The 230,686-nt window shown below is 52.2% G+C and carries 178 protein-coding genes and 1 tRNA gene (2 of these 179 running past the window's edge); 60 read left to right on the top strand and 119 right to left on the bottom strand.

Annotated elements, in window-relative coordinates:
• The 6 genes from ilvE to HOO88_05290 form a co-directional block, all read right to left on the bottom strand.
• Nucleotides 1-580: the 5' portion of a branched-chain-amino-acid transaminase gene (ilvE, locus tag HOO88_05265; GenBank protein ID NOU36157.1), read on the bottom strand. 290 nt of this gene lie to the left of the window's left edge; the window shows 580 of its 870 coding nt (coding positions 1-580); it begins with the start codon at nucleotides 578-580; its stop codon lies beyond the left edge, outside the window.
• 8 nt (nucleotides 581-588) lie between these two features.
• Nucleotides 589-1,284, bottom strand: coding sequence for an ABC transporter ATP-binding protein (locus HOO88_05270; GenBank protein NOU36158.1), 696 nt, complete (start codon nucleotides 1,282-1,284; stop codon nucleotides 589-591).
• A 23-nt stretch (nucleotides 1,285-1,307) separates the two neighbouring features.
• Nucleotides 1,308-1,745 (bottom strand): hypothetical protein, encoded by a 438-nt coding sequence (locus HOO88_05275; GenBank protein NOU36159.1) that lies wholly within the window; start codon nucleotides 1,743-1,745, stop codon nucleotides 1,308-1,310.
• Nucleotides 1,723-2,313, bottom strand: coding sequence for a helix-turn-helix domain-containing protein (locus tag HOO88_05280; GenBank protein ID NOU36160.1), 591 nt, complete (start codon nucleotides 2,311-2,313; stop codon nucleotides 1,723-1,725). Before HOO88_05280 ends, HOO88_05275 begins: the two co-directional genes overlap by 23 nt.
• Nucleotides 2,314-2,369: 56 nt before the next feature.
• Complete coding sequence (locus tag HOO88_05285) at nucleotides 2,370-3,599, bottom strand: ABC transporter permease (protein NOU36161.1); 1,230 nt, start codon at nucleotides 3,597-3,599, stop codon at nucleotides 2,370-2,372.
• Between the two features lie 105 nt (nucleotides 3,600-3,704).
• The gene (locus tag HOO88_05290) at nucleotides 3,705-5,537 is read right to left on the bottom strand and encodes a hypothetical protein (protein ID NOU36162.1); all 1,833 of its coding nucleotides are present in this window, start codon (nucleotides 5,535-5,537) and stop codon (nucleotides 3,705-3,707) included.
• A 164-nt stretch (nucleotides 5,538-5,701) separates the two neighbouring features.
• Between HOO88_05290 and HOO88_05295 the strand changes: the two genes are divergently transcribed.
• Nucleotides 5,702-9,376, top strand: coding sequence for a hypothetical protein (locus tag HOO88_05295; GenBank protein ID NOU36163.1), 3,675 nt, complete (start codon nucleotides 5,702-5,704; stop codon nucleotides 9,374-9,376).
• A 19-nt stretch (nucleotides 9,377-9,395) separates the two neighbouring features.
• Entirely contained in the window at nucleotides 9,396-14,498 is a 5,103-nt protein-coding gene (locus tag HOO88_05300) for a hypothetical protein (GenBank protein ID NOU36164.1), read from the top strand.
• Nucleotides 14,499-14,529: 31 nt separating this feature from the next.
• On the opposite strand, the gene HOO88_05305 is transcribed toward HOO88_05300, so the two are convergent.
• The 3 genes from HOO88_05305 to thiF all read right to left on the bottom strand — a co-directional run bounded on the left by HOO88_05305 (nucleotide 14,530) and on the right by thiF (nucleotide 16,562).
• Complete coding sequence (locus HOO88_05305) at nucleotides 14,530-15,285, bottom strand: HesA/MoeB/ThiF family protein (protein NOU36165.1); 756 nt, start codon at nucleotides 15,283-15,285, stop codon at nucleotides 14,530-14,532.
• A gap of 1 nt (nucleotide 15,286) precedes the next feature.
• Nucleotides 15,287-15,553, bottom strand: coding sequence for a MoaD/ThiS family protein (locus HOO88_05310; protein ID NOU36166.1), 267 nt, complete (start codon nucleotides 15,551-15,553; stop codon nucleotides 15,287-15,289).
• Nucleotides 15,554-15,761: 208 nt separating this feature from the next.
• On the bottom strand, nucleotides 15,762-16,562 hold the full coding sequence (gene thiF, locus HOO88_05315; protein ID NOU36167.1) for a sulfur carrier protein ThiS adenylyltransferase ThiF: 801 nt from the start codon (nucleotides 16,560-16,562) through the stop codon (nucleotides 15,762-15,764).
• A 179-nt stretch (nucleotides 16,563-16,741) separates the two neighbouring features.
• On the opposite strand from thiF, the gene HOO88_05320 reads away from it, so the two are divergent.
• From HOO88_05320 to arsB, 10 genes are all read left to right on the top strand, one after another.
• Entirely contained in the window at nucleotides 16,742-18,121 is a 1,380-nt protein-coding gene (locus HOO88_05320) for an aspartate ammonia-lyase (GenBank protein NOU36168.1), read from the top strand.
• 269 nt (nucleotides 18,122-18,390) lie between these two features.
• Nucleotides 18,391-21,111 carry a hypothetical protein gene (locus HOO88_05325; GenBank protein ID NOU36169.1) on the top strand — a complete coding sequence of 907 codons (2,721 nt, stop codon included), beginning with the start codon at nucleotides 18,391-18,393 and terminating at the stop codon, nucleotides 21,109-21,111.
• A 29-nt stretch (nucleotides 21,112-21,140) separates the two neighbouring features.
• Nucleotides 21,141-22,670: an arylsulfatase gene (locus HOO88_05330; protein ID NOU36170.1), complete on the top strand. Its 1,530-nt coding sequence runs from the start codon at nucleotides 21,141-21,143 to the stop codon at nucleotides 22,668-22,670.
• 61 nt (nucleotides 22,671-22,731) lie between these two features.
• Complete coding sequence (locus tag HOO88_05335) at nucleotides 22,732-23,058, top strand: metalloregulator ArsR/SmtB family transcription factor (GenBank protein ID NOU36171.1); 327 nt, start codon at nucleotides 22,732-22,734, stop codon at nucleotides 23,056-23,058.
• Nucleotides 22,974-24,086, top strand: a complete 1,113-nt coding sequence (locus HOO88_05340; GenBank protein NOU36172.1) for a permease — start codon at nucleotides 22,974-22,976, stop codon at nucleotides 24,084-24,086. Before HOO88_05335 ends, HOO88_05340 begins: the two co-directional genes overlap by 85 nt.
• Before the next feature lie 17 nt (nucleotides 24,087-24,103).
• Complete coding sequence (locus HOO88_05345) at nucleotides 24,104-24,334, top strand: thioredoxin family protein (protein NOU36173.1); 231 nt, start codon at nucleotides 24,104-24,106, stop codon at nucleotides 24,332-24,334.
• Entirely contained in the window at nucleotides 24,331-24,774 is a 444-nt protein-coding gene (locus HOO88_05350) for a thioredoxin family protein (protein ID NOU36174.1), read from the top strand. Before HOO88_05345 ends, HOO88_05350 begins: the two co-directional genes overlap by 4 nt.
• Nucleotides 24,771-25,469 (top strand): cytochrome C biogenesis protein, encoded by a 699-nt coding sequence (locus HOO88_05355; GenBank protein ID NOU36175.1) that lies wholly within the window; start codon nucleotides 24,771-24,773, stop codon nucleotides 25,467-25,469. Before HOO88_05350 ends, HOO88_05355 begins: the two co-directional genes overlap by 4 nt.
• 12 nt (nucleotides 25,470-25,481) lie before the next feature.
• A complete protein-coding gene (locus tag HOO88_05360; GenBank protein ID NOU36176.1) occupies nucleotides 25,482-25,913 on the top strand; it encodes an arsenate reductase ArsC in 432 nt (143 codons plus the stop codon).
• 11 nt (nucleotides 25,914-25,924) lie between these two features.
• A complete protein-coding gene (arsB, locus tag HOO88_05365) occupies nucleotides 25,925-26,971 on the top strand; it encodes an ACR3 family arsenite efflux transporter (GenBank protein NOU36177.1) in 1,047 nt (348 codons plus the stop codon).
• 144 nt (nucleotides 26,972-27,115) lie between these two features.
• Here arsB and HOO88_05370 read toward each other — a convergent pair whose 3' ends face one another.
• Together HOO88_05370 and folD are read right to left on the bottom strand one after the other, a co-directional pair.
• Nucleotides 27,116-28,240 (bottom strand): YjgP/YjgQ family permease, encoded by a 1,125-nt coding sequence (locus tag HOO88_05370; protein ID NOU36178.1) that lies wholly within the window; start codon nucleotides 28,238-28,240, stop codon nucleotides 27,116-27,118.
• A gap of 4 nt (nucleotides 28,241-28,244) precedes the next feature.
• On the bottom strand, nucleotides 28,245-29,132 hold the full coding sequence (folD, locus tag HOO88_05375; GenBank protein NOU36179.1) for a bifunctional methylenetetrahydrofolate dehydrogenase/methenyltetrahydrofolate cyclohydrolase FolD: 888 nt from the start codon (nucleotides 29,130-29,132) through the stop codon (nucleotides 28,245-28,247).
• A gap of 132 nt (nucleotides 29,133-29,264) precedes the next feature.
• Here folD and HOO88_05380 point away from each other — a divergent pair, with 132 nt between their 5' ends.
• A complete protein-coding gene (locus tag HOO88_05380) occupies nucleotides 29,265-29,561 on the top strand; it encodes a YggU family protein (GenBank protein ID NOU36180.1) in 297 nt (98 codons plus the stop codon).
• Here the strand turns inward: HOO88_05380 and HOO88_05385 are convergent.
• Nucleotides 29,533-30,267 carry an LOG family protein gene (locus HOO88_05385; protein NOU36181.1) on the bottom strand — a complete coding sequence of 245 codons (735 nt, stop codon included), beginning with the start codon at nucleotides 30,265-30,267 and terminating at the stop codon, nucleotides 29,533-29,535. The two genes, HOO88_05380 and HOO88_05385, sit on opposite strands and share 29 nt — an antisense overlap.
• Before the next feature lie 14 nt (nucleotides 30,268-30,281).
• Nucleotides 30,282-30,791, bottom strand: a complete 510-nt coding sequence (locus HOO88_05390; protein NOU36182.1) for a YfcE family phosphodiesterase — start codon at nucleotides 30,789-30,791, stop codon at nucleotides 30,282-30,284.
• Between the two features lie 88 nt (nucleotides 30,792-30,879).
• Between HOO88_05390 and HOO88_05395 the strand changes: the two genes are divergently transcribed.
• From HOO88_05395 to HOO88_05420, 6 genes are read left to right on the top strand one after another with little or no spacing between them, the layout of a single operon-like run.
• A complete protein-coding gene (locus HOO88_05395) occupies nucleotides 30,880-31,932 on the top strand; it encodes an N-acetyl-gamma-glutamyl-phosphate reductase (GenBank protein ID NOU36183.1) in 1,053 nt (350 codons plus the stop codon).
• Nucleotides 31,929-32,153: a DUF454 family protein gene (locus tag HOO88_05400; protein NOU36184.1), complete on the top strand. Its 225-nt coding sequence runs from the start codon at nucleotides 31,929-31,931 to the stop codon at nucleotides 32,151-32,153. The genes HOO88_05395 and HOO88_05400 overlap by 4 nt, the downstream gene beginning before the upstream one ends.
• A gap of 57 nt (nucleotides 32,154-32,210) precedes the next feature.
• The gene (locus tag HOO88_05405; protein ID NOU36185.1) at nucleotides 32,211-33,629 is read left to right on the top strand and encodes a hypothetical protein; all 1,419 of its coding nucleotides are present in this window, start codon (nucleotides 32,211-32,213) and stop codon (nucleotides 33,627-33,629) included.
• A gap of 8 nt (nucleotides 33,630-33,637) precedes the next feature.
• Nucleotides 33,638-34,807, top strand: a complete 1,170-nt coding sequence (locus HOO88_05410) for a glycosyltransferase family 4 protein (GenBank protein ID NOU36186.1) — start codon at nucleotides 33,638-33,640, stop codon at nucleotides 34,805-34,807.
• Nucleotides 34,798-35,631 (top strand): AAA family ATPase, encoded by an 834-nt coding sequence (locus tag HOO88_05415; protein NOU36187.1) that lies wholly within the window; start codon nucleotides 34,798-34,800, stop codon nucleotides 35,629-35,631. Before HOO88_05410 ends, HOO88_05415 begins: the two co-directional genes overlap by 10 nt.
• Complete coding sequence (locus tag HOO88_05420; GenBank protein ID NOU36188.1) at nucleotides 35,628-36,197, top strand: GspB domain-containing protein; 570 nt, start codon at nucleotides 35,628-35,630, stop codon at nucleotides 36,195-36,197. The genes HOO88_05415 and HOO88_05420 overlap by 4 nt, the downstream gene beginning before the upstream one ends.
• Nucleotides 36,198-36,202: 5 nt before the next feature.
• On the opposite strand, the gene HOO88_05425 is transcribed toward HOO88_05420, so the two are convergent.
• From HOO88_05425 to HOO88_05465, 9 genes are all read right to left on the bottom strand, one after another.
• Nucleotides 36,203-37,720, bottom strand: coding sequence for a hypothetical protein (locus HOO88_05425; GenBank protein ID NOU36189.1), 1,518 nt, complete (start codon nucleotides 37,718-37,720; stop codon nucleotides 36,203-36,205).
• Nucleotides 37,713-37,973, bottom strand: a complete 261-nt coding sequence (locus tag HOO88_05430; GenBank protein ID NOU36190.1) for a hypothetical protein — start codon at nucleotides 37,971-37,973, stop codon at nucleotides 37,713-37,715. The genes HOO88_05425 and HOO88_05430 overlap by 8 nt, the downstream gene beginning before the upstream one ends.
• A gap of 134 nt (nucleotides 37,974-38,107) precedes the next feature.
• Complete coding sequence (locus HOO88_05435; GenBank protein NOU36191.1) at nucleotides 38,108-38,467, bottom strand: hypothetical protein; 360 nt, start codon at nucleotides 38,465-38,467, stop codon at nucleotides 38,108-38,110.
• An 85-nt stretch (nucleotides 38,468-38,552) separates the two neighbouring features.
• On the bottom strand, nucleotides 38,553-39,047 hold the full coding sequence (locus tag HOO88_05440) for a hypothetical protein (protein ID NOU36192.1): 495 nt from the start codon (nucleotides 39,045-39,047) through the stop codon (nucleotides 38,553-38,555).
• A gap of 10 nt (nucleotides 39,048-39,057) precedes the next feature.
• Nucleotides 39,058-40,110, bottom strand: coding sequence for a hypothetical protein (locus HOO88_05445; GenBank protein NOU36193.1), 1,053 nt, complete (start codon nucleotides 40,108-40,110; stop codon nucleotides 39,058-39,060).
• A gap of 331 nt (nucleotides 40,111-40,441) precedes the next feature.
• Nucleotides 40,442-42,214, bottom strand: a complete 1,773-nt coding sequence (locus HOO88_05450) for a 2Fe-2S iron-sulfur cluster binding domain-containing protein (protein NOU36194.1) — start codon at nucleotides 42,212-42,214, stop codon at nucleotides 40,442-40,444.
• A complete protein-coding gene (gene nuoF, locus HOO88_05455; GenBank protein NOU36195.1) occupies nucleotides 42,207-45,344 on the bottom strand; it encodes an NADH-quinone oxidoreductase subunit NuoF in 3,138 nt (1,045 codons plus the stop codon). Before nuoF ends, HOO88_05450 begins: the two co-directional genes overlap by 8 nt.
• Nucleotides 45,341-45,868 carry an NAD(P)H-dependent oxidoreductase subunit E gene (locus HOO88_05460; GenBank protein ID NOU36196.1) on the bottom strand — a complete coding sequence of 176 codons (528 nt, stop codon included), beginning with the start codon at nucleotides 45,866-45,868 and terminating at the stop codon, nucleotides 45,341-45,343. Before HOO88_05460 ends, nuoF begins: the two co-directional genes overlap by 4 nt.
• 112 nt (nucleotides 45,869-45,980) lie before the next feature.
• Nucleotides 45,981-47,540, bottom strand: coding sequence for a PQQ-binding-like beta-propeller repeat protein (locus HOO88_05465; protein NOU36197.1), 1,560 nt, complete (start codon nucleotides 47,538-47,540; stop codon nucleotides 45,981-45,983).
• Nucleotides 47,541-47,695: 155 nt separating this feature from the next.
• Between HOO88_05465 and nfo the strand changes: the two genes are divergently transcribed.
• The 5 genes from nfo to HOO88_05490 all read left to right on the top strand — a co-directional run bounded on the left by nfo (nucleotide 47,696) and on the right by HOO88_05490 (nucleotide 50,946).
• Nucleotides 47,696-48,532: a deoxyribonuclease IV gene (gene nfo / locus HOO88_05470; GenBank protein NOU36198.1), complete on the top strand. Its 837-nt coding sequence runs from the start codon at nucleotides 47,696-47,698 to the stop codon at nucleotides 48,530-48,532.
• A gap of 214 nt (nucleotides 48,533-48,746) precedes the next feature.
• A complete protein-coding gene (locus HOO88_05475) occupies nucleotides 48,747-49,022 on the top strand; it encodes a hypothetical protein (GenBank protein NOU36199.1) in 276 nt (91 codons plus the stop codon).
• A complete protein-coding gene (locus tag HOO88_05480; protein NOU36200.1) occupies nucleotides 49,000-49,167 on the top strand; it encodes a hypothetical protein in 168 nt (55 codons plus the stop codon). The genes HOO88_05475 and HOO88_05480 overlap by 23 nt, the downstream gene beginning before the upstream one ends.
• A gap of 88 nt (nucleotides 49,168-49,255) precedes the next feature.
• On the top strand, nucleotides 49,256-49,969 hold the full coding sequence (locus HOO88_05485) for a hypothetical protein (GenBank protein ID NOU36201.1): 714 nt from the start codon (nucleotides 49,256-49,258) through the stop codon (nucleotides 49,967-49,969).
• A 101-nt stretch (nucleotides 49,970-50,070) separates the two neighbouring features.
• A complete protein-coding gene (locus tag HOO88_05490) occupies nucleotides 50,071-50,946 on the top strand; it encodes a DUF2971 domain-containing protein (GenBank protein ID NOU36202.1) in 876 nt (291 codons plus the stop codon).
• 51 nt (nucleotides 50,947-50,997) lie between these two features.
• On the opposite strand, the gene HOO88_05495 is transcribed toward HOO88_05490, so the two are convergent.
• Nucleotides 50,998-51,696, bottom strand: a complete 699-nt coding sequence (locus HOO88_05495) for a PHP domain-containing protein (GenBank protein NOU36203.1) — start codon at nucleotides 51,694-51,696, stop codon at nucleotides 50,998-51,000.
• Nucleotides 51,693-52,340 (bottom strand): redox-sensing transcriptional repressor Rex, encoded by a 648-nt coding sequence (locus HOO88_05500; GenBank protein ID NOU36204.1) that lies wholly within the window; start codon nucleotides 52,338-52,340, stop codon nucleotides 51,693-51,695. Before HOO88_05500 ends, HOO88_05495 begins: the two co-directional genes overlap by 4 nt.
• 167 nt (nucleotides 52,341-52,507) lie before the next feature.
• Between HOO88_05500 and HOO88_05505 the strand changes: the two genes are divergently transcribed.
• From HOO88_05505 to hydE, 8 genes are all read left to right on the top strand, one after another.
• Entirely contained in the window at nucleotides 52,508-52,978 is a 471-nt protein-coding gene (locus HOO88_05505; GenBank protein NOU36205.1) for an NAD(P)H-dependent oxidoreductase subunit E, read from the top strand.
• Nucleotides 52,979-52,980: 2 nt separating this feature from the next.
• The gene (locus tag HOO88_05510; protein ID NOU36206.1) at nucleotides 52,981-54,816 is read left to right on the top strand and encodes a 4Fe-4S binding protein; all 1,836 of its coding nucleotides are present in this window, start codon (nucleotides 52,981-52,983) and stop codon (nucleotides 54,814-54,816) included.
• A gap of 13 nt (nucleotides 54,817-54,829) precedes the next feature.
• Nucleotides 54,830-56,578: a 4Fe-4S binding protein gene (locus tag HOO88_05515; GenBank protein NOU36207.1), complete on the top strand. Its 1,749-nt coding sequence runs from the start codon at nucleotides 54,830-54,832 to the stop codon at nucleotides 56,576-56,578.
• A 153-nt stretch (nucleotides 56,579-56,731) separates the two neighbouring features.
• Nucleotides 56,732-56,983, top strand: coding sequence for a CopG family transcriptional regulator (locus HOO88_05520; protein ID NOU36208.1), 252 nt, complete (start codon nucleotides 56,732-56,734; stop codon nucleotides 56,981-56,983).
• Nucleotides 56,980-58,299 carry an aspartate ammonia-lyase gene (locus tag HOO88_05525; GenBank protein NOU36209.1) on the top strand — a complete coding sequence of 440 codons (1,320 nt, stop codon included), beginning with the start codon at nucleotides 56,980-56,982 and terminating at the stop codon, nucleotides 58,297-58,299. The genes HOO88_05520 and HOO88_05525 overlap by 4 nt, the downstream gene beginning before the upstream one ends.
• On the top strand, nucleotides 58,296-59,501 hold the full coding sequence (hydF, locus tag HOO88_05530) for a [FeFe] hydrogenase H-cluster maturation GTPase HydF (GenBank protein ID NOU36210.1): 1,206 nt from the start codon (nucleotides 58,296-58,298) through the stop codon (nucleotides 59,499-59,501). Before HOO88_05525 ends, hydF begins: the two co-directional genes overlap by 4 nt.
• The gene (gene hydG, locus HOO88_05535; GenBank protein ID NOU36211.1) at nucleotides 59,498-60,907 is read left to right on the top strand and encodes a [FeFe] hydrogenase H-cluster radical SAM maturase HydG; all 1,410 of its coding nucleotides are present in this window, start codon (nucleotides 59,498-59,500) and stop codon (nucleotides 60,905-60,907) included. Before hydF ends, hydG begins: the two co-directional genes overlap by 4 nt.
• 19 nt (nucleotides 60,908-60,926) lie before the next feature.
• Nucleotides 60,927-62,018 (top strand): [FeFe] hydrogenase H-cluster radical SAM maturase HydE, encoded by a 1,092-nt coding sequence (hydE, locus tag HOO88_05540; GenBank protein ID NOU36212.1) that lies wholly within the window; start codon nucleotides 60,927-60,929, stop codon nucleotides 62,016-62,018.
• Nucleotides 62,019-62,250: 232 nt separating this feature from the next.
• Here hydE and miaB read toward each other — a convergent pair whose 3' ends face one another.
• The 6 genes from miaB to HOO88_05570 form a co-directional block, all read right to left on the bottom strand.
• Nucleotides 62,251-63,558: a tRNA (N6-isopentenyl adenosine(37)-C2)-methylthiotransferase MiaB gene (gene miaB / locus HOO88_05545; GenBank protein ID NOU36213.1), complete on the bottom strand. Its 1,308-nt coding sequence runs from the start codon at nucleotides 63,556-63,558 to the stop codon at nucleotides 62,251-62,253.
• Nucleotides 63,559-63,561: 3 nt separating this feature from the next.
• Complete coding sequence (argF, locus tag HOO88_05550) at nucleotides 63,562-64,488, bottom strand: ornithine carbamoyltransferase (GenBank protein ID NOU36214.1); 927 nt, start codon at nucleotides 64,486-64,488, stop codon at nucleotides 63,562-63,564.
• Nucleotides 64,485-65,570, bottom strand: coding sequence for an aspartate carbamoyltransferase (gene pyrB, locus HOO88_05555; GenBank protein NOU36215.1), 1,086 nt, complete (start codon nucleotides 65,568-65,570; stop codon nucleotides 64,485-64,487). The genes argF and pyrB overlap by 4 nt, the downstream gene beginning before the upstream one ends.
• A 71-nt stretch (nucleotides 65,571-65,641) precedes the next feature.
• Entirely contained in the window at nucleotides 65,642-67,411 is a 1,770-nt protein-coding gene (locus HOO88_05560) for an ABC transporter ATP-binding protein (protein NOU36216.1), read from the bottom strand.
• 119 nt (nucleotides 67,412-67,530) lie between these two features.
• Nucleotides 67,531-68,244 (bottom strand): biotin--[acetyl-CoA-carboxylase] ligase, encoded by a 714-nt coding sequence (locus HOO88_05565; protein NOU36217.1) that lies wholly within the window; start codon nucleotides 68,242-68,244, stop codon nucleotides 67,531-67,533.
• 67 nt (nucleotides 68,245-68,311) lie between these two features.
• Entirely contained in the window at nucleotides 68,312-70,177 is a 1,866-nt protein-coding gene (locus HOO88_05570) for a hypothetical protein (protein NOU36218.1), read from the bottom strand.
• A gap of 140 nt (nucleotides 70,178-70,317) precedes the next feature.
• Between HOO88_05570 and HOO88_05575 the strand changes: the two genes are divergently transcribed.
• From HOO88_05575 to HOO88_05585, 3 genes are read left to right on the top strand one after another with little or no spacing between them, the layout of a single operon-like run.
• Nucleotides 70,318-71,619: a hypothetical protein gene (locus tag HOO88_05575; GenBank protein ID NOU36219.1), complete on the top strand. Its 1,302-nt coding sequence runs from the start codon at nucleotides 70,318-70,320 to the stop codon at nucleotides 71,617-71,619.
• Nucleotides 71,620-71,625: 6 nt separating this feature from the next.
• A complete protein-coding gene (locus HOO88_05580; GenBank protein ID NOU36220.1) occupies nucleotides 71,626-73,053 on the top strand; it encodes a sulfatase in 1,428 nt (475 codons plus the stop codon).
• Between the two features lie 39 nt (nucleotides 73,054-73,092).
• Nucleotides 73,093-74,565 carry a cysteine--tRNA ligase gene (locus tag HOO88_05585; GenBank protein NOU36221.1) on the top strand — a complete coding sequence of 491 codons (1,473 nt, stop codon included), beginning with the start codon at nucleotides 73,093-73,095 and terminating at the stop codon, nucleotides 74,563-74,565.
• A 61-nt stretch (nucleotides 74,566-74,626) separates the two neighbouring features.
• On the opposite strand, the gene HOO88_05590 is transcribed toward HOO88_05585, so the two are convergent.
• Entirely contained in the window at nucleotides 74,627-75,289 is a 663-nt protein-coding gene (locus tag HOO88_05590; GenBank protein ID NOU36222.1) for a hypothetical protein, read from the bottom strand.
• 84 nt (nucleotides 75,290-75,373) lie between these two features.
• Here HOO88_05590 and HOO88_05595 point away from each other — a divergent pair, with 84 nt between their 5' ends.
• Complete coding sequence (locus HOO88_05595) at nucleotides 75,374-76,021, top strand: dTMP kinase (protein ID NOU36223.1); 648 nt, start codon at nucleotides 75,374-75,376, stop codon at nucleotides 76,019-76,021.
• Complete coding sequence (locus HOO88_05600; GenBank protein ID NOU36224.1) at nucleotides 75,945-76,934, top strand: hypothetical protein; 990 nt, start codon at nucleotides 75,945-75,947, stop codon at nucleotides 76,932-76,934. The genes HOO88_05595 and HOO88_05600 overlap by 77 nt, the downstream gene beginning before the upstream one ends.
• A 67-nt stretch (nucleotides 76,935-77,001) precedes the next feature.
• Here HOO88_05600 and aroQ read toward each other — a convergent pair whose 3' ends face one another.
• Nucleotides 77,002-77,454, bottom strand: a complete 453-nt coding sequence (aroQ, locus tag HOO88_05605) for a type II 3-dehydroquinate dehydratase (GenBank protein NOU36225.1) — start codon at nucleotides 77,452-77,454, stop codon at nucleotides 77,002-77,004.
• Between the two features lie 109 nt (nucleotides 77,455-77,563).
• Between aroQ and HOO88_05610 the strand changes: the two genes are divergently transcribed.
• Nucleotides 77,564-78,814 (top strand): amidohydrolase, encoded by a 1,251-nt coding sequence (locus tag HOO88_05610; protein NOU36226.1) that lies wholly within the window; start codon nucleotides 77,564-77,566, stop codon nucleotides 78,812-78,814.
• Nucleotides 78,815-79,083: 269 nt separating this feature from the next.
• Nucleotides 79,084-82,185: a hypothetical protein gene (locus HOO88_05615; protein ID NOU36227.1), complete on the top strand. Its 3,102-nt coding sequence runs from the start codon at nucleotides 79,084-79,086 to the stop codon at nucleotides 82,183-82,185.
• A 72-nt stretch (nucleotides 82,186-82,257) separates the two neighbouring features.
• Here the strand turns inward: HOO88_05615 and HOO88_05620 are convergent, their stop codons facing one another.
• Both HOO88_05620 and HOO88_05625 read right to left on the bottom strand, forming a co-directional pair.
• Nucleotides 82,258-82,932 (bottom strand): hypothetical protein, encoded by a 675-nt coding sequence (locus HOO88_05620; GenBank protein NOU36228.1) that lies wholly within the window; start codon nucleotides 82,930-82,932, stop codon nucleotides 82,258-82,260.
• A 74-nt stretch (nucleotides 82,933-83,006) separates the two neighbouring features.
• Nucleotides 83,007-84,239, bottom strand: a complete 1,233-nt coding sequence (locus HOO88_05625) for a thioredoxin fold domain-containing protein (protein NOU36229.1) — start codon at nucleotides 84,237-84,239, stop codon at nucleotides 83,007-83,009.
• 26 nt (nucleotides 84,240-84,265) lie between these two features.
• On the opposite strand from HOO88_05625, the gene HOO88_05630 reads away from it, so the two are divergent.
• From HOO88_05630 to HOO88_05645, 4 genes are all read left to right on the top strand, one after another.
• A complete protein-coding gene (locus HOO88_05630) occupies nucleotides 84,266-85,651 on the top strand; it encodes an HD domain-containing protein (protein ID NOU36230.1) in 1,386 nt (461 codons plus the stop codon).
• A 70-nt stretch (nucleotides 85,652-85,721) separates the two neighbouring features.
• On the top strand, nucleotides 85,722-86,270 hold the full coding sequence (folE, locus tag HOO88_05635; protein ID NOU36231.1) for a GTP cyclohydrolase I FolE: 549 nt from the start codon (nucleotides 85,722-85,724) through the stop codon (nucleotides 86,268-86,270).
• A gap of 32 nt (nucleotides 86,271-86,302) precedes the next feature.
• Nucleotides 86,303-87,979: a DNA repair protein RecN gene (recN, locus tag HOO88_05640; protein ID NOU36232.1), complete on the top strand. Its 1,677-nt coding sequence runs from the start codon at nucleotides 86,303-86,305 to the stop codon at nucleotides 87,977-87,979.
• A 240-nt stretch (nucleotides 87,980-88,219) separates the two neighbouring features.
• Nucleotides 88,220-89,287: a hypothetical protein gene (locus HOO88_05645; protein ID NOU36233.1), complete on the top strand. Its 1,068-nt coding sequence runs from the start codon at nucleotides 88,220-88,222 to the stop codon at nucleotides 89,285-89,287.
• 1,169 nt (nucleotides 89,288-90,456) lie between these two features.
• Here HOO88_05645 and HOO88_05650 read toward each other — a convergent pair.
• From HOO88_05650 to HOO88_05710, 13 genes are all read right to left on the bottom strand, one after another.
• Complete coding sequence (locus HOO88_05650) at nucleotides 90,457-90,783, bottom strand: hypothetical protein (GenBank protein NOU36234.1); 327 nt, start codon at nucleotides 90,781-90,783, stop codon at nucleotides 90,457-90,459.
• An 80-nt stretch (nucleotides 90,784-90,863) separates the two neighbouring features.
• Entirely contained in the window at nucleotides 90,864-91,094 is a 231-nt protein-coding gene (locus HOO88_05655) for a hypothetical protein (protein ID NOU36235.1), read from the bottom strand.
• Between the two features lie 53 nt (nucleotides 91,095-91,147).
• Nucleotides 91,148-91,744, bottom strand: coding sequence for a hypothetical protein (locus tag HOO88_05660; GenBank protein NOU36236.1), 597 nt, complete (start codon nucleotides 91,742-91,744; stop codon nucleotides 91,148-91,150).
• On the bottom strand, nucleotides 91,745-92,128 hold the full coding sequence (locus HOO88_05665) for a hypothetical protein (protein NOU36237.1): 384 nt from the start codon (nucleotides 92,126-92,128) through the stop codon (nucleotides 91,745-91,747).
• A complete protein-coding gene (locus HOO88_05670; protein NOU36238.1) occupies nucleotides 92,125-92,520 on the bottom strand; it encodes a hypothetical protein in 396 nt (131 codons plus the stop codon). Before HOO88_05670 ends, HOO88_05665 begins: the two co-directional genes overlap by 4 nt.
• Nucleotides 92,521-92,676: 156 nt before the next feature.
• Nucleotides 92,677-93,612, bottom strand: a complete 936-nt coding sequence (locus HOO88_05675; protein NOU36239.1) for a hypothetical protein — start codon at nucleotides 93,610-93,612, stop codon at nucleotides 92,677-92,679.
• 78 nt (nucleotides 93,613-93,690) lie between these two features.
• On the bottom strand, nucleotides 93,691-94,113 hold the full coding sequence (locus HOO88_05680; GenBank protein NOU36240.1) for a hypothetical protein: 423 nt from the start codon (nucleotides 94,111-94,113) through the stop codon (nucleotides 93,691-93,693).
• 45 nt (nucleotides 94,114-94,158) lie between these two features.
• Nucleotides 94,159-95,277: a hypothetical protein gene (locus tag HOO88_05685; GenBank protein ID NOU36241.1), complete on the bottom strand. Its 1,119-nt coding sequence runs from the start codon at nucleotides 95,275-95,277 to the stop codon at nucleotides 94,159-94,161.
• 175 nt (nucleotides 95,278-95,452) lie between these two features.
• Nucleotides 95,453-96,613 carry a DUF935 family protein gene (locus tag HOO88_05690; protein NOU36242.1) on the bottom strand — a complete coding sequence of 387 codons (1,161 nt, stop codon included), beginning with the start codon at nucleotides 96,611-96,613 and terminating at the stop codon, nucleotides 95,453-95,455.
• Nucleotides 96,614-96,818: 205 nt separating this feature from the next.
• Entirely contained in the window at nucleotides 96,819-97,646 is an 828-nt protein-coding gene (locus HOO88_05695) for a hypothetical protein (GenBank protein NOU36243.1), read from the bottom strand.
• A complete protein-coding gene (locus HOO88_05700) occupies nucleotides 97,589-98,284 on the bottom strand; it encodes an adenylate/guanylate cyclase domain-containing protein (protein NOU36244.1) in 696 nt (231 codons plus the stop codon). Before HOO88_05700 ends, HOO88_05695 begins: the two co-directional genes overlap by 58 nt.
• A gap of 7 nt (nucleotides 98,285-98,291) precedes the next feature.
• The gene (locus tag HOO88_05705) at nucleotides 98,292-99,206 is read right to left on the bottom strand and encodes a cyclic nucleotide-binding domain-containing protein (protein ID NOU36245.1); all 915 of its coding nucleotides are present in this window, start codon (nucleotides 99,204-99,206) and stop codon (nucleotides 98,292-98,294) included.
• 202 nt (nucleotides 99,207-99,408) lie between these two features.
• Nucleotides 99,409-100,686, bottom strand: a complete 1,278-nt coding sequence (locus HOO88_05710) for a hypothetical protein (protein ID NOU36246.1) — start codon at nucleotides 100,684-100,686, stop codon at nucleotides 99,409-99,411.
• 963 nt (nucleotides 100,687-101,649) lie between these two features.
• Here HOO88_05710 and HOO88_05715 point away from each other — a divergent pair.
• Nucleotides 101,650-101,838 (top strand): hypothetical protein, encoded by a 189-nt coding sequence (locus tag HOO88_05715; protein ID NOU36247.1) that lies wholly within the window; start codon nucleotides 101,650-101,652, stop codon nucleotides 101,836-101,838.
• 757 nt (nucleotides 101,839-102,595) lie between these two features.
• On the opposite strand, the gene HOO88_05720 is transcribed toward HOO88_05715, so the two are convergent.
• The 8 genes from HOO88_05720 to HOO88_05755 all read right to left on the bottom strand — a co-directional run bounded on the left by HOO88_05720 (nucleotide 102,596) and on the right by HOO88_05755 (nucleotide 111,489).
• Nucleotides 102,596-103,051, bottom strand: a complete 456-nt coding sequence (locus HOO88_05720; protein ID NOU36248.1) for a sigma-70 family RNA polymerase sigma factor — start codon at nucleotides 103,049-103,051, stop codon at nucleotides 102,596-102,598.
• 290 nt (nucleotides 103,052-103,341) lie between these two features.
• Nucleotides 103,342-105,447, bottom strand: a complete 2,106-nt coding sequence (locus HOO88_05725) for a hypothetical protein (GenBank protein NOU36249.1) — start codon at nucleotides 105,445-105,447, stop codon at nucleotides 103,342-103,344.
• A gap of 17 nt (nucleotides 105,448-105,464) precedes the next feature.
• Nucleotides 105,465-107,414: a hypothetical protein gene (locus HOO88_05730; GenBank protein NOU36250.1), complete on the bottom strand. Its 1,950-nt coding sequence runs from the start codon at nucleotides 107,412-107,414 to the stop codon at nucleotides 105,465-105,467.
• A 96-nt stretch (nucleotides 107,415-107,510) separates the two neighbouring features.
• Entirely contained in the window at nucleotides 107,511-108,305 is a 795-nt protein-coding gene (locus HOO88_05735) for a hypothetical protein (GenBank protein NOU36251.1), read from the bottom strand.
• A gap of 14 nt (nucleotides 108,306-108,319) precedes the next feature.
• Nucleotides 108,320-109,417 (bottom strand): DUF2800 domain-containing protein, encoded by a 1,098-nt coding sequence (locus HOO88_05740; GenBank protein ID NOU36252.1) that lies wholly within the window; start codon nucleotides 109,415-109,417, stop codon nucleotides 108,320-108,322.
• A gap of 22 nt (nucleotides 109,418-109,439) precedes the next feature.
• Complete coding sequence (locus HOO88_05745; protein ID NOU36253.1) at nucleotides 109,440-109,898, bottom strand: hypothetical protein; 459 nt, start codon at nucleotides 109,896-109,898, stop codon at nucleotides 109,440-109,442.
• 213 nt (nucleotides 109,899-110,111) lie between these two features.
• Entirely contained in the window at nucleotides 110,112-110,447 is a 336-nt protein-coding gene (locus HOO88_05750; GenBank protein ID NOU36254.1) for a helix-turn-helix domain-containing protein, read from the bottom strand.
• Nucleotides 110,448-110,559: 112 nt separating this feature from the next.
• Nucleotides 110,560-111,489 (bottom strand): hypothetical protein, encoded by a 930-nt coding sequence (locus tag HOO88_05755; GenBank protein NOU36255.1) that lies wholly within the window; start codon nucleotides 111,487-111,489, stop codon nucleotides 110,560-110,562.
• A gap of 499 nt (nucleotides 111,490-111,988) precedes the next feature.
• Between HOO88_05755 and HOO88_05760 the strand changes: the two genes are divergently transcribed.
• On the top strand, nucleotides 111,989-113,089 hold the full coding sequence (locus HOO88_05760; GenBank protein ID NOU36256.1) for a cysteine desulfurase: 1,101 nt from the start codon (nucleotides 111,989-111,991) through the stop codon (nucleotides 113,087-113,089).
• On the opposite strand, the gene HOO88_05765 is transcribed toward HOO88_05760, so the two are convergent.
• From HOO88_05765 to HOO88_05790, 6 genes are read right to left on the bottom strand one after another with little or no spacing between them, the layout of a single operon-like run.
• Nucleotides 113,075-118,309, bottom strand: a complete 5,235-nt coding sequence (locus HOO88_05765) for a DUF87 domain-containing protein (protein NOU36257.1) — start codon at nucleotides 118,307-118,309, stop codon at nucleotides 113,075-113,077. The genes HOO88_05760 and HOO88_05765 overlap by 15 nt on opposite strands.
• Nucleotides 118,310-118,326: 17 nt before the next feature.
• A complete protein-coding gene (locus HOO88_05770; protein NOU36258.1) occupies nucleotides 118,327-119,862 on the bottom strand; it encodes a hypothetical protein in 1,536 nt (511 codons plus the stop codon).
• Between the two features lie 2 nt (nucleotides 119,863-119,864).
• Entirely contained in the window at nucleotides 119,865-121,706 is a 1,842-nt protein-coding gene (locus HOO88_05775) for a hypothetical protein (GenBank protein NOU36259.1), read from the bottom strand.
• A 13-nt stretch (nucleotides 121,707-121,719) separates the two neighbouring features.
• The gene (locus HOO88_05780) at nucleotides 121,720-122,529 is read right to left on the bottom strand and encodes a phosphoadenosine phosphosulfate reductase family protein (protein NOU36260.1); all 810 of its coding nucleotides are present in this window, start codon (nucleotides 122,527-122,529) and stop codon (nucleotides 121,720-121,722) included.
• A 7-nt stretch (nucleotides 122,530-122,536) separates the two neighbouring features.
• Nucleotides 122,537-125,962 carry a hypothetical protein gene (locus HOO88_05785; GenBank protein NOU36261.1) on the bottom strand — a complete coding sequence of 1,142 codons (3,426 nt, stop codon included), beginning with the start codon at nucleotides 125,960-125,962 and terminating at the stop codon, nucleotides 122,537-122,539.
• On the bottom strand, nucleotides 125,959-126,870 hold the full coding sequence (locus tag HOO88_05790) for a DUF4007 family protein (protein ID NOU36262.1): 912 nt from the start codon (nucleotides 126,868-126,870) through the stop codon (nucleotides 125,959-125,961). Before HOO88_05790 ends, HOO88_05785 begins: the two co-directional genes overlap by 4 nt.
• Before the next feature lie 155 nt (nucleotides 126,871-127,025).
• On the opposite strand from HOO88_05790, the gene HOO88_05795 reads away from it, so the two are divergent.
• From HOO88_05795 to HOO88_05805, 3 genes are all read left to right on the top strand, one after another.
• Nucleotides 127,026-127,541 (top strand): hypothetical protein, encoded by a 516-nt coding sequence (locus HOO88_05795; GenBank protein ID NOU36263.1) that lies wholly within the window; start codon nucleotides 127,026-127,028, stop codon nucleotides 127,539-127,541.
• 93 nt (nucleotides 127,542-127,634) lie between these two features.
• Complete coding sequence (locus tag HOO88_05800; protein ID NOU36264.1) at nucleotides 127,635-128,189, top strand: hypothetical protein; 555 nt, start codon at nucleotides 127,635-127,637, stop codon at nucleotides 128,187-128,189.
• Between the two features lie 7 nt (nucleotides 128,190-128,196).
• Nucleotides 128,197-128,832 carry a thermonuclease family protein gene (locus HOO88_05805; GenBank protein ID NOU36265.1) on the top strand — a complete coding sequence of 212 codons (636 nt, stop codon included), beginning with the start codon at nucleotides 128,197-128,199 and terminating at the stop codon, nucleotides 128,830-128,832.
• On the opposite strand, the gene HOO88_05810 is transcribed toward HOO88_05805, so the two are convergent.
• From HOO88_05810 to HOO88_05870, 13 genes are all read right to left on the bottom strand, one after another.
• On the bottom strand, nucleotides 128,833-129,003 hold the full coding sequence (locus tag HOO88_05810; GenBank protein NOU36266.1) for a hypothetical protein: 171 nt from the start codon (nucleotides 129,001-129,003) through the stop codon (nucleotides 128,833-128,835).
• Between the two features lie 13 nt (nucleotides 129,004-129,016).
• Nucleotides 129,017-129,196 (bottom strand): hypothetical protein, encoded by a 180-nt coding sequence (locus tag HOO88_05815; protein ID NOU36267.1) that lies wholly within the window; start codon nucleotides 129,194-129,196, stop codon nucleotides 129,017-129,019.
• A 158-nt stretch (nucleotides 129,197-129,354) separates the two neighbouring features.
• On the bottom strand, nucleotides 129,355-130,707 hold the full coding sequence (locus tag HOO88_05820) for a tyrosine-type recombinase/integrase (GenBank protein ID NOU36268.1): 1,353 nt from the start codon (nucleotides 130,705-130,707) through the stop codon (nucleotides 129,355-129,357).
• Nucleotides 130,708-130,860: 153 nt separating this feature from the next.
• A tRNA-Arg gene (locus HOO88_05825) sits at nucleotides 130,861-130,937 on the bottom strand.
• Between the two features lie 619 nt (nucleotides 130,938-131,556).
• Nucleotides 131,557-132,312 carry an SGNH/GDSL hydrolase family protein gene (locus HOO88_05830; GenBank protein NOU36269.1) on the bottom strand — a complete coding sequence of 252 codons (756 nt, stop codon included), beginning with the start codon at nucleotides 132,310-132,312 and terminating at the stop codon, nucleotides 131,557-131,559.
• Nucleotides 132,313-133,157: 845 nt separating this feature from the next.
• The gene (locus tag HOO88_05835) at nucleotides 133,158-134,588 is read right to left on the bottom strand and encodes a sulfatase-like hydrolase/transferase (GenBank protein NOU36270.1); all 1,431 of its coding nucleotides are present in this window, start codon (nucleotides 134,586-134,588) and stop codon (nucleotides 133,158-133,160) included.
• Between the two features lie 10 nt (nucleotides 134,589-134,598).
• Nucleotides 134,599-136,509: a sulfatase gene (locus HOO88_05840; GenBank protein NOU36271.1), complete on the bottom strand. Its 1,911-nt coding sequence runs from the start codon at nucleotides 136,507-136,509 to the stop codon at nucleotides 134,599-134,601.
• Nucleotides 136,506-137,930, bottom strand: a complete 1,425-nt coding sequence (locus tag HOO88_05845) for a hypothetical protein (GenBank protein ID NOU36272.1) — start codon at nucleotides 137,928-137,930, stop codon at nucleotides 136,506-136,508. Before HOO88_05845 ends, HOO88_05840 begins: the two co-directional genes overlap by 4 nt.
• A gap of 38 nt (nucleotides 137,931-137,968) precedes the next feature.
• Complete coding sequence (locus HOO88_05850) at nucleotides 137,969-140,230, bottom strand: hypothetical protein (protein NOU36273.1); 2,262 nt, start codon at nucleotides 140,228-140,230, stop codon at nucleotides 137,969-137,971.
• Nucleotides 140,227-142,458: a family 14 glycosylhydrolase gene (locus HOO88_05855; protein ID NOU36274.1), complete on the bottom strand. Its 2,232-nt coding sequence runs from the start codon at nucleotides 142,456-142,458 to the stop codon at nucleotides 140,227-140,229. The genes HOO88_05850 and HOO88_05855 overlap by 4 nt, the downstream gene beginning before the upstream one ends.
• A 274-nt stretch (nucleotides 142,459-142,732) precedes the next feature.
• Nucleotides 142,733-143,806, bottom strand: coding sequence for a hypothetical protein (locus HOO88_05860; GenBank protein ID NOU36275.1), 1,074 nt, complete (start codon nucleotides 143,804-143,806; stop codon nucleotides 142,733-142,735).
• 93 nt (nucleotides 143,807-143,899) lie between these two features.
• Nucleotides 143,900-144,430: a hypothetical protein gene (locus HOO88_05865; protein ID NOU36276.1), complete on the bottom strand. Its 531-nt coding sequence runs from the start codon at nucleotides 144,428-144,430 to the stop codon at nucleotides 143,900-143,902.
• 10 nt (nucleotides 144,431-144,440) lie between these two features.
• Nucleotides 144,441-145,982 carry a hypothetical protein gene (locus tag HOO88_05870; GenBank protein ID NOU36277.1) on the bottom strand — a complete coding sequence of 514 codons (1,542 nt, stop codon included), beginning with the start codon at nucleotides 145,980-145,982 and terminating at the stop codon, nucleotides 144,441-144,443.
• Nucleotides 145,983-146,281: 299 nt separating this feature from the next.
• Between HOO88_05870 and HOO88_05875 the strand changes: the two genes are divergently transcribed.
• A complete protein-coding gene (locus HOO88_05875) occupies nucleotides 146,282-147,376 on the top strand; it encodes a hypothetical protein (GenBank protein ID NOU36278.1) in 1,095 nt (364 codons plus the stop codon).
• A gap of 174 nt (nucleotides 147,377-147,550) precedes the next feature.
• Here HOO88_05875 and HOO88_05880 read toward each other — a convergent pair whose 3' ends face one another.
• The 17 genes from HOO88_05880 to HOO88_05960 form a co-directional block, all read right to left on the bottom strand.
• Nucleotides 147,551-149,479: a hypothetical protein gene (locus HOO88_05880; GenBank protein NOU36279.1), complete on the bottom strand. Its 1,929-nt coding sequence runs from the start codon at nucleotides 149,477-149,479 to the stop codon at nucleotides 147,551-147,553.
• A gap of 40 nt (nucleotides 149,480-149,519) precedes the next feature.
• A complete protein-coding gene (locus HOO88_05885) occupies nucleotides 149,520-149,858 on the bottom strand; it encodes a hypothetical protein (GenBank protein ID NOU36280.1) in 339 nt (112 codons plus the stop codon).
• A 67-nt stretch (nucleotides 149,859-149,925) separates the two neighbouring features.
• The gene (locus tag HOO88_05890) at nucleotides 149,926-152,232 is read right to left on the bottom strand and encodes a hypothetical protein (GenBank protein ID NOU36281.1); all 2,307 of its coding nucleotides are present in this window, start codon (nucleotides 152,230-152,232) and stop codon (nucleotides 149,926-149,928) included.
• Nucleotides 152,233-152,284: 52 nt separating this feature from the next.
• Complete coding sequence (locus HOO88_05895) at nucleotides 152,285-153,694, bottom strand: sulfatase-like hydrolase/transferase (GenBank protein ID NOU36282.1); 1,410 nt, start codon at nucleotides 153,692-153,694, stop codon at nucleotides 152,285-152,287.
• A 101-nt stretch (nucleotides 153,695-153,795) separates the two neighbouring features.
• The gene (locus HOO88_05900; GenBank protein ID NOU36283.1) at nucleotides 153,796-155,481 is read right to left on the bottom strand and encodes a sulfatase-like hydrolase/transferase; all 1,686 of its coding nucleotides are present in this window, start codon (nucleotides 155,479-155,481) and stop codon (nucleotides 153,796-153,798) included.
• A gap of 86 nt (nucleotides 155,482-155,567) precedes the next feature.
• Nucleotides 155,568-157,046 carry a sulfatase-like hydrolase/transferase gene (locus HOO88_05905; protein ID NOU36284.1) on the bottom strand — a complete coding sequence of 493 codons (1,479 nt, stop codon included), beginning with the start codon at nucleotides 157,044-157,046 and terminating at the stop codon, nucleotides 155,568-155,570.
• A 124-nt stretch (nucleotides 157,047-157,170) separates the two neighbouring features.
• Entirely contained in the window at nucleotides 157,171-160,224 is a 3,054-nt protein-coding gene (locus HOO88_05910; GenBank protein ID NOU36285.1) for a discoidin domain-containing protein, read from the bottom strand.
• 41 nt (nucleotides 160,225-160,265) lie between these two features.
• A complete protein-coding gene (locus tag HOO88_05915; GenBank protein NOU36286.1) occupies nucleotides 160,266-162,857 on the bottom strand; it encodes a DNRLRE domain-containing protein in 2,592 nt (863 codons plus the stop codon).
• Nucleotides 162,858-162,892: 35 nt separating this feature from the next.
• The gene (locus HOO88_05920) at nucleotides 162,893-163,609 is read right to left on the bottom strand and encodes a hypothetical protein (GenBank protein NOU36287.1); all 717 of its coding nucleotides are present in this window, start codon (nucleotides 163,607-163,609) and stop codon (nucleotides 162,893-162,895) included.
• Between the two features lie 66 nt (nucleotides 163,610-163,675).
• Nucleotides 163,676-164,476 (bottom strand): hypothetical protein, encoded by an 801-nt coding sequence (locus tag HOO88_05925; protein ID NOU36288.1) that lies wholly within the window; start codon nucleotides 164,474-164,476, stop codon nucleotides 163,676-163,678.
• 102 nt (nucleotides 164,477-164,578) lie between these two features.
• Nucleotides 164,579-165,418, bottom strand: coding sequence for a PEP-CTERM sorting domain-containing protein (locus tag HOO88_05930; protein NOU36289.1), 840 nt, complete (start codon nucleotides 165,416-165,418; stop codon nucleotides 164,579-164,581).
• 228 nt (nucleotides 165,419-165,646) lie between these two features.
• Entirely contained in the window at nucleotides 165,647-167,182 is a 1,536-nt protein-coding gene (locus HOO88_05935; GenBank protein ID NOU36290.1) for a hypothetical protein, read from the bottom strand.
• A 143-nt stretch (nucleotides 167,183-167,325) separates the two neighbouring features.
• Complete coding sequence (locus tag HOO88_05940) at nucleotides 167,326-169,059, bottom strand: hypothetical protein (GenBank protein NOU36291.1); 1,734 nt, start codon at nucleotides 169,057-169,059, stop codon at nucleotides 167,326-167,328.
• A 37-nt stretch (nucleotides 169,060-169,096) separates the two neighbouring features.
• A complete protein-coding gene (locus tag HOO88_05945) occupies nucleotides 169,097-171,832 on the bottom strand; it encodes a hypothetical protein (GenBank protein NOU36292.1) in 2,736 nt (911 codons plus the stop codon).
• A 56-nt stretch (nucleotides 171,833-171,888) separates the two neighbouring features.
• The gene (locus tag HOO88_05950) at nucleotides 171,889-173,298 is read right to left on the bottom strand and encodes a hypothetical protein (protein NOU36293.1); all 1,410 of its coding nucleotides are present in this window, start codon (nucleotides 173,296-173,298) and stop codon (nucleotides 171,889-171,891) included.
• A 128-nt stretch (nucleotides 173,299-173,426) separates the two neighbouring features.
• The gene (locus tag HOO88_05955; protein NOU36294.1) at nucleotides 173,427-174,623 is read right to left on the bottom strand and encodes a Gfo/Idh/MocA family oxidoreductase; all 1,197 of its coding nucleotides are present in this window, start codon (nucleotides 174,621-174,623) and stop codon (nucleotides 173,427-173,429) included.
• A gap of 193 nt (nucleotides 174,624-174,816) precedes the next feature.
• Nucleotides 174,817-176,709: a CehA/McbA family metallohydrolase gene (locus HOO88_05960; protein NOU36295.1), complete on the bottom strand. Its 1,893-nt coding sequence runs from the start codon at nucleotides 176,707-176,709 to the stop codon at nucleotides 174,817-174,819.
• A 100-nt stretch (nucleotides 176,710-176,809) separates the two neighbouring features.
• Here HOO88_05960 and HOO88_05965 point away from each other — a divergent pair, with 100 nt between their 5' ends.
• A complete protein-coding gene (locus tag HOO88_05965) occupies nucleotides 176,810-178,012 on the top strand; it encodes an SGNH/GDSL hydrolase family protein (GenBank protein NOU36296.1) in 1,203 nt (400 codons plus the stop codon).
• Nucleotides 178,013-178,035: 23 nt separating this feature from the next.
• Here HOO88_05965 and HOO88_05970 read toward each other — a convergent pair whose 3' ends face one another.
• From HOO88_05970 to HOO88_06015, 10 genes are all read right to left on the bottom strand, one after another.
• Nucleotides 178,036-180,345, bottom strand: a complete 2,310-nt coding sequence (locus HOO88_05970) for a hypothetical protein (protein ID NOU36297.1) — start codon at nucleotides 180,343-180,345, stop codon at nucleotides 178,036-178,038.
• Nucleotides 180,346-180,392: 47 nt separating this feature from the next.
• On the bottom strand, nucleotides 180,393-181,763 hold the full coding sequence (locus HOO88_05975) for a sugar isomerase (protein NOU36298.1): 1,371 nt from the start codon (nucleotides 181,761-181,763) through the stop codon (nucleotides 180,393-180,395).
• Nucleotides 181,763-182,659 (bottom strand): class II fructose-bisphosphate aldolase, encoded by an 897-nt coding sequence (locus HOO88_05980; GenBank protein ID NOU36299.1) that lies wholly within the window; start codon nucleotides 182,657-182,659, stop codon nucleotides 181,763-181,765. The genes HOO88_05975 and HOO88_05980 overlap by 1 nt, the downstream gene beginning before the upstream one ends.
• Nucleotides 182,660-182,672: 13 nt before the next feature.
• Nucleotides 182,673-183,170: an RpiB/LacA/LacB family sugar-phosphate isomerase gene (locus HOO88_05985; protein ID NOU36300.1), complete on the bottom strand. Its 498-nt coding sequence runs from the start codon at nucleotides 183,168-183,170 to the stop codon at nucleotides 182,673-182,675.
• 20 nt (nucleotides 183,171-183,190) lie between these two features.
• Nucleotides 183,191-184,318, bottom strand: a complete 1,128-nt coding sequence (locus tag HOO88_05990) for a M24 family metallopeptidase (GenBank protein NOU36301.1) — start codon at nucleotides 184,316-184,318, stop codon at nucleotides 183,191-183,193.
• A gap of 142 nt (nucleotides 184,319-184,460) precedes the next feature.
• Complete coding sequence (locus HOO88_05995) at nucleotides 184,461-185,210, bottom strand: sulfite exporter TauE/SafE family protein (protein ID NOU36302.1); 750 nt, start codon at nucleotides 185,208-185,210, stop codon at nucleotides 184,461-184,463.
• A gap of 80 nt (nucleotides 185,211-185,290) precedes the next feature.
• Complete coding sequence (locus HOO88_06000; protein NOU36303.1) at nucleotides 185,291-186,241, bottom strand: transketolase family protein; 951 nt, start codon at nucleotides 186,239-186,241, stop codon at nucleotides 185,291-185,293.
• A gap of 24 nt (nucleotides 186,242-186,265) precedes the next feature.
• Nucleotides 186,266-187,078 carry a transketolase gene (locus HOO88_06005; protein NOU36304.1) on the bottom strand — a complete coding sequence of 271 codons (813 nt, stop codon included), beginning with the start codon at nucleotides 187,076-187,078 and terminating at the stop codon, nucleotides 186,266-186,268.
• A 49-nt stretch (nucleotides 187,079-187,127) separates the two neighbouring features.
• The gene (locus tag HOO88_06010; GenBank protein NOU36305.1) at nucleotides 187,128-187,892 is read right to left on the bottom strand and encodes a sulfite exporter TauE/SafE family protein; all 765 of its coding nucleotides are present in this window, start codon (nucleotides 187,890-187,892) and stop codon (nucleotides 187,128-187,130) included.
• Nucleotides 187,892-189,013, bottom strand: a complete 1,122-nt coding sequence (locus HOO88_06015; GenBank protein NOU36306.1) for an iron-containing alcohol dehydrogenase — start codon at nucleotides 189,011-189,013, stop codon at nucleotides 187,892-187,894. Before HOO88_06015 ends, HOO88_06010 begins: the two co-directional genes overlap by 1 nt.
• 124 nt (nucleotides 189,014-189,137) lie before the next feature.
• Here HOO88_06015 and HOO88_06020 point away from each other — a divergent pair, with 124 nt between their 5' ends.
• Nucleotides 189,138-190,349, top strand: coding sequence for an ROK family protein (locus HOO88_06020; GenBank protein ID NOU36307.1), 1,212 nt, complete (start codon nucleotides 189,138-189,140; stop codon nucleotides 190,347-190,349).
• 172 nt (nucleotides 190,350-190,521) lie between these two features.
• Here the strand turns inward: HOO88_06020 and HOO88_06025 are convergent, their stop codons facing one another.
• The gene (locus tag HOO88_06025; protein NOU36308.1) at nucleotides 190,522-191,553 is read right to left on the bottom strand and encodes a hypothetical protein; all 1,032 of its coding nucleotides are present in this window, start codon (nucleotides 191,551-191,553) and stop codon (nucleotides 190,522-190,524) included.
• Between the two features lie 193 nt (nucleotides 191,554-191,746).
• On the opposite strand from HOO88_06025, the gene HOO88_06030 reads away from it, so the two are divergent.
• Nucleotides 191,747-192,742, top strand: coding sequence for a uroporphyrinogen decarboxylase (locus HOO88_06030; GenBank protein ID NOU36309.1), 996 nt, complete (start codon nucleotides 191,747-191,749; stop codon nucleotides 192,740-192,742).
• A 132-nt stretch (nucleotides 192,743-192,874) separates the two neighbouring features.
• Here HOO88_06030 and HOO88_06035 read toward each other — a convergent pair whose 3' ends face one another.
• The 14 genes from HOO88_06035 to HOO88_06100 form a co-directional block, all read right to left on the bottom strand.
• Nucleotides 192,875-194,266 carry a sulfatase gene (locus tag HOO88_06035; protein NOU36310.1) on the bottom strand — a complete coding sequence of 464 codons (1,392 nt, stop codon included), beginning with the start codon at nucleotides 194,264-194,266 and terminating at the stop codon, nucleotides 192,875-192,877.
• Nucleotides 194,263-195,660 carry a sulfatase-like hydrolase/transferase gene (locus HOO88_06040; GenBank protein NOU36311.1) on the bottom strand — a complete coding sequence of 466 codons (1,398 nt, stop codon included), beginning with the start codon at nucleotides 195,658-195,660 and terminating at the stop codon, nucleotides 194,263-194,265. Before HOO88_06040 ends, HOO88_06035 begins: the two co-directional genes overlap by 4 nt.
• Before the next feature lie 23 nt (nucleotides 195,661-195,683).
• Nucleotides 195,684-196,937 (bottom strand): hypothetical protein, encoded by a 1,254-nt coding sequence (locus tag HOO88_06045; GenBank protein ID NOU36312.1) that lies wholly within the window; start codon nucleotides 196,935-196,937, stop codon nucleotides 195,684-195,686.
• Nucleotides 196,938-197,024: 87 nt separating this feature from the next.
• Entirely contained in the window at nucleotides 197,025-197,807 is a 783-nt protein-coding gene (locus tag HOO88_06050; protein ID NOU36313.1) for a PEP-CTERM sorting domain-containing protein, read from the bottom strand.
• 154 nt (nucleotides 197,808-197,961) lie between these two features.
• Entirely contained in the window at nucleotides 197,962-200,163 is a 2,202-nt protein-coding gene (locus HOO88_06055; protein NOU36314.1) for a sulfatase, read from the bottom strand.
• A 26-nt stretch (nucleotides 200,164-200,189) separates the two neighbouring features.
• On the bottom strand, nucleotides 200,190-201,269 hold the full coding sequence (locus tag HOO88_06060) for a hypothetical protein (GenBank protein NOU36315.1): 1,080 nt from the start codon (nucleotides 201,267-201,269) through the stop codon (nucleotides 200,190-200,192).
• 216 nt (nucleotides 201,270-201,485) lie between these two features.
• Entirely contained in the window at nucleotides 201,486-202,244 is a 759-nt protein-coding gene (locus tag HOO88_06065) for a hypothetical protein (GenBank protein NOU36316.1), read from the bottom strand.
• Nucleotides 202,245-202,265: 21 nt separating this feature from the next.
• On the bottom strand, nucleotides 202,266-205,205 hold the full coding sequence (locus HOO88_06070) for a hypothetical protein (protein NOU36317.1): 2,940 nt from the start codon (nucleotides 205,203-205,205) through the stop codon (nucleotides 202,266-202,268).
• Nucleotides 205,206-205,282: 77 nt separating this feature from the next.
• The gene (locus HOO88_06075; protein NOU36318.1) at nucleotides 205,283-205,954 is read right to left on the bottom strand and encodes a hypothetical protein; all 672 of its coding nucleotides are present in this window, start codon (nucleotides 205,952-205,954) and stop codon (nucleotides 205,283-205,285) included.
• A gap of 146 nt (nucleotides 205,955-206,100) precedes the next feature.
• Nucleotides 206,101-207,351, bottom strand: coding sequence for a methyltransferase (locus HOO88_06080; GenBank protein NOU36319.1), 1,251 nt, complete (start codon nucleotides 207,349-207,351; stop codon nucleotides 206,101-206,103).
• 68 nt (nucleotides 207,352-207,419) lie between these two features.
• Nucleotides 207,420-209,756: a hypothetical protein gene (locus tag HOO88_06085; GenBank protein ID NOU36320.1), complete on the bottom strand. Its 2,337-nt coding sequence runs from the start codon at nucleotides 209,754-209,756 to the stop codon at nucleotides 207,420-207,422.
• A gap of 25 nt (nucleotides 209,757-209,781) precedes the next feature.
• On the bottom strand, nucleotides 209,782-211,446 hold the full coding sequence (locus HOO88_06090; protein ID NOU36321.1) for a hypothetical protein: 1,665 nt from the start codon (nucleotides 211,444-211,446) through the stop codon (nucleotides 209,782-209,784).
• A gap of 25 nt (nucleotides 211,447-211,471) precedes the next feature.
• Nucleotides 211,472-214,264 (bottom strand): beta-phosphoglucomutase, encoded by a 2,793-nt coding sequence (gene pgmB, locus HOO88_06095; GenBank protein ID NOU36322.1) that lies wholly within the window; start codon nucleotides 214,262-214,264, stop codon nucleotides 211,472-211,474.
• Nucleotides 214,265-214,369: 105 nt separating this feature from the next.
• Nucleotides 214,370-215,542: a DNA-binding transcriptional regulator gene (locus tag HOO88_06100; protein ID NOU36323.1), complete on the bottom strand. Its 1,173-nt coding sequence runs from the start codon at nucleotides 215,540-215,542 to the stop codon at nucleotides 214,370-214,372.
• Nucleotides 215,543-215,693: 151 nt separating this feature from the next.
• Between HOO88_06100 and HOO88_06105 the strand changes: the two genes are divergently transcribed.
• Genes HOO88_06105 through HOO88_06115 form a run of 3 tightly spaced genes read left to right on the top strand, consistent with a single transcriptional unit; the run spans nucleotide 215,694 to nucleotide 221,903 of the window.
• Entirely contained in the window at nucleotides 215,694-218,117 is a 2,424-nt protein-coding gene (locus HOO88_06105; GenBank protein NOU36324.1) for a hypothetical protein, read from the top strand.
• Between the two features lie 11 nt (nucleotides 218,118-218,128).
• Nucleotides 218,129-219,211, top strand: a complete 1,083-nt coding sequence (locus tag HOO88_06110; protein ID NOU36325.1) for a hypothetical protein — start codon at nucleotides 218,129-218,131, stop codon at nucleotides 219,209-219,211.
• A 4-nt stretch (nucleotides 219,212-219,215) separates the two neighbouring features.
• Nucleotides 219,216-221,903 (top strand): hypothetical protein, encoded by a 2,688-nt coding sequence (locus HOO88_06115; GenBank protein ID NOU36326.1) that lies wholly within the window; start codon nucleotides 219,216-219,218, stop codon nucleotides 221,901-221,903.
• A 78-nt stretch (nucleotides 221,904-221,981) separates the two neighbouring features.
• Here the strand turns inward: HOO88_06115 and HOO88_06120 are convergent, their stop codons facing one another.
• Together HOO88_06120 and HOO88_06125 are read right to left on the bottom strand one after the other, a co-directional pair.
• A complete protein-coding gene (locus HOO88_06120; protein ID NOU36327.1) occupies nucleotides 221,982-223,502 on the bottom strand; it encodes a sialate O-acetylesterase in 1,521 nt (506 codons plus the stop codon).
• A 94-nt stretch (nucleotides 223,503-223,596) separates the two neighbouring features.
• Nucleotides 223,597-224,463, bottom strand: a complete 867-nt coding sequence (locus HOO88_06125) for a helix-turn-helix domain-containing protein (protein NOU36328.1) — start codon at nucleotides 224,461-224,463, stop codon at nucleotides 223,597-223,599.
• A gap of 99 nt (nucleotides 224,464-224,562) precedes the next feature.
• Here HOO88_06125 and HOO88_06130 point away from each other — a divergent pair, with 99 nt between their 5' ends.
• The 5 genes from HOO88_06130 to HOO88_06150 are packed head-to-tail and all read left to right on the top strand — an operon-like array spanning nucleotide 224,563 to nucleotide 229,822.
• On the top strand, nucleotides 224,563-225,828 hold the full coding sequence (locus HOO88_06130; GenBank protein ID NOU36329.1) for an L-rhamnose isomerase: 1,266 nt from the start codon (nucleotides 224,563-224,565) through the stop codon (nucleotides 225,826-225,828).
• A gap of 19 nt (nucleotides 225,829-225,847) precedes the next feature.
• Entirely contained in the window at nucleotides 225,848-226,657 is an 810-nt protein-coding gene (locus tag HOO88_06135; protein NOU36330.1) for a glucose 1-dehydrogenase, read from the top strand.
• Between the two features lie 20 nt (nucleotides 226,658-226,677).
• Nucleotides 226,678-228,030 carry a hypothetical protein gene (locus tag HOO88_06140; protein ID NOU36331.1) on the top strand — a complete coding sequence of 451 codons (1,353 nt, stop codon included), beginning with the start codon at nucleotides 226,678-226,680 and terminating at the stop codon, nucleotides 228,028-228,030.
• A gap of 10 nt (nucleotides 228,031-228,040) precedes the next feature.
• Nucleotides 228,041-229,087 (top strand): alcohol dehydrogenase catalytic domain-containing protein, encoded by a 1,047-nt coding sequence (locus tag HOO88_06145; protein NOU36332.1) that lies wholly within the window; start codon nucleotides 228,041-228,043, stop codon nucleotides 229,085-229,087.
• A gap of 18 nt (nucleotides 229,088-229,105) precedes the next feature.
• On the top strand, nucleotides 229,106-229,822 hold the full coding sequence (locus tag HOO88_06150) for a class II aldolase/adducin family protein (protein ID NOU36333.1): 717 nt from the start codon (nucleotides 229,106-229,108) through the stop codon (nucleotides 229,820-229,822).
• 37 nt (nucleotides 229,823-229,859) lie between these two features.
• On the opposite strand, the gene HOO88_06155 is transcribed toward HOO88_06150, so the two are convergent.
• A protein-coding gene (locus HOO88_06155) for a class II aldolase (GenBank protein NOU36334.1) crosses the window boundary here: on the bottom strand, nucleotides 229,860-230,686 show its 3' portion. The gene runs 226 nt beyond the window's last position; 827 of the gene's 1,053 nt are visible here — the last part of the coding sequence; its start codon lies beyond the right edge, outside the window — the gene reads right to left on this strand; its stop codon occupies nucleotides 229,860-229,862.

Raw genomic sequence — 230,686 nt, forward strand, 5'->3', positions numbered from 1 at the left:
TCCCCTTGATGACGAACACATTGTCCCCAGAGGCTTCGGCGATAAAACCCTGCGAGTTGAGCATGAGACACTCCATGACGCCGGCGTTGATCGCTTCGATCTTGGCCATGATATTGTTGAGATAGTTCAGGCTCTTGACGCGCGGATTAACCGCCTCGGCCATGTTGCGGATGGTGCCGGCGGTGATGATGCGCATGCCCTTTTCGTAGAGTTCAGCCGGATAGAGCTGAATGTCCGCCGCAATAATGATGACCTGCGCCTTTTTGCACTGGTAAGGATTCAGACCCAGCGAGCCGACGCCGCGCGTAACGACGTGGCGCAGATAGCCGTTCTGAATACCGTTGGCTTTGCAGGTTTCGACCGTTGCGGCAATCAGTTCGTCTTTGCTCATTCCGATGTCGAGCGCGATCACTTTGGCGGAGTCGAGCAGACGATCCATGTGCTCACTGAGAAAAGCGATATTCCCGTCGTAAACACGGGTTCCTTCAAAAATACCGTCACCATAGAGCAGACCATGATCAAAAACCGAAACCACCGCATCCTTTTCATCAACCAGCTTGCCGTTCAAATAAATTTTCATAATCGCCCCTACTCTTCCAGTTTTCCGTCTTTCAAAATCAATTCACGCTGACAGCGGCTCGCAACGGCTTCGTTGTGCGTCACAATGATCAGCGTGCGGTTTGCAGATTGCGCTAAATCAAAGAGATTGTTCAATATATTTTCACCGGTATGCGAATCCAAATTACCGGTCGGCTCATCCGCCAGAATCAGGTCCGGATCGTTCATCAGCGCCCGGGCAATCGCCACCCGCTGCTGCTCGCCGCCGGACAGCTCCATCGGGCGGTGATCCATCCGTCCGGACAGCCCGACTTTTTCGAGAAGCTCTTCCGCACGGGCTTTCACGTCACGCCCGGAGCCTGCCACCGCCATGGACGGCAGAATCACATTCTGGCGGACATCCAGTTCCGGCAGCAAATGGTAGCTCTGAAAAATAAAGCCGCAGCGCTTCGCGCGGAACGCGGCCCGTTTCGCCGGATTCATTTTAACCAGACTCGTCTCTTCAAAAAAGATGTCGCCGGCATCCGGACGATCCAGCCCGCCGAGAATGTGCATCAGCGTGCTTTTACCCGCGCCGCTGGCCCCCATAATGGAAAGCGTCTCGCCGCGTTTAATTGTCAGCGACACGCCGTGCAAAACCTCCACCGCGCGCTTGCCGATGTGGTAGGTCTTATGCACCTCTTCCGCTCTCAAAATTGTTTTACTCATTGCGTAAAGCCTCCACAGGTTCAAGACACTCAGCACAGCGTTTAAACCAGCTCCGGATGATTTTTCTTCAGCCAAGCGACGACCTCCGGCTCAAATTCCCGGACAAACGAAACTAATTCCTGCGCCTCTTCATACGAAACTGTTCCGGCACGGTCATATTCAGCGACATTCCGTTTTGCGCGACATGCATCAAGATAGCCGACATCCTCTTTCCGACCGGGCAGAATGACTCCCATCGCCTGAATCGTCCGGTAATGATTCAGGTTCTTTTCTGCCTCAAAACCGTCCGCACGCAACAGCACCGCGCAGAGCTTAAGTGCTGCGTTATACGCGATTCCAAAGCACCAGTCAGCCGAAAGATTCCCCGCCGAAGAATCGGAAATATCCCGGCGGGCAATTTCAAGCAGATCCGCGATCTCTCGCGCAGTCGATTGGTGAGGTTTAAGCCAACCGTTTTTATACCATTGCGCCAAGCTCATCCGCGCCCCCGATTAAAAAGAGTTTTTCTGACTGCACCACATTTGCAAGGAAGACATCTCCCTCTTTCATACGCGCTGAAAAGGTGCCCGCCGTCATGGTGTGCGGGTTGATTTCGCGATCCAGCTTCTGGCAGACCGGCGCAATGAGTGCACTGATTTGCCGCAGACCCGCATTGCCGATGATCATGATATCTACATCGCTGTGCGCCTGTTCTGCAGACCGAGCCATTGAGCCGAAAATAAATGCCGAAGATATTTCATCGGAAACCGGCTCAAGCGCCTCACGGAGCAGAGGCACAACACCGGATGTTTTAACTGTGAGATTTTGAATGTCGGTAAACAACGGATGTCGGATGTTGGCTTGAAAATAAACCCGGTTTCCATCTTTGCGCCGGGTCACCAGATCCATCTCAACCAGCTTCTTCAATTCCTGTTGCACGGTGGCCAGCGTAACCCCGGTTTGGCGTGCAATTTCCCGAGCATGGAGATCCTGCGCACCCAATCCAAACAAGGCCGAAAAAATTCCGGCTCTGGTTCGGGACGATAAAATGTCAGACAGTAAACTCATAGCGACCGTTTTTACCAGTCAATCGACCGCTTTTACCAGTCGATTTTTGTTTAAAATCATTCGTTCCTCAAAGCTTCTACCGGTTCGAGACGCGAGGCGCGCCAGGCGGGAACGAGGCCGGCCAGCGTGCAGATGACCAGAACGGTAGCGCAGACGGTGACGACATCGTTTGTGGTGGTATGCGACGGAATCTGACTGAGCTGGTAAAGCTCTTTCGGGAGCAGATCCACGCGAAACTGCGCCGAGATGAAGTTGAGCAGTTCGTTGCGGTATTTCAGTGCCAGCAGTCCGAGTCCCAATCCCATTCCGGTGCCGATGACGCCCTGCACCATGCCGATCCAGAGGAAGATGGCGACGATCCGCCGGTTAGGAAATCCGATGGCTTTCAGCAAACCGATTTCGTGCGTCTTCTGCACCGTGAGAGTAATCAGCGTATTGGTGATTCCGAAGGCCGCGACGATGGTGATGAAAATCAGCAGAAAAAACATCATGTTCTTTTCGGTTTGAAGCGCGGTAAAAAGCTGGCGGTTCAGATCGATCCACGTTTGCGCTTCAAAAAACCGGCCCAGCGCGGTGTGAATGTCGCGGGCGACATATGGTGCCGACATCGGGTCGGCAGTCATCACCTGAACATTGTGAACGCCCTGCTCTACGTTATAAATGGAGCGAGCGGTCTGAAGCGAAGTGAGTACATAGCCTGCATCAATTTCATACATGCCGACTTCAAAAATCCCGCTGACGGTCAGTTCTTCCGGCAGGCGCAATTCGTCCCGCGAAACAAAATTCTGCGGCGAATAGACCAGCAGTTTATCGCCCAGCCGTAGACCGCAGCGCAGTGCCAGATCGCGTCCGACAACGATCTGTCCGTAACCGACAGAAAACTGTCCCTCAACCATGTGATTCGGAACCTGACTGACGGTTCTCTCCAGCTCCGGATCAATTCCGCGCAGTTGAGCCGGCTGGGCATTATTGCCGACCTGAACAAAAACCATCCCTTCCAGATTCGGCGCCGCACCGGTAATTCCTTTTACTTTTTTCAGCGCCGCCAAAACTTTTTCCGGCTGACGCACGACGCCGCCGTATTCGGAAACTTTGACGTGTGCGTTGAAACTGAGAATCCGTTCGCGCCACGTTTCGTCGAACCCGGTCATCACGGACAGAACCACGATGAGCACGGCTACGCCGAGAGTTACGCCGAGAAGCGAAAGCAATGTAACGACCGAAAGGAACGACCGCTTGGGCTTCAGGTACTTAAACGCCAGAAATAAAGAAAAGGACTGTTTCATGGATGCGCCGCATCATACGCAGACATAAGCGGAAAGCAAAGTTTCCAATGGCCGGAAAAACAACTCCGTCCTGCCGGGTTTAAAGAACAGCAGAAACCGGATGGGTTATCCCAAAACCAAGTGGCCGCGCGCCGGAATTTCTTTCCCGTCAACCGTCCGCGTTTCATTGGAAAAGTTAGCGATAACGCTTACGCCGGAAGAAAATTCCGTCTGCTCCACCAAACCGTCCTGCAAATACCGGTGGTTGGTCATTTCGTCCATACCGATCCGAGCGTGGAAGTCGTCCAGCGCCAGTGACGCTTTAAATGCTTTTTCCTTGGCAGGCCATGAAGCCAGATCGTGGGCAGGCCAATAGTTCATATAACCCCACAGCCAGTTTTCCAGCTGGCTGACTGGTTCGCCGCCGCCGGTTCCGCCGGTGCCGTAGCGTGCATAGAAGGCGGCATCATGGAAAACCAGCGGCCAGAGCGGGATGGACTGGTGCGGCACATGCGTGTGCCGGTTTTCGAGCCAGTCAATATGGTACATTCCGAAGTCGCCCGCTTCTTCGCTGCCGAGCACAACGCCTTGGTCTTTGAAAAATTTCATCATGGCCATCTTCGACTCACGGCATTCATCCATGGTCAGAGGATGATCCGGATCGTAGCACTCGTAGAAACGGACACACGAAACCGTGTCGATAAAATGAGCTTTGGGATTCAGAGTCTTGAGATGCTCCCAGTTGCGGCGGGCATAGCGCTCCTGTTCTTTGGAACAGATGATAAAGGTCAGTCCACCATGCCAGTGGCCGCCCCACATCAGGTGCCCGGCTCTTGTCCGGATGACGCCGTCCGGAAAAGAAGGACTCTGCTTATAAATGTCCTGATAGTTGTCATGTAGCGCCGCGAGATACGGCCCTTCCTGATTCATGAGTCCCTTCAACTCATCCATCGTGCCCAGCGCCGGTTCGGGCGGCCAAATGTCGGGGTGGCGTTCATCGTATCCGCCAGCGAACGTTCCGCGCAGATTGAAGAGGCCTTTTTTCATTCCCCACGCTTTCGCCTGTTCCACAATTTTTTTTGCGTCGGCGTGCGTCATGTTGACTTTGAGCCGGTCTCCGGCGTTCGCCGGAGTCTGATAAAAGTTTTCGGCATTGGTCGCGTGATCCGTGCAGGATTGAAAAAACGAAACGATCCGCCCGCCGAGCATCCGTTTCAAATCGGGATTCTCTCTGATCTTTTCTTCCAAAGTCCGGAAAATTTTCCGTTCCCGGGCGTACTGGCGAAACCGCTTGGCCAGTCCGACATAGCCGCCATTGGTGAAGCAGTAGCGCACGGAACGGCTCGGCAACCAATGCCCTTTTGATTTCAGAAAGGTAGGCATGATAAGCAGGCTGTTCTGATAGCACCCGATGTGTTCATAGTTTTCATCAAAGATAACCTGCCAGCCCTGCTTCTCATCGTCCGCCAGACCGCCGAACCAGCGCATATTCAGGCCATTATTCTGCGCCATGAACCGGCATTCCATTCCCGGACTGCCTTTGCGGATCCATTTGCCGACGCCATCCGGAATCACCAGACTGGCCGACACAATCGGCGGCGGAAAGTTGAGACTGGGAAGTGCTTCGTCGATGTCGGTGATCTGAAGTTTGATATCTTCCCCGTCGAGCCGCCAGCGGGCGCGGAAGGTTCCGCGAAGCTCGGTCCACGGCGGGCCAAAAACGCCGACAATCAGATCGTCGCCGTCGCGTTTTGCCTGAAAACGTCCGATAAAATAGTCGCACCAGAACCGCGGATTACGAGTCCAGACGACATCCTCATTAATCTCACTCGTATCCTGCCAGGCCACTGGCCCCATTTTCCATAACTGTCCCGTTTTCTTATTCAGGATTTCGCCGGAACAATCTGCATGAACTGTCAGTTTCAAAAATTCATTATCCAGAACCAGTATGTTTTTCATCAATCGAATCCTTCTGTTTCCAAAATCACCAAACTCGCACCCGCTTATGAGTTCTATAATTCCTCAATATAATCAAACAGATATTCCTATTGTTTGAACTGGTGAAACGATTTCCCGTCGGCTATCTTTGCGCGCTCTAAAATCGGTCACGAAAGGAATCTGCCATGTTGCAATACATCGTTCTGATCATCGCCCTGCTGACACTGACCGCCACACTTCGTGCCGCACCAGACACCCGTCCGCCGCTCGGCGGAGGAATTCTTGATGCAGGATTGAATGCCGAATATTTCGCCAATCCTGACCTTTCCGGCAAACCGGCCTTCACCCGGAAAGACATCCGGGTTCGCTTCGACTGGGGCGAAGTTCTGCCGGTGGCAGGATCAACCTCACCCGGTATGAAAAACTTTCCGGTCGATCAGTTTTCAGTCCGCTGGACGGGCCGCATCATGCCGCGCTTTTCGGAAACCTATACCCTCAGCGCGGAATGGGATGAAGGTCTGCGCTGGTCAATCCGCCCGACCGGAGAAACGAAGTGGACCGTACTCATCGATTCGTGGGACAAATCCGGCAAAGCCTCCGCGACATACAAGATGAAGGAAAACACTAGCTACGACACGCTGGTTGAATATCGCGACATTACCGGTGCGGCCAAGCTTGAACTCCGCTGGTCGAGTCCCAGCACGCCGGACGAGCTGCTCGACTGCGCCAGTATGAATGCGCTCGGCGGCACCTCCTATGAAAAAACAATCAACGCGGATGTGTTCCGCTGTTTTAGTCCGTGGGGCGCAAAAGCCAATAAGGAAATTGCGGCCGGAAAATACCCGCTGGAAAACTGGGGCCCCGATGGCTGGTATAACGGCGACTGGACAATGCCCTACTTTAAAATCTCTGCCGGACGCCACCTCTTTTTATTTAACGGCAAGGCAACCGTTACGAGCGGTAAAGCCCGCTTCATCGTCAACGGAGAAAAACTCGATAAGGTGCTACCTTCCGGTACCGGCTACGATCCGGCCAGCAATCTGACCACCGCGCTTGTCGAGCTCATTAATCCGGCAGACGACCGACCGGATCGCTGGGACTTCACCCACACTCAACGCGACGACAAAGCTGCCGTCGGAACCGGAGTGCGCAACATTCGTCTCATGAAACCGATCACACCGGGTTCCGGCGAACCGCACCTGCCGGGCGAAGTGGTCAACCGTACCCAGAAAGACTGGATATCAAATTACACAAACCTCCGTTTCTATTGTGGTCTCGGCGAAAACCGGTGGGAAGACCGCACCCGGCCCGGCGAATACGATCACTTTGCCGCCGATGCGTTGCGCGCAGAACAGCTTAAAGAATCCGGCGGCGGCACAGGTTATGGCAACCTTGAAGACTACATCCTGTATGCCAACGAACTCGGTCGCGACCTCTATCTTTGCGTCAACGGTCACAATCCAGACCCGGACTATTTAAATAAACTCGCACAGGCAATCCGCTACGGAACTGACGGCAAAAATCCCTACACCAACCCCACCGCCAACCCGGTTTATCCGCCGCTCAATCCGAATCTCCGTATCGTGATCGAGTTCTCCAACGAGATATGGAACTACTGGCCCGGTCAGGCAGCGGCGCTTTGCAAAGCCGCCGTGGAGCGCGGCGACGCGGACGGAAAGATTCTCAACTATGACGGCCAATGCCCGCCAACGGGTGACTTTCACCGCTGGCAGGCGCTGAAAACCGTGCAGGTCAGCGACGCATTCCGGACTGTTTTCGGCGACGACGCAATGGGCGACCGTGTGCGCATCCTCGTTTTCGGTCAATACAACGCCACGCGGGTTCTTACCCCCGTTCTTCAGTTCATCGACAACTACTGGAATAACGTCTTTGTCCCTAAAGGAAAAACCGCCAACGTCGCCACCCCGCACCCGGTTAACTATTTCATCTGGGGCGGCGGCGGTGCGACCTATTACGCCAACAGCAACCCGACCGGAAAAATGAACAATTCCCCGCTGCGCGACGGCAGCTTTGAAAATATTGCTGTCGGTTCTGGACAGGTGGTAACCGCACCTTCCGGCAGTGCGTGGACATTTGCGGGAGCCGCCGGAGTGGGCAGCATTGACTATGCAAAACAACCAACTATTCAGCACAAGAGCACGACCCCTGAAACCGTTTCGGCAAAAATGTGGCGGGGATTCAAATTTGCCGTGGGTGACAAAGACATCTACGTCACCGAACTCGGACGACTCATGTTGCAATCTGAACAGGATCAAACATCCCGCATCGTCATAACGGACGAAAACGGAAAACCTGCACATGCCATCGGTGGGGTCAAAATTCCAGGCTGGCAAGGTAAAAAGCTTCCGCCCTCCGGCGAGTATCGTTACTTCAACCTGACACATCGCCTCTCGACCGGAAAAACGATGAGCACCGTTATCAAGCTGGATGCCGGCAAAACATACTACCTGTTCACCGAAGAAATTCCCGGAATAAAAACCATGGGAGTACATGCGGTACAAACAGACTCTGCGATTAAAATTCTTGGCGCGGCACAGGCCGACGGAGCCGCCAAACGCGAGAATCTCGCCAACATCAAACTGGTGCAGGAAGGCTCCGTCGCGCTCGGCGGCGGCGACCTCCACTATAAAGCGGGCGGCCTCGCAATCGCCAATCTATCCGGCATGCCGCCCCTCGCCGAAAAACGAACCGGCATTGACGGAAAAAATGTTCTCCTGATGGCTCCGGGCGGAATCATCCGTCAGGAAGTCGATTTCGCCAAAGCCGATGTGTATGCCCTTAACTGGGTCGCCGGAGCCAAGATCAGCAATAACCAGACGTTGCCAATGATCGATCTCTATGTGGACGGCAAGAAAGTCGGTGAAAGCTCTAAGGTTGACTTCCCCGGTATGGCGGATGGTTCCTCAGACATTTTCACCATCAGCGCCCCGGGCAAACACGTCATTGAGCTGCGGGCCGTCGCGTCCGGCGGAAAAATGGCCGTCAATACGCCCGCGTTCCTTGACAAGATCAACCTCGCCAGCATCACCGCCTTTTTCGGCCTGCCCGGCTACACGGCTTTCCCTAACGCCGGCGACGCCGACGGTGAAATTAAACAGGACTGGTACCTGCGCAATATCGCTGCGGTTAATATGGCGCTCTGTTACGGATTGGAATCCTCCAGCTATGAAGGCGGCTGGGCGCTCGGCGGCGATTTTATCCGCAGTCCTTTCATGGACTACGCAAACTTCAACGCTCCCGAAACCGCCGGTGCTGAGGAGAAAATGCTGGATATCTGGACCACCCTTGGCGGCTGGGATTTCCAGCGCCATTACGCCCAGATTTCCGGCAAGGATGATTTGGAGGCCGCCCGCTTTGCTGACTTCCCTCTCGTCAAAGGCGTCATCGCGCACAATCGCCGCCTGCCGCTCCTGCCCGGCACTCCGGGAATCCTGCCGGAACGCATTCCGCAAAACGGCATCCTTCTTCCCGGAACGCTCACGCTGACAAATTACACCTTCACCGCCGGTGTCGGGCCTTCTGAAATAAGCAACCAGCCCGGCGATAAACTGGCGGTCACCCGGCTCACGGCACTGGACACTCCCGATGCAATCGAAATGCGCTGGATGTCCTGGAACGTGATCGCCCCGGCCACCGGCGAATACAACATTGCAGTCAAAACCGGCGGCGGCGGACGTTTCGAACTCCTCCTCAAGGAATCTCAGGTCGTTACAGGAAACAGCGGTCAGCCGGTCACTGCAAAACTGAAACTCACTCGCGGTTTACATACGCTTAAAATAAAATGCCTTGATGGATCGTTTAACGTCGGAAGTATTCAGATCACTCAGGGAACTAACTAAAAACAATCGGGATAACACCATGAAAATATCGATCAGGACTCTCCTCGCCGGCTCCGCCATCGCTTTTTCACTTTCGGTTTCCGCCGAATCCATCTGGATTGAATCGGAATCAATTCCGGAAAAACCCGCCGCCGCCTCCACAGGCTGGTCGAAGCCCGAATGGCTTTCCGGCAAAAGCACCCTTACCCTCAATCTCGCAGCAAAAGATGTTGCCGCGACCATTCCCGAAGACGGACTCATTCTTAAATACCCGTTCACTGTAAAAACATCCGCTGACTTTACACTCTGGAACCGCCTCGCTTTCGAAAACAACCGTACTCCTTTTGAATGGCGCGTTGACAACGGCTCATGGCAGATCAACTCACAGAAAGAACAACCCGTTTGCAACGTTCAGGAACTTGCGTTCTGGAGCCCCATCGGCTGGTCACGCATGGGAAGTGTTCCGCTTAACGCCGGATCGCACACGCTCGAAATCCGCCTCACCCGTCCAAAGAAAAGCGCTGAAAAAAATTCCGGCGATTTGCGCTATATCTCCGATGCCATCCACATCACCAGCGAAGAGTTTCAACCGAACTTCCGCTTTAAGCCCGGCGAAAAATTTCAGAATGAGGCCGCTCTCAGTACGTCCACAAACCGCTTCAGTTTACCGGCGGAAAATGCAGCCAGTCCCCGGCGTACGCTCGACCTGACCGGCCTCTGGCAGTTCGCGCCCTACGACGAAATTGGCGAAATTTCTGAAGCCTCCCGCGTGGCTGGCACGGACATCTATCCTGATGTCGCCCGTCTTAGCTGGTACGGCATTCCGGTTCCCGGCGACCGTAACAGTCTGCTTCCGGAAACCCGTTACGCCCACCGCTTTGTTCTCCGCACTCAGGTGAATGTTCCGGCCGACGCAAAAAACAACGGCTTCCAGCTTGAATTCGAGTGCCTCAGCATGATTTCCACCCTCTTTGTTAACGGTCAGAAAATCGGCGACTTCAGCGTTCCGAAAAGCCGCTGGCTAGTGGATGTCACCCAAGCCGTCAAGCCCGGTGCTGCCAATGAAATCCTGCTTGTCGTCAAAGATACCTACTACGCCATCGCTCCCAGTAAAAATAACGGCACCATCCGCCGAACACAGTATCTTCCGGATCGTCTGTTCAACGGCAACCAGGGCACCACATCGCGCATGGACTTCCCCGTTGCCAACGGCCACGACGAAGCAGGCATCCTCGACACCGCACGACTCATTGCGACCCGCGCGCCGGTCGCCGTTGTTGATACCTTCGTGAAACCGTTCCCGATTACAAAAAAGAAAATCGATTTTGATGTCACCCTGCACAACTCCGGCAGTATGTCCGTCAACGCCACTCTCCGCCTTTTCATCCGTTCCTGGCCGGAAGGCAAAACGGTTGCCACAGTCGGCGAAACAAAACTTTTCGTTCCCGTCGGCGGCAATGCCGCCACGACTCTGGAAACGCCTTCAGCTCCGCTCACCCTCTGGTGGACATTCCAGCCCGCATTGTATGAACTGGTGACCGAGGTCTCCGTCAACGGCCAGCCCGCCGATACACACATCACCCGTTTCGGTAACCGGGAGTGGGAAATCCGGGGCAATAAGTTTTATCTCAACGGCGTCGCCCAGCATCTCCGTGCCGACCTCACTTATGAGAGCGTAAAGAAAAAAACCGATCCCGCCGTGATTGTCAAAACGTGGAAAGAAATCGGTGTAAATATGTTCCGCCGCCGTTTCCAGTTTCCATGGAACGGCATGGGGCCCAACCAGACCCTTGCGTGGATGGACGAAGTCGGTATGCCGGTACGCATGAACGGCGGAACCTTCGATGGACAGGTTGGTTCCTACGGCCTTGTCGAAGGATCCGGCAAAGGTAAAGAGCGTTCCGCCCGCAAAGCTCTCTTTGAACGCTGGCGCTCGCAAATGCTTAACGGCGTGAACACATTCAAAAATCATCCGTCCGTCTTCATCTGGGAACTCGATAACGAGATCGTTTACATCAACTCCCGCAATTTCGGCACACTCGATCAGGTTGAGCCTGAATTCACGACAACCGCCAAAGCGGTTGCCGCCATGGATCCAACCCGCTCCACCGTTCTCGGCGGTGCCCGCGCCCTCCGCGACGAATCGATGCCCACCTACGGTATTCATTATTTCGAAACGGAAGATCGCGACTATCCCGACGAAGCCTACACCGGAGATATCGCGCTGAAACTAGAAGGCTCTGACAAGAAACGCACTTGGCCGGTACACTTTGACGCTAAGCCGATATTCTTCAGCGAAACAGCCTTTCTCCCCGGACGTAACCCGGCGCAATTCTCCGCCGTCGGTGGCGAAACCACCTTTCTTGGAAAATATGAATCACGTTTCGCCGCCGGAAAAATTGCCTCCTGGCTGGCCGAGGGCTACCGCTGGAAAGGTTATGCCGCCAACCATTTCTGGTTTGGAAAAGATTTCACAGATGGCAGTTACACCTATGCTTGGCAGCCCGTAGCAATTCTCCACAGAGAATGGAATGCCACCTTCGCCCCTGGCCAGGCCGTCACCCGCAGCCTCCGCGTCTATAACGACCTGCCCGACACCCGCCCCATCACCGCAACATGGACACTTGAAGTCGGCGGGAAATCTGTCACTACCGAAAGCAAGAATTTCACTGTCGCCCCCGGAACATTCGAACCTTGGAATATTCAGTTCACCATGCCCGCCAGTGCCGCCGAACGCACGGAAGGCCGACTTCTTCTCACCGCCGTCCGCGCTGGCGAAAAAGTTTTTGAACACGCACTTCCGGTTACGCTCATCCCCGATCCAAAACCGGCCGCTGTTTCGCTGAAGGGCACCCTTGTCGTTTGGGATCCGAAAGGCACAGCCGTCGCCCGGCTCCGTGCCAGCGGCTTCCAGCAAATCAAGGAAGTGAGCACGCTCGCCGAAGTGCCGGATCAATTCGGCCTGCTCGTCGTCGGAAAAAACGCGCTCAGCCAGAAGGATTCCACCGACCGCCGCTGGCAGGCTCTGGCCGCCGCCGGTAACAAGATTATCGTCCTTGAGCAGGAATATCCGCTCCACTTCCAGGCCGTTCCTGCCGACTTTGAAACCACCGACCATGACGGTCGCATCAGCTTCGCGCAAAACCTCGAACATCCTGTCTTCAAGGGACTCCGGCAGGATGATCTCTCGTTCTGGGGCAGCGACCACATCGTTTATCGCCATGCCCTGCGCAAACCAACACGCGGCGCCGTTTCGCTCGTTCAGTGTGACGATCAGCTCGGCGACACGGCCTTGGCTGTCGCCGAAGTGGATAAGGGACTGCTCGTAATGAGCCAGCTCGCCATCGGTGAAAAACTGACCACAGAAGTCGTCTGCCGCCGCCTGTTCGACAACCTTATCGCCTATGCAGCCGGATATCAAAAAGTTGTCCGTTCGGTACAGACAACCATTGAGAACCCGCAGACCGCCGCCGCCATCAGCGCGGTCGGCGTTTCCTCGAAACCGGCCGCCGATCCGGTCGCCGCACTCAAATCCGGCGGGATCGTCATCGTCGACGGCACCAAAGCCAACCTCGAAAAACTCGGCAGTGCCGCCGCTGACCTCGCGGCATTTTTTGCCGGAGGAAACTATCTGATGGTCATAAACGTCACGCCCGACTCGCTGGCCGCGTTTAATAAACTGGTCGGCTACGAACACGTCCTGCGCCCATTCCGGCAGGAACTCGTCCGCTTTCCAGTCGTCCCCAATCCGCTCACCGCCGGCCTTACCCTGCGCGACGTAGTTATGACTAACGGAAAACGTTTCCAGGTATTCAACCGCGACGAATGGCCCGCCGACGATGCCTTCGACTACATCGCTGATCTGGATGACATCGCGCCGTTCGCCGAGTTTCCGTCACCCGATTATTTTGGTTTTAAAGTCACCGGCCCCGGTACCGACCAATGGCCGCTCAATATGGTAAACGGGTTCACCCATGCGACCCATTGGAAACTGGCCTTCAGTATTTGGGTGGGTGACGGGGTTCCCAAACCCTTCACGCTCACCCTGCCGAAGGAAGAGACCGTCACCGGTTTCACGATCATCCCCACACGCACGTATCTCACGATCACCAAGCTCCGCCTCACCTTCGACGGAAATCCCGCCACCGCTCAGGAACTCACACTCTCTGATGATCCTATTTCAAACTTCCAGCTTAAGCCGCAGCGTGCCAGCAAAATCGAGATCGGCGTGTTGGAATGGACGGGTGACAGTCAACAGCCGCTTGTTGGCATTGATAACATAAACATCACAGTTGCGCGCCCGGCCGACTTTACTCAGAAAGTCCGACCCATGCTCAATATCGGCGGGCTCATCGAATATCCGCGCGGCAAAGGCGGCATCATTCTCAACCAGTACGTTTTCCGGCCGCAGGAATCCAATCCGGTCAACGCCGAGAAAAAAAGAACCCTGCTCGCCTCCCTGCTGCGCAATCTTGGCGCGGACTTCGGCGGACAAAAAACCGCCGTGGCCGGTTTTAATCTCGTCTATCAGCCGCTCAGTCTCGAAGGTGCGGCCAATCTTTATCTGACTACAGTTCAAGGCTGGTCAGCCAAGGGCGGCGACCTGTCCGGCCTGCCGCGCGGCGAAAACACCTTCGCCGGCGTCCGTTACCAGATTCGCGACTTCAGCACATCGCCGCTTGAAAGCGGAGTAACCCTGAAGCATCCAAAACTCAAGAGCAACGCCGAGAGCGAAACCGTAACCATCCCGGTCAATACCAAGGCCGACAGTCTCTTCTTCCTGCACACCTTCCTCCAGACCAAGGAATGGAAATCCACGAAAAACGACGATGAAGCACCGGTGCTCTTTCAATATGTCGTGAGCTATGAAGACGGCACGAAGCTACCGATCGAAATCACGCTTAATAGCAACGTCAGCAACTGGCTCCAGGCTAATCCATCCGCTTTGTCCAATGCCGAAGCCGCCTGGATCGGCCCCGCCGCAAGCGAAGGCGGAAGCCGTCCGACGCTTTATCAGTTCCAATGGAATAATCCACAGCCTGCGAAACAGATTGTCAGCGTGGAGCTTTCCTACGCTGAAAAAGGCAAAGACTTTGGTGCGCCTGTTCTTCTCGGTCTGACCACCGCTCAGGTTCAGAAATAACGACCGTCTCCCGCGGCGGCGCTTAAGGTTCTTAAGCGTCGCATTTCCCGCAGACCGGACAGCCGGGGCGGCGGACAGCAGGAATGCGCTGAAAAGTCATGTTGCGTGAATCGTAATAGAGAATCGTTCCCGCCAGCGTCTTGCCGAACCCGGCGATCACCTTGATTCCTTCCACGGCGGCAATCGCCGCAGCAATGGATGAAACCGCGCCCAGCACCGGGAACTCGCGTTTCCAGTTCGGCGGAGTTTCCGGATAAATACAGGCGAGGCACGGCGTCTTCCCCGGCAGGATCGTTGTAACCTGCCCTTCGAGTTCAAACATCGCCGCTTCAACCATCGGCTTGTTCTGCTCAACACAGGCGCGGTTCATTGCAAAGCGTTCAGAGAAAAGCGGAGCACAGTCGAAAACAATGTCGGCCTTCGCTACCAGCGCATCGACATTCTCTTCAGTAATATTTTCCGGAACCGCCTCAATCTCCATGCGCGGATTAAGTTCCAGCAGACGGCGTTTGGCGCACTCTGCACGCGGCTTGCCGAGCCAGTCATGCGTCATCAGAATCTGGCGGTTTAAATCGCTGTGCTTCACATTTCCGCCGTGGGCGATGATCAATTTACCGATCCCCGCCGAAGCGAGGTGATAGCAAAGCGGCCCGCCGAGTCCGCCGCAGCGGCTCACCAGCGCGGTTGCGCCTTTAAGTTTTTCCTGACCGGCCTCGCCGAGTCCGTCAATCCACATCTGCCACTCATAGGTGGCTTTTTCTTCGTCGTTTAATGGAATCGGCTTCATATCAACCTCCGGCGACCGGACTGAAAACCTGCACGCAGTCACCATCGTTCAGTTTATGGTCTGGCGCAACCGGGACTTCATTCACGACGAGAAGAATCACCGGACGGAGCGCGCCGGATTCGTCAAAAAGAAGACTCTTAAATTCATCGCCGTGTTTCAGCGTTTTCAGCGCGGCAAGCACCGTTGCGCCGTGCGCCACATCGACCGTCTCCGATTCCACCCCGGCTTTCTTCCGGATCTGCGCAAAGTAGGTAATTTTTATTTTCATATTTATGACCCCTAAGACACTAGAACCTATCCCAAAGCCTCCGCCGCGTGAGGGCACGCGGCCTACAGTATAGAAGTTTCCTCAAAAAAATTGTAGGCCCGGTCCCCGACCGGGCGCAAAACGAGCTTGGAATAGGTTCTGAAGACCAAGATTACAAAATAGCCGACTTCAAGCCATCCCATTGCTTCGTTTCTTTGGGTCTTTGCGGTCATCCTTTTTCCACAATCAGCCGTAGGGCAAGGTTCGCCTGCATGGATGCAGCGATGCCGACCCGCGGAGCCATCAGTCCGCAGCCGGGCCGTGCGCCGGTTTCCAGATCGCCGACGACATAGATATTCTTTCCCATCTTCTTCACGACGATCGTTTCTTCCGGCCCGTATCCGGCAAGGCCGGATGCGGTAATCAGCGGAACATCCGGCTTCCGCGCGGCGAACGTCTGCATCAGCATCACCTTCTGGTCGGCGCGGTCGAACGCCTCAATCATTACGTCCACATTTTCAAACATCGGGAAAAGATTATCCGGCGTCAGTTTTACCGTATGCGCTTCAACTTCGACGTACGGATTGATTTTCCGGAGATTGGCAACCAGCGCGTCGGTTTTAAGCAGACCGAGCTGATCGACGAAATATTGCTGGCGGTTCAGATTGCTCGGCTCGACCACATCAAAGTCGGCGATAATCAATCGGCCAACGCCGACTCGCGCCAGCGCTACGGCAATCGCTGAACCAAGTCCACCGAGCCCGGCAATACCAACGGACGCCGCTTTGACTTTGGCATGAACGCCCGGCGTATGACGTGATGCCATCAACGCTTCGAGTTCGTCCGCCGACGGCGCTTCGCCGCGTTTAATCAGACAGACCTCATCGCCACCGGTCAGCGGCGCGTCCGCGCTCATCGCCGCGCCGTTCAGAATAACGACATCGGCCTCCGGCTTAACGCGCTGACGCAACCCAAACAGCGTCTCGCCCGTACCGACCTCAATCGCCCGTTCATTGAGTTTTATTTTCACAGCACCATTGTTACCCCGATTAGCCGGTTCTGGCAAACCGTTTGCCTTCCGTAAGTCAGAATGCAATCAACACCGCCGAACTGCGCGATCCCGGCTTCGGCGAGGCCCGCAAGAGTGTCCTTCCCGCATAAGAGATTACGGTTTTTGCGTTTCAATCCGGGGCCGAGACAGTTAAAAGTATGCGCATGAGAAAAGAAAAGGATTCCCTCGGCGAACTGAATGTACCGGACGATGCGCTGTACGGCGTACACACCTGCCGGTCGATTGAAAATTTCCACATGGCGGGCGAAAAACTTCCGCTGGAACTGATTTATGCCATCGTTCAGCTTAAACAAGCCTGCGCCGCCGCCAACGCCCAGCTGGGTCTGCTTCCGCACGAAAAGGCCGTTGCCATCGCCGCTGCCTGCGGCGAAGTGCTGAGCGGCAAGTTTAACGACCAGTTTCCGATCGATGTTTTTCAGGCCGGCTCCGGTACGTCGAGTAACATGAACGTCAACGAGGTGCTGGGCAATCTGGCCGCTGAAGCGCTCGGCGGAAAGCGCGGCGACCGCAAGACGGTTCATCCGAACGACGACGTCAATATGGGCGAGTCCACCAACAATGTTTTCCCGTCGGCGATCCGCGTCGCGGCAGTTGAACTGTCCGGCCTTCTTTTCCAAACTCTGGAAGGTCTGATTGCGTCGCTGGATAAAAAGGCTGACGAATTTTCCAATGTCTGGAAAACCGGCCGGACGCACTTGCAGGACGCGGTTCCGATGACGCTGGGTCAGGAATTCGCCGCCTGGGCGAATGCGCTGCGCAAAGCGGAACGCCGCGTCGCCTGCGCCTGTATGGATTTGATGGAACTGGGAATCGGCGGCAATGCCATCGGCACCGGCGTGAACACGCCCGCCGCATTCCGCGGTGAAATCATCAGGGCACTGAATCAGGCGACCGGACAGGAATACCGCGCCGCGACGAACGGCATTGAGATTACGCAGTTTCTTTCCGACCTCGGCGCGTTTTCCGGCGCGCTGAAAATGCTGGCGCTCGACATCAATAAAATCGTTAACGACTTGCGCCTGCTCGCTTCCGGCCCGAATACCGGCTTCGGCGAAATTCTGCTTCCGCCGGTCGAGCCGGGTTCATCCATTATGCCGGGCAAGATCAATCCGAGCATCTGCGAAGCCGCCAATATGGCCTGCCTGCAAGTCGTCGGCAACGACGCGGCGGTCTCGATGGGCTGCGCGGCCGGTCAGCTGGAGCTGAACACGCATATGCCGCTGGTCGGCACCAATATCGTTAAGTCGCTCCGGATTCTGACGAAGGCCTGCGACGCGCTGGATAAAAAGTGCGTACGCGGCATCACCGCCAACGAAGCGGTTTGCCGGAAATATTTTGAGAACAGCGCCGGATTGCCGACGATTTTGAACCCGGTGCTGGGCTACGACAACGTCGCCGAACTGGTGAAAGAAAGTCTCAAGACCGGCAAGACGCTGGCGGAACTGGTGCGCGAGAAAAAGCTGATGCCGGAAAAAGAGTTCGCCGCCCTGCTAGCCCGATCTAACCGTGCTGGCTAAATCAAAAAATTGCGGCCGCGTCTTTTGGATGGTCGCCGGCCTGACGACCACGGACAGCGAGGCCGCTGTCCCTCCATTTCTATCCAGCTCATAGCCTCACCATTTCAAACTCCGGGTGGGTCTGAATTGGCGCGGAGCGCAGCGGGTTTCTGAGCGCTTAGAAATTATTCATTCGGGTTTTCATGCAATAAATTAGATTGGTAATGCGTTTGTGGCACCTGTAGAGTCCGCGCCCGACCTCAGTTAGATCAACCATCCGGAGAGTACTTATGTCCCTACGAATGCACCATGATGACCGTCTGTTGTTCGTTTCTTTGCTTTTCCTGTTCTCAATGGCCTCCGGTCTCCGTGCCGGCCCGCAATCTCCGGCCCAGTTTGAGGTCGGCACAAAGGTTTCTGTACCGGCAGACCGAATGATGCCGATCGGGTTTATGAGTTTTTGCGAGCCGACTGGTGCGCTGAAGATACAAAACAATACGATTTTCGATTTCGCCGGCAATGAACCCGGTTTTCATCATGCCTTTGGTCTGGCCAAGGAAACCGTAGAGAGCGGTAAACGGGTGCGTTTAGACGGTGGGATGCTGAACCGGACGGCGAATTATTATAACGGCTGCTGGGCTCGCATCTACCGCATTGTGAACAAACAAGGTCAGTCGTTGCCACCGTCTACCAAGCAGAGCACAGATGGATCTTACTACCTTGACTTAAAGGATGCAGATCGCGTTGTATTCGTTGGCAGACGGCAAATTTTACCCCAAAACGGCTACGTTATTGAATCGAAGTCAAAGCCGTTCGTATCTGCTTTTCACTTTGCTGACGGCCCGGAGATTAAGCTCTGGGACGGTGTTTTTATCGAAAAAGTAGCTGATGCGAGTCCGTTGACGGATACACAGGACGGCGGTGAACATGTTTTCGTAAAAGATGTTGGAGAAAAGAGCGACTGGAGCCCGCTCGATAAAACCGACGCAGAAACACTGCGCATCGACATTGTATCGCATAGCGGCAAGCTCCCGGAAGGAGTCGATTTCGGCAAGGGTTGCCTGCGTGTGGCGATGACAAACGGGGAACACGGCATTAAGCAGACGCTCTTTGCCGGTATAGACGACAACTGGTACGGGCAGTTGTATCCCGGCCAGAAATACCGGCTTGAAGTATGGATGAAACAAACCGGTCTCGCCGACGGCGGTACGATTCGCTTCGGCATGGCGGGGAAAATGTATCCGGATGTGAAAACGGAATTCACCGTGACCGGAGAATGGAAAAAATACACCTACGACTTCATCGGCCCGGAATTCCCCGGGAAAAAAGAGCAGCCCGATGGCCCGGCGTTCCGGGCCACAGGACCGGGAACCTTGTGGATGGATAATGCCCGCATATTTGCCTGGTATGAACCGGCGGATTTAGAAAAACCGTTTGTGCCGGTTCGTCAGCTCGTGGAAGAAATGCGCAACTCCCAGCCAGCCACGGGCGTAAAGGGGTTTATCCGGGGCTGGGCCGCCCAACCGTCGCGTTCAATGGACTCGATCCTTAGCTATTACACGAGCGGATACCCCACCGTTCCTGTCATGAAGTTCATGAAAGAGGAAACGATTCCGGTACATCTAGCCTACTGCGAAGCAACCGGCATGAATCCATGGATTACAGTTAATGTGTTTTATACCGAAGAGGACTGGCTGGCTTTATTTGAATATCTCGCCGCGCCGTATGATCCGGCCAAGGATACGCCAAAGAGTAAGCCATGGGCTTACCGCCGTACACAGCATCGCGGAAATAATACACCGTGGGTCGATACGTTTGACAAAATCCTTTTCGAACTCGGTAATGAAAACTGGCACAATCGGGCCAATCCGGAATGGGTTGGATTCGGCCGAGCGGGCTGGGTACATAGCGAAGGATTGCAATACGGCCTGTTTGGAAAATATATGTTTTCGACCGTTACCGAACAATCGCCGTGGTGGAAAACAACCGGACTGGAAAAGAAAGTTATTTTCAATCTGGGCGGTAATTATTCCGCCGCGTTGGATAATAACGGGAACCCGTCCGGCTATGGTCCGGATTCTATGCGCGGCGGCTGGCCGATCTCGAAGATGAGCAGTATGGCGCTTTACGTCGGCCCGAAATGGGAAATGAAGGAGATATCTGAGTCGAGCGCCAGCGATGAAGTGTATCAAAAAACTCTCCTAGCCTATCAAATGGGCATGCGTGAAAACGTGCTGAACACGGCCAAGGCCAGAGGAAAAATGAAAGAGCTGGGGTTTGATTATGACCTCGTCTCCTATGAAGGCGGCCCGGCGGGATATGGCGGGGGAACAACTAAACCGACTCCTGAAGAAAAGAACACCGTCCTTGCTCTAGGCCATTCACTTGCCATGGGTCTGACTGCCATGGATTGCTGGCTGGATGCCTACCGCTACGGCTGGGTCGCACACTGTCTTTACGCCTCAAAACAGGGCGATGCGTGGTCTAATCACACCATGATGGGCAACGGCTTTCGGCCGACTCCGGCATGGCAGGCGATGACGCTCAGTAATCATGAATTGCGCGGCGACATGATGGATGTCAAAGACAAGAACGTTCCGACTCTAACCAGACAGGTGTTAGACAAAAAAGGAATTCCTACCAAAGACGGAAAAACCATGGATTATCCACTGGTGCGTTGCTATCCGTTCCAGCAGGGCGACCGCTGGGCCGTAACGCTTCTCTCGCTGAAGATGCCGGGTCAACATGACGGAATGGATTTCGGCAACGGCAGCACACCGTGCAGCATCGCCCTGCCCTTCCAGAAAGCAGCAAAGATTAGTCTTGTCAAATTGCAGGGAAATCCCCGGGACACGAACGATCAGGAGTTGAAGGTGAAGCCGGAACGCATTGAACTACCTGCGTCGGTATTGCAAGGCGGAGTTCTGACGGTCAATACCGCCAGCGGCAGTACACTGGACGGGCTTCCTTGCGGCAGCATGTATGTCTATGTCTTTGAAGGCGTAAAATAAAAAGGCGCGGTATGAAACATTGCGACTTTATGCGAGGTCTGATTGTTGGCGCCGGAGCACTGGTTATTCCACAGTTATCCACGGCCAGCTCGAACCAAAAACCGCCGAACATCATGATCATCGTGGCCGATGATATGGGATTCTCGGATCTCGGCTGTTACGGCGGAGAAATTTCAACGCCGAATCTGGATCGGCTGGCCGCCAACGGCCTGCGGTTCACGCAGTTTTATAACACCGCCCGGTGCTGGCCGACCCGCTCCAGCATTATGACCGGCTACTATGCCCAGCAGGTCGGAATGGATCCTTCATACGGCCAGTTCCCGGCGTGGGCGCGCCTGATACCGCAACAGCTTCAGACAGCAGGCTATCGAAACTATCACTCCGGAAAGTGGCATATATTTAACGCCAAAAATCCGGTTAATGACGGCGGCTTCGACCTGAGCGGCGGTGCATGGATTTCCACAAACCATGGCTCCGACACCATCGCCGAACATGCCATCGAGTGCTTGAAAGATCACGCATCCAAACATGCGGATGCACCCTTCTTTTCATACGTCTGCTTTACCGCTCCGCACTTCCCTCTGCTGGCAAGCCAGGAGGATATCGCGAAATACAAAGACGTTTACAAAGAAGGATGGGATGTAATCCGTGAACGCCGCTGGCAGAAACAGCTACAGCTCGGCATTGTAAACTGTGCGCTGTCCACACCTGAAAAAGACCTCCTCCCGCCAGGATTTAATCCAAGCTGTCTCAAGACCTACGGTCCGGGTGAGATTGAACACGCCGTTCCATGGAACGATCTGACTGACAAACAGAAAGAGTTTCAGGCCATGAAGATGTCGATTCATGCCGCGTCGATAGATCGGATGGATCGCGAGATCGGACGGATTCTTGACCAGCTTACTGCAATGAAAGCTCTGGATAACACACTGATTTTCTTTCTGTCAGACAACGGCGCCAGCGCGGAAATGATGATCCGTGCCGGCGGGCACAATCCATCTGCCGCGCCTGGTTCTCAGGAAACCTTTCTATGTCTCGGCCCGGGCTGGTCAACCTGCGCGAATACGCCGTTCCGCCGTCATAAAATCTGGGTTCATGAGGGCGGCATCTCTACACCGCTGATTGCGCACTGGCCGAACGGTATCGCCGCCCGCGGTGAGTTGCGGCGCGACATCGGACATTGCGTGGATTTTGCGCCAACGGTTTACGATGCCGCTGGTTGCAACCCGGCTGATATCGGCGCGCCGCCGTTCCCCGGGCGCAGTCTGCTTCCGGCCTTTGCGCGAGATGGAAGCGTTACGCATGACTACCTGTTCTTCAAACATCAGGGCAACTTCGCGTTACGAATCGGCGACTGGAAAGTTATCGAAACCGGTGGCGATAATTGGGAACTGTACGATCTGTCCAAGGATCGCTGCGAAATGGTTAATCTGGGCGGACAGCAACCGGATCGGCTGAGAGCCATGGTTCAACAGTGGAAGAAGCTGGATGCAGAATTTACCGCGCAGGCCGGAACGCCGCCACCAAAGAAACCGGGCGCAAAGAAAAACGAGGAGTAGTCAAATAGGCCTCTAAGCAAATAGTTTGACACTTAGCCAAACGACTAAGTATAAGGGTGGTATGAATACACCCTTGGATGTCATGAAAGCCCTTTCTGACCGCAACCGTCTCCGGGTCGTTGCGGCGCTGATGAATCACGAAGAACTCTGCGCCTGCCACATCATCGAACTCCTGAAGGTGACCGGTGCCACGGCATCGCGTCACATGGGACTGCTGATCCAATCCGGTCTGGTTCAAAGCCGCAAGGCCGGAAGGTGGGTTCATTACCGGCTGACCGCCGACTTCCCTGCCCCGCTTTTCCAATGGCTAAAAACCGAATTGCAAAACGATCCCGGCATCAAAGCAGACCGCCGGGCGCTGATCAAAATCACCGCCTGCAAACATTAAAAAGGGTGAATGTGAACGTCTGGAGGAACTATCTGGCTTGGAGTATCGCAGGAATCGCGGCTTGGTGGCTGGCATACCAAAGTCTGGCGCCGCTCGCGGCGTGGTTCACCTATTCACTGCTCGGCATGGCGCACGGCTCGCGTCTCGCCGCCGCGGTGGAGTTTTTCGTTTATGAAGCGCCGAAGGTTTTGATGCTGCTGGTGCTGGTCGTGTTCGGCGTCGGTATTGTGCGCTCATTTTTTACGCCGGAACGGACGCGGCGGATTCTTTCCGGTAAACGCGAGGTTACCGGCAATGTGCTGGCCGCACTGCTGGGCATTGTCACGCCGTTCTGTTCCTGTTCGGCGGTGCCGCTGTTTATCGGCTTTGTCACCACCGGCGTGCCGCTGGGGGTGACACTTTCTTTTCTGATTTCGGCGCCAATGGTGAATGAAATCGCGCTGGTTCTGCTGTTTGGACTGTTCGGCTGGAAGGTCGCGGCGATCTATCTGGCAACCGGCGTGGGCATCGCGATAGTTTCCGGCTGGGTGATCGGGCGGTTGCGGTTGGAAAAATACGTCGAGGAGTGGGTTTACCAAACGCCAACCGGAAGCGGTGCGGTGGATGCAGAACTGGATTGGCCTGCGCGCATCCGGCTCGGTCTTGATGCCGTCAAAGACATTGTGGGCCGCGTGTGGATTTATGTACTGATCGGTATCGGCATCGGCGCGGGCATTCACGGCTACGTGCCGCAGAATTTTATGGCTTCCATCATGGGCAAATCGTGGTGGTCGGTGCCGCTGGCCGTACTCATCGGCGTGCCGATGTACTCAAATGCCGCCGGAATTATTCCGATTGTGCAGGCGCTGCTTGGCAAAGGTGCCGCGCTCGGAACCGTTCTGGCGTTTATGATGGCGGTAATCGGCCTTTCCCTTCCGGAGGCGATCATTCTCCGCAAGGTACTGAAGCCGCGACTGCTGGCGGTTTTCTTTGCGGTCGTGGCGGCGGGCATCATGCTCGTCGGCTATTTATTTAATCTCATCATGTAAGTGAAGGAGACCGAACCATGAAGATTCAGATTTTAGGAACAGGCTGTCCGAAGTGTAAAAAACTCGCACAGCACGCCGAAGAGGCGGTCAAGGCGCTTGGCCTCGACGCAGAGATCGAAAAGGTCACGCAGATTAATGACATCTTGAAATTCGGCGTGATGAGTACTCCGGCGGTAGCGATCGATGGCGCAGTGAAGTCTGTAGGTAAATTACTATCGGTTGAAGAAATGAAAGGATTGCTGAAATGAAGATATGGCAGAAACTTTTGATTGTGATCGCACTGATCGGCGCGGTGGCCTTTGTGATAGAACACAAAAAACAGCAAGGCTTTTCCTGCGCGGGCGGTGTTTGCACCCCGCCGCCGCGCGATGCCGCTAAACCGGTCGCCGCAGAAACTTCGGCACAAAAACCCCTGCCCCGCCTCGTTGATCTGGGCGCCGGTCAATGCGTTCCCTGTAAAATGATGGTGCCGATCCTTGATGAACTGAAAACAACCTTCGCCGGAAAGCTGGAGGTCGTATTCATTGACGTCTGGGAAAATAAGCAGGCCGGTGAACAATACGGCATCCGCATGATCCCGACGCAGATTTTCTATGATGCCGGCGGCAAGGAACTCTTCCGCCACGAAGGTTTCTTTTCCAAAGAAGACATCCTCGCCAAGTGGAAAGAACTGGGAGTCAGTCTATGAACGAATTATTTAATCAGTTGACCCGTGCCGTCGAAGGCTCGCCGTTGATTGCGCTGAGCGCCGCGCTGATCTGGGGCATTCTAAGTGTTCTGCTCAGTCCCTGCCATCTCGCGTCCATTCCACTGATTGTCGGCTTCATTAACGGGCAAGGGCGTATTTCCACCAGGCGGGCCTTTTCAATTTCCCTGTTGTTTGCCGCCGGCATACTGGTAACCATCACAATCATCGGCGGACTGACCGCCGCCGCCGGACGGATTATGGGAAACATCGGGCCGTATGCAAATTATGGTATCGCCGTTGTTTTCTTTGCCGTCGGCCTGCACATGCTGGGCGTAATTTCAATGCCGGGAAGCGGCCCCGGTCAGGTCAAAACGAAACAGCGCGGTGCGCTGGCGGCTTTTGTCCTCGGACTGCTCTTCGGCATTGCGCTCGGCCCCTGCATTTTTGCTTTTATGGCACCGCTGCTCGGCCTCGTCTTTAAGACCGGAGCCGAAAGGCCGGTTTATGCAGCAAGCCTCCTGCTCCTTTACGGTGTCGGGTATTGCTCCGTTATTGTATTGGCCGGAACCTTCACGGAAGTCGTTCAGCACTATTTAAACTGGAGCGAAAAATCAAAGGGTTCGCTCATCCTGAAAAAAATCTGCGGCCTGCTGGTACTGCTGGGCGGCCTCTACTTGATTTATACCGCCGGTTAAACGGAGCGAGTCATGAAAAAACTAAAGATACTTTTCCTATGCACCGGCAACTCCTGCCGGAGTCAGATGGCCGAAGGCTGGGCGCGGGCGCTGAAAAGCGATGTGATCGAGGCCTGGTCGGCCGGTATCGAAACCCATGGACTCAATCCGAATGCCGTCAAGGTTATGGCTGAGGCGGGCGTGGATATTTCCGGACACAAATCGGAAAACGTGGCCGACCTGCTGCACATTCCGTTCGATTATGTCATCACCGTCTGCGGCCACGCCAACGAGCACTGCCCGCTCTTTCCCGGTAAAGCAAAAGTCATTCACGTCGGATTTGATGATCCGCCGAAACTCGCCGCGCAGGTAACCGGAGAAGAAGAAAAACTGAACTGCTACTGCCGTGTGCGGGATGAAATTAAAGCATTTATTAAAACCCTGCCGGAAGGATTGGAAAAATGAACACTGGAATTATGAACCGTCTCTCGTTCCTTGACCGGTTCTTAACGCTGTGGATTTTTCTGGCGATGAGTGTCGGCGTGCTGCTCGGTTATTTTGTTCCGGAGTTCGGCAACTGGATCGGCTCGCTGCGACCGACAGGAACGCAGACCAGCATACCGATTGCCATCGGCCTCGTTCTGATGATGTATCCGCCGCTGGCGAAGGTGAAGTATGAGGAACTGGGCGATGTCTTCCGCGACCGCAAAATTCTCGGACTGAGTCTGCTTCAGAACTGGGTCGTCGGCCCGATTCTTATGACGGCGCTGGCCGTTGTATTCCTGCATGACCGGCCCGAGTTTATGATCGGACTGATTATGATCGGACTGGCGCGCTGCATTGCGATGGTCATCGTGTGGAATGATCTGGCGAAAGGCGATGCGGAATATTGCGCGGGGCTGGTGGCGTTCAATTCGATTTTCCAAGTGTTTTTCTACAGTCTCTACGCCTGGCTGTTCGTCACAAAACTTCCGCCTTTGCTCGGACTCTCCGGCGCGGTGGTGAATGTGACGATCCGGCAGATTGCAGTGAGTGTATTCATCTATTTGGGTATTCCGTTTATTGCCGGAATGCTCACCCGCTTCTTTTTGGTGAAAGCGAAAGGCAAGGAATGGTACCACGCGAAATTTATTCCGAGGATTTCTCCGATCACACTGATCGCCCTGCTTTTTACCATCGTGGTGATGTTTTCCATGCAGGGTCAGAAAATTATCGCCAGACCCGGCGACGTATTTCTGATTGCCGTGCCTTTGCTGATTTATTTCGCGGTGATGTTTCTGGTGAGTTTCTGGATGAGCGCCAAAGCGGGTGCCGATTACGCCAAAGCAGCAACCCTCTCCTTCACGGCATCCGGCAATAATTTCGAACTGGCGATTGCCGTTGCGGTGGGCGTATTCGGAATTAATCACGGCGCGGCATTTGCCGCCGTGATCGGGCCGCTGGTGGAAGTCCCGGTATTAATCGGACTGGTGAACGTGGCGCTTTATTTCCGTAAAAGATATTTCGGAATCCCGCAGGTTTAGAGCATGTAACGATTTAAGCGCCGCAAAAGGTAAAGCCGGAACTTAGGGCGTATTCGCCCGTATATCCGGCTTCTTAGCGCTAATAGCCGGATCCACGGCTTCGCCTGAGTTCCGGCTATACCGGCAACTCAATCGCGACATGCTCTAACTGGAACGCTTAATCAGCCAGATTCCGGAGAGCTGCGCGGCGATCAGCGGAATCCACAGAATCAGATTCGGGTGAAGTGCCGGATACTCAGCCAGCGCTTTGGCGACCACGATGAAAAGATAGTAGGCAAAGACAATCACCAGACTGAGCACCATGCCGATAGAGGTTTCTTTGCGATGTGATTTAACGCCGAGCGGAATGCCGATCAGCATAAAACTGAAACAGCCGATTGCAATGGAAACGCGCTGGTTCGCTTCTACGATCAGCTTGGTCTTTTCAATCAGCCGGTCCGCCGCTGAAATCATCGGAAAGTCGCGCTCTACGTTGCGAATGCGGTCAATCAGCTCACCCATCCGCATCTGCCCGCGCTTCTTCACGGTCGGCTTACCCTTCAGCACTTTTTCAAAATCGAGTTTGATCGGATAATACTGGGCATTGACATACGTAGTTTTGGAAACGTCGTGCGGATCTTTGGCGTCCGGAACTTCAATGCGCACATCGTAAAGCTTAACCGTCAGCAGACGGTTCGTATTATCCGCCGCAATATCCCCGTTTTTGGCGCGCACACTGCGTTTGATGGAGCCCTGTTTATCCAGTTCATAGGCGACCACATCTTTGACCACCGTGCCGTTTTTCCGTCCGACATAAATCATCAGGCCGGGAAAATCACGAATGAACCGCCCTTCTTCAAGCAGATTGATCGGTTCCTCTACCCCCGCCGTCCGCAGCAGTTCACGGTTGGCATACTTGGCGGCGGGCGACACTTCGCAATTGATGTAGATGCAAACAAAGCTAAGCAGGATCGAAAGCAGAATCAGCGGAGAAGTCAGCCGCCATAGACTGATTCCGCAGCTTTTCATTGCGCTGATCTCGCTATCCATCGAAAGCCGGCCGAACAGCAGGAGCGCGGCAAACAGCGTGCTGATCGGCATAGAGAACGAAAGGATGTATGGAATATTCAACAGAAAAAACTTCACGATCAGCGCCGGAGAAATGCCGCGCGCCATCAAGTCAACCGCCTTGATCAGCGCACCGGCCGTCATCACAAACGTAATGAGGCCCAGCGCGCCCAGAAAAATCACCAGATAATCCAGAACGATATAGCGGTTGAGTGTGCGCATAAGTTTACTTTGCCCCATGACGGCGAATGGCCGATTCAACCGTGTTCGCCAAAAGCATGGTAATCGTCATCGGGCCGACGCCGCCCGGCACCGGCGTAATGGCCGAGGCCTTTTCAGACACGGCGGCATAATCCACGTCGCCTTTCAGGCGGAATCCGGCTTTCGCCGTGGCATCCGTCACGCGGTTGACGCCGACATCAATCACGACTGCGCCGGGCTTCACCATGTCGGCGGTTACCGTGTTCGGACGTCCGACAGCGGCGACGATAATGTCGGCCTGACGGGTCAGTTCCGCCATATTCTTTGTGCGGGTGTGGCACATCGTCACGGTCGCGTCGCCCAGCTCGCTCTTCTGGCTGAGCAGATTAACCAGCGGACGGCCCACGATATTGCTCCGACCGATCACCACCACATGCGCACCGGACGTTTTGATGCCGGAGCGTTTTAGAATTTGGAGAACGCCGTGCGGCGTGCAGGGAAGAAACGCTGGCAAGCCAAGCATCATACGGCCCACGTTAACCGGATGAAATCCGTCCACGTCTTTGTTCGGATCAATCGCTTCAATCACCGACTGTTCCATTGAGGAATCCGGCAGCGGAAGCTGAACAAGAATCCCGTCGATCTGCTTGTCGGCGTTGAACGCTTTAACCACATCCAGAATTTCTTTATGCGAAGCGGTGGCAGGCAGTTTGATCTCGCGGGAATACAGACCGGTCTCTTCGCAGGCTTTTTCTTTGGCCGTCACGTAAGAACGCGATGCCGGGTCGTCTCCCACCAGCAGAACGCCGAGGCCGGGCACAATTCCCTGCTTCTTCAGTTCCGCCACACGGGCTTTAAGTTCGGCGCGGATATCCTGCGCAATCGCTTTACCGTCTAAAATCTTTGCGGCCATTCACTACTCCTGTTCAAATTGTGCGATGGAATCTAACCGCGGATGAACACGGATGCACGCGGATAATTCAACTGGAGTTGAGAAATTGGCATTGGACATTGGGTTGTTGAGCATTGAATATTGCTTATTGATATGGACTGGATTCGAGAAACATCTAAAGGAGTGCTGCTGCCCGTCCGGGCGGTGCCGCGCGCCTCGAAAAACGAGATTCAGGGGATTCACGGCGACGCCCTGAAAGTCCGCTTACAGGCACCGCCGGTCGAAGGCAAAGCCAATGCGGCGCTCATCCGCTTCCTCAGTGATGCTTTGGACATTCCCCGCTCACAGTTCTCCATCGCCTCCGGCGAAACCGGACGGAACAAAGCCGTTCTGGTTGCCGGAATATCAAAAGAAGAGCTGATCAACTTGCTGAAGCATAAAATGCAGTGATGGCTTTCCACGCCGCTTCGGCGGTGTCGCAGAAGGTGAGCAGATCAAGATCGGTCGGGCCGATGAGTCCATATTCGGCCATGTAATCCCAGTCCACGATCCGTTTCCAATGTTCGGTGCCGAAAAGAATCACCGGCATCGGCGGAATCTTACCGGTTTGAATCAGGGTCAGCGCTTCGAACAGTTCATCAAACGTGCCAAAGCCGCCGGGGAAAATACAAACTGCTTTGGCGCGCAGAAGGAAATGCATTTTCCGCATGCTGAAATAGTGGAACTGGAAACAAAGCTCTTCGGTGACATATGGGTTAGGCTCCTGTTCGTGCGGCAGGGTGATGTTAAGCGAAACGGATTTGCAGCCGACCTCTTTGGCACCGCGATTACCAGCCTCCATAACGCCACCGCCGCCGCCGGTGATGATGACGTATTCACACTTACGGTTGGTCTGGCAGGTGGTACTGACGATCCGCGCCAGTTTACGCGCTTCTTCATAGAACGGCGTCAGCTCGGCCAGCTTCAGGTTTTCACATGCGTTCGCATCTTCCGGCGCCGGAATCCGCGCACTGCCGAAAAGCACAATCGTGGATTTAATCTTCTCTTTTTCCATCATCACTTCCGGATGAAGATATTCGAGCTGAAGCCGCACCGGACGGCAATGTTCGCTGCATAAAAACGGGATATTCTCATAGGCTTTCGGCGGGCTTTTCATTGGGGTTCTCCAGTCTATTCGTTCCGGCGGATACTGAAAAAGGTGACGGCGTCATCAATGAGGTCAAGGACGGCGCAGGACGGATGCATTCCCCGTCCGGCGGCACCCGGATTCACCATGCGCGTCCGGGCATGTTTTTTGTCGTGGCAGACGTGGGTGTGGCCGAATAAAACGTAGTCATAGTTCTGGGATTCGACCGTTTCAAAAAGCCGCTGTTCATCGTCGCTGTGCAGCATGGCAATTTTCCGTCCGGCCAAATTCAATTCGCCGAAACGTCCAAGCAGGTTGACACCGATGTTGTCAGGAAAAAACCGGAGGTCGGTGTGGCTGTCGGTGTTGCCAAGCACGACGTAAAGCGGAATATCGATTTCCTGAAAAAGTGCGGCCATCTCGGTGAGAACCATTTCGGAGCCGACATCGCCGCAGTGGACAACCGCCTCAATCCCGCGGAAGATAAATTCGCGGGCGGCGGCCAAAGCCAAATCCACCTGACCGTGCGTATCGGATATGATGCCGATTTTCAACCGCTGTCCCCTCTCTTTAGTTCTTGGCACTGCAACCGCAGTGTTTATATTAGCGGGAATCGCAACCAAGGCGAGCGGAGATTTCAAAATGAAGAGTGTAAAAGTTGTCGGTGCGGGCGGGTACGGCGGAGTAGGAATCACAGAACTGCTTCTGCAGCATCCCGAGTTCAAAATTGACTGTCTGGTGGCGGCCACCGAAACCGGTATGAAGATGAGCGATCTTTATCCCCACCTGAAAGGCTTTTGCGACGAACTGATCCGGACGCCGGACGACCCGAAGGCGCAGGAAGCCTATGACGCGGTATTTTTCTCCACGCCGGACGGAGTCGGTATGCAGACGGCCGCCGCTGAACTGGCCAAAGGCGCGCATGTGGTGGACTACAGCGGCGACTTCCGGTTTACCACGCCGGAAAAATACAGCGCTTACGCGACGTTCATCGGAAAAAATCCTGTCCATGCCGCACCGGAACTGCTTCCGCAAACGGTGTACGGACTTTCCGAACTGCACCCGTTCGGCAAAAAGCAAAAACTGGCCGGTAATCCCGGATGCTTCGCTGTGAGCTGTATCCTCGGCCTTGCACCGGCGGCGGCTGGAAAACTGATTGATCCGAAGAGTGTCATCTGTGACTGCAAAACCGGCGTCTCCGGCGCAGGCAAAAAACCGGCGGCTACATTCCATTATCCGGCGCGGTACGAGCAGATCAACGCCTACAAGCTGGCCGGACACCAGCACATGGTTGAAATCGAGCAGGAACTGAGCGCGCTGGCGGGCGAAACCATCCGGATCACCATGACGGCGCAGGTTCTGCCTCTCTGCCGGGGAATTCTTTCCTGTCTTTATGCCAATCTGAACGAAACCATGAGCGCAAAACAGCTGATGGAAGCCTACAAAGCGTTCTATGCCGACAAGCCGTTCGTACGGATTTTCGATAATAAGGCCAACATCGGCACCGCGCAGGTCAGCGGAACCAACTTCTGCAACCTGATCGTGGATGTGGATGAAAGGAATAACCGGTTACGGGTAATCTCGCACATTGACAACCTGATGAAAGGTCAGGCCGGTAATGCGCTTCAGAACATGAACCTGATGTTCGGTTTTGATCCAATGCTCGGACTCAACTTCCCCGGACGCTGTCCGTGATCAAAACCATCCATCGGGGACTATGGCTGGCGGCAGGTTTAATTTTCGTACTTCTGGGGATAATCGGCCTGATGCTTCCCGTAGTTCCGCAGATTCCGTTCTTCCTTGCAGCGGTCCTCTGCTTCATGCGCTGTTCGGGACGGTTTAGCAACTGGATGGAAAAGAAACCGTGGTTTGTCCGCTTTCGCGCCCGTTTTCCGAAAAAAGAGGTTCGCAGCTAAGTCTGCGCTGAAAGCCGTTGTCGGCGCAGATTTCTTCCGCTAGACTGCCCGCGTTTTATGGATCCGAAACTACTACTCTTTTCTACTGCGTTTCTACTCGGGATACCTGCGCTGATCCTGACCGGTCTGGCCGTCCGCCCGTTCCGGAAAGTATTAATGTTTCTGATGTGCTTCGCACTGTGCTATCCGGAAACATTTTCAATCAACTTCATGTCACGCGAGTCCTACCGTATGGCCACCCGAGGATTCGAACTGGGGCTGTTTGACATGTGCACGATTGCACTTTTTTTCATTATGGTGCTGCAGCCCCGCGGACACCGCTTCCGCTGGTTTCCGCCGCTAACCATCGCTTACGGAATCTATATTTTATTCGCCGTATTTTCCTGGATACAGGCTCCCGGAAGCATCCCAGTACCGGGTGACGTTTATGCCGCGAATACGGCCGGCGGCTATGAATTCTACACCAAATTTGAAACCAGCCTCTATCCGCTGTTCGAGCTTAGTAAAATCGTTCGCGGCGGTTTTGCCTATCTGGTGATTGTCAACTTCCTGCGGGATGAAGAGCAGTTCCGCACCCTGCTCGGCGCCCTGCTTGTCGTCGCTTTTGTTATTACAATCGAAGCGCTGATCAGCCGCTACATCCGGGGACACCATCGAATTTCCTCAACGCTCGGCCATCCGAACAGTCTGGGTACGTTCATGGGAATGATGGGCACGCTCATGTTTGGTGTCGCTCTTTTCCGGACCACTTTTTTCTCCAGCGGAACCTTCGCCATCGCCACGGCCGCCTCGATCATTTGTGTTCTGCTGACCATTTCGCGCGGCGCGCTTTCCTCGCTGGTGCTGGGACTCTGGCTGGATGTTTCATCGCTCTTTCACCGCTATCTCAATCTGAAAAACTTCACCATTCTGTTTATCGGCGCCCTTGTCGTTCTCGGACTTTTCTTTAGGGCAGCCGACACGCTCTCGGCCCGTTTCCTTGTGCAGCAGGACGCCGTTTCCGACATTGAATACCGCGGGCTTTATAATGAGGAAGCCCGCCTGATGTCACGTGACCATCTTTTTGGCGTCGGCCTCGGAAACTTTTCCACCTACTCCTGGCTGAAATACGGACGGGCTGTCGGTCTCAACGAATACGGAACTCCGGCGCACAATCTCTGGTATCTCACTCTCGGCGAACTGGGTGTCCCCGGCCTGCTGGCTTTTATCTTTTTCTGGCTCCGCTTCTACTCCATCGGCCTGCCATTCCTGTTCCGCCGCCGCACCGCCCTGATTTACGCAATAGCCGCTTCGGCCACCGCCGCCAGTATGATCGGCCATATTCAGAACATGCTCCAGCTCTCGTACCGCCAGACGTCCATCTATATGTTCAATCAGATATTAATCGCTATGGTTGTTGCCGCCTGGTACATCGACCGCGATACCCGCCGTGCGGAACGTGACGCCCGCCGTCTGGCCCGTTCACGAACAGTCTGATAAACGCCATGACCGACCGTAAAAAAATTGTCTGCTACGACGACAACCCCGATTACGGCGGACATCAGATTATGGCCTGTCTCGCTGTTGAAGGGCTCGCTAAATCCGCTGCATGGCAACCGACATTCTTTTGCAGCCCGACGAACATTCGGCTCAACAAGCGACTCAAGGAAATCCAGACCGGTACCGGCAACCTTGAAATCTGCGAAACACCGTTCACCACCCGAAAGCTGCAGGGATTACGCAATCGTTTCGCCGTAAAAACGATTGGCGCCCTGCGCGAACGGCTCGAAGCCAAAAATCCAGATGTGCTTCTCTGTGTACAGGGAGAAATCGAAGACGGATCCCTTGCCTTATGCGCCGCAGAAAAAATGGCCGCGCCGTGTATCAGCTATATTCCTGTTCCGCACCGCATGGCACTCATGGGTGCAAAACTCGGCGCAGTGCGCGACATGCTGAATGCGTACCTTTTCAAAAAACCGGATGGATGGATCACCATCAGCGGCTCGATGAAAGCACTGCTTGAAGAACGCGGCGCAACTGCACCGATCGAAGTGGTTCATAACGGCATTAATATGAAACGCTTCACGCCGCGTGACAAAACCGCCGCACGTGCGGCGCTTGGACTTCCGCTGGAAAAAACCATCCTTGGCACAATCGGTCGCATTGAATTCAACCAGAAACAGCAGACCTTCCTTGTCCGCACATTTTTCGATCATTTCCAAAACAGTCCGTCGATGCATTTAGTCATCATTGGCGACGGCCCCGACCGCGGACGGCTCGAAGCGCTGATCGGCGAACTGGGTCTGCATAAACAAGTCACCCTGCTCCCGTGGCAATCCGACAGTTCCATTGTTTACAGTGCGCTTGATCTTTTGATTATTCCGTCGCGTTTCGAAGGCGTCCCGCTTGTCATGCTCGAAGCGCTCGCCTGCGGTACGCCGGTTATCGGCAGTGCCCGCGACGGCATGAAAGATTTGCTTCCCGCCAGCTGGACCTTTGAACACGGGAACAGTACTGCGCTGGCCGATGTCATCAAATACGTTGTAAAAGACTGGAAAGAGGAACTGCCCGCTCTGCAAACCAGAGTGCGCAATGAATACACCGTCGAAAAATTTCAGCAGAATTTTGAAGCGGCGCTCAACCATTTCCTTATAATGGGCCGCCGATGTACCTAGACTTTTTCCAGCTTAAAGAATTTCCGTTCAACGTGACGCCTGATCCGCGGTTCCTTTTCTTTTCTGAACGCCACCGCGAAGCCTTCGACTCCCTGCTCTACGGTGTTGAGCACCGCAAAGGGTTTATTGTCCTCACCGGCGAAGTCGGCTGCGGAAAAACCACCATCTGCCGCTCGGTACTGAATAACCTGCCCGGCACCACTCACTCGGCGTTCATTCTCAACCCTTCAATTACGGCCGCCCAGCTTGTCCGATCCATCCTTCTCGACCTGAATATTGAGCCGAAAGGCGGCGACAAACTGGTACACATCACCCAGCTAAACCGCTTCCTGCTCCAATGCCTGGAAAAAGGCGAAAATGTCGCCGTCATTATCGATGAGTCCCAGAATCTCGACCCGCAACTGATGGAGCAGGTGCGAATGCTCTCCAATCTGGAAACGGATCAGCACAAACTCATGCAGATTATCCTTTCCGGCCAGCCGGAACTCAAAGAGCGGATGCGTCAGCCCGGCCTGCGCCAGCTCCGTCAGCGCGTTATGGTGCACTGCGACCTCGAACCGCTCAGCGTGGTTGAAACCGCTCTCTATATCCAGCATCGCCTGAAAGTTGCCGGAGCGGCTGACCCCGGCGGCATATTCCACGGTGCTTCGATTGAGCAGATTCACGGTCGAGCAGGCGGGATTCCTCGCCAGATCAACACCATCTGCGACCGTTCACTTCTTTCGGCCTACGTCCGCAAAGATCATCAGGTCACGACTCAGGATATCGCAACGGCTCTGACAGAGCTTGCATCATTAATTGGATTTCAGGGAGATTCACAATGAGTTTGATTCAAGATGCACTGAGACGGAAATTGGAAGAAACTCCGGTTCCTGATATTCATTCGCCAGTCACCCCCCCGTCCGGTGAAAAAGGCCCGAAAATGCCGCAGGTCTTTCTCCTGCTGATTTTACTCGCCGTATTCCTTGCCGCACCAATCGGTTACAGCCTCTATCTGATAAAACAAAAGCCGCTGAATCTGCCGCTGATTGGAAAAAAAACGCACCCTGTTGCTGCCCCTGCTGTTTCTGAACCGGTTGTCGCACCGGCGCCGGTAATTGAAGCTTCTGCTCCGGTTACACCGCCGGTTCAAGCCGTTGAGACGGTAAAGGTTGAAATAGTTGTCGAACCGGTAAAAAAAGAAGAGCCGGTTCCGGAAATCAAACCGGCGTGGCCCGGATTGAAACTGACCGGTATCGCCTCCAGCGGCAGCCAGCGTATCGCGATCATCAATGGAAAAATGCTCACCGTCGGCAGAACGGTCAGCGAAGTGACCGTTCGTGAAGTGCACGAAACCGATGTCGTCGTGGAATTTTCCGGCGAGCGTCGCGTCCTGCATGTGGACGAATAGCAATTTCAGCGCCGGCGATAGACATCCACCTGCGTATAAACCGGCCCCCACGGGTGCTGTCGAACCGGAAGAATCCGTTCCAGCACAAGCGCCTCATTAAGACGGCTGTAAAGCGGTGCCAGACCCTCATACGGGCTGTGGAAAACATAAACCCGACCCGACACATGTTTCAGTTTTTGCACCAGCACGGAAGCTTCCTGCGCCAGATCCTGCTGATCATCCAGCAGTTTTTTCGGGTCGATACAGGAAGGCCGCGTCATCTGAATTTCCGGAAAAACATAGCGCGGGCCGGTTTGGATTTTCATCTGACCGAAATAGTATTCCGCGGTGAAATGACTGATGCCGGTCTCAACCACCGCATCAGCAGAAGAGATTTCTGTTCCTAGGCGGGCAATCACGTCGCGCTGTTCCGTCAGCTTCCCGGACATCCGCCAGCCGGTGTAACGCGCCGCACCGGCTAAATTCACCGCGATCAGCAATGCCAGCACCGCCGCCGGGAAACGAAGTTTTGAAACGGCATAACCAGTCAGCGCACAGACCAGCGGCAGTCCGATTAAATCCATCTTATCAAGCCAGAAAACCGGACGGAACAGCGAGATCAGCACGATCAGTCCGATTGACAGAAAATGCGCCACAAACAGTTCGCGCGCGTGCCGGTCGTCGGTTGAATTGTTTTTACGCCGCAGGAGCTGAAAGATAACGAACAGCCATAGGATCAGCGCAACGCCCATGCGTAGCAGCTTCATCCCGTCAATCGCCAGCATCTGGCTGGAAATACTGAGCAGATAGGCGCCGATGGCACCATGGTACCGCTCCAGCTCCGGAACCGTTTCCGGTGTCGAACCACTGAGGTATCCCGCCGCCTGCAATGCCAGCGACGGCAGCCAAAGCACCGCGCCGGCCAGCAAAAAGAGCGAGACCATAAATCCGGCGCGCAGACGGCGGCGGTAGAATATCGCCAGCACAAAAAACTGCGAGAGCGGCACAAACAGATAAAACGTGTGCGTGTAAAAACCGGCTACCGAAAAAAGCACAAACAGCATTCCGTCGCGCATTGTTCCGCGCCGCATCGCCCGGTAGAAAAAAAGCCAGGCCAGCACCGTGCACAGCACCATCAGCGAATAGTAACGCAGATTGGTCGCCTGATGCAGACACGGCAGGCAGAACGCCGCGCAGGCCGTTCCGGCAATCCGGATACGCGAATCGGAAAAGAGTTCGCGCAAAAGAAACGGGATCACTGCCAGCACTGCGCAGTCCAGCAGTACCGTCAGCGCAGTCAGCACATATTCGCCATCGCCGAACAGCCGCATCCAGCCGTGCAGCAGAAAATAAAAAAGCGGACTGCCGTTATCTGAACTGAGCGTCTGGACAATCTGCAACAGCGACCCCTTGGCCAGTTTGATGGAAAAGGCCTCGTCCAGCCAAACACAGGAAAACGGAAGCTGCACAAAGCGAAACGCAACTCCCGTCAGTACCAGCAGAGGAATCAGCCACCGTTCTGCTTTTTTCCAGTCCTTAAGCATGATCGAAAACCATCGACTGAACTTCGACCCCGTCGATGGCCGTGAGCTTCTTTTTGAAAGCGGCAACCTTGGCGTCATCATCCACCATGTCGAGCAGGATCAGTCCGTTAGGAGAACAGGCACCCTTACCGGCTTCGTGCAGGCCGAGCCGCGTACGGATCTGACAGCCGAACTCCGTAAATACCTTCTGGATTTCACCTGCGTGCTTCACCCGCTCCGTAATATGAACTCCGACAACAATATGCTTATCCATAATATCCTCCTCGATTGCAGGGAGTTTTAGCGGATTCTCTCAAGGGTTGGAAGCCGGACGATTACTTTTCCAATCGTTTAAAAATTCTCGCGCAAAGCCGCCAAGGCGCTAAGAAGTTTCAATGGTTTGGAAAATCACCGAAGCAGACGCTGAATCTGAACCAACAAACCGGGCGCGTCTTTCCCCTGAGCAAATCCGGACAAGGCCTCTTTCGCCGCGATGATCTCTGCGTTCAGGATCTCTTTTTTATCCGCCAAAAATTCATCCAGCTCTGCCGACGAAAACGAATAGCCGAACAGCCGCAACTCCTCGCGTAACTTTGACAAAAACTCCGCAAGGGAAAGTTCCTCGGCGTACCCCGTGATGATTTGGAACAGGATGTATTCGGCGACCCGCTCATCGCCGTTCAAATGATTTTTAAAACCGGTGTAGTCAAACCGCCGTTTGGCACTCTCCGTAATGGTGCTCCACACAATATCCTCAGCTTGCCTCATCGTCAGATCATCCCCTGTTCAGCGATACACCGAATCGCCCCGCCAAAAATTACGAGGTTAGGAGTGACCCCGGTTTCGGTTATTTCTATTCCTTATTTAAAATGGCTTCGACCCGGCTCCGAATGTAGTTCGTCTGCTTTCGATAGGAGTAAATAAACAGCACCAGCAGGCCAACCAGTCCAAGCAGATATTTGTGAGTGGTAAACCAGTTCCATTTTGTCTCTATGGAGTTAAGTACCATGCTAAAAAGCAGCAGTACAAACATCGCAACTAAAGTCCGGTAGGTGTTGTTCACCTCAGACAGTACTTCGATTTTTTGGTCGGCGGCAGCGGCTTTGACAAAAGCCTTGTATGGCGCGAATCGGAGAAATTTGATCCATTTAAAAACCGGCTCAACAAAAAGCGAACCAACACGACTGATCAACATTCCAACGAAATAGTAAAAAAATGCACCCACAAGGATGTTTTCTTGAATCATGTTGTACCCCGTTACTTTGCGGAGCAACACCACGAACACTATTCCCGGAAGCAAATAGTTGAACAAATTGTACGATGACAACTTGCTGATCAACTCACTCATAACCGCCTCCTTATTCTTCAACCATCTCAGAGAAGCTCATCTCTTGCGCTGTAGAGTAGCCTGCTCTTTCTGGCGCCTTATACGGCTGGCGTAGGCTTTGTCCCTTGGTCGAATAGACTTTCATGTTTCGCCGGATACAAGCATTTACCACTTTCTTCGCAGGGTGCTTTTCTGATTCTTTTGCCGCAGATATAAAAGCTACACTGGCTTTGATTCTATTCAATATAGATGGGGATATGTTTCTCTTACTCCCATGATGGGGCACTTGGAATAAGCTTATTTTCTCAAGACTGATGCTCTTTTGATCTGCGTGATAGATCGCATTTTTCATGGCGGGAATCCCGGCATCGCCTGTTAGCAGAATGCGCTCCCCGTCAAACTCTAATAGCGTAACAACACTTGAATTATTTTCAGCAGACGTCTCTCCGGATTCATCCAACGTTTCAATATGCAACGCTTCCTTCACCCAATTAACGGCTTCTCTAAGCCCCGCTGAAAAGGTTTCTGTGGCCGATTTTGCTTCGGGACTTTTTGCAAAACTAGGAATCAGTGAAACATAGGTGCCTTCGCTTGGCCCAAGTATCGTTATTTTAGCTCCGCCGCCGGTGACGACTTTTCCGGCGAAAGGTTCTTCTATAGGAATATTTTTTTCTTCAGCGATTTCTTGTAGCTCATGAGCAAAGTTGTAAGCCTGTCTAAGTCGCTCCTCTAAACTGTCATTTGTTATTCTACCGTCTTTAAACATGTGTAGAATTTCATCCGAACGATCCCAAGGCTGATGCATCCACAACCCACCAACGCCAAGTTCGTTTAATACAACACGCAATCCTGACGAGTGATCACCATCGGGATGAGTGCAGATGACTAAGTTCACAAAGGTTGTTTTGTATGTTTCCTTAATCAGCTTTACCAGCGCATCGCCAGACTCTGTAGTTCCGCCGTCTATCACTGCAACATATTGTTTGCTGGCATCTGAAAAATCGCCCCATCGGACAGCAATGGCATCTCCGCTTTTTTCTCCATTCCCAACCGCTAAGAAATCTACTTCAAGACTATTGCTCATTTCAGACCTCCTTCACTGATCACATGGTAATTTTCATCACATCAACCTTCCCTATCATGGCTGTGGTGCCGAAGGCGTTGCGGCGCTTCCAACTCAACACGGCGGCGCGAAAAACTTGATGACTTTTACCGGATTGTTCAAAGGGCAGGAAGCGTTAAAGACAGGGATCAGCGGTCAGATGTCGGAGGTCCGCATTCCAAATCTTGTAAAAAATCCGACCAACTCTTCCAAAGCTTGGAAACTTCCGTGCTTTCTGTGTATTCCGTGGTTAAAAATCCCAATAAAAAACCCCCACCATTTCCGGCAGGGGCTCTTTTTGGGCGGCGAATCTCTACAGCGCCGGTTTGTGCTTATACTTCGTGTGCAGCAGGTGATGCGATTTTTCGCCGAGCGGCGCGCCAAGGAATTCTTTATAGAGCTGCTGGACGGCTTCGTTTTCGTGCGATTTGCGCAGCGCCTTGCCTTCGTCTTCGGCATAGATGGCACCGATACGCTTCATGCGCACCGAGTCATCCGTCAATCGCGGCTGTCCGCCGCCGCCGATACACCCGCCGGGACAGGTCATGACTTCGATGAAGTGATAGCTCTTTTCGCCGCGCTTAATGCTTTCAAGCAACCGGCGGACATTGGCCAGTCCGTGGGCGACCGCCAGCTTCACTTCAACACCTTCGAGGAACGACCACGCCGGAACAGTGCCGGTTATAACGACAGAAGCTTCTTTGATTCCTTCGAGTCCGGCGACCGGCTTGACGTGCAGATTTTCCATCGGCAACGTGCGTCCGGTGACGATTTCGTAAGCCGTCCGCAAGGCCGCTTCCATGACGCCGCCGGTGTTGGCAAAAATATCCGCCGCGCCGGAGCCGAGTCCAAGCGGGGCATCCATTTTTTCGTCTTCGAGCGACATGAAGTCAATCCCGGCCTCTTTAATCATCCGGCCCAGTTCGCGCGTGGTGAGTACATAATCCACATCGCGGACACCGCTATCATCCATCTCTTCACGCTGGCTCTCAAACTTCTTGGCCGTGCACGGCATGACGGAAACGACCACCATATCCTCCGGCTTCACGCCGATCTTCTGTGCATAATAGGTCTTGGCGACCGCGCCGAACATCTGCTGCGGCGATTTGCAGGTCGAAAGATTCGGCAGAAATTCGGGATAATAATATTCCGCGAAGTTAATCCAGCCGGGCGAACAGCTGGTAAACATCGGTAACGGAACTTTTTCGCCGTCCACCAGCGCTTTTTTTAAACGCGTCAGCAGTTCGGTGCCCTCTTCCATGATGGTGAGGTCGGCAGTGAAGTTCGTATCGAACACGCCGTTGAAGCCAAGTGCGCGCAATGCGCTAACCATCTTACCGGTGACGCGGGTGCCCGGTTCGCAACCGAAGCATTCGCCGAGCGCGGCGCGAATAGCCGGTGCCGTCTGCACAACGACTGTTTTCTTCGGATTTTCGAGTTCTTTCCAGACCGCTTCCACATGGCTCTTTTCAGAAATAGCACCCACCGGACAAACGGCGGCGCACTGTCCGCATTGCACGCACGCCACGCCATCCAGATTCAGCGTGAAGGCCGGGCCGATCACGGTATCGAAGCCGCGTCCCTGCGGATGCAGTGCACCGACGCCCTGCACCTGCGAACAGACGGTGACACAACGGCGGCACTTGATGCACTTGGAGTTGTCACGAACCAGCGCCGGTGTGCTGTTGTCGATACGGGCTTTAGCTTTTTCACCTTCGTAGGCGATTTCGCGAATTCCCAGCTCGGAGGCCAGCGCCTGCAACTCACAGTCCTGATTGCGGTCACAGACCGGACAGTTGCCGTTGTGTTCGGAAAGAAGCAATTCGACCACCTGTCGGCGTGCGGCGCGGACACGCGGACTGTTGGTTTTAATATCCATTCCGTTCGCTACCGGCGTCGAGCAGGCCGCCATCAGCGTACGCGCACCGGCAATTTCGACCAGACAGACACGGCAGGCACCGATCGGCTCGCGCTTCTCAAGAAAGCAGAGTGTCGGAATTCGAATTCCGGCACGGCGCGCTGTTTCCAGAATGGTCGCACCATCCGGCGCTTCAATGGATTTTCCGTTGATCGTCAGTTTATACATTGGAGGCCTCCTCATTACATGCCGTGCATTTTCCATAGTCACAACGCAAACAGCGCCGGGCCTGCCGAACCGCTTCGGATTCATTCCACGACTGCTCCACTTCATCAAAGTTACTGCGCCGTTTATCAACCGGCATCATCCGCAGTTTCTCTCGCGGATACGGCACCGGCTCGGAATCAGGGTCGTAGTTGGTGGTGTTTTCCTGCTCAGCGCGCCAAAAGGCATGCTTCCCGCCGCTCAGAAGTTGATCTATGCCGACCGCCGCACGTTCGCCGTCGCCGATCGCGTGAACCACCGACATCGGCCCGGTCACGGAATCGCCACCGGCAAAAACACCTTCTAGAGAAGTTTTTCCGGTAACCGGATCGGCTTTAATCCATCCGCGTTCATCAAGTGCCAGTGCCCCGCCGAATACCGAACCGTCGAGTGCTTGGCCGACTGCCATAATGACCTGATCGGCTGCGACAACGAAACTTTCGTCCTTGCCCGCTTCGGGGCGGCGACGACCGGAACGGTCGAATTCGCCCAGATGCATGTGAAGACATTTCACGCCAGTGATTTTGCCTTTGGCAGCGACGATTTCTTCCGGTGCCGTCAGCGCTTCAATCGTTACGCCTTCCTGAAGTGCTTCTTCAATCTCTTCGGCGTAAGCAGGCATTTCTTCGCGGGTGCGGCGATACAGCACCGTCACCGAATCCGCGCCAAGGCGGATCGCGGTGCGCGCGGCGTCAATCGCGGCGTTACCGCCGCCGATCACAACAACCTTTTTGCCGACCGGCACCGAGCCGCGAATGTTGTACTCGCGCAGAAACGCCATGGCATCCGCCACGCCTTTTGCGTCACTGCCCGGCAGTTCAACGCGGATTCCTTCCGGCGCGCCGATGGCGACAAAAACAGCCTCGTATCCATCGTCTTTCAAACTTTGGATGGTGAAATCTTTGCCGAGCGTTTTGCCGGTTTTTATTTTTACGCCCATGTTTTCAACAAGGCGGATTTCGCGAGCGAGCGTTTCACGCGGCAGGCGGTAGGCCGGAATGGCCTGAACCAGCATGCCGCCGGGGCGGGCCTCTTTTTCAAAGACGACCGGTTTATAGCCGAGGCGGGCGAGGAAAAAGGCGCACGAAATACCAGCCGGGCCGCCGCCGATGATTGCGATTTTCTTTTTCGCGTTTGCCCCGTTGGCGCGGACTTCCGGCATCTGCAGTTCTTTTTCCTGATCCACCATGAAGCGTTTCACGCCGCGGATAGAAACGGAATTATCGAGCGAGGCGCGGCGGCATTTATCTTCACAGGTATGGAAGCAGACGCGGGCGCAAACGCTGGCAAACGGATTACGGCTGCGATGAAGTTTGAGTGCTTCGTCGTAGCGCTTTTCGCCGACCAGCGAAACAAAGCCGGGAATATCCACTCCAGCCGGACAGGCGCTCTGGCACGGCGCGCGCACCAGCGAGGCGCAGACGCCCGCACGGCAGTGGCGATCGCGGATATGTTCGACATATTCTTCGCGGAAGTGGCGGATGGTCGAAAGCACCGGATTGGGCGCGGTCTGCCCCAGTCCGCAAAGTGAGCCCTGCTTGATGAACTCGCCGAGTTCGATCAACCGGTCAATGTCATCCATGCGCCCCTGCCCGTCGCAGATGCGCGTCAGGATTTCGAGCATCCGTTTGGTGCCGACACGGCATGGCACGCATTTGCCGCAGGATTCCTCCTGCACAAATTCGATGAAGAAACGGGCGACGTCCACCATGCAGGCATCATCGTCCATGACGATCAATCCGCCTGAACCCATGATGGCGCCGAGTTCGCTGAGCGATTCGTAATCGAGCGGTACATTCAAATGCTGACGCGGAATACAGCCGCCGGACGGGCCGCCGAGCTGGGCGGCTTTGAACGGCTTGTTGTTCACGATGCCGCCGCCGATATCGTAGATCAGTTCGCCGAGCGGCGTGCCGACCGGAACTTCGACCAAACCGGTGTTACGAACCGCACCAGCCAGCGCAAACACTTTGGTGCCTTTGCTCTTTTCGGTTCCGAACGAAGCGTACCACTGTGCGCCCTTGCCGATAATGGCTGGCACGTTAGCAAAAGTTTCTACGTTATTTAAAACCGTCGGCTTGCCCCACAGCCCTTTTTGCGCCGGAAACGGCGGACGCGGACGCGGTTCGCCGCGCTTGCCTTCGATGGAAGCCATCAGCGCGGTTTCTTCGCCGCAGACAAACGCGCCGGACCCCATACGGATTTCGAGATCGAACGAAAAGCCGCTGCCGAGAATGTTGTTACCAAGCAGTCCGTGGGCGTTGGCGTCATCAATCGCTTTCTGCAACCGGGCGACAGCCAGCGGATATTCGGCGCGCACATAAACATAACCTTGCGATGCGCCGATGGCGTATGCGCCGATAATCATCCCTTCGATCAAACTATGCGGATCGCCTTCGAGAACACTGCGATCCATGTAAGCGCCGGGATCGCCTTCGTCGGCGTTGCACAGCATATAGCGCTGATCGGACGGAGTCTGGCGGGTGAAATTCCATTTCATCCAGGTCGGGAAGCCCGCACCGCCGCGTCCGCGCAGTCCGGAGACTTTCATCTCGCTGATCACATCATCGGCACTCATGCCGTCGAGCACTTTGCCAAGCGCCTGATAGACACCGACGTTGAGAGCATCATCAATACTTTCTGGATCAATCCGTCCGCAGTTGCGCAAAACGATTTTGGTCTGCTTCTTGAAGAAATCGATGTCGTTGATGTTGGCAACGGCCGCGCCGCCTTTGGCGTCACGGGCGACGAGCCGGTCGATTATTTTTCCGCCGACAGCGTGTGCCTTAATAATTTCGGCGGCGTCTTCGGGTTTGACGCGCTGATAGAATGTCATGTCGTCAACCATCAGCATGACCGGTCCTTCGGCGCAGAGTCCCATACAGCCGACGGCGGTCACGTTGACTTTGCCGGCTAGTTTCTGTTTGAGCACTTCGTCACGCAGTGCCGCGATGACTTTGTCGGATCCGGAAGCGAGGCATCCTCCGCCTGCGCAAACCAGAATCTGTTTTACGCCTTTGGGTGCAGTATGTTCCTGCGGAATTTTGCGCAGTTCCTTGACGGATGAAATCGTTTTTTTAGCGGGCGCGATCATTGGGCGTCTCCTTTCTCACCGGCGGCATAAGCTTTCAGCAGTTCGCCGACTTTCGACGGCTTCACGCGCTGATGGACGTCGTCGTTCACCATAATGACCGGAGCGAGGCCGCAGGCACCGAAGCAGCGACCGACATCGAGCGAAAAGAGTCTGTCTTCGGTGGTCTGGCCGACATCAATACCGAGTTGTTTTTTGAGAGCAGAGAGAACCTCTTTGCCGCCGCGCACATAGCAGGCCGTGCCGAGGCAGGCGCGAACGACAAATTTTCCGCGCGGCACGGTGGAGAAGAAGGAATAGAAACTGACCACACCGGCCACTTCGCTGTAGGGCTTATTGAAATCAGAGCTGATCTTTTTCAGCACACCTTCCGAAAGGTATCCGAACCGACCTTGCGCGATTTGCAGGGCAGGAATTAATCCGCCCGGCTTATCGCGGTATTCGTCGAGAATCTCCGTGAGCTGCAAAACCATTTCCTCTTCGGTCAATGACTCCGAACAGGCACAACACGTTGCATTCTCCGTCATCAGATACCCCCCGTTTTACAGATGGATGCCAAAAAGCGTTGGCAGTGTACACGAAAGATTTCGGGGATAAAAGCCGGATTCAGCCAATTTGGCAGAAAACTCCTAAAAACAACTATGGAGCGACCTGTTTTCTGTCAGCATCTTTTTGAATCGCGTACAGATTTTCGCCGGCAACAATATACAGGCACCCGTTAGCCGCAGAGCATAGCCCGTTAATCTGCCCGTTCAGCTTCGTACTGTGGAGCAGTTCCATATCTTTTCCTTCTTTGAAGATGAAAAACTCGCCCCGTCCGTTGCCTACAAATATTTTCCCGTCCGCCACCAACGTACCTGCCCGTATCTGGAACTGAGTATCAAACGTCCAGTACAACTCTCCGGTGCCTTCGTCGATGCAATGGACTTTCCCGTAAAGGTCTGCTGCGTATAAAAGCCCCTTTGAAATGGAAACCGCGCCGTTGATCAGGCCGACGCCGCGGCATTCCCATATTTTTCCGGTTTCGGTGATATCACCCTTTTTCGTTGCATCGATGCAGACGATAATTCCGTCTTCTTTCGGATGGGTCCAATCCTCGCTCAGCGAAACAAAGACGCGGTTGCTGTTACACACGGGAGCCCCGTAGATTTCAAACCGGCGGCTACCCTTAAGGTAAAAATTAGGATCAAACGACCAGATTGCCTTGAGCGTACCTGTTTTCTCCCAAAACCATTTTTTCGGCGCGGGATCAAATGCATATACCTTGCCGTCACAGCCGCCAAAAAGTATCTGTGCCTTGCCATTCACCATGCCGACTGATGGCGTACCCCACTGTCCGTGAATTATATTTCGGCTCATCTTTTCGTTATCAACTGCAATCAGTTTCCCGGTCTTTTTATTCAGCACCATCAGGCTGGGGGTCTCTTCGTTAAAACGCGGACGCGGGAGCTTTTCGAATTCCTTTTTATCCCATCCGCAATTACCGGTTGTGGCATAGACATAATCGCCGTAAACAAGCGGAGCAAAGGCGTACGCATTGTGGTAGTGAACGTTGGAAATGTTCTCTTCAATATCAAACATCCAGACCACATCGGCATCCGTTTTGTCGAGCGTTTGGGGCGGTTCGATCCCGTAGATTAACGCCTCATTAACAAAAGGCCCTGCATTGGTACCGAAAAGACCATCCGTCGTCAGACAGAAAAACTGCAGGTTTCCGCCGCACAGATAAAGACGGTTGCTTTCTACCACAGGCGCTGTGGTCAGTCCAAACTGCCCAGAGGTGACACCTTTTTCTTTCCCAATGAATTGCCACAGCATCTCGCCTGTTTTTTCATCGAAGCAGTAAAGTGCTCCGCGTTTCGGAATCAGGGGGTATTTCGGACTTCCATCTTTTGCATCTGCCGCCAGATACACTTTCCCGTTCGCAATGACAGGTACTCCCATACTTTTCGCCCCGATCGGTGCCACCCATTTGATGTTTTTCCGAGGATTCTGTTCACTGCCGACCTCGAATGAATCGGGAAGTCCTTTTGTATCCGAAACCGCGTTGCGGAAAATTGTACCGCCATGCTGCGGCCAGTCGTACCGTCCGGTTCCCGGCGACGGAAACTGAGTCTGCGACTCAGATGCGGTAGCAACCGCTATGAACAGTACGCTAAGAAGCGTGCTTATGGTAACTGCTGATACGCATTTCCGCATGATCGTCCCCCTCATAATTTGAAAATGTGAGCACCAAAACTTGCGGTGCGTTATACGCTAAAAATCCGTATCACCAAAGCCGGATTTCATAAAATTATCCGCCTTTTTACCACTCAGTGGTTGGAGCAGTTGATTTTTCCTATAAACTGCCGCCTATGAAATCAATCGGAGCCCATGTCAGCGCAAGCGGCGGAGTGGAAAACGCCCCGCTCAACGCCAAAGCGATCGGCGCGAATGCGTTCGCGCTGTTTACCAAAAACCAAAAACAGTGGGCTGCCGCACCGCTTTCCAGCGAAAGCATTCAGGCCTTCAATAAAAATTGTGCAGGCACCTTTTCCGCCGCACAGATTCTTCCGCACGACAGCTATCTCATTAACCTCGGCCATCCCGAAACCGAAGGACTGGAAAAATCACGCGCCGCGTTTCTGGATGAAATGCAGCGCTGTGAACAGCTCGGACTTGACCGGCTCAATTTTCATCCGGGAAGTCATTTGGGGAAATGTTCGGAAAGCGAATGCATTGCGCTCATCGCTGAGTCGATCAATCTGGCGCTGGCACAAACCAAAGGCGTCACCGCCGTGATTGAAAATACAGCTGGGCAAGGCACGAACATGGGCTACCGCTTCGACCAGCTCGCGGAAATGATCGCACAGGTTCATGACAAAACGCGCGTCGGCGTCTGCATTGATACCTGCCACACCTTCGCGGCGGGTTACGACCTGCGCACTGAAAAAACTTTCGCGGCGACATTTGAGGAATTCGGTAAAACCGTCGGCTTCCAATACCTGAAAGGAATGCACATCAACGATTCCAAGAAGGATATCGGAACACGGGTTGACCGCCACGAATGCCTTGGCAAAGGATTCATCGGCATCGACTGCTTCCGATTCCTGATGACGGACGAACGGTTTAACGGTATTCCATTGATTCTGGAAACTCCCGATCCATCCATCTGGGCCGATGAAATCAAACTGCTCCGCAGTTTTGAATAAAATAACGAATTAGGCGGACTGACCCTGGTGACTTTATCACCCGCCGCACTTGATTCCCCTCCCGCCAACCTGTTAAAAACATCCCGTGCCGCAAGCGTTTTTGGAAACTAAATGATGAAACAAACATTCCGACCCGTGATCAAGGAGTCCGACATCGCCAGCGACGATCTATTGCATGCCCTACGCGAGCATCCACAGTCCATAGGTGGTATCCATGAGTGACCCCGCCCAGACATGCCCCAAGCACGGCGACGAGTTAATCCAGCGCTTTAATGGACTGGGATCGGCTTACTTCCAATGCCCGACCTGCACCGCCGTGGCGCAGCAGGTCTACGTCCACCGCAAACTTAGCGACGCCGAACTCGCCGCCAAGGAAGAACGCACCAAGGTGACGTATAAACGCACGATGGCGGCTATCCGGCTCGTCCGCCGTGAGCGCACAATACCCTCGGCGGAAAAGAGAGCGAATGATCGCATCCCAATGGCTTAAACAGGCGATCGGAGCTGAGCACGATATCTCGGTACTCCTGCGCCACGACGGTTTGATTTTCGCGACCGACCGTAAGCGCCTGCATTCGTTGCTCGGCGGGCCGGACGAAGTCGGGGGCAAGGCCAGCGCCGGGGTAACCTGCTAAAAATCACCCATTCCGCTGGCGTTTTTTGAAACGGAAATAAAGAAATAATAGACTGACACTGGGGACAGAAACGACAGGGGACTTTGATATGATAAACACACAAAAACGCCACGCAAAAAATATCCTGCGCCGAAACTCTTTAATCTGCTATGTACCTATTCACCAAAGGATGGAACGATTAAACTACTCACGTTTAAGAGCAATCCGGGCAACGTGTTACGGATTCATTCTGCCCACCGCGCTTGTGCTTCTGGCTTTGCCCAGCGGCGCACAGCAACCCGATGCGCGACAACTTGCCTACGATATAACCGCGTTTAACCGCATACCGCCCAACCCAGCGCCCCACGTATGCGAGCCGCCGGTACAATGGCCAGGCGTTGGACTTTGGACGCTAACCGACGGAGCGCGCGAGGAGTTGGAGACCATAGCGTTTTGCCTTTGGAATGAGGCGCACGAAGACGGCCGCCCCGCCATAGAGGCAGTAGCGAGCGTTATTCATAACCGCGCACGCTATGAGACATCGAGATACGTGGACATTATCGCAAGATCGGGCCAGTTTTCCGGGTACCGCGCGACAGTGCCGGACGACTTCATACACCCCAACGTCCAGGCGCTCAGCTATTCCGGCGAGCTCCAAGCTTGGACAGATTGCCACTTGTACGCCGAGCGCATGATACGGGGCGGATTCCAGCCGGCGAATAACTCAGACCATTTTTATAGTGGCCCGCCGCCGGCCTGGAGCAAAAACTTGACCAACGTACACACCAAAGGCCGATTGACCTTTGGCCGAATGCAGAAATAAACCCGAACGCACCGCGCCCCCGCCACCTGCCCGCGATCCTGCTAAAAACGGCCTGTCCCGCCGATGTTCGGCAAAATGAATGACAAAAAAAGGATGAAAAAGTGAATTCCGACATACTTTATCACTACTGCTCAAATGAAGCGTTCCACTCGATAGTCAGCAACCACTCAATTCGCCTATCGTCCCTTCTGCTATCAAATGACTCCATGGAAGGCAGGCTGGTTTCCGGCTTAATCACCGAGCTGGCAAAAGAAAATGGTTTAGACCAAGCCAAGGCACAACGACTTCAAGAAAATATAATTCAGTTTGAAAGCATGTTTGACGGCCTCGGGTTTTGTTTTTCCGAAAAAGGAGATTTGTTAAGCCAGTGGCGAGGATATGCAGACGATGCCAGTGGCGTATCAATCGGGTTCTCTAAAAAATATCTAACTCGGCTGCCCGCTGCTTACAAAGATAAAAGGAAGGACGGGTTCTTTTTAGATCAAGTTACGTATGACCGCGAAACTCAAAAAAAACTCATAACCCCTATATTCAAAGAGATGATTGAGCGCATAAACCGCGGAGCCTTTAACATCCCAAACCACGGTACGATTATATTTCCAAGATCGGCTGAGGATATTGCTCAAGAGGAAGGACAAATCGCACTGGCACTGGCTGACTTACATCTTAAAAGCCTAGATCTGTTCGGCGTAATCTTTTCATTTAAAACCTCTGCATTTTCCGAAGAGAGTGAGTGGCGATTGCTTTCTCATCTCTTCCATATAGGAAAAATAGATACTGAGTGCGAATTCCGTGTGGTCAGAAAAAAGATCGTGCCATACCGTGAATTTCCTCTGCAAAAGTTAGAATTAAACGCGATCCATGATGTCTTTCTCGGCCCCAAAAATACGACTCCTGAAAACGTCGTCAGAGGGCTTCTTGAGTCTAATGGGTTTTCAGATGTCACAGTAAAACGATCTTCCGCTTCATACAAATGAAGAACCGGAGTGAAAGGTACCGGTCCTATCTTTTAACCTTTGGTTGGGATTTTACTTCCGGAGCAATTTTTGAAACGCGGCGCGTAGCGCTGGAACGGTGAAGGCTTCGGTTTCGATTTCGGTGAACCGGCGGGCGATCTGATCCGGATAATGTGAATCAGAAAACCGGACAACGAACCAGCGGCGGGCGATTTCAGAATCAATTGCGCCGACGACTTCGACGGCGTCGTACGGTAAATCAGGAAGAAATCCCAAATGCGAAATAGCGCCGCACATTTCTCGATCGATATGAGATGGAATGCAGAGCGCACCGGCTTTTAGCGCCATCGGCACCAGATCGAAAAATGAAATGTCGGTTCCGGTGTTCAGGAGTTTTTCAGCGAAGCGCGTTACCGTTTCGTCAACCGTTACAACAGGCTGGTCGCCGAAAAGTTTTGAATCAGTAGGGATGTCAGGCAGATGACTGTAGATCATACGTCCAAAATCAAGCGCACGGTTCAGGTCGTCAAAGAGGCAGAGAACGTGAACTTCTTCGGATGTGGAGACTTCCAGTCCGTACAGACAGGCCATTCCGGCCTCGGCGCAGGCATCGTGAAAGGCGGGAAGATTTTCGGTACAGCCGTGGTCGGTGAGTGCGATGCAATCGATCCCGGCCGCTTGGGAACGTGCAACGATGGTGCGCGGCGACATTTCCAGCGCGGCGCACGGTGAGAGGCAGGAGTGAATGTGGAAATCAATACGTGACTTCATTGGGATGCACCGGCGGAAGGTTCGGAACTTTCGGAAAAGTGTATCTGATAAAAAATATTTTCAATTTCCTGTTCAACGTTGATGTTTTGAATAATGAAATTTTCCGAACTGCGCAGCGAGAGCGGCGCAAAATTGATAACACCTTTGATGCAGGTTTTTTTCAACGAATCAATAATGGACTGCGCTGATGACTCGGGTACTGTCAGCGCGGCCACCTGAATATTTTTTTCGGCAATGAAATCTTTGATCTTACTGATATGCAGAATCGGAATCGGCGCGGCTTCATCTAAAACGGATGGATCGCTGTCGAATCCGGCAGCAACGCGGATTCCAACCCTCGGAAACCCGTTATAGTTCATCAGTGCCCGACCCATTTTCCCGCAGCCGATAATAATAATTTTCTGTTTGCGGTCTTTGCCAAGAATGACGTTAAGCCGTCCGATCAGCTCTTCGATTTGATATCCGCCGCGCTTATTTCCGGTAAGGCCGAATACGGAAAAATCTTTGCGAACCAGTGAGGGCGAGACACCCACAGAATCGGCCAAGTTGTCGGAAAAGACCCGGACGAAGCCGAGACCTTTCATTTTTTGCATGACATCACGGTATTTCAGAATACGCTCAATGACTGCGGTTTGAGTTTTCATGATCCATCTCCATGTTTTGTTATTTAATTCACATATTTTTAGTATTCCATCAGTATTAATGTCAATATTATTATAGATATTGGCTATAAAATAACTTTTTATCACAAAATTTAGTTGTACCCTTTTAATTAGTGAGTACCCTTTCGGCTTCAATTTTGGAGGAACACATGTCTGAGAACAAACTAACTGCTGAACTGATCAGCTTTATCAATGAGTGGAAAAACAAGCAGGGCAACCTGATTATGGTGCTGCACAAAGTGCAGGAGCATTTTGGTTATATCCCGCGTGAAATCGCTTTCGAAGTGGCCGATCTGCTGGACGTGCCTGTGGCAAAAATCTACGGCGTCGTCACATTCTATCATCTCTTCAAACTCACAAAGCCCGGTCGCAACCAAATCTCGGTCTGCATGGGCACAGCCTGCTATCTCAAGGGCGGCGAAGACATCATTCTCGATCTGGAACGTCAGCTCGGCGTCGGCCTCAATGCCGTTACGCCGGACGGTGAGTTCTCGATGGAAGCCGTCCGTTGTATCGGATGTTGCGGACTGGCTCCGGTCATGACGGTCAACGGTGAAGTCTTCGGCAGTGTAAAAACCGCGCAGCTCAAAACCATTCTGGCAAAATTTAGAGGAAAATAATTATGAAGTTTACACGCGATACTCTGAAATCTCACCGTAGTGGCCTCCATGCAGCCCAAGCCGGCACAACGGTTCTGGTCGGCATGGGAACCTGCGGAATCGCCGCCGGCGCCAAAGCGGCTTTCCAGACACTGGAAAAAGCGATTGCGGATAAAAAACTGAAAAACGTCGTTTTGAAGAAAACCGGCTGTCTCGGCCTTTGTTTTTCCGAACCGACCGTGGAAGTAAAAAATGCGAACGGCTCTTCAACTGTTTATGGCAATGTGGACGCCGCATTGGCGGAACGCATAGCCGTCGAACATCTGGCGGGCGGCAAGCCGCTGACTGAAAATGTTTACGAGCAGCCCGCCGCCGATATCTTCAACCAAAGTGCTTCCCCGTTAAAACAAACCCGCATCGTCCTGCGCAACTGCGCCGTCATCAATCCGGAGATCATTGACGAATATATTGCCCGCGACGGCTACGCCGCGCTCGAAAAAGCCTTGTTTGACATGACTCCCGATGATGTCGTGAAAGAGATCACCGACTCCGGCCTGCGCGGGCGCGGCGGTGCCGGTTTCCCGACCGGCCGCAAATGGCAGTTCACCAAAAACACCCCGGCCGATCAGAAATATATCGTCTGTAACGCCGATGAAGGCGATCCCGGTGCCTACATGGATCGCAGTGTCCTGGAAGGCGACCCCCACTCCGTCCTCGAGGCGATGGCCATCGCCGGATACACCGTCGGTGCGAGCAAAGGATTCATTTACATTCGCGCGGAATATCCGCTGGCGATCGAACGGCTGAACACCGCCATCGCTCAAGCCAAGCAATGCGGACTGCTCGGAGAAAAAATTCTCGGCACTGAATTTTCGTTCGACATCGAACTGCGCCTCGGCGCGGGCGCATTTGTCTGCGGCGAAGAAACCGCTCTGCTGACTTCAATTGAAGGCAACCGCGGCATGCCGGTACCGCGCCCTCCCTTCCCGGCCGTCAAAGGCCTGTGGGGTAAACCGACCGTCATCAACAACGTTGAAACCTACGCCGCCATTCCGATTGTTCTGCTCAAGGGCAGCAAATGGTTCAGCCGCATCGGCACGGAAACATCCAAGGGAACCAAGGTTTTTGCGGTGACCGGAAAAATTAAAAATTCCGGCCTCATTGAAGTGCCGATGGGAACAACCTTGCGCGAAATCATCTATAACATCTGCGGCGGCATTGCCAGCGGCAGACAGTTTAAAGCCGCGCAAACCGGCGGCCCGTCCGGCGGCTGTATCACCCCCGAGTTCCTCGACACCCCGATCGACTACGAGAGCCTGCAAGCTATCGGCTCCATGATGGGCTCCGGCGGGATGATCATCATGGACGAAGACGATTGCATGATCGACGTCACCAAATTCTATCTGGAATTTACGGTGGATGAATCCTGCGGCAAATGCGCCCCGTGCCGCATCGGCGGGCGTACCTGCTACAACATCCTCGACCGGATCAGCAAAGGTAAAGGTCAATTAGACGATCTCCAGAAACTGAAAGATATCGGCCATGCCATGCGCAAGGCATCGCTCTGCGGACTTGGCCAGACTGCGCCCAATCCGTTCATGTCGACCATGAAATATTTCGAAGAGGAATACCGTGCGCATATCGTCGATAAGAAGTGTGCGGCGGGCAAATGTAAAGAGATGCTCACCTACAGCATTGACGCAGAAAAATGTGTCGGCTGTACCGCCTGCGCGCGGCGCTGCCCGGTTTCCTGCATCGCCGGTGAAGTGAAAAAACTTCATGTCATCGACCAATCGAAGTGTATCAAGTGCGGCCAGTGCTTCACCGCCTGCAAATTTGATGCCGTCAAAAAAGGATAATTTGGAGAAACCCATGAATATGATTGAACTCGAAATCAACGGAATTCCGGTATCGGTAAAACCAGGCACATCTTTAATCGACGCAGCCAAACTGGTCGGCGTAAAAATCCCGACGCTCTGTTACCACAGCGACCTCGAACCGTGGGCTGCCTGCGGTATCTGCGTGGTCAAGGTGGAAGGCTCACCAAAAATGCTGCGCGCCTGCGCCACACCGGCAGGCCCCGGCATGAAGGTGATCACCCACGACCCGGAAATCGTCAATGTACGCCGCACGGTACTTGAACTGATTCTGTCAACCCATCCCAACGACTGCCTCCAGTGCAGCCGTAACCGCAACTGCGAGCTGCAGACTCTGACGGAAGAATTCGGCATCCGCGAAGTGCCGTTTGAAAAGCGGTTGCGCGACCTGCCGGTTGACAACTCCACCACCTCTATCGTACTCAATCCGGAAAAATGTATTTCCTGCGGACGGTGCGCGAAGGTTTGCCAAAATATGCAGGGGGTTTGGGCTCTTGAGTTCATCGGACGCGGCGAAAACACCCGAATCGCTCCTGCGGCGGATGTCACGCTCGACGAAAGTCCCTGCATCAAATGCGGCCAGTGCTCCGCGCACTGCCCGGTTGGTGCCATCTATGAAAAAGACCAGACCCGCGAGGTCTGGAATGCCATTGAAGAGAACAAAAAGCATTGTGTTGTGCAAATTGCTCCGGCTGTGCGCGTCGCCATCGGCGAAGCCTTCGGCTATGAGCCCGGAGAAGTACTCACCGGTCAACTTTACACCGCGCTGCGCCGTCTCGGTTTCAATGCCGTGTTCGACACCAACTTCACCGCCGACCTCACCATCATGGAAGAGGGTTCAGAATTCGTCCGGCGCGTAACCGAAGGTGGTGTCCTGCCGCAGATCACCTCGTGCTGTCCGGCATGGACCGACTACATGGAAAAATTCGCTCCAGACTTCATCCCGAACTTTTCATCGGCCAAGTCGCCGCAGCAGATGCTTGGTGCCGTTGCCAAGACCTACTACGCCGAAAAGGCCGGCATTGATCCGAAAGATATGTACGTCGTTTCCGTCATGCCCTGCACAGCGAAAAAGTTCGAAGTTTCGCGTTGCGAAACGATGACTTCATCCGGCTTTCAGGATGTGGATGTATCCATCACGACCCGCGAGCTGGCTCACATGATCAAACAGGCCGGCATCGACTTCAAAAACCTGCCGGAAGAGGAACCGGACAGCTTGCTCGCCGAGTACTCCGGCGCTGGCACCATCTTTGGCGTCACTGGCGGCGTCATGGAAGCCGCTCTGCGCAGCGCCTATTTCCTCATCACCAAAGAAGACCTCAAGGACGTTCACTTCATGGATGTCCGCGGCCTCGAAGGTGTGAAAGCCGCCACGGTGGACATCAAAGGCACTAAAGTTCGCGTTGCAGTCGCCCATCAGATGGGCAACGTCGAAGCAGTGCTCAACCAGATCCGCGCGGCGAAGGAAAAAGGCGAAGAACTGCCCTACCACTTTATTGAGGTAATGGCCTGTCGCGGCGGTTGTATCGGCGGCGGCGGACAGCCCCACGGCGCAACCGACGAGATCCGCAAGAAGCGGATTGCCGGGATTTACACCGATGACGAAAAGAGCGTCCAGCGGTGCTCCCACCGCAACCCGATGATCACAAAAATTTACGAAGATTTCTTGGGTAAACCGTTGGGGCACAAGGCTCACGAACTATTGCACACCGGGTACCAAGAACGAAAAGTGTACAAGAAGTAAAACTTGGTGTACTTTTTCGGGGTTTTCTGCGGCAAGGGGCCCGTCCCTGACCCAAGGCAAATGGACAATTTAGGAAAACGGTTTGCATAGCTGCCTACCGTCTCCTGCTCCGCCGCAGAGATGCGGCGGAGCACTTTTTTTGGAGAAATAGCTATGCAGACGAGACTCGGATTCATCGGAATCATTATCGAAGACCGTGAAGCCAACGCGACAGCGGTCAACGAACTGTTGGGACAGTTCGGCGAACTGATCGTTGCCCGGATGGGTGTTCCCTACGAAAAACGCTCCTGTTCCGCCATCACGCTCATCGTCGACGCCACCACCGACGAACTCGGCGTTCTCACCGGAAAACTCGGAGCCCTGTCCGGCGTCTCCGTCAAATCCATGCTGAGCAAATCGAAATGAAAAACCGGATCGAAACAGATTTACTTGGATCAAAGGAAATCCCGGCAGACGCCGCATGGGGAATCCACACCGCCCGGGCACTGGAAAATTTTCCGATCCCCGGACATTCCGTTAACCCGCGTCTGCTCAAAGCGTATGCTCAGGTCAAAAAGGCCTGCGCTCTCACCAATAAGGAACTCGGTTTTCTCTCTAAAGAAAAAGCAGACCGCATTATCGAAGCCTGTTCCCTGACTCCTGACTCCTGTCCCCTGTCTGCCCTTCAGGGCGGCGCCGGGACTTCAACCAACATGATGGTCAACGAAGTGATCAGCCATCTCGCCGGAGCGCATCCGATTGAAGAGGTCAACCTGCACCAGTCCACGAACGACACCTACCCGACGGCACTGAAAGTTGCCGCCATCGGAGCCGTTCGTGAACTCAGCGAAGCGTTCGCCGCGCTTCAGGGTGCTTTCCAGACTCTAGAAAAAACGTGGGCCAACCTCCCGATTCTCGGAAAAACCGAGCTGATGGATGCCGTTCCACTGACACTCGGCGCACAGTTCGCCTCGTTCGCCGAAGCCTTCGCGCGTGACCGCTGGCGTACATTCAAGTGCGAAGAGCGTCTGCGCACCGTCACCCTTGGCGGCACGGCAATCGGTACCGGAATTACAGCGCCGCGCAGCTATATTTTCCTCGTCATCGAAAAACTGCGCGAAGTGACCGGCCTCGGCCTCAGCCGCGCCGAAAATATGGTCGAAGCCACCGCCAACGCCGACTGCTTCGTCGAAGTATCCGGCATCCTCAATGCCGCCGCTATCAATTTGATCAAAGTCAGCGATGATCTGCGGCGGCTCGCGATGCTCGGCGAAATTAAACTGCCCGCCGTGCAAGCCGGTTCGTCCATCATGCCGGGCAAAGTAAATCCGGTTATTCTGGAGTCGGTCATCCAAATCGGCATCAAAGTGAAAGCGAACAACAACATCGTTGCCGACTGCGCCGCGCGCGGTTCTCTCCAGATCTGCGAGTTCATGCCGTTGCTGGCCGACGCCCTGCTCGAATCGATCGACCTGCTGATCGCCGCCGCGCGAATGCTGGCGAAACATGTCCCCGGAATTGACGCGGATCAAGGTAAATGTCTGGAACGCCTGTATGCTTCTCCCGAAATCATCACTGCGTTTGTTCCGATGCTTGGATATGACCGCTGTTCAGAGCTGTTCAAGCAGTTCGAACGGCACGGTAACGGAACCATTCGCGAGTTTTTGGAGAAGGAACTAGGCAAAGAGACGGTTGAAAAGACGCTCTCGCCGCAGAATTTGATGGCTATGGGTTATAAATGAAAACCGCACCGAAAAGTTTAAGACTGCATATCGCGCTGTTCGGCCGAACCAACGTCGGCAAGTCGAGTTTTCTAAACCTGATTGCCGGTCAGGATGTTTCGATTGTCTCGGAACAGCCCGGCACGACGACCGACGTCGTCGAAAAAACGATGGAACTGCTCCCCATCGGGCCGGTGGTTTTCATCGACACCGCCGGACTCGATGACAAGACGCTTCTCGGCGGCAAGCGCGTCGAAAAAACCGAAAAGGTTTTCGACCGCACTGATGTCATTCTGCTGATCTGTGAGGGCGACCGGTTTGGAGAATTTGAAAAAGTAGTTTGTGAAAAAGCGGGCGCAACTCCCGTCATCAAAATTGCCAATAAGTCCGATCTGTCCAATCCGTCCGATCCGTCTTATCTGCCTTGCAACTCAACCGACTTGAACAGCAGAGAAAAAATTCTTTCCCAGCTCAAAGCCCGGCTGATTGAAGTTTGTCCCGAAGAATTCATTCAACCGCCGCCGCTGGTCGGTGATCTGGTGAAGCCCGGCGGCATCGCCGTGCTGATTGTACCGATCGACTTGCAGGCACCGAAAGGCCGACTGATTCTGCCGCAGGTTTCAACCATCCGCGACGCGCTCGATAACGACGCCGCCGCGCTGGTGGTGAAGGAGCGGGAATACACCCACATGCTCGGCCAGCTGAAAACTCCGCCGGATCTGGTCGTCTGCGACTCGCAGGTCGTGCTGAAGATGATCGGCGACACGCCGAAAGAAATTCCCTGCACCACCTTTTCGATTCTATTCGCGCGGCTCAAAGGCGATTTACCAAAACTGGCGGCGGGCGCCGCGGCGATCGACAAACTGAAAGACGGCGACAAGGTACTGATTGCCGAATCGTGCAGTCACCACGCCGCCGAGGACGACATCGGTCGCGTTAAAATTCCGCGCTGGCTCCGGCAATATTGCGGATGCGAATTGCAAATCGACGTCTATGCCGGGCGTGACTTTCCGGACAACCTGAACGAGTACAGCCTTGTGGTGCAATGCGGCGGCTGTATGCACAACCGGCGCGAAATTCTCTCGCGCATCGAAAAGTGCGAGGCCGCCGGCGTGCCGATCACCAACTACGGACTTTGTATTTCACAGACGCAGGGCGTGCTGAAACGGGTGCTGTCGCCCTTCCCCGCCGCGCTGGATGCTTTTGAAAGGAATCTAAAATGAAAATTGATACGGAAGGGCTGAAATCCTTCATTCCCGAAAACGAAATTTTCCAATGGTTGGAAAAGACAACGAATCCGACTCCGGAACGGGTGCGCGAGGTGATTCAGAAGTCGTTGAATAAAAACCGGCTCGACCCCGAAGAGATGGCAGTGCTGATCAACGCGGAATCGCCGGAGCTGGTGAATGAAATTTTCGAAGGCGCGCGCGAACTGAAGCAGCGCATTTACGGCAACCGCATCGTGCTGTTTGCTCCGCTCTACATCGGTAACGAGTGCATCAACAACTGCCAGTATTGCGGGTTCCGATGCACCAACAAGGACGTCAGCCGCAAAACGCTGACGATGCCCGAACTCGACCGCGAGATCGAAGCGCTGGTGAAGCGCGGACACAAGCGGCTGATTCTGGTGTACGGCGAACATCCGCAGTACGACGCGCAGTTCATTCACGACACCGTGGTGGAAGTTTATAAACAGAAACACGGCAACGGCGAAATCCGCCGCGTGAACATCAACGCCGCGCCGCTGGATGTCGAAGGCTTCAAACTGGTGAAGTCCGCCGGCATCGGCACCTACCAGATTTTTCAGGAAACCTATCATCAGGAAACCTATAAGCAGATGCATCCGTCGGGACCGAAGAGTAATTTTCTCTGGCGGCTCCATGGACTCGACCGCGCCCAGCAGGCCGGCATCGACGACGTCGGCATCGGCGCACTGATGGGACTGTTCGACTGGCGTTTCGAAACGATGGCCCTGCTCTATCACACGATTCATCTGGAAGAAAAATTCCACGTCGGACCGCATACCATTTCGTTCCCGCGCATCGAACCGGCCATCGGCACCGCGCTGTGCGACAAGCCGCCGCAGGGAGTCAGTGACTACGACTTCAAACGGCTGGTCGCCATTCTGCGCCTCGCCGTGCCGTACACCGGACTGATTCTCACCTGCCGAGAATCGGTCGCCATTCGCAATGAAATTATCCAGTTCGGCGTGTCGCAGATTGATGCCGGATCCGACATCGGCGTTGGAGCCTATTCGCAGGATGACGAAGAGTCTTATAAAAAGAGCCAGTTTGTGCTGAACGACGGACGCTCGCTTGATCAGGTGATCCGTGAGCTGTGCGAAGCCGACTTTATCCCCAGCTTCTGTACCGGTTGCTATCGTCTTGGCCGCACCGGCGAGCATTTTATGGAATTTGCCATTCCCGGTTTCGTGAAACGGTTCTGCACGCCCAACGCCGTACTGACCTTCCTCGAATACATGGAGGACTATTCGTCGCCGGAAACCCGCAAGGCGGGCATGAAGCAGATAGAGCGCGAACTCGAACGGATGCCCGACGGGGAACAAAAAACCAAACTGCTCGAACGCATCGAGCAGATTAAAGCCGGTGATCGCGACCTTTATTTTTGATCAGACAGATTGGCCTGATATGAAAGATCTCATTTTAACAAAAGTTGACCGCGACGAAACGCTGACTCCGGCGGAGATGAAGACATTGCTGGAAATCAGCGACCCGTCGGAGTTGCAGGCGCTGTATGACTGCGCGTACCGGGTGAAGGCCAAATATGTCGGCAAGGTCGCCTATTTCCGCGGCATCATTGAGTGCAGCAATATCTGCATTAAGGACTGCTACTACTGCGGCATCCGCAAGAGCAACACCAACGTGAAGCGCTTCCAGATGGACGAAAAGGAAATGGTGCGCGAAGCGATCTGGGCGTTTGAAAACGAATACGGCTCGGTCGTGATTCAGTCCGGCGAACGGCAGGATGCCGCCTACATTGAGCTGATTGAACGGGTGCTCCGGCGGATTAAAGAGAACACGGACGGCAAACTCGGCGTCACGCTGTCGCTCGGCGAACAGACGGAAGAAACCTACCGCCGCTGGCGTGAGGCGGGTGCGCACCGCTATCTGCTCCGCATTGAAACCACCAATCCGCTGCTGTATCGCCAACTGCATCCGGCGGATCACGATTTTGAAGTGCGCAAGAACTGCCTTGCCCTGCTCAAAAAGACCGGCTATCAGGTCGGCACCGGCGTCATGATGGGACTGCCCGGCCAGACGATGGACGATCTGGTCAACGACATTCTGTTCATGAAGAAACTCGACGTGGATATGGTCGGCATGGGGCCGTACATTCCGCACCACGATACGCCGATGGGCGCAGAAATTCCGCCATACACTGACGAACAGAAACAGGCCGCACTCGCGCTCGGACTCAAGATGATCGCTGTCACACGCATTGTGCTGAAGGACGTCAACATCGCCGCCGCCACCGCGCTTCAGGCCTTAGAGCATTCCGGGCGCGAAATGGGATTGCTGTGCGGCGCAAATGTCATCATGCCAAACGTCACCGAAACCGAGTTCCGCCCGAACTATGTACTCTACGACAACAAGCCGTGCCTCGATGAAAACTCATCCATGTGCCGCGGCTGTCTGACCCGCCGCATTGAAGGTATCGGCGAAACCATCGGCTTCAACCAGTGGGGTGATTCGAAGCACTTCGCCAAGCGTACTGCGTAACGAGTAATGCGTAATGAAGATTGGTTCATAGAACCAACACTACATCAGCCTGAAATGTAGAGTCGGCTCTGTGAGCCGAAAACAGAACCTCAAATGGACGCAAATTAACGCAAATGTAGGCCGGGTGCCCTCACCCGGCGGAATAACGCCCGCTGAGGGCAGCGGGCCTACACGCAACAAGGCCGCCGGGACGGCGGCGATACGTATCGCAGGCGTCTCGCCTGCCTTGTCTTCAGACCGCGCGGCCGATCATGGAGAACGGGCCGGTCCAGTCCAGCTTCACCTTTACGAGCTGGCCGAGGCAGTCGCCTTCGTGCTCGAAGAAGACCAGTTTATTCTGCGGTGTGCGGCCGCGCCAGCGGCCTTTACTTTCCTGAAATTCTTCCGCGAGTACTTCGACCACGGTTCCAAGATGCGGCGCATTGTTTTCGCCCATCACTTGCGCGACCAGTTCGTCGAAGCGGTTCGCGCGGCTTTCTTTTTCCTCTTCGGAAACATCGTCGGGCATTTTGGATGAAACGGTGCGCGGACGCGGCGAGTATTTGGCGATATGCGCCAGATCGAGTTTTAGCTCGCCGTAGAGTTTCATCGTGTCCATGAAGTCGGCTTCGGTTTCGGTCGGGTAGCCGACGATGACGTCGGTGTTGATCGAAGCGTCAGGAATGATTTTCCGGATATCGGCCACGACCTGCCGGTATTCGGCGTTGGTGTAGCCGCGCCGCATCGATTCGAGAATCCGGTCGCTGCCCGCCTGAAACGGCAGTTCAAAGTATGGACAGACTTTTTCCGTTTCCGCCACGGCACGGATAAGTTCTTCGTCAATGTACGACGGATGGCTGGTCAAAAACCGGACTCGCAAAATGCCGTCGATTTTCGCCGCCTCTTTGAGAAGCCACGCCAGATTTTTTCCGTCGCCAAGATCAAATCCATAGCGGTCAACAATTTGTCCGAGAAGTGTCACCTCTTTCACGCCCTGCCCGGCCAGCGAGCGCACTTCGGCGAGAATTTCTTCCGGCTTGCGACTACGGTCAGGGCCGCGGCGGTACGGAATGATGCAATAGGAACAGGCATGCGAACAGCCCAGCGTGATCGGCACAAACGCGGTGATTGCCTTTTCGCGGTTGACGGCGGGCAGCCGGTAGTCGGCCAGCTCAATCTGCGAACGGTCGAGATGACTGTATTCGTCGCGGCTCAGTACATAATCAATCAGCGCGTCGGTCTGTGACGGCGCCATGAAAACATCCACGAACGGAAACCGGTTCGCCAAGTCTTCCGCCTCGCGTTTACCAACCATGCAGCCCATCAGGGCGATAATCATCCGGCGCTTGTTTTTCTTGGTGTCGCCCAGCGACAGCAGTTTGGAAACGGCTTTATCCTCCGGCTGCTGGCGCACCACGCAGGTATTGAGCACGGCGATGTCGGCATGCTCCGCCCGCGGAGTTTCCGCAAAACCCAGTGCTTCGAGCTGCGAAGCGAGGTACCGCGAATCGGCCTCGTTCATTTGGCAGCCGATCGTCCAGATGTGATAGGTTCCGGTCATTGACTAGACAGCACCGCAGAGGGTGAGCATGACGGCTTTCTGAGCGTGGAGCCGGTTTTCGGCTTCGTCGAAGACGACCGATTGCGGGCCGTCGATCACTTCAGCGGTCTGCTCGGCGCCGCGCAGGGCTGGCAGACAGTTCATAAAGATGGCGTCCGGTTTGGCGTGCTTCATCAGCGCGGCGTTGACCTGATACGGTGTGAATAGTTTAACGCGCGCGGCTTCTTCATCCTTCGGAATGTGGTAGCTCATCCATGAGTCGGTATAGACGATGTCGGCGTCTTTGATCGCTTCGACCGGATCGTCGGTGACGACCAGTTCACAGCCCGATTCCCGCGCAAACTGCGCGCAGAGTTCGGTGACTTCGACGGCGGGCATCTGTTCTTCCGGCGAGCCGACACTGCAATGCATTCCGAGTTTGGTGCAGCCTTGCATGAGCGAATGGGTGACGTTGTTGTAGCCGTCGCCGAGATAGGCCAGCTTCAATCCTTTGAGCGCGCCTTTCTTTTCATGAATGGTCATTAAGTCGGCCAGGATCTGGCAGGGATGGCCTTCGTCGGTCAGCGCGTTAATCACCGGAATGGTGGCGTACTCAGCCATTTCGAGAATGTCGGAGTGGCTGAACAGGCGCGCCATGACGATATTGCACATGCGGCTGATCACTTTGATGGAGTCCTCGATAGTTTCCTTGCCGCCGCCCATGGGCGAAGTACTCATGTCGTAGTAAATGGCGTGGCCGCCGAGCTGGGTCATGCCGATTTCAAACGACAGCCGTGTGCGCAGACTCGGCTTTTCAAAAATCATCAGCAGAGTTTTCTGCTTCATGGAGTCCGCGTATTTCTGCGGCTTGGCTTTGACTTTGGCGGCCAGTTCCAGCACATCGAGAATTTCCTGTGAGCTCCAGTCTTTGAGTGAGATCAGGTGTTTCATCGTTTCATCTCCCTGTAATAATTTCGCACGGCGCCGTCGCATTCGAAAATGCTCAGAATCAGCGCGGCACGGATCCACATTCCGTTACGAACCTGCCGCCAGTAAACGGCGCGCGGGTCGCTGTCGACCGCCGGATCAATTTCAAGGCGGCGCGGCAGCGGGTGCATAATAACGGCGGTTGGCTTGAGAACAGTAAGGTGCTCTTTGGTGAAGTAGTAGGATGCGGTGTTGATCCGGCTGCTTTCATTATCCACATCCCACTCATCCTGAATGCGGGTCATGTAGATCGCGTCCACTTCCGGAATCACCTTGGCAAAGTCGTGACTGATTTCGTACGGCATACCGGCCGCATCGAGCTGTTTGAGAATGTCGTCGCCAATCTGCAGTTCCGGCGGCGCAACGAAATAGGCTTTGACGCCTTTGTACTGCGTGAGGAGCCACGCCAGCGACCGGACTGTGCGACCGCGTTTCAGGTCGCCGACGAAAGCGATCTTCTTGCCGTCAATGCCGCCTATATTTTCAAAGCTGCGGGCCAGTGTGTAGATATCAAGCAGAGCCTGCGTCGGGTGCTGGTCTTTACCGGAACCGGCGTTGACAACCGGTACGGGCCGATGTGTATTGGAAAGCATCCACGCGATCCGCTCGGCAAAGCCGCCCGCCGGATGGCGCATAATGATCAGGTCGGCGTACGAGCTGAACGTCCGGACAGAATCTTCCGGCGACTCCCCTTTCATTTCGCTGGAGGTTGAACTGTCGCGCACATTCATGGTCTGCATGCCGACAATCTGGCAGGCGGAATAAAACGAAAGATACGTGCGGGTCGAAGGCTGGGCGAAGTAAAGCATCGCCCGTTTGTCAAAAAGCTGTTTCTGGAGAAAGGTGTTTCCGTCGCGGGTTTTAGCAATGCGGCGAACACAGGTCGCCAGCGAACAAAGGTCTTCAAGCATTGAACGGCTGAACTGCTGGGCGACCAGCGCATGGAATGACCGGCCGTTTTCGACGAAGTATGGGGCTTTCTCAACGGCGCTTAATCCGCTGAGGTCGTCCCACAAAATCTGATTCAGTATCGCCGTTTTACTCATGAAGCCTCCGTTTCAGAATCGTTGCCGCTTTATATGCCATTTCTCTGTGGATTGGAAATTGTTTGAACAGGTTAATGTTGAAGCTGCTGCATTTCAAAAAAGTAACCGCGGCGGGTCATCAGTTCATCGTACGATCCGACTTCTTCAATCTGCCCGTCCTTCATAACGACAATGCGGTTGGCCTTCCGGATGGTGGAAAGGCGGTGCGCGACGATGAAGGTCGTGCGGTGCTGTACTGCCAGCTCGATCGCCTCCTGCACCTTTTTCTCAGAAACCACATCGAGCGCGGAGGTGGCTTCGTCGAGCACCAGAATACGCGGATTGCGAATCAGCGCCCGGGCAATGGCAATACGCTGGCGCTGACCGCCGGAAAGCAGCGCGCCGTCCTCGCCGATGCGTGTGTCGAGGCCTTTGGGAAGTCCATCAACCAGCTCAATCAGATTGGCGGCGGCGAGTATTTCGCGCAGGCGTTCATCTCTGACACCGGTCAGTCCGTAGGTGATATTCTCGCGAATGGTGCCGGAAAAAAGAACCGTCTCCTGCGGCACAACGGAAATGAAGCGGCGGGCTGTGCGCATATCGATTTCTTCCATATCCTGTCCGTCGAAAAGAATCCGGCCTTGCTGCGGACGGCGGAAGCCGATCAGCAATTGCATCAGCGTGGATTTCCCGCCGCCGCTCGGCCCGACCAGCGCGATACATTCGCCCGGCGCTACATCGAGTGAAAAATTCCGGATCGCCGGGCCTTTTTCTTTCTCATAGGAAAAAGTCATATCTTGAAACTGAACATGCCCGTTCATGGCATCAACGGTGCGGCGTCCGCGGTTATATTCCAGATCCGGAGATTCCATCACTTCGCCGATGGAGCGAACCGACTCAATCCCGCGGGCCAGTTGCGGATACATATTCATCAGCTGCGAAACGCTCATCACGATCGTGCTGAACATGCTCTGGTAAAGGACAATGTCGCCGACGGTGATCCAGCCTTTACGGCAGAACCAGCTCATCACAATCAGTCCGAATACCATGGAAAGCTGAAAAACCACAAAGGCGGAAGATCCGAAAACTGCATTGAGAATATCCAGTCGGCGTCCTCGCTCGTTGACCGCACCGAACTGCGCTTCCATCCGGCGGGCCGCCTCTTCTTCCAGTCCGTGCGCCCGCACCACCGGAATCATGTTAAGCATTTCTGTCACCTCGGCTGACATCTGCTCGACTTCCGACCGGAAGGCCGTGTTGCGTTCGCGAATCCGACGCTCAAAAATAAAACGCAAGCCGTTGATCACCGGGATCAGCAGGATAAAAAATACCAGCAGGCGCGGCTGGCGGACGGCGGTCACGATCACGGCGAAGAAAAATGAAAGCACCGCCAGAGAGCCGGAATCGCCGATCTGCATGCAGAACATCTGCACCTGCTCGACATCGCGCAACAATTTTGCCTGAAGGCGGCCCGTTTCCGTGCGGTCATGAAAGGCAATTGAAAGATGCTGAAGTCGCGTCACCAGCGCACTGCGCAACGTGCGTTCCAGATCACGCACCGCGCCGCTCAGCATGGAAACATAAAGCGTGTGCGTTGGAATGTTCTGCACAATCAGGACGACCACTGCCGCGAAATACAGCGTCAGTTGCGAGGCGGGAAACGCGACCGGGTCGGCCAGGCTGTTGATTACCCGTGCGATCAAAAACGGAATAACCCACATCGGCGAATGCTTGATGACCATAACCAGCAAGGTGGCAACGTAAAACCACCGGGGGCGATTCAACAGACCGAGAAGCGTCCGAACAGGCTGTTTGCTACTGTAATTATATTCAAGCGGTCTAAAGGGCGTCTGTGGACACATGAAAAAACTCCTGATTGAAACCTCTGCCGGAAGGCCAAGGCCTTAAATTTTCCGGCGAACTGGCGGCAATAGTCCTTCTTCGGAGTTCTTTTCTCAATACTCAGATTAAGAAAAATGATTCAGCCAGAAAGATCGCCAGCCCAAATCGGGCTGACTGCACCGTTTCCGTCGCGCAACAGCAGTTCGCCGTCCGGCCCGAAGCCGGCAAGAATTCCGGTGCGAACCGCTGTGCCGTTACGCACCATGACGGATTTTCCGATGTTCGGAATTTTTGATTCCCAGTTCTTCCGGATTTCCGGAAAGCCGCCCTGCGCCCATTCATCAAGCCGGACGGAAAGACGCTTCAGCAGCTTTTCGAGCAGTTCATCGATGTCGCGGCGTTTGCCGGTTTCAATCAGAACCGACGTGGCGGGCTGATCAATGTGCTCCGCATTCTGCATATTGACATTCAGGCCGATGCCGATGATGACGCCATCGGCAATTCCTTCGGAAAGAATCCCGCAGATTTTCTTCCCGTTCACCAGCACGTCGTTCGGCCATTTCAGCGACGGGTTCAGCCCTTCCGCTTCGAGCAGTTCGGCGACGGCAATCGCAGCGGCCATGGAAGCGGACGGTAACTTCCGGGGATTGAATTTTCCGCACAGAAGAATTGAAAAGGTGAGATTGGCGCCAACCGACGAAACCCATTCACGGTCGAGCCGTCCCCGACCCTGCGTCTGTTCGCGCGCCGCAACCACCGTGCCGGACGGAAGACTGTTCTCCACCGCCAGCCGTTCCTTAAGAAAGGTGTTGGTGGATGGAAGCCGCGCATACCACTGGAGATAAAATTTCACTGAGAAATGTATGCCCGTTCCGGCAGAAAACGGCCATCAGAAAAACGATAACAAATGCGTCCAGCTTCTATTGAGCCGCTCCAGCCTGATGGTATTTCAGAATCATTTGGTTCAGCTCGGCCCCTTTATCTCTGGCAAGATCCTTCGGATAACGCCCGCGTTTGTCACATATCTGGGGATTTGCACCATGCTCCAACAGCACTCTAATGTTTTCGGTTGCATCCCCTCCCACAGCAACATGTAAAGCAGTCACGCCGGCTTGATCCTGATGGTTTGGATCCGCACCTGCTTCTAAGAGCAAGGGAAGGATGCTATCCGTTTTGCCCCAATTCCATATCGCCGCATCTAACAGAGGTGTGCGACCTTTTGAATCGGCACTATTCACATCCGCCCCGTACTGAAGCAGTAATACCATAATTTGTAAGCCCGACGCATTGTGTGCAGCCCATCCGAGAGCTGTCCGGCCATCCATATCTTTATCGTTCGGGTCAGCCCCACCTATGAGCAACTCTTGGCAGAGAGCATAATCCCTTGCCTTAACAGCCTGATGCAACGGGTTCGCCAAAACCGAAGCCTGTGCAGCACCCGCGTTCTGCAGTGCCGCAATGATGGGTCGATTTCCCCGCTGGACGGCGTACTCCATGACCGACAGACCGGCGCGATCTGTGGCATTCACATCCGCTCCATGTGAAATTAAGCCGCGAACCTGCCGCAAATGTCCGGAGCGAACGGCATTCATCAGCACCGAAACGCCTTTCTCATCCTGAAAGTTTACCTGCGCTCCGGCGGCAATCAGTGCCTCACGAATGTTGTCGGAATGTGACGTATCGCCCCAGCACACGGCATAAAACAACGGAGTGCGTAAAACACGGCTGTTCACTTCTGCTTTAGCCCCGCGCATAAGCAGGTATGACAAGGCATCATACTTTTCGTTCTGCACAGCGGCGAAAAGCGCGGTACGACCGATTGTATCCGGCTCTTCAATCGGAAATCCATTAGCCAACAGCCAGTCTAAGACCCGGATCTGCCCCGTAAAGCCCGCGCCCTGTCCGGCAGTCATTCCTCTTTGATCATGGACGGTGAGCGGCATACCCGCCTGATAGAAGAGATTCAGCATTTCCAGCTCGCCCTTTTCTGCAAATCGAACAAAGCAGTCGGCCGTGAAATCGCTGCCATCCACCGAAATTCCATTGATAAATTCGATGATTTTATCCGGTGAAAGTTTCGACGCCGTTTCAAAGTACGACACATGCGGTTTTTCTATTACCTGATCGATCTGGACAGGTTTTGCCGGATCGCAAGCCTGCTGAAGACTGCGCACAAGCTCATTGGAAGAACTTAAAGGATCGCCAAGCCGCTTAGCCATTTCGAGCACTCCGGCGGACTGCGGAGCGTCAATTCCAATGGCGGCCGGAATGAGGATCAGACTATGGACGGCTAACGGTCCGGACAGCCGCCGAATACAAATTTTTGATGCGCTGGGATAATCCATCAAAGGAATAACCAGCGTACTTACATTGATCGCCCCCATGACATCGGCGACATTGGAAAACAAATCCAATGCCACGATTTGATCCTTATCATTCAGTAATTGGATAATAAAATTCGCATTGCTGCTGGCGCAGACAAATGACATGGCGAGATCGGACGTTAATTTAGTCCGATCCAATTCAAGAACCAGCTTACCCCTGCCCCACGGCTTCTCTGAATCGACAGACCACCGCGCAGGAGCCGCGGGAAAAGCCCCGTCCTGCTGATTCACGCGTACAACCCATTCAGCACCGCTTAACGTCGGTTTGCCTTCTGCAAAACTCACGGAAGCCCAGGGGGAAGAAGGTTCTGCGAAGGCCCGGGACTCAAGCAGAAATACGCCCGACAACATTATGATGCACAATAAACTGAGGCGACGGTTCACGCGGAATACAGTTTTCATCACTCATCCTCCTGTCACTCTGCCGGATACTTTTTAATTCAGGAAACATGTATAAAGAACAACTCCCTGACCGGCTCAGAACATAATGGCTCGATAATAATCTTGCAAAACAAAAGCAGACTCCGGCTTCATAGGAGACTATGAAATTGCACATTATCGGCATTGGCGGAACGGGGATGAACGGCATCGCCCAGCTGGCCGCACATGCCGGATATTCTGTCTCCGGCTCCGACCGCGCGACCGGTCTGCCAATTTTCAATACGCTGGAAAAACTGGGCGTCCGGATTGTTCCTCAGGACGGCTCCGGTATCACCGCCGATACCAATGCCGTCGTCTACAGCACCGCCATTGAATCCGACAATCCAGACATCCAACAATCCAAACTCCTTAACATCCCCCTGCTCCACCGCGCCGATATGCTGGCAAAGCTCTGTGAAGGCAAAGAGGTAATCGCCGTCGCTGGAACCGCCGGAAAATCCACCGTCACCGGAATGCTTGGTTGGATTTTTCAATGCCTCGGCAAAGACCCGACCGTCTATTGCGGAGCCCCGGTTTTGAATTGGCAACGTAGAGGCGACGCCCCCGTCGCCTTCTCCAATAAACGCGACGAGGGCGTCGCGTCTACGCTGGGAAACGTTCGATTTGGAACCGGCCCATGGATCATCGAAGCCGACGAAAGCGACAAGTCGTTCCTTAAGTTTCATCCACACCACGCGATTATCACCAACATCGCCGAGGATCACTTTTCGCTGGCCGAACTTCACCAACTCTTCGCGCAGTTTGAGTCGCAGGTTTCCGGCACCGTCGTCAAAAAACCCGAACAGTTCGACGTAAAGCTTTCCATCCTCGGCGAACACAATGTTGAAAACGCCAACAACGCGCTGACGCTCTGCAAAGCGCTCGGCCTTGATATGCAAAAGTGCGTCGCCGCAGTCGCAACCTTTAGGGGAATCGAACGGCGGCTCGAACGGGTCGGCCCGAAAGTGATCGACGACTTCGCGCACAGCCCGATCAAGATCGCCGCCGCGCTTGAGGCAGTTTCCGGCGAGTTCTCGGCGTTCTCGGCCTACTGGCGTCCGCACGGTTACACACCGCTTTTCCAAGGATTGGACGGTTTCATAGCGGTTTTTGCCAATGCCTGGAAAGCGCCGCGTGAGGGCACGCGGCCTACAGCAGATTGTAGGCCCGGTGACCCCACCGGGCGTTTAAAACATTTATTCATCCTGCCGGTTTATTTCGCCGGCGGAACGGTAAATATCAAAATCACCTCGGAACAGTTTGTTGAAAAACTGAACGCCGCCGGTGTTCCGGCAGAGTTCGTCCCGGACTACGCCTCACTGGAAAAACAGCTGTTAAAAAAAGCACTCCCTGTGCTATGTATGGGCGCTCGTGATCCGGACCTGCCGCTTTTTGCCCGCAGACTCGCCGCGGTTTTGAAGTGAAAGGAAATGTGCATGAAACAAATCATTACAGCTCTTCCTGCAGTGCTTATCGCAACCGCCGGCGTTCACAGTCAGGCGGCAACGCGGCCCGTTAAACCGAATTTTGTTTTCTTTCTGGTTGATGATCTGGGCTGGGGAGATTTGGGCTGCTTCGGAAGCACGTTCCATGAAACACCGAATATCGATAAGCTGTGTTCCCAAGGGATGAAATTCACCATGGCCTATTCGGCCTGCACGGTCTGCTCTCCGAGCCGGGCCGCCATCCTGACCGGTCGCTATCCGGCACGGTTGCATCTGACGGACTATATCCCCGGGCGCGTCAAAAATCCTTTGGCTAAGCTTATCATCCCGGACTGGAAGATGTTCATCGACCATGAGCGGATTACGCTGCCTGAAGCCTTGAAAAAAGAAGGCGGCTATACGACTCAGCTTATTGGAAAATGGCATATGATGCCTAGTCGGACGCCCGAACTGTGTCCAGAACATACTCCGGAAAAGCACGGGTTTGACGGAAATATCGCGGGCTGCGCATCTGGACAGCCATCCGGTCCAGGAAAATATTTTTATCCATGGAACCTGCCGAACCTTGACGGCGGGAAAGAAGGCGATTTCCTGACAGACCGGCTGACGGATAAAGCTGAGGAGTTTATTACATCTACCGGTGAAAAACCGTTTCTGCTCTATATGGCCTACTATGCGGTGCATGAACCGGTGATGACCAAACCGGAGTACGAAAAAAAATATGCGGACAAGCTGGCGAAGGCTCCGACAAATACCTACCCGCAAACGAATCCAAAGTATGCAGGGCTGGTGCAAAGCGTGGATGACAGCGTCGGGCGGATCGTTGAAAAACTGCGGGCGGAAGGAAAGCTGGAAAATACAATCTTCATTTTCACCAGTGACAATGGCGGTTTAAAAAATGACTACAACGGCGGGCTGGCAGGAACGAAAGGTACGGCCTTCGAAGGCGGAACGCGCGTGCCGGCATTTATTGTCTGGCCAGGCGTAACCAAGGCGGGAAGCACATCGGACGTTCCGGTCATCGGAACCGATTATTACCCCACCATACTCGAAATGGCCGGCCTGCCGCCCAAACCAGAAGAGCATAAAGACGGCGTGAGTCTTGTGCCGTTACTTAAACAGTCCGGGACGCTCAGCCGGGACGCATTGTATTGGCATTATCCCCATTATCACGCCACCAAGCCGTATGGCGCGATTCAGCACAAAGGCTGGAAGCTGATCGAGTTTTTCGAGGACGGAGAATTGATGCTTTTCGATCTCGCCAAGGATCCGAAGGAAGAAAACAATCTCGCCCAAAGCAAACCGGAAAAAGCCGCCGAATTGCTGAAAAAACTACAGGAATGGCGCCTGTCGGTAAACGCCCAGATGCCGACGTCGAATCCGAACTATGATCCGCAAAAGGCAAAAAAATAAAAAAGGTTCGGGCACGCTGAACAATAATTGAACTGCGCTATGAGTTTTAAAATCTACAACACGATGTCCCGCTCGCAGGAAGAGCTGGTTCCGCTGAAAGACAACCACGTCCGCATGTACACCTGCGGCCCGACGGTTTACAACTACGCCCATATCGGCAACTACCGCGCCTATATGTTCGAAGACCTGCTTCGCCGCTGGATCAAATACAAAGGGTTCAAGGTGACACAGGTGCAGAACCTGACGGACGTGGACGACAAGACCATCCGCGGCTCGCGCGAAACCGGCCTGCCGCTGCGCGAGTACACCCAGAAATACAAGGACGCCTTTTTCGCCGACCTCAAATCGCTCAATATCGAGCCCGCCGAGTTTTATCCCGCCGCGACCGACTGCATTCCCGAAATGATCGCCATTATCGAAAAGCTCTTCGCTAAAGGACTGGCCTACAAGTCCGATGACGGCTCGGTCTATTTCCCGATCGATAAGTTTCCTGAATACGGAAAACTGGCGCACCTCGACCGCGAAGGAATGCGCTCCGGCGCGCGCGTCGCGCAGGACGAATACGACAAGGAAAACGCCGCCGACTTCGCCCTTTGGAAAGGCTACGACGAAGCCGACGGCGATGTCGTCTGGGATTCGCCGTGGGGCAAAGGCCGCCCCGGCTGGCATATCGAGTGTTCCGCCATGAGCATGAAATATCTCGGCGAGACCTTCGATCTGCACACCGGCGGCGTGGACAACATTTTTCCGCACCACGAAGACGAAATCGCTCAGAGCGAAGGTGCCAACGGTTGCATGTATTCCAAATACTGGATGCACTGCGCCCACCTGCAAGTGGACGGTAAAAAAATGTCCAAGTCGCTCGGCAACTTCTACACGCTGCGCGAGATTCTGGAAAAAGGTTTCACCGGACGCGAAATCCGCTACGAACTGATCGGTACGCACTATCGCCAAAGCCTCAACTTTACCTTCGCCTCGCTGAACGCCAACCGCGCCGCCCTCGCCCGCCTCGACGAATTCTACGCCAAGGTCAAAGACGCTGCGCGGGACGAGCTTGTAGGACAGGCTTCTCTGTACCCAGAGAGCCTGTGTGGTAGTAACGAGAACACACGCTCCCGAATACGGGAAGCGTGTCCTACAATGAAAGACCTGCCCGGCTGGGCCATTGAACTCGAAAAGCGGTTCGCCGAATCGCTCGACGACGACCTTAACATCGCTGGCGGACTCGGCGCACTATTCGACGGCGTCCATGAAGGCAACAAAGCGTTTCCGATGGATTCAAAAACCGCGCTGGCTGTTTCCAACCTTTGGAAAAAACTGGATAGCGTCCTCGGATTCCTTGAGCCGCCCGCCGCTGAAATTCCGGCGGAACTGATTCTGATGGCCGAAGCGCGCGTCGCCGCAAAAAAAGCCAAAAACTTCGCCGAAGCCGACCGCCTGCGCGACGCCATCACCGCCGCCGGTTGGACCGTTCAAGACACTCCGACCGGTCCGAAGTTGAAGAAAAATTAGCCACGAAAAGGCACGAAAACAGGATTTAAATTTTTGTGTTTTTTGTGGCGATTAACTACCCCTATAAATCCGGAACAGTTTCGAGGAAGAGCTGACCGGTCGGGCTGATTTTGAAGACGCAAATCACGCCGGGTTGAAGTTTTTGATAAACCGCATTGCCGTAGATGGCTTTGATGCCGTACTGCCGGAGTGCGTCGGGATTGTTAGCCAAATCCCATATGGCAGTCCAGAAAAGTTTCCGCTCAGAAAAATGCAGCCGCTTGAGCAAATCCCGGTAGCGGGCGGGCGGGACTCCGTCCTTTTCGATCGCAAAACCGAACGCGGGCGGCTGGGTTTCGCCGTAGATGCGCCGCCAGAGATAGAGCGAACGCTCTTTGCCATCCATGACGGCCTGCCCGGGAAAGGTGACGATGAGTGCGTCGAAGTGAACAACGTCGCCTTGAATTTCATATTCTTTTTCGAGCACCATCTTGAGCGGATTATCGCGCGCCGTTTCAACAAAGCGGATGGCCGTGTAGAGTTTGCCGTTACGGGTTTCCTGCCGGACGACTTTGGCGTAACCGATCTGGTCTTCGTGCATGAGCGTCGCCAGAGACTGCTTAAGTTTTTTATTTTCACCGAGCAGGTCGTGAACGGTTTTGGTGCCATAGAAAAGGGCCCCGGAAATAAAAATGACCGCCACCAGCGCCAGCAGGCCGAAAACAGTTCTGATCAGCTTTTTCATGACCGGAATCTTACTCCGGTTTTCCGAGCTTTGGAAGGCAACGAAGTTGCATTTCGGCGCTTTCGCGGTTAACTTCTTTTCCGTATGCGCGGCAAATTCATAACTTTAGAGGGGCCGGAAGGCTCCGGAAAATCGACGCAGGCCAAGACGCTGATCCGGCGGCTGGCCGGTTGCGGTATCGAAGCCGTTTACGCCCGCGAGCCGGGCGGTACGGCAATCGGCGAAGCGATCCGCAATATTCTCCAGCATAATGAGGCGGGCGAAGCCCCTTGTGAACGGGCGGAACTGCTTCTGTTCGAAGCCAGCCGTAATCAGCTGGTTGAAAAAGTGATCCGACCTCATCTCAAAAAAGGCATTTGGGTAATCTGTGACCGTTTTATGGATTCAACCACCGCCTATCAGGGCTACGGTCGCAACCTGCCGGTCGAAGAAATTCAGGCCATTAACCGGTTCAGCGTCAATGGCGTTTCTCCCGACCTCACTTTGCTACTCGATCTGGATGTCGCCACCGGTTTTAAACGGATCGCCCAGCGCTATCTCGCGCTCGGCGAATCGGCGGATCGCTTCGAACAGGAAGATCGCTCGTTTCACGAACGGGTTCGGGAAGGTTATCTAAAGCTGGCGAAGCAAGACCCGAAACGTTTTTACATCATCAATGCCGCGAAAAAACCTGACGCCGTCGCCGTCGCAATCTGGGATACCGTTACCGATGTCTTCCGGCAGTCAATTTAGTTCCGCATGGACGGGCATCGAAACCAGCTGGCGCAACGGCCAGCTGGCTCATGCTTATCTGTTGCAAGGCGCGCCGCACGGTGCGGCATTGCGGTTTGCCGAAAAACTGCTCAACCTGATTTTTAATAATCATCCGCAGGTTCAGACGCACGTCCATCCCGACATTGTCTGGATCGAACCGCAGAGTAAAAGCCGCCAGATTATCATCGAAGAAATCCGCGACCTGATCCGCCAGCTTTCACAAACCTCATTCGCAGGCGGCTGGAAAGCCGGTGTGATTCTATGCGCCGACCGCATGACGGATCAGGCGGCCAACGCACTCCTGAAGACGCTCGAAGAGCCGTCGGCCAGAACTTTGCTGATTTTAGTGACCGATGAACCGCAGGCGCTACTGCCAACTATTTCGTCGCGCTGTCAGCGCATCTCGCTATCCGACGAGGACGAGGAAGTCGCCCGGCACTGGAAAGACCCCATGCTCGATATTCTCGGTGAACTGCCGCCAGCCAGCATTCCGGAAGCGAGTTTGTTTACGGGCCGCATCACCGGCATTCTCAACGAGTTGAAAGAAAAGTTTGAAACCGAAGAATCCGAACGGTTGCCGGAAGATTTATCAGCCAAAGAGGCCAAAGACCTGCTGGCAGCCCGCTCGACGGCGCGCCTAATTGAATCGCGCACCGAAATTCTGCGTACCCTGCTCCAGTGGCAGCGCGACATCTTGATGCTGGTTCTGGAACAGGATGAAAGCACCCTGCACTTTCAGGACGATACCGAACAACTGAAACGGCAGGCGATGATTTGTACGCGGACCGAAGCGCTTCGCCGCATCGCCGCAGTGGATGAGATGTGCCGTCAGTTTGACCGCAACCTGCCCGCCGAACTGGTGTTCAACAACTTTTTCGCGCAGTTGGTTTAGAACGGGAGGGTTTCGCTCCGTCGAAACCAAATTCGGCGGCGACAGAGCGCCGCCCTCCGGATACGATTTATCCGCGCAGGTGTTTCACCAGCGCCTGCAAGGCGAGGATGTAGCCGTGGCCTTTGAATCCCATGATCTGACCGATACAGCCGGGAGCGGTGAGACTTTTGTGGCGGATTTCTTCGCGGGCATGGGTGTTGCTCAAATGCACTTCCACCATCGGAACTTCTTTGGCGACCGCTTTAACGGCGTCGCCCAGTCCAAGGCTGGTATGGGTGTAAGCGGCCGGATTGATGATGATGCCGTTAAATTTTCCGCGGCTTTCGCCAATCCAGGTAATCAGATCGCTCTCCGCATTGCTCTGCCGAAATTCGAGCTCTACCGCCCCCAGTTTTCCGGCGCAGGCGTTCATGTCCTGCGCGATGGAGGCCAGCGTTTCGGTGCCGTAAACCTCCGGCTCGCGCGTGCCAAGCAGGTTGAGGTTCGGGCCGTTCAGAACGAGAATTTTGAGCGTTTTCATGGCGGGAGTTTTACCAAAGATGGCGTGAATAGCAAGGGAAGCCTGCATGATGCACCCGCCGATTTATTATGGTCTTTGCGTTTTCACAAAGCTATTCTCTGCATCAGCCATGAGTATTTTAATCAGACAGGTTGAGTGGAATGGGTCGCCCGTTGATGTGCACATCAGCGGCAACCGGATCAAAAAAATCGGCGACTGTTCCGGCCAGACCGCCGAAACAGTTCTCGACGGACGGAACAAGGCGATTCTGCCGACGTTTCATAATGCCCACACTCATGCAGCGATGGCTTATATGCGCAGTTATGCCGACGACCTCGAACTGTTCACCTGGCTGAACCATCATGTCTGGCCGTTCGAAAGCAAAGTTACCGAAGCGGATGTTTATGACGGCGCACGGCTGGCCTGTCTGGAAATGATTAAGTCCGGCACGACGTTCTTTAATGACATGTACTGGTTCTGGCACGGCACCGCCCGCGCTGTCGATGAACTGGGAATGCGCGCCGCCCTCTCCGCCGTCTTCATCGACTTCGATGATCCGGCCAAAGCCAAAGAACAGATGGAACAGAACAAACGGCTGTTCGAAGAACGGACGCAGTACAGCGACCGGATTATTTTCCAGCTCGGTCCGCATGCGATTTATACCGTGTCAGAAAAATCGCTCCGCTGGTGCGCGGAGTTCGCCGCGATACATAACCTGATGATTCACATCCATCTTTCTGAAACGCAAAAGGAAGTGGCCGATTGCATTCAAAAGCACGGTATGCGTCCGCCGGAATACCTCGAATCAATCGGCTTCCTCGGCCCGAACGTCACCGCCGCGCACTGCATCTGGCTCGAACAGTCCGAAATGGAACTGCTGGCCCAGCGCGGCGTGAAAGCCCTGCACTGTCCGAGCTCCAATATGAAACTTGCCTCCGGCAAGTTCCGCTTCACCGACGCAATCAACGCCGGACTGCAAGTGGCGATCGGCACTGACGGTTGCGCTTCCAATAACTGTCTCGATATGGGTTCCGAAATCAAAATGGCCGCCCTGCTCGAAAAACATTTTACCGGTGACACGACCGTTTTGAATGCACAAACCGCATGGCATGCTGGGACCTGCGCCGGAGCGGAATTTTTCGGTCTCGACAGCGGCATCATTGCCGAAGGCGCACTGGCTGACTGCATGCTGGTTGATCTGAATAACGAACGGCTGATCCCTGGGCACCACCTGATCGCCGATATGGTTTACAGCGCGGATAGTTCCTGCATTGACACCGTGATTTGCGATGGAAAAATTCTGATGCAAAACCGTCGCGTACCGGGCGAAGAAGAAATCATCGCTAAAGGCCGCGCCCTCCGGGAAAAATTCAAACGCTGATCAGTCCGCCGGTGAACTAACCGCGAATGAACATGAATTAACGCAAATGCAGGCCGGGTGCCCTCACTCGGCGGAACAACGCCCACCGGGGGCAACAGTCCGCGCGGAAAGTAATCAACATTTTTATAAAGAGAGCAACGAAGGATTGATATAATCATTGTAATAATCCAATTTGACTATTATAAGTTTCCCAGAATGGGTAGCCCAAGAACAATAAGATTGGCTGTCAGAATCAAAACAGAACGATGTAATTATGAGGAAAAGAAGCTATGATAAATAATTGTTTTGTCGGGTTTTTGGTCTGCATCCAAACGTGTGCGCCTATATTTGCTGATCTACCCGTCATTTATCCATCGGCATCTGATGCCATGATTGTAAATGTCACCAATCCACCTGATGGTCTTGCCGCAGCTATTCCAAATGACGGAATTGATGACACGTCCGCCATCAACGCCATATTGTCGAAATATAACGGAATGTCATTAAATGCAATTACGCCGGAAGTTCCTACGGCATCACGCGTCGTTTATTTCCCGGAAGGAACATATAATATCAGTGATACTTTGATTCCTCTCATGCCAGACGGTCTTCCATCCACATCCGTCGCCATTTCCGGCGCAGGCATGGGCAGAACTATTTTCAAACTCAAAGATAATGCGAACGGTTTCAATGATACCACCCATCCAAAACCACTGATCTTTCAAGGCAAACGATATGCGGATGGCGACCCGATGGGAAGCGGTCCGTGTTCGGCGATCGGTAATTTAGTGCGAAATTTAAGCATAAACTTAGGCAATAATCCGGGTGCAGCAGGAATTTTTGTGCTATTGGCAAATATGGGTGAAATATACAACGTGTCAATTTCCGCAACTCATGCTTTTGCCGGCCTGATAACATATGATCGCGCCGGAACTGGCTTGATAAAGAATGTTAGTATAGATGGATGTAATTATGGAATTTACCAGCTATGGGATAATACAAACCATTATTATCTGCCTTTCCCGGAAGAGTCCCTTAACGACGGTTTGGTGTTTGAGCACATCACCATTTCAAACTATAAAATCTCGGCTATTTATAATTATGGCCGACATTATATTATGCGAGATGCGCTCCTTTCATCAACCAACGCCACTGGCCCGGCTATTGTACTCGGCCATTATATGCAAAATCCGGCCCAGTATGAGGCTTATGATCTACAAATTGCCGGAACACCAACCAAACCCGGGATCAAATTGCTGAGCGATCAGATTTTTATGTTCCTTAGAGACGCGAAAATCACCGACTGCTCCGTTCCAATTGACTTGTATACGGGAACTGACATAACTCAAACGACGATCGATCAGTTTTCCTCTTTATCTACTCAGTCAAAATACCGTCCGGGATCAGAGTTGACACTCCGTCTTCCAGTAAAAGAAGTGCCGGTTTATCTTCCTGGAACCGCCGATTGGACAAAAACGAGCATGCGAACAAGTTATGACTCCACAAATAACAAAATCGCCTTACAAAATGATGTAAATAATTGCACAACACCCGTGCTTTATATCCCGTATGGGCAGTACTCGCTGACGGGCACAATTAATGTCAGCAATGCCGCCTTGCGAATGATCAAAGGATTCTTCCCATACATGGTTGGATCTCCACAGATAAAAATCAGTGATGCCAATACTTGTATGAACATTGAAGATATTGTTTTTTCAGTAAATCATCAGATCATACAGGATATGAGCAAACCTCTTGTTCTTAAAAATATTGGTGTTGGCCCAAAAATCAAAAATTCTTCCGTGGCGACAGGCGATATTTTCATTGAAAACATCGGTGCGCATCCTCAAATCAGCGTAAGCAACAACATACACATGTACATTCGCCAGCTTAATCGTGAACACATGGGACTGACAAATGATGGAGCTATTATCTGGTGTCTCGGAGATAATATAGAGTCGATGGGGGATCCATGTACCATGCCATGGACTACTAAAAACGGCGGTATATCTGAAATTTTAGGCGCTCAATTTGACGCAGAGACGTCCGCAGCTAATTATTATAATGCAACGAATTATGTTTATCAAATTGATGGAGAATCCAGTCGGCTGTCCGTACTGGGCAGCGGAACATTTGCAACAAATCTTAATCATGGATGGGATCTTCTCATCACCGACAACCTAGGAGAAAAATACCAAACCACCGGAACAAATAGAGACTATTTGATTTTCAACTACCCAAATAATGCTTGGGGCAGAATGATATTACCTCCATACGTGGTTGATCGGCGGAATTTGGCCTTTTATCCAATGAGCGACGGCGTGAATAATACGGATTACTCGTTATATCATATCTCTACAATGACCCCGTCCCGTATAGCCCAACGCTCCAATTTTGGGTTTTTGTATAAGACATTCACTAACGCCCTCAGTCGAAATGGCGTCAGCAAGAATATCAATGCGGTGTACCTTGAGGATAACAACTTGGCGCTGAATAATTTTAAAACGAACTACTGTGATTTCAGCGTCGCCCCTCAGGCTGGATATACAATGAACATTTCCGGCATATCGTTTGACTATGCGGGAGAAAACAACGGCTACGGCAGTACTTACACCATGCGATTTTATTTAACGACAGATGACACAACCCCTCAGACATTAGGCTATGCTGAAATGGTCGTCACAAATAATGCATTCACCGACTGGAAAACCTGCTGGGTTGACTTGGGAAGCAACACCAACTTCCAAAATCTGACGACATCAAAAACGTTCAGAATGTATTTTACCGCAAACGTTGTGCACTGGAAATGCATTGGATATTTTGACAATGTAGCTGTGCACGGAACGTGCGATGAGCGGCTTGTAGATTTTGATTTTACAAGCAGTCTGGAACCGGTCTATCAGGATCCGCAAACAACTGGCCAGACTTTATACGAGGGAAGATTGCGTCATGTGAACGACCTCGGACTTGCTTTACAGGACGGAATGGCACGTTTATTAGCCAGTAGAACACAAAATACGATCAGCAATTCAATTGCCGCCGACCAATATCTTGTTTTTGACATCCAACCTTCTTCTTCATCCAGTATGAATTTAAAAAAGCTCATGTTTGATATGAAAATGGCTCAACTGGGTTCCTTTGGTCCGATTACATATACTGTTTCAGTTCAATCTTCCGTTAAAGGATTTGACGCGTACAAAACCATAGCTGAGTTTACTGAGATATTCAGCGACACAAACGCCGTCAAATCCAAGGTAATTGATCTGGATTACCCGGAATATCAAAACTTACAGGGTGAAGTTTCATTCCGGTTGTATATTGCCGATGATCAGGCGGGCTATTTGTATCGTCCTTCTATCGACAATCTGAAAGTTCGTGGCGTAACGAAATAGCTTTTTAAACTGTCAGTTTTTCCCGATCTGCACATTTTTATGCGCCGATCAAAATACAAATTTTCGGCGGAATTATAAATCCGCTTTTTCTGCAATCAGCAGATTGGCGGTGTAAAAGAGCATGATAAATACCAGCTCAAGAGATTCTTCAAAACAGGGAAGAATGGAAAGATCGGCCCGCTCCAGAATGCTCAATCCATCGACCGCTTCACAAAGAACAACCAGCCCTACAGCAACCCAGGCCAGCAGAAAACAGATGCCGGGGGCTTTGCTCGCGGCCGCTTTGATCATACGGCGGTAGAAGCTGAACAGAAGACCGGCGATCACGACGGCAATCGGAGCGTAGAGAAGTACCCAGGAATAGCCGCGTTGATCAAGCCGGGTATCCTTAACAATGCCGGTGGCCTGCTCCAGTTCATAGCCCATGAATTCATGGAGCGACAGCGCCTCGTCAGCCGAGAGAAAACAGAAGCCGAGCGCCATCAGAACCAGCAGGGCTTTCCCAGGCTTTGGAAGCGCCGGATGACGGCTGACTAGAAAGAAGGAAAGCCCGGCAATCACGAAAAGGATGCTTTCGAACCATGTACCGATGGTGCGCTCCTCACGCAGATCAATAATGGCGTTCAGGTAGTCCAGCAGTTTGGATGTGCCTTGCGTGTAATAGGCGAAAAATGCCTGCGCAATGACGAGCAGGCAGAGGATGATCAGTGGCCACAGTAACAGACGGAGCAGTTCACGGACTTTCAAAATAACACCTCTTTTGTTAGATGGAATCTATACATTAAAATGCGCGCTGGAAACGAATAACAATTGCCTTCGGCTCACTTGACGGGGTTCAGGACGACGTACGTCGGCAGGCCCAGCACTCCGAAATGATCAAGAATTTCCTTGGCTGGTGATTCGTCGTAGTTTGAGGCATCAAACTTGATCACCTTGTACCGCTCCATGCGGGATTTGATTTTTGGATCGGCAAATGTGGTCTTATCCATTGCGCGGCAGTTCTTACACCAGTCGGCCCAGAAATCGATAAAGACCGGTTGATTGGCCGCCAAAGCTTCCGATAGAACATCTTTGAAGCAGGTTGATTTATTTTCGCAAACCACCAGATGCTCCTCGCCGCCGGATGGCTTCATGTGTGCTATCAGCAGACGTCCGCCCAGCTGCCCGTAATAACCGGCCAGTAATAGAATCAGCACGCCGAATCCGCGCTTTACCCATTCCATCCATGCGCCCGGCCTCGGCAGGAACGACAGCCCCGCTCCGGCAAACGGCCACGGCAGTGCCATGCCCAGACCCAGCACAAACGGCAAAGCCAGCCCGGCATGCACGCCGTTGGTGTACAGATTGCCGGAAAGAAGCAGTACAGCAATCACCACCGGGGCCACGCAGGCACCGGCCAGCAGAGCTGACAGTCCGCCGATACCGAACGCGGCCAGATATTCCTCTTCGACCTGCCGACGGCTTAGATGCTGATGGAGTTTTGCCAGATCAATATGAAATACGTTGAACATCGCCAGCGCCAGTAGCAGAAAAATCACCGCGATGATGAGATTAAACCACGGACTGGCATTCAGTGCGCCGAACCGTGCGCCGCCCAGCACCACCGCCAGTCCGAGAAGTCCGTAAACCACCGTAATCCCCAGTCCGTACGCCGAACCGAGCGCAAACCCTTTGCGGCGCGATTCCGACTGTGCCCCGGCCCCGATGATCGCCAGATTCACCGGAATCATCGGCAGAACGCATGGCGTCAGGTTCAACGCCAACCCGCCGAACAGGATTAGCAGCAATGTCGGCCACAAACCCCAGTTCTCATAAAACGTAACCGGCCGCGCCGTAAACCGTTTGAAAATTCCGGGCTTCTTGCGCATCCCTTCCGCACGATCCAGAAATTCCGTAAAGTCTCCAACATCCATGTATCCCGTGCCGGTTCGTACGACGGTGAACTGCTTTACAACATCCTGCCAGGATGTTTCGGCTGGTTTCTGCACAGGACTCTGCGCGGTAGCGGTCAGCACCGCCGCAAGAAGAAGAGAGAAAAGGATTAACTTTTTCATAGGTACACTCCAGACTCACCGCACTTATGGACAGCGACGAGCATACCGCGTTAAAAATTTTGAAGCAAATCCGCAAGGCAGGTTTTTCCGCTTTCTTTGCTGGCGGCTCGGTGCGCGATAAACTGCTGGGCCGTATAGCCAAAGACTATGACATCGCCACCAGCGCCACGCCGGACCAAATCGAAGCACTCTTTCCGAAAACCGTTGCCGTCGGCAAAGCCTTCGGTGTCATCGTCGTTGTGCAGGATGGAACCGAAACCGAAGTCGCCACGTTCCGCGCCGATGGCGGCTATCAGGATGGTCGCCGCCCCGACTCCATTCATTTCTGCGGCGCGGAGGAAGATGCCAAACGCCGCGACTTCACCGTCAACGGCATGTTCTATGATCCGCTCGAAGACAAAGTAATCGACTATGTCGGCGGACAGGTTGACCTCGAAAAGAAGATTATCCGTGCCATCGGCGATCCGGAAAAGCGTTTTTCCGAAGACCATCTGCGAATGCTCCGCGCCGTTCGTTTCGCACACACCCTCGGATTTGAAATCGAACGGGCGACCCGCGCCGCGATTAAAAAGTTCGCGCCGGATATCGCCAAAATCAGCGCCGAACGGATCGAAAATGAATTTTCGCGCACGCTCACCGAAAGCATCAAACCCGGTGATGCGCTGAAAGACCTGGTCGACCTCGGACTCATGGCGCACATCATCCCCGAAATTCTTCCAATGATCGGACAGGAACAGCCGCCGGAATTTCATCCGGAAGGCGATGTCTTTGTACACACCTGCCTCATGCTCAACCTGATGAAAAATCGTGACGCAGACACCCTCGCCTTCGGCAAATGGCAGACGGGGGCGTCTGCCCCACAACTACAGAACACACCACCCAACTTCAATAAGCTCCTCGCCTACACCGCGCTCCTGCACGATGTCGGGAAACCTGCGACAGCCTTTATGGGTGCAGACCGTCTGCGTTTCCACGGTCACGAACGAAAGAGCGCCGAAATGGCGGAAGAAATTCTGCGCCGTCTGAAACTGCCGTCGAAAGAGATTAAACAGATCGTCACCGCCGTTGACGGCCACATGCGCTTCAAGGATGTGCAGAAGATGAATAAATCGACTCTGCGTAAACTGATGGGTGCGGAGACATTTGACCTCGAACTGGAGTTGCACCGCGTCGACTGCTCCGGCAGTCACGGCCTGCTAGACAACTATCACTTCCTGCTCGCAAAAGCCGAAGAGATGAAAAACGAGCCGATCCTGCCCGAACGGTGGGTCACCGGAAAAGACCTGCGCGAACTCGGCGTCGCTCCCGGCCCGCGCATGGGCGAACTGATCCAGCTCGCCTACGACGCCCAGCTCGAAGGCCGCTTCCCCGACCGCGACGCCCTGCTCGTCTGGCTTAAGACACAGATCTGATTGGAAAAACCATTGCGGAAAGCCGGAAACATTGGAACACTCCGGCCACGATTTAAACGGGAGTCCTGTCATGGAAGAACTGATTCGCAAACTGCTGATTGAACTGGGCGAAAATCCGGAACGCGAAGGGCTGAAAGGAACGCCTGCCCGCGTGGCCGAGTCCTACAAATTTCTGACGAACGGCTACCACCAGAACATCGACGACGTGCTAAACGGCGCCTTTTTCGAAGCCGAGGACAGCCACATGGTGATCGTCAAAGACATCGAGGTTTACAGTCTCTGCGAACACCACATGCTTCCGTTTATCGGCAAGTGCCATATCGGCTACATTCCGGAAAAGAAAGTGATCGGCGTCAGCAAGCTGGCCCGTGTCGTGGATGTTTTCGCCCGCCGCCTCCAGATTCAGGAACGGCTGACCGATCAGATCGCCCATGTCATTATGGAAAAAACCGGCGCGCAAGGCGTCGGCGTGGTGATCGAGGCGCAACATCTCTGTATGATGATGCGCGGCGTCGAAAAACAGAATTCCAAGATGATCACCTCCGCCATGCACGGAACCTTCCGCTCCCAGCTGGCGACCCGTACCGAATTTCTCCGGCTGATTGGAACGATCGGTTGACCGATCAGTCTTAAATTGGAATGATGCGCGGCATGTTGAGCCGTCTGAATATCCGTAATCTGGCGCTGGTGGACAGCCTGACCGTCTCGTTTGAAAACGGACTTAACGTCATTACCGGCGAAACCGGCGCGGGAAAATCTCTGCTGATCGGCGCGCTCCGACTGGTACTCGGCGAACGGGCCGACAAATCACTCATCCGCACCGGCGAAACAACCTGCAACATCGAAGCGGTTTTTGAGCTGGCTGATCCGACGGACGTCAACGCCGCGCTTGATGCCGTCGGCCTGCCGCCGTGCGACGGCGGAATGCTGATTATCCGCCGCACCATCACCGAAAGCAGTTCGAAGAATCTGATTAACGACTCGCCGGTCACCCTGCCCGTCCTCAAAGCGCTCGGCGACGTACTGGTCGATATGCACGGCCCGTACGACCACCAGTCGCTGCTGAAAACCGACGCGCAGATGGACATCCTCGACGCCTTCGGCCAGCTCGCCGCCGACCGCGCGGCCTATCAGGAAAAGTACAAACGGTTTCAAGTGCTGGAAAAACGGTTTCAGGAACTTTCCAATATTGATGAATCCGGCCTCGCCGAACAGATCGACCTGCTCGCGTGGAAGGTCAAAGAAATCGAAGAAGCCAAGATTTCAGAAGAGGACGAAACGGCTGTTCAGCAGGAACACGAACAGATCGCCAATGCGCAGAACATTCTCGAACTGGCGCAAACCGCCGTCGGCGGACTGACCGAAGCCGAGTATTCCGCCATGGAAGGACTTTCCGCCGCCCGTAAAGCCTGCACCCAGCTTGTTAAATATATGCCTGCCGCAGAAGCCTGGGCAGAAGAACTCGAAGGCGCGGCGCGCACCGCACAGGAAATCTCCACCATCATTCAAAGTGCCGTCGAAGACATCAACGCCGGGCCGGAGCGGTTGCAGATTCTCGACGAACGCCTTGCGCTCTACCGCAGTTTTAAACGCAAATACGCCCCGACCGTTCCTGAAATTCTCGTCAAACTCGACGAATGGAAAGCGCGGCTCAAAGATTTACAGTCCCGCGACGAACAGCGCGCCGCTGTCGGTGCCGACCGCGCCGCCGCGCTGACCGAAACGGAAAAAGCCGGGCGGGTTCTACGGAAAAAACGGCAAAAAACCTCCTCCGAACTGGCTGACGCCATTACCATCGAATTGCGCGACCTCGGTTTCGAACACGGACTTTTTGAAGTTCAGCTGCTGGACGCCGACGAACCGGCCGCTTCCGGCATGGACGAAATCGAATTCGGCTTCGCGCCCAATGCCGGTGAAACGATGCGTCCGCTGCGGGCGATTGCTTCCAGCGGAGAAATTTCGCGCGTCATGCTGGCCGTCAAAGCCGTACTGGCCCGCCACGACCGGATTCCCCTGCTCGTCTTTGATGAAATCGACGCCAACGTCGGCGGCGAAATCGCCAACGCCGTCGGCGACAAGCTGGCACAGGTCGGCCGGACGCATCAGGTCATCGCCATCACCCACCTGCCGCAAGTCGCCGTCTGCGGCGGCGCGCACTACGCCGTCGCCAAACGGGTACAGGACGGCCGCACCTTCACCCAGATTAATCAGCTCACCGGCGACGCGCGCACAGAGGAAGTAGCCCGCATGCTCGGCGGCAAGGATTTAACCAAAGTCACCCTCCGCCACGCGCAGGAACTGTTGCAGAATAAAAAATCTACGCGTTAACCGGATATAAGGACATTGATCATGAAACAAATAATCATAGCGATTATAATCATCATTATTGTCAAAATCGGTTTCGTAATTTTTATCAATTGCATGAATGTCGAAACCGAAAATGGAGTTTTACATGTTGCGCCTGCAAGCCCTAGAACTTTGCGTATATGGGAAGAACCCAAATCCAATATGATCATGAAAGAAGACCCATCTAACAACATCACAAACAGCAATCAGAGGTGGTAAGCAATGAAAAAACCAGGACGATGGACTAAGGCATGGATTCTCGCGGCTTGCTTAGTATGCTTAGGACCGATTGGTATTATCTTATATTTTCCAATCATCGCGTGGATGCAGAAAAACGCAGAAGAATCCGAGAACAAGAGCCCGACAAGTAAAAAGGACGACTTGAATCCCAACGAGCCTGTTAATTTGGTGGAAAACAAACAGCCTGAGCCGCCAAAAGAACCCCTAGACTCTGAGGAGAACATGCCGTCGTCAGCATGTATCACCAAAAGCCAGAATGAAACGGTGCCAGTAGAACAGAAGCTCCCCTGCACATCGGAAACGACCAATGAAGATAAAGATAAAAACACTCATGTGGTGACCACCAGCTTAGCAATACTGATCGTGATAGTCGGAATAGCTGAACTCACAGTGATGTATTATCAATCGAATGAAAAAGCATCAAGCCCTTACCGAACGACCAGCTCAAAACCGCCACTTTTGACTAACACTGAGGACAGCACGAAACCTGCCTTCACTCATGAAGAATACAAACAGATACGAAATGAAAACGAAAAAACAAAAGAATACAATCGAGAAACAAAAAGCTACCTCGATTCAAAATTCGGAAGCGGATTTTCGGATGCTGTGAAAAAAGAAGGGGTGTCAACCAGCTCATCCGTAAAAGACGAGCTGAATCAAGTCATCAAAACATATGATCAAACGACACATCGTTTCCTAAACCCGACAGCAAAAGAAAAAGGCGCTGAACTAATTGCCAAAATACAATTTCAATCTGAAGCCCTAAGTTCAATATTGCCTGGTACGCCTGAAGAAAACGCGAAAAACCTAATCTCTTTGGGTGAACAAGCAGCTAAGCAATACGAACAAAGATTCAGCGACAGAGAGGTGTTTTTCTTCTGTTGTACATTTTCACTTGTGGATGCGAACGGTAAGGTCTCTTTAAAGAACATTACTGAAAAAGAAAAACTGTATATGATGAATTCCAAGACATCAGAAACTATGCAAAAGATGCAGGAAATCATGAGCGATGTTTTTCAGAAAAAACCAGCTGTAGAATATCCAAAATGACCAAGCGGAGCCAGAGTCAGTCCGCGCAATTAAGCATCCACTAAAAACAAAGTGGCGCAGGCATCCCTGCCTGTGCAAAAAGGCAGGCCCGCCTTCGCCATCAGGGCTTCGGCGTGGTGCACAAGAGTGTCCGGTGTCATCGGTTTGGAGGATGAATTCGCCCGATTGAACGGGTTCGTCACCGGACGGGGTCAGTCCGATAATTTGACAATTTCGATAACCTTGATTCTGAAACCAATCGGTCATTCAAATGGTGGAGCGTGATCGCCGAGCACGCTTTACACGCGCCGAGCCGACGCGTTCCACTTAACTGGTTGGGAATTTTGTAGGCCCGCTGCCCTCAGCGGGCGATTGCGCCGGGTGAGGTCACCCGGCCTACAGATGCAAGAAGTCACGGACGGGGTCACGGACGGGGTCACGGACGGGGTCAGTCCGATAATTTGACAATTTCGATAACCTTGATTCTGAAACCAATCGGTCATTCAAATGGTGGAGCGTGATCGCCGAGCACGCTTTACACGCGCCGAGCCGACGCATTCCACTTAACTGGTTGGGAATTTTGTAGGCCCGCTGCCCTCAGCGGGCGATTGCGCCGGGTGAGGTCACCCGGCCTACAGATGCAAGAAGGCGGATCGTGACCTCCACCTCAATTTTGGTTCAGCGGCAACCGCCTCCGCAAAGCTACGGCGCGCCAGAAAGATGCCGCTTCCACCTTTGTGGAGAGGAAAGCAGGAGTGTCCGGTGTCAGCGGTTTGGCGGACGAATTCGCCGATTGGGAAGATCGTGAGGATCGGACGGTTTCGTTAAATGTTAACGATTCCTTTGCAGTCGGGATATAGCCGCTGGTTAAATGGTACCCCGGACAGGATTCGAACCTGTGACCGTCGGATTAGAAATCTATTTTTTAGCATTCAGCCGGTGACTTTTTGTTTCAGTAAGTCTCTGACTATCAGCAAGCTATAAAAAATAACTTGATTTGTCAAGGCCATTGAAATGGTATGAAAAACGGTGCTTTTTGATGGGTGAAAGCCACACTTTTCGCCACACTTTTCAGAGTGTTTCAGCGCCGATTTTTTGGTGTCTGCTTCCCTAAATGAGCAGATGGATGAGATAATAAAAAAGCCGCCCGAAGGCGGCAAGACCAGAGATCAATTTTCAGAGATCGGAGGTCAGTTGGGGATTTGAGCTTCGAGGTGTTTGGCGGATTCACCGTCGGCCCAGAGATTCAAAATCTCCAGCCGGGTCTGGTTGACCGCATCAAACATTTGTTTGGCTTCGTCACCGGTGACGGCTTTGTCGGCCAGCATCGGGTCAATGAGCTGCACAAGCTCCGTTAAGTGAATAACGGTTTTGCGGACTTGCGCAATCTGCGCGGCGGTCTTTTTGGACAGCATGATGCGCTGGATAGCGGCGGTGAGCACTTTGGCAACGATTTGTTCCAAGGGCAGTAACTTGAACAGCGACAGCCCCAGTTTGATGAGCATAGTTTGTAGCATGATGATTCCTCCTTACCCTAAGGGGTAAAATCAAACGGAAGTACCCGAAAAATGGACGGACACGGACTGAACGGAACGGTTCAGTGCAAAAATGAGGCAATGGTTTTCAGCACCGTGAGCAAGCCTTGCGGGTTGGTGGAGAGAAAAACGACCAGCGCCGTCAAAAGAACGAGGCTCCATTTTTCGAGTTTGGTGACGCGTCCGTTGGTTTTGCTGGCCTGCGCGTGGATGGCTTCGAGCTTTTCATCAATGCGGTCGAAGCGTTGCTGGCAGCCGTCGGGCAGATTACACATTGGCGATTTCCGATTCATGATTTCCGATTTCAATTAAGAGAAGCGGCGCGCCCGGCGGTCACGCCCTACCCTCAAGGAATGATTGCGGTGATAAGGCCGTTGGAAATGACCAGGGTGTTGCCGGCCTGAATAACGCGATTGGTGGTGATACCGGTTGTGCGCAACAGATAGCGCCCGTCGGCATATCCTTTATTTACGATTCCCAAGGCATCTGTGGGATTTTCGGTGACGTGCCACTTTGCCCCTGCTGATCCGGTAAGAGTGCCTGTTTCAAAATCAATGGTGGTGCCGTATCCAAGATGCATAAGGGTGTTTGGCGAAACCAGAAGGCCGTCAGCGGGCACCCCAAACAGTAATGCGTCGCTTTGCGATGTTGAAAATTGCAGTCCGTCCTGAAAACTGAGCGTTTTAAAATAGCCATGATGATCTTCACTGTCCTTGGCGTAGATTTGAAGTGCGCCATTGGTTGCAGTGAGGCTTTGGGCAAACTTTAGGGGTGCGGTCATCTGGCGGGAGCCGTCGGTGTAAACGGCCTGCGGGTCGGAGACGTGGATCTCCAATGCTTGGATACGCTGGCCGTCGAGGATCCACTGCTGTGCCTGCGCGGAGCTGCCGAGCAAAAGGGCGACAACAAGGGTCGCCCGTACATTGGAGAGGATAGCTTTCATTTATTCGCCCTTTCGGATGATTTCAACGGTGCCGTTGGTGATGGTGCTGGTGATGTTCAAGGAATCGTTTTCGTTAAAGGGAATGTCGGCTTCCGGAACCCAGACGGCGTGCTGATTGTTGGATAGTGTGCACCCCGTTAGAAGAAAGGCTGTTGAGCCGGTGCGGCGTTCAACGGTGATCGTGCCGGATGCCGGGGCGGCAAACCGGAAGAGCAACGCAACGGGCACCCATGTGGAGCGTTTCTGGGTGTTGGTGATGGCTACGGTGCCGGAGTTGAGGGAATGGGTGGACGCAATGCCTGCGGCGAAGGCAGCGTTGCCGACAAGCAAAAGCGCCGCCAAGACCATAGACTTTAGGCTGTAGGCTTTAGGTTTTTGTTTCATTGGGTTGCTCCTTTGTATGAAGGGGAAGCGATGGAACCGTCGAGGGTGGCGGGAATGGCGCCCGTCCAGATACCGCGCAGGAATACGTCGGCGCGAATCGCGGCGGCGTTTTCCGATTCGGACATGGTGAGGCCGATTTCTTTTTTGAGCTCGAAGAGAATGGTGGTCTGCGCATAGCGCAAGCACGATTCGGGAAGAGCGGTCGCCCTGTCATCGGAAAGAGGCAGTCCGTTGGCCTGAATTGCGGAACGGAATTCGGCGGCGGTCTGCTGAATGATGGCGGCCAGACGGCCCTGCTTCTGCGGGTTGTCGAGCAGCCATTGCCGGTAAGCGGCCAGCAAAGGAGCCGACATAACGGACTCAACAAATTCAACTGACAGCAGGAAATACATAAGGCTTTAACCACGAATCACGCAAATGGACACGAAAGAGAGAAAAGCGAGGGAACCCACCCTTCCCTTCGGGCACCCCTCCCAATGGAGGGGAACCGAGAAGGGCCGAGGCGCCCCAGTGGAGTAAGGAAAAACGCCAAACTCCACGGGGCAAGGTTAAGCAACGTTGATGCGCTTGGCGGCAGCCGAGTTGGTGACCTGCACGTCTTCTGACCAGTCGAATTTGGCGATTTCGACACGTCCGTCGTCGCGCATGTATGAACTGGGAACCATGAAGCGGTTCATCAGGCGGAACGTTTTCATGAAGCTCGGATCGCGGCGGGTCGGTTGCGCCTTGCGGGCGAAAACCAGCACGGTGCTATCCAGCAGGAATTTCACATCCTCGGTAACGCCTTCAGGGGAGTCGTCGAAGACCATGTAGCTGGTGCGGACTTCGGGCGAGCCGACAAAAAGATCGCCCGCATTGGCCTGCGTCGGGACAGCAAGGCCGACGCCGGTCTTAGAACCGGAGCCGACCACAAAGCGTCCGCGGACTTTGGCCTGATTTTTGAAAATATTCCAAGCACTGGCACCGAACAGCACACCGACGTTCATCAGCGAGCCGTATTTGCAGGCTTTGATGACATCGAGGATGGTGTCGTCAATGTCGGCAACCGGATCGGAGGCATCGTTCCAAGTGGCATTGGTGCCGGGGCCGATGGCTTCGACCGCGAGGTCAATGACCGCTTTTTCGTGAGCGAGCGCCGCGACTTCGGCAACGGCTACCGCGCCTTCGCGGAGCATGTTTTCGAGTCCTTCGGCTTCGAGCTGCTCGAGGTTATCCACGGGATAGTCGAGCGCATGAGGTTCGCAGTTGAAGGTGGCATCGGACACCTCGAAGCGCAGTTCGGATGCGCGGCCGCCCAGCGTCCGAAGGGTCTTCGGAATGTGGAAGCGGTTTTTCTCGGTGTACTTCTTGAACCGTCCGGTTGAAGTCGGGACTTCAATGGTCGGCGCGATAAAATCCGCGACGGGCATGATGGCACTCTGGGCGGCGCCCTGGGCGAATTCGCGAAGCATGGGGCTGGCACTGATTTCGGTTAGACGGGACATGGGAACTCCTTTTTGAATTATGAACTATGAACGATGAATGATGAAAATTGCGGCGCGCTCGGCGAGCACGCCCTACCTTTAGGCAACAGTGATGAGGCCGAGGTTGGCGGGACGGACAAGGATGAGTTGGCCGCTGATGCCTTTTGCTTCGGCGATACCGATGGCGCGGTATGTTCCGGCAGTGGCTGGCAGTGCGCAGACTTTGCCGGGCTGTCCTGTGACAGACGGATTGGCAATGACCAGCGTGTCGCCGGGATTGCAGGTTCCAACGAGCGGAAGCCGGACGTTGCGGTCGGGCGTGAGCGGATGGAAGTCGCCGTTTTCACCGGACGGCGCGCCTGCAAGCACGACGTAGAGCGCGGGTGCGGTGAGTGAAGCGGGCAGAATCATCTTCGGCACTCCGCCGGAATGGCTGAGGACAGCGAGATGATCTGCGTGGGCAGTTAAATCTGCGCCACAAGGCATGGATACGGAACCGGTCTGTACGTTGGTCTGACTCATTTTATTTTTCCTTTCAGGGGGCACCCACACGGGATGCCCTTACGGTTAGTTTGAGAGTTCCTTTTCAGCGCGACGGAAAGCCTCGGTGTAAGAAACGCGCTCGGTCTTCAGGATTTCAGCAGCGCGGTTGCGGATTTTGACGGCCTGAGAGTCGGCCTCGGGGCGGGCATTGCGGTTATGCGTTGCCTGCACTTTTGAATCGCGGTTGTGTAACGGCTTCGAAGAAGCCGGGGTTCGCAGTTCAGGGTTTGCAGTTTGGGGGTTGGGCAACTTCAGGTTTTTGAAGACCGCTTCCGTCAGGGTGCGATTTTCAATGAACTGCGCACGGACGGCGTCGCGGTTTTCGATGTGCGCGGCGTGGGCGGTGAGAAAGGCGTCGGCATCTGCTTCGAGTTGCGCATTCTGGAAAGTGGCAAGCTGGGTTTCGGCAGACTCGGCGCGATTGAGCAGCGCGGCGACCTCGGCGGGCGGGGTCATGTTTTCAATGGCGGTGAGGATGGCGCCCTCCGCTGTATCGGCGGGCAGATTCAGTTTGTTGAGCAAGGCATCAATAATCGCTTTCATGGTTTTCTCCTGTTTGGGAGGGCAGCTACGAGAGCGGCCCGTACAATTTCGGTCTTCATCTAAAGGGGTAAAATCAAACTGGGCCCGATTGGATAGCGGCAGGATGCCCTTCAGATTCGGGTCGTTAGTGACGGCGGCGTTAAGCAGGCGAACAGGACGGAAGCGGTTGTCGCCGAGGTCTTCGCAGTCAGTTTTGGCCCAAACGGGGGAAAGAAAGCGGTAGCGCCCGCCTTTGACTGCGGCTTCGCCGATGTCGGACCAGCGGATGTGGGCAAAAAGCCCGGCGGGGCTTTTCCCAGTTATAAGTTCTGAGTTCTGAGTTATCAGTTCAGGCTCAACAAATTTCAAATCGGTGATCCAGCCAGCGGCTTCGGAGCGTTTTTCGGCATCGAGCGAAAAGTGGTCAAAATCAATGAGCAGGCCGGGGAAATTTGCGGAAGTAGCGCGGGCATTTTTAAATGCGGCAACCATGCAGTTGCAGGCTTCGGCGTCAATGACCTGAACGATTCCGGCGGCGGCATGGGGAAACTCTCCAAGCGGGGCAAGCTGGTGCCAGCCGTCGGCAGGCATTTCGAAATTGCGGTTGAGTATTAGGTTCATCACCTAAAAAGGTGAAATCAAACGGAAGTGCTGATCCAGAAGACAGATGAGGGATGACGGATGCCAGAGTTAGCCGCGTAGGCGCGCAAAGGGCTCAAAAAAAATAAATGAAAATATTTTTCTGAAAAGTTTGATATATCAAACTATGCCGGACAAATCGGACGTTTCGGACGTATCATTTAGCCGCTGGAATAGCGGGGGTTTTTGTCAGGGTGTAGCCGGTTTTTTCGGAAAGCTCGGCGGGATCTACGTCGAGACCGGCGGCTTTAAGGTTCACCGCATCGAGCACGACCTGTTTGGTTTCCTGAGTGAAGCCGGGTGAGAATTCAAAGTAGGCCATGACGGGCTGGCCGGGAAAGTGCTGTTGCAGAAGCGGTACATCAATGGCGTTCTGCAAGATGCCAGCCAAGGTGATGGCATCGGCTCGGGCGATCTGCAGAAAGGTTTCCTGATGGGCGGTGCCTGCCAAGGTGCCGCTACCTGGCTCGGTGAGCATGGTTAGAATGCCGCCGGTGGCGGTGATGGTGATTTGCTCGTCGATGTATTTAATCAGTTCGCGAAACGGCGGACGTCCCCCGCCTCCGGTGACGAACTTCACATCGCTGTCGTGCGGAAGAAATCCGCGACCATTGGAAAGGAGTTGTTCGGAAACCTCCTGAAACTCCTTCTGTTTTTCTTCAGAGGCGTTGGGCGGACCGACCAAGAAGATAGACGGGATGCCGTAAACCGAGATGTAGGTATCCCAGTCGGCTTGCGAAAGGTTTTTGCGTAGGTAGAGCACGCTGAGGATGCGGTCGAGTGCGGCGGTCTCGAGGATGACAAAGTTTTCGGGGTCAATGGGCGTGCCTCGCTGACAGCCGGAAACGGCACCGGCGTTGTATTCCCAGTCGCCGAAAAGTCCGTCACGAATCCAGAACCACTGTTCTACCGGCTCAAGGCGTTCAATGAGCCCGTTGGCTGACCAGTGTTTTTCAAGATGGGCAAAGCCGCGAAAGAAGCCAGTGAACAGGAAGGATACGGCTTCGCGGAAGTTGGCGATGTTGTCATAGACCATGCGGAGAAAATCGGCCTGTTCCTGCGCGCGCGAATCGTTTTGAGACTGCGAAACGATACGGACATCCCAATCGAGCGACAGCAGTGCAGCGCGACGGCGCTGAATGACGGAGTGGATCATGGCGTCGGAGCGCTCGATGTAGTAGTAGAGCCACATCAAGTCGGTGTACTGGCCGCGCTCGCCCGCTTCCTGGAAAGAAACGAGCCGCGAGATGTTGAGGCTGCGCAACGGGTTGTTTGCGTCGCGGGTGCCGTGGTTTTTATTCAGGTAAAGGTAGCGCATAAGTTTCTCCCGTTCAAATCGTTAAAACGCCACGCTCGTTGAAGCCGTTAAAAACGAGAAGACGTTCTAATATAAGGGGGGAAATCAAATGGCCAGGCGCGGTTGTTGGGCCGTTATTGAAATGTACGGATGCGTGTGCTGACACTTTTTCCGAACGATCCAGTAACGGCATTGTTCGCTGCTTCTTTGTCTTCGGCAATCTTAATCATATTCTGGTCAAGTTTCTGCCGAAGTAATACTCCAAACATCCAGCTATGCTAAGCCTGTTGAAAAGCAACGTGTCTATAGCTCCACCGTTGATGGTTGGTTCATGTTCATGGTAGAAACAGAGTGATGGCGTTAGTGGGAGGATCATGCGTTTCAGTGATGAATCTGGGACAATGAAATCGACACTCGATGAAGTCATGAGGTGCCATTTCGTGCCCTTGAATTGTCGTAAAGATCGATTCAGCTTCGTCTGCAAAAGTCCCCCCACAATCTGGCGAGCGGGGATCGTGAAATCTGGCCTAATCGATGAAATGTTGTTCTTCTCCAGATGCTCGATATCGTCCTTCGAAAGCTTCACTGAAACATCAACAATTCCTGGAATCGGCCCCTCATCAATATCAGCATCACGAAGTGACTCCCGAAGAGACCAGAGACAATACATAGCAGACACTATCTTGGCGCCTTCTGCTGACACTGTCGTATCTCCAGAACTGAGGAGCTGATCTGCGTATCCACGATAGTCATTCTCAATAGTGAGCATGTAGCCGCTCTCTGCCCGCTGGTCCCAAGCTCTCTTAGCACAAAAAATTGGTGCGTCTGGCTTAGCGCGAAAAGTACCTTCCGAAGATTTGCACTTAACCTCGACGGTGCCATTAGAATCGGAGAAGCGTGCTATGCAGCACTTAGGGAAGCAGTGTTGCTTTACGGTAAGTTGATGTGGATTACCTGGCTGGGGCTTCTCGAAGGTTGACATTGTTGGGTGCTCTCCTATAAAGACCATTTCCAATTCGACCTGTAGATCTTCATGTTGTTCATGTCGGTCCACTGTGCCTCCTCCCACATGGAGACGCCGTTGTGCTTCTTCGCGTCATCTACGAGTCTGTTGTAAACATCCGCAGTAATGCGGGATGCGTGTGTGTCTGGTAGTGAAGAAAGCTTTGCCGCATAGTTCGCCGCGCGGCCAACCCATACCAAGTCATTCGCGCCTCGTGCGCCGGTACGCGCGGCGCGCAACGTGCTTCGGTCGATGCCCACGACATGTTTCAGTTGGTACTCTTTAGAGGGGTACTGCTTTAGGAGTAGAGGATTAATGATCTCCAATCGGCACCAGTTGATCTTTAGGGCGGTTCTAGCAGCTGAAGTGTTCGGCGAGTCGCCTATGTACACAGCCATGATGCGATCCCCGTCATAGGCCGTTATGCGGCCTCCTTCACTTGAGATGATCCTTGCGGCGCAGTAGAGAAACGCTTTGTATACTTCAGCAGCGAACTGCCATGATTCAGCGTTCACCAAGGCTGTCGAACCAGACATGTCTGCGTAAAGGACAACCGCATCTTCAAGTTTCACGGCTTCATTCGCCATGGCAACTGTGTCGGCATCTGGAACAACCCGACCATCGCGCTCAGTCCATTGTTCTCTGAAGAACTTCCCAACTTGCTCAACCAGTTCATCTTTCAGTGACATAGAAAACCTACCTGCTTTTCATCTTCTGAATCGCGAGTGATATCTCGTCCGCTGACGTTCTGACGGCGTCTTGGGGTGAGGCTGCGGTTGGGTCGTATTTTACTACGTTGATTCCGAGAAGATCGGATGGAATCTTCACATCAATCCCCTGGGGTGTAATGAGGAATGTTCTGTGTCGGGTAATTGCGCCCATGAACAGTCCGAGTTCAAAAACAATATTGTCCCTTGGTGCCTGTGTGGATACGCCTCGACTCGTCACTTGGTCGTCTGCTGTGGCAACCAATGCTGCAAAGTCCGAGCATTGCACTCGTGTGGCCAAGTCTTCCATTGGAAAGTGCGAAGCACCGAATACGCCCTCGGACCACAAACTCACAACTGCCAGCTTGGGGTCAATTCGTGAGGCAAGAGCCTTGGCAATGGCGATCCCCTCGCGGGATGATCCAATGAATAGTTGAGGTGTCTCGTTGGGTGAACTGTGGAACTTGCATCGTTCGTCCAATCGTCGTACAAGCTGGATGCCAATCTGGCGCCAGAGGATTGGATGCGCGTTGGCGATGGCAACGAAGTTGGGTTCGCAAACTTGTGCGTATGTCGTTGGCTCACGGGACACCACCGTTGCTGTCCGACGTGATGCGGGGTCAACTAGGGCCATTTCGCCGACATGTTGTCCGGCTCCTCGGGTAGCGACTTCTCTTTCATTGATGAGAATGCGGGCGCTACCACTGAACATGAAGTAGATATCGTTGTCAGAGTCGCCCTGCCGAATCAATACATCGCCAGCCGAATGACTAACGATTTTGCATGCGGGTGCCAGTGCTTGTGCGACCGGTTCGCTTCCTCGAACGAGCTGCTGTTGCAGAAGCAGATCAATCAGAATCCGTCCAGTTGTATCGGCTGCGATTCTGTCGCCTATTGATGTCATAGCTTTATCATCAGTGTTACTGAACGTACTTCAAGTTCGTTGTTTTAGGGGTGCCCTTTTGAACTCGACTGGACAGTAGCGGGTCGTTCGGCGGTGATCAATTCAAATAAGAGATTCGTGATGCGGTGGTTATACATTCGGTGTATTCCAGATGGCCGTAATTAGTTTTGAGCACCGTGAACAAGCTTTAGGGGGAACGGTGTTAGCTATTTATGCTACGGGATCGTTTCGCAAAGGGAGCGAAGCGGTGTTTATGCGCAAGCGGAATCATTGAGCCGCAGGATTCGGTTTCCCAGCGGCGGTGGTTAGCGAGCGCGAGCGCCATGACGCAATCATCGTGAAAGCCTGACGGGGCGTTGTAGCTGACGTGCCCGCGCGGGGAAATTTCGTATTCGTAGCGTTGCATTTCGTTGGTGAGCACCTGCCATTCCTCCGGCCAGCTGACTTTCTGGTGTTCGACGGCCCCCATGAGGCGCTGTACCAGTTCGGCTTTCGAGATGGATGAGAATTTGAAGGGCTCAATGTTTGAATAGCGTCGGCAAAGGTCGTCGTAAATTGGATCCCCTGCCCCGGTGGCATCGAGGATCAAGCGGCCTTGCCATTTGCGCGCGAATTGCAGGATGCGGTCTTTCTGCACCGGCCAGTTGAGCTGATTGAAGCGTTCCATTTCAAAGCAGCGGCCCGTTTTCAGGTTCATGGCAACGAGCACGGTGAAGTCGGTATGCTTGGCCACATCGCAACCGATGACCACCGGCCCGGTGCGGTCGTCGCGGGTGATTGTCTTTTCAGGAAACAGGCACGAGCTGACACCGCGAAATACTCCCGCAGAGTCTTCAAGAAACTCGGCTTCGTATTCCTGCTTGAACACATCGGCGGGCAAGGTGCGCTTAGCGTCGTCCCATTCGGTCGGCGGAAAATACGGGCTGGCATTGCTGGGGAACTTGAATGACTTGTAGGCTGTTTCTTGCGGATCGAGTCCGCGGGTGTACAGGTCAAAAAACCAGTTGCGGCCTTTGGGTGTCGAAATGAATACGGCCCAGCCTTCCGTCTGCGCGATGGTCGGCCTCAAAACGTAATTCCATACATCGAGTGGGATCACCGCCGCTTCATCTACTACAAGACCTTTGAAGCCGTACCCACGGATGTTCTCGGGATTGTCGGCAGACAAAAACCAGACACGGGAAATTTTTCCGTCCCGGCTCTCGAAATCAACCCGCGAAGGCGTCCGCCCGATAAAGCGCAGGTACCACGATTCTGCGGCGGCGATAAACGCCTCCCGCCCGCGCTCCGCCACGTTGTAGGTGGGCGCTACCCATCCGTATTCGCCGGAGTCGAGGAAGGCGCACTCGAGCAACTCTCCGGCAAGGCAGAGGGTCTTTCCGAATCGTCGTCCGGTGCAGACAATTCGAAATCGCTTATCGCGGGCATTATGAATTTCTTTTTGAGCCCAATGGGGGGTGTATTTGACAGGAGACGCCATTCTATAACTCCTTCGTGTTCGATGTTGACCGTGGCTTCTTTGGGAAGCATCGGCATGATGATGTTGCGAAAAAACGAAACGGGGTCTTTTGTTAAGGATTCTTGCAGGCCATCCAGCAAAGCTTGCTGATTGGCATCGGACTGCAACATAAGGTCAATGGCCTTAACGAGCTGAGTGCGTCCGCTGACTGCGCCTTTGGGCTTGCCGGCTGGGTTGCCTGATTGTCCTGGTTTAAATTGCATCGTGTCCTCCAACCTAAGGAGGGAAATCAAACTATGACTGTTTCAGGATGTTTCAAATTCCCTGTAAATATCAGGAAAATACAGGAGGGGCCCCACACACACGTTGGTTTACAGGCGGACGGGTACCGAAGTAGCCATACTCGAAGACATCTTTTCCTCCGAGGCTCCGATGGGCCGAGGAGTTGCAGAGCATTCGTGAAAAAGGTGAAGCCTTGGTTTCCGATGGCTGGAATACCCTGCCCCGCAGGGGAGCGTAGCGACGACGCAACAGCGGCGGAATTTTTCCGAAGGCGGCGGCAAGGGACGCGGGAATGATGAAGGATGAAAGATGAACTATGAAAGTGGATGGACGATTCACCGTGTGCGTTGAAGAAGATTCGCCGGCGAGGAAAGGCTGTTGCGGGTGAACGGAAGAGCTGGGCCCAGAGAAAACCCTTGGACGGTATGCCGGACTCGGGTTTTCGTCGGGCTCGGCTCTGGAGTGAATCACCCCACAACAGAGATTGGCTGAAACGCGGGGCTGGCGCGATTTCTGCCGCGACGAAGGAGCCAGCACGAAACCGTGACAGCTTTGGGGAAAAGGGGTGAGGCCGGAGGCCGAAGGGGGAAGCGGGGCGAAGCGGGGCTTCCCCCTGGGAAAGGAGTGAGGCTTTTGCACAGCAAACGCCGAGAGGAAAACCCGTCCGGAGGATGGGTTTGCTTCTTCGGTTGAGCGGGACAAGTGAAACCGTTGAGGCCATCGAGGCCCGCCGCCGTGCGAGGGCGCGAGCCGGTGCGGGCGGAGCCCTGCGAAGACGGAACGGCTGAACACAGCCGGACGGATGAGCGCGAGGCGGCCCAGACAGAACTGGTTCTGTTGAGTGAACGGGTTGAAGCAAAGCGCCAACGTGCATCGCGCACGCATAATTGATCAATTATGCGATGTTGGCCGGTCCGCTGTATTCAGCGGTTGCGAAACCCTGCGCGTGGCCGCCGAGTTACTATCGGGGAGCAAGCCGGTGAATTCCGTTATCGCGGAACTGAACCGGTTTGCGATGACCCCTACCACCCCACGGAGTGTTGCCTGCAACAGCAGGCAGCCCGAGGGAGTCCGCCCCGAAACATGATGGGGCGCGTATTCGTGACCCATGATGTTCGGGATCAAGCGGACTGCCGAGGTAGGAGGCCCGTTCCGGCGCTGAAGCGGACACCCAAGGGCCGAGGGCGTTGCGAAGCAACGTAGGAGGCTCGCAGGGTGGAACGATGAAGAGCCGGTTCGGGCCGCACAACTACATCCCCCAAAGGGCCGCAGCCGGTTGCGAAGCAACCGTAGGCGGTCTGCATGGGGGCTTGGGGGATAAATACCACCCGCGCCGAAAAGGATTTGTGAAGCATGTTTGAAACGCCTTCACGGGAAACAACTCCGAAGGACAACAGACAAAAACCGTGAAGCGGTTCAAGCTGCGGAACAATTCCTTTTGCGCGGTTACATCCCCCCATTTGGGGGGCTTGGGGGGCGAGTGCAATGAAGTGGATTTTGGAGACGGGCTGAATGAGGTACGAGTGAAGCCCGGTGACAAAAGACACTTGATTGCGCGAGACCATAGAGAGAAGTCGGAAAGCAGAATGATCAATAACCAATGAACAGTGACAAACTTACAAGGGGTGAAAAAATGATAGAGAAAAATCTACTCGTTGGAAAGACGGCGGCGGCGCCTGGCAACTTTTTCAGGGAACAATGTCCGCAAAATCGGACACTTCCTCAAAGCAAGCTTGTGCCGCATCTCTGCCAACTGAGACGAAGTCCCCTGCCGATCAGCAATCTCTTTGTACGACAGGCCCTGAAACCGCCAGGCGACGATGTCGCGCTGTTCAGGGGGAAGGCGCAACAGGCTGTCAAAAAAACTCACCAAGGAGCCATAAACCAACTGTTCTGCCACTGTATCAGGCATGGCCGGGGAATCGCCGAGCGCACGCACCGGATTGCCCAAGGCAGAAGCGGGAGGGTTTTCCTCGTCCAGAGGAACAGAATAAAACGTATCCTCGCCCAGCTTGCAACCGGAACAAGGAATCTCGTTCCAAGGTTTGGTATCGTACTCGCCACGCTTAACGGCATCGTGATGAGGACAGGAATGGCATTTCATGAATGGACTCCGGTTAAAGAGTGGCAAGGTGAGGACAGAGGACGGAGGACAGCAGACCGCAAGAAGTGGTTCCAAGGATCAGGAACGTAGTGACAGATGACAGGAAACAATTTGAAACCGTCACCGATGAGAAGCCTGCAAATAAAGGGCGATACCGCTTATGACACTTCTTATAGTATATATAAATAATATATATAAGAGAGAGCGGAGCCGCGCACAGCCACATCCATAATACCGTATGGTGACGGGAAAATACTTTTTTAAGTGCAGTGTCACGCGTCAGTCTGTCATTAAAAAGGTGTTGTTCCATCGCCAGTTCCTTTCGTAAGTTCCTGAACATCAATACTCCAGATGCGACGAGCGCCCGTGCGCGTTTGTGACAGCGAATAGTTTTGCGATGCCAACTTGGATAACTCCCGACCTACCTTGTCCGGTGTGTATTTGGCCGCAATGCCGGCAAGACCGTCGTCGTCGTTGAGCATGGCGCTGAGAAGTTCGGTTGCTGATCCCGTCCAAACATCGGAAACCTGTCCCTCGAAAAATTTCAATAAGACCTCAAGGAACGAATAGGCACTGGATGAATGACGGGCCGCTTCAAATAGCGACGCCTCACAGTACGTTTGAACACCGTAACGGGAATCGCCAAGGACTTTGTCCGGCGGCGTCCAGTTGAGAAGCCAGCGTAAGAAAAAGGGTAATTCCGCCTGAATGATTTCCGCGACGTTACGGGGAAAAGTGAAGGAATCCCGATCAGCTACACGAAACAGATTGATTTTGTCCCGGTTCGATAAATCCACGTCCGGCAAAATACGAATAGACTCCGGATCGGTATTACACGTCACTACCACTCGGCCATTCCACTCGATCAACTTGTCCACCCGGTACTTCTCGCGGACTGAAAAAGTACGATTGGCCGCCATTTTTTTAATGAGCGCTGAAAAGCGCAGATGGGTTTTGGTATCGGTCAACGGAACCACATCGTCTACTGCCCAGACAGCGCTGTTAAACAAGTGACTGTTGAAATTATCCTCACCGGACAAAAAGTTACTGGCGTCGATATGACCACCGAAAATTCGTGAAAGTATTGCGGTAGAGAGCAGTGTCTTTCCGGTATTCGGGGCACCGGCAAAAAATGAAGCCTGACCGGGAAGCATACAACCATCGAGCGCAGAGGCATACCAGCGACGAAGCCATGCGTAAAAATAGTCCAACTGCTCAACCGGATCGAATAGCGTTTGAAAATACGAACTCAACCACGGGAAATCACGGGAAGGATCAACCTGTGAATCCTCCGAAGGTTGGAACATTTCGACGGTAGATGTGTTTAACACCCGCTGGCCGTTGACGATGACGATGCCTTTGGGGCGGTGAATCAGAGGTGCGGCACAGGCAATGTATTGCTGTTTTCGGATACGATTAAGGGCCAAAACAACCTCACTGGCAGCAGAACCGCGAGGAACTGTAGAACTAAGGCCGCGCTCTGCCTGTAGGTCATTCGCCATGTCCGATTTGTTTGTGGCTTGCCACTGCCCGTTTGAAAGTTGCGTCCAGTATTCACGCCCGTCAAAATAGACTTCAGTGACCGCACCACCGACCCGGTCGGCTTCAAACTGATTTACAAACTGTCTTCCAAGGATTGCTGACCACGGGACAAAAGCCTGCCCCCCTGTAAAGCATTGCATGCCAGATTCACGAATGACGGCGGCGGTTTGATTATCCGCGGATGAATCCCAAAAACGAACCCCACGAACACCGACAGCGAACTCACCTTGCCAGCGACCGGGATACTGCTTTTCAACTTCGGCAGCAACGCGGTCAATCGGGATCGGATCACCTAGCTTGTTCCATGCGTAGTTGTGGGAGGATTCAATCGCCCACTGCATGATGAAGGCTGACGGGATTACATCGTCCGAAAGATGAACCCAGTCGGTACCAGATTCATAGTATTTACAGGGATCCACAAGAGCTTCTTCATCGAGTCCGACCAGAATCTTTGCGAGTTTCAACTTTTTCTTCACATGCCGCATGAGCTTTGCGGTGAGGTCATTGCGATGAAGAGGAAACGGGGTTTCGAGTTTCCAAAGAAGACGGGCGCCACCGGAAAATGTACGGCTGAGATACTGCGGACGGAAATCACCACACCGCGACAAGACGGTATCGCGCATGTGCTGGTCGACCTGGCCGTCGTAGTCAGCAACGAACCAATGTAGTAAAACAGCGGGATTATTTTTCGAGTCAATCCGAAGAGATTGAAGAACACCCTCAAAGCCCGAAAAATAACAGTGGTCGGTGTCCGAATTATTCCAGTCCGGTTTCGACGGCGCAATGGTTGTTGTTTCCCAGGGAAAGCACTGTTTGGCGCGCGAAGCGGACAGGTTTTTGATTGCGAGAAGCATAGAACTCCTTTGGTGTATTATTTGGTGTAACAGGTTGAAATTTTGGATTCAGCGGCGACAGGACAGCCGGACAGCCATGCGGGTGTGGTGGACATGATGGCTTGAATCTGTTCGCGCGCTTCGGTTGCATGGGATTCCGGGACTTCTACGATGACTTCGTCGTGCACATGAAAAACGATGCGCCCTATACCAGCGCGATGGATTTGAAGAAGGTGCTCGGCAAAGAGATCACGGGCGGTGGCCTGGACAAGATTTTCAGCCAACAAGCAACCGTAGAGACTGCGCAGTTTTCCACCCCGTTCGGTAGCAGCGGCATAATAACCACGCGGCGTCTTGGCCACATTGAAATACCGCAACACCCGGCCCGAAGGCAGTTCGATGGAATAGTCACTGCCCGCACTGCGTTTGAAGTCACGGTCAAGCTGGTTCCAAAGTCTGGAAATTCGGGGATTCTTTGAGCGGAAATCCGCAACGATTTGTTTTGCATCGGCAAACGAGATGTCTATTCCACCGAGATTTTTTGCTACGGTGACAAACTTTTCCGGCCCGCAACCATAGCCAAGTCCAAGCACTCTTGCTTTGGCAAGGGCGCGTTTATCGGGATCCACTTCTTTCAACGGGCGGGGATCGGAATAACCCATCGTTGAACGGGCATGGGCTTCGTAAATGTCCACACCACTGCGAACTAGCGACAGAAAAGCCTCATCTTCAATCAGCCATGCGAGAATGCGCGGTTCAATCTGGCAGAGGTCGGCGATGATAAAAACGTTGTCGTTCGAAGGTTGAAAACAACTGCGCAGATTCACACCGAACAGTTCACCACGCGGCATGTTTTGCACATTGAAACCAGCATCACCAGACCAGCGACCCGGAACAGCACCGAAGTATTTCAAGCCATACGGGAAGCGGTCGAATGCCGGCAGAATGCGATCAGAAAACGGGGAAAGTGAGGGCTTGTTCAGAGTTACGGCGCGGGAACGGATGGTGTAGAAGCGGGAAAGCAGCATATTGGTGCGACGAAAGACGCGCATAGCTTCGACCCAAGGATATTCAGGGCCATATTTTTCTTCCCAGGCTTCGCACTCGGGATCGTCTAATGCGAGTGAAAGTGGGCATGGGATGGCGGCAGCACGGCAGGCTTCGGCAAGCTTTCTGTGCGAAAGCGGTGTATCAATATCAAGATCATCAACCCACGGAAGCAGTTCAGCCGCATAGAATCGTTGCTGTTCGAGAGACTTAATCGCCTTGTCGAGTTCCCGGATATTAACCCCAATCCCTTGCTGTCCCCACTGGAATGTCAGCGTCGCCAACTCCTGTTCATCCTTCGGCCACTGGTGATTAAATTTTTCCCAAAGCAGGAAGCAGAGCCGCGCATCTTCAAGGGCGTAAGCAAACATGGCTTCATTGCCAAACAGATCGGCACCGGATTGTCCGCTTGCCTTACTGCGCTGGGTTTTATCCACGTCAATTCCAAGGAGTTGCTTACAGGCTCCTTTGAGGGAACGGGGAGCGGAGAGATAAACTGCAAGGGATGCGGTACAACGCCAGACTGGAGACTTGAAACTTGAAACCTGAAACTTGATATCGGGAATGATGCCCTGCTCTTGCAGGCGTTTAAAAACAAGTGAGTCAAAGGCGGCGTTGTGAGCAACGAGGATGGCGTTTTCGAAAAGGTGCCACTGATCAAAATCCTTTGGGTGGCCAACCCAGCGGAACGGAGTTCCGGGTGCAGGAGTATCAGGTGTCGGGTGGCAGGTGTCAGAAGATTGGGAGCCGAGGTCACGGCCCTCGGCTACAGAAGACGGGATCACGCCATAGACGGACATGAGGTAGCAGTCGAATTTCGGGTGATGAACGTAAGACCACGCGTCCATCTTTTTCAGGGAATAGTCGCGGTCGTAGTAGGTTTCGAAGTCGACCGCCAGCGTTGCTGTCGTGGTTGTCGAGTGTCGGGTGTCGAGTGGCATAGGAAAGACCTTAGGCTATGGGCTTTTGGCTTTAGGAAGAGAGCCCCGGGGTGGCGAACCACCCCGAGGAATGCGACGAGGGCGTCGCATCTACGTTCACAGTAGCGTGGTGATGAATGCGATAAATTCATCAGAATGCTTGCCGTGTTGGCGCAGACGGGGAACGAATACGAGATTCGTGCCCAGTTTTTCCCGACGAACCTGCAACGTCCATTTACCTTTATGCAGCTCAGGCAATCCGGTGTCCTTATTGCGCAACGCAAAGCGCGCTGCGGTATTGATCGCCTTGCCTGCCCGGCTGTATGAAGTTCCCTTCATTGTCCAGAGTGCCAGCTCGTACGCTTTGCCGTCCGGTCCCTGAATGGAAAACTCTTCGGCCAGTGCGTCGGTCGGTGCCTCAATGAGAAGCAGCGCGGTAAGAATCGGACGCCACGGAGGCGGGGCATCGTCGCGCCAGTCCAGCCATCCACCACGGGCGGTGACTTCTTCCAGCGTTTCCACTGTCTCGGGCATATCCTCGCTACCGTACTCAACATTTTCCTGAAACTGTTTCTTCGCATTCAGGACGGTGACGTTCAGCGGAGCACCCCAGATTTTGGGATCTTCAGATGCCGGCAGCAGAATCATGTCCTTGTTCAACACAATCGAACCGGCTTCAAAATCTTCCGAAAGCGGCCCAACGCTCTGAATGATATTGATACGCGGCAAACGGAAATCGCCTTCCTGATAGTCGCCCGAAATTCCACCCATCGGCGGAATTTCAGAGTTGCCGGTTGTCAGTTGGCGGGTGTCAGTTTTAGGGACAACTGCGGGGACAGCGGCAGGGATGCCGCTTCCACTCTCCGATTCTGCGGTGGTCGGTTTGTCTTTTTTGAATGATGTGGTAGCCATTTTGTTTCTCCTTGTTACTGGTTGTTTTGATGAGCTGTTTGCGTTTTTTCCTTGGCCAGATAGGAAACTTCAGAGCCGGATACACACAGTCCTTCGGCGGTGAGCAACTGGTTCATTTTCCTGACGGCCTCGGCGCCCTTCCCTCTCGCCTGAGATTTCTTGACGGCGGTTTCAAGCGCCGTGACTGAGATCGAGCAGGCGGTCAGAAATTCCTGGAGCGGAACGGAAAATTCCGCGTGTACAATGTCCCAGACCGCAACCAGTTCTTTGATGGTTCGCGGTCCGGAGCGATGGCGCAGTTCGTAGCCGAGGATTTCCTGCCCGTTTTGCACCATTTCCAGCGCATGGGCGCGGACGGATTCGGCCCACGCGGTCAATACCGGCGCAAGGTGAAGAGCCAACGCCATTTGATCGGGATGTGTTATTTGCGATGGATCAAGGATTGCCGGAAGCGCAAGCCGGTCGGGAAGCTGTTCTATTACCGCTAGGGCTTTGGCAGCCAGCGCGGGACAGCGAGCCTGTGCACCGCAGTAAGAACAGTTTTCCGGATGGGGGCAATACGGACTGTGCGGGTCTTCCGCGAGCAGGATCACGGTAGCGACACGCGCCTGCATCCGCAGATAATCGGCTGTACGGCTGAAGGTATGCTCCGTGACCAGATCGCAACGGGGCTGGACGAAAACCACCTTGACCGCTTCAACTTCAAAAAGATCGAATGTGCCGAGCGCGTAAGCCCAGCCTTGCAGATTGACTGAGGCATCATCCACCGGCACCTTGCCCATTTTGTAATCAATGACGACGGCGGAATGTTGCCCGAGCAGGATCACGTCAGCCGTGCCGAAGGTTAGTCCGCAGACATCCACCTGCAATTCATTGAACCGCTTGCAGTCCGGAATGGATTCTTCTAATGCCTGGACATAATCCAGACAGAGCTGAACCTGTATGGTCTGTTCCTCGTTGAGACCTTCCAAGTGGCCGGTATCGGCGGCACTGTGCATCATCGTGCCTTCATCGGCTGCCTTGGATGAACCGGGTCTATTTGTCCAGTGCGGACAGAGCTCTTTGTTTTTCAGCGAGCTGGGGCTGTGTTTAGCGTGGAGTTTTTCGGTCATGGTTATTCCTTTTAGTTGTTGGTTATTCGTCTTCCTGCTGCCTCAAATCTTCAAAACGGCGTTTTAGAAGGCGGTAGATGTCGCGGGTCGCTCCGAGCACATCACCGGAAAAAATGACGTGTACGTCGTGAAAGTATTCGAACTCTGAAAGCTGATGAAAGATGAAGTCCGGCCCGACTCTGCCGCCGGTGAAAAGGGAATAGTCAAAGTGCTCGATGTCTTCGCGGTTGGCTTCGACCACATAAAAGATGCGCGGCATGTTCTGGAGAGCACGGGCGCGGCGAATCTTTTTCAACTCGCGGCACCAGTTTTTCTGGATGGCCAGTGACTGAATGAGGTCGGGCAGTGATTTGCGCTCGATGGCAAAGCGAAACTGGTCGCCTTCAATGGCGTAGTCAAAGGTCTGAATAGTATTCCGGACAACGGCACAGCGGTCGAAGTCGAGGGGAAGCTGTTCGCGGGTGTCGATGCGGATTAACATGAGGCACCTCCGCAGGAAGAATTTTCACCACCCGCTTCGCTAGAGGAACAGCCGAGGGAGTCAGAGGGAGATTTCACCACGGAAGACACTGAAGACACGGAATCGACAGGGGGACATTCGGCGTGGAAGTCGAAACCAAATTCGTGCCAAAGCTGAGCAACAGATGCTTCGTCGCCATTGCGGGCAAGATCGAGAAGTTGGGAAAAGCGGGGATTATCCACGGGGAGCCTCCTTACGGGAGGTGGCAGGCGACAGGTGGCAGGTGGCACGGTGGCCGACCAGGGCGATGATGTCGGAACGGCGGAGACGGAATGCGCCGGGATAGAGTTCTACTTTTTCGAGGCGGCCCGCTTTAATGGTTCTCCAAAGCGTGGCGCGGCTTACATGAAGGAACGTTGCCGCTTCGCCCATTGAGAGTAAAAGTGGGCCGTTATCTAAAGGACGCGGCGATCCGTCCCTACCCTCCAGAATGGCAAGAGCGCTTGCCTTGGCTTCGTCGGTGGCGGTGAAGACCGCTCTGATGAGATCATCGTTGTTTGCTGGTTTCATTTTCTGCTCCGTTCTTTTTGTGCGCGGAGCAAAAAAAACCTGCCCCGCGTTTAATACGGGACAGGTCTATCAAGGAGCCGTGGTATATGTGGCGGGCACATATCCCATTATTTTACCAGTCGTCAAAATCCCCTTTGTTTATATGCTTTTTGAGCGTTACTTCGGACAGGGATACGTGCTGAGCCGCCTTTTTTCTGGCGGCACAAAAGCTCACCGCCGGATTTTTTTTATGGTATTCACGGATAAATTTTTTGGCCTCTTTATATTTCGGTTGGTAGAGATCGCCACGGGCTTTGCCACCCGCCGAAGCGGAACGGACTGTTGCCGCGCCACGGGCTGCGCCTGGAATGACGTTCTCTTCGATTTTGTCCAAGCGATGATCCAGATGCGTTTTTAAGGCGGTATTGCTGATGTCGGGCGGACGGCGCGTGGAACAGGTTTTCGGGCAGTCGCCAGAGAAGCCGGTTTTATTCAGCGAGAGACATTCGCGCAATGGAACGGTGGCAATGCCGCGACTATGCAGCAGCTCGGCGGCACCGGCATGATGGGATGGAAAAAGGACGCATCCAACCTTTTTGGGGTCGGCGTGTGGTAATACGGCATTAAGCGCCGCCGGGGCGGAATCTGCAAAGCAGGCGAAAACATGGCGCAACTCTCCGTTGCAATCGCACCGCCCGACAAAATCCAAATGCTCCAGTTGCGGGCCTGCGGCGGGCATCAGATTAAAGACACTGCGTAACGAATCACTGACAAGGTCAAGACTCGGCCGGTACGCCTGAACATCGTGCCAGTCCAAGACCACGTCCTCGAAGATTTCAGCGTGCTCACCTGTAGGAATGGCGCGGTACTTCTTGCCGGATTCGTGGACGGAAAGCTGGATGGACGGGTCGTCTGGGCAGGGATAGAAGTCTGCGCGTGTTCCGGAACAGGGAACCAAAAACGGCTGAACGGCCGGGAAAGCCCGCCCGAACACCTCCTCCCACCACGCTAAGGACTCCTGTGAGTTTTTGAATTTGAGCAGCTTTCGAAACGGGAATTCCATGCGACAAGACCTCCAGATAATGGAGAGGGTCTATCCGGATGGCCGATAGAGCAAATTCGCGGCGGAAGCATGAAGAGAAGAGGAAGCGGGGGTTTGAGAGCATTATCCTTTTCGCGACAACATAATACGCATAGCGAAACAGCAAGAATACCAGTGCACCCTCCCTCTCGGTTAGTATGCTTTAAAAAGTAAAACAAGGCGTACGAACGGAAAAGAAGAAAGTTTTAAAATGATGTAAAATTATTTCAACCTGTTGCAGAGGATGGGGTTCTGAAAATGTGTTTCGAGGTGGGTTTTTGATGTCTGGAATTGCATATCCTGACTACGCTTGAAAATCGGCCAAGCGCCTTTGACCTGCCGGATCGGCTGGGTGTCGTCGTTGAATTTCGCCTTGCGATACTTAAATGCGATGACCCCGGCAACCTGACCCTGCCAATGGTGAGGAATGCAACGCTCTCACCAGTTGCCTCTCACCCAAACATCTGGCAGACTTTTACGCATGATTTATTTGGACTATAATGCGACAGGCCCAATGTTACCCGAGGTTCTGAATGCTATGTGTCCTTTTTTTTGCGAACAGTGGGCGAACCCCAGCAGTCCCTACGCCTTTGCAAAACAAGCTTCTGACGCTATCGAAATCGCAAGAAGTCATGTCGCATCGCTTATTGGTGCCAAACCAAATGAAATCGTTTTTTCGAGCTGTGCCACGGAAAGCAACCAAACGGTTCTGCATGGAGTCCGTGGCAAGGTGGCGACCTCTACCGTGGAACACAGTTCCATTATAGATTTTCTGAAAGAACGAGATAACACTTGCTTTGTACCCGTCGATGGTGCCGGGCGACTAGATCTTGAAGCATTGGATTTCTCCCTGACCCAGCAACAGATAGAGCTAGTTTCTGTTATCTGGGCAAACAATGAAGTAGGTGTTATTTCGCCTATTGAGCAAACAGCCAAGATATGTAAAAAACACGGGGTTTTGTTCCATAGCGATGCAGTTCAAGCCGCTGGCAAAATAGAAGTCGATGTCAAAACAAACGAAGTCGATTACCTTAGCCTAAGTGCGCACAAAATATTCGGGCCAAAAGGTATTGGTGCGCTCTATGTAAGGGACGGTGCCCCATATAGACCCTTGCTAGTTGGTCGACAGGAGAAAGGCCGCCGAGGAGGAACAGAAGCTGTCCCTCTTATTGTTGGTTTTGGCAAGGCCGCTGAGCTTGCAAAAAAAGATCTCTCTGCACGCATGGGCCACACAAAAAAAATGCGAGACATGCTTGAGAACAGCATTCTTCAACAGATACCGGAGGCATATATCAATGGAGATAAAACTTGCCGCCTTCCCAACACGACCAATATTGGCTTCAAGGGAATCGATTCTGACACGTTCATCCAATTCCTGAGTACCCAAGGCATCATGGCAGCAAATGGCTCTGCCTGTAAATCTAGTGCAATTACGCCCTCACATGTCCTGACAGCCATGGGAAGAACCCACGAAGAGTCAAATGAGGCAATTCGCTTCAGCCTATCGCATCTCACTCAAGAAAACGATATTTGCTCTGCGGTAAGCATTTTGAAGACGCTCGCTGAATCACTTCGAGGCTGATCCGTACAGCTTGGATATTTCAGTCACGAGAAAGACTAGCTGAGCATCACTAATAAATGGCACCTGTGCATATACAATGTTGGGCTCTCCTTCTAGCTTAGCGGCAAGATGCCCTTTCCCCATTAGTCGCTCAGCGCCCTTCTCCCCGAGTGCTATTTCGGACGTCCCTTCGCCGTCAACCCTTAGAACAAGCCGGTTCCCAAGTTGTGACCGAAGTTGTGGGGGCATGACCTGAGCTTCTGGACGTTGTGCTGCAAATATCAGGAAAATGCCAGCCGCTCGAGCTTTTACCCCCAACCGACCTACAGTTTTTGTTACGGCATCTTTATATTCATCGATCATCATCCATTCGGCAAATTCATCGTGGACGACCCAGATGTAAGGGAGTTTTTCAGATGCGCCTTTCTTAGAATTTAAGCCGGTAATATCTTTTACTCCGTTTTTCTTCAGCACCATGTAGCGACGCTCCATCTCCCCAACAAGCGCCTCCACCCTCCCAACAGCTTTGGCCATGTCATCAATAACCCCTTCGCGAACATGCGGAAGTGCTGCCAGATCCTGGTAATCGACCATCTTAGGGTCGATAATGATAATTTCAGCATTGTCCGGTGAGTTTGTGGCCGCGATTCCAAGTACGATATTTTGGATAAGTACGGATTTTCCACTACCGGTTGATCCCGCAACTAAAGTGTGCGGAGCATTCTTTTGGGGCGAGAACACAAGAGGGCTTCCATCTTCCTCTCGAACTCCTATTAGAAGAGAACAGTTCAGGGTTGTATCAGCGACATTCCATTTTTCCCAAATATTCTGAAGCATCAGGACTTCGCGTTCTGGACGAGCTATCGAAATAGACACCACGCCGGGTTCCGCATTCACCGCCGTGATATTTAACCCATGCGATGTGAGAAATTCGCTTTGCCGCTTTCTGACCTGATCTACTGTCAAATTAGCGCTACCCTCAAATTTTAATAGTGCGCAGTTTGGCGTTAATCGCGAGCTAACCAACTTTGCCTTTAGTTGAAATTGTTGCAACGCCCCCTTACATTCAACGGCTGTGTTTTGGAGCCACCCTTCAGCATCATTTATATGCTGCAAATTAACGGGAAAGGCGGCCTGCAGTTTTTGCACGAGGGTAGCAAATGCATTACCACTACGGATAGCGGCAGGCTCGGCTGGTGTTGCGGGAGCTGTTTTAATCGGTTTTTTATCATCCTGCTTGTTGGCCAAATTCGTCGCCGTTTCGCCTGCCACTACGGTTGAAGTTATTATTTCACCTGCCACTGTTGTCGCTCCAGCGTGCAACAGCTGCCAGGAGGGTCTTCCCCAGACATCTTCACCGGCATTGTCTTTGCGAATTTGCCCGACAGGCCCTTCAGCAATATAAGCAGAGATAAGGCTGCGAACTTTCGCTCTCGAGAACACTTCCTGATAGGCATCATCAAGCTCTGCGACAACAGAAAAATCGGAACACTCGGGGCTGTCCGAAGGGCCCGATATAAATACATGCGAATAACCCCGAACGAAAATTTCACAGCTTCCCTCGCGAAGAGCATCTCGCCATTTTGCTAATTGGGCCATCCTGTCGCTAGGCACGTGAACCCCCGTCATAACAAGATTTGAAAGACGAGAAAGCCATAAGTTTCGATCCATGCATGCCGGTTCATCAAACAAGGCTTCTCGAATCCTTCGAACGGTGTCCCGCAACTGCTTCTGAGACTCTTTTCGCTTAGCGCTAAGCGATGAATGATCAATATATTTAGCCTCTGAAATAATGATGCCTAATTTAAACTTTCCGTCTTCAATAATTGGGCATAAAGCCATTAGATCGGCGATCTGCTCTTCCTTCTGCCCCAACCACTCTGCGTAGTCATCGAGAAAATACCAGCCATGCAATGACGTGGCGCCTAGCTCATCCTCAATCAAATATTTACTGAGAACCACGCCCATCAACTCGCTGGCATTGCGGCCACGTTTAGCAGCTCTCAACACCAAATCCCCCGAGACTTCATTGGCATCCTCAATAAACCGTTCCACAAGACCGTTTAATATAGGTTCCTCTAAATTAAGATTCAGGTTGTTAATCCGCCCCTTCACCATAGCCTTCAAGAGCCCTAGCGGGGCTCTCGATGAGATCAGTAGATTTCGCCCCTGACTTGATGTTTGTTTATAGCGAATCACCCTGACCTGCTGATTCATCAACTGTCGGCGATCAAGTAATTCATCGTAATTGGCAACCCAGTTGCCAAGCTTGTGAATCTCATCGAAAATATCGGCGGTTCGTGCATCATTGAAGTTAAGCTGTCGCGCTGGCAAAAGATGTTTCCCTTTTTCATGGAGATGCGGCTTCATGATAGAAGACAGGGCATTGATATATTTCCAGCCCGTTCTGGTTTGAACGGGACAAGTCAAATAAACAACCGATTTCATCTCATCGCGAGCGGACGGTTTACGCCGAGACCACTGTGGTGGGATAAGGTCTATGGCCTCAACAGGATTGGATTCGTCGGTATACCACTCCACCTCCGCATGCCGTGAAATAACATCCTGCAAGAAAACGATATCAGTTGGTCTGCCATCTTTTGGGTCAGGCGTCGGAGCTTGATTTGCCATGATACCGATGCGCAACCGCGCCATAAAATCCGTTGCTGCTTCGCTTGCCACAAAAGAGTCTGAATTATCGTCAGAGGATTCGATTATCCGCTCATAAAGGTTCATCAATCGTCCAGCGTCGCGATGGCGCAAGACAATTTCACATCTCATATCATCTTCATCTTCATGCAGTGCTGCGACTTGATCTACAAGTGCCACGGGAAGCCGCGAACAGTCACAATTAAAGAGCACGGTAGACAAATTCGCCTTCTCATGCGGATACAACTTGAGATATTTTTTTATCAGGTCCAGCACAAGCAGGGCCGTGGCTGAAGGAGATTCGTTGGTCTCATCCAATCCATCATTTTCTGCCAAGGGGCTCTCGTGAAGGCTGTAATCAAGATGATGATCCGTACAAGCAAGCAGCTTGGGTGAAAAGGAATCCCAGCCCATTGCCATCTCCGGATAATATGGATGCTTTAACCCCTCTGTCAGCTCACGGAAATAAAGCCGCGAATCGCTGAAATGAGTCTCATGGTTTGACAGCAACGCTTTGAGAAGACCGGAAATTTGTCTAATTTTTATCTCCATGGCAAAAAGTCGCAACGGATGCCACGGAGTAATAATCGCTGTTACTTTATCCCCAGAAATTTGTGCAGTTCCGATTTCGAGCAGTGGCTTTAAAAGCAAATCTCTATTGCGATCGCCTTTTGCTTTTTCACAAATAATTCCAAGCAGATTCCCATAAGCTTCACATTGCGCACTGATTCCTTCAGCTAAAAACCCGTGTGTGCAAAACTCTTGAATTGACTGTTCATATGTCGTTTCAAAAGTTGACCAACAGGACTGAATCTCTTTTAATAGCTCATCGTTAATTAGGTTTTGGCTTCGCGCTTTACCTAAGTTTGATCCCCATATCAGCTTCAAATCGTTTTCTTTGCGATAAACGGGGACGAAAGATCCTCGGTCCTGCGCATAACTGGCATGCAAGGTTTGGGAGTTTTTTAAATCTATGGATTGGACATTGCCCTTTCCGCTTATGGTTTCTCTCGAGGCAAAGCAACAGAGGAACGGTCTATCAGAGAGTCGCCTCCAATCTCCTGGCAGCTCCGCAGCCACAGCATCGGGGTTAAATTGCCAGATAAGTTGTTTGGAAACGTTATCTTCACGGCCATTCAGATGTGTGATTTGGAGGTTTACAAAAAACTTAATGCGGAGTGCGGCTTTTGATGCAGAATGGTTGAGATGAGGGTTAGTCTCTCTACGCCATGCGTCGAGGTGCGATTTGAAATTAAAAAGCTCTCCTGTATCCCAGACGACGCCATTGCCTAACAATGCAGGTAAGCCCTGATAACGGAATGCAAAATATTCCCCCGCAGCAAAATTCAATTTTTTCAAATCCTGTTTGGTTCTACGATCCGAGGTGATGCAGAGCGATTTGCTTCTAACCGTTTCTGAATGATCAAATAATCCTTCAAGACAAATAACCAGCCCAGCTAAAAAATCTTCGCATTCGACCGGCTTCCCGAAAATAAATTGATCCCATTTTGTTTTAAGAAACCCATCTTCCTTTAGTTCTAACCGATGGTTTTCATAAAAATCCTCATCGGGGGCATCTGCGCTCGATGTCGTTCGTCTTTTGGACAATGTTTCTAAATATTTCCGCTCTTCTTCGCCTAACAGAATTGCGTCACGCTCATCATAAAATTCTAGTGTTTTTGCCCCGAGATTAAATTTTTCCTTCTTCAGCCCATCAAAGAGAGCGCTAATGCCTTCCCATTCACACAGGCTCAATTCATATGCAGCCCCATTCCACCCGCTATCAGCAGAGATGAACTCTTTAATGCATGAATGATATTGCTGAATTATGTTGTCCTTCACTTTATCAAAGGTCGTCTTGAGTTGATCTTGGGTCAGCAATCCTTGCGACGGTGTGTATTTAAAAAGGTAACAGGATCGCTGACGAATCGCTTTAGCATACAGTTGCTTCCAACGGGAAATATGCCCGGCATTTTTGTCATTCAGCACATTAAAAAATGTCTTATCTCTGGGAATTCTCAGGGTGGGCAAGGCTAGGCCTAAAGCCTCGAGCAACGGCTCGCCTTCTTCGAGAATTTGCCGCCTAGTTTCAATCACATAGCCAGCAAACGCCTCTAGCTGATATGTTCTAACCTCCAGCAGGCCCCGAAGCGCCAGCGCCCACCAGCCTTTTTGTTGTTCATCGCAACCTATTTCCGCATTAGCGTAATCGACCCAAAGGCCGGGATGCCCTAAGAGTTGCGATGAGCCAATGGGCGTCATATCCTTAAGAGATTGTTGCTCATCGTCACCTGTTGTCGCCAATAAGAGAGCATCTCTTTCACAATCTGCATTTCGAAAAAATGTTGTCCTTTCGTCCGTGAGAATATTCTCGGGCAACGAACACCCTTTGACAAAATTTCGAGGGAGCTTAATTTCTATTTTTTTGCTTAATACTGAATCGTTTAATATCGCTTGAGCAATCGCAGCCGTCTGTTTTGCAGATAAGCAATCAAGCAGATATCTTGCAGTCCCATCACTGCCATCCGCTGCCTCTAAACGATCTTTCAGATACTGGATTGCGACTTTTCCGATTAATTCGTCATTCGTCATAGTAGCTCCTGAAGCTTTTAATCCAGCGTTGAGAAAGGGTTGAGAACGTAAGCGCATCCGTCAGACAGCCGCTTTAGCAACCCGATACTTGAAAGGCGCTGCTCGAGGCGTTCAGAGTTGTTTTTGAATTCTTTTTTATCAAAATCGCATTTCACCACTTCGGCATAGTACTCCGCTTCATTACTGCCCAATACGATGCCATATTTATTGAGCACCTCGCTCAAGAACAGCTCTAACTCCATGCGTTTCCCAACCGTGCTTAATACGATGCTCTTAAGAAAAGCATCCGTTGGAGCATAACGAAGTCTATTGGTACCCCGCTTTGAAATCAGGCCTATTTCGCGGCCATACACCCTGTGAATATTTGCGAAATGCTGGGAGTGCCTCTGGCGTGCCGCATCGCGAAAGGCCTGTAGTAGATCGTCAGGGTGAGGAACGCCGACATAATCCATCTTTTCTCGAGGCCACAGGACAGTGTTTTTCAGAATCTCAAGGCATTCGTTATAGGGGTCGCTACCGCCCAGCGCTTCCCTCCAAATCTCGCTTTTTTCGATATCCGCGATATATGACTCAACCGCCTTAGCCGAAAGAACGTTGTTGTCCTGATATGATTCAACAGAGAGCTCTCGCACCATTGTTTTTTTAGGGGCAACAATTTCGGAAATAAACAAACTGGGGCGGTCATCGCCAATGATTTCTCGAGCAACCTGCTGCTGATAGCGCAAAATATGAAACCCAGCGACTCGAACCAGATGAGGAATAAGATCATACGAAGGTGCGTCCAGCTTCAATATCGTGATCCAATCTTTGGTTACTGCATCAAATACCGGATGTGAACGATAGGGAAGAAATCCGCCTGCCTTTTCTTTTGGCAGAGGTTCGGATGGCGGCTGTAGGCACTTAATTACAGTGTTCCATATCGTCTCGTGCTGAAACAGGCGCTGTTCCAAAAGAGCAGAGAGCTCTGTCTTGTCGGCAGCCCGACAAAACATCAAATAAAGCAGCTCCCCCGTACGCCCAAAAAATCGTCGATCATTCGATCTAGCGGTCTTGTCCAGATCCTCAAACAGGGCTTCGGGGCAATAAGGGAAAACAAATTTCGAAGTCCAGCGCTTATTGCTATTCACTTCCAGGCAGGTGGAGTGGATCACCTTTATGACTTCAACAAACTCGGCGAAGCTTTCAAAATGATTCTTCAGGTATGAGAAGTCGGGATTAACCAATCCCTGCTGCGATTCCTCCATCTCTTTCAACCACAACTGCCACTGCTGGGCATCTCCCGAGGTTTTTTTACACAGCTGCTCCATTTTGGTCAGCGGATAGTTAAACAGGATATTACGCAAATACAGCCGATGGGCTGGCACGTAAGACAATGTGTTGTATTCCTGCTCATCAAATATTTTCCCGCTCGAACGCACATAGGCGTAAACATTCATGAATTCCAGGTACACAAACCAGGGTGTTTGCTCATCATAGAGCCGATGCCCCCAGATGGCCTCATCTACCCACATAGACGGTTCAGGATTTTTGTTTTTTGGCTCCAGTCGTTCCATGGCTACCTTTTTATCGTAATAGTTTTGTGTTCAAGCTTCCCGTTGTCCGAGTTCAATATCTGCAACTCAACACAATTATCGCCGATAGAAACCTCGCTTGATTGCAGGTCATTGGCCTTCGCAATCAAGCGGCTTTTGAATGCCTGGATGTCTTCGTAACATTCTTTTGAAAAACTTGTCGGGAGCGCCCCCTCTGAGGCCACACGCGAAAGGAACTCAAATCGCACGAGATTCAACTCGAGAGAGATGAAGTCATGTAGAGAAAAATACACCTGAAGATCTATCCGTTTAGTTTGGTCGTTAAGCGCAATCGAAATTCGCTCTCCTTTGCTCGGTTGTACGGATATGTGTCCCAAGTACACCCGGCTGATTTTCGCTTGAGAGTGGCTTCCGCTGGTCGCGAGATAAAGCCTCCGTTCATCATCAACCAGCATTCCGGTAAAGACGCGGTTGAGACCCTTAATCAATCGGCCAAGAATGCGGCGATCTACCCCGCCACCTGACATAAGCAATTCACATACATCTGAAACATATTCGCCTGCGTGTTTGAAGACAGTGAGCTCCCAAAACTTAAACTCCTTCTCTTGTTCTCTAGGAATCTTAAAGAAAATCCCCCGTCGCTGCCGCACAAGCATCTCGAGAAAAGCATTCGCAGAATCTTCGTCCTCATCACCGGCTTCGACATATTGCTTTCGAGCCATCTGATAACTGGCGTCGGCACCATAGAATGAGTCAGACCCGATCAAAGAGTCGTATTCGCGTTTTACAAACTCGTCGTACTCGCCATAGATAAGGATATTGTCGATCCGATTATTGGTCTCATAACCGATCTGGAGCCGGTTAAAGTAGTTAAATATGGTGATCGAACTTCTACTGCGCTCCGAAAGGTTGCCGCCAAAAATGTTGTTGTATATTGCCCCTTTAGAAATCTCGCCTGATGCTATGATTTTAGGAACATCAATAGCCCGCATGAGATTTTCATGAGCAGACGGGTGTCCCAAAACAGCATTTGTAAGAAGAAGCAGGATTTGTCGAATAGGCAGGTGCAAATTGTTATAGTCACATAGTTCAAAGAGAAGATGGATGCGTTGCTGCATCAAGGGCTGTTGGAGCAATTCATAATTTCTCCGTACAGGGCACTGATTCCCAAAAAATTCATCTGGCCCGGCGTTGAGCGCATAGCACTCTTTCCATCCAGGATGATCTAAAAAAGCCTTAACAGCCCGGTCAAACAGCTCTGCAGAACTTCCGCGACTCAGGTTGAAGAAATCAAGCTCGACACCTTTTAATAATTGAAGATCCTCTACCAGTAACTCTTCAATCGCATCCCGAGCCTTAACCACCACATCAGATGAATCAAGCCGACGAAGCGCCTCAATCAACTGTCCATCATTTCCCGCAATCATAAATACATCTGATGGTTTTTTTGCGAACAACGATTCACAAAAAACCCCCATGAGTTTCTTTTTGTGCGGCACGTCACTCCAGGACGTCCCCTGTGGAGGCGCCCAGCCGCTCAAGTCCCGAATGAAATGGAGATTTAGAGATCTCGATACGGGAAGTAAAAGATACGGATCATCGGAGGCCCACAGAGCAGCATCTCCGCCGAGACTGTTCCAAACCTCTCGGCAAAGATGTGTTTTGCCGTCTCCGGCAGTCCCTGTGAGAATTATCGAGCGAAGCTGTTCGCGCTTGAAACATTCAAAAACGCGTTGCTGAAATGGATGCTCAAATAGGATTGGATCAATTTTATTCCGTTGAGCCGACCGCTGGATCGTCTCGTCGAACATGTTGTCATTACGAGGTATTGGCCCATATTTGCGGAGAAAGTTAATCCATTTCATTTAAGCACATTCCCTATAAGTGGCAGATCAAGCAGCCGGGACTCGAAGTATCTTCAACTTCAATCTCCCCAAAAGTTTCAACCAATCGTTTATTGCCCTTTCGAGATTTTAACCACTGCTGCCGTTCAGCATATTTTCGCTTAATCTCTTCCTGTAATTTAGGATCGCGCAATGCTGAAATCGGCATGTCATCCATCCAGGTAAACAGCGTGCCGGTCTTCTGATCTTTGCGCTCGTACTTCTCTGCTTCGGCAAATTGTTCAGGGTACTGTTCTAGCAGGCGTACCCATTCATACTTCGATTGGTAGAAGCAGAAGAAGCAGCCGGAATGAGACCTTCCCCAACTTAGATAAGGCGGCATGCCAATGCCACTTTCTGTCAGAATGCGCATCACGCCATCAAAATCGATGCCATCTTCTTTGAAGGGAAATACGGTTGTTAGATTTGGCTTAGCGCTAATGAGCCCAGTACGATCTTCATCGGCACGAATACCGATATAGCTAATCACAGGGTCATTACCGATATATTCTTCGTAGGGCTTGAGCTTGAGAAGCTTGGTGCACCAGCGGGCTTTTGGGGATGGGAGGTAATTGCCGAACACATCCAGCCAGTGGTCAAAATCTCTCTTGGCATTAAGATAAACGATTTTTTTACCGAGAAATGCCTCTACAAGAGCCAGGTACTCATAGGTTTCCTGCAGTTCTTTGCCGGTATCACAGAAAACATATTCCATTCCCGGAACCTTGTCCCTCATGTACAAGGCCAGCGCCGTGCTGTCCTTTCCCCCGGATAGGCCGCAAATATGTCGTACTTGATGGTTCATCCAATACTTAGCCCTTCAGATTGTCCCACACTGCCTTAGATGCGGCGACTAGCGCAAGATCGCCGTGCTCTTTTATGAGCTTTTGTATTGTCTCTTGCAGGGCCGAAATTGCACCGCGATCACTTACCGCCGCTGTAAGAACCTGCTTCTTTTCGGTTCCGTCAGGCAGGGTGACGCATAGCCGCATAGATCCGCTTTCGTAATTACCTTTTTTGTCAAAGGCAACGCCTTCCGTGCGGACAAAACGGCCAGTTAGCTCCGAAAGGTGCTCATTGAATATCTGCTCATCCTGATCTGCCCATTTTTCGGGCGGCTTGGCGGCAATCATACTGGCCACAGAATCCAGCCAGTCGTTGTCGGATAACAACGAGTCTTTTAGTCGAAAACAAAACGCTTTTAGCCGGGCTTCTGCAACAAAGGACGATAATGCGTCTGCCCGTGCTCCGATTTCCTTTCGGAAGTCGCCAGCTTTCTTTTTTGAATAACCAAAATTTTCGATCAACGCATTTTTCATTCGTTCCTGCAACGCCAAGTAACACCCCCTCAGCTCATCGATGGCCTGTGAAAGCGATCGGGCGTACTGCTTCGCGGTGTGCCCATTTTTGTCGTCTGGCCCAATCGGCTCATAGCCACAAGCAATAGGTAGCAACTCGAATAGTAGCTTCAAGGGGTCTCTTGCGTCCATAAGAGCGTTTCGAACCGCTACAGCACTCGGTGAAAGTTGTTTTGTTTTCTGAGCGTATGGGCACAGTCGCGCCACGATGACGCACAAGGGACGAACTACATCCAGGAGGTCTGGCTGCTCCCTGCTGGCATTAACGTTAAGTACCCGGGCAAGTTGTTCGAACGCAACAATGCGAAGGCCTTCGACATTGCAGTATTGAAACTCAAACGTTTCGGGTCTTTTAGTTAAACGTAAAAATTCGGCTCCGGAAAGCTCGCTAAGAAAGGTGCCGTTCTCATAACAAGCAATATTCCGCCTGTGTATTACGTAGAAGACTGCAAGCAACAGGGGAGCCAAGCCTTCCCGAATGCCGAACGGAATCGCTGCTAACTCATTTAAAAGAAGGCTTACACGAATAGGTCTGTCAGGTTCGCCCTTCAGTCGTGATTCAATGTGAGTAAAGGTGGGCAACAATTTTAAGCGGTCATTCGGTTCGCTTGGAAGAACAAATCGACTCATCGTCTCAGTTTCTACATGAAGCCCTCCGTGCTGAAGGACGGACATGTACATCGACATTTCCGGCGGCTTTTTCTCGGGATCCATTCCTAACAATCGCTCGTTAGGTGCTTCCAAGACGCGCTCTATTAGGCGCATTCTTGCGGCCGCCGCTGCAGAACTGATATTGCGGCGATTAATTAACTCATTATGAACAATGGGCGCGGTCCTAAATAAACGGTCGCAGATGTCCGAAAGCGTGGATAACAGTTCGCGACCAGATGCAATCTCTAGAGGTTTTCCCTTCCAAAAGAATTTTAGAGAAAAAGATTCGCCTAGATTGTCGAGGCCGATAACTTGACTGATCGCCTCATCCATGGCCTGTTGCGCTGTCGCCATTTTCCTGGAAACGGTTTCTCTTCCATACCTGTCGCCGTTCAATTCTGGAGTGTTTGTTGCTATCCAATTCCAAACCTGAACTTCTCGAATAAATGGCGACAGACTCTGCAGTTGCCCGGGAATAGCCACCAAATATTCGCTGCGCGCCTTAAACCCAGCTGACTGGGCCATCTTGATCGCATCAGCAACAGCTTTTTGGTTTAAGCACAGGGGCGTCAGTATAATTCCATCGCCGTCTTCCTTGGGTAAATTAACGGGATCTTCCAAGTCCTTTGGATTACAGAAAACGACCGAAAAGTATCTTAGATTCCCGGTCTTGATGTAGTGCCTCCTTGCCACCAAATTTGTGTTGTCGAGATGCGCTCGGATAAAGTCTGCCGGGCTTTTGATCGGGCCGATCATGGACTCTGCTGTTTTCTGAGCACGTTCAATATCTACGCTGATATGAGGCCACAAACACAACCCGCCAGAAGCGCCCCGATCGAATAAGACCCGCTTCCCAACGTCCGACTTTAGAAGGCTGATGGCCTTATGGACATTAGCATCGTCTTTTCTGCCGGTTAAACAAAGTGAAACCGATTCCACCGTGGGGGTCAGGTCGCTGCTATTCAGCAGATTTAAAACACCGACTGTTTTGACAATCTGGGTGTGCAAAAGGTTGTCTGAGATAAACGAGCTAACCATCGAATTAATTGTGGTCCAATGGGTAGAGGTATACACCGAAGCTAGGTGATGGCCTAAGTTCGAATGGATGTAGTCATAAAGATGATGAATTCGGTAGAACTGACCGTCACATTCTTTCAGAAAAGCAAGCAACGCAAACGGCTCGCTTCCAAATAAAAAACTGAAAATAGACCTCTGATTTTGCCCAAAACGATGCAAAATTCGGCTCATGATGGGCAACACGCATGGATCAAGGGGAGAAATTCGAGGCGCCTGCTTTTCCAGTGAGGTATAACTTGCAGTAGATCCATACCAGCCAAGCTGAATAGCTTGTTTCATGGTTTGCTTGGAAGAGGCCATATCTGTTTGCTTAAGCTCGCCGACCGGAACATTGAGCGCCTCAGCGACCAACGCTGCTGTTTGTTCCATCGGGTGCTGAAAAACGATTTCATCATATCGCCCGGCAACTTTGTCCCACTCGCGCTTAGCGGTTAATCCCAGCGCGGCGGCATACGCCCCAAACCCCTGATGCAGGATACCTATAACAAAAAGCGGCGTCTCCCCGCTGCGGGACGCTTCTTCAGCCAGTCGTTGCATTAAAAAAACATCACTTTCGCCGGCGGCTGAGGCGGCGTGCTCTAAGGATTTCCCGAGTTCGTCAATAATGAGTAACAGTCCTCGACCCTTGTTATCTGCAGATATCCGGGATTTAACCAATGCGATCAACTTAAGCACATCCCCGTCGTTTATTTTCTCCTGTTTCAACAGGGCGTTGATTTTGCAGGGTCCTTTACCTAACCCGGACGGATAGTGATGCTCTAATGCGCTACTTATGCCTCGACGGATTGTTTCTCCTAATGCCTCTCTTGCTCCTGTTACGAGAACGGGTAAAAGCCGAGGCGTCGAGACCCCAATCGTTGTGTAGGCCAAACGGGATGAAAGGCCTTTGGGGATTTTTTTTGCATCTCCGGAAAACCAATGGGCCAACAAGAGAGCGAAGCTTGATTTCCCAGAACCATAGTCCCCTATGATGCGCCAGCATCTCTGACCGGATCCCTTCTTCAGCCCATTTGCTATTCGCCGAAGACAGTCCGTCGCAACATCCGTTAACACATATGAGCTCAACGCCTCTGGATCATAAAAGTCCCGTTCCAGGTTGGTGGACCTTAAAAAACGAAGCGGGGGTTTGATAAATTGTTGCTGCTTCTTCATTTATAAATCCTTTTCAGCAGCTTCCCAGAAATTTGTTCAAAATCGGTAAACTTTCTTTTCAAAGACCGACTAGTCGATGAGTCCGTGAATACAAAATACTCACTGTCATCAGTCAAGCCTGCCAAACGCGCCTGTATGTCATCATCGGTGAGTTTGAAAACCTGTCCGGGGCTCCCCTCGCTACTGGTAATCTGACTGAAAGATAGGGTCGTTTCGTCAGGGGAGGTCTTCCGCCAATAGTCGTTCAGGCAATAAAGAAAAAGCGCCTGGCTAATCTCGGGTTTTTCGCCTCTGCGAAAGGCATAAATTGGCTCTTTTCTACCAGAAGACAAATCTCGCTCTCCGCCATATTCGATCAACCGAAGCTGAACGAGGGGGCAGTCCAAATTATCTTCGACCACTTTGTTTTTGTGACCGCGAGTTGGAACGTATGTGTGAAAGAAAACCTTCACAAGACTGTCGAGTGAGTTCGCAGATAGCTTATGTTCCTCCCCTAACTCTCTCCGTATCATAGGAACAATGACCGCGCCCGCCATCTCTGACTCCTGCCAGCGATTGAGAAGGTAATGCCAGACATAAAGAGGCTCTGCGGCCGCCGAAAGACGCCAATGAAGCAACCACAGCGTCTGGATGTCCTCAAGATATGGATCCAATCCGCGATCTGGGTCTAGCAGCATTGTGCTAAACGGAGTCACCTGAAGTGAGTTTTCGCCGTCTGGCTCAATTATCCCGAGAAGAGTTGCCCAAAATCGGATGGAGCGAACCATGTTTTTCCCAACGCCCAACTCAACCATAGCCCGATCTTCGTCGGAAAATATTTTATCGTCAAATTTCACCGCCTGATATGCTTTTGGAAGCCACGCATATCGAAAGGCAAATGTTTCATGTCCTGAAAACTTATAATTCACCTTTTGCCTTTGTTTTAAATTCCACCTCAGGGCGCACCACTTCGCTTCGCGCTCAATTGCTAAACATTTCTATAGATTTCTTCCAATCATTGGAAGCGCGGGGTGAAACATTCTGAACAGTTGACCCTTGCCCGTCTTGGGGGCATAAGAAGCCCATGAAACTGAAAGAGCTGGCGGAGAAAGTCGGGCAGAGCGTCCCGACGGTGATGAATTACCAGAAAAAGTTTGAACTGCCCGTTGCCAAGGATTATTCGGACGGGTATGCCGTATTGCTCGGCAAGCTGATCCACCTGTCGGTCTGCGGAGTCCCCCAAAAAGATATTACCGCCATGCTTTCTCGCGAGCGTAAACTTCTGGAACTGCTCAAGGTGGATTCTTTGTACAACTCCCCGCTCTGGTTTGAGAATCTCTGCGTGGACAAATTCGGGCACTCCCGCCTTCTGCTTTCCGGTTACGATCTGGGTCACATGCTGAACCGATCTGCCGTACAGACGGGTCTGGATTTCGCCGAACGGGACAGTGAATTGTTCGGTAGCAGGGAAATGGGCGACAATGCGCTCCGAGCCCTGCAGAAATGCTTAGACAGCCAGGAAGTTGTTCTTGCCCGCCTGCGGCAGGAAATCCCTACCGTTTCCGATGCTCTAAAATGGGCGCGGAGAGTCACCGATTGAGTCTGCGCTCCAAATAGTTTCCAATACCACTGGCTTAAAAGCATGTTTTCTTGTCAGCCGCTTTGCCCCGTTGTAGCTTGCCTGCAAATGCCGATTATAAAAATAGTCTCGGGCGGGCAAACCGGCGTAGATCAAGCGGCACTGGCTACCGCCATCCATTGCAGTATTCCACATGGTGGGTGGTGCCCAAAGGGGCGAAAGTCTGAATACGGCGTTATTCCCGCACAATACCACCTCAAAGAGACGGGTTCCGCTGATTATCTGGTTCGCACGGAGGCAAACGTGGTGGATTCAGATGCCACTTTAATCATCACGCCGAAACGACTGACCGGCGGCTCCCTGAGAACCCTTGAGTTCTGCATGAAGCATAGGAAGCCGTGGCATCATATTGCTTTTGAAACTGTTTCTTCTCGTCAGGCCGCCGAAGAGGTCAAGGTGTGGCTCAACGGTGATCCGGAAATGAACGATTATGAGGATTACGAAGCATGCCCGCCCAAGCAGTGTGTTCTGAATGTTGCGGGCACTAGAGGTTCGAAGCTGACTGTTCACGAAAACTTAATCATAAACCTGCTTCTCGACGTGATATGGAAGGTGAATGGGACAATGTTTTATCCGCTGACCGTTCCGCACCCTGATTGTATTGATTGAGGCTATTATGAAAAAGACGCTTTGTTTTCTACTGCCGCTTTTATTCACCCTCGTAGCATTCGGATACCCCGCCAAGGTGGTCGGCATCTCAGACGGGGATACCTGCACGGTGCTGACCGCAGACAACCAGCAGGTAAAAATCCGGCTGGCCGGCATAGACACCCCGGAAAAGTCTCAAGCGTTTGGCACTAAAGCCAAGCAGGCTCTTTCCGACAAGGTGTTCGGGCAAACCGTAGAGGTCAAAGAGCAGTCCAAAGACCGCTATGGTCGAACGGTGGCCGATCTGTACCTTGGCGCACGCTGGATCAATCTGGAAATGGTGGCCGAAGGCTGGGCGTGGCATTACAAAGCCTATTCAAAGGATTCCCGGCTGTCCGATGCGGAACAGGCGGCGCGTTCGCGGAGTCTGGGGCTGTGGGCTGACAAGGCTCCTCAGCCTCCGTGGGAGTTCCGCGCCGATGGCAAGGCTGAGACTCGGGCGCAGCCCCAAACTTCGCTGCAACAGCCCGTAGAAGGCGGCTATTGGCTGAATACGAACGGCAATACCCGGCACAACAGCCGGTGCAAGTATTTCAATAACACGAAGAACGGACGGCCTTGCTCCAAGGATGAAGGCAAGGCGTGCGGGACATGCGGCGGCTGATTATTTTTCAGCGAGCGTCAGTTTGTTTCCCGAAGCAATCCACCGACGCAGGACGATTTCGCAGTATTGGCTCTTCGAAATGTTCATTGAGGCCGCACGCATTTCGATCTCAGCGACCATTTTTACACCAAAATTGACGCCGATCGTCTTGGTGCCTTTTCCTATTGGCATGGGTGCGATCCTTCTACTTCTCGCCGAGGGTCAGCTTCTTGCCGGACTTTATCCATTCGCCGAGTACGATCTTGCAGTATTTGCTTTTGGAAATGTGCATTGAGTCGGCGCGACGTTCCAGTTCTTCCGCCATTTTCTTGGGCATGTTGATTCCGATGGTCTGCGTGCCTTTTCCGATTGGGTTGGTAGCCATAGATGACCTCCTTTTTTATAAAGGTATTTTAAGATGTTGCGGCATGCAACTATTTTCCGCTTTTGTGGTGAAAACGCCTACGAAAGATTTTTTCACTTTTTTTTCAAAAAGTTTGATATATCAAACTGGGCTCTGCTCACCTTGTTTCACCACCCCACTCAGGCGGCGAGGACGGCGGCGGCTTTTTGGGCTTTCGTCATGCGGGCAACCTTCTTTGCCAGCGCCTTGAGTTTTTTGACGACCTCTTCCGGTTTCAATGATTTCGCCTCTTTGTCGAGTTTCAATATTTCCTCGGGCAGGTCGAGGCTTTCTTCTTCCTCTCCGCCGGTGAGCAGTTTGGGCAGGGCCTTACCCAGCGAGGCCCGGAAGGCTTCGCGACCGGGGCGGAAGTAGTGTTTTAAAACTACCTCAACCGTTGAATGGCCGGTGACGCGGCGGACCAGTTCCATCGGTACGCCCGCCGACAGCGCCATGGTGATCCACGTCGTCCGTAATGAGTGGAAGTCCTTCAAGCTGGATCGCTGACTGGCGTTCTCGTTAGCTATGTGGGTGTTTTTAATGCCCGCAGCAGTCAAGGCCTTCTGAAACCGCCACGTGAGACCGTGTATGTTTTCCCGGAGCATTTCTTCGGCTTCCGGAAAAACGTACTCGCTGGTGCGGGGGAGTTTTTCCAGTTCCGCCCGTAGAACAGGAAACAGCGGTATTTCGGCCATTTCACCCGTTTTGGATGTTTTTACCATTACAAACCCGACATCAAAATCCACCGATTCCCATTTGAGCCGACAACAGTCCCCCCGGCGCATGGCCGTGCACATGCCCGTCAGCACTACCGGTCGGATAATGGCATCACAGTGATTCAGAATCTTTGTCAATTCTTCCTGAGTGAACGGCTGCCGATGTACGGTCTTTTTAACCTTCGCTAAACAGCCGGCAAAAGGATTCCTGATCACCCCGGCCTCAGAACCAACACGCTCGAAAAACCCTTTGAGGACATACATTTTGTCGTTGTAGGTTCGCGCGGAATTCTTCTGAGCCTCCAAGGAAGACAACCAGCCCTGTGCCATGATTCTGTTGACCTGGGACACAAACGTTACCGCCGGATAGTTTTCCTGCATAAAGGAAATAAAGTCGCGCATGACAACGAGCTGCGCTTCGTCTCGGGCAGAAGACCGCCCTCGCCGATCCGGAGGCAAAAATTTTGCATGGGCAATATCTGAAATTGATATCTGAGTGAGCGACTCTCCAGCTTTGAGCTCGTAAAGCTCCTGCAGGTGCTTCTCGGCCGCCTTGTGACTATGCGCCTCAGCGATCAGCTCTTTCAATTTGGCGGAAGCCAATGTTCTTGAACACTCAAAGGCCATGTCACCCTTCTTGCGTATGTTTTTCGGCACATTCCCGTTTACCTCCACATTCAGATTTGTGAAGTATCGTTTGCCGTTAATCATGTATCTGCCGTACCACCATTTTGAGCGGAGGTTGTGCTTTTTATCTCTTCTCAGTTCCAGTCCCATGACTCGTCTCCTTGTTGTAAACGCAATGCGTTGCTTTGCTACAAGGCGGGAAATCAAATGGGCCAAAGCCACACTTTTGGCCACATTTCCCGCGAGTCAGAGAAATTCTAGAAAATAAAAAATCTCCATGGTACTGAATACCAAGGAGATAGATGGTACCCCGGACAGGATTCGAACCTGTGACCGTCGGATTAGAAATCCGATGCTCTATCCAGCTGAGCTACCGGGGTAATTGCACTTAAATTGTTTGTTTTAAACGATTTATAACTTTTTATCTTTAGACTTATAACCCTAAGTAGTTACCCGTTAAATTTTTTGTATTCCTACAACGTCAAACAACCCTGACATACAACGCGTTGGAGAATGTCTCCACCGCTCGCAAACGTCAAAAATATACTATGCAATTATCAGGCGTAGCGACAAGCAAATCAAACGCTCGCTAAAGACTACTGATTAGGCCTTAGCAAGCGGCGAACTTCAGCCCGGTCTGGAAGTAGCGTCCGTGATTCACTTTCAACGAACCAGCGAGCTTTTCGGCTGAAACAGCCTCTTACATTTTAGAAATGTAAAATCCGCCGAGATTCGTGGCATCCTCCAGAACTTGGATTAAGAAGTCCTACTAATCCAAGATAATGCACCTTATTGAATTAACGGCAACCCGGGGAATTTCTCTGGCTGCTCTGGCCGAACGCTATCAGCCGTTTATCTTTCCCGCTGAGCGCCTTGCCTCCGGGGGGAACGGCAATTCCGCGACCATCGCCACCCCGTTTGGCGCTTCCCTGTGGCGAAATGGAAACCATTCTCCATCCGATCCGGCGTCTGACTCTAGAAATTATGCTTCCCGACAAATTACTCGACACCCAATGTTTCTAAAACAGTCTGAGCGTAAACTCGCACTAAAAAGTCGTTCGGGTGATTGACGTGGTTGCCGGTCATGTCCCAGTAGGTTTTGTGCTGGAGAAGATAGCCATGCATCGACCACATATCTGCAACCGCGACACCAGGACCTTCCAATTTCTTAAAGGCTGCAAGGTATTCGGTCATCAGATCTAAACTGCGCCATTTGCTGTTCGGCTGAAAAGACATCAGCAAAATGAATTCCGCCGACGGGTTCTGTTTACGGACGGAGTCCATCATAGCCTGCGTATTGGCGACAAACTGTTCTACGGCAAAGGGACTCCCTGCGTCATTCATGCCGAACCCCAGAATAACCAAATCGGGCTTTTGGAAAGAGACCAACCCATCCACCGTATCTTTTCCCCAATCCGCACGCATGCCGCCCAGCGACGGATTCATTAAGTCAACAGTCGAACCATAAACGCGCCCCAGCTCATCTGCCACCAGATCAGCCCAGATCGGCATCCACGGGGCGCGGTTACCTTTCCCACTGGCGCTGGCTCCAATCGAAATACTGTCACCAAAAACAACCAGCTTGAGCGGTTGCTTGGCCTTTAGCTTCGCAAAAGTTTTGGAAAGGTTCTTTTCGGCTGACAGGGGAACCGGCCCGGCCCACGGCTCGGCATGTTCATAAGTGACCGCCAGCTGTTTGTCGTTAAAATAGGCAGATTCGCTGAAAGTTAAATAGCCGCCATCCACCGTTTTCATAGCACCCGGCTTGGCTTGCGGGTCATTGTGATACAAATCGCTGTAGTTAAAAAATGGAATGGCACTTCCGGGAACCAACCGAATGGTACGCCCCTCAACAGTGTAGTCTTTTCCTGCCTCATACGTCTTGTCCAGCGCGTAGTTTTTCACGCTGATAATTTTTGAAGGAATAAAGGCCAGATTCGCTTCCGCAGGTTTACCGTCATACGACGTGGGTGCGGCCGTTTCATTCACCATACGAAGACCTTTCCAAACCGGCTGTAGCAAATCGGCAAGTTGATAGGCCGGGGTCTGCGCTTTAGCTACGGTCAAAGACGGCGTTTCGGAAAACTCAACTGCCTGAGAAAAACCGGGAGCACTGTACATTTCAATCAGAAAAGAGACCTTGCCGTCTTTGATGTGCTGCCTCACATAGCTGCTGACTGGAAATGGAATCGGGCCGTTCACATTCGGCTTAACGGTTACTTCGGCAATCCGTTCGATTTTTCGCGGCAGTGTATTCATGCAGACAGCATTGGCATCCCAATCATTATCGACGCCATAAATCGCAAACGAAGGATTTGATCCGGGGCCTGAAGCTTTTCCCTTGTACCAAATGACACTGTTCAGCGATGTCTCCAGCGGCATTTCAGACAAATCATACCGGATCAGTATGGCGCTACACTCATCTGCAGTCGCCCCGCGCTGAACAACCAGCGGTTCGCCTGATGATAAGTTCTTACCGGCAGAAACACCGCCGCGCACGACCGTACGCGCCGTTGGCTGAACGATATAACGCCAACCGTCATCACGAACCTGTCCCCATACAACACTTGCTACAAACCAAACGCTTAGTAGGATTTTCTTCATTTCTGTCTCTCTATTAATGTTTCAAAATAGTCGCGATATAACCGCGTTTCCAGCTCCAGCTGAGCCGGACGAACCGGTTTGCGCGCACCGCATCCGGCCTGCCATTTAGCAAGTTCGGCCTTTAATTCTGCGGCAACTTCCGGGTATTCACCCGTTCTGTTGCGCTTCTCTGACAAATCGTCGGCCAGCGAAAAAAGAAAGTCACCGCTGGTCTGTGTGGTAATCATTTTCCAATTCCCCTTACGAACCACAGACTGCCCGCCGAATGCCCAGAAAAGGTATTCGCGAGGCAACTCGTTTGTCCGGCCAGTCAGCAATGGCATCAGATTAACTCCGTCGAGGCTTTGCGTATCCGAACCGGCCAACGTCAGCGCTGTTGCAGCGATATCGAGCGTAATGACCGGTGTGCCGATAACCTGCCCGGCAGGAATAACTTTTGGCCAGCAGGCAATGAATGGAACATGAACGCCGCCTTCGGCGAGCATAACTTTCTCGCCCGTCATGGGCGTATTGAGAGATCCGTTCCATTCCGACAGGTTCAGCTGGCTGACCGGAAGATTCCGATCGCGGCATTTCAGCGGCGCACCGTTGTCACTAACGAAAAAGATCAGCGTATTTTCGTCCAGCTCAAGCGCCTTCAAACGATCCGTTATCCGTCCGACTCCGTCATCGATCGCGGAGATCATCGCCAGTGCATAACGACGAGCTTCAGGTTTGGCATCTGGAAAACGATCCAAATATTTCTGCGGCGCCTCCAGCGGGGTGTGCGGAGCGAGATAGGCCAGATAGAGAAAAAACGGTTCCGCTTTATTGCGGTCAATAAACTGAAGTGCCGCTTCGGTGTGGTTGTCCGTACGATACCCTTCGACCTCAATCCATTTAGCTTCCGGGAAAAACTCCCCCGTCAACGAATGGGTGGCCAGTATCCGTTTCGGAGCATTAACGAAATCTCCGTGCTTCATAAAAAATTCATCAAATCCCCAAGACTTGGGATTATCGCCATTATCGCCGTTAATCGGGAGATGAAGTTTACCAACCATGCCGGTTCGGTACCCAGACGCACGAAGGCGTTGCGGCAAAGAGGGCCCTTTGTAATTAAACGGCAGGTCGGCATTATCATAGACTCCGAACCGCTCTTGGTATTGCCCGGACAACAGGCCGGCCCGTGACGGCCCGCAAACCGGTGCTGTAGAATAGCCGTGCGTAAAGCGCACCCCTTCCCGCGCCAGCCGGTCAATATTCGGAGTTTGAATATCTTTAAGAATTCCTTGTGCCCCTAGATCAGCAAAACCCTGATCATCCGTAAGGATCACGACGACATTCGGCTGGCGAACCGCCACCGCGTCGCCGGCCTGTACCTGTCCAACCCCGAGCAGGGTCGAAAAAATCGGGCCCATCACTTTCAATGGATGTGCGCTGCATCTCATTTCAAAGTCCTCACTTAACGGGGTTAAACGTCATCAGCTCAATTTTTCGGACTTCAATATAATCAGGCTGTGTTGCCGGATCATAATGGCCAGTTTCGCGCAGGTGAGTCGGCCCGGCCAGCCGGAGTTCCGCCAGCGGTAAATCGCTTTGGAAAACAGCGGTATAGGTATGCCATTCGCCATCGCGTTGCGGGAAAAATTCGACAATTCCAGGCTTTCCGTCCGACCCTTTCCACGAAAAACGGATACGTCCGCTGGTAGCCACGCGAAGATCCATCTGCACAACATAACTTCCGCTGGATAACCCGGCCACATCCGTGGTAACGATTTCAGGATAAACTCCGTCGGCATGCATTTGCAGCGCACCGTTCTTCACTTCGGTTTTTATCATCCGGCCGACTCGCCACATTCCGATTCCAGAATCAAAAGTCCACGAACGAACTTCCTTCGTGTTGGCTGGCATTTCACTTTTTTCAATCTGTCGGGGAATGACATAATCCGGATTATAAGCGGGATTGGGTTGTGGCTGTGCAATTCCGGTTCCAGTCAGCCAGCCATCAATCAACGCTTCAAACGTCTTTGCACGCTCAGGCTCCTGCTCCGCCAGATTTTTCAACTCCGACGGATCGGCATCCAAATTGTAGAGTTCAAGGGGGCGACCAAAAAATTTGATCATCTTCCACGAACCTTTACGAACAGCCGCGCCGGGCAGAATCAGACTTCCATTTTCCATGGCACTGCTTTTCATCTCATACCAGAAAAGAGCCCGCTCCCGCAGCGCCGTCTGATCCCCAGATGTTAAGAGCGGAACCAGGCTAAGCCCGTCGACCAGCTGATTCGTTGGCAGCGCCGCCCCAGCGATATCAAGAATCGTCGGATAGAAATCAATCAGACTGACCGGTTGATCTGATGACGATCCCGTTCGGGTATGTCCTGGCCAAAACACCACCATCGGCTCACGAACCCCGCCTTCATTCATATATTCTTTTTCTCCGCGCAGCGGAGCAACCGAAGTAATCGGCACAGACCCCAGCGTGGCCTGAGCACCGTTATCCGACGTCAGCAGAATCACCGTGTTATCACTCAGGCCCAGCGATTCCAATTCCTGACGAATACGTCCGACGCCCTGATCCACCACGTCAATCATCGCGGCATATGTTGGATTGAGAGAATAGTCGCCCATCTGTTGCCGTTTTTTCCGATACTTGGAAGCGACAGCCTCTGGTGCCATGATCGGTGTATGCGGGGCATAATGCCAGAGCTGGACGTAAAACGGACGGTCTTTGTTCTGCCGGATAAACTTTATCGTTTCATCAGTCAGACGGTCGGTCAGGTATTCACCCGGCGGCGCAGTCACGTTGCCGGGCAATCCTTCATAAGGCGCGAAAAAGTTTTTGACGGCACCGACATGGGTGCTGCCGCCAAAATTTACATCAAACCCCTCGCTCTCAGGGGTAATCTCACCGACTTCGAAATGCCACTTGCCAATATGCCCCGTCGCATACCCCTTTGATTTCAGAGCCTCCGCTATACTGGTAAACTCCGGACGACGTTGCGTCCACGCCGGAGCTCCATAAGGAGAAAAAGGCGATACGATGCGGGGTGCGTCAGGGCTTTTCATTTCGGAGCGCTGCATCCAGGCCGTGCGGGCCGGCCACTGACCCGTCATCAGACTCTGCCGACTGGGAGCGGAAAACGGATGGGCGGAATACGCCGTGGAAAAGCGCATCCCCTGAGCCGCAAGACAATCCATATTGGGGGTTTCAATAAACGAATTCCCGGCAAACCCCAAATCCCGCCAGCCTGCATCATCCAGCAGAATGACGAGAAAATTAAACGGCTTCTCCGCCGCATCCGCAACAGAAACGGCCGCGCCCAAACACGTTCCGGCAGCGACACAGCCACTCATCCAGCGCTTCATGCCTTTTCTCCCAGTTCTTTTTTGATCTGATCTGCCAGTTCGGCGCTGATTTCATATTTCCGCAACAGCAGATTGGCCGCAATAAACGTGGCGGCAGGAACCAGCGCAATCAGGATGCGCATCCATAAAATGGTTCCGGCATCTTGGCCTGCCCCTGACGACACTTTAAATCCGGTCATTACCAGCACGAGGCCGGAAACCAGTATGGATGCAGATCCGCCGATTTTGGTGAACCATCCGTACGCTGCACCGAACGCTCCTTCGCGCCGCATTCCGGTTTTCCATTCATCATAGTCGCATACATCAGCAATCATGGATGGAGCAATGATCCAAAGGCCAGTTGTGGCCGGACCGCCGAGAAAAAGTCCAAGAACCTGAAGGTACGGATAATTGGGATTAACTAAAATAAAAGACAAAAGGCTGCCGATTGCTCCTACGGTCATAAGGCTGCGCAACGTTCTTTTTTTACCGAAGACCCGGCTGCAATGCGCCACCGCCGGAATAACCAGTAACGAGCTTAAAACATACCCGGTTCCGATCACACCTTGCAACTGACCGGCAAAAGCCTGACTGCCCTTACAGACATAATAAATATTCAGATACATACCAACCTGCATAATCGAAAGCTGACCGACGATAATCAGCACACAAACCGATACAACCCGTACAAACGGACGCACCTTCCAGGCCACCGAGAAACTTTCATAAAAAGAAATCTTCCGCTCAACTGCATCCTTCTTGGCCGGAAGGACCCGTTCTTTACAGAACAGCGCGGTCACCACACTGGTTAAAATGACAAATCCACCGAGGATCAAGCCGATAACCTTCATCCCTTGCACCGTATCCACGAAACAAGGTCGTGTGCATCCCCAGTAGATCCACTGCATGAGAATGCTACCAACGAGACTGAAAAAGCTCCGGTAACTCATAAGGGTTGTGCGTTCGTGATAGTCTGGACTCATTTCAAATCCAAGCGCCAGATACGGCACAATAAACACGGTGAAGCAGGCAAAGAAAATCAGCATATAGAAGAGAAAAAGCCAGAACGTGGCCATTTCGCTCCAGCCGCGCGGCAGCATCCAGATCAGTGCAAAGGCAAGTCCGGATAGAATTCCGCCAACCAGAACAAATGGACGGCGGCGTCCGAAGCGCGATTTGAAATTGTCGCTGATACGCCCCATCAACGGATCGACGAAGGCATCTATGAAGCGAGGCACCATCAATGCGACACTGACCAACACAGGACTGACCCCAAGCCCAATGTTTAGAATTGGATTGGCCATCATACCGGTCGCGTTGTGGAGAATGTTTTCGGATGAGCCACTCGCACCCCAGGCAACTTTTTCAACTTTGCTCAACACGCCGTCTTTTTTTCGGGGAGACCGCCGTGATCTTTCGCGCCATTTATTAATTATACTCATGCTGGTTCCTTTTGGTGGTGGTTGATTCAAATCCCTATTTAATTTCCGGCTGAAAACACAAAGCGGCTGTATTTAAAAAGAGGCTCGGCAGACGGTATCCCAAGATAACAGCCAACACTTCCGCCAAACGTCGCCGAGCCGCCGTCACGCTTTACGCGGCTGACCAATATCTGTCCAGTCGAAGCCTCGCATATTTCAAATTTATAAAGACCATCTACTTTAAACGAACCAGTCCGAACGCCTTGAACTTTAATGCGGTACGATTTCCCGACTTCAAACCGGCCAGACGACTCAGCCCGGTCAAGTACGAGCGGCTTACCATTCCGATAATGGATGAACTGGCTCTCTGTTGTTCCGGCGCAGATTCTCACCACATAAAAGTCGTCCGGGCCAACATAATTAAATGCAATACCGCCCCAGGCCTGCATCCGACAGGCCGCAAAATCTGTTTCGACCGAAAATCGATTCTGCTCTTTTACGGTCGCTGATGGCGGATAAAAAACGACAGGCTTCCCTTCCGAGAAAAACAGCTCAAGCATCTCGCCATTTACAGCCGTATTCAGCGGCAGACTCTTCTGCCAGCCGTCAAGCCGGTCACGACTGAAGTCGGCAGAAAAAGCAGAAGTCGGCTTTGAAATTTCAAAAATCGTGTCATCCAAAGCCGGCACCTGGTCAAACACCGGCATCTCGAAATGATCTGTTCGAAACGGAACAGCAGTCAACCCTGCACCGTTATAGAGATTACAAAGCGAAAAATTGGCCCATCCGTAACGGACAGCAACAGGAGAACGTACGGCATCCGACCAGATGCGGACGGTGTCCGGGCCTATAATTTCAGCCTGAGCCTTTACGAATTTCCGGTCCGCGCCGCAGATCATGAATCCTTCCAGAGTGTCTGCGTCCGCAATAAAAGCTTCTGCATCTTCGCCCTGCTTAAGGCACATGTTTTTGTTCATGACCACCCTCTTTGCAGTAAGGCCTGAACCGACTTCCGAAAAAGTGATGCAGGCTTTTCCCTCTTTAAATTGAACGGATTTAATCATCGGACTGCGGGCGGCGATCTTTTGATCATCTAATGATTCAGCCAGCAACGCCAGCCGCTCGCCGACCGACTTTTTATTCTGCGGATGAATGTCTTTATATTCACCGGAATCAATCAGCACAACCATCCCGGTCTCCGGCAACTTGAGCGCGGAAGCTTGCGCCTCGCGCTGCCATGCCCAGGCCTCTTCGGTATTATCCCATGAAACCGCTCCATAAGAAGGCAACTGAACAAACAGGAACGGGAAGTCATACCCCCAGGCCTTCCTCCAAGTTTCAATCAGGTCTTTGAACATGACCGGATAAGCCGCGATGTCTCGATCATCGGATTCGCCCTGATACCAAATGACCCCGCGAATAGCAAAACGGGTCAATGGATGAATCGTGCCATTGTACAGATAAGATGGCGCCCGGATGGCGCCCGGATTATCCGCCCGAGGCGTCCACTCCGGATTTTTTTTGCTGAGAAATTTTGCATATACGTCACGGCCTGCCATTGCACTCATCGGAAGCCACATATTCACCTGTGTACCGCCACGATTGGCATAAATCAGGCCGATCGGCACACCGGTGTCCTGCTGAAGTTTCCGCCCGAAAAAACAGGCCGTCGCTGAAAACGGCGCGGCAAACCGCGGCGTCATGGACTGCCATGATCCGCTGAAAGCGCCATCTATTGTAACCGTATCGGTCTGGACTGGACTGCCGACCCCCTCATGCTTGCTTTTGAACAGTCTTACCGCCGGGCCCTGCATTAAAGGAATATCGCTTTTCAGTGATGGGTAGGTTTGCATCACACTGGCCATATTCGATTGACCGGCGCACAACCAGATATCGCCGACCAAAACATCTGAAATCTGAAGCTTGAACCCCGGGGTTTGAGAAGTAACGGTCAATACAGACGGTTCGGATGACGCACTCATTGGATCAAGTTTGACCATCCAGTTGCCGTTTTCATCCGCTTCTGCCGTCTTCTTCTGCCCGGCGAATTCGACGGTGACGATCTGTTTTGGCTTAGCCGTTCCGTACACCGGCACCGGCATGTTTCGTTGCAGAATCATGTGATCGGTGAACAGTGCGTTTAAAGCAGGCTCAGAAGATTTTTCTCTCCCCACTTCTGCCAGTGCCGGACTGCCGCCCTGTACGAACATTGCCGTTGATACGCATGTGATAAACAGGCTTCGCCTGAAAAATCCAAACAAACTGTTCCGCAGAGCAATCAGCTGGCGAACAACATTCAGCCCTTCTGAGTGTTTGATCATCGATTTCTCTCCCAGTAAATATATTCCGGAACGCCCGGCTCAAGCTTAAGCTCCACGGACACGGCATTTGTCGCGATCAGACCGCCTTCACCATCAGCCCACCGGTAAATATTTTCTGCTTTTTCAGGCAGACAAATTGTTTTTGCGCCGCCGCTGAAGGACTGCACCATTAAAAAGTTTCCGGACGCTTGAATGAAATCGGGCGCATCAAACTCGTCCGAAACCTGTCCCAAATAGAGGTGACAGCCCGCCTTCTTAAACAAAGCCCGCCAGACATCAACGCTCAGCCGGGATGTGCCGAGATAGACCGAAGTCCAGTCCTCTTTCACCTTCCAAGCACAGGACGGTTCGCCGGTTGCTGTATATTTGGCAAACACAACCGCGTTGGAGTCAGACACCGTCAGATATGGATTCACATCCGCCAGCACCGTGCCGGGACAGGTTGTTATAAAAGAAAGGTCGCAGTTGTCGCCCAGCACTTTTTTGTATTTCCCCGGCAGCAACGTATCGGGTATCAGCCGCGATTCGGGATTAACAGGCTTCCGGTGCAGCTTGAGGTCTATACCGCAGAATCCGGAAAGCTCCGGCGGACGGTTTTCATCGAACAGATCCGGCAGGTAGCAGAAAACCACCATGCGTCCGCCCTTCATAAATTTTGTCTGAAGGGCCGCTTTCTGTTCCGGTGAAATGTGGTATGGCGTTAAAAGGATTACACAGCGAACGGAGTCCGGAATTTTATCCAGATCGCTTTGCAGATAATAGCCGCAGGTGACATCGACCCGCGCAAGCATCAGGCGCGTCTCATAGACCCAGCGGCCAAAAACCGAGCGAGCCGAAACCTGCTGCCAAATTGGATAGGTTTCATCAAGCACCACCGCCACTTGAGGGCGATACGTTTCGTCCAGATGCAGGGCCTGCTGGAAAGCAAACGCTTTGTTGTACCACTCCCAGACACGCTTGTCGTTAAAGCGCCCGTCAGAGAGCAAATCCTGCCAGTGCATGATTTCACCGTGCGCAATCGTCACGCCCATATTCCGTTTCAAAACGGCCATGGTCTGTTCAAAGTTAACCGTACGCTGCGGCCAGCCGGGGGCCCAGTCACAATCCGGAGCCACCGCTAAATGCGTATAGGAATCCTCCTCGAAAAATACCGCCTTGCCATTCAGCCGGGCGCTGTCGTGCGGACTGATAAAATCAATGGGCAACCCGAACTTGCGGTTGAACATATTGTAGGAATAGGAACAGCCGTAGAAATCAACGTATGGGGAGGCGAGCAGCTTTGACAAACCGAGATGGCCGCTCTGCTGCGGCCAGGTGTCGTTCCAAGCGTGTTCAAACAGATAGCCGTAAAAATAGCCGACAAGGGAATGCCCGCCGGTTTTTTCTTTGATCGTTTTGGCGATTGAAAGCATCAGCTCCGGACAGCGCGTATTAAAAAAGAGCGCAAAATCAATTTCACGCTGTTGTTGTGACGGGTCTCTGAAAACACCAAAGGTTCCTTTATAGCGCTCGTCTTTGGACGGCAATTTGATTTCCGAGAACTGATGGTGCGCCGAACCCCAGGCCGCATTCAACTGATCAATGGAACCGTATTTCTGCGCGAGCCATTGCTGGAAAGCGGTTGCCATCAGCGGGGAATAGCCGCCGGATTTTTCCAGCTCCCACATGTGCCATTCACCGGTGAAGTAATAGAGAGGAATCACTCCGATAAATCGACTGGCATATTTTGAACCGGCAATCAGATCAAGCAGCTCGCCCATGCGCCCTTCGGTTTCCGTCAGCCATTTTTCTGAAACCGGCGAAGCAATGTCCTTCACCGTGCTGCCGTCCGCGAACATATACAACTGATCCGGATTGTTTTTGTACCAATCGGAGGAAACCCCCATCCAGACGCGCGGAAGGATCAGCGCATCAGGGAACGGCTCACTGAATTTTTCCAAGGTTTGGAGAATCTCATTGGAAGAAGCCGTGCCCGGCAGCAGCAACTGGATTGAAAGCACACGAAACCCGGCATCATACGCCTTGCGCATGCCTTCGAGAGCTAACTCATCGCGCTGATATTGATTGTTGGCATAATAGATCGTGGCTGGAAATTCCTTCCCATTCACAACAAAAAGCGGGCCTTGAGGACTGGACGGAATAACCCTCGTTTCAGGGAAATCCGGCGATGCACAAACGCCTGCGCACCAGCCTATCATGACTAAAAGCGAAACTATTTTCTTCATCATGCTCCCGAACGTAATGATTTAATTTCTCACGCATCTTATAGTCCTTGGCGTTCCGGCTCTATATGTATTTGCGTATGAAATTTAATGTTTTTCGTATTTTAAGGCCGGTGGCTGCAGTTTCCGGTCACCTGTGCGGATAACTTTGGCACATTTTGCCGAGGGAGTTTGGGGCGCGAAGGATTAAAGCAAATTGCTGCCGGATAATTCCGGCAGCAATCTTTAGAGACGGGCCAAAAGCATCTCCCTGACGACCTTTCCAGCGTCTCGAAGCTGATCAATAGATCGTTGAGGCGGATAGCCATATCCCCTTATAGCTCATGCTGAAAGGATATTTACTCCCGTCTTTATTAGGATCTAAGCTGGCTTCAATCCCCACGTTGACCGCACTCAAATAGTAGTCATTTGGATTTGTGGAATACTGACGATGTCCATTAGTCGGATGGGCAGTCAGATAGGCGTTCATGTCATTGATAGCCAAAAGCAACTGTGCGCGGCTGATTGTAACGCCGAAGGATTGAAGCGTAGGCCAAGTTGTTGTTTTTGAATCCGAAGTTCCCAGCCGCGTACAGTATTTTGTACCGCTTCCAAGATAACTGAAAACCGACATCTCACCACTGCCGATTTCACAAACTCTTTCGCTAAACCCTCGCTTATCAAAGTACATGAGGAGGAAGTGCATCGCCTGAGGGGTCACCCCGGCTTTTCTGTCGATTAAAATAACGACCGCTTGCCCAAAACCAATCGCGCGACTTCCCTCAGCTTTACCATAATCATCGTATAACGGCACCGCGGCATTGAACTCAAATGCGAGCTTAGCCGTGGAGCTATTCGTGAACGGTTTAGGTTCCGTGGCCATTGAAAAGGCATAGGCATAACGCAGGCTCGGCTGCAGCCAGCCATCACTGGGAACCTCCCAGTGACGCATGTAACCTCCCCATGCGAAATTTTCTGCCTGCATCGCCGACCTTACAAACGGAGCGGGCCCGCAAGCCACTTGAGAACGATCGCTATCAAGTGCGTAGTTGGCCGGGGCAAAGCCGGTGTACGCGCCCACATTCCAATGGCACGCCGTTGTCGCAATGTTGGTAAGATTCCAGCCCGCCATGTAATACACATTCCGCGGCAACCCCTCAGATACAACCCGTATATCGTCCCGGCTCCGATCAACGAGATTGGTTATCAGGGTTGCCGTTGTCATCTGCGTATGAAGAACTTCGGCTCCCTGCACATGCAGCGCCGCTGCGGTAATAATCACAGCAACGAAAGAGATCGCGGAACACCGGGAGTGAACTGACTTGATCCCGCACAATTGTTTCTCTGCTGAATATTTCTCACAGCTCGCATTCATAGCAGCTCCCTTTCATTTGTTCGTTTTAGACTTACAACTCCTGCTTAGGCTCACTCTATCGCATCCCGTTCATCTCTTTTTCTCGTGTTAAAATTAAAACAGATAATTGCCGGACGAGGCCGGAAGCAATCCTTCGGCATGAAGCCGCTGGTCAACTCCGGCGGAACTGAAAGGCAGTTGGGGTTGTCCTTCACGTACGGCTTCAACCTGATAGTCCTCAATTTCTTTTTTGATCCACTCCGGATCGGCCCGCAGATCGATCAACCGCACAATTAACGCCTGTCGCAAGGACAGCGATTCAACCAAAGCAGGCTGTTCTGCCTGAGGAGTTTTTGTTGAAAGAGCCAAGCGATAACACTGCCCGCCCTGCTCGACAATGGCGGTTCCGGCGGATGGCGATACCGAAACCAGCATAACGCCTTCTTTGGATATCCCAGGCGCGAGCAACAGGCTTCGTCCTGTATCCGAATTCGAGAGACCGGCGCATTCCGTTGCGCCGTCACAAAGCAAAGTTAGATGATACCCGGCCACATGCTCTGCTTCGATCGGGCTGTTACCCAGAGGAATTTGAGCCTCCGCCTGAGTCAGCCAAAAACAAAGCAGAACCTGTGCAGCTTTTTTCATGCCGTGCGTCCTATTTATTGTGCAGATAGATATTCCGCACCTTCATCCCGCAGTTCCGCTCATCGGATTCGCCATTCGGACAAGCCATCTCCATAGCCACATTGACGGACTGTATCCGCCAGTCGTCGGGATTGGTCGAATAACGATAGGTGTTTGTGGTGGTTGCCAGATAGGCATTCAGGTCGTTTGCGATATTAACAATCTGGTTGCGCGAAACGGAAAAACCAAAAGGCTCCCAATTCGTATATACGTTCGTTTTATAGCTGGAGCTGTAACCCATCGTAGTCGAATACCGAGTACCGCCCGGCATCGTCCGAACTGTGGGGGTTGCCGTCATGGCGTCCCACCCGATGTTTTCTCCGACAAATATATAATCACCGCGCGGATCAAAAAACCGCCAGCTCAGCCAGCATGCTTTTGAAATAGACGTATCGACCATATAGTTACAGCATAACGTATATGGGAGCGCACTTCCGGTCGCGCTGAGAGTGTCTACGGAAGAGTCAAAATTCCAAACCAATGTTGCACTGGCGCCATAAGAAGAAGATTTCCAAGCATAGAGATACGGACTGCTGATCCGATAGGTGATGTAACTTGCATAGATATTATTTCCGCCTGCAGGCAGAGGCGGACAAGCCCATGAATTTATAAACACGCCGAATGTTGAAGCCTTGATCTGCAGTGCAGACTTGCCGTAGGTCGCATTGCTATTGGCCGCCTGATAGAGCGTTTTTGTACCCGCTGGATAATAACCGGTAAAGTCGCCAACAGCCCACGAGACTGGATTCGTTACGGTGCCCTGCTTCCAAGTAACAACCTGAAACTGATTATAAACCGCGCCGGTCGTGTCACTGTAAATATTTCCGGCAATGCCGTTAAGCGCCTTTTGATCCGCATCAATGTGCCTGGTTCCCACACTGTTTTTCAGACGGAACTCATCAAAGTCACAAAGGCCGGACGTTCCACAAAATCCCCCATAGCCATCTGAGCTGTTACTTGCGCCGCTATTAACGGCAGTCGTTGCAAAGACAACCGTTTCAGTTACGGTGTCAAAAATTTCGCAGGCATATTGGTTGGCATTTGTGGATGAGACGGTCAGCCGGTACGGCCGGTTTTGGACAGGTGTAAAAGCACTGGGAACACTGAGAAAAGCGGTTCCATTGGGACGCAAAAACCAAACATCACCGATACCGCTGTATCGGAAAACAACCCCCGTTTTCGTGCTGGTTTTATAATTAACAACCAAGCCGATCGATGCGGAGCTAGAGGTTGTATCCAGCATAGTAAGTCCTGTAACCGTAAACTGATTTGTTCCACCGGAATTTAAGGTTGTCAGCCCGGTGTTGTAAATTGTCCCGGCGCCGGTTGTGCTTACGATCTCCAGCTTATTGCCACTGATTTTCCAAGTAGAGGCGGTGTCGGAATTCCAATTTGCACCGATAACCGACGGCACTTGAGCGGCAGAGGCATTCGCGGTGTCGGCCCGGTTGAAGTAGTCTACTGTGATATCTGAATAAACACATTGAACCGTTACGATCAGACCCAGAATCATCCATATACGCTTCATACTATCTCCTTTTTGTCAGGGAACATGAGGACTTATGGCAAGCTGTACATATCATTGATGATTGAGCCTCCTCTATAGACGTTTCCGTATAAATTTTAATGTTTTCCAAACCGGCAGACACAAGCCCCACCTGAAGAGCATGCGGCTTTTTACAGGCTGACGAAAAACATTAAGATTAAAACGGGAAGCATTATAGACGAGCTTCAGATTGAGCGATCTACTGGCGAACAGCGGGTAGAGCTATAGGGTGATACAAACTTAAACATAGCGACGAAAGGTGGATCATGAAAAAAAGGATAGCCGGAGTGATGAGTGTTTGTGCCGCATTCGCAGTCGTACAGGGTGCTGAACTTTTGCACACCGTGATGAGCACCACCACGCAAGTAACCAATATTGTCGGCCGAGCTTATGCTGACACCGGCACCACTCCGCCACCAAAGGGTGTATATTATGTTTATGCATGCAGCCTGGGTTATATAACCAATTCGGTCTGCACCTGGGATGTGGGCCAATATACCGCGTGGCACGCGACGAACTACTTTCCAGGCACCAATTGTCAGGTAGCCATGAACGGAAACAATACACCGAAGTCCGCCATGCAGGCGGCAGGTTTTGGCTGGGGCGGCTACATGCGCCATTACGAGGTTCCTTCTCTGCCGGTATGGCAACAACCCACGATTCGCTATTGCTATGCCTTTACCAACTACGCGGAACCATCACCATTCGCTTACGGAAATACAACAAAACTGGTGGGCGAGTTTGATTGCACTATTCCAACCTACAATTCGAGCACTCTCGTTACCGGCGGAGAAACATTCAAATCGCTGGGGTGGGGATATTTGTCGTTTATTTTGATCGATAGAAAGGCTGGAGTGAGCGCCCAACCTCTAAGTTACTGTGCTTTCTTTTTCGATACACGAGGAAGTTACGTGCCGGGCAGCGGCATTGCAGTACCCGGAGGAATTTCAGAGAGTGCCTATCAAGTGGGAAGCGGAGAAATGATGGTTCGCACCGTTTTTTCACCCGCTACCAAGTATTGCACGCTTGAGACTGGTTCAGTGAGTTTTAAGACCAATACATTTTCAAGTCAGCATTTTGGCATCTCAATCAGCCGGGCGCAGTTACTTCTGGCAATTACAAACCTCAATACATACATGGCGGATTATCGTATTGCACATGGCGGAGCCTCTCCGACAAACAGGCTCGGCATAGCCTATCGTGATTATTCCACAAATCCGGATGACTATCGCTTAGGGGCCGTCAATGTCGCCGTAGAAGCCGCATTGGACTTTGTTAAATCGGACGGAAGTTTAACGCCTACGATTCCTTTCAATATGGGGTTCAGCGGAAAACAGATGAAAGCCAAGTCCGTCTGGTAAACAGGAGCCGCATTGAATGCAGGTGCAATGGAATGCCATTTGCACCTGAAACAGTCACCCGACAGGGAATCATTCTATGCCGGTCAGGTTCTGATTGTTGGCACTCCGATTCAACGCCAGGCTGCCCCCGGATAAATTCGAACCCTGCTCTATATTCATCGTCCCCATTTTTGATTATTCGCTGTAGTAGTAAGCCTCATCGCCATAGAGTTTATCGGCGCCAACCTGAATCCAGTTGATATTCACATTGCCGATGACGCGGATAAACACCCATCGTTTGTAAGTATACCTTGGTGCGATTGCATCAAACCGGGCGCCTGCGTTTATGCTGACGGTCTGATAAAGGTCTGGGGACGCTGTATTGTAAATCGCTCCGGGTATATTGGTTGTTATGATTGTATCAAAGTTCCGATTCCGGAATATAATCCTTGAATCAGATGTAAGCTGGGAGCCCAGTGTGGTGCCGGGCGTAATGGTGAAGACGACATAATTATTTTCCCCCAGCGAATCATCCACCTCGCAAAGGGCCATAATTTTCGCACTGCTATCCCTGAAATATGTGCGGATTTGCAGATTATCCTGATGAGCGTAATGCTTGACCGGAAAAACCATCAAATCATGCATCCACTCTTGCCCGGCAGGGGTCGTAGAACACTGAAGAATTCTATTCGTACCACTTACAACAACTGCCGCATTAGACCACATTTCAACAGGATGTTTTCCGGCGCTGTTAGTCCAGTTAAAGTCAATAAACCTTCCGACCTCATTGAGAGAAAGCTTATCGTCCGTCAGCAATATCCCGGCCCCCGCTGCGAGAGTGACATTGGTATTACTATAGAGATTTCCTGTGCGATCGTATTTCACTCCGGATACATAGTACGTTCTGGGTGTGAGCCCGCTGTCGTGCGGATGAACCAATACGATCCCTTTACTAAAAACTCTTTGATACAGACCTGAAGAAGCCGACGGAGTCATTAGCGTACTGTACGATCCTGCACTGCCTAGATAGTTGGTCTGCATATAAAATTGATCGGCGTACATGTCGAGACCGGCACTTCGTCCGCCTGCTGGTGTTGTCCAGAAGGTGTAGTGGTATTTAAAGGAGTGTCTGCTCGATGCGCCCAGCAGGTAGCAGGAAAACAGATACCTCTGTTTATTATAATTCTGCGCGTAGGTATCGTAAGATTTCGCTCCCCGGGCAAACACCATCAAGTGTTTTCCACGCGCGTTCATATCAATCATCGCATCGACCTGAGTTAAAATCTCCGCGAATGAATTGGTGACTATGATGCCGTTGTCAAAATCACGACATCCGAAAAACTCAATTATCGCACCGTCTGCATAATTGGACAGCAGATGCAACTGAGACTGTTCCCACTTATATTCATCCGGAGCACCTCCCGTTGAGCTTCGTGGATAAAACAGCCCGTTATAAAATGAAATTTTCCCGCTGTTGCGAATATCTCGAGAAGCCTTATCGAAGCCATCGATATAGTTTGCGCGCCACACAGGGTCATTCGTTGCTTTGCTCTTCAGAAGAGTTACATTCGCCGGATCCCGGTTCATGGCGAGATCGAACGCGACTCCGTCCGCGCCCATATTGGTGATCATACTGCGAACTTTGCCGATAAACCATGCAGTGTAATTTGTGTTCGCAAAATCACCGAATGATTCGTCTGAATTGTTGCTAATAACCACTCCTGATGCATCTTTCACTCTTGGCTGACTGTAGAATTGTGTTTTCCCCAATGTGGACCAGGTTATCGAGGACGATGGTCCTGCCATGATTTTGTTACAGTAGTTGAGCGTACGTAGTGATGGTTTTATGGTTCTGATTCGCCCCTGAACAGCGGCCATGCCATATCCATCGCCCGGGTCAACCCCATTGGTGGGAAAGTTGAGCACGATCCAGTCGGATGATGTTTTCGCTATCGTACGAACTGTAGCTTCGTCGAATACGCCTCCAGATCCTCCCGCAATCCAGAATGCTGTTTTTACGGCCACCGCAGGTGGCTCTTCATATAAGCTAAAAAAGAACGCTGACAGCTTTCCACTGAAACAGAAAAAAAAGAAAAATAAATAAATCCAGATTCTATTTTTCATTTTTATGTTCTACCAAACTATCTTAGAATTGATATGAGTTTCACGAATTAGCCTTAAACGACTCCCGGTCATGAATGACCGAACCTTCATTTAGGGAATAAGAGGCTTTAGAACCTTTTCCACCGACCTCGGTTTGAAAGGTAAAATTCGGCAGTTTGATGGATGCATAGTCATAACCCAGATTTCTGAAGCCGAGAATGGTAGTCAGCATTTTTTGAAGTTCTTCCGGGCAGTCCGGTGGAAGCGGGCCGGCGAATTGCTGATAAAGCGGCCAGTTCAAGTAAAACTCAAACAATGTCGGGCGGGCCGGGCGCTTGTTCTGCAGTACGGCGAGAATATTATTAAAATCAGGAGCTGGAACGTATTTTTCAATAGACATACCTATGCTTTTAATTCTTTGTTAAACTGGGTTGTTAAAATTAAATCCTACTGCTCTTTTATCTTCACTATTTCATGAGAACTACGACCTTGAATTCGCCATCCTTTTCATAAGGCAGCAAATTTCCTTCCCACGGCTTTTCGTTCACGATGATTTGAGCAATTCCTGACTGGCTCCGGTTTGGATTGTTCACGGAAATCTCATAACGGCATCCCCGAAAAATCCGGATAACACTGTAGTGCTCCCATTGGCTGTGTATGCAGGGCTGAATCCGAAGCCCCTCAAAAGTTCTCCGGATACCCAGCATATGCTCGGTAAAGGCAAACCATACCCAGCTGACCGTGCCGGTCGCCCAGAACTGGTGCGCCCGGCCCCCTAGATAGGGATGAAACATGGCCGCTCTGGAATTGGTATAGGCATAGGGAGTGCAGTCAGCCTGTGTATTGCTTTGATCTGCCGACCCGCCCGGAATGATTTTCATCAGCGAGTCATGCGCCCTGTCACCGCGTCCGTGCTTCAAGTCGGCAACGATTTTAAATGCGGCAGCATGGCAATAGCAGGAACCGTTTTCAATGTATCCGGGATGAAAGCTTGTGAGGAAGCCGATATTTCTATCCACCTTGGTATAGGGAGGTGTCAACATCAGGGGCCCGACCTCCGAATCCAGCATTTCATCCACCGCCTTGAAGCATTGAGTCAACCGCTCGCCTTGTGCTATTCCTGACATGGCCGCCCATGTCTGCGGATTCAGGAACACCCGGCCTTCCTCATTGCGATAACTGCCAACAACAGATCCATTGTCGTCATAAGCAAAACGATACCACTCTCCATCCCATCCGTTCTTGTTCACTGCATCATAAACGTCAGTCGCCATGCTTCTTATTTCATCAGCCAGAATTTTATTCCCCTGATATTCTACAAGTTCAAGGGTCTCTATCAGGGCGTTGTACAATGCAATATTAAGCCAGACCCCCTCGCCACGCCCTGCTTTTCCTATATTGTTAGCACTGTCACACCAGTCTCCCTCATGAATCAGCGTCAGATTATGCTCGCCCCGATCGCTCCATAAGAAGCGCAAGGCCGCCAGCAGATGCTCGAGAACGGTACCTTCCCCGCCGTCATAATACGGACAAACCACTTCAAGAACGGATAGGTCGCCGGTTTCCTTTATATATTCGTTTACAGCCAAAGGAATCCAGATGGGTCCGTCGGTATAAAATTCATCACTCAGAGCAGTGGAGGCGGCATCCCAGGCTCTCCGGCATCGGCCACTGCCATACACATAAGCCATTGCTTCTAACAAATTTTGCCGCGAAATGCTTGCGTCGATGGAGCAGACACCCATGGTATCCTGCAACACATCTCTGAAACCCCGGCTATATACCCTTGTCCATAATGCGTTCAGCAACAGGTTGTGTTTAGTCCAATAATTGAAAAGCCTGTTCAGGTTTTCATCGGGAGTATTGATTTGGTATTTCCCGAATACTTCGTCCAGATACCCCTGATATTCGCACAAAGCGGCATCCAGACCGCCTGGTTTTAAATACCGGCTGATTGCACTATGGATCTCTGCCTCATCTTGAAAAACAGCCAGAAGCAACTGTATTTCTCTGGTCTCGCCAGGCTCCAGCTCTACATCCAATTGCAAAGCCCCCGTCAGATCGTTATCCACCAGTCGCTCGCCAACAAAGCCTTGATTCAGGATGTTGTCGCATTGACCTCGTATAACCGCCGCGGGTCTTTCCTTATTCCTTTTAGGCCCCAAAAAGAACTCGCCGACTGTAGAAAAAGACGAGATTTTAACATCTGCTGCCAGATATCCGTTAAAGTACGGGTATTTGCAAAATGCATCGTTACCATGATAGACAATCGCATTTCGTGCTGAGTCAAAAGATAACTTTGTCTTCTTCACGAGAAAGGGCGTTGGATAGCCTGCCAAATCCACCTCTGTATAGTTAAAAACCGTTAATTTTCTGGGTGCACCGCCGATATTTTTAACCCGGACGGTATAAGCCTCGCCCTTGAGGTCGGTAGGGACGCTAAGACGCACGGACAGCTCCAGTCCATCCCAAACATCTTTGTAAATACTGTATCCCATACCGTATACTACCTGACTCGAAGCCTCGCTGGTTCCCATTCTATAAAAGGCCCCACTCTCCCTGTCCCGTATATAAAAATATTTCTTTGAGCCATTGCTCAGAGTGGATCGAAGGCCCCCTTTGTGCTTGTAAAAGCTTTTGACGGTGAAATCCTGACCGGCATTGCAATAAAAACTTTTATTCCACATGAGGTTTTCCCATCGTCTGGGAATGTCACCTGGGGCCGTGATTACATATTCTTTCCCGTCAGGGCTGAAGTGTCCGTAGTTTTTCATTCTTACTTTCTCTCTCTAGTTATTTCCAAAATCCCGCTGAAATCAATGACGCTTAGGGCGCCTCCTGCGGCCACGGATAGTCATTCTTTCCCGCATTTTTTTCGAGCGGACCCGCCGGAAGAGTCTGCTGCCACGCAAGCACCTTTTTGCTAAGCCGCACTGCAATCTCCGGCTGATTCGCTACTAAATTACTCTGCTCACTGGGATCACTCTCCATGTCGTAAAGTTCGATCCGATTGCTGTCCGGATTCATCAGCAGCTTCCACTTCCCGTCGCGAATCGCCAAAATCGGACTGCCATTTAACGGGCGATTATATACAGCATCACGCCACTCCCACATCAGAGGTACGGTGCGGAGAAAGGTTTTATCACCTTTAAGTGCGGGCACGACACTCTGTCCGCGCAAAAGCAGCTGTTCTTTTCCCGGAATCGCCGCGTTCGCAAGTTCACAGATCGTTGGCAGCAAATCTGCACCGCTTACCACGGTTTGCGTGTTGACCTGTCCGGCTGGTGCGCCTCCTTGCGGCCAGCGCACTATAAACGGCACACGTGTCCCGCCCTCATACAAACTGCGCTTACGTCCGCGCAAAGGTCCGGCACTTCCGGCCGCCGACCAAGATGCACCAGCATCAGTTATATCCTCTGGCCCGTTATCCGAAGTCAAGATTACGACGGTGTTCTGTGACAGCCCCAGTTTATCCAATTCATTCAGCAACCGCCCGAGCTGGCGATCCATTTCAGTTACTGTAGCAGCATAAACCATGAACGGTGATGTAAATCCGGGCGGCACACCTTTACTGAACGATTTCATCTGCGCTTCCGAAGGTGCCAGCGCCGCATGCGGATCGTTGAGCCAAAGCTGACAGTAAAACGGCGATCCTGCTTGCTTGAGAATGTTTAACTCTGAAATCGTCTCATCGACCAGCACGCGGGATGCACGGGGTCGCTCAGCAAGATCCCAAAGATTGGTCGTTCCGCTTATGCAATCAATCCATTGTGCAACGCCAAACCCGTACACAGAAAGTGATTCGCCCGACTCCGGCGGGCGTCCCAAATGCCACTTACCCACATGCACCGTCGTATACCCCGCCTGTTGCAGCAGTTTCGGCAAAGTCTCCGCCTGAGTACTCAGAAAATTCGGCATGCCTCGATCCGCATTCTTCTGCTCTTTCAGCGCCAAATGCCCGTGGATCCCTAATTCCGACGGCCAGCGACCGGTGAGCAGTGTCGCCCGCGAGGGCGAGCATACTGACCCTCCCTGATAAAACTGCGTGAACAGAGTTCCCTGCTTCGCTAACCGATCAATTGAGGGCGTCTTGAATCTTAGATTTCCGTAACAACTCGGATCACCCCACCCCAAATCGTCGGCGAGAATGAACAGAATATTGGGGCGGGTGCCTGCGGTATGGTTCTGCGTGACGGTTTGCGCACTGGCAGAAAGCACCGCTGGGACCCCCGCCATAGCTACGGCGCCTAGACCAACGCTCCGGAAAACTGATGCTCTTACTTTTTTCATTTCTATTGTCTCCAATTCTTAACAAAGCTCCTGTGCGAGTAACCGCCCTATTTTTTCAGGGGCTCGATATCTAAATAAATAAAACCTGGATTCACCAAGCCGTATCCAACCTTACTTACAGAAGGAACGACCTCGATGAATACATCGAACCGGTGGTCGCCCTTCTTGAAAACAACGGGTGGAATATCGATCCCCTTAGCGGCATCCACCGCTTGTTCGAAAATCAGCTTGCCATCCATATACATCCGGCATAGTCCGTCCGGTTTCCGATACGGCTCCCCTTCGCGCAGACTGATCTTGCAGGTGACATCCTCCGGCGCAAACATGCGCCAGCCGCCAGGCGGGTGCGCACCATTTTCCAACACCAGTTTTTCCGATGAGACCTCGTACGGTAACGGGCCGAAACCCCGTTCACTGCTTACTTCATCGAACCAAAGGGAATATGCTTTGCGCAGAGCGGCAACCCGTTCGGGAAATTCTGCCGAGAGGTCATTTTTTTCCTCCCGGTCGGTATCCATACGGTAGAGCTCTTTACCGTCAACAAGCTTCCAATTCCCCTGCCAAATGCAACCGTTGTTCCAGCGTCTGGGTTTATCGCCTTCGACGGCAGGCCGGCGATCCTGTTGCATACAGATGGTCCGCTCACCGATTGAATCAGCCTGCCCCTGAAGCAAGCTGCGAATATTAACTCCATCCAGAACCCGGTCTGCCGGCAGACTTCCGCCGGAATAATCCGCCAGCGTAGGGAACAAATCCATGACGCAAACAGGCGCTTCTACAACCGTACCGGCCTTAAGTTCGCGCGGATACCGGACAAACATCGGAGAGACGATTCCTCCATTATAAATGGTTCCTTTTTTCCCGCGCAGACCGCAATTGTATCGGTCCCCGTATTTGAGTTTCGGATTGTTCCGCATGGCTCCGTTGTCGGAAAAGAAAACCACAAGGGTCTGATCTTTCTTGCCGGACCGATCCAGTGCATCCAGCAGGCGCCCGATATTAGAATCCAACCGATCCACCATGCCGTATACTTCTGCATCCCCATCACCGAGACACGGGGTGGCGCGAACCGCCTCCAGATATTTCAGACGGTTCTCCTCTGGCACCATCGGCCCTTCGATGTCGTGCGGCAGCTTAGATGCTACATACATAAAAAACGGCTGATTGTTCGTACGGGTCACATAATCAATCGCCCGGTCAAAAATGGCATCGTCCTGAAATCCCTTGATCGGAACATCCCGTCTCCCATCCGGACCGGAATAACAAAACGTTCCGTCAAACCGCTGGTTATTATCAAACCAAACCTCTTGAAATCCTTGATTTTCAGGGCGAAATGGATGTGCATCTCCCAAATGCCATTTCCCGAATAAAGCAGTCCGGTAACCGGCGGCCTTCAACATTTCCGCCAGTGTTATTTCGTCGCTGGCCATAGACTGGCGACCCAGATAGGTATCCCAAACGCCGGTTCGATAACAAAACCGCCCAGTCATTACACAGGCCCGCGTCGGCGAACAAAGCGGAGTGGTAATGAGGGTTTTCACATATACGCTTTGTTCCTTCAGCCGATCAAGATTGGGAGTTTTAAGAATCGGATTTCCAAAGCAACTGAAGTCGCCATAGCCTTGATCGTCCGAAATAATCATTAGAATATTTGGCCGCGCATCTGCCTCCTTCGTTTCCGCCCGGCACAAAAGACCCGCCCATAAAAACAACCCTATTTTAAACCTTCTCATAATCCTTCTTTTCCTTTGACGCCGCACCAAGTTCCACATGATTCAGATAAAAGTAGTGCGGTGTGTTCCCAGACTCATGACAGCAACTATTGCTTCTCTCCATCTCCATTTTCATGGGCTGGATCCAGACAATCCGGCGCAGGCGTTCTTGGTAAAGCATCTCCCCATGCTTTCAGCCGTTTAAGAAGATCGGCTGTTATTTCCGGATACTGTTCAGCAATATTTTTTATCTCATAAGGATCTTTGATGAGATCATACAGCTCCGTGCGTCCGGTAGCGTACTCATAGACAAGCTTCATGGCTCCGTCCCGGATTGATAAGTTCGCCCAGTCATGAGGTTGCCACTTTGCATCCAGCGTGGCTTTCCACGGGATTTCTATTCCCTTAAAATTAACGATATCCGTATAAAGAACGCTGTCAAAAACGGGCTTTGTGCGCAGAATCTCTTTCCCTTCAAGAGCCGGCAGGAGATTTTCCCCATCAGAAACATACCCTTTCGGCAACGATATCCCGGCCGCGGCACAAAGAGTCGGAAGCATGTCCACTGCCGTAAGCAACGTGTTGCGGTTTACGTAGTCCGCCGGAACCTTCCCCGGCCAGCGGATGAAAAACGGAACTCTCACGCCGCCTTCAAATAAACTGCGTTTACGCCCTTTGAACCCTCCCGTTTCGCCGCGCGAACCGAAACGGTCATCTTTCGGATTCGGCACCATAACTTCCGGTCCGTTATCACTCGTGAAAATGACAATCGTGTTGGTGCGCAATCCGTTGTCATCTAAAAATTTAAACAGCTCTCCCAGAAATCGATCTGCATTGCCCAGCGATGCATAATAAGTTTGCTCCGGCTCAGGAATCTCCTTATAGGGCGCCCGATATGATGGAAGCGGATCAAACGGAGCATGTCCCTCACGGATATGCAGATTTACAAAAAACGGCTGCCCTTTATTTTTACTGATGAACTCCATTGTTTTGCGAACCGCCATCTCACTGCGGATTCCCACGGAAGGAAGCCCTTTCCCCCGTGTTTTCCGATATTCTTCCGGCCAGTATTCCTCTCCCAGATCAACGATCTGCGGACCATTACGACTGCTCCATATACATGCGTCATCATACCCATATTGAGTTACAGGCGGCGCAGAAGGCGCGTCTGCACTTGCAAGATGCCACTTGCCATAGTGTGCCGTTGCGTAACCGGCTTCCTTGAAGAGCCGGGGCAGCATCACCGCATTGACATCCAGCCAGTCCGGCGCGGGATATCTCCTGCTCTTTTTCGCATCCAACGCATGCTGTATGAAAAAACGACCGGGGAACTGCCCGGTGATAAAGGCCGCCCGGCTCGGTGAACAGATCGGGCTGTTCACATTAAACTGGAAAAAATCCGTCCCCTCGCGCGCAAAACGATCCAGATTCGGGGTCTTCAACACCGGATGTCCGTGACAGGAAAGATCCCCCCACCCCCAGTCGTCGGCGAGAATAAACAGGACGTTGGGGCGAGTATCCGTATTTGTATTCTGCACAACGGCTTGCGCGCTGGCGGGGAGCAGCGTCGGAAGACCAATAGCCACGGCACCCAACCCAACATTCCTAAGAACTGATATTTCCACTCTTTTCATTTTTGTTTTTCCGCTTTGAACATCAAATACTTTTTTTCTTGCGGCTTAAAAGCGAGCCACACCCGGCGCGTATTTGTTATTGCGTTAACAGGCGCAGTTCCGCGAAGTTCATCGCTTCTGATACCGTCTTACGCAAGCGGACATAGCTGTAGGCTGTCGCATTGGTCACACTGCCGACCCAGGTTGATTCGGATGGGAAGGCTGTACTCCCCTGACTGGCCAACTGTACCCAGACGATGCCGTTAGTGGATCCTTCGATAACAAAATTACGCCGCGCGACGGGCTGATCCCATCCCTGACGGGCCACCAACTCAACCTGCCGGAAACGTATGGGCCGGTTGAACTCAATGCAATATTCCGGCTTGGCTCCGCTCCCCTCGGATCCAGAAGCCCAAATGGTATTGGTGTCGTTATCAACACCACGGTCGGGCAGATAGCTTCCATTGGTAGAACTGGTCGTGGAGCTCGCAGAAACCTTGCGATTGAGCGCGACGTTTAAGATGGTCGGCAAAGGCGCGGCAACCCAGTTTTTTGCACCGATCCACTCGGGCTGAATCCCCGCACGGTCTTTTACCGCCTGATCCTGAATGTCGTTATTCGTTGAAACGGTGTTGTAATACTGTGCCGCCTGCGCCGCTGTAATCGGGAAACTGGGAATAGGCGTACCATCAGGAAACGTCGTTGACGTTCCGTAATTGTGAAAAAATACGGACGGCCAATTTGTGTCAATATTTTCCATTACATTCCGCTGAGCAATCACATCATAAGTGCCGCTATCAAAATACAGGCCGCAAATAGGCTGAATGCTCTCTGCATAAGGGCTCCTTACGATGTCTTTCAAGTAATTCTCGAATATCCACAGATCATCCTGATGATTCCCATAGGTATAAATTCCAGCTCCGTCCTGAACATATTCAAACATGTCATGAATATAGTTAGCCTTGATCTCGTTATCCCATAATGGAGCGTTGGCATAGTCGGCGCGATTAAGCCCCCATCCCCATGAGATGCCGCTGTAAGGACCCCCGTCAATTTCGTTGTGGGTAATCAGATGTCCCGGCCCCATCACACCGACCAGCGCCGGTGTCATTTCGTAAACAGAGCCGGAGTTCTTCATATAGTTGTTTACGATGCGGCAGTCCTGAACGTATTCAGTCGCCTGGTTAAACTGGTTTGTATCGAATGTCGAAGCCGCGCCATAAATCTCAACCGCCGCGCCGCCGACGTCCCTGAAATAACAGCCTTCAATATCACTGCTCGTTACACTCTTATAAAACCCCAGCGCCGTTGTCGCAAGGCGGTAGAACCGGCACCGGACAAAGTCGATCCGATCCGCATTTTCCACCAGAACGGCCAGCGGAATTTTGGCGCGATTTCCGTTTCGATCATAATGGCCGACCGCCTGCGTACCGAGAAAGCCATAGCTGGTCGTTTCATTCCATGTGTTTTCAGAGAAGTTAATTCCCCGGAAGACAATGTCATGAGCGCGGCTAGTCAGGGTTGTGCCTTTGACTTCCATAACCCGGTCTCCGAGCGGAACCGCCACCACCAGATTGTCCGTCGTTTCTCCGGTGCGATGTTTATAGTAAATATATTGACTGCCTTTCCAGAACTCACCCTCTTGATCGATGAACGTCGGCGAATTCTGAAACCGGTAAGAGTACAGTATGTTTTGATTCTGATACCAAACGCCGTAATAATCGGCGGTAAAAGTACCACTCGGATTGTTATTAAACATGCGATTCCGCTCGGAAGTCCGGGGCTTTAAATAAACATAGCCGCCTGACTCATAAGCCGATTCGATCCGAGCGATGGTGTGCGCCCATTTATGATAAAGTTTAATTTCCACCGGGTACCCGGCGGCAAGTGCATTCGTGGCCTGTGTGACCAATGTGCTTTTAGCGACCCGGATCGTATTTGAAATGCTGCTGGATGTGTTGGTTTTGATAAGAGCCGCTCCGCGCGTCACCATATCCGAACGGGCCAGAACGGCGGGGGTGCCGGGGCCGTTTATACCTGTTGAAAGATCCCGGAATAAATTGGTAACCGTCGCGACGGACCACCAATACGAAGGGCCCACATTCCACCCTGTAACAATCTGCTTGCTTCGGCTGATCGCCGGAAAACATCCTTCGTCATTGCGATAGATCACTTTATAGCCGTCTTTACCGGAGTCGCTTTCATTGAACACCAAGATGGAATCCATACAATAAAAGCCGCTGGCTAAGACAACTTCCACGTCTCCATACCAAGTGCCGGTTAAATTCCTTATTTTATCGCGAGCCCCTGTAAGTGTCGTCGCATTGGCCCAGTTAACTCCGCTTGCACTTTCGCTGCCGTCCACTTTGACATAGTAGCTCTTCCATGCCGGCTCCGGAATGCTTTCAATCTGAATATTATCGATATTGAATTTACTGCCCGACTGCCCAAGAGCCCCGCCGGTTCCAAACGTGAACGTATCGAGAAAGGCTACACCACTCATGAAACCGAGGCCGGTCTTGTCAATTACCAATACGCCATTGGTGGTGCTGCCCTGTCCTTCCCAAACCTTTATATCAAAGGTATCGGAGCTGCTGCTCATCCCGTGAACTGCAATGGCCACCCGGTACCAATAACTTGTGGACAATACATAGGAACTCACCGCCACCAGACCGCTTCCATCATTGTATTTCATCGTTCCGTCTCCATTCATGAGATTCACCTGTACGGCGGGAGTGGCTCCAGAGTAGAGAAAGAGTGAGGGATTCTGGCCGTTGGTTCGAACATTGAAATCAAATGAAAAAAGCATGGCATGGTTCTGGGTATCAAATATGTTGGAAATTCGCTGATTCGCCAAAGTGGGTGTCGTGTTGCTGTCATAGATATACAACGATCTGCCGCCACCGCTGAAATAGGATGATATTCCGCCGATACTATTCGTCTGACTGCCCGTCGCGTTGACAGCCGTCCACCCATCCTGTCCAATGATCGGAGCCAATACGTTGTAACTCTCAAAGTCCTCGGAAAACAGGATACCCCCGTGAGCCGATCCGACGGCTGCGAACAAAAGGGAAAACAGAATACTCCCGTAAGCCGCCCCAGCGGTTGCGAGCACAAGAAACCCAGCGATTACTTTCTTAACTAATCTCATGGCCTATCTCCTTTTGCTTGTTTTTCTGACTGTTGAAAAAATTACAGAGCCGTCCGGTGAATCAGCACCAGTTCAGGCCGGGAGTCCTCATACGCTGTATTGCTCAGATAAAAACCGGGGGCATTGGTCGAACGATCATTGACGACAACCATAAAGGTAACGCTGTGATCCGTATCCTGATTGATCATCGCCAGTCCCTTGGCATTCAAAGGAATACTGAAGGCGGTCTGAGACAGGGTTCCCGCCGGAACCGTAACCGATGCGGCGAGCGCGGTGTCGGCTGGCACAAACGGATTCGGATTGGCTGCCGGATTCCATGCCTGCGACGGGACGCTACTCGCATTGTGCGCCGGCGCATTGTTCCACGTCAGCGTGTTTTCTGTCCAGCCGGTCTCCGCCGCCTCATTAGTGATCGCCACAATGCTGTAGCTGTTGCCCTCAGAACAATTGGTGGTAATACCCAGCTTGAGCGCGGCCGAAATCGCTACGGGAACATTGGCCGGCAGGTTAAACCGATAGTAAATAACCCTCTTGAAAGTCCCGGTCCCATTCCATAAACATCTGCCATTATAGGTGGCGCCAGCATAGGTGGTGTCCGGCTGATCTGCGGCAATGTAACCCGATTCAACGGATACAACCGGAAAGGTATGCTCAAGGGTCTTCACCAGTCCCGTCCAGGCCGCCTCTCCGTAAAGTCCGGCGGCGGCATAATTAATGGCCTGGAATCCCAGAGAAAACGCCGGCGAATTGGTCGGAAGAGTAAAATCATCCGTAAGCGGGTTTACAAACAGAGGATCGGCCAGCCGGGAATGCACGTCGTGCCCTGCCGCCTTCCACTGCGTAAATGTATTGGATCCAAACAGGATGTTGGTCGGCGTATTCCAATACAGGTTGTAGTCCATCTGCACAGGATGAGTGGCGTCCACGGCGCGATAAAACTGATTTGTCCCGTTGCAGTAGCTGATATTGCAGTTGATGTAGAAGTTGGTGTGTCCGGACGGAGTATTCGTGCCGGCCAGTCCAGACTGGTAAAGATAGCCGCAGTAAGCAAAAATATTATTCCGTGCCGTGTTGTCCCACCCCATATTCCGCATCAGCCCCACCGATTCAGCCCGGTACACCAGATTGCTTTCAAACAGCATGTCGCAGCCGTACGCGTCGGCATAAAGACCTTCTCCTCCATACTCGTAACAGGTCACGTCGTGAATGATGTTGTTGCGAACCACTGTTCCCGGCGACTTATTCACCAGATAAATGCCCGCCAGATCACTCAGCACATTCCGCCCGATATAACCGATACGGTTATATGCAATCAGGTTGTTAGAGGAAGAACCGGCCGTCGTGCTCCATCCCCAGCCGACCGATATGCCGGTGTAGTCCTGATCGGAAATTTCATTGTGCGAAACCACATTGTTCGCACTGTTTAAAATCCCGATCCCGCAGCCGCCGCGGAAAACACGTCCGCAATCGTGGATCAGGTTGTTATCCACCGTAATCCGCTGTGTCAGTTCGGCGCTCGGAACCGGATCCGGATAGGACATCGTTCCCGCCTTCAGAGCGGAGCCGCCGATGTCATAAAAGTGATTCTTTTGAATCAGTACATCCCGGCAGCCGTCCTCCAGCCAGACGGCATCGGCACCAACATGCCTGAAAACACAGTCCGTGATGGCTGCCTCTTGCAGATAATCACCGTGCACCGCATAGGAGCGCATACTGCGGCCCAACTGGCCATCTGCTGAGTTGGTACGCGGTATATCCCAGCCGCAATGTTCAAACACAATCCCTTTTACGGCCACATGGGTCACGGGCTGGCCAACCGTTCCGGCAAACAGCAGCAGATTGCTGACTGCCGGAGCAACGGCGTTTGTAATCGTCTCCCCCTCTTCCAGTATGTAATAGACCTTGCCGGCCGACTTATCCAAATACCACTCGCCCGGAGCATCCAAAGCGGCGCGGTAGTTTTCGATAATGAACCGGATATCCGATGTAAAACGGGTGATCGGATGATAGGTGTCTGCCGCCAAATAAACCAGATTGGTCGTATAGTCCACATGGGTGATCGCGTGCAAAGAGGTGGTCCAGGCATGAAAAACAGTCATATAAATATTCGTGATATCAGAAGGCGAAGGCACCCCGTCAAGCTGACCCGCTTTGAAATAAAAGCGGTTGTAATTTTCCCGGTAATTCGTATCCGTAACCTTAGCCGGGTTATATGCGCGAGCGCCATGATACCAGCCTTCGTTCGGCGTGCGGGCGCGCGTTTTACGCTCCCCGTTGATAAACAGTTGTCCGAAATCCATCCCCGCCGGAACTGTCGCGCTCCACAGCCCGTTGGACACCTGCTGCCATCCGGCGATCTCCGGACCGCCGCTGATCACGGCATTCCCCGTATGTTCCGCTTTCAGGATAATCCCGGAATGCTGCGCTCCGAAAAAGAGCGGGTTGCTGATCCGGTAGCACCCGTCTTTCAGTACGACGGTGACCGTGCGTTGAGACAGCGCAGCGGCTTTGTCCAGCCCAACCTGAACGGAGGCCACCGGCTGCTCCGCCGTGCCGTTATTCGCATCGCTCCCGGCGGGAGAAACATACACGCTGGTTTCCGTGCCCTGTAACAACAGGAGTAATCCCAGCATTGTATTGAGCGGAGTTCCAAACATCTCAACCTGCATCAAGGCTGTTCGGATAAAGGGGCTATCTGAATATTATCGAGATAAAATTCGCAACCGCCTGTTCCGGCATTAGCAATGGTTCCGAACTGGAAATGAGTAAGGGCTGCGCCCTTGTTCCGAAAAGCAAGCCCCTTTACATTGATCACCTCTGTGCCGTTCGATCCGCCGGCTCCCTCCAGAATCCGCAAGTCATAGGTGTCGGAGCTTCCGCTAAGATCACCCATTGTAATCTCTACATGATACCACAGACCCGTGGATAATTTATAGGAAGCAACGTCTTCCAGTTTTTCGGCACTACGATGCCTCACTGTTCCCGTCACATTAAAAAAATTCAGCGACAGAATTGCTTTCGTTCCAGCAAACAATGTAAGCGAAGGATTTTGCACGTTCGTTAAAACATTATAATCGAATGAAAAAACCACCGGTTCGGACAGCTTTATCGATTTGTTGACCACGAGCAAATTAAGCAAGCTGGGCGCATTATCTTTATCTGAATAAAAAAGAGATTTTGATCCCCCGTTAAAAAATGATCCCGCTTCAACAATTGATTGTTTCTGTTTCGCCGTCTCGTCAACCGTTGTAAAACCATTCTGACGGCTGATGCTGCTCCCCGGCTCATAACTCTCGAAGTTTTCGGAAAATATACTGTTGCCACAGGCTGCTCTGACTACGATGAGCATGATGGCAGCAACTACTGTTGCTTTGGACAATTTCATTTTTCTTTCCTCCTGATTGAATGTTTATTCTGCCCGCCAGCCTATTGACCTGCCGTAACAGCTGGTTCAGTTTGTAATCATAAAGAGTGATAGTTTTGCCGGGCCGGCAGTGCCCCCGACCTGAATATTATCTATGTTGTAAAGAGATGCCGTATTGGTCGACTGCGTTCTGAAGTCAAGCCCGTCAATATAGGAGGCATTAATCCGCATCGCCACATTAGTGAGATCGACAACCAAGGTACCGGCTTGATTATAGCCGCCCGCCGGTGCCGCTTGCCACACCTTCAAGTTATAGGTGTCAGTCGCCGTGCTGAGATCGCCGATTGTCATCTCTATGCGATACCAGTTGGCCGTGCTGACACTAACGCTACTAATAGAGGACGCGTTGGTAACAAAATTTTGAAAATAACGGTTGGTCGTACCGCCCAGATTCAGCGTTGCAACCCACGCATTCCCCGCGCGAAGATCAAACGTGGGAGTCACGCCCGCCGAACCAGGGGCTCCATTTGATCTTATGTTAAAATCAAACGAGATTTTTACGTTCCCGTTATTGGATATCGACGTTGCGCCGCTGTTCGTTGAACTGTATATCAGCGTCTGATTCAGAGGATTAGTGGTGCTGGAATCAAATACATACAAAGACCTTAGAGTGGTGTTTGTCGTGAAAAAAGACCCGACACCGCCAATGCTGTTAGATTGGTTTCCGGCCATGCCTGTGCCTGTCCATCCGTTTCCACTGCCAATAAAGCCAGTAGCTCCGCCTGCGTAACTCTGGAAGTCTTCGGAATATAACCCGGCACCGTAAGCCGCTCCAACGGCTGCGAGCGCGAAAGCACCTGCTACTACTTTTTTAATAACGCACTTCATTTCGTTTCTCCTTTTTTGATTAAAGCCATTACCGGGTCTCATACGGATATAAGAAAAAAGAGTGCTCTCCGCAGAGAGCACTCTTAGCCGTCGCCGGTTCGTTTACCGACCGGCAAGCTGGCGGCGGATGAGCACCAACCCTCCCGCGCCAAAAACCAGCATCCCGATTGTAGCCGGTTCAGGGATGGTCACGACGGATATATTGTCGATGTTATAAAGAGATGCCGTATTGGTCGACTGCGTTCTGAAGTCAAACCCGTCAAAATAGGAGGCATTAACCCGCATCGCCACATTAGTAAGATCGACCACCAAGGTACCGGCTTGATTATAGCCGCCCGCCGGTGCCGCTTGCCACACCTTCAAGTTATAGGTGTCAGTCGCCGTGCTGAGATCGCCGATTGTCATCTCTATGCGATACCAGTTGGCCGTGCTGACACTAACGCTACTAATAGAGGACGCGTTGGTAACAAAATTTTGAAAATAACGGTTGGTCGTACCGCCCAGATTCAGCGTTGCAACCCACGCATTCCCCGCGCGAAGATCAAACGTGGGAGTCACGCCCGCCGAACCAGGGGCTCCATTTGATCTTATGTTAAAATCAAACGAGATTTTTACGTTCCCGTTATTGGATATCGACGTTGCGCCGCTGTTCGTTGAACTGTATATCAGCGTCTGATTCAGAGGATTAGTGGTAATGTTGTCATTTACATACAAGGATCTCAGAGAAGGGGTGTTTGCTGTGAAAAGAGACCCGACACCGCCAATACTGTTGGTCTGGCCTGAAGTCATGCCTGTGCCTGTCCAGCCGTTTCCACTGCCGATGAAGCCGGTAGCTCCGTTTGAGTAACTCTGGAAGTCTTGTTGGTACAATATACCTCCGTAAGAGACTCCGACTGCTGCGAGCACACATGCACCCACCATGATTATTTTGATCCATTTCATTTTCTGCTTCCTTTCATTTTCCGGTTTCTTTCGTCTCAGCGCACGACCACTTCCCGTGCGTATTTTCACTCAACGACTGATGTTATAATAACTATTTCTCGGGATGGCAATTTAAATTTTAATAATTAAATTAATCTATTACAGGCTCTGACGACTCAGCTCAGCCAAAAAGTATCCGGCAGAACGGCCCTGATCGTTTCCGCTAAAAAACAACCAGCTGTTTCCTTTCTACACCTGTTCGATTTCGATTCCGCCGACCAATCGGCGGGCTTCAACCATGGCGTTGGCTCTCACCGTGTATTCCCCGGAATCCAGCGTCTTGCATCCCGCAAGGGATTTCTTTTCCATAGCCACGCGGAGAAGCTGCTCCGCCAGCAGGGCATTGTTCCGCTCTGTTTCACTGCCACCGGTTTTCAGTTTTTCCGCTTTTGTCAGAATCAGTCTGCTCTGCATATCAAGGATTTCTCCCAGCGTAACCGCCACATCAGTGGAAAGGCTGTCAAGCTCAACTCCCCCGACCAGATGATGAGCCGTTAACAGATGCTCAAAACAATAGCTGTAGTTGAACGGGTGAATAATATGGGGCGCGTTCGGAAGCGTAGGCGGCCATTGGCCATCGCTATTGTAGCTGTTGGTCAGATGATACCAGCTCTTTTCCGCAACATGCTTCGGAAGCTGCATTTCAATCCGGCTGAGTTTTTCGCGGATAAGATCCTGCCACGGGCGAAGCAGTCTGGCCATCGGTGTGGAGGCCCAGGTGCTGGCCTGAGCTCCATGCCAGGCCGCATCATCATCCCAGGTAATGGGCTGTGTATTAGGCGTCAGCTCGCACGCCTCTGCAAAGGTGGCAAATTCCCCGCGCTGCTGAACTGCTTCAACCAGTGCAATCAGTTTTTCTTTGGCATCCGGAACACGCTCGAATACCCGATCCGGCTCGTTCTGATATTTCAAACGAAACCAGCCGTTCGTACCGATATATTCAGCATCATCCGCAAAAATAACCAAAGCGCCTTCGCCCATTCCTTTGCGATCCCCGCTATAACGGTCAATGGTTGCCAGATATTCCTCGTGGGAATACCCTTTCATCCCCATGAAATAGCGAACGGCATACTGGCACACGCGATCGGATCTCAAAAAGACTCTAAGCTCATCGGGCTCCAGTCCTTGCACATGATTAAAAGGATAGTGCAGAGCGTAGTCATCTGACGGCAGGTCATACTTGAAGTCGAAATTGTAAAAATTCTTTTCCTTGGTGGCTTCCTTCGCATAGATTTCAGGTCGTTGCGGGGTTCCGGACGGGCCGTTTTCGCAACGACTGTAGGATTCAAAGTCCCCGGTCAGATATTTGTATCCCGCATCCCGCACAATCCCGGGAACATAACTCCGCCAGCCGCATTCCGGATTCCAGAAACTGACCGGACGCAGGCCAAGAATCTTCTCATAGATCCGATGAGAAAATTCCAGCGTCCAAAGGCCGTCTTTTTCCGGAAAATTAGGCAACATCGGATGGGCATACGGGGAGCCCATGAACTCGCAAGAGCCGTTCTGGATGGCGGCTTTGAGTTTTTCAACCACATCCGGCGTATATTTTTCCATCATCTCAATGGTGTACCCGCTCGCTTCAAAAACATATTTGGTGCCGGGAAAATTCTTCCTCATGGTATCAATGGTCATCTCATAGGCTTCGCGGATTACAAATTCATACTGATCCGGTGTGAGATAGGCATAGTTCAAATTGGCGTGAAAAATCATTACATACTTCATTCGGCTTCCTTTGTGTTTGGTTGATACTGCATCATCTGTCTGCATTCAGGTTATGACCCGCCCCGGCGAATCGCTCCGGAATTCAGACGTGAAATTCTATTTTAATTCTTTCTCCATCGATCTTCTGCTCATCCATATCTTTTTCAATCAACAGCCTGTTTTCCAATGTCACGGTATTCGGGATCCAGCCCGGCATTCTTGATAATGTCCGGAACCATGGAGGCATCCATGGGAAGGATCCGGATATCCCCCGGTTGATTAAAAAGATACCGCTCCACCCCGCTTCCGGCCGAAGCGCAATTCTGCTGAAAGGTAATGCCCCCGCTGCGTTCGTCCATGTAGTAGCACTTGGGCGACGCTGCACCGACCGCCCATCCGGATGCATTCACATTGGAAACCACATTGCGGAAGATCAGACTGCCCGGCATTTCCGAGAGCGTATAGATTCCCGCTCCGTCGGAAAACAGCTCCATCGGACTATCAATGTGGTTCCACCGGATGAGGTTGTCGTGCATGGCATTCGGGACGGCGGTCCACCCCCACCCCACGCTGATCCCGCTGTAGGCCAGATGCCGCAACTCGTTATGCTCAATTTTCACCGCAACCGGCCAGCCGCTGAGAATGCCGACACTGCCGCCGTATTCATACCCGACCGACTCAATCCAGTTATTGTGAATCCAGTCGTTGACGCATAGATCCCGCTGATCGACCGGATTGTACGGTGTATGGATTTCCACATCCGGATCGGACAGCCGGGTATGAGAAACCGCTGTTCCGGCGATATCATAAAAAACATTTCCCGCCACTTCACAGTCGTGTGTCCCGTAATGCAAATCCAGACCGGTGCTCCCCAGTTTTTTGAACACATTGCGTTTGAAAACCAGATGGCCCGCACAGGCGACATAAACCGCAGACGGAGGCCGTCCGACATATTGAACATCTTTGTCAGTCGGCTCCAGACTGTACTGCCCGGCCTGCACATTGAGATACCCCCGGTCACTCGGCATCGTCCAGCTGGAATGCATGAAAGTCAGCCCTTCAAAACGCAGATACTCCACCGGTTGATCCAGAGTGCCTTTAACGGAAAGTAATGTCTCAAGCTGAGGGACAATCACTTCAGCAGAGTCCATTTTCTCTCCGGCTCTCGGCAGATAGCAGCAGATCCCTTCCCGGCGGCTGAGACTCCATTCCCCCGGTCGGTCGATAAATTCCCGAGCATTTTCAAAGTGAAAGGATTGTCCCGGCAGTTTCATAGGATACCGGCGCCGGAAGACCATATCCCGTTCCGGATTTTTCACGGTCAGCTCAACGCCCTGAGCCTTGACTGAAAAGGTTTCCAGCCGCATAAGAGCAACGCTCCACTGCATCTGGACATACATTTCCACCTCATCAAAATGCTGCCAGTCCCGCACTGTTCCGGGGGGCAAAAGAATCGTCTGATTCTGTTCGTTCCATTCCGCCAGATTCAGATAGCTGCCCGGATTTGGAAACCGAGAACGGGAAGCTTTTCTGCCATTGACATAGAGTTGACGAAAATCCAGTCCGCCGGTGGAAGCCTGATAGAGCAACTTGCCGACTTTTTCCCAGCCATCAAGGTGCCGTCCGCCGCTAAGAACCGGCTGCTCTCCGGGATAAGCCTGATAAACAACCGGATGGGACGCTGTTCCGGAATCCCGCACATCGAATTCGATCGTTCGTTCAAGGGTATACGTGCCGCCGCGCAGATGCACCACCGTTTTCCCCGGCTTGCTTTTATCGGTCTTCCGCGCAGCCCGCTGTGCCCGTTCAACCGTTTTAAAAGGAGAATCCTTGATCCCGTCATTCTGATCGGACCCTTGAGGTGCAACATAAAATTCGTGACAGGAAGCAGGCGTCATCTGTTTTTACTCTGAGGGTTGGTTGATTCCGCGGAAATTATTTTACCGACCGTTCATCCAGCTTCACATTGTCCAGATAGAAACAGGTGCGGTTCGTTCCCGGACTCATGAACCCCAGCCACTGCAACGCTTTCGGACGGCCAGCGGTGTCAATTCCTTGAAAAATGCGGGGCGGCCCCTCCGGCGGCATAACAGTTAAATCAAACTTCCCCGTACTATCCGGCCCGAGAACGTAATCTATCTGAAAATGGATCCATTTATCTGAAGGCAATGTAAGAAGCGTCCGCTGACCTGCAAGGAGATCCCCGTTGCTGCTCACCGTCAATGACGGGCCTGTCCTGTAGAATTTTCCATGATCGCGCGTTTCGATGCTGAATGCCGCGCCGGGATCCAGACGCAAATCAAAAGAAAGGCGAACAGAGCCGTTCCAGAAAGCCCCTTTATAAAAAAGATGCGGACTCCAGGCCGGCGACAGATCCGGAGTATCTGAAAATTTCAGACTGTTCTTCCCCGTTGCAGCGGTCTGATCTGTAACGGTCAGTGCTCCTGATTTTCCAGAACGTAAGGAGTCCAGATCAGGCGGTCTGCCGACCGCCGTATTTTCAAACCCTTCGCCCGCTGACAGAGCAAACCCTTCGCCGGATGGAATTTTAAACGGTACACGAATAATCTGCTTTGGGGCCTGAACCCAGCGGTCATCGCCGTAAAGCCCCGCCTTCCGGCCTGCGTCAACAGGATTAAATCCAAGCTTCAGTGCCGGGGAATTTTCTTTAAGCCGGAAATCAAATTCAGCGGGATTTACAAAGCCGGGATCGGCAATGACAGAATGCCGGTCGTGCCCCCGTGCATGCCAATTTGTGAAGGCTCCTCCGTTGAAGTTCGGCTCGGCAGCTCCGGTACTCCAGTAAAGATTGGAGTCCATGTTGTATGCCTTGTCGTTTGTCCAGTCCCCGAAAAGCATTTCTTTGCCTGAGTGATATACGATGTTCTGTTTGAATGTGAAATAGAACTCTTCATTCTTGGGGGCACAACGGATGCTTTCGTCGCCGGTTAATGCAAAGATATTGTTGCGTAGCGTGTTGTTGCGGGCCCAGTGGGATATATAGCCTTCGCTCTTCGTATTGTAGACAATGTTGCTTTCCAGCACAGTGTACTCACTGCCCTCGTCATTATAGAGTCCCCATCCGCCGTAGCTGTAGGAGTAGATATCATGAATCACATTGTTGGCAATCCGCGTTCCGGGCGATACCCCCAGCGTATAGACACCGCTCATATCACTGAGCACCGCACGGCCCAAATGATGGATATGATTATATTCGATGATGTTGTCGTGCGCAGTAGTGGGATTGAACTGCCATTGCCAGCCGACGGAAATGCCGGAATAATCCAGATCGCTGATTTCATTGTGGGTAATGCGGTTGTAGGAGCTATGAGTCATCCAGATTCCGATGCCGGCATGAAAAATATGGCTGCTGTCATGTATCCAGTTGTTATCAATGATCGTATTTCCAGTCTGCCATGCGTCATTTTCCGGCAGCTTCACCTCACCAATACGCAACCCTCCGGCACCTAGATCATAAATATGGCAGCGTTGTATACGATTGCTTGTGCATCCCCGCTCCAACCACATGGCATACGCGCCGACATGAGCGATCTCACATCCTTCAAAGACGCTGCGGCGCAGGCCACGGGCAAAAACCGCCTGTGACTTCATGTCGCTATGATTCTGTCCGTCCGCGCTGTTATCTTTGGAAAGATCCCATTCGCTGTGCTGAAAAGACAGGCTGCGAAAGACCAGATACTCAATCCATTTTCCGGCATCCGGATCGCCTTCTAAATGCAACACCTCCTTGTGGCGCGGAGCAATACTGACCGCTTTTGTCATGTCCTCGCCCGGCAGAGGAAAATACAGAAGCTGTCCTGTTTTCCGGTTCAAATACCATTCACCCGGCACATCAAGCGCTTCGCGGTAATTCTCAACAATATAACGCTGGCGTGTTTCCCAGTAGCTGGGCGTCCAACGGCTGGGCGCAGTAAAACGGACGGTTTGATTACTCGTATCGAGGTTTTTTATCCAGTGATGAGATGTCGTCCATGAATGAAAAAGAACGATCTGAGCATCATCGAGATTATCCCAATCCTTCAGATCCTGATCCGCGTAACGAAACCCGATACAGGTTTCCAGACTGTAGCGGTCTTCTTTATTATATTTCTTCGATAAAGGGCCTGTTGTTCGCAGATACCCTTCGTTGGGGGTTCGGGCACGGGTGCGCCGTTCACCGTTGATAAACAGTTGGTTAAAATACCAGGATCCTGCACGCACTTCCGGAACATCAACCGCCCAGAGGCCGTTTGTCAAAGGATACCAGCCTGTGATGGCCCGACCCGCACTGAAGACCGGTTTTTCTTCCGGATAGGCGGCATAAATAATCGGCGCCGTCTCGCTGCCGGAATCGGCAGAGGTAAAAGCCAGCGGTTCATTCAGGAAATAGGTGCCACCGCGAATCAGGATGGTAATGGGAGCATTGGTGCCCGCTGCTTTAAATCGGCGTACCGCATCGCGTGCATGGCCCGGCGAGGCGAACGGCCCATCTGTACCGGCTTTGTTGGGCACAGCGAGCGTTCCCGACCAAGCATCATTTCCGTTGGTGGCAACGAAAAAATCCGCTTTTGGGACGACAGTTCCCATCCCATTGACATGAACGGTAAAGACCGAAAGTACAGTAGCGAAAACGACAAATACCGCTGTGGTGTAATTTTTACTTCCTCGCATAATTGTTCCTTTTCTAAATCGTCTCTAGCACGTCAACCTTAACTTATCGGCAGAGGTTAGAGTCCCGACTCCGCCGCTTCTTTTGCCTGCAAACGAAGCCGGATTTCATCCATCTTCTCTTTCGTTAAAGGATAGATATGGACAAAATATATGGCTGATAAGGCCAGTACTCCCGGAAGAACAGCAAACATAATCCGAAGGTTGGATACCGCCTGTTCTGACTGTTGCTGCAAACTCGTATCAATTCCTGCAACAACAAGAAGAAAGCCTGCGACACCGCCAGCAATTGCAACTAATGATTTGAAAACAAATGACTTAACGGCACTGAACACACCTTCCCGGCGCACGCCAGCCTGCAATGCATCATAATCACATATATCGGCTAACCACAGAAATGTAACCGTTTGCATGCCAATAACTCCCGGAGCAGTAAGCAATGTGGTGAGCACCGCCAACATGGGGAAATGTGGATTATAAGCCCACCAGCTCGACGCGGATCCAGCTGTAAGCAATAAAATAGAAAGATACAGAGTTTGCTTATCACCGATTTGTTTAATGATTGTTTTGATAAAAATTGAAAATACGACCGCACTAATCCCCCAAGTCATTCCAATATAGCCCCATAATTTAGCCATAGCGGCACTGTCGCCATTGAATATATGATATGTGCCCACAAATATATTAAATCCGCCCACCAGCGAAAAACCAAGCATGGTCAACGTAGCAACTGCCATCATAATCCAAAAAGGACGGCACTTAAGCGACTCCGTTAAAGCCGTCCGCAGAGGGATATAAGCTTGTTTCATTACCGCCGGGTTTTCTCTGGAGGCGGCCACTGAAACAATGGAAAGAATCACACAAATAACTCCGATAATCAGTCCGACCGTGCGAGCACCCTCAAGTACGTTTCCGCCGAATATCGGACAATAAAACAATTTATAAGCCCATGGCGTCACAAGGGTAACCAGCCCCCATATCAAACTTCTATTACTCATCACGCGCGCGCGGACATCGGGGTCCATCGACAGCTCGTTCCCCAGTGCGTAGTAGGGAACAAAATACAGAGTCGCCCCTACATAAAACAGTGAGTTCATTATAAAAAAGTAAACAAGAATCCCAGTTTCTCCCCAGCTCGGTGAAGGGGTCCAGGTTAACCAGAAAGAAAGACCCATAATCAATCCGCCAAGAAACATCCATGGCCGACGACGCCCCCAGCGGCTTTTGGTATTGTCTGAGACCCACCCCATCGCAATATCAAGAATCGAGTCCAAAAAACGGGGAATCGCAATCGCCGCACCAAGCCAAGCCGGATTAACTTTAAGGTCTATACTATAAAAAGGCATCACAACAATACTCAGTGTACTGATCATGACGATCTCGATAGCTTTTCCCATATTGTAGCCGACAATACGGCCAATACTTAACGGTAGGTCATAACTGCTTGCGGTACTTTTTAAATCCCTCATTTGAACCCTCTCATGATTATTCGTCATTTGAAGCGAGTCTCAACACCCAGCCAGCCTCATGACTACAGAATACTCTGATTCAACCGTCGGAGCAGTCTCCGATTAGTATCCACCCCGCGTATTGTTAACTAAACCCTCCGGGTAGCCCCGGCAGCCCCGGCCTCTTTAAGAATATCCGATATTTTTACAATCGCCTTCGATTGGATCGAACGCTCAGCGGCTTCTCCTACCACCACAGACCAGAATCCGTCGCGTGCAGTCGGATAACACACCGGCTTCCCTGCAATTGCATCGTAAAATGTTTCGTGTTCAAGAAACGTCGATCCGCCATGATTACCGGTTTCTGCTACATGCGGCGGAAATGTTACATGCCCGCAGAAACTGGGCAAATTACCCCGTCGCCAGATTTCCAGTTTATGATCCGGTTTATCCACAACGCGAATCCGTCCGGCCGTGCCGTTAATAATGAGCTCTTCCGAATCGGCAACACCATAGGAAAACATACACTCGTTCAGACAGGCGCGGACTCCATTGTCGTATTCAACCAGAACAAATGCGTGATCCAGAATATCTGATTTTTCCCCGCGGAATTCAAAATCCAGAAAATTCACGGCCGCTCCCCCGCTGGCATAGACACTGACCGGCAAGGCATCCGGTCCGGCACAAACATTAAATAAATCAAAATAATGGCAGCATTTTTCGACTAAAGTTCCGCCGGAATACTTCGAAAATTTATTCCATTGTCCTACTTTATCCAGAAAAGGAAATCTGTTCTCGATCATAGAGATCATACATGGCTTGCCGATCGTTCCTCGATTGTTCAACTCATCAATAGCCAGCATGTATGTACATTTCTGCCTGTATTCCAAACCCACCTGAAAAACAGAAGGATAAGCTTCTGCTATTTTCACCACTTCCCAACCTTCGCGACTCGTCGTCGTCATCGGCTTTTCCAACAAAATCGGTTTACCGCTGGCAGCAACCTCCTGTACCACTTCAAGGTGTGTGTAGTTTGGGGTGGCAATAATGACAGCATCGACCTCTGGGTCGGCTACCGCTTCTGCTATACTGCGGTATTTGATGACACTGGAATAATCCGCGAACCATTTGGCTGCGGATTGCAAACTCAGCTCATTGGGGTCATAGAGTCCGCGGACAACCGCACGCTTTGTCCTCAAGGCGGTCCAGATATGCTCTTGTCCCATAGCACCTGCGCCAATGACCGCTAAACGTATTTTTTTCTCCTCGGCTCCTTTAGTCGCCTGAAGATCCTCTTCTGTAAAAAAATCCAACTTGAGACTGCCTGGAATATGATGTCCGCTCATGATTTATTCTCCCGTTAAACGATCCCGTGTTTTTCATGCCAGCTGAGTGTGATAGTAGAGTTGATTTTTTTGATGGTGGCAAGAAAACTTTAATTTTTATAATAATACAAAATCTCCGCTGGCAGAAATCCCTTGCAAACCACACGCAGATCATCCAGCCGAAGGCTCCTGCCGCACGGAGGCTCGTTCACCTTTATTTTTTTATATCCACCCAGACCGGACTGGACCAGGCCATCTGAGCATCTGCCTGTGTTATCCGAATATAGTACCATTCCCCCCTGCCCAGCTCGTCTGTAACAGACAGCCCGCCGCTTATATCATCACCCGTACCATCCCAAGTTTTAATTACCTCATTATTTCGAAGAAGCTCGACCTTTTTTATGCTACCGGTGCCGATTGCACGAAAGGAAATAGTTCTCTGGTCTTTCGGACTTAGCTTGATTTCACTTCCCATCGGAAATCCGTTTACGGTAAAAAATACAAGGATACGCGCTCCACTGACCGCATAACAATGGCGGTCATACAGAGAGTTAAAAAGGGATTCCCTCGCCAATTCGGAACTGAGGATTACCGCCATTCCCTCACCAATACCGGGCCGACCCCAATGCGTATCCGTTGAACCGATAAACCCCAGCCGGTGGCCCATTGACAGCGCGGTCTGCACACTGGATCCAACATCCTCAGGAAAAACAATACGAAGCTCCGGATTCGGGCCGCCGGGGGCTTCAGAAGATCCTCGGTTTTGATCAATTTCAACGATTCTTTGGTATTTATCATTACTCTTTGACCAATCCAAAGGGCCCCACACATACGACCCATCCGCCTTCAGGCCACCCCGCATGTTAGAATGATGAGGAACAGTGAGAGCTCGCACATGGTGTTCATCAAGAAATTTCCACCAAGGGGCCGTGTTGTCGCCGCCTTTAGGCTGCTCTGGCCCTTTGTCATCAGGATAATAAACATTCCGGTGTCCATAGCGCCCAGAACTCCATTCAAACCCGATCATGGTGGGAAAATGCAAAGGCACGTTATGCCGGTTGCCAGCCGCTATCAACTCCTTATACTTTTCCTCCCGGGGCGAGTGATCTGACAACGCCGCGAAATCCAAGCCGCAAAAATTACGCGCATGTTCATACGCATGATCCGGCGAGCCCACAGCGTCCGTTGAAATCTCACAGTGAACATGAATGTCCCCAAAGAAGATCCCCGGTTCTGTTTTTTCCCGGGGCAATACCGGATTGCTTACACTTTTTATTGATTTATACGACGCGGTAATTCTGGTTACCACATCCGGCTGAAAGATGGCTTCAAAATGTTTAAAGCCCCGATCCGATTCTTTAAACGTATAGGACATGGGAAGGTCGGTTTCCGCACTGCAAGATATTTGAACCGTACCCGAGAAGTTTGTGACCGGATTATCGTATTTATCCGTTACCGCAATGGTAACCCGCCCTTTCTGTCCCTTGACCGGGCGCGCTTCAGCAGTACAGAACAGTTTCCCGGGAGCCCGGCTGCATGCACTGAGACGAATTCTGTTCTTTAGCCGGATTTCCTTGCCATCGGCAGTCAGTATAAAGGCATAAATTCCGCCCTCTAAATTATTCACCTCAGGGAACCGCATGGAAAATGCAATACGGACTTTCTCTCCAGGCAGGATTTTGCAGGCGTCCACTTTCAAAACAGCGAGCGGAGTGTATATAGGCTTGGGCCAGGTTGCATTTTTATAGGGTTCAGCGACACCACTCAGAACCGCGCCGTTCTGCGTTTTAATATCTACTTCAGGCTTGGGTTCAAAGGCGGATGCCGTCCTCCAGTAATCCCATCTCAAACAAATCGACTCACCTATTTTCACCCCTTCGCTACCGGCAGTATACACAAAAGTACATTGTGAAAATTCGCCTGCAGGATTCTCATCGTTCTCCAACAAACAAATGGTTCCGTATTTTTTATCCACATCTTCAGCAACCGCAGACGCATCAGCTTGCACTTGATTTCTTACAGGAACCGTGAGTCCTGACCCTTCTGCAAGAGTGGCGGATCGGAGCGGCTGCAAAGCGATAAACCCCAGCAACAGATAAACAGCCATTGAACTACGCACCATGCACCTCATTTTTAGTTGACCCGCCGACACCATTGATGGATTAATTAATATATTTTTTTAATTTTTAATAACAAGGGGATTGCAAATGAAAATAAAGACGAAGGTTTTTTCCTGCTTGGTTTTATTATTAAACGTCTCAGCTTTTGCGGCTGCAGACTCCTACACATATGACTGTGTCACAGCAGAAGAATTGAGGATGCGAGACGGAATCCCTAACTTTTTTGTAAAAATTCAATCGGAAAAAGAGATCCGGATTGCTTACCTCGGAGGCAGTATCACTGAAGCAAACGGCTGGAGGGTCAAGACCATGGCCTGGTTTAAGCAACAGTATCCAAAGGCCCGTTTTGTGGAAATTAATGCGGCTATCTCAGGAACAGGGTCGGATTTTTCTGCCTGCCGGCTCGATGCCGATGTGTTGCCAAACAAACCGGATCTGGTTTTTCTGGAGTGCCGGGTAAATGGCGGCGGGGGCTTCGAGCGCGAATCTGTTGAAGGCGTCGTGCGGCAAATCTGGAGGGATAACCCTCAAACAGACATCTGCCTCATTTACACAATCTCGCTGCCGATGCTCAAAGATATTCAGGCGGGAAAGACGCCAGGGTTCGGACGAAAAATGGAAACTATAGCTAATCACTACGGCATTCCGAGCATTGATCTGGGAGTCGAAATCGCAAAACTCGAAAAGGAAGGAAAACTGACCTTTAAGGCCGCTGAACCGGAACAAGGCAAGATACTGTTTTCCAAAGACGGAACCCATCCCGGCGATGAAGGACACCAGATATACGGTAAGATCATCGCCCGCTCCATGCTTAAAATGCAGAGCCAAGCGAACGTGATGAAACACACATTGGGTGAACCGTTAGATCAAAACTGCTGGGAAACCGCATCATTGCTTCCAGTCAACGCGACGGAACTTAGTGCCGGCTGGGTTTCTGTGGATGAGGAAGACGTAAATTACAATGTCAAGCGTACCAAAGACATGTTGCGCAAAGCAGTAAAGTGCAATCAAATCGGAGAAACCATAACGGTCAGATGGAACGGAACTACCGTCGGATTTAGCGATATCCCATGCGGCGATGGCATGGTCGTTGAGGCCGTTATAGATGGAAAACAGCCGATTACTATGGAACGCAAGCAAACCGCGGAACGCAAGAACTCGCGCTTCTGGTACCTTCCTGCACAATCACCCGGAGACCATGAAGTTCGCTACACCATTAAACAGTTACCCGCCGGGGAATCCTTCTACGCCGGGCAGTTCCTGATTGTTGGCACTCCGATTAAACGGTAGCCGAGCCGTCCATTGTACCCCGGTCAATCTTTCCGGCTGATCAAGGCCCAGATAATCAGGGGACGGAAATTAATGATGGCGCGAAAACGCGCATCTTCAGTCCATGCCGCCGGAGACTGAAACCACAGCCCGAATTTCTTGTAGGCCGTGTTGTACAGACAATCCAGCAATGCATCCGCCTCCTGTTTCAGCCCGGCATCCAGAAGCTGCCCGGCAAAGGAAAGATTCAGGCCATACAGAATCTCACTGCGTTGACATTCCTTTGTATTGAAGTTGCTCTCCCCGGATTGCCCCGCCTGTCTCCAGCCGGTGATATTGACGGCTCCGACATTTCGTCCGTATTCGACAAAATTACGCTGATAGACCCTGCTGAGATGTGCGCGATAACGGTCGGGAGAAATCAGATTTTTCAACCCGCAGATACCGGCGAACCAGATACCGAACAGCCCGTCGACAAAAAGTGCGTCCGGCGACTCTCCTTCTGTATCCAGCCGATAATTTGTCCCATTCCAAAGCTTCTCCTCGAATGCCTTGCCGGCAGAAGCCGCTATGGGGCGCCATTCCGTTATAAAGGTCTGGTCGCCGATCCGTTCGGCCATTTTGACCGCCGCGCTGATCGCACCGAGCCACAACCCGCCGCAATAGCAGCTTGGCCCCCTCATAGGAATGTTATCCATCGTTTGGTCGGGAGTGCCATCATTCTCGATCAACCCGTCATGATCTGTGTCGAATTTTTTCAGGTACCGCAATGCCGCCCTTACCGCTGGCCAGGTCTCTCGCAACAGTTCGTCATCATTAAGGAAAATAACGTCCCTGTAAATATTCAGAACAAACTGGCAGTTCAGATCTTTCCACTTGTTGGATTCCTGCCAGCTGTAGTTATTGATGGAAAATATGGGATCGTCATTCGGATCGCCAAGATCATGAGGAACGGCGCCAGCTATATTTGACTGAAATAAATGCCCTCTGGACATACAATTCCGCAAATAGTCGTCCTCGCGGAATACACCGGCGGCGAGGCGTCTGATGACGTTCTTTTCCAGTTCCGGCCAATAGTACATAAACAGAAATGAACCGTATATCCAGAGATCCAGCGTGCAATAATACGGATAGTCAGGGCACTCTATAACCGCAAAAATTGAATCCTGACCGGGATTTTCCTTAGTTCCATCTGTCCAGACCGTCAGCCCGTCAACCGCCAGATAGGATTCATTGAAAAGCATCGCGAAAAAGGAATCGGGCATCGTTGGATTCTCGCGAATAACCGTTTGATGCCAATTGTCAATTTCCTGCGCCCATTCCGGAAATTTATTCAACGCTTCCGTAGCAAGCGCAACCGCATTTTCCCCGGATCGGTCAAAATGGCGGGTATACTGCCGCCAATGTTCACGACCATTTCCGAATTCGATCAGCGGCAGATCCCACGACAGCACCATCGGTACAGATTGCGTTTCTTTTGGTTCAAGCCGTAATTTTACGCAGAGGGCGCCCGCCATATCCGCTTCCGGAACAGTCCTGTAGCCGGGTCTGTCGTCCAGATTGCCATCGCTGACGAAATCTTTCCAGATGTCGCTTCCGTCTGTTACGGATGAAGGAAAGGCCAGACGCCTTGTAACATTCCGATTTTCTGCCGGTGCGGTGGCAATACAGAACTGCCCGAGGCCCTCCCGGATATTCAGGCCGTTGCCGGCGCGCTCCATCACAATGCCACAACAGCCGCTATCATCAACAAGCCGGTTGCAGTTTCCGCCGCTTTTGCTGTGCGGTTTATCGCGGGAAAAGTCATTGAACCAGCCAACCATATTGGCAAGGCTGAACATCAGTGACACGTCCACCGGACGGTCATGAGGGTTGGTTATCTTCCAATCAAATACCCCGACAGGCAGGCTGGTCTCACGATATCGCCCGGGAAGAATCGGCGAGAACTGTTCGCACAGCAGCTCAACCGCCAATTCGTCATTTGCCGGATAGTGATACCAGGCCTTCGGATAAAGTGCATAGTATGCGGCCCCCTTGCCGGAGTAGCTCCAGTTCCAGGCGGACAGATCAGCTCCAGAAGAGTTGTCGTCCGGTCTCTGACGCGGATATCCAGGATGCAAGGCCACAGCCTGCGGATCTTCACCGTCAAATTGAGTCCGGACGGAAAACATATTTTCCGGTATACAGAAATTCTTTACCGCCCCGGCCTTGACCGTCCACCGGTTAAAACTTCCGCGATAACTCCGGACGATACCGCCTGTACCAAACCCGCCAAGGGGCGCGCCCTGATATGAACCGCAACTCTGGAGTGTTGGACGTGCCGGTGTTGCATTGACCTCCGGCTGATCCGTCATTCCAATTGACCATGCCTGCCGCGGTATCTTCGTACACACTGTCATATTCAGTCCTTACATTCGATGCCGAGATTTTCCATCAGAGCATAAAGATGTTTCTTCACGTGCCCTTCGGCAATAACCGGATGGTGAGGGAATCCCGCTTTAACCATTCGGATGAAATAATCGTTGATATCGACTGAGTCAAAACAGCCTGTTCCGTTGGTTCCTTTAAGATGACGTTTCGGTTCAACGGTTTCCCCTTCGATTGCTGTGAACAGATACTTTCCGTTCAGGTGCCACAGGCGGAAGAGCGTGATCGGCATGCCGGATTTGAGCGTGGCATCAACCACCGCTGGATTGCGATTGTTGAAGTGGCGGGCGATCTTCGGAGGAACCTTGCTGTCCAGCCCCTGACACATCTGAAACGGCGCGGCACCGCCATGCCACAACGTAATATGGTGTTCGTCATGTTCAAGCCAGTCGGACAAATAGCAGGCTCCGCAGCCAACAGCGTATCCAAGCAGGCAGCTCAGAGCGCCGTCGGTATCGCCTTCGCAGGCGACGGCATAGCCTTCGGAGGAGAGCCGGGCCATGGCCAGATACGGCCATTGAGTGGAAGAAAGTTCAGGCCAATCCCTTACGCTTAGCGCGTTCAGCGGCAGAGTATCCATCATTTCTTTCATGCACAGGTAATACTTCGATGACAGCAGCAGGTCGGCTTCACTGATATCATCCTCACACAGCAACCCGAGCTGTTTCATTTTTTTGAGATCGGCCTTGGCCGCTTCATCGCTGACAGCGTGAATGCTGTCAATAAACTCATGCATGCTGATGTGGAATAACTCGGTATGGAGATTTGCCTTCATTGACGCGGGATCAACGTGCATATCAATAAACCCGGGTGCATGATAACCGACCAGCCCGGCGCTGCCGTTGCGGATAAGTGAATAGGCATAGGCCCGGTAAACCGCGTTGCTGAAATCCCGCACCGTTTGAGCTTCCCCGGGCATGCCATAAACAAACTCAAAAGGATGTCCCGTCTGGGCCAGCGTGGCGGTAAAGGTGTGGGCACCGACCAGTGAGCAGGCGCTGATCATGGACCCCTCCTGCTTTTCCGGTGTTGCCCAGAACACAACCGGCGCACGGCTGTGCTGAGCAAGAACCGGAGCCATACGCCCATCGCTCATCGTCGGTTGGAGTGCAATATAGACCTGACAGCCTTTGTCTTCACAGACTTTCATAGCCTGCCGCATTGAGATGCCGTCGACAACTTTCCCTTCCGGAATGAACACGTCGAAGGGGGAGTTCTTCAACTGCCCGCGCACCAACCCTTCAATATGGTCGCCCCATTCCGGCACGAACCCGGCGCGTTTGCGCTTCAGAAACAAAACCCCGATTTTCACTTTCGGCTTTGGATGATCTGTAAAAATATTCATTATGCCTTTCCTTCCGAGCCTACGGCTCTGATGATTTCTTTCATGTCTTTCTTCAGCAGATCTTTTACTTCCCGCATAATCCGCCAGGCGTGCCACAGATGCTCCATGGAATCAGTCAGTTCATTGAAATACTTGATATAGTTAAATCGGAAGGCCTCGCCAAAGTTCACCTTGTTCATGCCATATTGCACCAGCTTGGAAACATCCTCCATCGAAATGCCGCAGGTTCCGTGCTGTACCAGCGGAACATCCAGCGCGCTGCGCAGTTTCTTCAGCAGCTCAAAATCAATCTCGGTCTGCTTCTGATAAACTCCATGTGTCGTACCGACAGAAACCGCCAGCATATCCACATCCACTTCGCTCATAAACCGCCTGGCTTCCGCCAGATCGGTTTTGGCAGGTGTTATCGACGGCTTTTCAGCAACCGCGATCCGGCCGATGCGTTTTTCCCTGGACGGCTCGTTGCCTTTGACATATCCGACTTCCGCCTCAACGGAGCATCCCAGAATCCGGGCCAGCTCGACCACTTTCTTGGTTTTGCAGATATTTTCGTCCAGCGGATCATGTGAAGCATCGAACATAAACGAAGTGAATCCGGCCTGAAACGCCTTCGCTGCGCTGTCGAACGTGTGCCCATGGTCGACGTGCAACGCGACCGGAACGGTGATGTTCAGTTCGTCCATTAGATGGCCGGCCATGATGCAAAAATAATTGAATCCACGATACTCCATATTCGGTTCGTAGGACTGAAGAATCAGGGGGGATTTCATCTCCTGCGCCGCTTCCAGTGCCGCCCGGGCGATATCATACGTTGCTCCGTTGGCATTGAATGCCGGGATCGCATACCCGCCATCTCTTGCGGCTTCGACCATTGCTTTCGCATTAACAAATTTCATCTGGGTTCCTTTTTTAAAGTGTTTCGAGTTCCCTGTTCCGAGCCGGTTCTCCGCGAGCAACCATTTCATCGCGAGCTTCCTTCCAAAAATTCAACACGTCCGGCGAAATGCCGGTCGCATCCTGAAACTTTGCGCCAACGAACGCATCGGCCATTTCACACGCAAGCTGTTCGCTGACGACGGATTCGCCCATGCACAGACAATTCGCACCGTTAACCACCCGGATCATTCTCGCCGTAGCGACCGACTCGCAGGAGCAGGCCAGAACTCCTTTGAATTTTCCGACGCTTATACTGGCCCCGGTTCCACTGCCGCAGCAACTGATTGCGATTTCGGCTGCGCCGGACTGCAACGCTTTTGCGACTCGCTCCCCGACGGAATTATATTTGATGAATTTGTCGGCATTGAAGCATCCGACATCAATGATCTCATGCCCCTGTGATTCAAGATGCTTTTTGATCGCTGTTTTAAGCGCCAGACCTTTTACGGCCGATCCCACAATTATTTTCATGCGTCTCCTTTTTTACTTCTTTAAATCACCATCAAATCCGGCAATAAGGCCGTGGTTCCGTTGCTTGATGTCACCTTCCGAAACGAAAGAGCAGGCGCCAGTTGACTCATATCGAGAATCAATGGCGCAACCCCGTCAGGCCGAACAATTCCTTGTAACTCAACTTTAAACCCCAATAGTGTATCGACGGGATTAATGGCAAATTGAGTCCACGATTCAAGTCGACGGGTGCCAGCGGGATCAATCATACGATCCCGGTTGCCTAGCGGTGAGGTTCCTCCTCCGGGATGATGTAACGTGGCAGACTGAGCGAAGCCACTTAAGCCAGTGTCGTTCTCTATCATTTTAAAACGCTCGACCATCCCCGCATAAATATCGCTCTCTCTCACACTCTCACGGTAAAGGTCGGCATACTCAACCGCAGCCTGTTGCAAAGCCCGATAAACATCCGCCTCACGATCCGACACCGACCCGCCCAGTTTCACCATCAAAGATTGCGACACGATATGTTCGGCATACCGCGCACCAACCACCAGTTTCATCCATTTTTCAGGACGAACCCGATACTGCGCTGAAGCGATCGGATGCAAATGGAGTTCCTGCCCGGCCAGCGCAATCAGAACCAGATTAGCATCCACACCCCGGGCGGCTAAATTATCCAGCAACAGACCGCGCACCATCAGTCCGTTCATGCCCTCTCTGAGTTGCCCGGCCGTCTCTCCCAGCGCCTGCATCGCAGTCCCCGACAACCACTCCAGCTTTTTAAATGAGCTGCCTTCGAGCCCGCCCGGCAATGGGCGGACAATCCGATCCATCACGGCCAAATAATCTTTTGAATCGGCGGTTGCGGTCGATGCTGTCAGCGGAGGAACTGTCTCTGAAAAATTGAATTCAATTCCTGGAAAAAGTTTAAAGACCGATGGAATTTCGTCCTTCAGTCGAGGCATTTCAAACGTCTTTGAAACAACCGTTATCTTGAACGAATCCGTGCTGGAAACCTGCACCAGCGCCTGAACCGGAGAAGCCGCACCCGGCGCAATATCACCCAATTGATGTTTCAGCCCCGTCAACCAGCGCATGGCGCCCTCGCTGGAAAAAACGACGGCGGCGTATCCGCAGTCTGCCAGCACACCAGCCAGATGCCGCAACTTCAGGCGAAGTTCTCCAGCGGTTGTCACAGGCGGAGGACTTGATTTCCCTGACCCCGCCTGACAAGAGAAAATAGCCGGTCCGGCATCTTCCGGTTCTCTCTTTAATTTTACGTCTGTGTTGATCATTTTTTTACCTTTTTTATAACGAAGACACCATCGCACTGATTCCTGTGGCCAGCAGACAGACACAGGTCAAACAATAGAGCCGCTTTCTTGACATGCGATGGCCAAGAGCCAACCCGATCCGGCCTCCACAGTAAATCACCGGCGCAAAAGCCAGTCCGGTCAACACCGACATCCACAGCGGACCGAACCCCGGCAGTACAAACATCATTCCAATCATAATTGGAATGAATGTCAGAAACGTTGCGAAGTAAAATCCCCGGATTTTTTCAGGCGGCCAGTCGTGCGCCATCACCCAAAGCACCAAAGGCGGCCCACCCATCCCGACCATTCCGGCGAGCAAACCGCTGGCCGAGAAAGCCGTCGCCGTATATCCCCAATGGATTTTATCAACCGGCTTCGGTTTCCAGACAGCCTGAATACCCACCAGCAGGCAAATAATCGCGCCTACTGTGAAGCGAATGTACCGGGAATCGAGCGTGATCAGCTTCTTCAAAATCAACAGCCCGGCGAGTAGCCACACAACGCGCAACCCCGTGGCTATCCAGGCCTGCCTCCAGGGAATGGATGCATAAAGACAGCGTACTCCGAAAAAAGACTGAATGAGGGATCCAACCGCAACCATCACGATGACCTGTTGAAGAGGAATGCCTAACCAGACCAGCAGAGGCGTGGCTAACAACGCATAGCCGAACCCGACAGAGCCCTGCACCACGGCCGCAGCTCCCAGCACACATCCTGACAAAATGACGGTTATAAGACTCATAAACCTGATTTCTTTTCATTGTAATACGGCCGGACGCTCGTTTAGAGCGCCGTCCGGCATGATTACAGGAAATCGCAATTTCATTTTTTTGCTTTGGCCATTTCCCTGCAGGCTTTAGCAATATGTGCAGGGCCGAATTCGTGTTTATCAAACAGATATTGTTCTGTAGCGACCTCACCGAACTGGTCAGGGATGCCAAGACGTTTAACTTTTGTCGGACAAACTTCGCTCAATATTTCACAAACCGCACCGCCGAGGCCGCCGATAATATGCTGATTTTCAACCGTTACAACCGCACCGGTTTTTTTTGCAGACCGAATCAACGTGCCTTCATCAAAGGGCTTTACGGAACCGTAATGCAGCAATTCAACCGAAATACCTTCTGCTTTCAGCTGCTCAGCAACTTCAACAGCAAACTGCGTCATATAGCCGGTCGAAACCAGTGTGACATCCGTTCCTGTGCGCAGTACCACAGCACGCTCCGGATCAAAGACATAGTTTTCATCAAAAACTTTTTTAACCTGCGAGCGAACCAACTGCATATAGACCGGCTGCTTAGAAGCCGCCATATGATACATCATCGCACGCAACTCATAGACATCGCAGGGGCTGTACACATGCAGGTTCGGCATCACTCGCATCGTCGCTAAATCCTGAAAATCCATGTGTGTTCCCCCGTTGGGGCCCTGCGTGATTCCCGTGGCCGTTCCGACAATTTTTACGTTCGTGTTGGCATATGCCACACTGAGATAAATCTGGTCGTAAACTCGGCGTGAGGCGAAACAGGAAAAGCTCGCACAAAAAGGGATTTTCCCCTCAATTGCCAAACCCGCTCCGACACCGATCATATTCGCTTCGGCGACACCGGCATTTACATGATTTTTCGGATGAGCCGCAATAACCGCCGGATTGGTGCCGGAGGCTTTTCCTAAATCCGCCTCAAGACACATCACATCAGGATTTTTATCCATCAGCTCGTTCAACACCGCAGCATATACCGCCCGCATTTCCATTTTATGCAAATCACTCATTTATTTTCTCCGTATAATTTCTTTTTAATAAGGAAGTTTGACGTCCTGTACCGCAAGGGATTCTAAATAGCGGTCGTGCGAAGCGCGATCGGGCACCCTGATGTTGTGACTCCCCGCAGTGTTTTCAACCAGCGGACACCCCTTCGCTTTAATCGTGTGGGCAATTACCATGACAGGTTTGCCTTTCACGGCTTTGGCCTTGGAAAGTTTGCTGTAAATGTCATCCCAATCATGCCCATCCATTTCAAACACTTCCCATCCAAAGGCTCGCCATTTGTCTGCAAGCGGTTCAAGACCGAGTACTTCATCGGTAGAGCCGTCGATCTGAAATTTATTGTAATCCGTAATGGCGATCAGGTTGTCCAGCCGGTGATGTGCAGCGAACATGGCTGCTTCCCAGTTCTGGCCCTCGTTACTTTCGCCGTCGCCAATTATGCAAAACACATGGTGCAACTGCTCATTCGTCTTCGCTGCCTTCGCCATTCCGCAAGCAACCGAAAGTCCCTGCCCCAAAGAGCCGGTTGTTGCGTCTATACCGGGAACGCTGCGGGCATCCGCATGACTCGGCAGTCTGGTGCCGTCGGCATTAAGCGTGCCAAGCCAAGCCGCTGGAAAAAATCCTTTATAAGCAAGCGCGACATAAAGCACCGGCGCGGCATGTCCCTTTGACAATACAAGCCGATCTCGACCGGGAGCCGCCGGATTCGAAGGATCGACACGCATGACCCGGTAGTACAAAGTATGCAGAATTTCTACAAGGCTGAGCGCCCCGCCAATATGCCCCGATCCCGCTCGGCAGATCATATCAGTAATTATATAACGCCATTCCGCCGCCATGCGCTCTGCTTTACACTGATCAAATTCTTCACTCACATTCTTCTCCTTATTATTTGCCCATTACTAACCCATAAAAAACAGCCGTTCCTGCCAGAAACAGCACCCCATATACCATCATCCGAAACAATCGTTCATTCACCCGGTGATGAAGCCAGTCGCCCACGGCGATCCCGGCAACAAGAAAAGGAAGTGCTGCCGTGATGGCTTTCATGATCTGAGGATTCCAAACCCCGCCAATCACAGTCCATTTGACAATCAGAATGGTATTTAAAACCGTCCACAGCAGGCAAAGCGTAACCCGGAACAAGGACTTATCGGGCAACGCCCGGCCTGCATAAATAACAACAAAAGGGCCGCCGGTGCCAAAGGCTCCATGAATCACCCCGCCAGTCAAAAGCACCAGCCTCATCCAGACAGAGCGCGTGTCTTTTGCAACCAGCAGTTTGTGACCAGCGCGCCATGTTTTGACAAATCCTCGGAACCCGACCCCCACCATAAAAGTCGCAAGTAATGCTTTAAGTCCTGTTTCCGGCAACTTATCGAACAGTAGCATACCGATCGGCAATCCGATGGCGGCATGCAGAACGATAAACAGAAAGGGCTTCCATTGAATATGCCGCCACGACCTCGCCACGATGTAAATAGCCAGAAGCCAACCCAGCACAACTAGAACCGGCACAGCCGTATGAAGACCCAGCAAGGCCGCAGCGAAGGGCAAAGCCAGCACTGTACAGCCGAATCCTGTGACTCCCTCCAGCATATGCGTAAGGAACACCACCACCCCGAACAGTAAAATGGCAAGTAAAGGATCCATCAGACGGCCAGCTCCTCATACATCTGAAATAAAATCTGCGCAGTCACCGGAACCGGATTATTATTCATCAACGGATGAAAACTCTCCTCGACCAGCCGAGAAACCTCTGCCTTCGGGATCCCGGCGTCTTTCAGAGTGCATGGCAACCCGCCGTTCACTTTGAGATTGCGAATGACGGCAGACATTTCTTCAATGGAAAAAAATCCGCAATACCGGGCAAACGCTTCCATCCGTCCGTCCATAGCTGGAGCATTCAATTTCAGGGCAAATTCCAAGGTGAATGCACAAGCTGTCCCATGCGGCATATGGAACCGGTTTGACAATGGAAACGAACAGGCATGTACCATTGCATTTTTCGGCAGCTGAAAAGCCATGCCGGCCAGCAGTGCGGCATAGGACATCGCCGCACGAGACTCTGCATTGGACGGGTCTGCGTACACCACAGGCAGGCTTTTGAATATCAGGCGGGCAGCTTCCATTGCCATTAGGTCGCAAATCGGCTGGTGATTTTTCGACCAATACCCTTCCATTGCATGCGACAAGGCATCCAGTCCGGTTGCAGCCGTTATTTTTAAGGGAAGCGAATAGGTCAGCTCCGGATCAATGAGGGCTAATCGCGGATAAAATGAATCAGAAGCAATCGGTCCCTTCACACCCTTTTCCCGATCATCAAGCACCGCAAACGGTGTAACTTCGGAACCGGTACCAGCGGTTGTCGGCACGGCAATCAAAGGCACCCGATCCCGACCGAACTTTTTCCCCTCTGTATGAAAGACCCTTACACTGGGTTCTTCGGTACAGGCCAAACAACAGGCCGCCTTTGCACAATCCAGCACACTGCCACCGCCTACCGCAACCACGACGTCCGCATTGACTTCACGAATAACCCCGGCAAGCGCATCCACATTTGCCACCGTTGGATTCGGCTCCACATCAGTAAATACTGTACAGAGGCCGATTCTGTTCTTCATCTCTTTAAAAAAATCGAGCTCCGCCACTCCGGCATCTCCAACCAGAACAACCCGCTCCCCGCACTGCGCGACCACTGCGGTTATTTCCTCCCGTACACCAGAGCCGAACCGCACCCTGACCGGAAGTTTAAAATCCCACTGCTTCTGCATAACGATCCTTTTTATTTAAAAAATAAATTAATATCTCTTCAGACCCATCCGGTCAATTTATTTTTATTTTTTTTTGAATTAATTTGGCTCGCATCAAACAGACCGCTGGCATTAGATGTGCGCTATGCGAAATGGCCTTATAGAAAAGAAACTTTTTATCATCGACTACATCCGGAGGTTTTCTCCGGTTCCCCGCCACATCATTTCGCAACGTTTCAACATGAATCCAGCCACCGTCGGCAACATAATGGAGCGGCTTATAAATGACGGCCTTGTCATGGAAACCCCACTCACTCCCCTCGAGGAACGCCGTACCGCAGGCCGCCCTCCGGTCGGCCTGAAAATAAACCCGCTCGCAGGTTATTTTATAGGGATTGATATTTATGACAGGCGACTGACAGCACTCCTTACCGATTTCGAATGTACCCCTGTCTGCGAATACCAAGCGACATTCAAACAGGGGGCTTCCGTCGACACGATCCTTAAAACACTCGAACAGTCCGTCCGTGCCCTTTTGAAAATATCAGGCAAGCCAAAAATTAAACTCAAAGGAATCGGCCTTGGCCTTCCGGGCCGCATCAACCTGACCGATGGAATTGCGGTCGAGTATTCCCGTATACCGAACTGGAAAAATATTGCCGTCGGGCCTTTCCTCCAAAAAGCATTCAACACACCCGTATTTATAGAACACAATAGCAACACGACAGCCCTTGCTACGGCCTGGCTTAGCTATCCGCACATATCCGGAGTTGTTGCAACCGTTCTGGTACGGACTGGAGTTTCTCTGGGCATCGTTCAAGACCGTCAAATCATCAATAGCGGCAGGTACAGCGCAGGAGAACTAGGCCATACCGTGATCAATTTTAACGGACCTACCTGCCGGTGCGGAAATAAAGGTTGCCTTGAAAACTACGTATCCGGGGCTGCCTTAAGCCGGATCGTGTTGGAAACAGCGGAAAAATACCCCGACTGGTCGGCCTCAAAAGTACTTAAAAAAAATACGATAGATGCCGATCTGATTTGGGAATTGGCCGCCGCCGGTGACCAACGAAGCCATGATATTCTCGAAACCATGTTTGGGCACCTCTGCATTGGAGTTGATACCGTTTTGAAGCTCTACGCCCCGGATGTCATTACAATTAATGGTATTTTTCACAAAGCCGCCCCCTTGCTGCTAAGCGCAATTGACCGGCTCTGTTCACACCCTCTGCGCAAACAAACCCGCATCTGTATTGAGCCGTACGACTTAAAAAACAGTGCCCTGGGGGCTGCTATCCTCGCAGCAACCTACACCTGCAATCCTGTTCACAATCTTCCCGGCCGACACGCCGTATAAAAAAGACCACTATGCATTTCTTCCTCGCTGAGGCGCGGCATCTGATAGAAAACTTTTTCTGCTGACTCAAACAGTTCCGTGTGATTGCAACGCGTTATGACAAAACCGCCCGCAACTTCTGGCAGCAATCCATCTGGTGTCTGCCGTCATCTGGCTTGATTGATGACACGCCCTAATGCAGTTCGCGTACCGCGCGAATCATAGCCAGATAGTTTTCCACCGGAACATATTCAGGAATACTGTTGCCTGTGCCGAGCGCATAACCGCCGCGCTTCGAAGTCTGTGCAACGATGGCCTTCGCCCGCTCATACACAGCTTCCGGCATTGACCGGCAAACAAAATCCAAATCCAGTCCGCCCAGAATGGCAATCCGGCTGCCGTACTTTTCATACGCTTGCTCTATCGGAAGAATGGCGTCTTCATAGGAGTGCTTTGCATCATATTTCATATCGTCGATAATATCATCCCAGACGGCTTCCAACTGGCCGCACGAATGCAAAATCGCCGGACGCCCGGCCGCGTGCGCGGCGGCGGCAATTTTCTTATGCCACGGAAATACAAACCGGCGCAACTGCTCAGGACTGAAAAGCGTTTGTGAGCGGAAGCCCCAATCGTCGTTGGAAATAATGGCTCCAACCGTGTCGTATTTCAGGCATTTTTCATAATACCGCAGGAAACGGGATCCGACCTGATTAAAAATATCCGTCGCCAGCTCTTCATCTTCCATGATCATAAAACAGAGGTTTTCATAACCCACCAGGCTGGTTACATTTTCCAGCACGCCGCCCGGCCCCCAGGCGATCAGCTTCATGCCTTCCGGCATGAACGGTTCAATTTCGGCGAGCTGATCAAACACCACCTTATCGGGATCAGGCCACGCGTAGGCATCGAACGAGGCGCGATCAGAAATGATGCCTTCATTCATTGAACAGGAGGCCTTTGATTCCTTGTTGCTCATCTCAAACGCAAAGTCAGCAAACACGACCGGCGCATAATCATAGCCCAGATTTTTGTAGGCAAGAATAGTGGTCAGCATCCCTTCCAGCTCTGGCGGGCAATCCGCCGGCAAAGAACCGCAAAACTGCTTGTAGAGCGGCCAGTTCATATAGAATTCAAACAGAGTCGGGCGGGATGGGCGCTTGTTCTGCAACACGGCACGAATATTATTAAAGTCAGGGCGCGGACAATACGTTTCAGTGGACATAGATTCTCCTCTACTGTTTTCAAAAGGCTATAGCTCCGCATTTTGACCGTCTATATGCTTTTGCAAATTAAACTTAATAAAATGCGGAAAACGATAAATGAAATACGGAAAGGATTATTCCCAAACTGCTTAAATGGATGTTTGATAATCAAAGCTATTAAAAGTAAATCCAGTTTGAAGCAGGGAAAAAACTATGTCGCGAACCCAGACCCTTGATTTTCTGAACAGGCGTAACAGTGGATATGCTCCAGTCATGCCTATCACCATGATGTTTGCCGCAAATTATATCGGCGTTCCATACAAAGAGTACGCTCTGAATCATGCCGTACTGGTGGAAGGACAAATACAAACAGCCCGACGCTTCGGCTTCGATTTTATTTCCGCCATTTCCGATCCGGCCAGAGAGGCCGAAGACTGCGGAGCAACGGCACATTATTTTGACGACCAACCCCCGGCGCTGGATGAGCATTGCGCCCTGCTTCAGGAAAAAAACCGGCTAAGTACGTTAACGATTCCGGATCCTCTGGCCGGAGGACGCATGACGGATCGGGTAAAGGCTGTCGAGCTGATGAAAAAACAGGCGGGAAACGAGTTTATCGTTGAGGGCTGGGTGGAAGGCCCTTGCGCCGAAGCGGCCGATTTGCGCGGCATCAATACGCTGATGACCGATTTTTTTGATGACGAACAATTTGTGCGCGACCTGCTTACTTTTTCAACCGACATGGCCATCCAATTTGCGAAGGTGCAAATCGATGCCGGAGCCGATGTCATCGGTATCGGCGATGCCGCCTGCTCACTCATCGGCCCGTCACTCTACAGCGAATTTGTTCTTGAGGAAGAAAAACGGCTGATCAAAGCCGTTCATGAGCGAGGCGCCTTTGCACGTTTGCACATCTGCGGAAACATTTCCGGCCTGCTGAACTATATGCCGGAACTGAAGTGCGACATCATTGACCTGGACTCCATGGTGGAGATAGAGACCGCTCGTCGGATTTTAGGATCGGATCAAATTCTGCTTGGACAGATTGATCCGGTACGAATCATCCGCAACGGCACTCCGGATCAAATTCGCAATGCAGTAGCTACCTGCAAAGCCGCAGCGTCCCCTTGGTATATCACCGGTGCCGGTTGCGAAATTCCCCGGGACACGCCTTTCGAAAACCTGCTGGCGCTAACCTCGCGAGCCTAGAGCGTTTTTAGAAGAACTGTAGCCGCGATCCGTGATCGCGGATGAACGGAAACAACACACCCACCGCAAGTTCCGGCGGGGTCACGGCCCCCGCCCTACAAGGCCGGTCAACGGCCACAAAATTTCCTAAAATTAGAGGCCATGCGCTTTTTTAAGGCGCAGCAGTTCCGCCGGATCAAGCAACGGATCACGGGTCTCTTTTTGCCAGTCCTGCAGTAGATTCTGGAGTTTCGTCAACTCCGTTGCGTATTCGGGATGATCCGCCAGATTAACCGTTTCAAACGGATCCTTGCCCAGATTGTATAATTCCCACTCCGGCGGATGCAGATCGGTTGAAAAAGCGTTTTTCAGCGCACTGTCTTTAAGTCCGGATACGTTGTCTGTCCCGCGACGATTCACCGGATTAGCTCGGGATGAATCCATGTTGTGAATTAACTTCAAATCGCCGTCGCGCACTGACCGGCGCGGATAAAAGTGGTTCTCGGCATGGGATGTATATTCGGAATATAAATCCTTACGCCAGTCCGCTGGTGTATTCCCCTGCACGGTCTCACGCAACGAACGGCCCGCCACCGGCGGACATTCTGCACCAACCGCATCCAGCACCGTTGGAACGATATCTACAGCTGACACCAAATCATCGCATTTCAATCCGGCCCGGCTGACTTCGGGCCATTTAACGATTAACGGCACATGCACTCCTGCCTCATAGCTGGTGACCTTGGCGCGGGTGAAATCAGGGCCGTTATCGCTGATAAAAATGACCAGTGTGTTGTCATACTGTCCGGCCTGCTTCAACCGGTCGAACAGCATTCCCAGCCCGACATCCATGCGATTGACGCAGTTGTAATACGCGGCCACATCGGAAAGCGTGGCGGCATCTCCAAGGAATCCGAACGGAATGACATCGGCCGCTGTATAAGGTTTTTCGGGAAGTCCTTTACACTGGTTCGCCTCCGCATCGTAGGGCCGGTGCGGATCAAAATAATTCAAATACAGAAAGAACGGGCGGGAGCCTGCTTTTTTCAAAAACTCCTCGGCTTTATCGGCCACCGTCCGGACGTCGCGGGTAACAATCGGGTTGTTACTGCGAGACCACTCGAAGTCGAAAGGAATCTCATTCGGCCCCACATTGACGTGTTGCTTGCCGATAATCCCGTTATAGAACCCCGCTTTTTTCAACAGGAACGGCAAGGTTGAAATCCCGGGTTTCAGAGCATACTCCGGATGAGCTCCGGCCAGTCCGATATGTCCGTTCTGATGCGGATAAAGGCCGGTCAGGATAGAACTGCGCGACGGACTGCACGAGGCGTGCGTCACATAAGCGCGAGTGAACAGCACCCCTTCGGCGGCGAGCCGATCCAAGTTCGGTGTAATCGCCAGCTTGTCGCCATAACAGCCCGCCTGCATTCCCTGATCGTCCGTCGTGATCAACAGAACATTCATCGGCGGCGCGGAAAAAACTCCCGTCGCAGGCGCGGCCATAACCGCGCTCAGCAATGCGGTTTTCAAACTTTTATTCACTGAGCGACTCCATGTTCTTTTGCCCACAACCGATACTGATCCGGCGGAAGCCACTTGAATTTCGCCGGGGGAAGAGCCGCGCTCCAGCGTTCAAATGCGCTCCGTAATTCATGAACCCGCTCGGGATAGGCTCCCGCCAGATTATTCTTTTCCCCGGCATCCGCCGGAATGTTGTACAGGCCGACCACTTTCAGCCCGCTCATTACCAGCTTCCAGTCGCCTTTGCGAGCCGCCTGCAGACCCAGTGCATCCCAGCAAAGCGTTTCTTCTCCGTGCAGCGGCTCTTGCGAAATCCCTGTCAAAAGCGGCATCAGGTTCTTCGAATCATACGTCCGGTCGGCGGGCAGTTTCCCGCCAGCCGTTTCGATGGATGTTGCAAAAATATCGGTAGCCAGCACCGGATGTGAACAGGATCTGCCGGGTTTTATTTTTCCCGGCCAATAGGCAGCCATCGGCACCCGCATGCCGCCTTCAAGAAGCGAACCTTTGTAGCCGCGCAACAGTCCGTTGTTGTAAGCCCCGGTTCTTTCCGGCCCGCCATTGTCGCTCAGAAAAAAGACCAGCGTGTTTTCTTCCAGCCCGCACGCTTTGAGCTTCTGCATGATGGTGCCGACACCTCGATCCATTCCTTCAACCATGTTCACCAGCATCCGGCGGTTCTCAACCACATCATCCGTTCCATCCAGAGGAATTGACGCATTGCCGGGGTCTTTATCGTACATCAGCGGCGTATGCGGTGCGCTGAAAGGAACATACATAAAAAACGGCCCGTTTTTATGCCGCTCAATAAAATCAGCGCTTTCGCGGGCAAAGGCATCCGTCAGATATTCCTTCTCGACGACCCGCCTGAATCCTCGTTGCATACTGTCCGGAAGTCCCATATTGCCCAGATCAAAATAGCGGTAGAGGGAATTAAGGAACCCGTAAAATTCATCGAAACCGCGATTCATGGGGTGACATTCCGGCTGAGTCCCCAGATGCCACTTGCCGAACATCCCTGTGGCATAACCCTGCTTTTTCAGTAGTTCAGGAAGGGTGATTTCCTCTTTCGGCAGACCCAGCAGATTGCCGGGAGCCGTTGGAACCACCTGATCGGGATTGCCGGAGAAACCGAAACGCAGATGGTGCCGACCGGTCATCAGGCTGGCTCGTGACGGACCGCAGGCCGGATAAGCGACATAGGCCTCTTTAAACTCCATTCCACCTTGGAAAAGCGCGTCAATGTTCGGCGTTTTTATATCCTTCGCGCCATGGATGCTTAGATCGGCATATCCCAAATCATCCGCTAAAATAATCACAATGTTGGGCGGCAGGACGGCGTTGTCGCTGTTTCCTGCAAAAGCTGCCCCCGCCGCAAAGCCAACCGACCACATCGTTTTGCTGAATCTCTTCATGACCAACTCCTTATTATCTGTATCTACACCGGCAGCATTTCCAGCACGAGCAGATTCCAATCCATAAACCCGGCGTGGCTCAACGGGATGCCGGAGTCGGGATGGTAATATTCATGCAGGGTACCGTTCGCCGCAAGATCGCCGGCCAGCAGACGAATCGTCTTTTCCGCCAGAGCGTCCGCTTCGCGTTTATAGCCGTAGGCCTGGAATCCCTTCCACGCAACATAGTTGTTCAAAGACCAAACCGGCCCCAGCCAATTGCTGGGATTACCGCTGAATTCCAGCGAAAACATGGGCTCTTCCGCCGACAGCGAGCGTACGCCGCAAGTTGCATGAAAACTCGCGTCATTCAGATAATGCCGCCGCATAAGAATTTCTGCCTGAGCATCGGTGGAAAGCCCGCACCACAGCGGCATGAACCCGGCAAAGGTCTGGACTTTCAGCGGCAGACACTGCCATGACATCGCCATTCCCATCGGCACATTGGGAATCAGCTCCGCGCGGCGATCCACGCACTGCACATCAACGGCGTAATAAAACCCGTCCCGCCGATCCCAGCAGTATTTTTGAATGCAGGCGCCTAAATCCGCCGCCCGCTGATTCAGCATGTTCCGGTCTGCGACACGGCCTAATCGTCCGGCCAGCTCTGCCGCAGCCAGCAGGTCATTGTAATACAGGCAGTTGAGAATAAGACCGGCGGAAGAAAACGGCGGACGTCCGAAGATCGCCGGATCATTATCCACAGCCACCGCGACATCATTACCCCAAACCAGCAAACCAAGCGGAGCCTGATAGCGGGTAATCCACGAGTCGTAAAACCGAAGCAGACCGTCGAATCGTGATTCCAACCATTGCACATCATTCGATTCATTGGAAATCAGCAGGGCAAGCTGAGCAAAAACCGGTTTGGCCTGATTGATTTCCAGATTCTCTTTTTTTAGGCAGCCAAAAAAGTCTGAGCTATCTGCGTTCATCATAATGGGCAGACGTCCTTCATCGGACTGGTAATCGAAAAAATTGTAAAAACTTCCCTGCGCGTGCTGGCAGATTTTTTGGCATAGCGTTTGATCGCGCAAACGGGCGGCCAGCTCGAAAAGCCCGCGGGCGGTCCAGAGCGTATCCCAGTCCCACAGCTCCGTGCCGTAACATTTCCCCGGGATAGCCGCCGAGATGCTCGGATGGCGCAAGATGCCTTGGGCGGATCGCAACAGAGTCGGTCCTGTTTCGGAAAAATAGTTCAGCAGAGAATTTCCCGCCTGCGACACAGACTGATGCATAGGGACCCTTTGCTTAGTTAAACGTCAAAAATGATCATAAAAAAACGGGGAAGAAACTTCCCCGTTTTCCGCAGTCATCAGATTGTCTTAGCGACGCATGCGACGGATCAACATCACCGCCAGCGCACCAACGCCCAGCATTCCGATGGTGGCCGGTTCAGGAACCGCGTCCAGACTGAAGTTGTCAAACGTGGCAAGACCGGAAGTGGCATACATGCCGCCCAGCCCGTCCTGAAGCTTCTTGAATGTTCCACCTACCGTGACATTATTGGTTGTATAAGCCATTGTGCTAGTCGTCTTATCAAAGACGCTGATATTAAATATGTACGGATCGACGGAAGAGACCGTGTAGGTGTACACGTGATTCGAGACATACGACACTGCACCGGCTTTGTTTACAATCGAACCGGCCTGTTGAACGAAATTTGAAAAGACTAGAAACTGAGCTGCACCGTTCCCTCCAACGCGGAATAAATAGTAACTGCCATTTTCCGCGCCGCCATCCTGATAGTTAAAAACTAATCCGGCATAGGATGTCGAGTTAGTCGAGTATTGGTTAATATCAGCGGACAGTGTGAAGTTTGTTGCAGCTCCGGCATTAATGGTACCTGCAGCGGTATTGAGCAACATCGCCTTGGTAAGAAGGGGTGCCGAAACGACGCCCATATCCACTTCGTTATTAAAAATACGATATTGCGTGTTGGTATCATCCGTTCTGGCCGTCTTCCAGTTTGATCCGATGCTCACGGCGATCTGCGCATTATTGGTCGCAAACGTCGTGTTCGCACGGTTGAAGTTATCCGTTATCAAAACGGCCTGAGCGGCACTGCATACCATACCCATCATCAATGTTATAATTATCTTTTTCATCTTTATTCCTTCCTGCTGTTTACTAACTACGATTCGTTACTCCTTCTTCACATCTTCTGTTTACAACGTATCGCTTGGAACATTTCCCCGCCACGGTCTTTTGCGTATTGTTTTTAATGTTTTCCAAACACCAGAGTTACCGAGAAAAATGAGATTAATTACCGGCGGCAGTCCGTAGCGGCTCACATACGATGTCATCAAAATACGCAACGCCACAGGTTGAATAGACGCCACCGCACCCATCAACATAGCTGTGCTGAGCATCCGCAACCTCTTGAGCAAAGAGAACCTCTCCGCTTTCTGCATTTTCAATCGTCAGCTTGAACGCGTAAGGTGCCACCGACCGGATTGTCAGCTTATAGGATGTTCCTGCAACCTGCTTGAATGCATTTGCCTTGTTAAAAACCAGCTCCTTGCTGTTCTGGCGTAAAAACTGAACTCTTCCATCGCCGCTGAAACGAAAAACATACTGCTTTTCGCTGTCCTGATAATTACAGCACAGGCCGGCAAACGCACTCGCACTCTCCGTTTTGAGCATCACAGTTCCGGAAAGCTTAAATCCGGCTTTGTCCGTATTTTTGGTAACCATGGCTGCATGATAAAGAACCGGGAATGGCGGTGTTGCAGAGCCCTGTGTGTTTAGCCGGTTTTCCGTAATTCTCCATTTACTGCCAGCGTCGGTTTTCCACCCTTCACCAAGCTGTTCCGATGCTTCTTTTCCGACGAAAGCGGTAGATTTGCGGTCAAAATGGTCGGTTACGGTTCCAGCCGCCACCGGGGTGTCTGTCACGGCGGAGGCCGGACGTTCCGCAGTTTTCTTCGGCTGCCCGCCCCGCTGAATCATCAATGGACTTTCTGCATCGAACTGCTTGCGCAGGTCTTTTACGACGGGTTCATATTCGGGATTCGAAATCAGATTGCGGGTTTCGTGCGCATCCTTTTCGTAGTCGTAGAGTTCTTCGGCAATGGTGTCTCCGGTAGGATTAAGCCAACGGACATACCGGTAGCGGTCGGTGCGCATGGAGTATCCGGCATTCGGATGCTGCCAGTTGCGCCGGTTCATGGTGAATGCGGCGGTTTTCCATGGCTGATCTGGTTTGATCAGCAATGGCATCAGGCTCTTTCCGTCACACTGCGGAGGAATCGCAAGTCCCGCCAAGTCGCAAAGCGTGGGGAAAATATCCACCAGCTCGACCAGCCGGTCAGTCCGCTCTGGAGTCAACGACGGAGCACAAACGATCAGCGGGCAGCGGGCCGCGGCCTCATAATCGGTATCTTTTCCAATGATGCCGTTGTCGCCAAGGTGGAATCCATTGTCGCCCCACAGAACAATCACCGTATTGCTCTCCATACCGAGCGTCGTCAGCTCATTCAGAACCTTTCCGACTTGCGCATCGATAAACGAGCAGGCCGCGTAATAGCCGTGCGTTATACGTCGCCGGACTTCATCAGGAATCGGGCCGCTTTTGGGAAGATCGCTGTATGTGCGCGCTTCAAAGGAATCGTGTGCGGCATAGGCTGGCGCGCCCTGCGGGAACGACATATTTTCCGGAACAGGCAGCTGCTCCGGATCATACAAGTCCCAGTATTTTTTGGGAACAATCAGCGGCAGGTGCGGCTTCAGGAATCCGACGGCCAGAAAAAACGGTTCTTCCGAACCTTGGAACCCGCGCAACACGCCGATCGCTTTGGAGGCCAGTTCACCGTCGGGATAGCCTGCTTCATCCGCGTCCGCCGCTTCACTGAATGGTCCAACAGTATAAACGTACTTCTGGTGTTCTGTGAATTTTTCGCCCGCCGCCTCGCGGGCCGCGATCCCCGCCTGCCGTTTTTTCTGATCCTCAATATTCTGAGGAAGGAAATAACCCCGGCCCGGAATGTTTTCCCAGCGGCTCCACGAGGCGGGATCGGTGTTGGCCATGTGATGAAAAATCTTGCCCATGCCGACCGTCTGGTATCCGTTTTCGCGAAAGTACTGCGGCAAGGAAACCGTATCCGGAACCGTCTGCCGGAAATTCAGCACATTATCCTGCACCTTACTGTGTTCAGGATACATTCCCGAAAGAACGCTCGCCCGGGACGGGCCGCAAACCGCGAACTGACAGTATGCGCGCCGGAATAAAACACCCTGTCCGGCCAACCGGTCGATGTTCGGTGTTTTCATCTGTGCGTTACCGTAGCAGCCCAGCTGCGGACGCAGGTCATCCACCGCTATGAATAAAATATTCGGGCGAACCGTTTCTGCCGCCGGTGCAAGACTGGCGGTTAATGCAGAAAACCGGAGCGCATTGAAAAGCAGCTTCCGGTGTGGCTTATGCCTTCGCACGAAAGCTTCGGAATCCTGTTTTCTCTTCACTATCTTCCTTTCAGTAAACATACGAATTAGTACGAAGTGTACACGTTAAAATTATCTCCGATATAGGACATCGAAAACACAGGCTCAGAAGCGATGGGGATACGCGTTGCTTCAACGCCGACGCAGGCCTCTTTCAGCACATAGTTGTTTTGATCGGTGGAATAGTTTGTCGCGCCCATTTCGTAGGTGTTCAGATAGTTATTAACGTCCGTGATCAGATTGGCCAACTGGGTGCGCGACACCGAATAGGCAAAATACGCTTTATTGGTCGACATCACGGTTATCTGACTGTTCGACGACGTCGCCAGTTTGGTGCAGTACTTAGTTCCCGGCCCGAAATGCGTCACTCCGCACATCTCACCTGTGGGAACACGAACAACTCTTTCTCTTGAGATTCCTGCACCAATAGTCTGGGTGCCGTCATACGTCTTGAAACCACGCGTATCAAAAACCTGCGTAATTAATGTCAGCATCTGGCCGGTCGAAACATCCTGAAACAGCATCGTAATCACAGACCAGCCTACCGGACCTACCGTTGGAGAACTGCCGCCGCCGTCATACTTGGTCACGGCGATATTCGCAGCAACGACAAGGCTGGCCGAAGAGCTGTATCCAGAACTAAACACCGCAGGCGGAGTCGAAGGACTATAGCTGTACCGCAAGGTCATCCGATCACCGCTTCCCGTCCATTCCGTACTCTTCATATAGCCGCCCCAGTTCTTCCCTGAAGCTTGCAAAGCGGTTTTGTCGGTGCCGACTGCATTGTTCTCACAAACCTGAGTCTTCGTCTGCCAGTAAGGGCTGGGAGGATTGTATCCGGTTTTCTGCCAAACCGGCCAGCCAGCCACAACCTTCGGTACATTTCCTAAGTTGAAGGCACAGAAGTTATACTGATCTTTGGGCGCACCTGGAGTGTACGCGGTTCCAATATGGGTAACTGTATCGCCGTAAAAAGCTGATTCCGTAAGGTTAGTGATCCCTGCGGTATCCCGGGTGTGGAGATATTGAGCCGCGTAACAAGACACACCGGAAAAACTGAACGCCATAATGGATGCGGTAAAAAACAGCGGAACAGCCAAAACAAACGGCAATTTATTTTTTCTCATAATTCCCCTCCTGTTACGGTTATTTTCACATCCTGCATGGACTCCCTTGCCCCGCATTGTGACTGGAAAATAAACCGGCGAGACGGGTTTCACCATATCGGTTTCCGTATAATTATTAATGAATTCAACACCTTGGAAACCACTGGAACAAAAAAGCCACCAAAAAAAGGTGGCTTAATCTGTCCGCAACGCCGGACGGAGTGAATTGATAACGCTCTAATTCGAAATAAGATACAGTCCAAGCGTCCGGATCTGGATCGTCATATCCAGACTGAAGTTGTCGAACGTGGTAAGTCCGGAAGTGCCATACATGCCGCCAATCCCGTCCTGAAGCTTCTTGAAGGTGCCGCCTACGGTAAGATTGTTGGTTGTATAAACCGTCGTGCTGGTCGTCTTATCGACGACACTGCAATTATATACGTATGGACTGACTGAGGCGACCGTGTAGGTATACACATGATTCGAGACATATGAAAACGCACCGACTTTGTTCAAAACCGAACCGGCCTGCTGAGTGAAATTCGAATAGACCAAAAACTGAGCGGTACCGTTCCCTCCAATGCGGAATAAATAGTAACTGCCATTGTCCGCGCCGCCATCCTGATAGTTTAAAACCAATCCGCCATAGGATGTCGCGTTAGCTGAGTATTGGTTAATATCAGCGGACAGCGTGAAGTTCGTCCCTGTTCCGGCATTCAGGGTGGCCGCCGTCGTATTGAGAAGCATAGCCTTGGTAAGAAGGTTTGGCGCAACGGTACCCATATCCACTTCGTTATTAAAAATGCGGTATTGTGTGTTGGTACCACTGGCATCATCCGTTCTTGCCGTCTTCCAGTTCGATCCGATGCTCACGGCGATCTGCGCATTATTGGTCGCAAACGCCGTGTTTGCGCGGTTGAAATCGTCGGTAACTGTCAATGCTTGAGTCGCGCAACAAAGCATCGTTGATATCAAAATCATTGTCACAAGCTTCATATTCATCTCCTTTATTGTCCGTTATTGAGCTTCAGAAGGCGTCATTTTAACGCGGTAAAATCGATTTGAGAATCCATTTCTCTCCGAAACGATATTCTTCCATGACCCATCGCCGGTCATATTGTAAAAAACAGGCACCCAAGCTGAGTCCTTGAGATTATCCGTTGTTTCCAGCCGATAGCGGCGCCCCGTTGCAGATGGAAAGCCAATCTGTACAGTGGTTCCGGCCCCATTCAGCAGACCGACCCGGAAAACCGACCCGCCATTCAACGGAGCAGTGCCTGCCAGATATTCCTGCAAATTGTTAGCACCGTCGCCATCTGGATCAGCTCCGGACGCCGACTCACTGTTGGTGGTTGTTCCATCGCCGCCAAAAGACGCGGCCCTCCAGCTATCCGGAACTCCATCGCCGATGCTGTCTATCGTCCGGTAAACGGCGGTTACCGTTACGTTTTGCGTTGGCATACCCAATGTAGTGACGGGTGCAGAGGCATCAACCAACTGCTGGGTTGAACCTGACCAGTGATCAAAAACCTGACCGGACGGCGCGGGATTTGCCTCGATCATAAGAATCGATCCGGCCTGCGAGGTGCCGCTGCCATAGCCGTTGTTGACCGTCAAAACGTATGTCGCATCGTTTGTGTTACGGTAGGTGGCAAGCAGATAAAGGGCATGATCCGGCATGGTGACGGTTGCGTTGGACGCATTCGGATTATTAATTTCTGATGCCGCACCGATCCAGCGGTCAAACACTTTGCCAGTAGCCGGCGCATTGGCTGTAATAAGTTGTGTCGCGCCGGGAACCAGTTTAGTCGCGCTGCCGCTGCCGGACAGAATATCCAGCCGGTACGCCTCATCGGTATAAAAAGGCACTGCGGGCAGTCCGGCTGCGTTGTAAAGCTTGTTGGATCCGGAAGGTGCGGCGGCGTAGCAGTAGCGGACATACACCGGTGAGGCCACCGTCGAATTAGAAACGACCACAGTATCTGCCTCGATGACTGCCGTGGCATTCGTGAATACCTTATCGGCTCCCGCAATTTCAAAATTCTCCAGCGGCCCGCTCACCGTTACGACCGGATTTGTGCTGGCTTTGAATCCGGTAATCAACCCGGGCTCTGCGCAGTCAAACACCACCCGGATGGACGATCCCTCCTGTAGTAACCGCTGATAAATCGGTCCGCTATAAACAACACTCTGGTTAAACTCTTTTTTCAGAGCCCACTGCGCCAGACGAAAACCTACATCCTGTTTGTTGAAAGGATGAATATTCACTGCACCGTCGTTTCCAGTATCAATCGTTACGGCCATACCGGTATTTGTTTCAGAAAGAAATCTCCGCTGCGCAGAACGCATACCCGGCCAGTCAACACCCGTCGTCCATGTTGAAAGCTGGACATAATAAAACGGGAAATCACCCTGCCCCCAAGCCTGCCGCCAGCCGCGCACCAAGGCCATCATTTTAAAGCGATAGAAATCAGCTTCGCTGCTGTTTGCTTCGCCTTGATACCAAATGGCTCCGCGAACGCCGTAAGGAATCAGCGGAGCAATCATGGCGTTGTAGATGTCGTGGAATCCGGTCAGTCCGCCTTGTCCCAAATTCTGTCGAAGGCCGGCAACTTCCGGAACCATTGTCAACCCGTCGGGAGCAATGAACCGCTCGATTTTTTGTCCGCCCCATGCACAGGCCAGCAGTCCAACCGGCACTCCTGTATTCAGATACATGCTGCGCGCAAAAAAGTATCCGACAGCCGAAAAATCAGAAACTGTGGCCGGACTGCAAAGCCTCCACCCATATTGAATGATTGGCTCGTCCAGTTTCGTGACAACGGCATTCGTTCGTACTTGGAGATACCGGATCAGCGGGTAGTTGGCCGCAGCAACCTCCTCGGCTCTGGCGGTTATGCCCCCGCTTATAGGCAGATACATGTTGGACTGGCCAGAGGCCAGATATACGTCGCCAAAAAGAACATCACTAAACAGAATATCCCGCTCACCCGGTGACGAAATCCTCAGCGTATGCGACTGTCCGCCGTCATGAGCATGAGAACCAATCCAAGCCTGCCAGCGTCCGGTTTGATCCGCCGTGGCGGTGCCGACTTCGACGTCATCCAGCTGAACGGTCACAACGGCTCCAGACGCGGCGAGACCCCAAACAGGAACATTCATATCCCTTTGTAACACCATGTGATCCTGAAATAACGAATGGGCGAAAAGCTGGACATTGGCCAGCGGCGCGGTGATTTCCGCCCACGTTGCAGCGGTTCGTATATTGTCAATGGTGGCTTGATCGTCTGATCCTGCCGGACGGAAGTCGCCGGTCGCCTGAATACGCAATTTGCCGACTGAGGCGAGCTTAACGGAAACTCCGGACAACGATGGATTGGTTTCCGAAAAGCTGTTTGAACCGGTCAGGTCGTACCATGCATCCATTTTCCCGGCGCCGGTATCAATCCGCATGATGACTGAAACGGCACCGGTTAAGGAGATACTCCCAGCCATCAGTGTTTCGGTGAGTCCGTCCGGCGCAGAAACTCCGTTTTGGTCATGGAAAAATATACCGGCGACATTGGTTCCTGTTTCATCCAGAAAAGCCATACCCAAAAGGGCTCCACTGTCATTTCTGTAATCAGACAGATCGTAGTTGAAATCATACCGCAGGTACTGAATGCCCGATAGCGGGTGAGCCGCAACGGCATCCAGTATGGTTCCGTCGGTCCACATTCCGCCGCTTCCGGCAACACTGCCGACGCTTACCAGTCCGCCGACCCCGTCCGCCGCCAATACACCCAGCCCGCCGGATGAAAACTGTGCGGACTCGGTGCCTGAATTAATGGCTTCAGACAGTGTCTTCCCGGCGGGATCCACCTCAAAAGTCCACTCATTCAGAGAACCGGACGCAACAACTGCCGCCCCTCCAGTCAGAAGATAGAACAAGGATAAAATGGCAACATGATTTTTCATCAAATTCCTCTGGAATAATATCTACACGAACCAACCCAATCGACCATCAACCGCCGAATGGGAATCGATTCCTCAGTCTAAATTACGGGTTTTACTTCAATTATCTCGAATGAGATGTCATCAAAAATCGCCGCCCCGCAGGAGGAGTAAAATCCGCCGTAGCCATCGGTATAGACTTTCTTATTGTCGGTAACCTCTTGCGAAAAAACGGTTTCGCCGGTACCGGCATTTTGGATGGTTAGTTTGAAAGCATACGGCTTTTCACACAGCACGGTCAGACGATACGCAGTACCCGGCACATGCTTAAACGCATCAACCTTGTTGAGTACAGCGTCGGCGCTGTTTTTACGGAGAAACTGTACAAGCCCCGCTGCACTGTAACGAAAAACGTACTGTTCGTTGCTGTTTTGATAGTTGCAAACGAGTCCGGCTAACGCCGTTCTGTTCTCTGTTTTCATCGTAACAGTTCCGGAAAGCATAAACCCACTGCCATTCCCGGGCTTAGTGACCATCGCTGTATTGTAAATAATCGGCTTTGGAATTTCTGCGGGAACTTTGGAGGTCAACTGCTGGTTCAGAATGCGCCACGCTCCTCCCGGCGATTCGGTTTTCCAGCCTTCGCCGATCTGTGCCGCTTCATCCTGAGTGACAAATGGTGTGGACGTCCGGTTGAAGTCATCACTAAACTGCGCCGCTGAAACACAAGCAGCTACTAAAACAACAGATAAACATAATATCTTCGTTCTCACTTTAACCTCCCGTGATGTTTGATTTAAATTTAAAATTCGAGTCTCTGTATATTGTCACTTCCCCACTGATGACGACTACGTGATTTCTCGTATATAATTTAATGATTTCCAAACAGGCTCCATCCTATTGCTTTTATTTTAAGTGATTACGACCCATTGCACTCACGAACAGCGTTCAGCATGGCAATGATATTTTCCAACGGGGTTTTCGCCTGTACGTTATGAATGGCATCGAAAATAAAACCGCCGTCCCGCGAAAATATTTTGCAGCGCTCCAAAACCTGCGCGCGAACTTCTGCCGGCGTTCCGAAGGGCAGCACATGCTGAGTATCCACGCCGCCGCCCCAGAAGACGAGCTTGTCGCCGTAACGATCTTTAAGTGTCTGAGGATCCATGCCGGTGGCGGAACATTGCACCGGATTGATGATATCGAATCCGGCATCAATGAAGCGCTCCATGAAATTTTCGACCGCGCCGCAGGAATGTTTAAAGGTTTTCCAGTTGGTGTTGGCGTGAATCCAGTCGTTCATGCGGCGGTAATACGGCAACCACAGCTCATCAAAAGCCGCCGGAGAACAGAATGAGCCGGTCTGGGTTCCAAAGTCCGTGCCGCACATAAAAATCACATCCATCAAACCGTCCAGTACCGGCGCGGCGCGTTTCAGATTTTCCAGCGCAATATCCGTCTGCCGGTTGAACACCTCGTGTACGTAATCCTGCCGCGCAGCGGTGGAAATATACCATTCCGAAATATCACGGATTCCTTTCGGTGCTTTGAGAAACGGCGCCGGAACCAGCGCGATGTCGCCAAGAGCTGTTCCGCCGATTCCACCAACCACGGCGCGGCCAGTCGCGGCGGATTTTTCAGCGGCGGTTTTAAGTGTGAAGATCTGTTTATCCGTGAGCAGAGTAAACTCTTCAAGGTTGTCATCAGGATTCAAGTTGTCGTCATCAATTTCCGGCTGGCGGATAATGCTGTCAAAAAAGTATCCGCCGTTCGGCAAATGGCCGGACGGCCCGGCCGACCGGTCGCCCTGCGGATAGATATAGAGCCCCTTTTCGTTCTGCGTTACCTGAAAGCCGCCGGGAACCAGCACCTCCTGCCCCCATGGCGTCCGCCACTCTTTCCAGTCGGTGGCAGGAAAGCCAAATAACGTCGAAAGGGACTCCATGCCGACGACATCGACACCGATTGCATCAAGCAAATCATCCTCGATCAGGCCGAGCATTTGACAGGGCTCATGAATTTTGACCGGCTGTTTTTTCAATCCGTAGTAGTCCCGCAACTCCGCCACGCAGGTACAGTGCATTCCGGTTACTGCCGTTGAACCGAAGTCCACCGATACGGGCCCGTTTTCGTGATTCAGAGCTTTGAGTACTTTTTCGCGCGATGTCATCTTTTTCTTCCTTTAATTAAATTATTTTTTACAGATCAGCTGCCACCCAATACGGTTTTCAGCCGCCGTTACAACCCGGGTTCCGCATCCAAAACAAAGTTGTCAAACGAAGCAAGACCGGACGTGGCGTACATTCCGCCCAGTCCGTCCTGATGCTTAACTACATTGGCGGCCAACGTAATATTTTTCGAATAAACGGTGGTGCTGCTCACCGTGTCGAAGATGTTGATATCAAAGGTATACGGGTCGGCTGAGGCGACAGTAATCGTATACGGACGGTTCTGGACAGCGGTAAAAGCCCCCACTGTATTGATCGGGCTCGCCTGCTGAACGCCATTTGAATAGCAGAGCATCTGCACGGTTCCGTTTCCAGCCGCACGGAATAAATAGTAATTACCCGCATCCTGATAATTAAAAACTAAACCCATAAAGGCGGTCGAAAGAGAAGAATCTTGCTGCAACGTGGCAGACAGCGTGAAGTTGGTTCCCGCCCCGGCATTCAAAGTACCCGTAGCCGTATTGATCAGCATCGCTTTTGTAATGAGTGCTGGCGAAACGATACCGATATCCACTTGGTTATTATAAATGCGGTATTGCGTGGCTTCATCCGCCGAATTTCCGCGCTTCCAGTTTGTACCGATCTGTGCGGCAATTTGCACGTCATTGGTCGCCCATGTACCCTGATTTGCACCGGTAAAACTGTCCGTTACCACTGAGGTCTGAGAGGTACTGTCGGATTGATTATAGAACATCACATGATCCAGCTCGAACGCTCCGTTAGTCGAATTCAGCAAACTGAGTTGCAACTGCCTCACCACGCCGCTCCAGTTGGTAAATGAAGTCGCCATATTAATTTCATACGTTTGGAAAGCCGTATCATTTGATGAAATTGCAAAGCTTTTCGAGTTGGTGACGCTGTCTGTATAAAAGCGAACCGTCAGGTATTTAGTGTCACTTTGATTCTTCATCCGGACAGAAAGACACGGATAGTTGGAGGCCTCCATAAACATCGGCGTCCAGGAACTGGTAATAATGTAATTGGGCCAGTTCGTAAACGTTGAGCGTAAAACGCCGTTGGTTATCTCCAAAGAAGTCACATTCCCGCCGGGCCGCCATGCAATTCCGGGCGAAAAATTATTAAAATTCCAGCCGTATGTACGGGCTGCGTTATCGACTCTGGCGCTAACTCGGTAAAAATCGGCTTGTGAGACCCCGGTCGGTATAAACGTGTTATAGGAAGGGTTCCCAGTTTGGTTGGTATAAATATCGGCCCAGCTGTTGGCTAGCAAGTTGGAAGTCCACTGCACACGGTAACGCCGCCCCCAGTCACCTGACCAGAACAGGGAACGATCCGGTAAATCTGAAAGATATAATCCTTCCAAAACATCCTTCGGGTCTGTTCCGGCCACGAATTCATTATAATCGGTCAGCCCATCAGAATCATAATCGGAAGTGTTGCTGGCTGTGTCCAACGAGCTGAACTGTTCATATTCCCATGAATCTTCCATGCCGTCGTTGTCGGAATCATATCCGTTGGCATGAATGTCATAAAAAGCCTGACGAATGGCAACGTCTGTTCCGATTGCCAAAAATGTGTCGTATTCCACTGAACAACCAGCGGTTAATGTAAATTGCCGGGTCGGTGCAAAATAGGAACAGCTGGGAGCAGACGGGCCGGTTGCCGATCCGGCGTTATATCGGTACGCAACCATTTTCCATGAATCAGGCGTGTAAATTCCTATCCCTGACCGGGACGCCGTATTCACATAGGCGGCCCAGTGCTCCGTCCGGTCATGATATTCTAAGGCCGGTGGATTGGCCGGGGCCACTGTAACGCTCGTCAGAGCTTCGTTTTCCCACGGATGAGCTCCTTCGTAAAAAACCAGATCGGCCAAAGCATAATCGACAAAAACGGCAGGCATTTCCTGTGACTTAAACGTGACCTGTGAACTGCCGGAATATTTCATCCGGTTATGGATATGAGCCATATTCCCCTTGAGCGTAATCCACTCCTCCATTTCCACTTCAGGAAGCGAAGCCCCCGTCGCCCAATGACAGGGACGGATCTTGGCATAAATACGGCCCCCGGAGTTGGTAAAGGCCAGCAAGGTCGCCGGCCACTGATTGAGATATCCGCCACCTTGCACCGGATTGTACGCCCAGTCCTGCCCTGCCCAGGAAGAGCCGTCGCTGTCACCGTAATAGGATTGCTGAATAAACCGTCCGTTGTCGTAATTATTCAGCAGATTGGCTCCACTGGATAATGAGAAATATCCGATGCAAGCACCGCGATCCTTATCTACACCAATTTGAACGGTTCCGTTCGTCAGATACGACCAAGTGACCGCCGACGTGTCCATCACGCAACACACACAACAAAAAATCAATACCGACAGACTTCTCATATCTTCACCTGATTTATTTTCATAGTTACGACCCCGGCATCACGAGCACACGGAAAAACCCGCTTCCTGACCGATTCGTCTGCGCGATGGAATACTGCATAACCGAATCATCCGGCTGCATTGATGAAAAGCCCGGCACATCCGTCCAGACCGCGTTCACCAGCGTCGTCGAAGTTTGCATCGTGTACATTTCATACGGTCGACTCTTCCAGAAAATCGTATCTGGCGCTCCACCCAAAGCCAAGGTCAGCGACGGCGCATTGGTGGCAGAAACCGAATCCGTTACCGGGCGGATATAATCCACGCCGACGGAATGGCCGTCGCCATAAAGCACCGGATCAAAGCGCAACTGGATGATTTCGCCCGACCAGTTGGTGTTGCCGCTCACGTCGAATAGATATTCCTTCCATCCGCCGCCAGCGGCAACGGCCAGCGATACGGATCGGTCGTCGCTGAATTCAGCGTCTCCGCTTCGTTTCCAGTAAAGCTGTGCGATGCTGGCGGCAACAGGATTCCCCGCGTTAGCCGTCCGGATCAGAATCCGCTGGTATAATGAAGCATTCAGCCTCATCGGCGGGCCGATTAATTGAGGATCATTGGTCGCCGCCGTCAGCACCCAGGTTCCGTTCGTTGCTCCGGGAGCACCTTGATCCGTCAGATTGGTATAACCCCATCCATCCGCTTCACCGGAGGTATTGAATTCATACGGTCTGGCAAAATTCAGCCCGTAGGCCTGCAATCCGAAATTCCTGACCTGCATCGCAACACGGCTTAATCCGGGAACTTCCCAGCCCATGTTCATACCGCCGATTTTGTAATCGGCGTAGTTAAACGAATTGGTCAAATACCCGAGCGCCCACGCTTCCTGCAATCCGGCCTTGATGTGTGGCAGAATGTCTCCGGTAACTCTTTTCCATTCTCCGGTTCGGAGCCCGGTCGTGCAGAACGGAGCGATACCAATGTTATACATCAGCTTGCCGGTACCCGCCGTCACCCCGTCACCATCCTGTGCCACAGCGAGTCCGGGAAGAGGATATCGGTCATCATACAGCGCCAATCCGAACCAGTAATAATTCCCGTAATCCGCGGTTTTCGGATTGGTCTGTAAATTTTGAACCGTGAAATAAATTAAAAAATGTGCGGCATGAAGACCGGAGGAATATCCGTTGGTGTAAATGTTCTGCGCATATAAAAGGCGGGCTTCAATGTCGATGATCAGCTCATTCAGGTCGGCAATAGACGGAGCATAGTTTTTGAACCACCCCTGCGGGTTGCTAATCCGCTGAGAAATCAAAAATGCAGGCCAGGATTCTCCACTTTTCCGGTACACTCCGCCGTACTCATTGACGGAATCAACAGCCAGAATCAGATCTCCATCTACGCTGTCTTGCGGACCTAACGCCACGGTCTTGAAGGAATTGCTCCACTGTATCGACCCGGAAGCAAGAGCCGCCGGGGACACTCCATAAATTGACTGCGTACTCCCCCACTGCGCCAGTCTCCACCATGTCTCACCATACGGTTGTTTATGCTGAATAAGCCCCTCATCCGCACCGCCAACCGGCGCAAGAATGATCACACCGTCTTGAAAATGCCGGTCAGCGATCAGTTGAACCGCCGAAGCGGACAATCCAACAATCATCCAGCCGGTCAGCCAAGCAGCCCGCAGAAAGCTGTGGTTCATTTTCATTACCACATCCTGTCACGATCATGCCTTACACAAGCACAGCTACATCAAATGAGGAATAGTCCGTCAAACAAAGATTCGCCGCGCCAAGACGCTCCTGCGGTCCGACACCGACACATTTCATGCCGGCGGCCAATGCCGCCGCGACGCCGGACTCCGCATCTTCAAAAACTACACACTCTTCCGGACTTAGGCCGATCCGCCCTGCACCGGTCAGAAAAATTTCCGGATGGGGTTTCGGGTTTTCAATGTCATTTCCGCCAATCACCGCATCGAAATATTTGCTGAGATCCAGCGCATCGAGAACCGTCTGCGCATTTTTACTTGAAGAACAGATCGCCAGCTTCAGCCCGTCCTGCTTAAGCTTCTTCAGCAAATCAATCACGCCGGGATAAAGATCCCCGTCATTGATATCCATCAGCAGTTTTTTGTAGTACTCGTTTTTTACATCGGCCAGCTGCTCTTTTTCCTTCAGCGGCATATCCACCTTATTATGATCCAGAATAACCTGAAGCGATGCGAGGCGCGGCACACCGCGACAGCCGTCATTGATCTCTTCATCAAAGGCCCAGCCTTTTTCATCCGCCAGCTTTTTCCAGCCCAGATAATGATATTTGTCCGTAAACACCACCACTCCATCGAGATCAAACAGCACACCTTTAATCTCCGGCGGCGGCGTCACCGTTGCTTGTCCGTCAGCAACCTTGACGCGCAATGTCTCGCCACGGAAAGAAAGGTTAAACGAGAGTGATTTCCAGTTTTCCGGCAGGTGCGGATTAAAGCGCAGGGTATCGCCATGCAGTTCAAGTCCGGCAAACCCATAGACCAACGCCTGCCACAATCCGCCAAAATTGCCGATATGAATCCCTGCATAGGTGTCTTTGTTGTAATCAACAAAATCAAAATTGGCAGAGAGATCAAAATAGTGCATCGCACGATCCAGCATTCCCAGCTTTGCCGCGACCAGCGCATGGATTGAAGGGCTGAGCGAAGAGCCGTGCAGGATAAACCGCTCGTAATAGTCCCAGTTTGCCTGCAAATGCTTACGCTCAAACTTCTCCGGCATCAGCGTCAGCAACAGAATCACATCGGGCTGCTTCATCCCCTTGCACTCATGATACTCAGCACCGGGACCGCCCCACTCGCCGCCGGTCACATTCCAAGTGTCTTTCAAATCATAAAAACCGTCACACTGCGGAATCAGTCCGGTCTTTTCATCCACCGGACAGTACATTTTCTCTGAGATCTCCAGCCATTTTTTTGCTTCCACCGGATGGTCGTTCAGCTTGGCGGCTCGGCACAGAACATACGCAGTCAGATAATTGGTGTAGGCATTGTTATCGGTCACCGGATGATATTCGTCCGGCCCGCCGACCCCATGAATTTCATAACGATCCTCGGCTGCATTAAAAATCACGCGCTCTGCCATGTAGCGAGCGCATTCGGTCACCACCTCTTTGCCTTTGGTTTCCAACCATTGGAAATCGCCGGAAATATCAGCATAACGCAATGCACAGTACGCCACATCGACCGTCACATGAATCTGGGTGCGGCTGCAGGTGATGGCGACCGGTGCATGCTCAAACCCTTCGATAGAGGTTTGCCACGGATAACGTGCGCCGGGACGCCCTTCCGATTTCGCATAGGCCTTGGCTCCGTCCAGCATCCGGCGGCGGTAACGGCAGTGCGCCCCCCCCCATGCTGGAAAAACCCACTGATAAAACGGCGCAAGATTGATGTCGGTATCCCAGAAAACATGCCCGCTGTACCCTTGGCCGCTTAACGCTTTGGCGCCGATACTGACACGCGAGTCGGTCTGCGGCGATGCGATGATCAGATGGAACAGTGCAAACCGTATCCGCTGCTGTGCTTTTACATCGCCTTCAATCTGAATATCCGCCTGCTCCCATAATTTTTCCCACGCTCTGGAACTTTCGGCATGACAGACATCAAACCCGGCCTCAGCACTCTTTTGAGCGAGTTCCACCGCAGACTGCTCAGGGTTTTCATCCTGTGTTGAATAGAGGGTGCTGAATTTTTCAAGCGTCAGCGTTTCGCCCTGCTTTACTTGAATCACGGCAATTTTTTTGTACCGGCGCAACTGCAGTTCATTTTCCCAGACATTGAAAAGCTTTCCGTTCACCGACAGCCGGTTTTCCAAACATTGGAAAACGTCCGTACCACTACTAACGACCACTGACTTCATCAATAGGCCGGACGATGAATTCTGAAGAACCGACTCGACGTATTCGATATTCAGCGATGCATCAATGCCGCTTTCAATCCGTACTTCGCCTGACCAGTTCTCCGGAGTAATGCTGATTTCCTGAGCGATCAGATGCCGCTGAGCCATGCTGCAAAAACGGCGGAAATGAAGCGAGGTGATCTTCCCTTCGCCATTGTCCCAGCGAACTGTGCGATGCAACGTTCCTGTTTTTAAATCAAGCGTTCGGTTGTATTCCAGCAAGGAGCCGTCCCACATGCGAAACGGTTTACCGTCAATCCAGATTTTGCAATAGAGCGGATCCGGCAGATTCTGGATGAGATAAATCTCTTCTGGTGTCGGCATCAGCTCTTCGTTAAAAATATATTTTTTACGGCAGAAGGTGTCCGCTGTGCAGAATTGTCTTTCAATCGACTTCCGGAATACCCCTGCGGCAAAGAGCCCCTGAACCTCTTTAGTTCCCAGCTCTTCATAACTGCCGCGCAGTCCCATCAAACCATTGCCGATGCAAAACTGAGTTCCACCAACCCGTTCATTAGCCGGGTGATAGACAGATTCGCAAATGAGCCACTCCGCCCCGCCATTTCTCTCAATCATACGCGCCATAAAATCCTTTATTGGGTGATTTATAAAAGGATTATTGCGCTATTCGATGCGGACGTGAATATCGTTCCGCGTATTTGATTTAATGAATTCCAAACATCAGAACCCATGTATTGATGAAGGGGTTTTCACTTCTTTGCGGAATTCAGACGGCGAAATGCCTGCGATCTCTTTAAACACCGTGCTGAGCCGGACGTCACTGCCGAACCCGCACAGGACGGCTATTTCAGTAATGGAAAAATTCGTATCCGCCAGCATCTGTTTGACCCGCTGTATCCGTTGCCGGCGGATTTCCTCCAGCGGAGTCCGGCCTAGCTCAGTCCGGAATTTACGTTCCAGCAAAGTGCGGGAAATGAAAACGCACTTCAGCATGTCTTCGACTTTAATCGGCTCAGAAACATGCTCCTGAATAAATTGAAGCGCCTTGATCACTACCGGGTCGGAAACCTGCAATACATCGGTAGATTGCCTGCTGACCAGCCCCATCGGCGGAAGAAAATGCTTTTTCTGTGCTACTTTCTTTCCATTCAGTATCTGCTCCAGAAGTTCAGCGGCATCATAACCGACCCGCTCAAACGGGGCACGGATACTCGACAGCGGCGGGTTGGAGATGTTGCACAGCAGCTCATCATTTCCAACGCCCATCACCGACACCTCTTCAGGCACTCGGAAATCGTACTGCCGGCAGAACTGAATAAACAGAAAGGCCTCCCAGTCATTGCAGGCGAAAACCGCCACTGGTTTCGGCAGATTTTTCAGCCATTTTAACTTATTGCGGTCAATGGCCTCGCACGTCCGTTTATCAATGTTATGCACCTTGGTCGGATACAGGTGAACAGAACATTCATATCCGGCCTCCTCCACCGCATAACGGAAGGCCTCCGCCCGCTGAACAGAAAATTCATGCATATCATTACCGAGAAACGCAAAGTGTTTAAATTTCCGTTCCAAAAAGTAATTGGCGGCCATGCGGCTTATCGCGTCTTCGTCCACGGTTACAAAAGGAACCGCAGGGTCATCCGGTTGCATCAGAATCGCCACCCAAGGCCGCTTGTAATTGCAGCTCTGCTCAGAAGTCGAGGCCTCTGTATCAACCACTCCGGAAATAATGCCGTCAGGGTTCCATTGGCGAAGATCCTGTTCAAGCACTGGTGAATCCGATTGCACCAGATGCAGCGTCCATAACGGGTGTTTTTGCGCAAATTTTGAAACGCCCAGTAAAATATTTTGCCCGTGCCCGTGCCACGGAACTGCGACAGCTATCTTACGCATCTTGCCCATACGAATTCAGAAGTACACCTATGACTAATCGGATGCAAAACCAAAATACCGAAACCATTAAACCAAATACGGAAACCAATATGGTTTTTCATAACCGCGTATGTTTTATTTGATCTCGATTTAACCCATATAGGAGATATTTATGAGAAAAGAATTTTCTGGCGGTCAGCCGTACTGGATATGGTCCTCTGAACAGAGCCACACAAAGCCGCTGGAACAGTCCCCTTCGCATTATGAAGTTCGTCGCTTTCGTCGCTCGTTTACACTGGATCAGACTGAAGGACTGAATCTTAACGTCGCCGTATCTGCGGACAGCCGCTATAAACTTTTTATCAATGGTATAGTGGTCGGGCGCAGTGTCGGCAAAGGCGATGTCCAGCGCCAGTTCTATGAAACGTACGACCTCACCAACTATCTGCGCCGGGGAACGAATATTCTATCCGCGCTGGTACTGGATTTTTCACCCGTAACCTGTCATCCACCGGAACTTGGCGCGCCTTGCTCCATTATAAGTCACTCCGGCGGGTTCATCCTCGACGGGGCCATACAAGATCGCGCTGGCAACTGCCTGCAAGATCTCGGCACGGACAGCCGCTGGAAAATCAGTATCGACACCAGCATGTATTTTCACAACCGGGGTTGCCCGCACGGCGGATTCGTCGGTTATTTTGAGGAACTTCATGTCGCTCATGCGCCGGAAAAATGGACCGAGCCTGATTTCAACGACTCCGACTGGCATACCGCGACTCAGCTATATCCCGCCACACGACTCGAAGATTATCGTGATGCGCCCTCCCCCTACGGACTGACCAAAACATTGATTCCACCGATGAAAGAAAGTGCGCCACGCCCGTTTACCGATATCTTTCTTCCCGGCGGAGCTGAAGCACCGGCAAACTGGAAAAACTGGCTGAACGGACAATCTGTCACGATAGAGCGCAACAGCTCCATCGAAATCATGCTGGATGCCGGTGCACTGCAAAGCGGGTTTCCAATGCTTGGAATCTCCGGCGGAAAAAATTCACAAATTACAATCATGTATGCCGAAGGGCTGCGTCTGCCGTGGTCGGTGGAAGACGCCAACATTCTCGGACGGGGTCTGGACACATCCAACATTACCTGCATGAGCAGTGGCAGTGAGAAAGCAGGCTGGACGTTGGATCGGAGAGGATCCCTTGCCGGATGGTATGATGAAATTCATCCGGACGGACGCGATTTTATTTATGAACCGTTCCATTGGCGGACGTTCCAATTTGTCAAACTGACAGTCAAAACAGCCGACACGCCGGTGACGCTGCAACCGCTGGTTTACCGCTTCGCCTCTTATCCGTTCGAGCCGTTGTATAACTTTCAATGCTCCGCCCGGTTTTTCGAACAGCTAAACAAAATATCCTGGCGCACGTTCCAGCTCTGCACACACGAAACCTTCGAGGATTGCCCTTACTACGAACAGATGCAGTATTCCGGCGACAGCCAGATTACCTCACTGCTCGCCCTCGCCGCCACAGGCGACGCCCGGCTGACCAAACAGGCTCTCTATCAGTTTTCATGGTCTCTGCGAGCCGAAGGCATCACCGAATGCCGGTTCCCGGCCACCCTGCCGGTCGTCATCCCGTCCTGGAGTCTTCATTACATCTTCATGATCGCCGACTTCTTCGATTACACCGGCGACATGGAAACGGTTCGCGATCTGCTCCCTTGCATCCGTTCCATTCTCGACTGGTTCGACCGCCACAAAGATGAGAGCGGTCTGCCCGCAAAACTGCCGCACTGGAACACCGTTGACTGGTCGCCGCGCTGGGATCGCGGTCAGCCGCCAGGCTGGGAACGCGGGCCGACCTGTATTATCAGTTCGCAATATCTGCACGCGCTGCGCGTTGCTGCGAAACTGGAAAAAGCCGCCGGACGTAAAAATTTGTATGCGGAAGAAGCGGATACCATCGCACAGAAAATCAACACGCTGTTCTGGAACGAAGAGCGCGGTCTCTACGAAGACTGCCCCGGCGGCCCTGATGCCAGCCAGTACGGCAACGCCTGGGCCATCCACGCTGGTGTTGCAACACCTGAAAAAGCTGGTCGAGCCATAACCGCCATTTTCGAAAACAAAGAACTCGATCCGGCCTCTTTCTTCGGAATTTATTTTATGGTTCGCGCACTGGAAGACGCCGAACAGTATCACCGCTTCCCGGAACTGCTCGGACGTTGGCAGGAAATGATCGACGGTGGCTTCAGCACCTGGGCCGAAGACATTGTCTATTGGCGCTCGCTCTGCCATGCATGGAGTGCTTTCCCGACGATTGAATTTCTGCGCGGTGTTCTCGGCGTCAAACCGGGCAAACCCGGCTTTGAAGAAATAGTCATTCAGCCGCAGCCGCTTGACCTCCAATACGCCAACGGTTCTGTTCCAACGCTCAAAGGAAAAGTTTCCGTCGAGTGGAAAATTGAAAATAATGAATTCAAATTATCCGTTAATGCACCAGCCGGCATTCCTCTACGGATTATTCTGCCCAGCGGAAAAACGGAAGTTACCAAGCAGGGCAAAATCACCCTGACCGAAAAAATATAAAGAGATTATCCATGAGCCTGTATTTTAAAGAGGACTGGGATTCCGCAAAAGCCATGCTGGACGGCTGGTGGAAGGGTGAAGTTCAGGATCGCTGGGCGTTGGGTGTCTGGGCTTCGAGGGAAACTGCACTGCCGGTGCCCGACGCTCCCACGGCTCCTGCGAACCACCGGGAACGCTGGCTTGATTTTCAAGGTAATGTTGCCCGGCGTGAAAAATGGTTTTCGGAAACATGGTTCGGCGGCTGTGTCTATCCGGATATAACCCCGTGTTTGGGTCCAGGCTGTTTAAATGTATTTCTGGGAACCCCGGTTGATTTTGAAGTCGAAACGGTGTGGTATCACGCAAAGCATAATGATCCGGAAAAAATTGCCGGCCTCCGTCTGGATAAAAACGATTTTTACTGGCAGTGGATGATGGAAGCTTTGGCCTGTCAGAAACAGCGCTCTGAAGGGCGGTTTGTCGTCTCAATCCCCGATCTGATCGAAGGCGCGGATACGCTCGCTGCACTTTGCGGCCCTCAGGATATGTTGATGCACCTGATTGATTATCCGGAAGCTTTGCACCGGTTGCTAAATCAGCTCGATGAGATTTATTTTGACGCCTACGATCCGATTTTTGATTTGTTAAAACTGGAAGACGGCAGCAGTTCATACTGGGCATTCAATGCCTGGGGGCCGGGCCGCACAGCAAAACTCCAATGTGATTTTTCAGCCATGATTTCCCCTGATATGTTTGCTGAATTCGTTACGCCGCATCTGCGGAAGCAGGCCGCCAGAGTGGACAATGCAGTTTACCACTTAGATGGCCCGGATGCGGTTCGTCACCTGCCGGAGGTTCTCTCCATCAAGGAAATCAAGGCCGTGCAATGGAGTTCCGGCGCAGGACAGCCTCATCCTGCCGATCGCGTATGGTGGAAAAGTGTTTGGGAACCGGTATATGCGGCCGGGAAATCCGCCATGCTTCATCATGTTCCGGCCGATGAAATAGAGCCCTTTGTTAAAGAGTTCGGGCAAGCCGGAACCATGATTACAACGACCATTGATACGGAATCAACGGCCAGGAAATTTTTGGACGAATCTTTAAACTGGAAATAAATTGATGAAAAAAACGCCCCGCGCCTTAACTGCTCTGCTGATATGCTCAGGGTGCAATGCAGCCAGTATACCGCTTTCCAACGATTGGATCATACAAGGGCTGCCATCGTCTGCCGCACACGTTGACAATCAGACTGTAAAACTGACGCCCGAACGCTGTTCGCCTTCCGCGCACGCCGCCCAGAAGATTAACGGCCCGTTTAAAGAAGGCGAACTGTTGCTTTTCTCAGCCGATGTACAGACCTTAGGTGTTAAAGATGATGCGGGAAAAAACGCGCTGAAACCATTCGACCTTAACTTAAACGCTCAAAATGTCTGTCTGGCGATCGCTCAACTGGATGAAAAAGGCCGGCTGTTAAGCCTCTGTGGATCGGCCCGGATGCTGGGAACAGAACAAACCCGCTTAGAGCTCGAAATTCCTGTCCAACAGAATGTCGCCAGCCTTGAGTTGCGACTGCTCGCCACATCGGTTACCGGAGAGATCAGTTATCGGAACATGCTTCTTGAACGCGTAATGGATACACCTCTACAGGCAACGTCCGAAGCAAAAGTTCTGACGAACAGCGTCGGCGGATGCTTCTGGCAAATCAATGGGAAAACCCAGCCGTTAGCGATGTATTTTGGCAACAACCAGTTTAATCGCGACGACCATATCCTCGAAGAAATGGACAAAGTCGTTGCTGCCGGCATTCCGGTTCTCTCCTTTAACCTCTATCTGCCGTCCATGATATCCAATACGGAACAACTCAAGGTGATTGAGCGGTTCATGAAAAAATTTCCTGACGCCTACTTTATGCCGCGTGTCTGGATCGGCCCGGGCAATGCCTACCAACAAAGCTTTCCTGAAGAAATGATGCAATACGCTGACGGACAGATCGGCGGATTCGCATCCGAGTCTTCCGAACATTGGAAGAAATTCACCGACCACAACCTGCGGGAACTCGTCAAATTCATCCGGCGCTCACCCTATGCAAAACAATTTGTCGGGCTCGCATTAATCTATCATCAAACCGGCGAATGGGTTTACTGGGATCCGCAAACCTCTGCCGGATACAGCGAAGTGACCCGGCAGGGCTTCATTCGCTGGCTGAAAGAAAAATATACTTCTCTCGAAAACATCAACACGGCGTGGAACCAATCACTCAAAAGCTATGAGGACATCCTGATTCCATCCGAAGCAGAGCGCAACACGGGTACTTTCGGGGCATTTCGCGATCCAAAAACTCAGCAACGGGAAATCGATTTCTCCCTCTTTTACAATACGGCCAATGCCGACAACATCATCCGGTTCGCCAAAACGGTCAAGGAATCTACAGAAAACAAGAGTCTTGTCGCCTCCTTCTACGGCTACCTTTTCGAACTCGCCTGGGATGAAAACTGGCCACAGCAGGCAGGCCATCTGGGTCTGGAAAAACTCTATCGCTCCCCATACGTCGACATCATTGGCGCGCCTTATTCCTATAGCCCGATCGGACGCGGCTTCGGCCTGCCAGTCGATTTGCATGCGCCGTTCGACGGCATCAATCGTCACGGAAAAATTGCCATGCTTGAGGAAGATACCTTTACACATCTCGCCAACGATCCCAAAGGGGTAGACGGATGGGTTCCTGTGATCGCTCCCGGCTATGCCAGCCGCACGACCAACATGACCGAAACGCTCGCCGTGCTACGCCGCAATCTTGGTTTAGCGATCACGCATAATCAGCTGGTCGTATGGCAGAATCTTTTCAGCGAAGGCCGTTTCAACGATCAAAAAATATGGGATATGTACAAGCCGTATCTGGAGTGGATGCAACAGCGAACAAAAACCGCAGCCCCGTTTCAGCCGCAAGTCGCTGTCATCGTGGATCCTGACAACATAACCCTTCTAAAAACCAAAGCCTACGGCATCACCGAACGCTGGCTCTACCAAATCCGCTTTTTCCTGAATCGGGTCGACGCATCCATCGGCTACTACATTCAATCAGATCTGGACAAACTTCCCGACAGCGTACGATGCGTCGTTCTGCTTAACCCGTACCGGATAACTTCCGAGAAGCAGGCTGCTCTCAAAGAACGTTTTATGCGCGATGGGAAAATGATCATTTTCTGCTATACACTCAATATCTATGACCCGACAGGAATCAACCCGGACGGAACAGGATTTTGCGGAATTAACCTTGAGCTGAAAAAAGATCCATTTACACCTGAATCACGATTTAACGGCGCATTACGGGCGGATTTGCGCGGACAAACCTTCGGTGGAAAACAGTTTGGCCTTCAGCCGGCACAACCGTACGCCCCATGGCTAGCCGTGAACGATCCGCAGGCAAGCGTATTTGCTTCGTATACCTCCGGCGGAAAAGCATCCTGCGCCCTCAAAGAAATGAACGGCTGGACATCGGTCTATCTGGGATCACCCGGACTGCCTCCATTGGCGTGGCGGGAACTTTTTAAAAAAGCAGGGTGTCACCTCTATCTGGATGATAAAGAATTTTCCACTGACTTCAAAAATCCTGACTTTATTCAGGCCAGCGGAGACTTTCTGATGATCCAATCCGCAACTGGCGGAACAAAGAAAATTCATCTGCCATCGAAAACAAGTAAAGTCTATCGGTTCGACGATTCCTCCCCGCAACTGACCGCAGAAGACTGCACTGATTTTAGCGCGAATTTCAAACCGGGTATCCCTGCCTTTTTCCTATGCCAGTAACTGCCGATTGAAAATCGGCTACGGTAGAAGTCAAAAAATGTGCAAGCGGGAGTTTCTATTGTTTGGAGGCTTTCCGTCTTACCAGTTATCGGTTCTGAAAGGCGATGCCGGAAGTCCTTCCTTATTGAAGAAGTTACCGATCGGGTTGTTGGCCCAGTTGTAGCGCACCGCCGCCGGCACCTTCACCTCCGGCGAACTGACGACCACTGTGTCAGCGGCAATCTGCGCGTCAGCCCAATGCCATTGCCTGTCTTCACCGGCAATTGCAAAGCCGGTCAATTTGTCGCCTTTGGCCGCAAGTCCACTACCGACATGATCCAAGCGAACAATCGCTTTATCCCCTTTGATTTCCAAGCCTTGGCAAAGCGGTCCGGAATAGACAATTTTTTCACCGTATGCTTTGACTCGTGCGGCCAGTGCCAGCCGCTCTCCAACCGTTTTTTTATCTCTCGGATGAATGTCGTTCGCATCACCAACATCGGTAATTACAACCATAGCCGTATTCGTCAGGCTCAGAGTCTTTGTCTGGGCTTCCCGCAGGTATGGCCATTTCGATGACGGGCCTTCAACCGGCCCGGTTTGCACCTTCATGAAATTGGCGAGCTGAACGTACAGGAACGGGAAGTCTCCTTGTCCCCAGACATCACGCCAGTTCTGAATCATCGCAGAAAAGAGTTCGCGATACTGCTCATGCCGACCGGCGTTGGATTCGCCCTGATACCAGATGACACCACGCATCGCGGCCGGAATCAGCGGAGCGATCATACCGTTGTAGAGCGATGCCGGATACCACGGGTCAATATTCGGATTCCATAATTTCGGCTTTTGACCAACCTTTTCGCCAGCGGCAGTTTTCTGCTGCCACTCGGCCAGTTTCTTATCGAAATCAGCCTGAGCCGATTCAGGTGTATAATTTTTCAGTCTCTTCAATGAATCACGCAGGTTGTCCTCCATGAAAGGAAGCTGTTCGAGCTTTTTCCAACTCGTCCATGATTCTGCCGGCGTACCGCCCCATGCACAATGAATCAAGCCGACCGGAACGCCAAGCTCACGGCAAAGCGCCCGCCCGAAATAGGTTCCTGTTCCGGAAAACTCACCGGCTGTTTCAGCGGTTGACGCAGTCCACGTCCCTTTAACGGATGCTTCAGGATGTTCGGGATTGGTTTTGTGTTCCACTTTGAAAAGACGGAGAAGCGGATAGTTCGTTGCAGCCTGAAGCTCCTCCTCGGTCTGCTTGAGCATACGCATCGTGTGATCCATGTTTGACTGGCCGGAACAAAGCCATACTTCCCCGACCAGCACATTGGTGCATTTGATCGAAGAATTTGCGCCGGTAATAACCAACTCGGCAGGTTGTGCAGAAGTGTTCAGCGGAGCCAGATCAACCCGCCAGTTTCCTGCGGTGTCTGCAACCGCTTCAACCGACTGACTGGCAAACTTTACAGCGACCTTCTCACCCGGTGCAGCGGTTCCCCATACAGGAACCTTCATTTCGCGCTGAAGCACCATATTGTCTGTAAAAACCGACGCTGGGTTAACGCCTGCCAGAGCCAACAGGGTTGAGAAAACTAACCACATCAACAACACCCATCGCTTCATAACAACCCTCCATTTGAATTAAAGACCGCTGAACTTTGACCGCTGAATTATCTAAAAGCGAAATATTTTTAAATATCCTTTGCAAACCCATATCTCAGCCGATCTGATGACTGCGATAGGCTCTTGGGCTTTGATTCATCATCACACGGAATTGCCGACTGAAATAATTACTGTCTTCAAATCCGCAACTGAAGGCAATCTCCGTGATGCTTTGAGCTGTGGATTCGATCAGTGACGCCGCATGCGCGATGCGAATCTGTAGAATGTACTGGCTCGGCGGAATGCCGATGGTCGCCAGAAAAACACGTCGAAGATTTCTCTCCGACATGTGGCCGGTTCCCGCCAGTTCCGCCAGCGTGATTTTTTTATAATAGTTCTGCTCAATATAAGCCAAGACCCTTCCGATGCGCAGAAGCTCCTCAGACGACTTTCCGGGGGTCTCTTCATACCGGCGCGAAAGAAAAATGACCAGCTGGGTGAAATATGCTACTGCCATCCGCTGGAACCCGACCGGCTTGGCCGTCAGCTCATCTGCAATCTGTTGAATCATGCGTTTGGCCTTTTCCATCTGGTGCGGCAGAAGATGCTGATGCCCGGCCAGACGCGCCTTATCACTGCTCCGCCCGATTTCCAGATTGAACATGGCATGAAAGCCGGGAATTTTTCCGATATCTCCGGCGCTGAGGCCCAGGCTGTATGGATCGAACAGAATATTAATCAGCGCCAGATCGTTGCGATTCACATATTCATGCTCCTGAGAATCCGGAATCACAAATACGTCGCCAGCCCGGATTGGACTGCTGGAGTCGCCGACCTGATGCGTACCGGAACCGCGAGTAATGAAAACCAGCTCGTGGAACTGGTGGCTATGACGAGGAAATTCCGGCTGAGGATCCCGTATGTTTACAGCCAGAGGAAAATCTTCGTCCCGGAAATAGCTTCTGTTTGTCAAAATCTTCATGGCCGAATAATCCTATTAATTGGCCTCTCATTCAAGGCGCTAATCATTCATGAGGTATATTGTTTGTCCCTAGATATGCAAGGAAAGGAACCCCGCCCCATGAAAAACATTTCATCCTCCGCTTACGAAACGGCCCGGTCTCAATACAATGAATGGGGCATCGATACTGAAAAGGCTATTCAAGCCTCACTTAAAACTCCGATTTCTCTGCACTGCTGGCAGGTCGATGACAACGTAGGTTTCGAATCGCAGGAAGGCATCAGCGGCGGCGGAATTCTGGCGACTGGAAATTACCCCGGCCGGGCGCGTAACGGTGCCGAAGCCCGGGCGGATTTAGAAAAAGCCATTTCGTTGATCCCCGGCATCCAGCGGGTCAATGTGCATTCCTACTACGCGGAATTCGAAGACGGATTCGTCGATCGCGACCGGCTGGAACCAAAGCACTTTCAGCGCTGGATGGACTGGGCGAAAAAACAGGGCATCAGTCTGGACTTCAATCCCAGTTTTCATGCGCACCCCAAAGCCAATGACGGCTACACGCTGTCCCATCAGGACAAAGATATCCGGAATTTCTGGATCGAACACGGCAAGCGCGCCCGCAAAATCGCCGAAGCCATGGCCAAAGCTCAAGGAACTCCCTGCAGCCTCAACTTCTGGGTTCCGGACGGGTGCAAAGATATTCCGGCCGACCGCTGGTCTCCGCGCCGCCGTCTGGCAGAATCCTACGATGCCATTTTTTCCGACACGTCGATTGATAACAATCTCTGCGTCGATTTCGTCGAAAGCAAACTCTTCGGCATCGGCAGCGAAGAATATGTAGTCGGCTCCAGCGAGTTTTACACCCTGTACGCACAAAGCCGTGGAAAAGGTCTGTGCATGGACATGGGCCACTACCACCCGACCGAAGGCATTCACGATAAGATTTCAAGCCAGCTGATGGCGCAGAAGAGACTGCTCCTGCATGTGAGCCGTCCGATCCGCTGGGATTCCGACCATGTGGTCATTTTCAACGATGATCTGAAGAGCGTCTTCCTTGAAATCCAGCGCGGCGATGCTTGGGATAAAGTCACCGTCGCACTCGACTTCTTCGACGCCAGCATTAATCGGGTCGGAGCCTACGTCATCGGAACCCGCGCCACCCGCAAAGCGATCCTGTATGCACAACTTGACCCGTCATCCAAATTGAATGAGTACGAGGCCTGCGGTCGGAATACCGAACGTCTGGCTTTAATGGAAGAATTTAAAACCATGCCGTTCGCAGCGGTCTGGGATGAACTCTGCCGCCGCGCAAACGTTCCGGTCGGAACCGCATGGATTCAGGAAATGGTGTCCTATGAAAAAACGGTTCAGTCAAAACGGGGATAATCTAAAAAGATAAACGGCCATGAATGACTGGTTAAATTTAGAAGATAAAGTCGTCATCGTTACCGGCGGAGCCTCAGGAATCGGTAAAGCCTGCTGTGAAGAATTCGCCGCCTGCGGCGCTCATGTCGTCATTGCCGACGTCACCGAAGAGTCCGGTAAAAAAGCCGCAGCCTCCCTGCCCGGCAATACGCTGTTCGTCAAAACCGACGTCACATCCAAAGCCAGCGTGGATGCTCTGGTCGCCGCAGTAGTCGCCAAATACGGCAGGCTCGACATTCTCGTCAACAACGCCGGAATCAACATTCCGCGCCTGCTGGTCGATCCGGCCGGTAAAGAAGAACTAACCGAAGCCGTCTGGGACAAAGTTGTCGCGATCAATATGAAAGGCATCTTTTTTTGTGCGCAGGCCGCCGCCCGCGTCATGCTCAAGCAGGAAAGCAAAGGTGTGATCATCAACATGGCGTCTGAATCCGGATCCGAAGGTTCGGAAGGCCAGAGCGTTTACGCCGCCACCAAAGGCGCAACCTACAACATGACCCGCTCGTGGGCCAAAGAACTTGGCAAACTCGGCGTACGCGTCGTCGGTGTGGCGCCCGGCATTCTCGAAGCAACCGGTCTGCGTTCCGAAGAATATGAACGTGCCCTCGCCTATACCCGCGGACAAACTGTCGAACAAATGCGCGCCAACTATTCCGAGAAATCGATTCCGCTTCAGCGCTCCGGAAAACTGAGCGAAGTTGCCAACACCGTCTGCTTCCTCGCCTCGGAGCGCGGCGGCTACATCCACGGCACCGTTGTCAACGTCTCCGGCGGAAAATCCCGCGCTTAATACAGAAAGGTTTTTTCATCATGAGTTTCCAAGCCTTGGAAAAACAACTCGACTCCTTTGATCCGGCGAAACGTCTTGAAGCACTAAAAACACTGATCACTACCGGGCCTGCGCCCGCTGCCACCGGTGAGAATGTCAACATGCACATTCACACCTTCTTTTCTTACAATGCCGAAAACTGGTCGCCCTCGCACGTTGCCTGGGGCTGCCGCCAAAAAGGCCTTTATTCTGCCGGTATCATTGACTTCGATGTCATCGACGGCATGGATGAGTTCTTTCACGCAGGTGAACTGCTCGGGCTGCGCACCAACGTCGGCGTCGAAACCCGCGTTTTTTACCGCGAGTACGCTGACAAGGAGATCGACTCTCCCGGCGAACCCGGTGTGCATTACATCGACGCCGTCGGCTTCACCAAACATTTTCCGAAAGGTTCGCCGCAGGCCGTCACGCTGGCCGCTTACCGGCAGAATGCGCAGAACCGCAATATCGCGCTTGTCGGACGCATCAATCCGCATGTTCCGGATATCGCGATTAACTACACTACCGATGTTCTCCCGCTGGTTCCGACCGGTAGCGCGACGGAGCGCCACATCATCGCCGCCTACGTCAATAAATCGCTTCAGAAATTTGCCGGCGAACAACTCATCGCCTACTGGGCCGAACTGCTCGGTATGGACAAAGAAAAAGCCGCCGCTCTGATCAAAGACCGCCCAACGATGGAAGATAAAGTCCGCTCCAAACTGGCCAAGCGCGGCGGCTTCGGCTACGAGCAGCCGAGCGAAAAAACGTTCCCGCTGATGGAAGATTTCTGTGCGTGGGTCAAATCGTGTGACGCCATCCCGATGGAATCATGGCTCGATGGAACCAGCGCTGGTGAAAAAGATGCCAAAGCAATTCTAGAATGTTCCGTTTCAAAAGGCACACAGTGCTTCAGCATTGTGCCGGATCGCAACTGGAACATTAAGGATGCGGATCAGAAGGCCGTAAAAGTCGCCAACCTCCGGAAAGTGGTGCAGCTCTGCGACGCAATGGATCTGCCGATCAACATCGGCACCGAAATGAACAAAGGCGGGCTCCCCTTCGTGGACGATCTGTCCGGCCCAGTGCTGAGCGAATTCAAGCAAAGCTTCATCCGTGGCGCACAGATTCTCGTCGGTCACGCTATCTGCGCCCGTTTCGCCGATTTCGCCTACGTCAGCGATTCCGCAGTCAGCGAATTTAAAACCCGCAAAGCGCGTAATGACTTCTTCGCCGCCGTCGGCGCGCTGCCGCCGGTTGACGCACGAATCGGCAACGCGTTACGCGCACTCGGAACCAAAGCCGCACACGGCATTATTTTTGATTCAGTCAAAACCGGCTCATGGAAAATTTAAAAGGAGAACAATGAAAGCTGCATTGGTTAAAGGAAAAGGGATTGTTGAAGTCGGCGAAGTTCCGACGCCGTCGCCCAAAGCGGGTGAAGTTCTATTGAAAGTCGATGCCTGCGCGCTGTGCGGCACCGACCAGCGCGTACTGCGCGGCGAAAAAGCGATTTCTGTTCAAATCATCGGGCACGAAATTGCCGGAACGGTCGTCGAACTCGGCGCGGGAGTTACCGGCGTTAAGGTCGGCGGACGTTACGCAATTCAGGCGGTCATCGGATGCGGCCACTGCCCGCCCTGCAAAGCGAACCGTCAGAACCTGTGTGACAACACATTTAAAGCAATCGGCTATGCATTTAACGGCGGCTTTGCCGAATACATGATTATGCCAAAAGCCGGCGTTGATCAGGGCTGCCTGATTCCGATTCCTGACAGCATGTCCGCCGAAGTCGGCACTCTGCTTGAACCGCTCAGCTGCTCAGTCAACGGTCTGCGCTGCATGCCGATTGAAGAAATGGACACTGTTGTCATTTTCGGCGCGGGCGTCATCGGCGTTCTCAACGCGCTGGTAGCTCATGCGCGCGGCGCCAAGGAAGTGATTGTGATGAACCGCACTCAGCCGCGACTCGATATCATCAAAAAACTCGGCCTGCCGGTTGACCACATCGTCAATCTGGAAGAAAACGATCCGGTCGAATGGATTCGCAAGCACACTAACGGCGTCGGTGCCGGTGCGGTAATTCTTTCCGCTTCGGAAAAAGCGCTCGTACCGATCGGTATGCAAATGCTCCGCCGCGACGGACATCTTTCGCTCTTTGCCGGAATGAATAAAGAAGCTCCGATGGAGCCTCTCAATGTCAATCTGATCCACTACGATGAACTCCACCTGCATGGTGCCAACAGCTCCGTCCGGCGCGACTATATCGAAGCGGCGGAAATGCTCACCGACGGACGGGTTGACGGTAATTCGCTGATCACTCATACATTCAAACTGGCTGACTTCAAAGAAGCGATGGCCACCCAGCTCGACCGCGCGTCCGGCTCGATGAAAATTATTATCAAACCGTAATCTGTTAAGGAGAATCCTATGTCCCTGCTGAAAAAATACGAAGCCGAAGTCGGAAAGTTCCTCAAGGTCTGCCACAAACTGGCCGCCAACATGTACGTCACCGGTTTCGGTGGAAACGCCGCATGGAAGCTTGAAAAAGACCTCATCCTGATCACGCCAACCATGATGAATAAAGGCGACATTCAGAAAGAAGATGTTGTTTTTATTAACGGCAAAGGTGAAACAGTCGAAGGCAAACGCCGTCCGACCGGTGAACGTCCGATGTATCTCAAATTTTTTGAAGAACGCCCGGACATCGTCTCTGTGATTCATTGTCACGCGCCCAACGTCGGCTCGTTTGCAATTATGGACGGCCCGAACCTGTTGATGAGACCCTTTTTCCCGGAAACGACCCACGAAGTCGGTCCGGTGCCGGTTGTTCCGTACGCCGAACCGCTGACACAAAAACTGGCTGACAACTTCAGTCCGGTAATCCAAAAATATAACAGCTTTCTGATGGAAAATCATGGACTGGTAACCATGAGTCCCGAACCGATCGACTACACCATGATGAACGTCGAACTGCTGGAAATGTCTGCGTACTCCATCCTTCAAGCGCTTGCGACCGGCGGGAAGTTAAAAGAGCTTACACACGAAGCCGTCAAGGGACTCGGAAATGTAATGCGGGCTCGTAATTGCCCCATGTTCGGCGCGCCTGGCGTGCATAAAACACTTGAAGGAATGTACTTCGAATAAGAGCATGACTGGGGCGTTTGCTCCTGAAACTGGAAGTCTATTTCATCTGATTGGAGCGGTAAGATTCCACTTCCCAGTTTTCAATAAACTCGCGTGCGCCGGTTGTCATAAACTGAAGTCCGCCGAAAGCCTCAGCCAGTTGCTGAACCAGCGCACCGTCCTGTGCCAAAACCAGCGCAAGATCAGCCGACTTCTGCGAAGCGCCTGCGCCGAATACGGCACCGTCCGCCACAATAACGCGCGGAGAATATCCGTGTTTCTTTTTGAAAGCGGCGATGTGTTCTTCTGTCAGCGTTCCAGTGAACGGATAGGACTTTGAATAGACGATGTGATCCGGCGTCACCGGGCCATCCGCCACAGCAAACCGACCGGAAAAGGCAATACTGACACTTTCGCCGTCCAGCAGACGTTTCACGTTTTCAATCCCGCAGGCAGTCGGCTTGCCCACGAGCAGTTCGGTTGGAACACCTGCGTTGGCATACGCCGCTTTCAAGGTTCCGATGACGTTTGCGTAAAGCCCGCGAATTTCACCGGCTGTATCGGCCGCAACAAAAACACCATGATTTTCGAGAAAAAGAACGGACGGCTCGCGATTATGAGCGGCACGATACGTTTCAATTTCGGTGCGAACGTGCATACAAAGTGTATAACCGGGGTCGATGTAACCAATCCAAAGCGCTTCCGGAAAAAGTTTGGCGCAAACTGTTTTTCCGTTTTTTGCACACGTCATGCCGTTGACGAGCGCCGGATGGGTATGCACCACAAACGTTGCATTGAACACATTGTGCAGGGGCGCTTCAACAGATGGACGTCCAGATGAACCGGACATCACGGCATCGGCCATCACATTTTTCACCAGATCTT

This window comes from Kiritimatiellaceae bacterium (assembly GCA_013141415.1).
Classification (GTDB): Bacteria; Verrucomicrobiota; Kiritimatiellia; order Kiritimatiellales; family Tichowtungiaceae; genus Tichowtungia.

Bases quoted from the DNA above. Each gene is read 5' to 3' on its own strand.
- HOO88_05275 (NOU36159.1), bottom strand. From the start codon at position 1,745: ATGAGCTTGGCGCAATGGTATAAAAACGGTTGGCTTAAACCTCACCAA.
- HOO88_05280 (NOU36160.1), bottom strand. From the start codon at position 2,313: ATGAGTTTACTGTCTGACATTTTATCGTCCCGAACCAGAGCCGGAATT.
- HOO88_05285 (NOU36161.1), bottom strand. From the start codon at position 3,599: ATGAAACAGTCCTTTTCTTTATTTCTGGCGTTTAAGTACCTGAAGCCC.
- HOO88_05290 (NOU36162.1), bottom strand. From the start codon at position 5,537: ATGAAAAACATACTGGTTCTGGATAATGAATTTTTGAAACTGACAGTT.
- HOO88_05295 (NOU36163.1), top strand. From the start codon at position 5,702: ATGTTGCAATACATCGTTCTGATCATCGCCCTGCTGACACTGACCGCC.
- HOO88_05300 (NOU36164.1), top strand. From the start codon at position 9,396: ATGAAAATATCGATCAGGACTCTCCTCGCCGGCTCCGCCATCGCTTTT.
- HOO88_05305 (NOU36165.1), bottom strand. From the start codon at position 15,285: ATGAAGCCGATTCCATTAAACGACGAAGAAAAAGCCACCTATGAGTGG.
- HOO88_05310 (NOU36166.1), bottom strand. From the start codon at position 15,553: ATGAAAATAAAAATTACCTACTTTGCGCAGATCCGGAAGAAAGCCGGG.
- HOO88_05320 (NOU36168.1), top strand. From the start codon at position 16,742: ATGCGCATGAGAAAAGAAAAGGATTCCCTCGGCGAACTGAATGTACCG.
- HOO88_05325 (NOU36169.1), top strand. From the start codon at position 18,391: ATGTCCCTACGAATGCACCATGATGACCGTCTGTTGTTCGTTTCTTTG.
- HOO88_05330 (NOU36170.1), top strand. From the start codon at position 21,141: ATGCGAGGTCTGATTGTTGGCGCCGGAGCACTGGTTATTCCACAGTTA.
- HOO88_05335 (NOU36171.1), top strand. From the start codon at position 22,732: ATGAATACACCCTTGGATGTCATGAAAGCCCTTTCTGACCGCAACCGT.
- HOO88_05340 (NOU36172.1), top strand. From the start codon at position 22,974: ATGGCTAAAAACCGAATTGCAAAACGATCCCGGCATCAAAGCAGACCG.
- HOO88_05345 (NOU36173.1), top strand. From the start codon at position 24,104: ATGAAGATTCAGATTTTAGGAACAGGCTGTCCGAAGTGTAAAAAACTC.
- HOO88_05350 (NOU36174.1), top strand. From the start codon at position 24,331: ATGAAGATATGGCAGAAACTTTTGATTGTGATCGCACTGATCGGCGCG.
- HOO88_05355 (NOU36175.1), top strand. From the start codon at position 24,771: ATGAACGAATTATTTAATCAGTTGACCCGTGCCGTCGAAGGCTCGCCG.
- HOO88_05360 (NOU36176.1), top strand. From the start codon at position 25,482: ATGAAAAAACTAAAGATACTTTTCCTATGCACCGGCAACTCCTGCCGG.
- arsB (NOU36177.1), top strand. From the start codon at position 25,925: ATGAACCGTCTCTCGTTCCTTGACCGGTTCTTAACGCTGTGGATTTTT.
- HOO88_05370 (NOU36178.1), bottom strand. From the start codon at position 28,240: ATGCGCACACTCAACCGCTATATCGTTCTGGATTATCTGGTGATTTTT.
- folD (NOU36179.1), bottom strand. From the start codon at position 29,132: ATGGCCGCAAAGATTTTAGACGGTAAAGCGATTGCGCAGGATATCCGC.
- HOO88_05380 (NOU36180.1), top strand. From the start codon at position 29,265: ATGGACTGGATTCGAGAAACATCTAAAGGAGTGCTGCTGCCCGTCCGG.
- HOO88_05385 (NOU36181.1), bottom strand. From the start codon at position 30,267: ATGAAAAGCCCGCCGAAAGCCTATGAGAATATCCCGTTTTTATGCAGC.
- HOO88_05395 (NOU36183.1), top strand. From the start codon at position 30,880: ATGAAGAGTGTAAAAGTTGTCGGTGCGGGCGGGTACGGCGGAGTAGGA.
- HOO88_05405 (NOU36185.1), top strand. From the start codon at position 32,211: ATGGATCCGAAACTACTACTCTTTTCTACTGCGTTTCTACTCGGGATA.
- HOO88_05410 (NOU36186.1), top strand. From the start codon at position 33,638: ATGACCGACCGTAAAAAAATTGTCTGCTACGACGACAACCCCGATTAC.
- HOO88_05415 (NOU36187.1), top strand. From the start codon at position 34,798: ATGTACCTAGACTTTTTCCAGCTTAAAGAATTTCCGTTCAACGTGACG.
- HOO88_05420 (NOU36188.1), top strand. From the start codon at position 35,628: ATGAGTTTGATTCAAGATGCACTGAGACGGAAATTGGAAGAAACTCCG.
- HOO88_05425 (NOU36189.1), bottom strand. From the start codon at position 37,720: ATGCTTAAGGACTGGAAAAAAGCAGAACGGTGGCTGATTCCTCTGCTG.
- HOO88_05430 (NOU36190.1), bottom strand. From the start codon at position 37,973: ATGGATAAGCATATTGTTGTCGGAGTTCATATTACGGAGCGGGTGAAG.
- HOO88_05435 (NOU36191.1), bottom strand. From the start codon at position 38,467: ATGAGGCAAGCTGAGGATATTGTGTGGAGCACCATTACGGAGAGTGCC.
- HOO88_05440 (NOU36192.1), bottom strand. From the start codon at position 39,047: ATGAGTGAGTTGATCAGCAAGTTGTCATCGTACAATTTGTTCAACTAT.
- HOO88_05445 (NOU36193.1), bottom strand. From the start codon at position 40,110: ATGAGCAATAGTCTTGAAGTAGATTTCTTAGCGGTTGGGAATGGAGAA.
- HOO88_05450 (NOU36194.1), bottom strand. From the start codon at position 42,214: ATGTATAAACTGACGATCAACGGAAAATCCATTGAAGCGCCGGATGGT.
- nuoF (NOU36195.1), bottom strand. From the start codon at position 45,344: ATGATCGCGCCCGCTAAAAAAACGATTTCATCCGTCAAGGAACTGCGC.
- HOO88_05460 (NOU36196.1), bottom strand. From the start codon at position 45,868: ATGACGGAGAATGCAACGTGTTGTGCCTGTTCGGAGTCATTGACCGAA.
- HOO88_05465 (NOU36197.1), bottom strand. From the start codon at position 47,540: ATGCGGAAATGCGTATCAGCAGTTACCATAAGCACGCTTCTTAGCGTA.
- nfo (NOU36198.1), top strand. From the start codon at position 47,696: ATGAAATCAATCGGAGCCCATGTCAGCGCAAGCGGCGGAGTGGAAAAC.
- HOO88_05475 (NOU36199.1), top strand. From the start codon at position 48,747: ATGAGTGACCCCGCCCAGACATGCCCCAAGCACGGCGACGAGTTAATC.
- HOO88_05480 (NOU36200.1), top strand. From the start codon at position 49,000: ATGATCGCATCCCAATGGCTTAAACAGGCGATCGGAGCTGAGCACGAT.
- HOO88_05485 (NOU36201.1), top strand. From the start codon at position 49,256: ATGATAAACACACAAAAACGCCACGCAAAAAATATCCTGCGCCGAAAC.
- HOO88_05495 (NOU36203.1), bottom strand. From the start codon at position 51,696: ATGAAGTCACGTATTGATTTCCACATTCACTCCTGCCTCTCACCGTGC.
- HOO88_05500 (NOU36204.1), bottom strand. From the start codon at position 52,340: ATGAAAACTCAAACCGCAGTCATTGAGCGTATTCTGAAATACCGTGAT.
- HOO88_05505 (NOU36205.1), top strand. From the start codon at position 52,508: ATGTCTGAGAACAAACTAACTGCTGAACTGATCAGCTTTATCAATGAG.
- HOO88_05510 (NOU36206.1), top strand. From the start codon at position 52,981: ATGAAGTTTACACGCGATACTCTGAAATCTCACCGTAGTGGCCTCCAT.
- HOO88_05515 (NOU36207.1), top strand. From the start codon at position 54,830: ATGAATATGATTGAACTCGAAATCAACGGAATTCCGGTATCGGTAAAA.
- HOO88_05520 (NOU36208.1), top strand. From the start codon at position 56,732: ATGCAGACGAGACTCGGATTCATCGGAATCATTATCGAAGACCGTGAA.
- HOO88_05525 (NOU36209.1), top strand. From the start codon at position 56,980: ATGAAAAACCGGATCGAAACAGATTTACTTGGATCAAAGGAAATCCCG.
- hydF (NOU36210.1), top strand. From the start codon at position 58,296: ATGAAAACCGCACCGAAAAGTTTAAGACTGCATATCGCGCTGTTCGGC.
- hydG (NOU36211.1), top strand. From the start codon at position 59,498: ATGAAAATTGATACGGAAGGGCTGAAATCCTTCATTCCCGAAAACGAA.
- hydE (NOU36212.1), top strand. From the start codon at position 60,927: ATGAAAGATCTCATTTTAACAAAAGTTGACCGCGACGAAACGCTGACT.
- miaB (NOU36213.1), bottom strand. From the start codon at position 63,558: ATGACCGGAACCTATCACATCTGGACGATCGGCTGCCAAATGAACGAG.
- argF (NOU36214.1), bottom strand. From the start codon at position 64,488: ATGAAACACCTGATCTCACTCAAAGACTGGAGCTCACAGGAAATTCTC.
- pyrB (NOU36215.1), bottom strand. From the start codon at position 65,570: ATGAGTAAAACGGCGATACTGAATCAGATTTTGTGGGACGACCTCAGC.
- HOO88_05560 (NOU36216.1), bottom strand. From the start codon at position 67,411: ATGTGTCCACAGACGCCCTTTAGACCGCTTGAATATAATTACAGTAGC.
- HOO88_05570 (NOU36218.1), bottom strand. From the start codon at position 70,177: ATGAAAACTGTATTCCGCGTGAACCGTCGCCTCAGTTTATTGTGCATC.
- HOO88_05575 (NOU36219.1), top strand. From the start codon at position 70,318: ATGAAATTGCACATTATCGGCATTGGCGGAACGGGGATGAACGGCATC.
- HOO88_05580 (NOU36220.1), top strand. From the start codon at position 71,626: ATGTGCATGAAACAAATCATTACAGCTCTTCCTGCAGTGCTTATCGCA.
- HOO88_05585 (NOU36221.1), top strand. From the start codon at position 73,093: ATGAGTTTTAAAATCTACAACACGATGTCCCGCTCGCAGGAAGAGCTG.
- HOO88_05590 (NOU36222.1), bottom strand. From the start codon at position 75,289: ATGAAAAAGCTGATCAGAACTGTTTTCGGCCTGCTGGCGCTGGTGGCG.
- HOO88_05595 (NOU36223.1), top strand. From the start codon at position 75,374: ATGCGCGGCAAATTCATAACTTTAGAGGGGCCGGAAGGCTCCGGAAAA.
- HOO88_05600 (NOU36224.1), top strand. From the start codon at position 75,945: ATGCCGCGAAAAAACCTGACGCCGTCGCCGTCGCAATCTGGGATACCG.
- aroQ (NOU36225.1), bottom strand. From the start codon at position 77,454: ATGAAAACGCTCAAAATTCTCGTTCTGAACGGCCCGAACCTCAACCTG.
- HOO88_05610 (NOU36226.1), top strand. From the start codon at position 77,564: ATGAGTATTTTAATCAGACAGGTTGAGTGGAATGGGTCGCCCGTTGAT.
- HOO88_05615 (NOU36227.1), top strand. From the start codon at position 79,084: ATGATAAATAATTGTTTTGTCGGGTTTTTGGTCTGCATCCAAACGTGT.
- HOO88_05625 (NOU36229.1), bottom strand. From the start codon at position 84,239: ATGAAAAAGTTAATCCTTTTCTCTCTTCTTCTTGCGGCGGTGCTGACC.
- HOO88_05630 (NOU36230.1), top strand. From the start codon at position 84,266: ATGGACAGCGACGAGCATACCGCGTTAAAAATTTTGAAGCAAATCCGC.
- folE (NOU36231.1), top strand. From the start codon at position 85,722: ATGGAAGAACTGATTCGCAAACTGCTGATTGAACTGGGCGAAAATCCG.
- recN (NOU36232.1), top strand. From the start codon at position 86,303: ATGTTGAGCCGTCTGAATATCCGTAATCTGGCGCTGGTGGACAGCCTG.
- HOO88_05645 (NOU36233.1), top strand. From the start codon at position 88,220: ATGAAAAAACCAGGACGATGGACTAAGGCATGGATTCTCGCGGCTTGC.
- HOO88_05650 (NOU36234.1), bottom strand. From the start codon at position 90,783: ATGCTACAAACTATGCTCATCAAACTGGGGCTGTCGCTGTTCAAGTTA.
- HOO88_05655 (NOU36235.1), bottom strand. From the start codon at position 91,094: ATGAATCGGAAATCGCCAATGTGTAATCTGCCCGACGGCTGCCAGCAA.
- HOO88_05660 (NOU36236.1), bottom strand. From the start codon at position 91,744: ATGAAAGCTATCCTCTCCAATGTACGGGCGACCCTTGTTGTCGCCCTT.
- HOO88_05665 (NOU36237.1), bottom strand. From the start codon at position 92,128: ATGAAACAAAAACCTAAAGCCTACAGCCTAAAGTCTATGGTCTTGGCG.
- HOO88_05670 (NOU36238.1), bottom strand. From the start codon at position 92,520: ATGTATTTCCTGCTGTCAGTTGAATTTGTTGAGTCCGTTATGTCGGCT.
- HOO88_05675 (NOU36239.1), bottom strand. From the start codon at position 93,612: ATGTCCCGTCTAACCGAAATCAGTGCCAGCCCCATGCTTCGCGAATTC.
- HOO88_05680 (NOU36240.1), bottom strand. From the start codon at position 94,113: ATGAGTCAGACCAACGTACAGACCGGTTCCGTATCCATGCCTTGTGGC.
- HOO88_05685 (NOU36241.1), bottom strand. From the start codon at position 95,277: ATGAACCTAATACTCAACCGCAATTTCGAAATGCCTGCCGACGGCTGG.
- HOO88_05690 (NOU36242.1), bottom strand. From the start codon at position 96,613: ATGCGCTACCTTTACCTGAATAAAAACCACGGCACCCGCGACGCAAAC.
- HOO88_05700 (NOU36244.1), bottom strand. From the start codon at position 98,284: ATGTCACTGAAAGATGAACTGGTTGAGCAAGTTGGGAAGTTCTTCAGA.
- HOO88_05705 (NOU36245.1), bottom strand. From the start codon at position 99,206: ATGACATCAATAGGCGACAGAATCGCAGCCGATACAACTGGACGGATT.
- HOO88_05710 (NOU36246.1), bottom strand. From the start codon at position 100,686: ATGGCGTCTCCTGTCAAATACACCCCCCATTGGGCTCAAAAAGAAATT.
- HOO88_05720 (NOU36248.1), bottom strand. From the start codon at position 103,051: ATGAAATGCCATTCCTGTCCTCATCACGATGCCGTTAAGCGTGGCGAG.
- HOO88_05725 (NOU36249.1), bottom strand. From the start codon at position 105,447: ATGCTTCTCGCAATCAAAAACCTGTCCGCTTCGCGCGCCAAACAGTGC.
- HOO88_05730 (NOU36250.1), bottom strand. From the start codon at position 107,414: ATGCCACTCGACACCCGACACTCGACAACCACGACAGCAACGCTGGCG.
- HOO88_05735 (NOU36251.1), bottom strand. From the start codon at position 108,305: ATGGCTACCACATCATTCAAAAAAGACAAACCGACCACCGCAGAATCG.
- HOO88_05740 (NOU36252.1), bottom strand. From the start codon at position 109,417: ATGACCGAAAAACTCCACGCTAAACACAGCCCCAGCTCGCTGAAAAAC.
- HOO88_05745 (NOU36253.1), bottom strand. From the start codon at position 109,898: ATGTTAATCCGCATCGACACCCGCGAACAGCTTCCCCTCGACTTCGAC.
- HOO88_05750 (NOU36254.1), bottom strand. From the start codon at position 110,447: ATGAAACCAGCAAACAACGATGATCTCATCAGAGCGGTCTTCACCGCC.
- HOO88_05755 (NOU36255.1), bottom strand. From the start codon at position 111,489: ATGGAATTCCCGTTTCGAAAGCTGCTCAAATTCAAAAACTCACAGGAG.
- HOO88_05760 (NOU36256.1), top strand. From the start codon at position 111,989: ATGATTTATTTGGACTATAATGCGACAGGCCCAATGTTACCCGAGGTT.
- HOO88_05765 (NOU36257.1), bottom strand. From the start codon at position 118,309: ATGACGAATGACGAATTAATCGGAAAAGTCGCAATCCAGTATCTGAAA.
- HOO88_05770 (NOU36258.1), bottom strand. From the start codon at position 119,862: ATGGAACGACTGGAGCCAAAAAACAAAAATCCTGAACCGTCTATGTGG.
- HOO88_05775 (NOU36259.1), bottom strand. From the start codon at position 121,706: ATGAAATGGATTAACTTTCTCCGCAAATATGGGCCAATACCTCGTAAT.
- HOO88_05780 (NOU36260.1), bottom strand. From the start codon at position 122,529: ATGAACCATCAAGTACGACATATTTGCGGCCTATCCGGGGGAAAGGAC.
- HOO88_05785 (NOU36261.1), bottom strand. From the start codon at position 125,962: ATGAAGAAGCAGCAACAATTTATCAAACCCCCGCTTCGTTTTTTAAGG.
- HOO88_05795 (NOU36263.1), top strand. From the start codon at position 127,026: ATGAAACTGAAAGAGCTGGCGGAGAAAGTCGGGCAGAGCGTCCCGACG.
- HOO88_05805 (NOU36265.1), top strand. From the start codon at position 128,197: ATGAAAAAGACGCTTTGTTTTCTACTGCCGCTTTTATTCACCCTCGTA.
- HOO88_05810 (NOU36266.1), bottom strand. From the start codon at position 129,003: ATGCCAATAGGAAAAGGCACCAAGACGATCGGCGTCAATTTTGGTGTA.
- HOO88_05815 (NOU36267.1), bottom strand. From the start codon at position 129,196: ATGGCTACCAACCCAATCGGAAAAGGCACGCAGACCATCGGAATCAAC.
- HOO88_05820 (NOU36268.1), bottom strand. From the start codon at position 130,707: ATGGGACTGGAACTGAGAAGAGATAAAAAGCACAACCTCCGCTCAAAA.
- HOO88_05830 (NOU36269.1), bottom strand. From the start codon at position 132,312: ATGAAAACGGTGGATGGCGGCTATTTAACTTTCAGCGAATCTGCCTAT.
- HOO88_05835 (NOU36270.1), bottom strand. From the start codon at position 134,588: ATGAGATGCAGCGCACATCCATTGAAAGTGATGGGCCCGATTTTTTCG.
- HOO88_05840 (NOU36271.1), bottom strand. From the start codon at position 136,509: ATGAAGCGCTGGATGAGTGGCTGTGTCGCTGCCGGAACGTGTTTGGGC.
- HOO88_05845 (NOU36272.1), bottom strand. From the start codon at position 137,930: ATGAGTATAATTAATAAATGGCGCGAAAGATCACGGCGGTCTCCCCGA.
- HOO88_05850 (NOU36273.1), bottom strand. From the start codon at position 140,230: ATGATCAAACACTCAGAAGGGCTGAATGTTGTTCGCCAGCTGATTGCT.
- HOO88_05855 (NOU36274.1), bottom strand. From the start codon at position 142,458: ATGATGAAGAAAATAGTTTCGCTTTTAGTCATGATAGGCTGGTGCGCA.
- HOO88_05860 (NOU36275.1), bottom strand. From the start codon at position 143,806: ATGAATGCGAGCTGTGAGAAATATTCAGCAGAGAAACAATTGTGCGGG.
- HOO88_05865 (NOU36276.1), bottom strand. From the start codon at position 144,430: ATGAAAAAAGCTGCACAGGTTCTGCTTTGTTTTTGGCTGACTCAGGCG.
- HOO88_05870 (NOU36277.1), bottom strand. From the start codon at position 145,982: ATGATTCTGGGTCTGATCGTAACGGTTCAATGTGTTTATTCAGATATC.
- HOO88_05875 (NOU36278.1), top strand. From the start codon at position 146,282: ATGAAAAAAAGGATAGCCGGAGTGATGAGTGTTTGTGCCGCATTCGCA.
- HOO88_05880 (NOU36279.1), bottom strand. From the start codon at position 149,479: ATGAAAAATAGAATCTGGATTTATTTATTTTTCTTTTTTTTCTGTTTC.
- HOO88_05885 (NOU36280.1), bottom strand. From the start codon at position 149,858: ATGTCTATTGAAAAATACGTTCCAGCTCCTGATTTTAATAATATTCTC.
- HOO88_05890 (NOU36281.1), bottom strand. From the start codon at position 152,232: ATGAAAAACTACGGACACTTCAGCCCTGACGGGAAAGAATATGTAATC.
- HOO88_05895 (NOU36282.1), bottom strand. From the start codon at position 153,694: ATGGCGGGGGTCCCAGCGGTGCTTTCTGCCAGTGCGCAAACCGTCACG.
- HOO88_05900 (NOU36283.1), bottom strand. From the start codon at position 155,481: ATGAGAAGGTTTAAAATAGGGTTGTTTTTATGGGCGGGTCTTTTGTGC.
- HOO88_05910 (NOU36285.1), bottom strand. From the start codon at position 160,224: ATGAGATTAGTTAAGAAAGTAATCGCTGGGTTTCTTGTGCTCGCAACC.
- HOO88_05915 (NOU36286.1), bottom strand. From the start codon at position 162,857: ATGCTGGGATTACTCCTGTTGTTACAGGGCACGGAAACCAGCGTGTAT.
- HOO88_05920 (NOU36287.1), bottom strand. From the start codon at position 163,609: ATGAAATTGTCCAAAGCAACAGTAGTTGCTGCCATCATGCTCATCGTA.
- HOO88_05925 (NOU36288.1), bottom strand. From the start codon at position 164,476: ATGAAGTGCGTTATTAAAAAAGTAGTAGCAGGTGCTTTCGCGCTCGCA.
- HOO88_05930 (NOU36289.1), bottom strand. From the start codon at position 165,418: ATGAAATGGATCAAAATAATCATGGTGGGTGCATGTGTGCTCGCAGCA.
- HOO88_05935 (NOU36290.1), bottom strand. From the start codon at position 167,182: ATGAAGTATGTAATGATTTTTCACGCCAATTTGAACTATGCCTATCTC.
- HOO88_05940 (NOU36291.1), bottom strand. From the start codon at position 169,059: ATGACGCCTGCTTCCTGTCACGAATTTTATGTTGCACCTCAAGGGTCC.
- HOO88_05945 (NOU36292.1), bottom strand. From the start codon at position 171,832: ATGCGAGGAAGTAAAAATTACACCACAGCGGTATTTGTCGTTTTCGCT.
- HOO88_05950 (NOU36293.1), bottom strand. From the start codon at position 173,298: ATGAGGGATTTAAAAAGTACCGCAAGCAGTTATGACCTACCGTTAAGT.
- HOO88_05955 (NOU36294.1), bottom strand. From the start codon at position 174,623: ATGAGCGGACATCATATTCCAGGCAGTCTCAAGTTGGATTTTTTTACA.
- HOO88_05960 (NOU36295.1), bottom strand. From the start codon at position 176,709: ATGGCTGTTTATCTGTTGCTGGGGTTTATCGCTTTGCAGCCGCTCCGA.
- HOO88_05965 (NOU36296.1), top strand. From the start codon at position 176,810: ATGAAAATAAAGACGAAGGTTTTTTCCTGCTTGGTTTTATTATTAAAC.
- HOO88_05970 (NOU36297.1), bottom strand. From the start codon at position 180,345: ATGACGGATCAGCCGGAGGTCAATGCAACACCGGCACGTCCAACACTC.
- HOO88_05975 (NOU36298.1), bottom strand. From the start codon at position 181,763: ATGAATATTTTTACAGATCATCCAAAGCCGAAAGTGAAAATCGGGGTT.
- HOO88_05980 (NOU36299.1), bottom strand. From the start codon at position 182,659: ATGAAATTTGTTAATGCGAAAGCAATGGTCGAAGCCGCAAGAGATGGC.
- HOO88_05985 (NOU36300.1), bottom strand. From the start codon at position 183,170: ATGAAAATAATTGTGGGATCGGCCGTAAAAGGTCTGGCGCTTAAAACA.
- HOO88_05995 (NOU36302.1), bottom strand. From the start codon at position 185,210: ATGAGTCTTATAACCGTCATTTTGTCAGGATGTGTGCTGGGAGCTGCG.
- HOO88_06000 (NOU36303.1), bottom strand. From the start codon at position 186,241: ATGAGTGATTTGCATAAAATGGAAATGCGGGCGGTATATGCTGCGGTG.
- HOO88_06005 (NOU36304.1), bottom strand. From the start codon at position 187,078: ATGGCGGCGGAATGGCGTTATATAATTACTGATATGATCTGCCGAGCG.
- HOO88_06010 (NOU36305.1), bottom strand. From the start codon at position 187,892: ATGGATCCTTTACTTGCCATTTTACTGTTCGGGGTGGTGGTGTTCCTT.
- HOO88_06015 (NOU36306.1), bottom strand. From the start codon at position 189,013: ATGCAGAAGCAGTGGGATTTTAAACTTCCGGTCAGGGTGCGGTTCGGC.
- HOO88_06020 (NOU36307.1), top strand. From the start codon at position 189,138: ATGCGAAATGGCCTTATAGAAAAGAAACTTTTTATCATCGACTACATC.
- HOO88_06025 (NOU36308.1), bottom strand. From the start codon at position 191,553: ATGTCCACTGAAACGTATTGTCCGCGCCCTGACTTTAATAATATTCGT.
- HOO88_06030 (NOU36309.1), top strand. From the start codon at position 191,747: ATGTCGCGAACCCAGACCCTTGATTTTCTGAACAGGCGTAACAGTGGA.
- HOO88_06040 (NOU36311.1), bottom strand. From the start codon at position 195,660: ATGAAGAGATTCAGCAAAACGATGTGGTCGGTTGGCTTTGCGGCGGGG.
- HOO88_06045 (NOU36312.1), bottom strand. From the start codon at position 196,937: ATGCATCAGTCTGTGTCGCAGGCGGGAAATTCTCTGCTGAACTATTTT.
- HOO88_06050 (NOU36313.1), bottom strand. From the start codon at position 197,807: ATGAAAAAGATAATTATAACATTGATGATGGGTATGGTATGCAGTGCC.
- HOO88_06060 (NOU36315.1), bottom strand. From the start codon at position 201,269: ATGAGAAAAAATAAATTGCCGTTTGTTTTGGCTGTTCCGCTGTTTTTT.
- HOO88_06065 (NOU36316.1), bottom strand. From the start codon at position 202,244: ATGAAGCTTGTGACAATGATTTTGATATCAACGATGCTTTGTTGCGCG.
- HOO88_06070 (NOU36317.1), bottom strand. From the start codon at position 205,205: ATGAAAAATCATGTTGCCATTTTATCCTTGTTCTATCTTCTGACTGGA.
- HOO88_06080 (NOU36319.1), bottom strand. From the start codon at position 207,351: ATGACATCGCGCGAAAAAGTACTCAAAGCTCTGAATCACGAAAACGGG.
- HOO88_06085 (NOU36320.1), bottom strand. From the start codon at position 209,756: ATGAGAAGTCTGTCGGTATTGATTTTTTGTTGTGTGTGTTGCGTGATG.
- HOO88_06090 (NOU36321.1), bottom strand. From the start codon at position 211,446: ATGAAAATGAACCACAGCTTTCTGCGGGCTGCTTGGCTGACCGGCTGG.
- pgmB (NOU36322.1), bottom strand. From the start codon at position 214,264: ATGATTGAGAGAAATGGCGGGGCGGAGTGGCTCATTTGCGAATCTGTC.
- HOO88_06100 (NOU36323.1), bottom strand. From the start codon at position 215,542: ATGCGTAAGATAGCTGTCGCAGTTCCGTGGCACGGGCACGGGCAAAAT.
- HOO88_06105 (NOU36324.1), top strand. From the start codon at position 215,694: ATGAGAAAAGAATTTTCTGGCGGTCAGCCGTACTGGATATGGTCCTCT.
- HOO88_06110 (NOU36325.1), top strand. From the start codon at position 218,129: ATGAGCCTGTATTTTAAAGAGGACTGGGATTCCGCAAAAGCCATGCTG.
- HOO88_06115 (NOU36326.1), top strand. From the start codon at position 219,216: ATGAAAAAAACGCCCCGCGCCTTAACTGCTCTGCTGATATGCTCAGGG.
- HOO88_06120 (NOU36327.1), bottom strand. From the start codon at position 223,502: ATGAAGCGATGGGTGTTGTTGATGTGGTTAGTTTTCTCAACCCTGTTG.
- HOO88_06125 (NOU36328.1), bottom strand. From the start codon at position 224,463: ATGAAGATTTTGACAAACAGAAGCTATTTCCGGGACGAAGATTTTCCT.
- HOO88_06130 (NOU36329.1), top strand. From the start codon at position 224,563: ATGAAAAACATTTCATCCTCCGCTTACGAAACGGCCCGGTCTCAATAC.
- HOO88_06135 (NOU36330.1), top strand. From the start codon at position 225,848: ATGAATGACTGGTTAAATTTAGAAGATAAAGTCGTCATCGTTACCGGC.
- HOO88_06140 (NOU36331.1), top strand. From the start codon at position 226,678: ATGAGTTTCCAAGCCTTGGAAAAACAACTCGACTCCTTTGATCCGGCG.
- HOO88_06145 (NOU36332.1), top strand. From the start codon at position 228,041: ATGAAAGCTGCATTGGTTAAAGGAAAAGGGATTGTTGAAGTCGGCGAA.
- HOO88_06150 (NOU36333.1), top strand. From the start codon at position 229,106: ATGTCCCTGCTGAAAAAATACGAAGCCGAAGTCGGAAAGTTCCTCAAG.